A 226296-nucleotide genomic window follows, 5' to 3' on the forward strand; every position below is an offset into this window, starting at 1 on the left:
AGAATCAAGACCGCTGCGCTATAAGAATCAAGAACCAAGACTAAAAAACTTAGAGCATTTAAAATGTGGCTTTTAAAATTTAAAGCTCGACGGAAATAGCATAATTTCGTTTTTTTTCCTAAACAGATTCAAAATGACACTAATTCTAAAGAAATTCTCCGAGAGCCTTTACTGGTCAGACTTTTAATGGATCATTGAATTTTAATCGGACACCGTTGATTGGTGAGTGGTGATTGGTGATTCAGTAGCGTCCGATATAAGAATCAAGACCGCTGCGCTATAAGAATCAAGAATCAAGACTAAAAAACTTAGAGCATTTAAAATGTGGCTTTTAAAATTTAAAGCTCGACGGAATTAGCATAATTTTGTTTTTTTTCTAAACAAATTCAAAATGACACTAATTCTAAAGAAATTCTCCGAGAGCCTTTATTGGTCAGACTTTTAGAGGATCATTGAATTTTAATCGGACACCGTTGATTGGTGATTGGTGATTTTTGAATGACAGGAAATTTTTGAATTGAGATTTATTTGGAATTTTGTACGAAGAAGAATTGAATAACTATCGAATGTTGAAGTTCGATCAGAATCGAAACTTGGAACTGGAAACTTATAATTTTCGTAAGTAAGAATTTATAATACGTGTATTCGTGGCTAAAAAAGACATAGCAGTTGTTATATTAAACTGGAATGGTAGGGCCTTGTTGGAAAAATTTCTTCCTTCAGTCCTTATGCATTCCGAAAGCGCAGCTATTTACGTGGCTGACAATGCCTCAACTGATGATTCTGTCAGTTTCTTAAAAACGAATTATCCGTCGATAAAAATTATTCAAAATCAAGAAAATGGTGGTTATGCCAAAGGGTATAATGATGCTTTAAAACAGGTTGATGAAGACATCCTGTGCCTTCTCAATAGTGACATCGAAGTTACTAAAGATTGGTTATTACCTATTATTGCTATTTTCAATGCACAGCCTGAAACTGCAATAATACAACCGAAAATTCTGGATTTTAAAAACAAGGACTATTTTGAATATGCCGGAGCTGGTGGTGGATTTATTGACAAGTTTGGATACCCTTATTGCAGGGGACGGATTTTTGATACGATCGAAAAAGACTTAGGTCAATACAACGACACAACTCCAATTTTTTGGGCTTCTGGAGCTTGCTTTTTTATTAGGAAATCAGTTTTCGATAAGCTAAACGGTTTTGATGAATCTTTCTTCGCACACATGGAGGAAATCGATTTGTGCTGGCGCGCCAATAACCATGGTTTTACCACAACATATGTGGGCACTTCAACGGTATACCACGTTGGTGGAGCGACCTTAAACAATACGAATCCGAAAAAAACCTATCTCAATTTCAGAAACAGTTTGTTCACCTTAACAAAAAATGCGCCTAACCATTTATTTCTATTAATCTTTACACGACTTATATTGGATGGTCTTGCTAGTTTGAAATTTTTAACGTCATTCAAATTCGCCCATATTATGGCAATTTTAAAAGCCCATGCTAGCTTTTACTCAGGCCTTCCCCAACTGCTTAAAAAGCGTCGCTTATTGAGTCAAAATATCTCGACGGTTGCACCCACTAAATATTACCAAGTTCAGTCAATTGTATGGCTTTATTATGTGAAAAATCAAAAGAAATTTTAAGTAAGAATTAAAGTGTTAAAATTGTTGTTAATTCTTCGCTTAAGTAGCATTTTTTATATAATTTTGCGTTGTTAAATTTCTAATTATTTAATCACTACCATTATGAAAAAAATCATGTTATTAAGTGTGTTTTCATTGTTGGTTTTAAGTTCATGTGTATCCAAAAAAGAATATACAGCTCTTGAAGCTAAACAAAAAGAAACACAAGATTTATTGAATACCGCAACAGTAAAGCTGAACAGCTGTATATCTGAAAGAGCTGCAGCAGTAGCACGTGTTGAAGGCCTACAGGAGCAATTGGCTGATATGCGTAGAACAAACTTAGACTTAATTGATACCAAAGGCAACTTAACAACTTTAACTCAAAAAGGTGCTGAGAATCTTGAAAAATCTCTTGAGAGCCTAAAAGAAAAAGATCTTAAAATTACACGTTTGCAAGATGCGCTGACCAGAAAAGACAGTGTTACTCTTGCAATTGTAACAAGTTTGAAGAAAGATGTTGGTCTTAACGATCCAGACATTCAAATTAATGTTGAAAAAGGTGTTGTTTATATCTCTATTGCTGATAAGTTATTATTCCAAAGCGGAAGCTACAATGTTACTTCAAGAGCTAAAACTATCTTAAGCAAGGTAGCAACTGTAGTCAACGGAAAACCTGATTTTGAATGTATGGTTGAAGGTCATACAGACAGCCTACCTTATAACAGAGGTGGCGTATTATTGGATAACTGGGATTTAAGTGTTAAACGTGCAACCTCTATTGTTAGAGTGTTGGAAGAATTAGGTGTAAACCCAAAGCAACTTATTGCATCTGGACGTAGCGAGTATGTACCATTGGTATCTAATGATACTGCTGAAAACAGATCCATTAATAGACGTACACGTATTTTAGTACTTCCAAAAATTGACCAATTCTACGAAATGGTTGAAAAAGAAATGAAAAACATGATTGCTGAAGACGCTAAGAACTAAGCAATTATTTAAAATATATTTAAAGCTCAACTTAACGGTTGGGCTTTTTTCATTCCTGCTTAGGCAGGAATCTCTTTTTTAAATCTGCTCTAATATTTTTTCAACAGAAAAGAGATCGCTCTATTAGCGCCTATCCAGATACTCGTTTTATCCCACCAGTGGGTTTTATTTCCCCGAAACTTGGCTCGATCGAAAAGAGAATTCCTAATTCTTACCTCGTAGGCTTTCCCACCAGTGCCGATCCGATCGGACGGGCCTCGAGCTTCTTTATTTAATTGTGTCTTCAGTAGATAAAGAATTCAAAATCATATAAACATTGTAAAGAAATTGGATTTTTAAAATCTGAATTTCAAAACGTTTACGTCCCAAGTCAATATGAATTCGTCAATAAGACAAACTTAAATAATGGATACCGAATGGTTTTCTAAAATATTTCCAAACTCCCCTTCCCCTCTCTTACTATTATAGGCTCATCTTCAGATAAATCAATAATTGTAGAGGCTAAGTTATCACCATAACCACCATCGATGACCAAGTCAACCAGATTGTCCCATTTCTCCAATATCAATTCAGGGTCTGTGGTATATTCAATAATTTCGTCTTCATCCCTAATCGATGTGGAAATGATTGGCCTTCCCAATTGCCTGACAATTTCTAAAGCAATATTGTTATTTGGAACCCTGATACCGACTGTTTTTTTCTTTTTAAAAGGATGCGGAAGTGTTTTAGCTCCTGGAAGAATAAAAGTATAGGGACCAGGAAGAGCGCGTTTTAAGATTTTAAATGTGGTCGTGTCAATTTGCTTTACATAATCACTGAGATTACTCAAATCATGACATATGAATGAAAAATTTGCTTTGTCCAATTTGACACCCTTTATTTGCGCAACCCGCTCCAAGGCTTTGATATTATTGATGTCGCAGCCCAAACCGTAAACGGTATCGGTAGGATAAATAATCAATCCCCCATTTTTAAGCACCTTAATGACCTTCTTAATTTCCTTGGCATTCGGGTTCTCTTCATATATTCTTATAAATTCAGCCATAATATGTGTGTTAAAATTTCGTTTACAAAGTAATTAATAATTTCATTATGAAAGCAATAAAACTACTTTTACTCACGGTCATCTTTGCTTCAGTAACATTTTCTTGCAGTAAAGAAAGTCTTGATACGCCTATCCAGGGGCTAAATCCTTCTGAATATTACCAAGAACTCAATATCAGCTATGGCTCTGATGACGGTCAGAAATTTGATTTGTACCTTCCAAAAAACCGAAGTACATCAACAAAAGTGATGATCTTGGTCCACGGCGGTGGGTGGTCGGGAGGTGATAAAGTAGATATGATTGGTTTTAAGGATATCATCCGTCAAGACTTATCTGACGTTGCAATCGTCAACATCAATTACAGATTGGCAAATGACAGCCGAAGTCCATATCCGATGCAGATTGACGATATCACCTCAGTAATAAATCATCTTAAAGAGCATCGCGATTATTATGTTATTTCCGGCGATTACGGCTTTTTTGGTGTGAGTGCAGGCGCACATTTGGCATTACTTTGGAGTTATGCCTTTGATACCGGTGATGATGTGAACATGGTATGTAGTATCGTTGGTCCCACAAACTTTACGGATCCTGCCTATTTGAACAGTACTGATCCAAATATCCGAGCTTTAATGGACCTGTATGGAGTTGCTGCTTCTACTGAATTTTTGGAAGAAGTCAGTCCGTACCATCGTGTCACTGCAGCTGCACCGCCCACCATCTTATTTTATGGCGGACAGGATCCACTCATTCCAACAACACAAGGCACCGCCATGAGAGAGCGTTTGCAACAATTGGGTGTTACCCATGAATTCACACTTTATGAAAATGCCGGCCATGGTTGGTTGGGATTGGAATTATTAGATACCTGGTCCAAATTAAAAATTTTTACGCAAACGCATTTGTAGTGTAAATCTGTAGCACAATTACCCAAGCACATCCAATTTCGCAAAACGTAGCAGTAATTTTTTGACACCACCATGCTCAAAATTGATTTCAGCCTTGGTATCTGCGCCAGCGCCTTCTATCTTCAAGACTTCACCTTTTCCAAATCGCATGTGTTCTACCACATTACCTACGGTCAGTTTGCCGTCAAAAAGGTTAACATCCGGACTCCCAGTAGACTTTCCAATAGGCTTCAGTTTTGCTGGTGGAATAAATTTAGGAGGCTTTTCTTCTGATCTGCGCTTTGCAGCTTTTTTGAAACGGATCTGATTGGGCTCCACATCACCGAAAATATCTGCAGAAAGCATCGGATTGAAGCGTCGGTCTTCTATTGGCGTCATCACTTCGACAAAACTCTCATCAATTTCTTCAATAAAACGGCTTGGTTCGGCATCAATCAATTTTCCCCAACGGTAGCGCGACATCGTATAAGTCAAATAGGCTTGCTTTTCTGCCCGGGTCAAGGCCACATAAAACAGGCGTCGCTCCTCCTCCAACTCACTGCGGGTGTTCATACTCATCCCACTTGGGAATAAATCTTCCTCCATGCCCACAATATAAACATAAGGGAATTCGAGACCTTTGGCCAAGTGAATGGTCATTAAGGCGACGTGGTCCGCATCGCCTTTATCGGCATCCAGATCTGTCGCCAAGGCCACATCTTCCAAAAACTCAGGCAAAGCTCCTGTGGCATCGGCCAACTCTTCCTGCCCTTCCACAAAATCCTTGATCCCGTTGAGCAACTCCTCAATATTTTCCATTTTGGCAATGCCTTCCGGGGTACCATCATCTCTGAATTCCTTGATCAGCCCAGTCACTTTGGTCACGTGATCCGCCAACTCAAAAGCGTTGGCCGTTTGGTTCATCACCTGGAAACTCTCAATCATGGTGACAAAATTCCTCAACTTGTTTTTAGTGCCAGAATTAATATTGATTTCAATTTTATCAATATGCTTCATCACATCAAAAATGGAGCGGTTATAGCCGTTTGCAGCGACAACCAATCGATCTATTGTGGTCTGACCTATACCACGGCCAGGAAAGTTGATGATCCGTTTTAGAGCCTCCTCATCGGCTGGATTGATAATCAATCGCAAGTAAGACAGAACGTCCTTAATTTCTTTGCGCTGATAGAAGGATAATCCACCATAAATTCTATAGGGAATACCCCGCTTTCTCAAAGCGTCTTCCATCGCTCGGGACTGGGCATTGGTACGATATAAAATGGCGAAATCACTATTCATAAGTTGATGTTCCATTTTATTTTCAAAGATGGAACTTGCCACAAAGCGGCCTTCATCACCGTCAGTCATCAATCGGTTGACCTTTATCTTAGCCCCTTCATCATTGGCCGTCCATACTACTTTTTCAAGTTTGGTCTGGTTCTTTTCGATAATGGAATTGGCAGCATTGACAATATTCTTGGTGGACCTGTAATTTTGTTCCAAACGAAACATTTTTACATCGTCATAATCCTTCTGAAAATTTAGGATATTATTGATATTGGCACCTCTAAATGCATAAATACTTTGCGCATCATCTCCTACGACACATATATTCTGGAAGCGGTCAGATAAAGCCCTAACAATCAAATATTGGGAATGGTTCGTATCCTGATACTCATCGACCAGAATATAACGGAACCGATTTTGGTATTTGGCCAATACATCTGGAAATCGCGTAAGTAACTCATTCGTTTTCAGTAACAGGTCATCAAAATCCATAGCGCCCGCCTTAAAGCAGCGGTCCACATAGTTTTTGTAGATATCTCCCAACCTCGGTCGCTTGGCCATGGTATCCGCCTCAATCAATTCTGGATTCTGGAAATAGGCTTTGACCGTAATCAAACTGTTTTTATAGGAGGAAATCCTGGAACTGATCTGTTTGGTTTTATAAATGTCTTTATCAAGACCCATTTCTTTGATAATGGCACCAACCAAGCGTTGTGAATCCTGCGCATCATAAATGGTGAAATTGCTCGGATAGCCCAGTTTATCCGCTTCAATGCGAAGAATTTTTGCAAAAACCGAGTGAAACGTGCCCATCCAAAGATTTTTCGCTTCACTTGTACCAACAATATCAGCAATTCTCCCCTTCATCTCACGAGCCGCTTTATTGGTAAACGTTAATGACAGAATATTAAAGGGGTCAACCCCCAAACTCATTAAGTAAGCAATCCTATACGTCAACACACGAGTTTTACCAGAACCAGCACCTGCAATCACAATCATAGGGCCATCTTTTTGCAGTGTTGGTGCTAACTGCGCTTCATTCAACTGACTTAAATACTTTTCCAAATCTCTCTCAATTATTAATCTGTGAAATTAACCAAAGCTTCTGTTTTTAGAGAACGTTTTTATCAATAATTATAAACAATTGCATTTGTTTTACTACTTTAAAAGAAAATGAATATCTTTAGAATGACTTCAAAAATATCAAATCCATGAAATATTTTTTTCTGATTATCTGCCTCCTTGGAAACACCTTATTAAACGCCCAAACTGATTTAGAAACCGATTTTAAAGACGTAGAATCTAAAGTGATTGAATGGCGACGGCATTTCCACGAACATCCAGAGCTGAGCAATCGGGAATTTAAAACGGCTGAAAAGATTGCTGAACACTTGAGATCATTGGGTATTGAAGTGCAGACTGGTGTTGCAAAAACAGGAGTTGTTGGACTTTTAAAAGGAAATCACCCAGGGAAAGTTGTGGCCTTAAGGGCGGATATTGATGCACTTCCTGTAACAGAACGGAATGATTTGCCGTTTAGATCAAAGGTTGAAACGGAATTTATGGGCACAAAAACTGGGGTGATGCATGCTTGTGGCCATGATACACATATTGCCATTTTGATGGGCGTTGCCGAAGTTTTGTCCAAACATAAAGACAAGATCAACGGCACCGTGAAATTTATTTTCCAACCTGCCGAAGAAGGCCCGCCTCCGGGAGAAGAAGGTGGCGCCAAACTCATGATCAAGGAAGGTGTTTTGGAAAACCCAAAAGTAGATGCCATTTTTGGTCTGCACATCAACTCAGCAACGCCTGTTGGCACAATAAAGTACAAGTCTGGCGGCATTATGGCCGCTGTGGAACGGTTTGTCATTGAGGTAAAAGGCAAACAGAGTCATGGCTCTCAGCCTTGGCTTGGCGTAGATCCTATTCTGATTTCTGCAAAAATCATTGACGGTTTTCAGTCGATTGTCAGCAGAGAGCTCGACTTGACCAAGGAAGCCGCTGTGATTACCGTAGGGAAAATCACCAGTGGCGTACGCTTCAATATTATTCCTGAAAGCACCGAGCTCATTGGGACGGTACGCTCCTTGGATCCTGATATGAAAGCAAAGATCATCAAACGCATGACTGAAATGACCGAAACCATTGCCAAGGCTTATGGTGGTGAAGCTACTATTGTCTTTGAAAACTTTACATCCATAACTTATAACGATCCGGATTTAACTGCTGCAATGTTGCCAACGCTTCAAAAGACAGCAGGAAATGACAATGTTGTGATTACCAAAGCCGTCACAGGCGGAGAAGATTTCTCGTATTTTCAAGAAGCTGTACCTGGACTCTATTTTTTTCTGGGCGGCATGACTCCAGGGAATACCGAAGCTTTTCCACATCATACGCCGGATTTTATCATTGACGAAAGCGGGATGCTATTGGGGGTTAAAACAATGACCCAATTGGCGATTGACTATTTAGATTTAGATTAAGGTATTGGTTTTAATATCCATGCTTATTTTCCTCGCCCGAAAACTACAAATGCGCAAACTCCCTCATCGCTCACCTCTCGTAAATCTCCCGCTGATCCCGCTGATTTTCACAGACAGTGTCCAATTATGTAGCCTACTCATAACTTTGAACTCTGCCTGCACGTCCGCAGCCATAGCGGAGGCGGAAAACTTTGAACTTTGAATTCTAAACCCTGAACCCATCCTCACAAAATATTTTCAAAAAACTGTAACAAAGTTTAAGTAACTTCATCTTTATAACAAAGCAATTGTTTTTTTGACAAGAACCAATCCTCATATTGAAGTTTTGCTCGAGCAATGTAAATCTGGTAACCAACAGGCGCAAATGGAGGTTTACAACAGATATTATAAAGCCATGTACAACACAAGTTTTAGAATTGTAAAGGACAGTTTTAAGGCCGAGGATATTATGCAGGAATCTTTTTTGACCGCATTTACAAAACTTGAGACGCTTAAAGAATCTTCAATGTTTGGATCTTGGTTGAAGCGGATTGTCATCAACAATAGTATTTATGACTATCGCAAAGCGCAAAAAAATAGCACTGTTTCTCTAGAAAACGTCATGTATAAAGTAGAAGATGATCAAGATGTGACAGAAGATGGTGAATGGACTCATGTCAAAGCTGCTCAAGTCATCCAATGCATGAAGAGTTTAAAGAAAAACTATCAAATAATTCTGACCTTGTTTTTAATTGAAGGTTATGATTATGAAGAAATAGGTGAAATCATGAATATGAGTTATGCCAATTGCAGAACGATGATCTCCCGAGCCAAAGACAGTCTGAAACAGAAACTAAAGCCTGTGGAAGGATTATAAAAAACGACATTATGAAAAGAGATAAAATAGAAGAATTGTTCAGGAATTTAGCAGGTGATTTCGACGTAGAAACGCCAGAATTCGGCCATCAGAAACGGTTTTTGGACAAGTTAAACTCAATAAACACCAATAAAGTTGATAAAGCGCCTAAAAGAAAATCCTACACATTATTTCTTTCGATTGCCGCCTCTGTAATGATATGTTTCGGACTGTTTATCTTTTTACAAAATAATACAGAGGTGAACGATTTGGCAAGCGTATCACCAGAATTGTCCCAAACCCAAGACTTTTTTACAACGGCCATCACGTCTGAATTGAACAAAATAAAAGCGCAGCGAAGTCCGGAAAATGAAGTTCTTGTTTCGGACGCGCTAAAACAAATGGAATTGTTAGAAAAGAATTACGAGCGATTGAAAATTGACCTTCAGGAAAGCGGCAATGATAAACGCGTGATTTCTGCCATGATCAGCAATTTTCAAAGCCGAATCGACATTCTGGAAAACGTTTTAAAATCTATTGAAAACCTCAGGGAATTCAAACAATCAGAACAAAATAAAATGACTATTTAATTCAGCAGCTATGAAAACTAAACTACCTTTTCTCGTGATCTTCTTCTTCCTCTCCCATTTAACGTTTGCGGGAACTGGATGGAATGGCAAGCACACCAAAGAAAAAACCATAAAAAGAGAATTTACTGTTCATCGCGACGCTCTGTTAAAAATCAGCAACAGCTATGGCAATATCAATATCATCACCTATTCAGGAAACACGGTTAGCATTGAAGTCAATATCAAGACCAATGGTAATAGTCTGGACAAGGTACAGGAGAAATTAGATAATATTAATGTTGATTTTCAAGCCTCCTCGACCATGGTCTCGGCAAAAACCATATTTGATAAAAATAAATCTGGAAGCTGGTGGAACTGGGGAAGAAGCACCAATGTCAATATGGAAATCAATTATTTGGTGAAATTACCAATAAGCAACAGTGTCGATTTAAGCAATGATTATGGCAGTATAAATTTAGATCGATTGGATGGTCACGCGAAAATCAATTGCGATTATGGAAAAATAACTACCAAAGAGTTGATGGCAGACAATAATTTGATATCGTTTGACTACACCAATAACAGCTATTTTGAATACATTAAAAGCGGAAAAATAAATGCAGATTATAGTGAATTTACCGTGGCAAAAACTAAAAACCTCGACATCAATGCCGATTATACCAAATCGGTCGTTGAAATTGCTGAAAACGTCAATTATACCTGCGACTATGGCTCAGTAACCGTTGAAAAGGCGAATAATGTGAAAGGCAACGGTGATTATCTGACCGCGCGATTTGGCGAAATTTATAAGAACATTCAAATCGTCGCCGACTATGGTTCGATAAAAATTGATAGAATGACGACAAATGCGGGTAATGTGTCCATTGATTCAGATTATACCGGAGTAACCATTGGGTACGATTCCGGATATCAATTTAAGTTTGATATCCAATTGGACTACGCTTCGCTTAGAGGCGCTGAAGACTTTCAGTTCATTAAGAAAAAAGTGGACTCCAACGATAAATATTATCAAGGCTATCATGGCGATGCCAACACCAACAATCACATTAAAATTACTTCTGACTACGGAAGTGTCACCTTCAAAAGAAATTAATCAAGATTTCTGCTTCCGCGGAAACGACAAAACCGAAATTTATGAAAAAATCAATTTTATTACTTGCAGCAGTCCTCATTGCAACCACAATTCACGCCCAAAGGAAAATTAAAGGAAATGGCAATGTCATGACCATTACCAGAACAACTTCTGATTATGACGCCGTTAAATTTGCAGGATCTTTTGACTATGTCCTCGTTTCGGGAACGGAAGGCAAAATCAAAATTGAAGGCGAAGAAAATCTGTTGCAATACATAATTACTGAAGTGAAAAATGGCACCTTGAGTATCAGAACTGAAAACAGGATCAATTTACAGACCTCAAGAAACAAAACCATCAAAGTAACAGTTCCGTTTGAGGCTATTGATGCGGTTTCACTAAGTGGTTCAGGTGATGTTTGGAATGAAAGCATAATTTCAGCGACAAACTTTAAAGCGTCAATAACAGGTTCTGGCGACGTGACCTTAGAAGTAGAAGCGACAGCTATAGATGCCAGCGTTACCGGTTCTGGCGATCTGACTTTGAAAGGAAAGACCAACAATTTAAAAGCAAGCGTTACTGGCTCAGGAGATTACAAAGGTTCCAATCTTAGCGCCAATGACGTAGTTGTTTCAGTAACTGGTTCAGGAGACGCTAAAGTAGTGTGCCATGGGCATTTAAAAGCACGTGTGTCTGGATCTGGTGATATAAAATATACTGGCAGCCCTAAAACTGAAGATTCGAAAGTTGCGGGCTCAGGAAGTATTGGTAGTTGAAATAGGGTTTGCCCCATTAATTAGTCATTACTTAATAATTCTCAACCGCTAACATAAATAAACCTTCCGGAAGAACTTTTCAACCCAAATCTTAAAATCAATTTTAAAAGAGCATAGTGGTAAAAAGTTACTCCCTTCTTGGAACTCTGAAAAGCAATACTATTCCAATCAGAAAGAATATAAACAAGAATAAAATAGCATTACGCATACTTCCTGTTATCTGATCGATAGTAGCAAAAATGACCATCCCGATAACGATTCCTATTTTCTCTGCCACGTCATAAAAACTAAAATATGACGTGGTATCCTTAGTTTCCGGTAAAAACTTTGAATAGGTTGAGCGGGCCAAAGATTGGATCCCTCCCATAACAAAGCCTACAAAACCTGCTGCAATATAAAAGTCCAAAGGCGTGACCATGAAATAAGCGTAAAAACATAAACCCATCCAAATAAAATTGACCGCTATCAGAGTATTTATATTTCCAAACTTAGCGGAAGCTCGTGAGGTTAAAATAGCACCTACCACAGCAACCAACTGGATAATTAAAATACTGATGATCAGCCCCATGGTTTTTCCTTCACCGTCATTCCAAGCTATTTCTTCTTCACCAAAATAAACTGCCACGAGCATAATGGTCTGTACGGCCATACTAAACACAAAAAAGGCGCCGAGATAACGTTTTAATCTTAAATTATTGGTCAAAGCTTTCCAAACGCTTCTCAATTCTTTAAAACCATTAAAAACTATTGATTTAGTGACCTTATGTCCATTTGAAACGCCTTTTGGCAAAATATAAAATGTGTATTGGCTAAACAGGATCCACCACAAACCTACGGTAATGAAGGCTACCCGCATGGCCTCAATTGATGCGGCATTTTTGGCGGCTTCTGAAGCCGCTTCAATTTCGATTTCCGTTCCAGTTGCCAGAATCTCTGGCGCTATGGCTATATTAAATCCGAAAAATTCAGGATTCATTACCATGGCCAAATTAAGGATCAATAAAAGTACACTTCCTATATAGCCCAAAGAAAATCCTTTGGCGCTAATCTTATCCTGTTGTTCAGGAAAAGCAATATCGGGAAGGTAAGAATTGTAAAACACCAAGCTCCCCCAATAACCTATCAATCCCATAAAATAAAACAGCAAGCTCAGATGTATACGGTCTAAGCTAAACCAATACAATCCGATGCAACCAAGTCCGCCCACATAACAGAAAAACTTCATAAAACTCTTCTTGTTGCCAACGTAATCTGCAATACCAGACAAGATGGGCGATATCACTGCAACGACCAAAAAGGTGAATGCGGTGACGAAAGTGATGAGGGCCGTACTTTTAAATTCAAAACCAAAGGCGCTGACCTTTTTGACTTCAGATATAAACAATGCAGAATAAAATATGGGAAAAATTGAAGACGCGATGGTCAGCGTATATACTGAATTTGCCCAATCATAAAATGCCCATGCATTCAGTAGTTTATTACTTCCCTTTTGAAGTTGCTCCATTTGTGGTTTATTAGGGGGGGTTATTGCTATTCGTTATTTTTATTCTTTATTTTTTATTTTTAATTGGGCATTTCTGTCATTTTAAAAGAAAAACGCAAGGTATTCAGTGAAAAATCAATTTTCGTTCCGAGATAAACTGCTGTATTGCAGTCTAATTCTGGAATTTTTAATTATAGATCCCGTCATAAGGGCGGGATTATCCCGATAGCTATCGGGACAACCATCAAAACCCAATGCGCTGCGCTTTTGAGTTTTGGGTTTAGATCCCGCAGGAATGCGGGATTAGTTCAACCATCAAAACTCAATGCGCTGCGCTTTTGAGTTTTAGGTTTCACTAAAAAAAAGCTGTTCGCTCCAATTATGGGCGTGAACAGCTTTTTAAAATTAAATATTTATTCTAAAACAGCGATGGATTAACTTTTAAATGTGGTTACTCCAAATTTTTTGGCTTCTGCTCTGGCTTTATCAGCATGGGCCTCTATGTTTTTGATACGTGTTTCATTGGCAGGGTGTGTGCTTAAAAATTCAGGCGGTGCTCCTCCTCCACTTTGAGCACTCATACGTCTCCATAAGTTTGCAGCCTCCATTGGCTCATAACCCGCAATGGCCATTAAATAGAGGCCAATTTCATCAGCTTGTGATTCGTGGCTTCTGCTAAAAGGGAGCATCACACCTACTTGAGATCCAACACCGTAAGCTTGATTAAAAAGATTTAAGGTTTCTTGATCTTTGATGACGACGTTGCCGGCCACAGCACCCATTTGTTGTAACATCCCGGCGCTCATACGCTGCTGACCATGATTGGCCAGTGCATGGGCAACCTCATGCCCCATAATGGCGGCTAATCCGGCTTCATCACCGGCAACAGGCAAAATACCTGAATAAACAACAATTTTACCTCCTGGCATACACCAAGCATTCACAGTTTTATCATCAACTAAATTGTATTCCCATTGGTAATCTTTTAAATACCCCTGATACCCATTGGCATCTAACCATCGTTCAGCGGCTACGGCTATTTTCTGACCAACACGTTTGACCATATCGGCATCCTTCGTATTTCTAATCACCTTGTTCTCCGTCAAAAACTCATCATACTGTGCAAAAGCAGTAGGAAAAAGCTGCGAATTAGGAACAAGGGCTAAAGTTTTATTTCCCGTAAATGGATTCGTAGCACATGACAAAAAGAGTGTCAATGCCCCCATAGCTACTATTGAATTCTTATATTTCATCTGTTCTCTTATTAAAATTAATTCTGCATAAAAATACAAAAACCATTCCCTTATTGATTGACTCAAAAAGAAATAGTTTTTGTTTTTGTGAAATCAATGAAATTCTACTTCCCGAAAATATGTAATTCGGAGAAACCTTTATCGATTATCATTGAATTATCTCCATTAATTTTAAGCTCACTTAAAGGTATCTCTTCATTATCAATCTGCACCTTCGTGATGGTAAATGGAAGTCCATGTAAGTTGATTTTAAATCTCTGGTAACCTGCATCATACTTTCCTTCTTTATGTTGTTGGATAATGAGCTCATCGGATTTTCCGGTCAATTTAAACGTTCTTAAGCTATATCGGCCCTTTTTGTAATCATAACCGTCATGGGCATCATCAAATAAAGTGGAAGATTCCTTTCCGTTTTTAAAATAAACATCAAGCGTTACTTCATCAATGTCTATCTCACCAACATATTGCTGCACTGGGTATTTTGGAATAATGGCTCCAGCCTTTACAAAAACCGGGATGGTTTCAATATCAGCATCTACCCACATTTCTTTTCCACCTGAAACAATTTGATCCGTCCAAAAGTTAAACCAGTCACCACGAGGAATAAACATGCGTCTGCCACGAGCATTCGGCTCTAATATTGGACATACCAAGATATGGTCGCCAAAAATAAACTCATCAGATCTGTAATGTGTATGTACATCCTCTTGATCAAATAATACTAAAGATTTTAGCATTGGAATACCTTCCTCGACATATTTCCAAAAAGAAGTGTATAAATAAGGTAATAACTGATAACGTAATTCAATCCATTTACGGACAATATCGGTGACATCCTCATCAAAAGTCCAAGGTTCTTGATTTCCATGATCGCCTGAAGAATGCACCCTGAAAAACGGATGGAAAATTCCAAGTTGAATCCATCTGGTAAATAATTCACCACTTGGCTGTTCTGCAAATCCGCCAATATCACTGCCGGCAAAAGAGAATCCTGACATGGCCATACGTTGTGCCTGTATATTGGCAATCCATAAATGCTCCCATGTAGCGACGTTATCGCCCGTCCATGTCGAACAATAGCGTTGTGTGCCTGAATATGCAGCACGCGTAATCACAAATGGACGTTTTGGATAGGCAAATTTCTTCACACCTTGGTAGGTTGCTCTTGCCATCTGCATGCCATAAACATTATGCGCTTTTCTGTGGCTACAACGGTTACCATCATATTCATGTCTTACATCGTCTGGGAAGGTCTTATTGGGTACTTCCATTACTGCAGGTTCGTTCATATCATTCCAAACGCCTCTAACACCAATGTTTTCCACCAAATCCCTGAATAAATCTGACCACCATTCGCGGACTTTCCTGTGTGTGAAATCTGGGAAATAACATTCTCCAGGCCACACTTTACCTTTCATATACGGACCATCGGCACGTTTACAGAAGTAATCATTGTCCAATGCTTCCTTAAATACCCAATAGTCTTTATCTACTTTAATTCCTGGGTCAATGATGACGACCGTTTTAAAACCATCATCCGCCAATTCCTTGACCATACGTTTTGGATCTGGGAAATGATTTTTATCCCAAGTAAAACATCTAAAGCCATCCATATAATCGATGTCCAAATAAATGGCATCACAAGGAATCTTTAATTCCCTGAACTTTGATGTGACTTCTTTAACCGTAGATTCTGGATAATAGCTCCATTTACATTGGTGGAAACCCAATGCCCATAACGGTGGCAATTGATGAGGCTTTCCAGTTAAATCTGTATAATTGGCTACGACATCTTCCATTTGAGGACCATAGATGAAATAATAGTTCATTTCACCGCCTTGCGCCCAAAAACTTGTAACATTTCGTCTTTCTTGAGAAAAATCAAAATAAGTTCTAAAGGTATTGTCGAAGAAAATTCCATAGGCCTTTTTATCCTTCAATCCGGTATAAAACGGAATGGCTTTATAGATAGGGTCAGTACCTTTTCCGAAGGCATAACTATCCGTCACCCAGTTCTCAAAGCGTTTGCCTTTTAAATTGAGTTCAACGGGTTTGTCACCCAATCCATAATAGCTCTCGCCATCATGTGACGTCTTACTCATTTTGACAATATTACCGCCGTACTCATAGCTTTCTTCCCAATGGAAACCCAATTCGTCTTCATTGATAAGCTTATGGTCTTTGGCATCAAAAATGAGAACTTGTAAGTTCTCCTTCTTGATATGGCAAATGAGTTTGGAAGTGGTTATCTTATAAGACTCTGCCTCTTCTTCAATTTCTAAAAGATTATAGCCTTTGCTGGCATATTTTGTAATAGCATAAGAAAAGTCCTTTTCAAAGGTGCCCGTAGTCGTATATCTAAAACGAAGAACACTATCTCTTACAATGGTCATTTCAAGAACTACATCATTATCTGTAGTAAAGTAAAGTGTGTCTACATCCTTTTTATAGGCTATTATCTTTGATGGGAATATATTTCCCTTTTGCTCTAATTCAGTATTTACAATCATAATTTGGTATTAAAACTCACAAAAAAACACATAAGTTTTCAAATATAAAATTTAAGTTGATAGTACTTGTTAACTACAACGATTGCGAGTTGATTAATTAATGAAATTGGACTGACAATTATTTCTTTTTGTCAGTTTTCTTAGGATTTAACTTAGATCGGGTCTTTTTTGAAGTCGTTTTGGTCGGTGTATACTCTGGTGATGTTTTGGCTGGTTTCTTGGAAGATTTGATCTTGACTTCCTTTTCTACCTTTTCTGCCTTTTTCGTTTTATCCTTAACAGTATCAGATTCTTTCGAGTCGATTTTCTTAGCTGAATCCTTCTGCGCAGGTTTTGTCTTTACTACTTTTTTAGTTGTCTTTTTTACGGGTTTCGCTTTTTCTTTTACAATCGATTTATCCGATGTCTTTTTAGATGACTTTTTCGGCTTAATATATTTAAAAGCGACCATTCCCAATGGTGGAATGATGATTTCTGCTGAATGGTCCCGATTGTGCAATTCGGCTTTCTTAGTCGTAATGGTTTTATTCTTAAAATCGCCTGTACCATTATAAATTTTATCGTCGCTGTTAAAAACCTCTTGAAGTTTGCCTTTTTTAGGCACTCCAATGCCGTATTTGACCATGGGTGTTGGTGTCATGTTACAGGCGACTATAATATCATTTTTCGAGTCATTCCCTTTCCGTATATATACCAAAACTGAATTTTTATGGTCATCATAAGCAATCCATTCAAAGCCTTCGCCCGAAAATTGTTGCTCGTGCATAGCAGGTTCCGATTGATATAAACCGTTTAAATCGATGATCAGGTTTTGAATTCCTTGATGAAATTTAGAATCTAACAAATGCCAATCTAAACTTGATCTAAAGTTCCATTCGTTGACCTGTCCAAATTCACAGCCCATAAAAAGCAATTTGCCTCCAGGATGTGTAAACATATAACTGTACAATAATCTTAAATTGGCGAAGCGTTGCCATTCATCGCCAGGCATACGTCCTAAAATAGAGCGCTTGCCGTAAACGACTTCATCGTGGCTTAAGGGCAGCATGAAGTTTTCAGAAAACGCATAAGTCATTGAAAAAGTCAAGTCATTTTGATGGTATTGACGGTAGATAGGTGGTTTGCCAAAATATTCGAGCGAATCGTGCATCCATCCCATCATCCATTTCATACCAAACCCTAGTCCACCTGAAAATGTAGGTCGGGATACCATTGGGAATGCTGTTGATTCTTCGGCAATATTCTGTACATCGGGATAATTGGAGTACACGGCCTCGTTCATCTCTTTTATAAATGCCACAGCGTCTAAATTCTCTCTTCCGCCGTACATATTCGGCTCCCATTCGCCTTCATTTCTCGAATAATCCAAATATAGCATGGAAGCCACGGCATCCACACGCAATCCGTCAGCATGATATTGATCCAACCAAAAAAGAGCATTACTGATCAAAAACGATTTGACTTCGTTGCGTCCATAATTAAAGATCAAACTTTTCCAATCATGGTGATAGCCTTTACGTCTATCTGGATGTTCGTACAGACAAGAACCGTCAAAGTATCCGAGTCCGTGTGCGTCTTCAGGAAAATGCGATGGTACCCAATCTAAGAGAACGCCTATATTATTCTTATGAAGCGTATCGACCAAAAACTTGAATTCCTCGGGATAACCAAAACGCGATGTTGGCGCAAAGTAACCAGTAATCTGATAGCCCCAACTTGGGTCATACGGAAACTCCATAATGGGCATCAGCTCTACGTGCGTGAACTTCATTTTTTTAACGTAAGCAACAAGGTCATCAGCCAGCTCGACGTAAGACATAAATCGGTCTTCAGTTTCATGGCGTTTCCAAGAACTTAAATGGACTTCGTAAACAGAGTATGGCGCATCTAAGGCATTGTTCTTTTTACGTTTGGACATCCAATCCTCATCTTTCCATTTATAATCGTCTTCCCAAATAATGGATGCCGTTTGTGGCGGATGTTCTGCACGACGCGCATAAGGATCTGCCTTTTCTGTTTTTATATTGTTATGATGGCTCGTGATTTTATATTTGTAGATATTACCTTGCCCCACTTTAGGAATAAAGCCTTCCCAAACACCACTTTTATCCCATCTGACATTGAGCTCATGTTCATTTTCATTCCATTTATTGAAATCGCCGACCACAGAAACTTTTTTAGCACTCGGCGCCCAAACCGCAAAATAGGTGCCTTTAACACCATCAACTTCCATGATGTGCGACCCAAACTTTTCGTAAAGCCTAAAATGCTTTCCAGCTAAAAACAGATTGATATCAAAATCGGTAAAACGACTACAAGGCGTTACTTTTGCCATATTTAAAGCTTATAAGGGTTAAAAAGTGTTAAACTATTTCAAATTAAAATCCTAAAGTACTAAAATTACGTAGACAAACTAACATGAAATACGTATTTAAATCCTTATGATTATCTTAACGCTCCATGAAGAAAGGAAACAGAATACCTTTCGACTTAATTTTAAATCCACAAATAGATCCTTATGAAAACACTACCGTTAATACTTTTATTGAGCCTTGTTTTTAGTTGCAACAGCTCTGCCCAAAAGAAAGATAAGGCTACCCAAAAAACAAAAGAATTTAAAGTTTCAAAAACTGATGCCGAATGGAAGGCCAAACTCACCGCAGAACAATATCACGTCCTCAGACAGGCAGGTACCGAACGGGCATTCTCCAGTCCGTTGAATGATAATCACGAGGTTGGAACCTATGTTTGCGCGGCGTGCAAAACCCCATTGTATAAAAGTGAGCACAAATTTGATTCAGGGACTGGCTGGCCAAGTTTTGATCGCGTTATTGAAGGCAATGTCGCCTTTTCTACCGATAAAAAATTGGGCTATATGCGTAACGAAGAGCACTGTGCCACCTGTGGTGGCCATTTAGGTCATGTATTTGATGATGGCCCAAGAAAAACCACGGGGAAACGTCATTGTATCAATGGAGCAGCTTTGGAATTTGTTCCCTCCAATAAGTAAAATTTCAATATTTTAAATTCCAAACTCCAACTGGTTGTTAATGTCAATTGGGATTTGGGATTTATAATTCAATAAAACACCAAGGGAGACGACATTTTCTTGACGATATATAATCAAATCACAGTCAAGAGTTTTTGTGTCCATAATTTCTAGTAGTTACGACAGGTTTTAGGGAACACATAACCCAAATCACTTCTACTATTTAGGACTTCAATATTCAACCTTACAGCCTATGCCCTCGCAACAAAGACCATTTACAAACAATTCTTAATAACTATTCCCATATTTGGATTTGGTAATTTGCGATTTGAAATTTACTTTTTGTAACTTCGTAGCTTCTAATCACGATTAAAAAATTCTCATGAGTAAATACGATATCATTGTTCTTGGAAGTGGTCCTGGTGGCTACGTAACTGCTATTAGAGCATCACAATTAGGTTTCAAAACTGCAATTATTGAAAAAGAAAGTCTTGGTGGCGTTTGTTTAAATTGGGGTTGTATCCCAACTAAAGCCTTGCTAAAATCGGCCGAAGTTTTCGAATATCTTAAACATGCTGAAAATTATGGTCTTTCTGTAAAGGAAGCCGACAAAGACTTTACCGCCGTTGTAAAACGCAGTCGCGATGTGGCAGGAGGCATGAGCAAAGGTGTTCAGTTTTTGCTAAAGAAAAATAAAATTGATGTCATTGAAGGTTTTGGGAAACTTAAACCGGGAAAGAAAGTTGACGTTGACGGAAAGGAATATAGTGCTGACCATATCATCATTGCTACAGGAGCACGATCAAGAGAATTGCCAAGCTTAAAGCAGGATGGCAAGAAAGTGATCGGCTACAGAGAAGCCATGGTCTTAAAAGAGCAGCCTAAAAAGATGATTGTAGTAGGTTCTGGCGCTATTGGCGTAGAGTTTGCTTATTTCTACAATTCTATGGGCACGGATGTGACCATTGTCGAATTTTTACCAAATGTTGTTCCGGTTGAAGATGAAGAAGTTTCGAAACAATTGGAAAAATCATTCAAGAAAAGTGGCATTAAAATCATGACGTCTTCTGAAGTGACCAAAGTAGATACTTCTGGAAAAGGTGTTGTGGCCACTGTGAAAACAGCAAAAGGCGAAGAAACGATTGAAGCAGACATACTTCTTTCTGCGGTTGGAATCAAATCGAACATTGAAAACATTGGTTTGGAAGATGTAGGCATTGCAGTTGGCAGGGATAAGATTTTAGTCAACAATTACTACCAAACCAACATCCCAGGATACTATGCCATTGGTGACGTTGTTGAAGGACAGGCTTTGGCCCACGTTGCTTCCGCAGAAGGCATTTTATGTGTGGAAAAAATTGCAGGTCAGAATGTCGAGCCTTTAGATTACGGAAATATTCCTGGATGTACTTATGCTACTCCTGAAATTGCAAGTGTCGGAATGACTGAAAAACAAGCTAAAGAAAAAGGTTACGATATAAAAGTTGGTAAATTTCCATTCTCTGCATCAGGTAAAGCGAGTGCGTCTGGTGCTACGGAAGGTTTTGTAAAAGTAATTTTTGACGCCAAATACGGCGAATGGTTGGGCTGTCACATGATTGGTGCTGGTGTAACTGATATGATTGCTGAAGCGGTTCTAGGACGTAAATTGGAAACTACAGGACATGAGGTTTTGAAAACTGTACATCCGCATCCAACGATGAGTGAAGCGGTCATGGAAGCTGTTGCTGCGGCTTATGGGGAAGTGATTCACTTGTAAGATCCCCTCCTAACCTCCCCGAAGGGGAGGAACTGATACTCATAAAATTAAAAAGCGATTCAAAATTTGAATCGCTTTTTTTATTGGAATTTTACTTAAAGTTTAAGTCCCAATCCAAAAAACAAGCCATTTGGAGCTAATTCGTCAAAACCTAAAGCAAATTTGACGTGGGCATCCAACGACTGCGTAATGTCATAACTTGAACTGATATCGGCACCAATCTTCAGTTTATTTGTAAAAAAATCGAAGAAATAATTCACACTGGGTCCGGCCATTAAGTGCAATCTATTGGCCACTTCATATTTCGCATAGATAGGGACATTCAGAAAATTGAAATCGCCCACCGATATATAGAGTACCTCAGGTTGAATGGTCAAAAAGTGATCAATTGGAATTTCCACAAAGACCCCACCATAATACCCGGTTTCAGAGGTTGAGTAAAAACCTAAATCCTTTTGATCCACAGTGAAAAACGTCTTGTTCAATCCGCCTTTTATACCAAATCTATTCTCAAGATCCTGGGCATTGACAACTAAGGAAAAGCCTATAAAAAGTAGGACTAAAATACGTCGGTTAAAATTCATATCTCATCATTTAAAAAACTCTGGATGGCCAATTCGTAACTCTGCAATCCAAAACCAACGATTACACCTTTGGTATGTGGTGCAATAAAGGATTGGTGTCTAAAATCTTCGCGGGCAAAAGTGTTTGAAATGTGAACTTCAACAACTGGTGTTTTGATCGCCCTTACGGCATCTCCAATGCCCACAGAAGTATGTGTATAGGCAGCAGCATTCAAGATGATGCCATCATAACTAAAACCCATCTCTTGAATTTTAGAAATCAGTTCGCCTTCAATATTCGATTGAAAGTGGTCGATTTCAAGCTTGGGATATTTTGATTTTATGGCATCTAAAAACTCAACTAAGGTGAGACTTCCGTAAACATCCGGTTCTCTCGAGCCCAATAAGTTCAAATTTGGGCCATTGATGATGATGATTTTTTTCATAAGATAAAAGTATTAAAAATAAAGACATAAAAAAACCACCAAGTATTTTGGTGGTTTTTAAAAGATAAGATAATGTGGTTTAAACTTAAAGCTTAAACAACAATCCAAATTGTGCTGTGTCAAAGAAGTTATTAAACACGTTGATGTTTCCGTTAAAACCAGACACGGCTTTACCACCATCTACTTTAGCCGAAGAATAAGACAATACATCAGCAAGGCCAAATGAGATAGCAATCTTCTCAGTGACGAAATAATTGATTCCTAAATTAAGACCTGCGCCAAAACCATCGGCTTTAATATCGTTGATTTTATCTTTACTGGACACATAACCTAATCCTAATTCTGTATAGGTTTTAAATCGTTTACCTAAATCCAGGAAGTAATAACGGGCAAAAACGCCAGCTCCAAAGGATTTATTATCGTTAGTATCAGTTCCTGCTACTTCTCTTGTGGAAGAGCTAAAGGCGCCCTCTACTCCAACGGCAAAATCTTCAGTTATAAAATATCCGACTTTAGGACTAATAGAGAATCCACTAGTTTTCGTGTCCGTATTTTTGTTATTTGTACTGTTAAAACCAAGACCACCTTCAAGCATTATGTCACCTTCCTCAAAACCATAAGTAGTTTCAATTTCTTGTGCATTCACATTTGATAATCCGAAAACTGCAAATGCAGCCATAAACATTAATTTTTTCATTTTGTTAATTTTAAGTTCTTATTAAATTTGAGAGCGCGAAAATACGCCTAAGGTTATTTCAAAAAAAATTAAAGACCCTGTATTTACTAAGGTTTTCATCTATTTTAGGCGTATAAAAAACCGAAGCTTTTGACTTCGGTTTCTATATTATTGATTGTGATTGAGTTGTCCTTAAAATGAGAATCCAACTCCAAATTGCCAAACAGAGTTTTTAATATCTCTATCTGAAATAAATGGGGCATCATCCTTAATCATACTTGTCAAACCAAGATTATACCTCGCAGACAGTGACACTCCATTGTCAAATTTGTAGCCAGCGCCTAAAGCTAAATTAGTATCAAAGTTTTTTATTACGGAATCATCAGGATCGAACTCGATTTCTCCTCCGGTAGAACCCGATTCGTAGTCAACTTTTTCTTTAGCCTTAAAACCAAACTGTGGTCCTGCCTCTGCATACAAGCCTTTGACGATATAAACTTTAGCCATTAAAGGAACTTGGATATAATCCAACTTATAGTCTGCCTGATCACTTATTGAAAAGCCTTGACTTGAATACAACACTTCAGGTTGAAACGAAAAACGCTCACTTAATGGAATTTCCGTAAACAATCCCAGATGAAAACTTGTTCTTGAATCGAGATCACCAACGTCATCTCCGGTAATCGTCGCAAGATTAACCCCTCCTTTTACACCAAATTGAATGGTAGAGTCATCTGATTGTGCATAAATGGTTGTGGCGCTAAAAAGCCCTATCATTGTAACTAAAAATAAATTTTTCATAAGATTTGTTTTTAAATTTAACTTCAAAGATAAGTAGCCATCCCCTTACGTTTTTCAAGATTAACAGAGTTTAACGGCGATCAGTTTTTTTTAACATTTCTTTATATTCCTGAGTTTAGAACATAAAAAAACCGAAGGCTATGCTTCGGATTTTTCTTAAACATTTTATGATCTGGTTTAGAACATATAACCCAACCCTACTTGCAATGTATTGACTTTTCCTTTAACACCTGAGCTTTCAAATTCGCTACTGTTGCTTATTCTATTGGTCACCTCAAAACCATATCTTGCTTCCAAAAAGAAGTTCTGGGTTATTTTATAATTGGCCCCAAAAGTCAGGTCGATACCAAATGAATTAACACCTTTAGTTTTTTCTTCCAAACTAAGATTACCCTGAGGTCCAGCTATAATTCCGAATTCATCAGATACCATAAATTTAGCCAAAATTGGAATGTATAGGAAACTGGCTTCGTTTGCTTTGGCATATAAAATTTCAGGTTGCACATGAAATTTTTCCGAGATTCCAAAATCAGCAACACCGCCAACAAAGAAACCTGATTCATCACCAGAAACGGAACTTCTTTCAGCTGTTATCTTAGCGGAGATATTGGTATACCCTGCCATAAATCCGAATTGGGATTGGGATTGGGCATGAATGTTGGCCAATCCAAAAACTACAAAAGCAGCCAATACAATAAGTTTTTTCATTTTTTAAAATTTTAAGTTTAGATTAATTTGGGAGGACGAAAATAATTCAAAATTCAACATTAAGAAAACTAATATGTTGTCTTTTCGTGATACTATTATTTATTTCAATCATAAAAAAACCGAAGACTAAGCTTCGGATTTTTCTTAAACATTTTATGATTTGGTTTAGAACATATATCCTACACCTACATGTAATGTATTGAATCTACCTTTGACACCAAGCGAACTATCATTGACTCTATTGGTCAATTCAAATCCATATCTTGCTTCTAAAAAGAAATTTTGAGTAATCTTATAATTCCCACCAAAGGTAAGGTCCACACCTAATGAATTAACACCATTTGGCATATCTTCTAAAATTAAATTGGCTTGAGGTCCAGCTAAAATTCCAAATTCTTCTGACACCATATATTTAACCAAAACTGGAATGTACAAGAAATTGGATTCCGAGACATTTGCATAGAGTACTTCTGGTTGGATATGGAATTTTTCAGAAACAGTAAAGTCACCGACAACCCCAACAAAAAATCCAGATTCTGCTTGTGATGCAGATACGCCATCGTAAGAAGCTTTTTCGGAGATATTGGCATACCCTGCCATAACTCCAAATTGGGATTGAGCATTAACATTAGCCAATCCGAAAGCTGCAAAAGCAGCCATTAACATAAGTTTTTTCATTTTTTAAAATTTTAAGTTTAGATAAATTTGAGGGCGCTAAAATAATTCAATATTCATCATAAAAAAATTAATTTGATTTCTTTTATTGATGATTTCAACCGTTTTAATATTAATAAAAAAAATCGTCTAAAAATTTCTTTTTAGACGACTCTTTTTCTTAAGCATTTTATGATTTGATTAGAACCTGTAGCCCGCTCCTACAAAAAAACCACTTAACCTATTAGAATACCCACTCGGAGCATCTTTAAATAAATTAGCTATTCCAATATTGTATCTCGCTTCAACAAAAAATTCTTCTGTAATATCATAAGCTGCACCAGCCTCAATTCCGTAATTGAAAGAATTAATTCCCTCACCGGTATCTAGTAGAATACCTAATGCAGGACCTGCCAAAATATTAAATTGATCAGACACCATGAACTTTGCCATCAATGGAACTGAAATTTGGTTCAATTCATTGATAGCTACAAAAAGCACTTCCGGTTGAAATGCAAATTTTTCTGAAATTCCAACTTCAGCAAATACACCAGCATAAAAACCCGTTTCTGAGTACGTGGTACTACCACCTATAAAGTCACTACTTTCCGCAAACTTAACCTTGTTTGAGGCAAAATCAACGCCCGCTTTTACTCCGAAGCGAGTTTCTTGTGCATTGACTTGAGCCATTCCAAAAACTGCAACCGCAGCCAATAAAAATAATTTTTTCATAATTTTAAGTTTTAAAATTGATTATTACAAACTACGTGCTTTTATTTTAAATAAAGATTACACAAGCATGAGTTGTTAACAATTTTATTAACATAAAATATCTTAATCGCTGTTTTTAAGACGTTTACAGATTAACTTATAAACAATTTCCAGGGTTATTAGCCATGGATTCCGTCAAGATAGATTTCAGTTGTTCTATTATTTCTAAAACATATACCCTATTGACAGTTGAAAAACGCCATTTTTGAGGTCCACGTCAAGCTCGTTATCAGAAATATTTGATAATCCAAAATTATAGCGTGCGGCAAAATTCAAACCGCCGTCCAACATATAACCCAAACCTAGAAGCGCACTGAAATCGGTTTTCTTTACCAAGTCCTTAATATCCTCATTTTCTAATTTGGATGAAGTCAAAAATCCAATCTGCGGTCCGGCCTCAATGCTCAATCCGTTGACTACCCTAAACTTGGCAAGCACGGGAACATTGATATAATCCAATCTAAAATCGCCCAAATTAGAATCAGTTCCCTGCGCAGAGTATATCACTTCCGGTTGTATGGAAAATTTGTCTGTAACTCCAATATTGACAACGCCACCAACATGATAAGAGGTCATCCCTTTTGCATCTGCGGAATCATCCCCTGTAAAAGTTGCTAAGTTAACACCAGCCTTTAACCCAAAAGAAACCTCTTGAGCATTGCTAAAGTTGAATCCAAAAACTGCCACCGCAGCCATTAACATTAATTTTTTCATTTGTTATCTATTTTTTAGATTAATAATATTGACACTTTTTGATTATCGTCAAATATCCATCCTTCCCGACGGACTTATTAGCTTCTTTAGTGCTATTCTTATCGCAAAGCCCTGATTTAGGAATTTAAAAATATAATTAGGATGTGAAATTCTCTAAAACTGACCGATTTCATTTTATTATTTTATCCCGTTTTTACTTGTAATATAGTATCATTGTACTGCGAATCATAAAACTAATGATGCCTTAACTATAACTATATATTTAAAAAAACTATTGATGAAGTGGCACGATGCTTTAAAGGATTATGAACTGTATTTGAAGATTGAACGTGGTTTATCTCAAAATTCCATTGCCAATTATGCCTATGATATCAAAAAACTCATTGGCTTTTTGGAGCGACATGACATGATCATTTCTCCTATTGAGATTGACCACAGTGCCATACAACAATTTATATTTGAAATATCCAAAAATGTCAATGCCAGATCTCAAGCCAGAATTATTTCAGGTTTGCGAAGTTTCTTTGGCTATTTGGTCTTCGAGGATTATCGAAAAATTAATCCATTGGACCATATTGAATCGCCTAAAATTGGTCGTAAATTGCCTGATACGCTTAGTTTAGATGATATTAACAATCTGATTGGAGCCGTTGAACTCACCAGAGAATACAACGGCGTTAGAATTGGCGAACGCGATCGGACCATCTTGGAAACGCTTTATAGCTGTGGCTTGCGCGTTAGTGAATTGACCAATCTTAAAATTTCAGATCTTTTCTTTGACGAAGGGTTTATAAAGGTTACCGGAAAGGGCGACAAACAACGCTTTGTCCCAATTGGTACTTCTACGCAGAAGTATATTACGATTTATAAAGACGAAGTACGTTCAAAAATAAAGGTTCAAAAAGAATTTAAGGATACCCTATTTTTAAACCATAAGGGCAAACAGTTGACCAGAGCAATGATTTTTACCATTATTAAAAGGTTGGCTGAAAAAATAAATCTTAATAAAACCATTTCACCCCATACTTTTAGACATTCCTTTGCAACGCACTTGTTGGAAAACGGTGCCGATCTTCGGGCTATTCAACTGATGCTGGGACATGAAAGCATTACTACTACAGAAATCTATATGCATGTTGATAGGTCCCATTTAAAGGAGGTGCTCAACAAATTCCATCCAAGGCGTTAGTGTGCTTCATGTAGCTTTTTTAGGCAAGAATCATTGATGGGAGTTTCAGGTCATAACTTATCTACCCTAATTAGTTCCCAAAAATCGACATCCTTTTCCATCACATCCACAAGTCCGTATACTCTATTGTTTTGAAAATCAATAATCTTGGCTTTTCAAGACCCACTATTGAAAATAAATCAGCTTAATCTTGTCTATTGAAACTAATTCGCAGGAAAATTTTATTTTAAAAGTTATAAAAAATTTCTTAACTTTAAATGAATTCCCCTGATTATAGTTTTAAAATAGCATTTAAAATGTCAACTAAATTTACCCAAATCAATAGTTGGTTAACATTATAGCACGCTCTAAACTAAATCTAAAGATATGACTTCACTTAGATCAGGATTACCAAAACACAACTTAAACTCAACCTTCGTTGATGACCTTAAATGGCAGATAGCTTTAGAATATTCCGGTATAGGTATGTGGGAGTTTGATGCGGTCTTAAATCATGTTTATTTTTCAGAAGGCTCTAAAAAAATCCTTGGCGTGTCAGATCCATTTTTTGGGAATGACGTCAACGCATGGAACAATAGAGTCCACCCTGAAGACAAGGAGAAATACCTGCAGGACTTTCAAAATCACTTAAAAGGTCTAAAACCCATGTATGAAAATGAGCATCGCGTAAGATGTGAAGATGGTTCTTACAAATGGATACGTGATAGAGGCAAGATTGTAGAATGGGATTCAAACAATGTCCCAAAAAAAATCATCGGTACCCATACCGATATTACCACACAGAAACAACATGAGGAAGCTGTAAATGACGCCTTGAACATTGCTACTGAACACAACAATAAACTTAAAAACTTTGCCCACATTGTCACTCACAATCTCAAACAGCACACCGCAAATTTTGAGAGTTTATTGGATTTTTATGATGAGACCGATTCCTTTAAAGAAAAAGCAGAAATTGTACAACACTTAAGGACATTGTCGCATTCTTTAACAAAAACAATTGTCAATCTTAACGATGTGGTCCATGTGCAGAACAATAAATCTCATGAAGTCAGAAAAATATATATAGCAAAGGAAATCAACAACACCCTCGCCCTTCTTGATTTTGTCATAACAGAGAACAACGCAACAATACACAACAACATCAACCCAAAATTATTTCTGTATTATAACAGTTCCTATTTTGAAAGTATAATTCAAAACCTTCTATCCAATGCGATTAAATATAAGCATCCGGACAGGGATCCAGTTATCTCAATCGACTGTGTTTACGACAATCAAGAATTTAAACTCATTGTTTCAGATAACGGCATAGGTATAGATTTGGATAAATTTGGAAAGCATATTTTCGGATTGTACAAAACCTTTCACCAAAATAGCGATTCTGAAGGTGTGGGTCTCTATTTAATAAAAAATCAAATAGAAAGTTTTGGAGGTCGCATTACCGTAGATAGTCAAGTCGATAAAGGTACTTGTTTTACGATTCACGCTAAAAACAAAAGAGCTTAGCATGGTAGCTAAGCTCTTTTCTGTTATTTTATTTATTTATTTATTTCGCAATATTCACGGCTCTAGTTTCGCGGATAACGGTCACTTTGACCTGTCCAGGATAAGTCATATCTGTTTGGATTTTTTGTGAAATCTCAAAAGACAGATTAGCCGCTTGCTCATCAGAAACGCGATCGCTTTCTACCATTACCCTCAATTCACGCCCTGCTTGAATAGCATAAGCTTTATTAACACCGTTAAACCCAAACGCCACATCTTCCAAATCTTTTAAACGTTGGATGTAAGAATCCAAAACCTGACGTCTTGCGCCTGGTCTTGCTCCAGAGATGGCATCACATACTTGAATAATTGGCGCCAATAAGGTGGTCATTTCAATTTCATCGTGATGCGCGCCAATAGCGTTGCATACTTCTGGTTTTTCACCGTATTTCTCAGCCCATTGCATACCTAAGATAGCGTGAGGCGTTTCTATATCAGATTCAGAATCAGGCACTTTTCCAATATCATGGAGTAATCCGGCACGTTTTGCAATTTTCGGATTTAATCCTAATTCCGCGGCCATTACCCCACAAAGTTTCGCAACCTCACGTGAATGCTGTAATAAGTTTTGACCGTAAGAAGAACGGTACTTCATTCGCCCCACCAATTTGATCAATTCCGGATGCAATCCATGAATTCCTAAATCGATGACCGTTCGTTTTCCAACCTCAATGATCTCCTGCTCTATTTGTTTCTGTGTCTTCTGAACTACCTCTTCAATTTTAGCAGGATGGATTCTTCCATCGGTAACTAACTTGTGAAGTGACAAACGCGCTACTTCACGTCTTACAGAATCAAAACAGGATAAAATGATAGCTTCCGGTGTGTCGTCAACAATAATTTCAACGCCAGTTGCGGCTTCGATGGCGCGAATGTTTCGTCCTTCACGTCCAATGATACGCCCTTTAACATCATCAGATTCGATATTAAATACCGAAACACAATTGTCAATGGCTTCTTCCGTACCAATCCGCTGGATGGTGTTGATAATAATTTTCTTAGCTTCCTGTTGTGCCGTGAGTTTGGCTTCTTCAACAGTTTCTTGAATATAAGCCATGGCATCAGACTTGGCTTCATTTCTAAGGGATTCTATAAGTTGAGATTTGGCTTCCTCTGCAGATAAGGCGGAAATAACCTCAAGTTGCCTGATTTGGCTCTTATGCGCTTTATCAACTTCTTCTTTCTTTTTCTCCAAAAACTCCAGTCGGAAATCATAATCCTTGACCTTCTCCTCTATTTCTTGGGTTAGCTTCTTATTTTTAGACAGCTCATTGGACACTTGAGATTCTTTATCCCGTGTTCTTTTTTCAGCCTCTGCCAATTTTTTATCACGAGCAAGAATGATTTTCTCATGCTCTGATTTTAGTTCAATAAATTTCTCCTTTGCTTGTAGAAGTTTATCTTTTTTGATGGACTCTCCTTCGGCATTAGCCTGTCTTAAAATAGCGCTTGATTCTTCTTTTGCATTTTTTATAATTTTTGAAGCATTGTTCTTTTCAAGTGCTTTTGCTACAATATATCCCAGCAATATGCCTAATGCTGAGCAACTCACAATTATTAAAATTGTATCCGTTTCCATGTTTAGTTTAGTTTAAAAAATTTGAAATAATTCAAATATCCCGTTTTAAGCGGAATCAGTTCAACCAAACAGCGCATCCAAAAGAGGTGCCGTTTAGCCAAAAAAAAAGCCTACATCAGTTTCGAATTTTGTATAAACCCCTTAAAAACAAGTTTAGGGCTAACAAGCTGATCAAAAATCTGCTCAAAGGCAGCTCGATTTTACAACTTAAACTCACCCTTTTTAAAGAATTAACGTTGAGTTTATCAAAAAAAATAACTAATGTAGGCAGTAACCTATTTATTTAAAAGAACGTTAAGAGCTTAAATGTGAATGAAGAAGATCGTTTAAAGCGGTTAATCTATTGGTGACATCTTCACTAACATGGTCTATATCTATCGTTTTTTGTTCCACTTGGGAGGCAAACTGTAAGGCGCACATGGCCAATACATCTTGTTTGTCCCTAACGGAATAATTTTGCTCAAATTGACTGATCATAGATTCAATTTTCTTAGCGGCTTTTCGCAATCCTTCTTCCTGTCCAGGTGCAATTGTCAATGGATACACTCTGTTTGCTATGGAAAGCTTAATTTTTAGCTGTTCTGACATTAAATCCTATACTTACATTATTGAGATAATTGTGCTATACAATGATCTATATCTTTTATTAATGTATTTATTTTGAGCTTTGTCTCTCGTTTGTTTTCATCACTGCCCAGCATCGAATTTGCAATTTTAAGAGCTTCATATTTTTCAATCCAAGAGGATAATTCTTCTTGCTGCTGAATAATTTTCTGTTGATAACCGACCAATTCTTCGGAAAGCTTCGCATTGGTTTGTTTCAAAACCTCTTGTTTATGCAAAACTTTGCTGATTTTATTCTCTAAAGAATCAACAATATCTTCAACTTTACTCATTTACGAATTTCAATACTGATGAAACAAAGTTAACATACATAAACAAAAATCACAATTGTTTTATCATAAATTTTAAAAAAATAAGTTATAAGTGAGATAAAGCGCCCTAAGTACTTCAAATTCATAGGACTCATTAAATTGAAAACCACAAAAACAAATGCCACAATATCCGTATAATTAATAATCTAAACTGCTTTTAGAACTTGTAACTTTAAGTCCCCATATCTTTAGGCACTTTAAGTACTTTTTAATATTTTTAGCCCTTCAAATATCGCTATGAAATTTCTTTTTGTTTCCCTCTTTTTAACCACTTTTGCTTTTTCTCAAGTGGACTACCCAACTGACTATTTCAGAAGCCCGTTGGATATTCCCATAATTCCTTCCGGTACTTTCGCAGAATTACGTACCAATCATTTTCATGCCGGATTGGATATAAAGACCCAACAAAGAGAAGGTCTGAATATCTATACAATTGCTGAAGGTTATATAAGTCGTATAAAAGTATCACATTACGGCTATGGAAAAGTCATCTATATTACCCATCCTAACGGTTACACGAGTGTTTATGGCCACTTGTCAAGTTATGCACCCACTATTGAGGCCTATGTAAAGGCGAAACAGTACGAGCAGGAATCCTATGAAGTTGAAATGTTCCCTGCTGTTGATGAATTGAAAGTCAATGCCGATGAGATAATCGCCTATTCCGGGAACACAGGCAGTTCTGGCGGACCGCATTTACATTTTGAAATCCGCGATCAACAAGAACGCACCATTAATCCTTTACTTTTCGGTTTAGAAGTGCAGGACAAGAAAACGCCTTTCGTTTCGGGTATTTATGCCTACACCAAAGACGACAACTCCTTTATAAATGGTAAAAGGGGACGCGTAGAATTACGTCTCATCCCCAATAGAAATAAAGATTATAACGTAGAAAGCATTAATGCTTACGGCACCATCGGATTTGGCGTTATCAGTTATGATCAACAAGATTTGGCGGTCAATCAAAATGGCATCAATGGGTTGCAGACCTTTTTTAACGGCCATAAAAAGTTTGAAATGGATTTCAACCGATTTTCATTCAGTGAGACGCGACATATCAATAGATTTCTTGATTACGAACTCTATAAAACGAAAAGAAAGAGAGTGCAAAAACTTTTCGTGGAAAAAGAAAATGTATTGAGTCTTTATAATGATCTTGACAATGATGGTTATGTGAAAGTCGCAGACAGTACCGCTTCGGTTTATAAAATTAGAATTACCGATTTTCATGGCAACGAATCTTGGGTGACGATTCCAATAAATGGAAAGAAGACCTCAAAACCACCTGTACCCATTGACACCAAGGCCAAAACTTATATTTTTGCAGAACAGCCTACCAATCTCAACGAAAAAAATGTCAATGTTTTTATCCCTGCCAATAGTTTTTATGAAGATGCATTTATTGATTTTAAGGTAAGCAATGACACCATTTATCTCCATAAAGATATTATCCCTCTTCAAAAAAATGTGACCCTGCAATATGATGTCAGTAATTATAAAGACTCAGAAATAGACAAGCTCTACATTGCAGAGCTTATAGGAAGCAGAAGATACCCAAGTTATCTCAATACAAAACGAGGTGAAAATAAGATATTGACAGCATCTTCGAATGCTTTAGGAACTTATGCCCTGGTCATGGATACCCAAGGCCCAAAAATTTCTGCTGTCAATTTTCAGGACAAAAAATGGCTGAGCAATTACCGCTATCTTAAATTCAAAATCACAGATGATCTTTCAGGAATCAGCAATTACAGGGCTACCGTCAACGGTAAATGGATTTTAATGGAGTATGAATATAAAACCAACACCTTGACCTTTGATTTTAATGATAATGTGATCAATGATACTGAAAACGAATTGAAACTCATTGTAACTGATAATGTTGGAAATAGTTCTACATTTGAAGCAACATTTTTTAGAAAATAAAACACCAACCCTTTGAAACTATATTTTCAGCTTTTACGCTTCATTTTTGTGATTTTACCTTTTTTAGGATGGTCCCAAACCGCGACTATTAAAGGAATTATTTTGGATGATGCCAACCTCCCCGTTTCCAATGTCAGCATTAAATCTGGCGACACTGGAACGACCTCCAATGAAAACGGTTTTTACGAACTAAAAATACCAATACACAGCGATGTTTCTGTTGAATTTACACACATTTCATATAAACGTGTTGTAGCAATATTCAAACTTAAAAATGGACAGACCGTAGAATTTAATCCTGTGATGAATTTAAATGTTGAGCAAATTGCAACAGTAGTTATTCATGGCAATCAGCGACAATCTGTGGAAGGTGTGACCACAATTCCCCCAGCCCTGATCCGTACCATTAAAGGCGCACAGCCAGGGGTGGAAAATATTTTAAAAACCTTGCCAGGCGTCAATATTTCCAATGAATTAAGTACCCAATATTCAGTGAGAGGAGGGAATTTTGATGAAAACTTGGTGTATGTCAATGAAATTGAGGTCTACAGACCTTTCCTAGTACGAGCGGGCCAACAAGAAGGCTTAAGTTTTGTCAATACCGATTTGGTACAGAACGTCGATTTTTCAGCGGGCGGATTTCAAGCGAAGTATGGTGATAAGCTATCGTCTGTCTTGGACATCATTTACAGAAACCCTATCAAATTTGGCATCAATGCAGACCTCTCCTTATTAGGTGGCAGCCTTTCTGCGGAAGCGGTATCAAAAGACTCCAAATTGTCAGGGATTATCGGTTTACGCTATAGAGACAATAGCTTGGTGTTGAACTCCTTAGAGACTGAAGGCAACGTAACGCCTGTATTTGCAGATGTCCAGACCTATTTGACCTATAAGTTTACAGATAAGCTCCATGTCAATTTTTTAGGAAACATTTCAAGCAACAAATACAATTTTCAACCACAAAACAGACAGACAAATTTCGGGACTTTAGCGGATCCGATGGCCTTATTGGTATATTATGAGGGTCAGGAAAAAGATGCCTACAACACCTATTTTGGAGCTTTTAAAGCTAATTATTTTGCCAGCGAAGACTTGACCTTAAAGTTGATTGCTTCTACTTACCATACTACGGAAGAGGAATATTTCGATATTCTGGCGCAATACCGTTTGGGTGAGGTGAACAGTAATATTGGTGATGAAAACTTAGGTGAAGTTGAATTTAGCGAAGGGATTGGTTCCCAACTCACCCACGCCAGAAATGATTTGGATGCCCTCATTACGACCATTGAGCATAAAGGCGATTATCAGTTGGATGACAACACTTTTGAATGGTCCCTGAAATATACACATGAAGATATCCGGGACCGCTTGGTGGAGTGGGAAGTGATTGATTCGGCAGGATTTTCTATTAATCCACCAAAATTAGATGTCTTCAATGACCAACCTTATCAACCTTACCAAGGCCCTTTAGTAGCTTTTCAAAACATTAGAGCTACCAATTATGTTCAAATTGATCGATTTCAAGCTTACGCACAATGGAGCAAGCGTTCAGAATTGGGCAATCATGAAGTGTTTTATAATCTTGGAGTCAGAGCCCATAATTGGACGGTAAATGGCACTGGCATTGAAAGTAAAACCCAAACCGTGTTTAGTCCTCGTGCACAGTTTGCCATCAAACCAGATTGGAATAAGGACATGCTTTTCAGAATTGCCGGTGGCGTGTATTACCAACCTCCTTTCTACAGAGAACTTAGAGATTCTTCTGGTGTCGTGAGACCAGATGTAAAGGCCCAAAAATCAATACATATCGTTCTGGGCAATGAATACAGTTTTAAAATGTGGGACCGACCTTTCAAGCTGGTTTCTGAAGCCTATTATAAAAACATGACCGATGTCAATCCGTACACTTTGGAGAATGTAAGAATTAGATATCGCGCTACCAATAATGCCAAGGCTTATGCTTACGGTGTGGATTTGAGATTGAATGGCGAATTTGTTCCAGGCACCGAATCATGGTTCAGTTTTGGCTATTTAAAAACTGAAGAGAATATTGAAAATCAAGGGTATATTGCGAGACCGACCGACCAACGTTTAAAATTCGGAGTGTTGTTTCAAGATTATGTACCCAACATTCCTGAGTTAAAAGTGTACTTGAATCTGGTTTATAATACAGGTGTTCCCGGAGGTTCTCCAAGTTATGCGGATCCTTATGAGTATCAAAATAGATTGCGTGATTATAAGCGGGCGGATGTCGGCTTTTCTTATGTGATTGTGGACGGCAACAAAACTTATAATGCCAAATGGAAAAATGTGTTTAAAGAGTTGACTATTGGCGTGGAGGTCTTTAATATGTTTGATGTTCAAAACTCAATCACCAATACTTGGGTCAGAGATGTGTATAGCAAACGCCAATATGCGATTCCAAATTATTTGAGTCCGAGGGTTTTTAATGTGCGGGTATCTATGAGGTTTTAAGGTTTCTTTTTCTCTCGATTTGAATATCTCGCAGAGGCGCAGAACTGTTAAAACCTATATTTTTTAGACCGCACCCAAATTGAATTCAAAATAAAATGAGTGAATATATGGTACAATCGGTGTCATCTGCGTTCTAACTAACGATCCGTTTTTCGCAACCAACCCAAAACATTAGAATCCCCAATAGTCCATTTGTCGTTTTTATATTGAAGTTTAAATTCTTCTCTCGAATCTTTCCCTACGTTTTGTTGCACCACCTCAATCGAGTTTTTGTTCACTTTTGAAATGATGGCCACATGTCCATATTGGTTAAAAATAGTACCGTCAAATATAATCAGATCGTTAACCTCGGGTTTCAATAAGCTACCGTTGGTGAACTGCACTAAATTTCTATCCTTATTTTTTTGGTTATCCTTCAATGCGGGATTGAAAAAATCTTTCGCATGACCGTAGCTATTGGGCATCTTATGATTTAAATGGTCGTGATAATAGCGTTTGACAAATTCCACACATTGCCATTTTAAGCCCAGATTATAACCATCTTTAGCTAAGTTCCGGCCAGATACGTTGCCAATGTTTTTATTATAAAGCACGTAAACATCATTAAAAACATCTAAGGTATCTCCTACTTTTTTTACTTTAAACTTTTTAGGTTTTGGTATTTCTTGAGTTTGTGAACCAGACATAGCCGACTGGGAATTGCTGTACTCTTTTTTACAGGACACCAACAACAAAAGGACGAGAATAAAACCGCTAATTTTCAACAAATTCTTTTAAGGTATCAATAACATAATCTACTTCCTCCTTCGTATTAAAATACGAAAACGAAAATCTTACGGAAGGTCTCATTAGGTTTTCAGTATTTAAAATCTCAGAAAGTACGTGCGAATTTTGATTGCTCCCACTTTGACAAGCAGAACCTTTAGAGCAGGCAATACCTTTTAAATCCAGTTGAAAATGGAGCATCCCTCCTTTTTCAGGCGCAACGGGTAGGCAGACATTAATCAAGGTATAGGTACTCTCCTCCAGATTTTCACAATTGCCATTAAACGCCATGTTTATAGAAAGGCTTTTTAATCGGTCAATGAAATAGGTTTTTAATTCTAAAATCTTTGACTGCTCTTTTTCTAAATTGGCATAACTCAATTTCAAAGCCTCCTCCATCCCAACAATATTATGGACGGATTCTGTACCAGCACGATAGCCACGCTCCTGCTCACCTCCAAAAATTGATGCCTTGATACCTGAACCTTTTCGGATAAAAGCAAAACCAATTCCTTTGGGGCCGTGGAACTTATGGCCACTTGCGGCTAAAAAGTCGATGGGAATGGCTTGCAGATCCAATTCATAGTGCCCAACGGATTGTACGGTATCACTATGAAATAAGCTGTCGTTGGCTTTACAAAGCTCTGCCACCTTTTTGAGATCCAATTTATTCCCAATTTCATTGTTGATGTGCATCAAACTGACTAGTTTTTTGTTTGATGATTTTAGAAGGCGTTCAAGATCATTTAAATCGATCATACCATTTTCAAGCAAGTTGACGTAGGAAACGGTGATATCAAATTTCTTTTGAAGATGCTCTACGGTATGTAAGACGGCATGATGCTCCAATTTGCTAGTGATAATTTCAGTAATACCCAAATCTCTAACGGCACTATGCAGAACCAAATTATCAGCCTCCGTACCTCCAGCGGTAAACACAATTTCTGAAGCACTGACATTGAAAAATGAAGCTATGGTTTTTCTAGACCTTTCCAACAAGGATTTTGCGGAACGCCCCATACTATGTGTGGATGATGCGTTGCCATATTGCGACCGCATGACCTCTGTCATACGCTCAATAACAGCATCGCGAATGGGAGTGGTTGCTGCATTGTCAAAATAAACCTGTTTCATGATAAAATCCTTTCGAATCACAAAAATACTCCAAATAAAATTATTATGAAGATGAGACGTTATAAATTCACAAATGGCGTATTTTTGCTTGCAAATTGATTGAAATGCAGAAAATAATTTACTTCTTAAGTTTATGTTTGTTGGTCACTGCCTGTAACGATGGTGACGTCATTGACGTGGAATTGGATTTTGACAGAACCTTATCGATATGTGATTTAAGTCCGGGGAATTACTTTTTATACGACACAAAAAACGATCCTTCGGAATCCTTGAGCTTGATATTTCCAAGAAACACTGCAACGGAACTCATTTTCAATCCTAAAGAAAATAATTACAGAGCCACTTTCCCCATTAACGGTACGAATTCAAAGTTCAATTATCGTACCTATGACGGAAATCCAGAAGATCTCCTGTGTAATTTATTACCTGATCCTATTACCAAAATCATCAATGATTATGCCGCCACGTCTGGTACGGTAACTACCATAACTACGTTTGTAGATGATGATGATGACGGTATCCCTGCACATATTGAAGACGCCAATTTAGATGGCGATAATGATCCATCCACAAATCCAACTGACTCTGACGGCGATGGCATACCGGATTATTTAGATCAAGATGACGATAATGACAATGTCTTGACCAAGAACGAAAAACATAACTACACCGAGGCTGATGGACTATCAAAAGCACAGGATACGGATGGCGATGGAATTCCTGATTATTTAGATGATGACGATGACGGCGATGGTGTTTTAACCCGTTTGGAAGACGAGAATGGAGATGGCAATCCGATGAATGACCGTGATGAAACTTCTCAAACTCCCAGTGTTCCAAGATACCTTAATAAAGACGCCATAGATAAGTATGACGATCCACAGATCAATAAAAACGTTTACAAACGTACAATCACTGTCAAATTTTATATCAACAATGTTAATTTAGATGTGATCAGTTTGACTGAAATTGATTTTGGTACGTACACTTATTCTATTATGATAGAAACTGAAATTGAACAGTAAATCCTTAGGTTTTCAATTATACCTGTTTCGTCATTACCCTATCAGTTATTAATTACGCATAGGGTTTTACGCATTCTGGAAAATATAGACTTCAGTCGCGCCGATGCCATACTTTTTAAAGTCGGCGTCATAATGTTTGACATTATCGTAGCGTGAAAAAAGTGTTTCCAATTCCATTTTTAATACCCCTTCACCAACGCCATGGATAAATACAATTTTTTGAATGCGTTTGCTAATCGCGAATTCCAACTGGCTTCGAGCGGTATCCAACTGAAGGTTCAACATATCATAATTGGATAAGTTGCGCTGATTCTCCGTTAATTTATGAATATGCAAGTCGACTTCCATTGCAGGTTGGTTCCGGTCTTTGGGTTTTACTTTTACAGATTTTCGCTTAGTATTCTGCTCTTTTTCTGAAAGTACATCACTAAAGGAATGATCAGAGAAAATACGGGATCTCAAAGAGTCCTTCCCGTCCATTTTTAGCAATTCATTCTCTTGAAAGTCTAAAAGAAACCCATCATTAGTTTCAATAAAAACCGTCTTTCCTTCAATTTTTGAAACCATTCCGGAAATGGCTTCATCCAATACAGTCACTTTATCTCCTATTTTTAAACTCATAGCTATTAGTCGTTATCAGAAGGTGTTTCTTCATCATTCTTACTCGGAATATTTCGTGAAATGCGATACACACCAATCATCAGAACCACTATGCCTCCAATTAACAGATATTGATTTTGATCCATTCCGGCTTTGGCGTAAATGGCAATAAATCCGCCAATAATTATTAATAACAGGTTAATTACTCTTGAAATACTCATAAGTTGATTGTTTATACAAGGAACTACGAAATTAATCATTTAGAATCAAAATCGTATTGGTTAGCCGCAAATCTAGGCTCAAAAATTTTATTTGATAATTCCTTTCTTTTTATACATTTGCCTATGACTTTTTTTAATCTTATCAAAGCAGAAGATTTTATGTTGCCATGTCTCAACAAGCAACTTTTTGGGATCGACTGTTTGGGATGTGGCATTCAGCGCGCGACTATTCTAGTCTTTAAAGGTGATTTTTTAATGGCTTTTAAAATGTATCCCGCCATATACACACTTTTTTTATTAACACTTTTTCTTATATTTAACCTGTTTATCAAATTCAAATATGATTATACCATTAAAATGGTCTTGATCTTTTTGAATGTAGGCATTGTAGTTATAAGCTATTTTATTAAAATCATCCACTAAAAACCAACCACATGGAAAAACAACAATTACCTAATGCAACACTCATTTTAGTTTTCGGAATTATATCCATAGTCACGTGCTGTTGCTATGGTATCATTGGTTTGCCTCTTGGCATTATCGCCTTGGTACTTGCCAATAAAGCGACCGCACTTTATGCTGCAAACCCAGAAATCTACACCGGATTTCAAAATGTAAAAACAGGAAAAATTCTTGCTATTATTGGTATCGTTTTAAATGGTATTTATTTAATTTATGCCATCTGGTTGTTCTCAACCGTAGGTATGGAAGGTATTCAAAACATCCAGGACGAGTTCATGAAAGGCCTCAATGACGGTTACGTAGAATAATGGTTCCCTTGAATTAAAAAAAGCGGCTAAAAATTAATTTAGTCGCTTTTTTTTATTCAAATACTCAGGCTTCTATAGTGTTCCTGCAATCATGGCAAATACCAAAATCAAAACATACAAGCTCATAATAACGATGGTAAATATTCCAACAAATTTATAATGCGATTTCAAGTTTGAAAATGCCGCGGTCAATTCATCATTATTATTAGATCTTAAAGCACCTTTCATTTTCCGTGAAAAATTGAAAAGATAGAGCACTGGAAAAAAGTAAAACAAAGCTATGACAACATAGATAAGCCCGAAATAAGACATGTCTACACCTAAGCCTGCATACGGATTTCCTCCTGGCATCATATTCATCATAAGACTAAAAAACAGTCCGCCAAGAATCATCAATCCAATCCCTATAAATCCTAAAATGGATAAAAAATAGGTCCACGTTGACGTTTCCTTTAAAAATCCCAAGATAGCTGGTGGAAGATTCAACTCAAAAGTTTCAAAAGCCGATTTTTCTTCCATAATTATGAGTTTGGTTCAAATTGTTTCAATGTTTTTATAATAATACCCACACATTCTAAAAGTTGCTGCTCGTTGATCACTAAAGGTGGAGCAAAACGAATGATATTCCCGTGGGTTGGTTTTGCCAAGAGTCCGTTGTCTCTCAGTGCCAGACAAATGTTCCATGCGGTATCACCCTCCTCACTGTCATTGATTACAATGGCGTTGAGCAATCCTTTCCCTCTCACCAATTTGGCAATAGCGCTTTTTTGGATGTAAGAATCCAATTCACTTCTAAAGATCCGACCTAATTTTTCAGCATTTTCAGCTAGGTTTTCTTCTTTAACAACTTCCAAAGCGGCAATAGCTACAGCTGCAGCAACAGGGTTTCCGCCAAATGTACTACCATGGTTTCCGGGTTGGATGACCTCCATTATTGAATCAGCTGCCAACACGGCGCTTACTGGATAGGCGCCTCCGCTCAAAGCTTTACCAAGAATCAAAATGTCAGGTTTCACATTTTCATGATCTACCGCCAAAAGCTTTCCGGTTCGGCCAATCCCTGTTTGAACTTCATCTGCCATAAACAAGACGTTGAACTTTTCGCACAATGCTTTCGCTTTTTCTAAATAGCCTTCACTTGGTACATAAACACCAGCTTCACCCTGAATAGGCTCCACCAAAAATCCTGCAACATTTGGATTATTCTCTAAGGTATGTTCCAATTCTTGCAAATTATCATACTCAATTTTTATAAAGCCTTCTGTAAATGGTCCAAAGTTTTTACGTGCAATGGGATCATTCGAAAATGAAATAATGGTCGTGGTCCTTCCGTGAAAATTATTTCTACAGACAATAATCTCCGCTTGGTGGTCCGCAATACCCTTAACTTCATAAGCCCATTTTCTGCAAATCTTAAGCGCTGTTTCTACAGCTTCTGCACCCGTATTCATGGGCAACACTTTGTCATACCCAAAATATCTTGTAGCATAAGCTTCAAATTTCCCCAAGACGTCATTGTAAAATGCCCGTGAGGTTAAAGTTAGGGTTTGTGCTTGAGTCACCATGGCATCCACAATTTTTGGATGGCAATGGCCTTGGTTGACAGCAGAATAAGCAGAAAGAAAATCATAATATTGTTTTCCTTCAACATCCCAAACATGCACACCTTCTCCTCTACTCAATACTACTGGAAGCGGATGGTAATTATGTGCACCATACTTGTTTTCTAAATCTATCGCTTGTTGCGAAGTTAATTGGTCTAAAACAGTCATTTTATAAAATTTTACAGTTTCATGTCTTCAATAGACACGGTTTGACATCATATAGTTTAGATGCAAACATTAATAATTAAAACTCGCTTGGCGAGTAAAATAACCATTCCTACTGTACCTTTATTCTTTCGAAATCCCGATAGCTATCAGGACGAAAAAGCAGCGTGAGAGAGAAATCATCCCTTAGGACTCGCAAATTAGCAAATATTTAAACCTCTTAAAAGTTTTTATGTCGATTTTACATTTTAATTTTAGATGTGTATTTACTTTTATTTAGACCTAAGAACATGCCTGAGACTACATCATCAACCTCTGATAATAAAAGGCATAAGGTTTAGATACAACAAAAGAAACAAGTTATTTAATCGGTCAAAATTTATTAGGCTGGGCTTTTAATCTTTAGGTTTCAGATCCCGCAGGAATGCGGGATTAGTTCAACCATCAAAATTCAATGCGCTTCGCTTTTAAATTTTGGGTTTGGATCCCGCAGGAATGCGGGATTAGTTCAACCATCAAAATTCAATGCGCTTCGCTTTTAAATTTTGGGTTTCACTAATAAAATGGCGATTTGTAATTCGTAAATCGCAATTGGTTTCACTATTTTTGCGACATGGGAAGAAGAAATAGAAAACAAATCTTTGAGAATGTTGTTGTAGTTGACGCAGGCGCCAAAGGCAAATCAGTAGCAAAATCGCCAGACGGCGCCGTTATTTTTATGCAAAACGTCGTGCCGGGTGATGTTGTGGACGTAGAAACCTTTAAAAAACGTAAATCTTTTTATGAAGGAAATGCTATAAAATTCCACGAGTATTCTGATAAACGCACCGAGCCAAAATGCCAGCATTTTGGTGTTTGTGGTGGATGCAAGTGGCAAGACATGGGCTATGAGCACCAATTGTTTTATAAACAAAAGGAAGTTGAGAACAACCTTAAACGTATAGGTCATTTAGAATTACCTCCTGTCACTCCCATTTTGGGCTCTGCAAAGGAATATTTCTATAGAAATAAGATGGAATTTTCATTCAGTGACAGCCGCTGGTTAACCTTAGACGAAATTCGTTCCAACGAAGATGTCGGCGATAAAAATGCACTTGGTTTTCATATCCCCGGAATGTGGGATAAAATTCTTGACATTGAAAAATGCTGGCTTCAGGCAGATCCGTCCAATGCGATTAGAAATTCGGTCAAGGACTTTGCAGTCAAAAACGGACTTGAGTTTTTTAATACCCGGAATCAAACTGGATTTTTGAGAACATTAATGCTTCGGACATCATCCACTGGCGATATTATGGTGCTTTTTCAGTTTTTCAAGGAAGATAAGGAAAATCGCGAATTGCTATTGAATTATATAGGTGATAAATTCCCAGAAATCACCTCATTACAATACGTTATTAACGGAAAAGCGAATGACACCATATATGATCAGGAAGTGATTTGTTACAAAGGAGAAGATCATATTTTTGAGGAAATGGAAGGCCTGAAATTTAAAATCAATGCCAAATCCTTTTATCAAACCAATTCAGATCAAGCTTATGAGCTGTATAAAATAACACGCGACTTTGCCGATTTAAAAGGTGATGAGCTCGTTTACGATTTATATACAGGAACTGGAACGATTGCTCAATTTGTGGCCAAGAACGCCAAAAAAGTGATTGGAGTAGAATCAGTTCCCGATGCCATAACCGCTGCGAAGCAAAATGCACAATTAAATGGCATCGACAACGTTGAGTTTTATGTAGGCGATATGAAAAATGTGTTCAATGTCGATTTCATCAACCAACATGGACATCCGGATGTGATCATTACCGACCCGCCACGTGACGGAATGCATAAAGATGTGGTACAACAAATCCTTAATATCGCTCCTGAGAAAGTGGTATACGTGAGCTGCAACAGCGCTACGCAAGCCAGAGATTTAGAATTGATGGATGCAATGTATAAAGTCACAAAAGTGCAGCCGGTTGATATGTTTCCACAAACACATCATGTCGAAAATGTTGTACTTTTGGAAAAAAGATAAGACGATTGTTGATTTTCAATACGTCATTTAAACAAGAAACAACAGAAACCTAAAACCTGAAACAAACTGAACTTGAAACTAATAAAAGCCCTTCAAAACAGTAAAACTCTAATTTCTCTTCTCATAATCCTGAGCTTATGGAGTTGTGAACGTGATGATATCTGTGCCGCTACTACAGCTACAACGCCACACTTGATCATTCGTTTTTATAATATCGATGCTATAACAGAGACAAAAACCGTAAGGCGCATGAATGTTACTGCAGAAGGCAATCCAAAGTTTATTGTCAATGATAAAACCACAGATTCCATTATTTTACCTTTAAGAGTAGATGCCTTGGACATTTTAAACACCTCGCGGTTTGTGTTGACAAGAGATCAAGATTATGCCACCGATTCTATTGCAAGTACAGTTTCAAACGCTGATATTATCGAAATAAAATACACTCCCGAACTTATTTATGTATCCCGAGCCTGCGGCTATAAAAGTGTTTTTAATGACATTAGTGCTAGGCGTGAAACAGACTCAACCAACTGGATTATAAACATCGAAGTTATTAAAGACACCATAAACAATGAAAATGCAGCGCATATCAATATCTATCATTAGTCTGATTATCTTGATGGTGTTGCCGATAACATCATTTGCTCAAGAAGTTGAAGAAAAAAGTGTTAATGACACCATTATTGTCAAACAAAAATATGGCTTGCGCTTAGGCGGTGACATTGGAAAATTGACCCGCTCTTTTATAGATGATGATTATACAGGTTTTGAAATTTCAGGTGATTACCGCCTTACCCAAAAATTATATTTGGCGGGAGAATTGGGAACTGAAGAGCATACCATCAAAAATGATTATTTAGATGTCACAGCAAAAGGCAGTTATTTTAAAGCCGGAATAGACTACAACCTCTATAAAAACTGGCTCGATATGGAAAACCTGATTTACACCGGATTGCGCGTTGGCGTCAGCGCATTCAGTCAAAATCTAAACAGCTACACCATTTATACGACAGATCAATATTATGACCCTCCGTTTACTTCAACAGATTTACAAGAATATAAAGGGTTGTCAGCTATTTGGGCAGAATTGGTCATAGGTATCAAAGCCGAAATTGTCACCAATTTGTTCATTGGCATCAATGCTCAGCTAAAAGGTTTGGTGACGGAAGATCAACCTACAAATTTTGAAAATTTATTTATTCCTGGCTTTAATAGAACTTTTGATAGTGGTCGATTTGGCTTCGGATTTGGCTACAATGTATCGTATTTAATTCCTATCTTTAAGAAAAACAAAAAAATAGCCACAGAGGACTAATTCTACACAAATACTTCCACTTTCGCATTCATTCTTTAAAATAATTTACTTAACTTTTGCATACTAATACCAGTGTATGCACAAAGATGAGATTGCCGATTTATTAGAAGAAAAATACCTCACTCTAATTGACTGGCTGCAAATTCAAGATAACGAAAAATGGACACAAGGACCTGAAGGCAAATGGACTACTGGTCAGCAAGCACTACATCTACTCCAAAGCATCAAACCTTTGAATGATATTTTGAGCATGCCCCGGTTTTTTTTCAAATATGCCTTTGGAAAAAACACGCGCGACTTACATGATTATGATACCATTGTTAAGAATTATCAGGAAACTTTAAAAGAAAATAAGGACTACATCTTTAAGGCTTCCAAAAACATGAAGATTCCAAAACTGAAGGATAAAACCTATATTTTGAATCGCCTTCAAGTAGAAAGCAAGAAATTACAATATAAGATCAGAAGAATATCTGACAAAAACTTAGACACCTTGGTACTTCCACACCCTTTAATGGGAAAAATGCAAATTAGGGAAGTTTTAATGTGGACTGCTTATCATGTGGAACATCATACGAAGCAACTTAAAGAAAATTATTGATTTGCTGTTACAAACACGAGCTTTATGCGTCATACTCTAAAACCATAGATCATGAGGCTTCAATTCTTTTTCTTTTCCACGATACTTTTACTTTATGTAAACCCATTGTTTTCCCAACAAATGAAAGGGCAGATTGTGGATTCCAAAACCAATGAACCTATTGCGTTTGCTACCGTTCAATATAACGAAAACAACGGCGTGGTTTCTAATATGGAAGGGTTTTTCAACATTCTTTCTGATGGTTTAAATCCAGAGTCTATCTTATCAGTTTCATTTATGGGTTATGAAACGCAGCGCCTATCCCTTAAAAGCTTAAAAACACAAAATCATCTCATCAAACTCACTGAAGCAGTCAATCAATTAAACACGGTGTACTTAAGCAATAAAGTGATTAGTGCTGATAATATCATGGTAAGAGTCACTAAAAATTTAGATTCAAATTACCGTTTTTCTGACATGCAACACACCCTTTTCACAAGACAAACCACTTATTTTAAAGCAAATAATCTTAAAGTAAATATTGAGAAATCTTCTGGTTTCAGTAAAAAACAATTGGAAGGTTCAAATAAACAATTTGACGAACTTACACAGCGCATAGTAGCCAATCCGCCTACCCAAATATTCACTGATGTACTTTTTGATTTATATCTAAAATCCGATTACAAGGGCAAAATAGAGGTTAAAAAGGCCACAAAATTAGAAGATCTTAAAAATAGTTTGACTCTTGAAACCATTCAATCGAAAGTCAGCGACATCGTGCTGCAGCATTTAGATACTACCAAAACATACAGAGTGAAATCCGGTTGGTTTAAAGTTGAGGATTCATTATCATTCAAAAAAAATAAGGAAGCCGAAAACACCTCAAGCGACAACAGCTTGGAGACCATTAAATCTAACAACATCAATAGTATCAAGGAGCATCTTTATGATAACGAATCACTCTTGGATTTTGTTTTGGATACTAACATTTATGATTATCACTTGACCAACGTCACCACTATGGATGATCAATTGGTTTATATCATCGATTTCAAACCAAGAAAAAACAAAGCGAAATTTCAAGGAACCCTTTTCATTGCTGACGAAGACTATGCCATTTTAAAATTGAATTATAGGTATGCAGAAGGAAAAATTGGTAAAAAATTGAATTTAAAATTGCTATTGGGTGTCAAATATATTGAAAAGGTCAATCAAGGAACCGTCATCTACAAAAAGAACCCTGAGAGCAATAATTATTATCCCTATTACATCAATCACGAATCGGGACAATATGTTTATGCCCACCGACCATTTAAATTTATTGAAAATAGCAGCAGCATCAAAAACAAAGTCGCATTTGATGTTACTATAGAAGGAACGATCGTTGAAAAACAAGAACTCATGAGCCTTAATTATAAACCTTTTGACAACACTTCATTCAATGCGATTACAGAAGCAAAGAAAGTAGAATATGTTGATTTGAAAGAGTACGATCCTTCGCTTTGGAAAGCATACAGCATTATGGAACCTTTGGAGGAATTGAAGAAGTTTAAGGCAAAAAATTAAAATTCCATAACGCTCTATTCCTTTAGATTCCCAATATTTTCAAAGGACTATTAAATGAGTTTAAAATCCTATATAGAAATTAAAGCGTATTGAATCAAACGTGACACATAACACCAAAGACAACTAATCAAGCTTTTAGTTGTTCATGTGTTTCCCTTTTTTACTGCCTTCATAGATTTCATATTTCACCAATCTAGCTTCCAATTTCGCATTGACCAAATGGATTTTTCGAGAAGGTCTTAAGCCCACATGTTTCAATGCCTCCAGATTTGAGGTTATAAACCATGCATCTGTACCAGGATAATTTTGTTTTAGGGTATCCCCAATACTTTTATAAAATGATTCCATTTCTATATCCAAACGTTCACCATACGGCGGATTGAACACCATGTGCAACTTCTCGTCCCCTGCTTTTTGGGTTTTGAAGAAATCTTCATGCCTTACTTCAACAAAATCTTCCAACTGCGCATTCTTGATGTTTTCTTTAGCTTTATCAACCGCACTTGGCGATTTGTCATAACCGATAATCCGATGATGGAAATCCCTGGTTTTACTCAGAAGAGACTCCTCAATTTTTTCAAACAGATCCACATCCCAATCCTGCCAACGCTCAAACGCAAACTCTTTTCGCATTAAATTTGGAGGAATGTTGCAAGCAATCATTGCTGCTTCGGCCAAAATGGTACCACTACCACACATGGGATCCATGAAATTGGTTTGTCCATCCCAACCAGACAACATAATCAGTCCAGCAGCCAATACTTCATTGATAGGCGCAATGTTCGTCGCTGTTTTATACCCTCGTTTATGCAAGGAATCACCCGAAGAATCCAAAGAAATATCACACATATTTCTATCAATATGGACGTTGATTTTTAAATCAGGAAATTTCAAATCTACATTTGGACGTTCTCCAACAGTATCTCTAAACTTATCCACTACGGCATCCTTCGTTTTTTGTGCTATATAAAGAGAATGGGTGAACAAATGCGAATGCACGGTGGCATCAACAGCCATCGTACCTGTTGGTTTGAGATACTGTTCCCAATCCATTTTATAGACTTGATCGTACAAATCCTTTTCATTGTTAACCCTAAAGCTATGGATAGGTTTAAGAATTTTAATCGCAGTCCGCAAGGCCAAGTTCGCTTTGTACAAAAAACCTTTATCTCCAACAAAACTCACATTTCGTACGCCTGTCTTCACATCTTGCGCTCCCAATTGGGTCAACTCCTTGGCAAGTAAGTCTTCAAAACCAAATAAGGTTTTGGCAACCATATTAAAATTATTATCCATTATTCTCATGATATAGATTGCAAAAATAAAGTATTTTTGCAGTCAGACGAATTTATAATGACAAAAGACACAACAGAGTGGTATGCCTCATGGTTTGATACCCCTTATTACCATATTCTTTACGCCGATAGAGATCACGCAGAAGCCCATCAATTTATGGATAACCTGACGCAATATTTAAATTTGCCAGAACAGGGAAAAATACTCGATCTTGCTTGCGGAAAAGGACGTCATTCCATCTATCTCAATTCTTTGGGTTATGATGTTACCGGAGTTGATCTTTCAGAAAATAGCATTGCCTATGCCAAAAGATATGAAAACGAAACCCTCCATTTTGAGGTGCATGATATGTGCGAACCCTATAATGAGAAGTTTGATGCCGTATTTAACCTTTTCACCAGTTTTGGCTATTTCGAAAAATCAGTAGACAACCTGAATACAATAAAAGCCATTAAAGAAGATCTAAATGAATTTGGTTTTGGGGTCATTGACTTTATGAACGCAGATTTTGTGATTGAGAATTTAGTGCCTGAAGACGTCAAAACTATTGCCGGAATTGATTTCCATCAGAAAAGATATGTTGAGGGTGGCCATATTATCAAAGATATCAGTTTCACAGATGAGGGGATAGACTACAACTATCAAGAACGTGTTAAAGCAAAGACATTATCTGATTTTGAGGAGCTTTTTGAACAAGCTGGCGTTTACTTACTCGATGTTTTTGGCGATTATAAATTGCGGAAATTCCATAAAAGCACTTCCGAACGGTTAATTATGATCTTCAAATGAAGCAATATTTTTTACCTTTTTTAGCGGTTATTATTGGTGTTTTATTGGTTTTGATTTTCAAACATAAAAAGTCCAATTACACCAAGTTTCTATTGTCTTTCAGTGGTGCATTTTTATTGGCATTGACGCTTTTTGATTTATTACCTGAGGTTTATCAACATTTAGATGCCAAGCAAACGGGATTGTTCATTATGCTGGGCATTCTGTTGCAAATTCTACTTGAATTCTTCTCTAAAGGCGCAGAGCATGGTCACGTACATGTCCACAAACACGAAACAGGATTCCCTTGGGTGCTCTTCATTAGTTTATGTATCCATAGTTTTCTGGAAGGTTTTCCCATCCATCAACATAATGACATGGTCTACGGCGTGCTCATCCATAAAATCCCTATTGCGGCATTGATCACCACCTATTTGGTAGAGTCGAAATTTACAACCAAACAAATCGTCGGATTTCTTGTCATTTTTGCAATTATGACGCCAATGGGTACTCTTGTTTCCAACACCGTACCATTTGTGGGAGATTATCTCTTTTTCATAAATGCGATTGTTATTGGCATCTTTTTTCATATCTCAACCGTCATCCTATTTGAAAGTAATGAAAACCACAGATTTAATCTTACAAAACTGATACTTATTGCACTGGGGATTTTGGTGGCTTATTTAATTTAAAGAAAAGACTGATGACTGAAGACTGATGACTGAAGACTGATGACTGATGACTGAAGAATATGTTTAGCAAAGAAGAATCAAGAAAATTAAGAGAAGAGTTTTGGATCAGTTTCGGAAAGTCATTCCCTCGAAAATGGATTCTTTATGACACTAAATTGAAAGGATTTGCCTTTAAATTCCATTTTGATACCAAATCGGCATTAGTTGTATTAGATCTTGAAGATGATTTGGAAAACCGGATCAACTTTTGGGAAAAACTACAATCACTGAAAACCATTTTAACGGATGAGTTTCTACCAGAAGCGATTTTTGAAGAAGAATACTACTTGGAAAACGGGAAAGAAATCTCCAGAATCTACGTGAACTTAAATCAAAAAGTATCCATCCACAATAAAAATAGTTGGAGAGATGTTATGGAGTTTTTTGTTGAAAAAATGACCTTGTTTGAAACGTTTTTTGAGGAGTATAGAGATTTTATAGATTCATAATTGGCAGGCATTAATGAGTAATGAAATATAATTTGATAATGTAGAACGATGTATGATCTTGACGGATAACAATGAAAGAGCAAAATCCGACACCAACAAAATGTCTCATAAAAATGCGACTGAATACTGCATACAGACAACAGACATCAGACAACAAACAACTGCGGAATGAACACTAAACTTGCCCACCTCCCATAATTTCTCGATATTGTTAACCATCATTAAAAAACAAAAAAAAAACACTATGATTATAGACGTCCATACCCATATTAATAATTACCATGAAGATCGCGTTGTTTCTTTAGAAGATTGCCTCAATAAGTTGACAGATACCATGGAAGAGAATAAGGTAGATTATTCATTAGTATTGTCGTCTTACAAAGTAAATGAGCACAGGCCAAGCACCAAAAAGGTAGTTGAGGCCATTAGCGACAGGAACAATCTTGGTGTTGTAGCCGGAGTGAGCTATTTGAATTACGACTATAAAGATTTACGCGAACTAAGCGAGTTTCTCGACGCCGGTCTCATTAAAGGCCTGAAGTTCTACCCAGGTTATGAACCGTTTTACCCAAATGATATCAGATTTAAGGTCATGTACGATATGGCCATCGAGTTTGATGTTCCGGTAATGTTCCATTCCGGTGATACTTATGCTCCAAATGGAAAAATAAAATACTCCCACCCTATCCATATTGATGATTTGGCGGTAGATTATCCCGATTTGAAAATTGTGATTTGCCATGTTGGAAGCCCATGGATAAAGGATTGTATGGAGATTGTTTATAAAAACAAAAACGTGCATGCCGATATTTCTGGATTGACTTTAGGCGATTTCTCAGATAAATTCGAGCGCTATATGAAAAAGGAAATCGAAGAAATGATCATCTATGCCGGCGATCCTAAATATTTACTTTATGGCACTGATTGGCCCATTAGCAATATGAAATCCTATCTCCGATTTATGGACCAATTAGAATTGGATGAGGATAAAAAAGAATTGATTATGTGGAAGAATGCAGCAGAATTGTTTAAGATTGATGTGAGCAAATTGGGTTGATATATTCGGAATAATGTGATAGCTTTAAATGAAATTATACTCCACAAAAAATGGCTGATAAATTTCAAAATAAACACCGCATTCCTTCCGCTCGGTTGCAAACCTGGGATTATCGCTGGCAAGGTGCCTATTTTATAACCATCTGCACAAAAAATAGAGCGCATTATTTTGGAGAGGTCCTCAAAAACAAAATGGAATTGACCAATATTGGTGTATTGGCCGATGTCTTTTGGCACGAAATAAAAAACCACTCCAAAAATATCACCTTGGGCGAATTTATCGTGATGCCCAATCATGTTCATGGCATTTTGATTATTAATGCGGGTCCGATAGAAGAGACAAGGCATGCCTTGTCTCTTCGGGATTCCAATGAAAATCGGGATTCGAATGAAATTCCCCACGCAAAAAATATCGGCAATCCAAATCCCGAAAAATCCATCGGCCAAAACCGATTTCGAAATCCTGGAAAAAACTCCATCTCTTCAATCATTGGGGGCTATAAATCTGCCGTGACCAAACATGCTAACCGCCTAAACTTGGAATTTGGATGGCAAACTCGATTCTATGACCACATCATCAGAAATGAACGGGCTTTCAATACCATTTCAAATTATATTAAAAACAATCCAAAAAAATGGGGAGAAGATAAATTTCGCTCCTAAGAACACATTCTCAGAGAATATAAAAGAAAATCATGAAGTAATGGCAAATCGCGCCTCCAAGCACAAATAAATGCCAAATGACATGATTATAAGGGATTTTATGAACGGCATAAAAAATGATTCCTATAGTATACGATGCACCCCCAGCAATAAAGAGAATTAAACCATTGGGACCGAGCAATTCTGAGAGATTAGTAAAATCGAAAACAATCAACCATCCCATCACCAAATACAATAGAGTCGAAAAAATCTCGAATCTTCCCGTGAAAAACAATTTCAGAATCATTCCAAAACCTGCTATCGCCCACACGCTCCAAAATAAAGGCCAACCCAAACTGTTATTAAGCGCAATTAAGGTCACAGGAGTGTAAGTTCCAGCAATTAAAAGATAAATGCTGATATGGTCAATAATCCTAAAATAATGCTTTCGTCTTTCACCAGAAACAGAATGATAAATGGCCGAGGCAGAAAACAAAACAATGATAGAGACGCCATAAATAATCACGCTTACTAAGCTCCAATCTGTTTTGTGCTCTTTGGTACTGATCAACAAGATTAACCCAGCAATACCTAACAGCGCACCAAATCCATGTGTCCAAGCATTAAGTTTCTCCTCAAAATCAGATTGTACACGCATTAGTTTTTAATGGTTTTGGCAACCCATTTGTTTGTAAGCTCAAAATAATCGATGGGAAATGCCGATTTCTGACGTTCTAACTGTCCGTTTTGAAAAGCACGTTCCAAGATGTCTTCTATCAAATAATCCTCACTCACATATAAAGGGTTAAATTCTTCCTTTAATGAAATGTCAAACAATTTTGCGGTATTATTAAACCAAAATGCCCGCCAACCACTTCGCAATTCCTGAATCAATTGAAATGTTGTTTTCCCTGTTTGACGGTGGATCAATTTGACCAAAATCTGACCTTCCTTTCGGGTTAGCTTCTTGAGTTCCGCCGAAAACTCCTCTTCAATATATTTTTGAATGATTTTGGCATACCTACGTTTCTCACTTTTACGCTGTAAAGTTTCCAAACGTTTGTTCAATTCAACCAAACGTTCAGCCGCGAGTTTTGCATAAGGATACACCTTGATGGTTCTTCGCTTTAAAATCAAATAACGAATACGATCTTCTTTATTATCAAATTTCAATTTTCCTAATACCAGTACTGCATCCAAATCGATAATTGACACAGGAATAGAATCGCCATCAATATAATAATATTCCACTGCCGTAGAATCTCTCTCAACAGGATCAACTTGGGCAAATAGCAACAAGGGTAAAAAAACAAAAATGTAGGTCATCAACTTCATTGGTGCAATAGCGCTAAAATCATTCCAAAATTAAGAATTTACACATGCATTAACCTTAAATTCTTATTAATATTACTAATTTTAGACAAAATATTTACCCATGGCAAAAAAGAACATTTTAGACAATAAATCATTGGAGTTTTTAGAAAACTATTTAAATAATGCATCCCCTACAGGTTACGAGTGGACAGGACAAAAATTATGGATGGACTATCTGACGCCATATGTCGACGAATTTATAACGGATACTTACGGAACCGCTGTTGGTGTCATCAATCCGAAAGCAAAATACAAAGTAGTTATTGAAGGCCACGCCGATGAGATTTCGTGGTACGTCAACTATATTACGGATAATGGCCTAATTTACGTCATTAGAAATGGGGGAAGCGACCATCAGATTGCACCGAGTAAGATCGTGAATATCCACACGAAAAATGGTATCGTCAAAGGTGTTTTTGGATGGCCTGCAATCCACACACGAGATAAATCTAAGGAAGAAACCCCAAAACCAGAGAATATCACCATAGATGTTGGTGCAAAAAATAAGGAAGAAGTCGAGAAAATGGGCGTTCACGTAGGATGTGTCATTACTTATCCCGACACCTTTCATATCCTTAACAATGACAAATTTGTCTGTCGAGCTCTCGACAATCGGATTGGAGGCTTTATGATTGCTCAAGTTGCACGCTTATTGCACGAAAACAAAAAGAAACTCCCTTTCGGATTATATATAACAAATTCCGTTCAAGAAGAAATAGGATTACGCGGTGCAGAAATGATTGCCGAACGCATCCAACCAAATGTCGCCATTGTCACTGACGTAACTCACGACACGACCACTCCAATGATCGACAAGAAAAAAGAAGGGCATTTAGAGTTAGGCTTAGGTCCAGTTGTGGCCTATGCTCCTGCTGTTCAGCAAAAGTTAAGAGATCTCATTACGGAAACGGCAGAAGCTAAAAAAATTCCTTTCCAACGTTCAGCGTGCTCCAGAGCAACAGGAACGGATACTGACGCGTTCGCCTATAGCGGTATGGGTGTGGCGAGTGCCTTGATTTCACTTCCACTTCGTTATATGCACACGACAGTCGAGATGGTTCATAGAGACGATGTTGAAAATGTGATCAAATTAATTTACGAATCGCTATTAAACATCAAGGAAAACGACACTTTTAGTTATTTTGATAAGTAATGAATATAGCTGAACAAAAAGATCTGTTTGATATTCCTGAAGATATATGCTATTTAAACACGGCGAGTTTATCGCCGTCGTTTAAAGCTGTGGAGAAAGCCGGTATTGAAGCAGTATTGCAAAAAAGCAGGCCCTATTTAATTCCATCATCTGATTTTTTTGACCCTGTTATTGAGTTAAAGAAGAGATTTGCCCAACTCATTGAAGTTGATAATTATGAGCGTATTGCATCAATACCTTCGGTTTCTTATGGAATTGCTACAGTTGCAAAAAACATCAAATTAAAATCAGGTGATACGGTGGTTTTAATGCAGGAACAATTCCCCAGCAATTATTATTCCTGGAAGAAATTAACCGACAAATATCAAGCTCAACTAAAAATAGTTGAAGCACCAAAAACAAAATCCAATCGTGCCAAACTATGGAATGAGGCAATTTTAGAAGCTATTGACGATTCCACAGCGGTTGTTGCCATGGGACATATTCATTGGTCTAGTGGTGCTTTATTCGATTTAAAGGCAATCAGAGCAAAAACACGAAAACATGATGCTTTAATGATTATTGATGGAAGCCAATCTGTTGGGGCATTGCCGTTTTCGGTGAAAGAATTGCAACCAGATGCTTTGATTTGTGCGGGCTACAAATGGCTTTTCGGACCTTATGGTTGTGGATATGCCTATTATGGACCTTATTTCGATCATGGAGAACCTTTGGAAGAAAATTGGACCAACCGATTGGACAGTCATATACTTCCTGATTTAACACAATACCAGTCACAATACAAGCCTCTTGCCAACAGATATGTCATGGGAGAAAGCGGCAGCTTCATCTATGTAAAAATGCAATTGGAGGCCTTGGAGCAAGTGATTTTATGGACCCCCAAAGCAGTTCAGGAGTATTGCAAGGAAATATCGGCCAAGGCTGTTAATGATTTACGCGATTTGGGATGTGATATTGAAAACGATGATTATAGAAGTCATCACCTTTTCGGACTTAAATTACCGGAAAAAGTAGACATCAAAACCTTTAAGAAAGCATTAAAGAAGCATAATGTATTCACCTCTTTTAGAGGTGATTATATTCGATTATCCTGTCATTTGTTTAATACAGAAAGGGATTTTGAGAAATTTGTAAATTGCTTGAAATCAGTGATGAATTAAGATGATTTCAGAAGAATATATCGACATTTTGAATGCAGATGGTTCACCTACCGGTAAAAGTTGTCTAAAATCAGAAATTCACAGAAAGGGCTATTATCATAATACCGCCCATGTCTGGTTTTATAATGCTGAGGCCGAGATATTATTGGCACGTCGTGCGGCATCTAAAACCATTTGCCCTTTATTATGGGATGTATCTGTTGCTGGACACGTGGATTCTGGCGAAACGATAACGCAGGCTGCCGTAAGGGAAACTTATGAAGAAATCGGTATTGAGGTCACGGAAACGCTATTGGATAAAATAGGGATATATGAGTGTTTTCAAAGCTATCCAAACGGTATAAAGGATAATGAATTCCATCATACCTATATGGCTAAGATTGACAATATGCTGAATGAATTCTCCTTGGACAAAAACGAAGTGGAACAAGTGAAATTTGTAACAATTCCTGAATTCCGTGAGTTATTGAAAAACAGTGATGCTAACGGTCATTTCATATCCAGCAATACACCCTATTATCTTGAAGTTATTGACGCCATCGAACATCGACTATTGTAAGCAAAAGATATGACTTTATTAACTCTCGCCATTGCTCCCGTTTTCATCATCATTTTTTATATTTTCATAAAAGACAAATATGAAAAAGAACCAAAAAGACTTTTGGTTTACAACTTTTTATTGGGCGCTATTGTCAGTATTATCATTACGACGCTGCTCTATATTATCATAGACATCCCACTTCCCTTAAAAAATCACGATAGTGTTTTTGAACAATTTATTAAAGCCTTTTTTGTTGTTGGTCTTTCGGAAGAATTTAGTAAATACATCATTGTTCGGTATTACTCCCAACCACATAAAGAATATAACGAACCTTTTGATGGTATCGTATATGCTGTTATGGTTTCCATGGGCTTTGCGGCCACTGAAAATATCATGTATGTTCTTCAGGGTGGCATGGAAGTGGCTATTATTAGAGCCTTCACAGCAGTTCCAGCGCATGCAACCTTCGCCATACTGATGGGCTATTTTATGGGTAGGGCGAAGTTTTCAAACAATAGAGCAATTTTAAATCTTACTGGACTTTTCCTTGCCGTGTTATTTCATGGGGCTTATGATTTTTTCTTGTTTATTGATTTCATTCCTGGTGTTTGGATTGGTGCCTTTATCTCTCTTTTTATTGGAATTGTCTTAGCTCGCAAAGCTATCAGGAGACATCAATTCAATTCTCATTTCAATATTCATAGAGAACAGTGAAACAAAGAGCTTTGAGAGTCGATTGCCGTTTTATTTGATTAATTTTATCGGAATGAAAAATACCATAGCTGAAAGAATTGCAGATTTTATCAAAAGCTTCCCTCCTTTTGACCAACTTTCAAAAGAGGATTTGTACGCTATTGCAAAGGAAGTCAATATCACCTACCTCGAAAAGGACAAAAATGTCTACACTGAAGGCGAAGCTCCTCACGACAGATTCTACATGATTCACAAAGGCGCTATTGCACTCAAAAAGGAAATCAACGGCAAACTGGAAACGGTCGATCGGTTTGATGAAGGTGATATTTTTGGGCTCCGCCCTCTTTTTGCTAAAGAACATTATGCCATAACTGCACTCACTGAAGAAGAAAGCATCCTGTATGGTGTCCCATTAGCCACTTTTAAGCCACTAATTACCCAAAACAGAGATGTTGTTGACTTCCTCATTGAAAGCTTCGCATCCAATACTGAAAACCCTTTTTCAAAAGAAATGCATGGCTCTTTGTATGACAATCGTTTGGATGTTGTGGCAAATGATAAAGAACTTTTCGAACTGCAGCCTGTTCGCTACACAAAAAAAGTGATTACTGCCAAGGCGGAGACTAAAATCAAACATATTGGACGTCTCATGAAGCAACATCGCATTGGATCCATTGTCATAGAAGACGATAATATTCCAATTGGGATTGTAACGGACGAAGATTTACGCAACAAGGTTGTCACTGGCGAACATAGCATTGAGAATAACGTAAGCCAGATTATGAGCTCGCCGGTTTTATGCTACCCAAAAGGCGTGTCCATAAGTCAAGCGCAACTCACAATGATGAAGCACAATGTCAGTCACTTATGCGTCACTGCAGACGGAACTCCAAACTCAAAAATTATAGGCATCATTTCTCAGCAGGACATCACTGTGATGCGGGGCAGCAATCCGACGGTTTTGATGAAAGCCATCAAACGCTCAAAGTCTACTAAAGAATTGAGGCATATCCGCAAAAAAATCATGGTACTTTTGGATGGTTTTATGGAGCAAAATATTCCATTGACGCAAACAAGCAAAATCATTTTTGAACTAAACGATGCCACCGTTAAGCGCATCATTGAGCGATGTATTTTAAAAATGGAAAAACAACCACCTGTCAGTTTTGCTTGGATGTCCTTTGGCAGTCAAGGTCGTAAGGAGCAATTGCTGCATACTGATCAGGACAATGGGATCGTGTTTGACGGAGTTGAAGAAAATGAACTTGAAACAGTTAGGGATTATTTCCTCCTGCTCGCAAAAAAAGTCAACAAACGATTGAATATCATCGGTTTTGATTTCTGCCCTGCAGACATCATGGCGAAAAACCCAAAATGGTGCTTAAGTTTAGATGAATGGAAAAATCAATTTAATCAATGGACATCGAATACTGGAGACGACGAAATATTACTCTCCTCCATTTTTTTCGACTTTGATATCACCTACGGCGATGCCAGTCTCACAAATCAGCTGTCTGAGCACATCTTCCTAATCACAAAAAACAATCATTTGTTTTTGTCCAAACTTGGAGCTAGCGCCTTAAGAAGCGCCTCTCCCCTTGGCTTTTTTCGGCAGTTTTTGGTAGAACAGGATGGTGAGTACAAAGATTTTTTCGACATTAAAAAACGTGCCATCATGCCGATTGTGGATGCTGGTCGGCTTTTTGCCCTTTCCAATCAAATTAAAAACATCAATAATACAGCAGAAAGGTTTGAGAAAATGGCCGAGTTATTCCCCGAGGACGAAGAATTTTATTTATCCTGTTCCTACACCTCCAAAGCTTTGCTCAAATTCCGCACAAAACATGGATTGCTGCATAACGATGACGGTCGATTTATCGAATTGGCTGCATTGACCAAAGAAGAAAAAATGAAATTGAAACGCTGTTTTAAAACAATAGCAAGAGTTCAGGAATTGATAAAATTGAAGTACAATATAAACAACTTTATGTGATGCTTTGGAACTTCAAAAAGAAAAAACACCCCGAATATTGGGAAACATATCTACATCACTTTGAAAAAAAGGAAAAAACAAATTTAGATGCCTCTCGGTTTGTCGCTCTAGATACTGAAACCACGGGATTTGATTATTATGTTGATCGAATCCTTTCGATTGGTGCTGTATCTATTGTTGGAAATGAGATTACAGTAGCAGATGCCTTCGAAATTTATTTGGAACAGTCACATTTTGATCCTAAATCTGTTCATATCCATGGCATTCTTCAAAATAGTAAAAAACATCAAATTTCAGAGGAAGATGCCATCAAACAGTTTCTGACTTATATAGAAGATTCCATATTGATTGCCCATCATGCATCCTTCGACATTAAAATGATCAATCAGGCGCTGAACAGAATGGGCTTGCCCAATTTAAAAAACAAGGTCATTGACACCATGGACCTTTATGCAAGCACAAGAATTAAATCGAATTTCATTGATAAAAGTGTTCGCTACTCGCTTGATGATATTGCGGAGGCCTATACTATTAATTTGATGGACCGACATACTGCACCTGGTGATGCCTTGATTGCCGCACTCATATTCCTTAAGACAACTACGATCCTCAAAAAATCAAAATCGTTTAAGTTGGAGCGCTATTTTCTTAAATCAAATAGATTTTAATTTGCTTCATTAAATTCGTAACTTTTCAACCAATTATGACATCCTATATGAACAGACAATATCAAGTGAAGGTTAATGGAGAACTGGAACTATCAGTTTCCAATGACGATATAAAATCGTTAGACACTATCAAAACATCGGATTTAAAATACCATTTACTACACGATGGTAAATCATACAGCGCTGAAATCACAGATAACAATTTTAATGAAAAAAAATACAAAGTAAAGATCAACAATAACACCTATAACATCAATATATACAACGACTTAGATCAATTGATAAAAGATTTAGGTTTTGAAATTGGCAACTCTAAAAAAGTAGATAGAATTACAGCACCTATGCCCGGTTTAATCCTTGAAATAAGTGTTGAAATTGGTGATGCGGTTAAAGAAAACGATCCTTTATTAATCCTTGAAGCCATGAAAATGGAGAATGTCATCAGTTCACCGAGAGAAGGTATTATTAAATCCATATCCGTAAAAAAAGGAGATGCTGTTGACAAAAATCAGTTGCTGATTGAGTTTGAGTGATTTATTTTAATGTATTTCGAAATGGACATTTATTAAAATTGATTAAATAAGAACACATGTTGACTACGAAAGAGCTTATCGAAAATTACTCGTGAATTCGTGGCTATAAATACAAACAGAGACACCTGCTTACGCAGACATTAGTTAGATCCCCGTCTTCGCGGGAAAAAAAATAAATTTTTTAATGAAAAAAATACTCATAGCCAACCGAGGAGAAATTGCCATTCGGATTATGAAAACCGCCAAGAAAATGGGCATTCAAACGGTTGCCATCTATTCAACAGCGGATAGAAAATCACCTCACGTAAGATATGCTGATGAAGCTGTGCTCATTGGTGAAGGACCATCCAATCAATCCTACCTTTTAGGTGATAAAATCATACAAATCGCCAAGAAGTTAAATGTAGATGCCATTCATCCAGGATATGGATTCTTGAGTGAAAACGCTGGTTTTGCAGAGGCTTGTGAAGCGAACGATATTATCTTTATCGGCCCAAAATCAAAGGCCATAAAAATAATGGGCAGTAAATTGGCGGCAAAGGAAGCAGTCAAACATTATGATATCCCAATGGTCCCCGGGATTGATGAAGCCATTTCTGACGTCGATAAAGCACATGCGATTGCCAAAGACATCGGTTTTCCAATTTTAATCAAAGCTTCCGCCGGTGGTGGTGGAAAAGGAATGCGCGTGGTAGAAAAAGACTCGGAATTGGAATCGCAAATGAAACGTGCTATCAGCGAGGCCACTTCAGCTTTTGGGGATGGCTCCGTATTTATTGAAAAATATATTAATTCGCCTCGTCATATAGAAATCCAAATCATGGCCGATAGCCATGGCAATACCATTCATCTTTTTGAAAGGGAATGCAGCATTCAGCGCCGCCATCAAAAGGTGGTTGAAGAGGCGCCTTCATCTGTTTTAACTCCAGAATTAAGAAAAAAAATGGGAGAAGCTGCCGTGAAAGTCGCTAAAGCATGTGATTATGTCAACGCTGGAACGGTAGAATTTCTTGTGGATGAGCACCTGAATTTCTATTTTCTGGAAATGAACACACGTTTACAAGTTGAACACCCAGTGACGGAACTTATTACCAATACCGATTTGGTGGAATTACAAATACGAGTGGCTCGTGGCGAAGTGCTCCCAATAAAACAAGAGGATCTGAAAATTAAAGGACACGCTATGGAATTGCGCGTCTATGCCGAAGACCCATTAAATGATTTCCTTCCGAGCGTTGGTCATCTGGAGGTGTATCAATTACCAAAAGGGAAAAATATTCGTGTGGATAATGGTTTTGAAGAAGGCATGGATATTCCAATATATTATGATCCGATGCTTGCCAAGCTGATTACTTACGGGGAAACTAGAGCAGAAGCCATTGAAGAAATGTTAGGTGCCATAAATAACTATCATATTAAGGGTATTGAAAGCACACTTCCTTTCGGGACTTTTGTTTTTGGGCATGAGGCATTTCGATCGGGGAATTTCAATACGCATTTTGTTAAAAAATACTATTCTGCCGAAAAAATAAAGGAACAAAATAAAGAAGAAGCACATTTGGCAGCACTGATTGCGGTCAGACGGTATCTGGAGGATCAGAAGATTTTGAGAGTGCCGGAGGGAGAGTGAAGTTGAAGTTGAAGTTGAAAAAGAAACTATAACACAGGAGTTGCAAAAAGAAGCACGAAGCTCCACAAAGAAATAAGAAGTAAATTGATAAAAAAGCACGGCCTCTGCGGCTCTGCGAGAATAAACAAATATGGAATCCAAAATAAAAGACCTTAACGACAAACTTGCTCTGGCCTATCTTGGTGGCGGACAAGACCGAATTGACAAACAGCACGAAAAAAAGAAACTCACAGCAAGAGAGCGTGTCCTTTACTTACTAGATGATAGTTCCTTTGAAGAAATTGGTGCTTTAGTCACCCATCGCACCAAAGATTTTGGCATGGAAAAGCAACAGTTTTACGGAGATGGTGTCGTCACTGGGTATGGCACGATCCACGGGAAACTTATATATATATTTGCACAGGATTTTACGGTTTTTGGAGGGTCACTTTCAGAAACACATGCAGAGAAAATTTGTAAGGTCATGGATTTAGCTTTAAAAGTCGGTGCTCCCATTATTGGATTAAATGATTCAGGCGGCGCCAGAATCCAAGAAGGCGTGCGCAGTTTAGGAGGTTATGCAGATATTTTTTATCGTAATGTACAGGCTTCAGGAGTGATTCCGCAAATTTCTGCAATTATGGGTCCTTGTGCCGGTGGCGCTGTCTATAGTCCTGCCATGACAGATTTCACGATTATGGTCCAAGATACCAGTTATATGTTTGTTACCGGGCCAAATGTGGTCAAGACAGTGACCAACGAAAATGTAACTTCAGAAGAATTGGGGGGTGCCAGCACGCATTCTACAAAATCTGGTGTTGCCCATATCACGGCAACCAACGATGTGGAATGTCTGGAAGACATAAAAAAACTCATCAGTTATTTACCTCAAAACAACACAGAAACTACGCCTCTACTGCCCTATGATTTAAAAGATGAAATCAGGAATGAACTTTCCGATATTATTCCTGACAACGCCAATAAGCCTTATGATATGCACAGCGTGATCAACGGGATTATTGACACCGATTCGTTTTATGAAATCCACAAAGATTATGCAGAAAACATTATTGTGGGATTTGCCCGATTAGGTGGGAGAAGTATTGGCATCGTTGCCAATCAGCCGATGTATTTGGCAGGTGTTTTGGATGTGGACAGTTCAAAGAAAGCAGCGCGATTTGTGCGTTTTTGTGATTGTTTTAATATTCCACTATTGGTTTTGGAAGATGTTCCAGGTTTTTTACCAGGAACTGATCAAGAATGGCGCGGAATCATTTTACATGGTGCTAAACTACTCTATGCTTTTAGTGAAGCAACAGTACCACGGGTGACGGTTATTACTCGAAAAGCTTATGGTGGCGCTTATGATGTCATGAATTCCAAACATATTGGAGCCGATATGAACTTTGCATGGCCAAGTGCAGAAATTGCAGTGATGGGTGCCAAAGGTGCAGCAGAAATCATCTTTAAAAAAGAAATCAACAAGGCTGAGGACAAAGATGCAAAATGGAAAGAAAAAGAAGCGGAATACGCACAACTTTTTGCAAACCCATATAGCGCGGCTGAACGCGGATTTATTGATGAAGTCATTCTCCCAAAGGATACCCGACGCAAATTGATCAAGGCTTTTGCAATGCTAAAAGACAAAAAAGTGGATGGACCGAAAAGGAAGCACGGCAATATTCCGTTGTGATAATTTGACAAAATAAAACACATTCCCCTATAACACTCAGTTAATAGCCTCATAGATTCGGAGGCTATAAATAAAATAAGCGTTACCTACTTCAACTTTGCAGATAGCGCTTATTTTATTTTTACGGTTATTTTAATGTGAATCAAGTACTTCCAAATAGCAAGAGCTTCTAAAAACCATAACCAGAAAATGGCCTTTAAGAAATTAAAGCTTTGAAATCAACTTCTTTTTTCCATTTGACTTTTTGGACGATTTTGATTTCGGTTTTGGCTGATTGTTTTCTTTAAGCCTAACATAAATGAGTTTGAAATGGCCTTTGGAATCTTCACGTCTATCAATCTCAAATTCGTTTATGGATTTGATCAAAGGCGTCAGTTTTTGAAAACCATAGTTACGCGAGTCAAAGTTTGGTTGTTTCTTTTGTAACAAACTACCGACATCTCCTAAAAATGCCCATCCGTCATCATCGGCAACATCATCAATAGTAGCCGCAATAAACTTAATGTCTTTAGCCGTTATCTTATCGATATCACTCTCAGTCGATTTAGATTTTGCACTTGAAGTATTTGCTTCCTGCTGACCTTGATTTTTAAGAATTTCAATATAAATAAACTTGTCACAGGCCACTATAAATGGATTAGGTGTTTTCTTTTCGCCAATTCCATAGACTTTCATTCCTGCTTCTCGTAAACGCGTTGCCAAACGTGTAAAGTCGCTATCACTTGAGACCAAACAAAAACCATCAACTTTTCCAGAATACAAAATATCCATGGCATCAATAATCATGGCAGAATCCGTAGCGTTTTTACCCACTGTATAGCCATATTGTTGAATTGGCGTAATCGCGTTTTCCAACAATAAATTCTTCCATTTAGAAAGATGGGGCTTTGTCCAATCGCCATAAATTCGTTTTATCGTCGGGTTTCCATATTTGGCAATTTCTTCCATCATCTCCTTTACGTGGGCTGAAGGAATATTATCACCGTCTATTAATACTGCAAGTTTGATATCCATTTAATGGGAATTATTTAAATTTTCTAAAATTTTCAATGCTAAAGATAGTATTTAAATACAGGAATCGTAATGAAGAGGTTCTTTTTTAAGGGTTATATAACAAAAAAAAGAAGCCATAGTCGAAACGGACTATGGCTTTATTTTAAACCAAATTTCATTTATATCCACTGTGATCAGAGAAAAATCAAAGAAGCAATTGTTGATACACATTGTCTTTAATGGAACGGTATTGCGCCACACAGTCAATATATTTTTCAAAGACATGGTCATGCTGATGCATATAGAATTGGTCACATTCCAACTCATCACACTCCCTAACGTTATTCAGTAAATTTCGATAGGTATAGAACTCATTTAAAAGATGGATATTTTCATTAACATCATCTAGCAATTCATTACGTAATTCTTTATCACCAATCTTATTAGAGATGATTTTCGCCAATAGGTCCGCCTCATTAATCATGGCGTCCAAATGCGATATCCAAGTCTCAAGCTCACGATGCATGTGCCTTTTGACGATTTCGTCATCAGTCTCATATCCGTAATTAACTAAGGGCTTCATTAGGCAATATTTAATTTGGTTATATTATTTTGTTTTACATCCAAGATTGTAATGTCTTTATCACCACCTGGAAACGTCCAACTTATACTGTCATTTTTAGCATACCCCAAAACTGCTGCTCCCATCGGCAATAGCAATGAAATTTTCTTCTGGGAATTATTGCTTTCAGCAGGTAAAACCACCTGGAACGTATAAGACCAGCCATCCTTAGTGGCAATGGTTATTTCTGAGTTGATCCTTACCACATCGTCAGGCATCTTATCATCATCCAAAATTTCTGCACTCTCCATTTCCTTCGCAAATTTGGTCAATGACACTTTTTGGGTTGAATCTTTATAATCATTAGTGAGATTTAACAAGCGTTTAATCGCTACATACTCCTTCTTTTCTAATATTAATTTACCGTATTTCATATTTTCTCAATTTTATAATTTTAACTATGGAAATATCATTTTATTGATATACTCTCTAAATGTGTTCTATTTTAATTTCAGATTGAAATGCATAAAACCCGATGCTGCATCAAATTGCTGCATCGCGTTTTCCAACATATCGTGTTTTGACTCCTTCTTTTATTTAATATCTTTTACGACAGTTTGAGTTGAATTTTATGTGAGTTCCAAATTCCTGTAGGAAGGAGATAGGTCGTTACTTGCCTTCATCATTCTTTTGTGATAAATTTTATCATGAGAAATTGAAAGATCGTATTCACTACAAGACCAGATAAATCTTTTATTGCTCGTTAAACTGCAATATGCAAGATGCTCACACGTCGCACATAAACTATTTTCTAAATTGTTCATAATTTATTGCTTTAGACTCATCGTTATCAGAGCAATAGATGTACCGTTAAAGCAAAGAAACACACTAAACAGAGCAACTCGCTAAGTAACAGGTACTTACAAAAGAGTGTAAAAAGAATTAGAAAATTGAAAATGAGTATAAAATACCCACTGAGGAATTACTACCCAGTCTGAAAGAGGTTATTTTATTTTATCGCGAAGCGTTTTACGATCAATTTGAAGAATCTCGGCTGCTTTGGACTTATTGTTATTTGTAGCTTCTAAGACTTTGAGAATATGTAGCTTCTCTACTTCTTTTAAAGACAAAAAAACATCCTGTCTTGGGAAGTCGATTTGATATTTTAAATTTTTAGGCAGATTGGCAATTTCAACTTGTTTGTCGCACATGATAACAGCACGTTGGATGCTATTTTCAAGCTCCCTAATGTTTCCCGGCCAATCGTATCGTTCAAGAGCCGATAAAGCTTCTTCAGATATTTTGACGATGCGATCCTTATACTCCACCCCGTATTTAAAAAGAAATTTATCAACCAAAAGCGGAATATCAGACTTGCGATCCCTAAGTGGTGGCACCTCAATTTGAACAACGGTAAGCCGATAATATAAATCTTCCCTGAAACGTCCATTCTTGATGAGTTCCCTCAAATCAACATTGGTAGCGGCAATCACCCTGACGTCTATTTTTTCGGTTTTTTGTGAGCCAACTCTCATGATTTCCTTTTCTTGCAAAACTCTGAGCAAACTCAATTGTGTGGCCATGGAGGCGTTTCCTATCTCATCCAAAAATAAGGTGCCTTTATTTGCCGCCTGAAAAAATCCACTACGGTTATCATTGGCACCGGTAAAAGCACCCTTTGTATAACCGAACAATTCAGCTTCCAAAAGACTTTCTGGAATGGCACCACAATTGACCGCTACAAAAGGTGCGGCAGCAAACTTGCCCATATAATGAATCGCGCGAGCCACCAATTCCTTGCCAGTCCCACTTTCTCCCTTTATGAAAACAGTGGCTTTATTATCCTTTACCCTATCAATAACGTTCATGACATTCTGCATGCTCTCCGATTCTCCAATAATCTCAGAAAAAACAGGGTTGCCCTGTGAACTTCTTTTTATTTTATCACTTGGTTTACGACTTAAAGCCAATGATTTTTGAACCGCAGTTTTAAGTTCTTCTTTCGTAAAGGGTTTTATAAGATAGTCCATAACCCCAGATTTCATGGCTCTTAAGGCGCCATCTATGGAAGGAAATCCTGTGACCGCCAATTTTGGGATTTCCGGAAAATGTTCGGAAACGTATTTGACCAATTGCAGACCGTCAACGCCTGGCATTTGAAGATCGGTAATGAGCAAATCAATGGATTGATCCTGCAAAATTGCAATAGCTTCTTTTACAGAAATAGCCTTATAGGTATGATAGTTTAAGGATTGTAAAAGTCTTTGGATTAGTTCCAAAATCTGAACATCGTCATCAACAATCAATATGTTCTCTTGTTCTAATGGCATGTATTATAGTTTTGGAAATGTAAGCGTAAAAATAGTGCCTTTAGGCCTATTGGCTGTATGTTTTATAGTTCCTTTATGGCTTTTGATAATGCCGTGCACGACACTCAAACCAAGTCCGGACCCTTCACCTACTGGTTTTGTCGTATAAAATGGGTTAAAAATATACTCAGAAATCTCTTTTGAAATCCCATTCCCTTCATCCTTTATAATTAATACCACCTCTCTTTCTTCATCGTCAACCTCGATCGTTATTTGACCATTCTGTGGTGAAAAATAAATGGCATTGATCACCAAATTGAATATGACTTGAGTAAGCTGAATTGCATCTACCCTCAGATTAATTTCATCATCACTAAAATTCAGATGATAAAGGAGTTCTTTTTTTCCGAAACTGGGTTTCAGCAAATTGATGGCATCTGCAATGATCGGATTAATATTGACGAGTTCCATCTGTTGAGGCATTACACAAGAAAAAAACATCAGTTTTTTAACCACCTCTCTTGAGAAAATCGCACTGTTCATAATCTTATCCAAATCTTCCAAGGCGTCTTCATCGTTGATAAAACGCTCCTTTAACAATTCAGAAAAACCCAATATACTGGCTAATGGTGTATTGAGTTCATGAGCAATGCCAGCCGTAATTTCACCTAAGATAGACAGCCTGTCCGCCCGTTCCATTTGGCGTTTGGTCAATTCCTCCTTATCAATAATTTGTTTTCGCTCTATTAAATTGCCGATTTCAATTGCCAAAGTACGAACCAATTGCTTTTCTTCTTCCAAAAATACATTAGCATTGTATTTCATTTTTGGATAGCCTATTTTAATAGAGCCATAAGGCAAATTAAAAACTTTAATCGCTGTTAAAATAAATACGTGTTCTGTCGATCTTTCGCCCGAATGCACAAGGTTATCTCCAAGTTTCATTTCTACAAAAGCTTCGCTACTATAAAGAATCGCTTCCTTAAGACTGGTCGTTATCGCCTTAAAAGTAGGATCTAAATCATAGAGGTTACAATTTGCAATATAGGAGCTTACATTATACAGACAGGTAAGCTCCTTAATACGTTCTCTTAATTTGTCTTCTGTTGAAACAAGGGCCATTGGTTTTACAGCTTATTATCAATAATGTCCTGCACCACTTCTGGATTCAACAATGTACTGGTATCACCAAGATTGGACATATCATTTTCTGCAATTTTACGAAGGATCCTTCTCATGATCTTACCACTTCTTGTTTTTGGCAATGCGTCAGAAAATTGAATTTTATCCAGTTTAGCGATTGGCCCGATGCGTTCCGATATCAACTGATTGATTTCTTTACGCAAATTATCCTGGATCCGACTTTCACCTGTTTCTTTTAAGGTGACAAATCCATAAAGTGCGCTTCCTTTGATGTCATGAGGGAAACCTACAATGGCACTTTCTGACACTGCTGGATGTTCATTGATGGCATCTTCCAAAGGTCCAGTACCGAGGTTATGACCTGAAACAATGACCACGTCGTCCACCCTTCCGGTAATTCTATAATAGCCCACTTCATCTCTTAAAGCACCATCACCAGTAAAATACATGTTATCATAGGTCGAGAAGTAAGTCTCCTTATACCGTTGATGATTGTTCCAAATAGTACGTGCCATTCCTGGCCATGGAAATTTAATGCACAAGCGGCCATTGACTTGATTTCCTTTTAATTCTTCAGTGTCATCCATAATTGCAGGTTGGATCCCTAAAAATGGCAACGTGGCATAGGTGGGTTTGGTTGGTGTTACATACGGTAACGGCGTAATCATGATGCCTCCTGTTTCGGTTTGCCACCAAGTATCTATAATCGGGCTTTGACCTTTGCCTATAATGTCATTATACCAATGCCATGCCTCTTCATTAATAGGCTCCCCTACTGAACCCAGAACTTTTATAGAAGATAGATCAACATCTTCAGCAAAAGAGAGATTTTGTTTCGCCAAAGCACGAATCGCTGTTGGTGCGGTATAAAATTGATTGACCTTATGTTTTTCAATAATTTTCCAGAATCTTCCAAAATCCGGATAATGAGGCACCCCTTCGAACATGACCGTGGTGGCACCATTGGCCAAAGGCCCATAAACAATATAGCTATGTCCCGTGATCCAACCAATATCGGCAGTACACCAGAACACATCATTTTCTTTATATTGAAATGCGTTTTTAAATGTATAGGCTGTATAAACCATGTATCCTGCAACGGTATGTACCATACCTTTTGGATTTCCTGTAGAACCCGAAGTGTATAAAATAAATAACGGATCTTCAGCATCCATAACTTCTGCTTCACACACTGTGGATGCCTTATCGATTAGCGGTTGTAACCACACATCTCTATTTTCGACCATCGGCACATCAGCATTCGTGCGCTTGACCATTAATACCGTCTTGACATTATCACAATCTAAAAGTGCTTCATCTACAATACTCTTTAAATCGAGACTCTTATTACCACGAAAAGAACCATCGGCAGCGATAACCATTTTACAATCGCTATCAATAATTCGCGTTGATAAGGCTTTTGATGAAAACCCTGCAAACACTACGTTGTGTATGGCGCCAACGCGGGCACACGCCAACAATGTTATAGCCAATTCTGGAATCATGGGCAAATAGACACAGATGCGATCGCCTTTTTTAATCCCCTGGTCTTTTAATACGTTTGCCATTTTACAAACGCGCTCATGAAGTTCTTTATAGGTGATATGTTGTGCCTCTTCATTGGGGTCATTCGGTTCAAAAATAATGGCCGTTTTGTCACCACGATTAAGCAAATGCCTGTCCAAACAATTTTCTGTAATGTTTAATTTCGCACCTTCGAACCACTTGATTTCTGGTTCACGAAAATCCCAAGTGAGCACCTTGTCCCATTTTTTTCGCCATAAAAAATGTTCTTCCGCGATCTCTTCCCAAAAATTCTCAGGTTCACGAACTGACTTTCTATAGACTTGGTAATATTCTTCAAGATTCTTAATACTGTAATGACTCATTGCTTTTTATGGTTTTGGTTTGTTATAGTATTCAGTTGCCGATTTTTCCCAGAAAATCGCACAACTGTTGTTTCTTCTTTCAAAAATATAAATAAATTTTTATAGAAACGACTTATATGGCGTTTCTATATTGTAGTTCCACAAAGATTTGAGAATGACATTATTTTCAATGGGCTTTATAGGTTCATCCTTTTGGAATAAGCTTTAATTTCCTTTACAACTTTCGGTGCTAAAATAATAGTGGCTGTCATTGTAGGGATTGCCATCAGAGCAAAGGTTCCATCAATAAGGTTAAGCATCATGCTTAACGGTGTCACTGCACCCAGTATGATACTTGCTATATAGAAATAGTTATAATAATGTTTGTTATGAGCCCCAAATAAGAAGGACATGCACTTTGATCCATAATAGGAATAGGTAAATAATGAGGATATACTAAAAGTCGCAATACAAATCAACAACAAATAATTACCATAAACAGGAATGGCATCATTAAATGCCGCTGCCGTTAAGCTCACCCCGTTTGCTTCACTGGTTTGCCAAACTCCAGTTACCAATATGGCAAGTGCTGTTAAGGTACAAACAACAAGTGTATCAATAGCTGGTCCAAGCATAGCCACCAAGCCTTCTCGTACCGGCTCATTGGTTTTTGAAGCCCCGTGTGCCATTGGCGCTGTACCAATCCCTGCTTCATTTGAAAAGGCGCCTCTTCTAACCCCCAATAATATCAATCCACCAACGACCCCTCCCAAGAACGAATCGCCTTTAAAATTGTTGGCAGCAAAGGCATCTGTAAACATTAATGCAAGATATCTCGGCACCTCTTCTATATAAACACCAAGAATGATCAAAACCAATACAAAATAAAGTAACACCATAGATGGCACCAGTTTCTCAGCCGTTTTACTAATCCTATCCAAACCTCCTAAAATTACGATTGCTGTAATTGCAACCAATATGAGGCCAATGATAAAATTTGAGGAATCTGTTTCAGCAATACCGTTTGGCTCCAATAAAATAAAATTTATGGCTTGCTTTAATTGATTGACATTAAACACTGGTAAAGCACCTATAAGCCCGCAAATACTAAAAAAAACGGCTAAAGGTTTCCAAGATTTTCCTAAACCTTCCATAATAAAATACATGGGCCCTCCTTGCACATCACCGTTGCTATCCTTTCCTCGAAACATAATAGCCAAAGTACAGGTAAAGAACTTTGTGGACATCCCAATAATGGCACTGATCCACATCCAGAACATAGCTCCAGGTCCACCAATATGGATTGCTACGGCCACACCTGCAATATTCCCCATGCCAATGGTTGATGCCAATGCAGTTGAAAGTGCTTGAAAATGTGTGATTTCTCCAATGGCATCTGGATCATCGTACTTTCCTCTCAATACATTTATAGCGTGAAAAAAATAGCGGAAGGGTAAAAATTGTGAGCGCACCAAAAGGTATAAACCGCCTCCTATTAAAATGATCAATAATGGCAAACCCCAGGCATAGTCAGCATAGGATTGAAGGATCGAATCTAAAGTCTTCATTTTTTGGTTTTAATTAGCGATTTTAAAGATATAGTTTTCGATTTAGAAACCTCAAGAATGTCTGACAAAAAATCAGGAATCACTTGAAAAGTTATTAATTTTGGATTTTAACATTATATTTACATTTACTAGCCAAAATCTGATTGAAAGCAAACCGACTTTATTTTATTGATGCTGTTAGGGCATTTGCCATTTTAATGATGCTACAGGGTCATTTCGTGGACACGCTTTTAAATCCTATTTATAGAGATGACTCCTATACAGCCTATACAGTCTGGTCTTACTTTAGGGGAATTACTGCACCTGTCTTTTTTACAATTTCCGGGCTCGTTTTTTTGTATTTGTTATTGAAAGCACATGCCAAAGGCAGTGACAAACAGCGGTTGCGGAAAGGAGCGACGCGAGCCGTCATGCTTATAGGGATTGGATATGCCCTTCGGATCCCATTTTTCTCATGGCTGAAAGGAAGTTTTGACACCTATTTTTTGGTTATAGACGTCCTTCAGTGCATTGGTCTCTCTCTTCTTTTATTGATCGGTCTCTATTTGCTTTGTAGACGAAACAGCTATATTTTGTCGGTAGTCCTATTAAGTATTGGCTGCCTTATTTTTGTTACCGAACCTTTATATCGAAATTTAACTTTAGAAAATGTACCGCTGGTTTTTGCCAATTACTTGAGTAAATCCAACGGCTCAGTATTTACGATGTTGCCGTGGTTTGGTTATGTAGCATTTGGCGGTTTTTTTGCCACCCTATTTTTTAGAAATTCTCAAAAAAAATACTTTAAACAAATTACCGTTACGGCATTTTTTGTACTGGGCTTTGTGTTGTTGCAGTATTCAACGATAATTTTACAAAAACTTTTCGAAATCACTAATATTGAACTGTTTGAGCGTTCGGCAAATTATAATTATCTTTTTTTACGCTTAGGAAATGTGCTGGTATATTTCGGTTTTTTCTATATGCTCGAACGTTTTATGAAGCAATCCATAGTGACCCGAATCGGAGAAACCACCTTGAATATCTATATTGTACACTTTATTATTATCTATGGAAGCTTCACCGGAATTGGCCTAAAACACTTCTACTACAAATCCTTAGAACCTTGGGAAGCAGTATTTGGAGCCATACTTTTTATTATTGCAGTATGCCTTATTGTATTCCATATTGGAAAAACAAATGCGTTTATCTATAAACATCTTCGAAAATTATTGCACTTGATCAAACCACCAAAGGCCAGCACCGTGAAACCAAATGACGACGATTAATTTCGCTCTGCCAAGAATCGCTCAACATTGTTTTTGATACGATCCTGAATCTGACTCACATCTGCTTTAATAAACGGTTCACCCATAATTTTCTCATAGAGCTCAATATATCGGTCCGAAACCGTCTCGATATAATCATCAGTCATTTCCGGAACAGTTTGTCCTTCCAGACCTTGAAATCCATTAGAGATTAGCCATTGACGCACAAATTCTTTAGACAGCTGTTTTTGTGATTCGTCGTTGTCCTGACGGTCTTGGTAGCCATCGGCGTAAAAATATCGGGAAGAGTCAGGCGTGTGGATCTCGTCAATCAATACTATTTTTCCATCTTTAGTTTTTCCAAATTCGTATTTGGTATCCACCAAAATCAAACCTCTACTCGCAGCAATTTCTGAACCTCTTTGAAAAAGTTTGCGTGTATAGTCTTCTAATATCACATAATCGGCTTCACTGACGATGCCTCGCTTCAAAATATCTTCTCTTGAGATATCTTCATCATGATCCCCCATTTCCGCTTTAGTCGCAGGCGTGATAATAGGTTCTGGGAATTTATCGTTTTCCTTCATTCCTTCAGGCAATGGAACACCACATAAGATCCGCTTACCAGCTTTATATTCACGAGCGGCGTGACCAGACATATAGCCACGGATCACCATTTCTACCTTAAAAGGATCACACAAATGTCCTATCGCCACATTGGGGTCTGGTGTGGCCAGTAACCAATTTGGCACCAAATCTTTAGTTTGCTCCATGAATTTTGTTGCAATTTGATTGAGAATCTGTCCTTTATAAGGAATTCCCTTAGGCATCACCACATCAAATGCACTCAATCTGTCCGTTGCAATCATGACCAAGAGATCATTATTAATATTATAGACTTCCCTTACCTTGCCTTTATAGACACTTTTTTGGTTTGGAAAATTAAAATTAGTGGATGTGATGGTATTCATGATTTTAAAGTTTTTAGCAATTTAGATGATTACAAAAGTAAGGCTATTGGCAGTTAGTTCGCAAAAAAAAAGAGCAGTAAAAACTGCTCTCTTTAAACTTTTATATTTATCGCTTAAAATCTCAAATTGTAAGTTGCTCCAATTCCAAGCACCTGAATATCTATATCATTTTCAGCAAATGTGTTTTGGTAGTAAGCGTAAAAATTCCAATCTCTGTTGTGATAGCCTATTTGAGGGTTCACATAAAGTCCCCCTTCATTGTTATCAACATTGGTCAAAAAGCCATAACCGAAGTCGGCGCCAATAAACAACCCTTTTGGTTTGAAATAGTATCTCGCAAAAGCGGCGGCTGGAATAATACCGAAATCGTCAAAGCCATCTTTTCCAAATAAATGATTGTAACCTGTTGTCAATCCGATACCAAAATTAGGAGTGACCAAATATTGGCCTTTTAATTCCATTCCGAGTGCAAACGATGAAACATCATCAATATCACCCATAGGGACACCAGCGTTTAACCCAATTTTTAACCATGAGTTCTTTGAGGTAACGTTAACCTCATGCTTTTGCGCAAATGTTGTTCCTACGATTAACATCGCGCATAATAAAATAACCTTCTTCATTATAATTATTTTTTAAAATTAATTATATCCAACAGTCAAATTGCATACCATTTCTGACTTGTAGATTGATAATTTTTTTAAAAAACATTCAATGGGTTGAGTATTAATTTATTGCTTCAAATGACAGTTTTTCATTGCTGTCAGGTCTCATGACAAATATCTTATTCTCTTGGTTCAATTTCTTTATAGGCCTGAATGATTCTCTTTACGAGCTTATGCCGGATGACATCTTTTTCGTCCAAAACCACAATACCAATTCCCTCCACATTTCTCAAGATCAAAAGTGCTTCTTTTAACCCAGAAGTGGTACGTCTCGGCAAATCGATCTGCCCAGGATCACCTGTCAATAAAAACTTGGCATTTTTCCCCATTCTGGTCAGGAACATTTTCATTTGGTTATGAGTGGTGTTCTGTCCTTCATCCAAGATCACAAAGGCATTGTCCAATGTGCGTCCACGCATAAAGGCCAAGGGAGCAATCTGTATAGTTCCATTCTCAAGAAATTGTGCCAATTTCTCGGCTGGAATCATGTCTCTTAAAGCATCGTAAAGCGGCTGCATATAAGGATCCAATTTTTCCTTTAAATCGCCAGGAAGAAAGCCAAGGTTTTCACCAGCTTCAACGGCTGGACGTGTTAAAATAATTCTTTTGACTTCTTTGTTTTTCAGTGCTTGAACCGCCAGTGCAACGCCGGTGTAGGTTTTCCCAGTTCCCGCAGGACCAATGGCAAAAACCATATCATTTTGTCGCATACTTTCAACCAATTTCCGTTGGTTGACCGTTTGTGCTTTAATAACTTTTCCGCCCACACCATGAAGAATTGCTTCGCCGCTTTTTTCTGTGGTGGAATATTCTTCGCTGCTCAAACTTGTCAAAACACGCTCTATGGCATTTTCGTCAATCTTGTTGTATTTAATATAATGTGCAGTCAACATTGCCATCCGCTTATCAAATTCTTCCAACACGTCTTCATCTCCATAGGCTTTTATTTTATTACCTCTTGCAACGATTTTCAATTTTGGAAAATACTTTTTAAGGAGTTCAATATTAACATTGTGCGCTCCAAAAAAATCTTTTGGGGCAATTTCTTCTAATTCGATTATAAGTTCATTCAAAAGCTACCGATTTAATATATTAATCTCTTAAGTTTTATTAGTTTTGCGTGGATATAAAAAGACTCAAACTTTCACGCTATTATACAAATCTAACTGAAATATTCTATATAAGTTTCAACAAAACATATATTATAGGATATTTCCTAAATGGATACAGTAAAATAGTAATATCGCATAACCCAACAAAAAATAGAACACAAAAAAATTCATGGCAATCATAACATTAACCACTGATTTTGGAGAGAAAGACCATTTTGTAGGAGCAGTAAAAGGCGCTATTTATAATGAACTTGATGATGTAAAGATTGTTGACATCTCTCACTCCGTTTCACCTTTTAATGTTTTGGAGGCCGCTTATATTCTACAAAACGCCTATAGTAGTTTTCCAAAAGGATCAATCCATGTGATTGGGATCGATTCCGAATTAAATCCAGAAAACAAACATATTGCCGTAAAGTTGGATGATCATTATTTTATATGTGCCAATAATGGCATTATGAGTATGATTTGCAATGAAATTGCGCCTGAAAAGATTGTGGAAATAAATATCCATGATAAAACGTCGACCAACTTCCCTGTTCTCGATGTATTTGTTAAGGTGGCTTGCCATATTGCACGAGGAGGCACTTTAGAAGTGGTCGGTAAAGTGATTACTGATATTAAACCAATTAAAAACCTGAACCCATTTGTCAATGATGATCAATCGCAGATTATCGGTAGCGTCATTTATATTGACAATTATGGCAATGTTATTACCAATATACGCCGCAAATTTTTCGAACAGGCTCAGAAAGGACGTGCTTTTGAAATCTCGGCTAGGAGTTATAAATTTAAAGAAATACACAAAAGATACAGCGATATTGTTAATTTCGACCTTCCAGAAGAACAACGTCAGGACGAAGGTCGTGGATTGGTGGTTTTCAATTCGTCCAATTATTTAGAAATCGCCATTTATAAAAGTGATCTTGCCACTGTGGGGAGCGCTTCAAGTTTGATGGGATTAAAGATGAGAGATACGGTGACGGTGAATTTTTTGAAGTAGAGGGAAGACCGATGACGGAAGACTGAAGACTGGTGACCGAAGACTGGTGACTGATGACTGGTGACTGGTGACTGAAGACTGAAGACTGAATAATACCATAAATTAAAAATATGTTTGTAAGAATTGTAAAGATGAGTTTTGAACCTTCAGATATTGAAGCGTTTCTTGCTTATTTTGAAACAAAAAAACACCTCATTAGAGGTTTTGATGGTTGCGAGTTTTTAGAGCTCTACAGAGATAAAGAAAACACCAATATATTTTTCACCTATAGCTATTGGAAAGCTGAATCAGATCTGGAAACCTATAGAAATTCTGATCTTTTCAAAACTGTTTGGGCAACGACCAAGGGGTTTTTTAATGACAAACCAGAGGCTTGGAGCGTAGATAAGTTGGTATCTCTTAAATAATTTTAGAATTAAATAGATGTTTGCAATACTTAAAAAAGAAATCAATTCCTTCTTCGCTTCTCCAATAGGTTATCTGGTGATCGCGTTATTTTTAGTGCTTAACGGACTTTTTCTTTGGCTGTTTAATGGTGATTTTAATATCTTGGAAAGTGGTTTTGCTGATATGACACCGTTTTTTTTGTTGGCACCTTGGATCCTTGTTTTCTTAGTTCCTGCCGTAACCATGCGAAGTTTTTCTGATGAAAAAAAACAAGGCACCTTGGAACTTTTGGTGACCAAACCAATTTCTCACCTACAAATAGTATTGGGTAAATACTTTGGCGCTTTAGTGCTGATAATTCTCGCATTATTGCCAACGCTCCTTTATATATTAGCCCTCGACAAATTGAAGATGACTGTGGATATTCTTGATTATGGCAGTATTATTGGATCCTATTTAGGACTCTTATTCTTAGCGGGAGCCTATGCAGCTATCGGACTTTTTGCCTCCACCATTTCTGACAATCAAATCGTTGCTTTTATTAGTGCAGTTTTTTTGTGTTTTTTCTTTTATTTCGGGTTTGAAGGTCTTTCAGGATTAAGTTCTTTACCGATAGAGCAATTTGGAATGGAGGCCCACTATAACAGTATAAGCAGAGGGGTTTTAGACACTAGAGACCTACTTTATTTTATTAGTATTTCAACCTTTTTCATTATTTTGACCCAATTCAACATTCAAAAAAAATAATATGATCATTACACCTCTCTTTGTCATTTTCTTGGTTATCGCATTTGTACTCATACTACTCTTTATGAATACTATAGACAAGCGCAAGTGGATCACCATTCCACTCAGCCTTATCTTGACGCCGTTCGTATATTTTTATGCATTTTATCCCTTATTGAACATCTTCAGCAGTTACCATCATGAAAAGTATTTTGATGCTAAAGTTTGGCTAAGCAACCCTGGTTTTCGATATGAAATGTTTGATAATGTACAAGAAACAGACACCCTAATGGGGAAGTCCAAAGAATCTGTAAAAGAAATTTTGGGCACTTACGAATGGTTAAGTTGGGATGACGCCAGCAATGGACACGATGAAAATAAATGGAATTATGGCCTTGGGGTGTTACCTGGAGCCTTCAACAGTAAATCAGAAGCTGTTGAAATTGTATTTGAAAATGATAAAGTAAGTAAGTTGAACCCCTATCAACAAGACATTAAATTTGATGATAAAGAATAAATCAAACCTCATAAAAACCGTTGCTGTCCTTATTGTGCTGATCATCTTTAATTGGATTGGAACTAAGGTCTACAAACGTTTTGATCTCACTCAAGACCAACGTTACACGCTCTCTCAATCGGCATTGGCTATTGTTGAGGATGTTAAGTCGCCATTGATAGTTGATGTGTTTTTGGAAGGGAATTTTCCTTCGGAATTTAGACGGCTTAGAAACGAAACCCAGCAGTTATTAGAGGAGTTCGCTCTTAATAACACGCATATCAAATTTAACTTCATCAATCCTTTGGAAGATGAGAAGTCACGAGACAACAATATTGATCAATTAATGCAACGTGGGCTGGAACCTTTACAATTGAGTATGAATGTGAGCGGTAAAACCTCTCAAGAATTGATTTTCCCATGGGCATTGGCAAGCTATAATGACCAAACGGTCAAGATTCCACTTATAAAAAACAAAATCGGTGCGACGCAGCAAGAAGTAGTTACCATTTCCATCCAACATTTAGAATATGCATTTGCTGAAGGATTTCAGAAATTAGTAACTCCGAAAAGTAAAAAAATTGCCATCCTAAAAGGAAATGGTCAATTAGAGGATAAATATTTGGCTGATTTTCTTCAAACGGTAAAAGAACATTATTTCATTGCGCCTTTCACTTTGGACAGTGTGGCCTCCAACGCTGAAGCCACCTTGAAAAAACTCAAAGATTTTGATCTTATTGTGTCTGCAAAACCAACTGAAGCCTTTACAGAAGAAGAGAAATTAGTTTTAGATCAATATACCATGAATGGCGGTAAAAGCCTATGGCTTACCGAAAGTATTTTGATGGATAAGGATAGCTTACACAACGATGAGGGTCGTGGTGTTGCTATGATAAATAATCTAAATTTAAATGATTTTTTCTTTAAATACGGTGTGCGAATCAATCCAGTAATTGTCAACGACATGTACTCTGCTCCTATTACAATTGCCATGGGCCAAGGCAGTAATGCACAATTTCAACCTTTAAAATGGCCGTATTCGCCCTTGGCCGCTGGGAATCCAGAACACCCGATAACCAGTAATTTAAATTTGGTCAAATTTGATTTTGCCAGTCAATTGGATACGTTAAAAAGTAGCACAACCAAAACAATTCTGCTGCAGAGCTCCCAACTCACTAAATTGGAAGGCGTTCCAAAAGAAATTACTTTACAAATTGTTACTCAAGACCCAGATCCTTCGACTTACACACAAGGTCCACAAAATTTAGCTGTCTTATTGGAAGGACAATTTACTTCCGTTTACAAAGACAGGATTAAACCTTTTAATAGTGCTTCAAATAAAGATATAAGTCCACATACCAAGATGATTATCATTGCCGATGGCGATGTCATTAAAAATGATGTCGTCAAAAACCAGCCTCAAGAGTTAGGTTTTGACCGATGGACCGGACAGAGTTTTGGCAATAAAGAGTTTTTATTAAATACTGTAAATTACCTATTAAGTGATGGTGACTTATTGAATGTGCGCACCAAAGATATCAACATTGCTTTTTTAGATGCCAAGAAAATAGAAGAGAAGAAAACACAATGGCAACTGATATCTATTGGGTTGCCTCTATTAATTCTGGCACTTTTCGGACTGCTTTTTAATTATATGAGACGTCGAAAATATGCGTAAAACAACAACGTAAATTATATGGAATTTTGAGCCTTTGAGAATCTGTAAAGAAATCATTAATTTCATAGCATCATTACGCAAACTGTTAATAAAATTGTATAACTAAGACTCACTAGTATCAGTTTATTAAAATATCTTTGCTTTGTCTAATAATATAACATACAAAATAAACAAATACATGAAGTTTATCGTATCAAGTACCTATTTACTCAAACAATTACAAGTATTGGGAGGTGTCATAAATAGTTCAAACACCTTACCTATCTTGGATAATTTCTTGTTTGAATTGAATGATTCACAGCTTACTGTTTCTGCGAGCGATTTAGAGACCACAATGTCTTCAATTATAGATGTTGAAAGTACCAGTACGGGGAGTATTGCTTTACCCGCTCGATTACTATTGGACACCCTTAAAACATTTCCAGAACAACCTTTGACCTTTGTTGTTGAAGACAATCATACTGTTGAAATCAGTTCTAACCATGGTAAGTATGCTTTGGCATATGCTGACGGCAACGAATTCCCGAAAGCTGTAGCTTTAGAAAACCCCAGTACTACTACAGTTATGGGGGACATTTTAGCAACGGCCATTAGCAAAACGATATTTGCAGCAGGAAATGACGATTTACGTCCAGTAATGAGTGGTGTATTTTTTCAGTTTTCAACCGAAGGATTGACATTTGTCGCAACTGATGCCCATAAATTGGTTAAATACACTCGTGAAGATGTTACCGCAGATCAAGTGGCAGAATTTATAATGCCGAAAAAACCTTTAAATCTTTTAAAAGGTATTTTAGCTGGGAATGATGACGCCGTGACCATTGAATACAATGACTCCAATGCTAAGTTTACATTTGAAAACTCAGTACTGGTATGTCGATTGATTGATGGAAAATATCCTAATTATGAAGCCGTAATTCCGAAAGAGAATCCGAATAAGTTAACTATTGACAGAACCCAATTTTTGAATTCTGTAAGACGTGTCAGTATCTTTTCAAATAAAACGACCCATCAAATACGATTGAAAATTGCTGGTGCAGAATTAAACATTTCTGCAGAAGATATTGACTATAGCAATAAAGCAGAAGAGCGTTTGACTTGCGACTATCAAGGTGATGATATGCAAATAGGTTTCAACTCACGTTTCTTGACAGAGATGTTGAATAACCTTGGAGCGACTGATGTACAGCTTGAGATGAGTTTGCCAAATAGAGCAGGAATCCTAACCCCCATTGATGGACTTGATGATGGCGAACATGTCACCATGTTGGTGATGCCGGTAATGTTGAATAACTAACCAACCAATTCCTGCGAAGGCAGGAATCTCAGGTTTAACAGACCAATATCCTTATAAATGCTAAAAAACGCCTACCGTAATAAAGTAGGCGTTTTTATGTATATGAGATTAAGCCATCACATTATAATTATTAAAACTAAAAACGCGTTTTCCAAATACTTGAATTCGCGGTTTTAATCTGAGATTCCCACCTGCGTGGGAATGGTATTCCTGCGAAGGCAGAAATCTCAGGTTTAACAGACAAACATCCTTAATAATTCAAAAAACGACTACCGTAAGCAAGTGGGCGTTTTTATGTATATGAAATTAAACCAGAACATTATACTGACTGAAACTAAAAAACGCCTATTCCAACTACTTGAGCAGGCGTTCTAACATGAGATTCCCACCTGCGTGGGAATTTTAGGAAACAAAATTAAAAGACAGTGGATATTTCGGCGTTTCTCCGTTGCTGGCTTTGATAGCATTTATAACAGGAAACATAATTGCGATAAGGCCTAAAACTGCAAGCCCTAAAAGCCCCAGTCCAAACAATAAAATCAAAGGAACGCAAATAATACAATAGACAATCAGGCTTAACTGAAAGTTGATGATGTTTTTTCCATGGCTATCCATCTGATAAACCTTTTCCTTTTGGGTCAACCAAAGAATCAATGGTATAATTAAGCTTCCAAAACCTGTTACTAAAGTAATTAATTGGCTTAAATGTGTAATGATGATCAATGTTCTGTCTTCTCTCATTTTGATGGTGTGTTTTAGATGTTAATAAGCTGTGTTCATCTAAAAATCATCTTTAAAGGCGACCTAAAAGAAATTCGGTTTGTGATGATTGTTTTGATGATTGATGTAACTATATGACGATCAATAATCAAAAATGTTACACATTTCTAAAAACGATAATTTAACGAGACACCTCCATAATAATTTCGAGGGTTTCCAGGATAGTAATATCGTGGTTCGGAATTGCCGAAACCGGTGGCATTGATAAGAATTGAAGATGCATATTTAGTATCGGCAAGATTGTTAATTCCAAAAATGACTTTAAACTTTAATGCTTTAAAAAGTTGAGCGGAATAATCAAGCTTTAGGTTTAAGAGGCTATACGCATCACTATAAAGGCTATTGCCATCATTCATTGGCATTTCGCCAACATAGAGGTGATTGATATAGAAAGCCATTTTATTATAATTTAAAGCTACTCCAGACGCAAGCGATATATTTGGAACTCCCGTGAGTTCATTGCCTGAATAATCGATCTCCTCGTTTATAAATTCTTTAAATCGATGCCAATTGATAGCCGCATTAAAGTAAGGTGATATATTAATTGCATCCGTTAAAACAAGTTTGTATTCGGTTGAGATTTCCAGTCCTTTGTGTAAGGTGCGTCCGGCATTTCTACCAATATATTGGTCATCGCCGACTCTTTGGGCAACCAATAAGTCCTGAATATCCATGATGTAATAAGACGCCATGACATGCCATCTCCTGTTGAAGAAATAAGCGTCACTTCCAATTTCATAATTACAACCTTTTTCTGGGCTTATCTCCGGATTAATGACACCATCAGGAGTCAAAGTCTCCTCTAAACTGGGATAATTAAAACCGTAACCTACATTTGCAAAAAGTTGCTGATACGGTGTGAATTGGTAGGTCATGTTGAAGTTTGGTGCGACAATAGCATCAAAGTTCCTTGAGGCACTTTTATTAGCTTCTTCGAGATTAAATTCGTCCAGAAAATCATATTTGGTTTTGTTATAATTAACCCCAACCTGAAGTGTTACTTTTTCCAATACAGGCAGTGTTACACTTGAAAACAGATTCAGTTGTGATCTATCTTCGCGATTATCACTTAATAAAACGCCTTCCAAGCTGCCATTGCCATTGTTTGAAGCATAACGATTTTCAATAGTTTTCCAATGGAATTCATCTTTGAAAACTTCAGTTCCAAAGTTCCATACGGCCTTCCGACCTAAAAAATCAAAATTGTTGGTAAAAACGCTCCGTAAACCAAAACCATTGGTGAATTCATCCAAGATATTAAATGGGCGTGGCTCATAATGGTCATTATAAGTGTGGAATACACTGGTGCTGTTTTCGAACTTTTCAGAGAATTTATAAGTTAAGTTAATCCCAAGCAAGCTTTTCTTATCGGCTTCATAACCTTTTGCCTGTCCCCAGGTAAATGCTGCTTTTGATGGGTTTTCCAAATAATCAGTCTTTCCTATTGAACTTGGAATCTGTGCCATATAATTGGTGTGATTAACCAATAACGAAAGTTGCATTTTATCATTCAACTTATAACTCGAATTCAGAAAATATGAGTTCCTGTTATACTGCCCGTTATCACGATACCCTTCCATTTCCAAATGGTCATAATTAAAATGAAGAGAAAAATTCTCATCAGAAAAACTTAATGATGTACTATTTTTAAACAAACCGAAAGACCCTACGGTGGTTCTATTATCGATTGAATAGCCATTCGATTTAGGGTATTTGGAATTTAGAAGTATTGTTCCACCAAGGTTGGTACCGTATAAAGTACTTTTAGGCCCCTTTATGATTTCTATAGACTGCAAATCTTCCGGATCATAAATATCCAATGCGGTTTCTCCCACACCATTGGTAATTGGTATCCCATTGAAATACGCTTTAATTTTATTGGTCCCGTATAGGGTGCGCGATCCTACCCCACGTATCGTGATCCGGTTTGTGTTTATTGCACCGCTTTGAATATAGACGCCTGCTACTTTGTTTAGGGCATCCACAACCGCCACCTGGCTTTGTTGATCGAGCGCTACACTTGTTACTGTTGAAGATGGAATAATCGAGTTGCTTTTTATTTCTAATGGCGCACTAATTAGCACTTCACCAAGTTCTTCAATTTCAATATTTGCTTTTAGATAAAATATTTGATCGGTTTTAGAAAACACATATTTTATAAATTGATAATTGGGATGCTCGAGTTTGATGTTCAGTGGAAGACTCAAGCCTTTTGGAAGTACAAATAGGCCATTGACATCCGTTTTGGAAACCACTCGATTTTGATTAACGACGGAGACATTGGAAACGGGAATTCCTTGTTCAGTTTTAACGAATCCCTTTAGGTCTTGTGCTTGGAGCATATTAAAAAAAACGATCATGAAAGTCATAACCGTTTGCAAGAATAAAAATCTCATTTTCTTTTATTGTATATTAAAACTGACTTTTTAAAAATGACAGTGTCAGCAGCATCATTAAGGAACATATTATATTGCAACTCGGCATTAAAATCAATTGCATGCTCAAAAACATCTGAACTTTTAGCATCCGCAATGAAAGCTTTCAACTGATCTTCATGTTATATCTGTTTTCAATTGTCAAATGTAACAAAGTATATTCAAAAACTATGAGCTGCTAAGTAATCTGACAGACCAATGAGGCTTTTCTTTTTGAACCCGAAATACAACATGTAAAAAAACCCAAGGTTTTAAAATGCCATGGGAAGGGTACTCGTTATTTTGTGGTTCCTCTTAAAACCAATTTGGTTTTGATAGTGGTCGTCACATGTTCTGTTTTGGATTTTTGATTTAATCTATCAATCATGAGTTTAACGGAAGCTTTACCGATATCAAAAGTATGCTGTGAGATGGTGGATAATTTAGGCTCAGTAAAAACCAAAACATTTTCATCGGAAAATCCGATAATGGATAATTTTTCAGGAATGCTATATCCTTTTTTTAAGGCTTTATGCAGCGCCACAACACCAGAGGTATTATCAACGGATAAAATACCATCGACGTTTTTATTTGAATCAAACAAATGATCAACGACCTCCTCCAAATCATCAGCTTTGGTTACGGAAATAACTACAGGTTCCTGTTTATATGAAGCGTCTTCTTGCAAAGCTTTGAGATACCCATTGGTTCTTAGCTTTCCAACGCTCAATTTTTCAATATCGCTAATGAGTACAATATGTTTCCGTCCTTCATTTAATAAATGTTTGGTAGCCTCATAAGCTGCACCAAAATCGTCGATAATGACCTTATCGCACTCGAGATCGTCACATACCCTATCAAACAAGACCATAGGCAGGCCACGGTCTAAAACTCTTGAGATATGTTCAGTTTTGTTTTTTTTCTGAGTTTCTTCAGCAATGGACATGATAAATCCGTCAACACTACCGTTTGACAGCAATTGAAGACTGTTTTCCTCTTTAGATAAAAGTTCATTGGAAACACAGGTAATTATATTGTAGCCCTGTTTTGTGGCTTCCATTTCAATGGCATAAAGCGCCTTTGCAAAAAAATGATTAAGAACATCCGGAATAATGACGCCCAATGTGTTGGTTTTATTGCTTTTTAGGCTCAACGCCATTTTATTTGGCTGGTAATTGAGATGTTTAGCCAATTCCTTAACACGTTGAATCGTATCTTTACCAATTTCAGGACTATCGTTTAAAGCTTTAGAGACTGTTGATACGGACACATTTAATTGTTCTGCTAAGTGTTTGAGCGTTACCATGGCTATTTAAAATTAAAAAAGAGTATACTTTATAAAAGTACACTCTTTATTTCTAATACAATATGGTTGCTCAGTTTTTTAACAACCTAATAAAATTCATAGTGTTATTTCCCTTCATTATCGGGAAATATAACCTGTCTGAATACTGTCTTCTTAGTCCTTAAACATCTTTACATAATCAACAGTAAATTCTTGAGGGAAAATGGTATCATCAACTTCCGGTCCTCCAAAATTCCCACCCACCGCAAGATTGAGCAATAGATAAAATGGTTTGTCAAATGGCCAAGTGCTGTCATCCTTTATTTCTGGCGAAAACGTATAGACTAAAACCTCATCAATATAGAATTTGATGAAGTCTTTTGTCCAATGACATTTGTAAACATGAAAACCATCTTCAATAGTTTCTATAGTCGTGACTTGTGTGTTTTTAGACTGACCATAGCTGTCTGGCGTGTGCAATGTGGTGTGAATTTCGTGGGGATTCTTGCCAACATATTCCATAATATCAATTTCACCAGATTGTGGCCAACTTACTTCCGAAATATCACTACCTAACATCCATACCGCTGGCCAGACACCCTTACCTGTAGCTAATTTTGCACGCACTTCAATCGTGCCATATTGAAACTCAATATTGTCTTTAGTGTTAATTTTTCCCGAGGTATAGGTGGTTCCATCGAACCTCGCAGTAAGCACAAGATTTCCATCCCTTACTTCGACATTGTCCTTGGAATAAATTTGTCGCTCATTATTTCCCCATCCACAAAGATTAGGGCAACCATCACCAAGCTCATAATTCCAAATAGCTTCATTCAATTGCGTGCCATCAAAATGTTCCTCCAAGATAAGTTCTTGCGATTGCACAGTATTGAACATGGCGAATGTAATGATAATTATGGCGTTGATCAATTTCATTTTAATTCGAATTTAGAAGTTAACGTTGCATCAGAACTGCCACCAACAAAAACACTGAAGGCTCCCGGTTCCACAATAAATTTTCCGTCGTTATCATAAAAGCCCAATTCAGCTTCTGATAATGTAAATTTTATAATCTTGGATTCCTTCGGATTTAGTTCTACCAGTTCAAAACCTTTCAATTCTCGAACAGGTCGCGTGACACTTGCAAATTCATCTCTTAAATATAACTGTGCTACTTCCTTTCCTTTGACATCACCAGTATTGGTCAATTTGACAGATACGGTAACCTTATCGTTTGAAACTACCTCAACTTTAAGGTCACTATAACCAAACGAGGTGTAGCTCAAACCATATCCAAAAGGATATAAAGGGGCGTTACTGACATCTGTATAATGTGACCAGAAGACCTCTCCTTGACCAGGATTCAATGGTCTCCCTGTACTTTTATGATTGTAATAAATAGGCACTTGTCCCACATTTTTTGGAAAGGTCATTGGCAATTTGCCACTCGGGTTATAATCACCATAAAGTACTTTGGCGATGGCATGGCCACTTTGTGTGCCCAAATGCCATCCTTCTACAATCGCTGGAATGTGTTCATCTGCCCATTCGATCGTTAAAGGTCGGCCGTTATTGAGTACCAATACAATATTCTTATTGGCTTTATAAACCGTTTCCAACAATTCTTGCTGAACGCCAGTCAGACCAATTTCTGAGCGACTTCTGCCCTCGCCTGAATGGAGGCCGTGCTCGCCCAACACCATCACCACAACATCTGCGTTTTTGGCCGCAGTTACAGCTGAAGCAAATCCGCTTTTGTCCGATACATTGATGGTCAATTCTTTTGGGAACAAAGTTTCTCCTGTAACAACATCAGCACCTTTTTCATAGGTTAAAGTATTGCCTTTATAGGCTTGCATGCCTTCCAAAACTGTTACTGCAGTTTCATCATCAGCGGCAATACGCCAGCTTCCCAACGGACTTGTTTTATCATTTGCCAAGGCCCCAATCAACGCTATTTTTTGACCGTTCTTTTTTAATGGCAGTATATTGTTTTCATTCTTTAACAAAACAATAGATTTTATCGCCATATCTAAAGCAGCGTCCAGGATTCTTTTGCTTCCGATCACTTCTTTTTCAACGGTTTCATTTAAATATTTATACGGATCATCAAAAAGTCCGAGTTCATATTTTACTCTAAGAATTCGTTTTACCGCATCGTCAATTAAACTTACATCAACACGACCTTCGTTAACAAGACTTGCCAATTCATTGACATAGGCGTAAGATTCCATGTCCATATCCGCCCCAGCTGTTATAGCTATTTCAGCTGCTTGACGACGATTTTCAGCATACCGGTGCGCGATCATTTCATTGATGGAACCCCAATCGGTAACCATAAAGCCTTGAAAATCCCATTCACCTTTTAAAATATCACGTTGTAAAAATGCGCTCCCAGTTGCAGGAATCCCATTCAACTCATTAAAAGCATTCATGAACGTTCTCACTCCAGCTTCTTTTGCTGCTTTAAAAGGTGGTAAAAGAACATTGTATAATGTTGAAGTACCCACATCAACGGTGTTGTAATCTTTACCCGCCTCAGGAAATCCGTAGCCCACAAAATGCTTAGCGCAGGCCGCAATCGTATTGGCCAACGCCAAATCATCACCTTGAAAACCCTCTACTCGCGCTACGGCAATTAAAGACGCTAAATACGGATCTTCTCCCGCACCTTCCATGACCCGTCCCCATCTCGCATCACGGGAAATATCGACCATTGGCGCAAATGTCCAGTTAATACCAGAGGCCGCAGCTTCTTCTGCTGCAACTTGTGCGGATAGCTTTATCGCTTCCAAATCCCAACTTGCTGCTTCAGCAAGTGGAATGGGACTGATGGTTTTATATCCGTGGATGACGTCAAAACCGATAATCAACGGAATGCCCAAACGCGTTTCTTCAACCGCAATTTTTTGAACTTCCCTGACTTCTTTGACGCCTCTTACATTAAGCATGGAACCTACCAAGCCTTTTTTTAGATGCTCATACTTGTTGGCTGCATCGCCTTCAGAAGGCACTGGGCCTGTCACATCCCAAAAGCCATTATATTGGTTCATTTGACCAATCTTTTCTTCCAAGGTCATTCGAGCCAAAAGTGCATTCACTTTAAGTTCAATAGAATCTACTTCCTTGGTGAAAGTAGTGTTATGATCACTACTGTTAGCGTTGGCTTCTCCACAAGAAACCAACACTGTCAGCAGGCTGCTACTAATCATTATAATTAAAAAATTCTTCATTTATTGGTATACTTTTATATAATCAATTTCTAATGTCGATGCCGTAAAATCTGGATCGATTGCTCCGCCAAAATTCCCACCCATAGCAACATTCAAAATCAGAAAGAAATCTGCGTTGAATGGTGTGTCAGCATTATTTGGAAAGGTGTGATACACCTTGTCATCAACTAAAAATTTGATGAACTCTGGTGTCCATTCCACACTGTAGTTATGGAATTCAGTTGATGCTGTAGGAACATTAGTCGTTTTCCCAATGCCGTTGCCTCCGGAATTTCCTGTATAGTGCAATGTTGAATGGATCGTGTTTTGATCGTTCCCGACGTGCTCCATGATATCAATTTCACCACAGGCAGGCCATGTAACCGTGGTGTAATTTTGTCCCAACATCCAAATAGCTGGCCAGGTGCCTCCTCCAGAAGGAAGTTTTGCCCTGACTTCTACTCTACCGTAGGTGAATGCAAAGATGCCATCCGTTTTTATTCTGGACGAGGTATATCCTCCATTTTCAGCCTTGGCTGTGATCTTTAAAGTGCCATCTTCAATCTTGACATTATCAGGGTTATTCGTGTAGGTTTGCGATTCGCTATTGCCCCAGCCATTATCGCCTGTACCAAGGTCATATGTCCACTTGGAAGGATCTGGTGCACCATCAACGTCAAAAGTATCTTCCCAAATCAGATCATTATAAATGGTGCTGAACTCGTCGTCCACTTCTGGTTCTTCAGAGGTAATGATAAACCACCAACTAAAATCGCCATTTCCATCCACTGTCGTCAAAATCATTTCATTTGGGGCCGATCTATCAAAAATTTTGTATTGATGGCTGCCACCGGTATAGTAACCGATAAAACCAAGCCCAGATAATGTAATAGTTTCTGATCCACCTGGCGCACTAATTTGCCAATTTTCAGTATAGTCGTTATAAGGATAATTGAAAACATCATCTCCATCTACAGTCCCACCTCCCGGGCCACCTAACTCATCGACTAAATTTTTACGGCCAAAGACGGCACCACTTGTATCAGTGACTGGATCATCGTTCGTGTTATTGGTAATATGGGTAAAGCTTCCATCACTATTAAAAATATAGCGATCGTTGTACATGCCTACACCAGCTTTTTCTTCTGGACCAGCACCGTACCATTCGGCTGGAATATTTCCACCAACTGGACCAAGTCCAAAATGACCTGCTTTTTCTGATTTGATGCGCCAAGTTTTACTGCCATCACCATATAAAAGTTCCAACAAATCCGCTGGAGGTGTATAATCAACAAATACCTCGACCTCTATAGTGGTTGAAGTCGAAATTCCACCAGTACCATAGGCAATCACCACAACTTGATAATTGAATATCCCAGAATTTGGGCTTGTAAATGGTATGGATGCAAGACCCCTTTGGCTCAGTTGCTGACTTTCTTGACCGATAATTTTATAGGTTATCGCATTAGTTGCAGTTGCTGTAATATTAACCACTCCACTCCCATCTCCGTAGGGATGATCAGCATCCACTCCAACAATTTCGGCCATTACTTGCAGATTTGTAGGCGCTACGATATCACCTATTACTGCATCGTCTTCTTGACAACTGACCACCATTACGGCCGTTAGGAGTAAAAAGGTATATAAATATTTTAGATTTTTCATACTACTGTTTTTTTCTTCTAATTGTGAAAATAAAGATTATCTATATAAACGGTCGCTCCTGATGACTCAAAGAGCAATTGTGTAATTCCTGAACGATCAGTCGTAAAAGCTGATAAAGGTAGTTCTATACTAACCCAGCTTCCATTGGCCACAGTTGACAAGAATTCTATATCTTCCTTTAATGGATCTCCATCACCTTGAGTGGTATTCACCAATTTTAATCCCAATGATGTGGCATCTGGAGACCAATAGTCAAAATGTACATGGGTCATAGCAGAGAGATCTGTTGGATTGTCATAGCTGGTGACGATACCTGTATAGTTTAATTGTTCGTATTTCCAGGTATTGTTTCCATCAATAACTACTTCTGTCAATTGCGTTGTTTGTGACCAATCGGGATTCAGTTCGCTAATGCCCACATTGGTATAAGCGTCACTGTAAATTGAAATCACATTTGCTGCCGATAACGTTGGTGTTGGCGCCGCCGATTCAGGCTCTGATGAAGCCGAAGAACCTTTATAAAAATAAAGATTATCTATATAAACGGTCGCTCCTGATGACTCAAAGAGCAATTGTGTAATTCCGGAACGATCAGTCGTAAAAACTGATAAAGGTAGTTCTACACTAACCCAGCTTCCATTGACCACAGTTGACACGAATTCTATATCTTCTTTTAATGGGTCTCCATCACCATAACCGGTATTCACCAATTTTAGGCCCAATGATGTGGCATCTGGAGACCAATAGTCAAAATGTACATGGGTCATCTCAGACAAATCTGTTGGATTGTCATAACTGGTCACGATACCAGTATAGTTTAACAATTCGTATTTCCAGGTATTGTTACCATCAATAATCACTTCTGTCAATTGCGTTGTTTGTGACCAATCAGGATTCAGCTCGCTGATGCCTACACTGGCATAAGCGTCACTGTAAATTGAAATCACATCGGCTGCCGGTAAGGTTGGTGTTGGCGCAGCGGATTCAGGTCCTGATGACGCTGAAGAGTCCTTATAAAAATAGAGGTTGTCAATGAATATGGTTCCTCCAGCAGGAATCCCATCAAATTTGAATTGGTGAATATCATTCATGGATAGACCTTGACTGGTAAACTCAGATAGTGGGATGTCGTAACTGTTCCACTGGCCTGCTACAAGATCCTTCTGAACGAATTTCTCGCCCGTTGCGATACTTATTGGGTAAATATCCAACGCCATATTTTCGTCAGCAGTCCAAACATCTATATGTAAGAACTCCATTTGAGAGGCATCTGCGGTAGCACCAAACTGAATTCCTTGATAGTTTAAATTACCGTATTGGATGATATGATCACCATCGATATCAATTTGATTATAAGTTGTTGATTGCCCCCAGTTCGGATAAAAATCTGTGTCCGCAATATTTTCATAGGCATCGCTGAATATTGAAATGACATCAGTTGCTGCTCTATTGGGCTGCGTTGGTGCTGCATTTATAGGTTGCAGAATTTCGACGACCTCAAATTCTTTTGTATAGGAAGCTGTTTCAATCGCCGCACTAAATGCTGTAACTGATATTGTATAAGTACCGGCCTCGTGATATGTGTAAGTGGTTATGTCATCAATATTGGACATGATAGGTTCACTGCCATCACCAAAATCGACGCTATAACTCAATGCGAAATCTGCAGAAGCCGTAACATTGACGGTTTTGGAAATAGTACCATCATTTTCTATAGTAACGATTAAATTTTGAGGTGCTTCAAAAGAAACGTCTATCTCTTGGTTTACTGTAGTGGAAAGCCCATTGAGACCATTAGCCGTAATACTTAGGGTGTACGTGCCTTCTTCATAGATGTGCTTCAAGCTTTTACCAGTTGGTATCACCCCAGAAGGATCAGAATTATCTCCAAAATCCACATTAAAGGAGACTGCACCTTCACCTATTGGTGTAATGGTAACTGCTCCAGTGTTATCTTGACTCACAGTCACTGAGGCTGACACGTTTGATGGCGGAGCAATCTTGTCTACAAAATCTGTATTGACATCATCCTGTGAGCAACCGAAAAGTGTGAACACTATAAGACTTAAACTAAATATATATTTTACTGTTTTCATGTCGTTATTTTTTTAGTATCCGGCATTCTGGGTTAAACCAGAGATGTCTATTTCTCTTTGAGGAATTGGAAAAAGTCCCAATGTTGCCGCATTATAGCCTCTACTTCCTAAAACATCAGCAGCTTGTCCTGTTCTCACTAAATCGAAAAAACGATCGCCTTCCATTCCTAACTCTAAACGTCTTTCGTCCCAAACTGCTTGAACTGTTGCAGTAACCCTGTGATCTTGATCACCGAATGCTCTATCACGTACTCTATCTAAATAGGTTTGTGCTGCTGCTTGGTTTGGAGATGAGGCTCTCAGGTTCGCTTCTGCTGCCATTAACAACACTTCTGAATAGCGAATGGTACGCTGGTTGTTTTCGTAGTTCAATTCTGGTTGTCCGCTGGTTTGGCCTTTTCTTGGCAAATATTTTTTATTATACAAGCCTGTGTTTTTAAAAGGTGCCACTTGGTAGGTCACATTCAAACTTGGATTATTAGTAGCGTAGGCCTCAACATCAAAGGTCGTAGCCTCTCTTCTTTGATCGCCATCTTCAAATGCTGCTGCTAAATCTTGCGTAGGTAAATTTGTACTCCAACCTGAATTATAAGGCATTTCGGATGACCCATTAAACCCTCTAACCCCACATTGTTGAACAGCAAGATTTCCTTGGCCTCTTGTAATACCGCCCCAATTATAATAGGGCTGCCCGTTAGAGTATTGAACCTCGTAAACAGATTCTGGGCCGTTTTCTCCAGACAATAAAAAGATGTCGTCAAAATTAGTCACCAAACTGAACGGACCATCTACAACGCTTTGAAGTACTGGAACCGCTTCGTCAAATTTTTCTTGATATAAATACACTTTCCCCAATAAGGCCTGTGCTGCATATTTGGTAATTCGTCCTTGTTGGGATTGTGAGGTTGGCAAAACACTAATGGCATGAATCAAATCTTTTTCCATTTGTGCATAGACTTCAGATTTTGGAGATCTTTGCAAAGTGCCAAAATCTGAAAGGCCTAATTTATGATCCGTGAACAAGACCACATCTCCAAACATTTTAACGAGATTGAAATAATAAAAGGCTCTTAAAAAGTGGATTTCACCATAAAGTGCATCCTTACCTTCAAAGCTTACCGTGTTACCTAAAAGATTAACATCTTTATAGCCTATCAAGTAATTGGTTCTGTTCACCCCTTCGTACGCCGATTGCCATAAATCCTGTAACGTACTATTATTGGTCAATATCGTATAATCATCTATTTGTTGAAACGCCACAACATCAGAAGCATTTTCACCACCTGCTACGGCATTATCCGAAGCAACATCTCCAACAACAATCACTTGATTTAACCATTGTGTCGGTGTATAACAACTTACTGCCATGGCCTGATAATCTGCTTCTGATTGCAAATAATCTACTTCTGTAACTTGGTACTCATCATGTGGATCAAAATCAACCACATCTGAACAACCCAAAAAGATTGAAAGTATGATGATTAACCCTATACTATTTTTTATACTTTTCATACTAATTTATTTTTAGTTGTTAAAATTTAAGATCTAAACCAATTAAAAATGTTCTTGCTTGTGGATACGCACCTCTATCAATACCTGTATCCAAAATCCCTCCAGATATTTCCGGATCGAAACCTTGATATTTAGTAAGCGTCAATAGATTTTTAGCTTGGGCATAGATTCGTACTTGACTAAATCCTGCATTTAAACTTTCTGGTATGGTATAACCTAAAATCAAACTTTTAATTTTGATAAAACTCCCATCTTCTACATATCTGTCAGATGGTCTAATATTACTGTTGGTATCTGCAAAAGTGTAGCGAGGATTTTTCGCATCATTAGTTGTCCCTTCTCCGGTCCATCTATTTAAAATGCTTCTATCCTTGTTAGTAAACTGTGCATTACGTTCGTAGGCTCGGAAAATATCATTACCTACTGATGCGTAAGTGAACATGTTTAAATCGAAATTCTTATAGTCAAAACCTAAATTCCAACCGATATTAAATTTTGGAAACGGATCTCCAATTTTCGTTTTATCTTCATCGTTGATAATTCCGTCATTGTTAGTATCCACAAACCGAATATCTCCTAATTGCGCTCCTGCTTGTGTGGCATGGGCATCAATTTCAGCTTGGTTTTGAAATAAACCATTCGTTTTATACCCGTAAAAATAACCCGGTGTAAAGCCCTTTTCAAAACGTGTAGCAAATTGGCTTTGGCCATTGAAATATGAGCCTCCTGGTTCAAATGCCGTACCATCATTATTGGTATCAGTCACCAGATTTCTTGAGGTTGTAAAGTTAACTGACGTATTGAATTTAAAGTCTTTATGTCCACTATTTCTATACCCTATAGTTAAGTCTATACCTTTACTTTCTGTGCTTCCTATATTAGATTTCACAGGCTCTGAAGTACCCGCATACAGTGGGGGTGCCTCTGTAAACAATAAGCCTTCAACCGATTTATTAAAATAATCGACAGTTAAAGACACATTGTTGAACAAAGTAGCATCAAAACCGATATTGTACTGGGTCTGTTCTTCCCAACGTAGAAATGGGTTATCAAACGAGTTTACGGTCGCTCCAGAAACAAATTCAGTTCCGAAGGTGTATCCATTACTATTCGCTGTGGAATTGTAGCTTGGACCACCAATAGTGATACTTACATATTGCGGGTCTACGTTTTCGTTACCAACGGTACCATAACTCCCTCTTAATTTCAAGAAATTAATGGCATCATAATTAAAGAAATCCTCGTTGGTTATTACCCAACCTAAAGACCCTGCATAAAAGTTTGCAAATTTATTGCCTTTACCAAAAGCTATCGATCCATCGCGTCGTGCAGAAAATGATGCTAAGTACTTACTTTCGTAATCGTAATTGATTCTACTAAAGTAAGATAGGTTTCTTCGTTCTAAATAATGACGACTATATCCTGTATAAGCATTGGTGTTTAATTTAGTGTTGACTCCTGTAGCTGCTTCTATATCTGCCCAAGCCCAAGAATTATCCCTGACATCCTGTCTGGTAGCACCCATTTCATTTCCTGTAGATTTACTTCTCGAAATCCCTAAAACAAAGTCGAAATTATGGCTGTCTTTAAGAGTAAATTCATAATTCGCAAAGGTTTCAAGCGTATAATTGAAATTAGCATTTTTCCTTTCAGTGACACTGTTATGGAACGACGGAACTATGGTTGTTGTTCCATCGTCATTAGGAACCTCTTGTGTCTTAACAGTGCCATCTGGATTATAATCACTGGACACGTTGTTTGGTCCATAATAGGCTAATGGTGAAAAACTTTTGCTTGTGTGATCCCATTTGGTATAACCTAAACGTGAGGTTATTTTAAGATTGTCCAAAATATCATATTGCAATTCAAATTTACCATATAACTTATCTCCATTATTTCTGTTATAAGTATCCTCTAATCTCTGAACCGGATTAAATATTTCAGACAACAACAAGTTACTATATCCGTGCGTTGCAAAATCATTTGGATCTGTATTGTACGGTGATACTGTAGGATCAAAATTTATAGCGTTGCCAAGAATAGAGTTAAAGGAATTCTCTGCAATAGTTTGACTTTTAATGTTTGCATAACTTGTATTGACTATAAACTTCAATTTAGAAGTTAATTGAAAATCAATGTTCGCCGTGACATTCAGTCGATTAAAATTAGATTTATCAATACCTCCTACAATACCTCCTTGGCTTAAATAACCAGTAGATAAAAAATAGCCCACCTTTTCTGAACCGCCTCGAGCAGAAAGATTATATGAAGTTATTTGGGCATCTTTAAAAATTTCATCTTGCCAATCTGTACCTCTTCCTAAAGTAGAAATATCCGGGAATATTAAATTCCCGCCAGACACGACACTACCCTCATTTATGATAGTAGCATATTCTGAAGCATTTAAAAGGCCTATTTTTCTATCCACAGATTGGAAACCTGTGTAGGCATTAAATGAAAACTCTGTTTTTTCATTGTTTCTACCGCTCTTGGTGGTCACGACAATTACCCCATTACCACCTTTAACACCATAAATGGCTGTTGTAGCGGCATCTTTCAAAATGTTTATCGATTGAATGTCTGCCGAATTTATGGAGTTCAAGTCATCTAAGCTCTGAGGTACCCCATCAATAATGACCACTGGGTCAGTACCCGAAAACGAAGGAATACCCCTTACCAATACCGTTGGTTTACTTCCTGGAGCTCCACCTTGTATCACCGCAACACCTGAGGCATTACCCTGAAGAGCTTCTTCAACCCTTAACGGTTTCAGTTGCTCAATAGTTTCGGACTTCACTGTTGAAATCGCACCAGAGACATCGGTAACTTTTTGCGTCCCGTAGCCAATGACTACAATTTCATCGAGAGCTTGAGCGTCCTCCCTTAATATAATAGTCATAGGTTGATCATTCACAACCGTTACTTCCTGATTTTGATATCCTACATAAGAGAACACCAAAATTGAATTGATGCCAACAGCATCTATACTGAAGTTACCATCAAAATCGGTAGAAGCACCTTTTGAGGTATTCTTAACAATGACGTTTACTCCAATAAGAGGTTGGCCGCTTTCTAAATCCTTTACAGTCCCTTTAACATTAATAGTTTGACTAAATGCTAAGGTTGTAGATAGGAGAATTAAAAATGAGAGAAATTTTGTTATCATAGTTTAAAACTTTATGGTATAAACTTAGACAATTCGATTATTAATAAAATAAAAGTCACCACAACAATGAGTATACATGACATAAAATCATCATTTTATTTATCATATATGCAAAAGAATCCCCACAGACCCGCTAATTTAGCAGTTTTCAAAATTTAGTACGAAAACGTAATAGATGTGGCAAAAACCAGGTCATGTTGTGGTAATGTATGGGTGAATTATTGAGATGTAGTAGGCCTACAGTTCTAAGATGTAATTTGTTAAGCTCGTTTCATGGGGTAAATCCATCTTTTTACGTAATCTATACCTTTTCACCTCTACGCTTCTATGAGAAATATTTAATAATGGCGCTATTTCCTTAGAAGAAAGGTTAAGTCTTAGATAGGCACATAGTTTAAGATCGTCTGGGGTTAATTTAGGGTGTTTGTTCTTTACCTTTTTAAAGAAATCTTTATCTGCATTGTTGAACGCTTCTTGGAAGAACTTCCAATCGTCTGTAGTATTTATATTCTTGTCAATAATCTTGATGACTGGTTTAACACTTTTTTGATTGTCGGTGTTTTTTAGTTCTTCCTTGATTTGATTCAAGAACTCATTCTTTTTAATAAGACTCATTGTAGAGATAGCCAGCTCCCTACTTTTATTCTCTATATCCTGGTGTAGTTTTTCGTTTTTGAGTTGCATCAATTGTTGTTCTATCTCAAGTTCCTTTAATTCCAAGTCGCGTTTATTTTTCAACATCAACTTTTCTTTTTGCTTTCTATAATAGCGTTTATACAAATAATGGATCATAACACCCAAAGTGAGGACAGTTAATAAATAGAGAACAACCATTAAGTTTGAAAGATACCAGGGTTTGGCAATTTCAAATTGATAAACCGCTTCATTATTAGATAGGTTATTTCCCACCTTTGAACGCACCTTAAAAGAATATTGACCATAAGGCAGATTTTTAAAAAGTACCGAAGACTCTGGAGACCATGAACTCCATTCGTCATAATACCCAATGAGTTTATACTGATATTCTACTTGCAAATACTTATAATATTCCGCAACGCTATAGGTAAATTGCAGGTTGTTTTCATTATTACCAAAATTGGAGGATTTAGAAATGTCTACAGAAAATGCTTCGCCATTGATGGCATAATTAGATATGGAGTTGATGGCAATATCGTAGGATTTGAGGTCTATTTTATTAATGTCTATAATCATATAACCTGAAGACGTACCAAAAAGGTAGTTGCCCTCTGACAGAAAAGAAATCGTTTCATAACCTGTCATGTCCTTCCTGAGAGATTTTGGGAGAGGAATTCTCGATATAATAGGTTTCTCACTAAATTTTCCGGGAGATACATAGGAAATATTCTTATCAGAAAAACTCCATAGCCTATCATGTTGTGTATCTGGAATCAATTTGCCGGAGATATATTCTCCTAATGGAAAGATACTACTCAACAAACTATCTTTCTCAAATTGCTTCTTCTGTTTATCGTAGACAAATACTCCCTTTTCATAGGCATATAAGATCTTATCCAAATAGGTCACCAAACTTGAACCGAAGCCTTTCTCAACAGAGGCATCTTTTACCACAGATTGTACTTTAGTCCAATCCTCATTCGTTATAATTTCAAAAACCCCCTTGTATTCATGGCTTACTAAAAATGTGAGAGAGTCTACGATGGCGAAATGCTTGGATGCAATATTGAAACCTTCCAATTTATTCTTATATGACCATTGTCCGTTTTGCCGATGTAGAAAATGTAGACCACTATAATTCCCCTGAATAACAAGGTTTTCATTATCGAGAAAGGGCTGTAAATCCCAGGTCCCTGGAATGGATGCTATCAATTGGGCCTGATCACCTTTGATTACAAAAGTTCCTAAATTATGACCACAAAAGAGCGTATCTCCTATTTCTTTTAAACTCCATACCTGTCCTTTTGTGCCTTCAATAAATTTAAAGCGATCTTTTGAAGCAATCGCTTTATAAAAAAGTCCTTGATTGGTACCTAAGTATAAATTTCCGTCAAAGAGTGTAGACGTATAAACCGTACCCAAATCGCCATTTTTATCATTGTAGATGCTTAATGCCGATTTTATGTTGATGATGTTAATTCCATTGTCCAGAGCCAGCCAAATATTGTTGTTGTTGTCCTCAAACAGTCCCAATACCGTATTGTTCGAAAGTCCATCTGCCTGATCAATCGTATAAGAGATCTCCCCGGAGTTAGTTAAGTAAACCATCCCATTGGAAATTGTTCCCAATATAAAGTCACCGTTTTTAAGCATAATACTATTGTACACGCTCAAGCTGTCAATCATTTTTTTGGCTGGTATATCCCAATCAAAGAGACGCCCATCTTTCCATTTGTAAAATCCCTGCTCTTGCGTTTCAATCAACAATTCGCCATTATGATTAAACATATTGACCATGATATTTGTTAAAAAGATTGCATTGTCAATCAATAAGACCGGTTGACCACTTTCAATTTTATAAATCCCTTCTCCAAAAACTTGATAATAGACGGTATCATCTACTCTGAAAATTTTGGTAATAGTACTTTGAGTATCAATTATTTTATAACTGCGATTTTCTAAATCATAAATATATATTCTATTTAAGGACTGAAAAAGGACATAGTGATCCATGGACAGAATATTCCAAAACTGCTCATCTTCAATAAGCGGTATTTCCAACTCGTCAGAAATTGAGGTATAGTCTAAGCTACCAAATACATTACGTTTCCAATAGCCGAAGTTCATATAACACCCTGTGAAGATCAGGTCGTCGATTACGTTTACCGACCGCATGATGGATTGGTTTGGGGTAGGATACAATTGCCATTCAGCCCCGTTGAATTCAAGGAGTCCTTTGTTATTTGCTACATAAATATAGTGTTCATCCGATTGGGAAATACTCCAATTTTGATTTTCAGCACCATATTGCTGTGCCTGATATGTCGTAATGGGAGGCAACTCTTGTGCTATCAACATTGTTGAAAACAAGAGTAGCATATACAAAGTCAAGGTTTTAATTTTCAAAATTGAAGTTTTCCAGGGTGTATTTTACAATATAAGTTGAAATTACAAATTCCAGACTATAAAGCAAAAGTTTAAGGTCCTACAGTGGAATGACAGACGTTCATATATAATATAATGCACTCCTTATTATTCTATAAAAATAATCTCACTTCGCTCAGAAATCCCATTTTCATTGAAGGTTTCTACTTGTAAATAATACGATTGGTCTGTGGTCAAGGCGCGCAATTCATAATCAGGATGGTCGTACATCATAGCATTAAGATTAAGTTTATCTTTTTCAATGCCCCAATAAATCACATATCCCGTGGCATCTTCAACAGCATCCCAAGTTAAATTGGCATTACGTCTATCCTTTTGTCTGGTCACTTTAAAATTGGAAGGTGTTTGAGGTTTGGCTTCTTTCCCTTTTCCGAAAATCCGTAACTCGGATATTGCCAAATACTTATTGGTGCAGAACACGTGGTTATAACGGATATAACGAGCCTCAACCGAATTTTTAAGTTCGATATAGGCATGTGGGATATCCTTTGTGTTTTTTGAATAATCCACAACGACTTCCCAATTTTGTCCATCCAAAGAAGATTCGATGACGAATTGCTGTTTGATATCGTCTGGTCTTCCAAAAATCACACTGTTAAAATCCTGAAAATTAATTTGGAGAGCGCTCACATCCATCGGTTTTAATAAATCCATCTCAATATAAATGGAATCATTGTTGCTTTCTGAAACCCAATAACTTCGGATCTCTTCATCATTGATCCTGTTGATATTGAAATCCTTAATTTGTTCCTGCATATAACCATCTTCACTTTCATCGACCACATTGATTTCCTTTTCTACCAAAGGTGAATTAGTCTTGACGGGTTTTTTATAGGACAATAACATCCAGCCTGTAAAACGTTCTTTATGGTTTTGCACCTTTGTATCAGGAAGGTAGTGCGGGTAATCGCCATAAGCGGTATTGACATACATTTGGCCATTCTCTTCAAATCCTGCCGGGTACATTCCCAAACGTCTTTCAAATTTAAAATTCACGGAGATGGCCATGGTTGAATAATGCCAAAAATTGCCATTGTTGTCTTTGACCGTGCTACCGTGACCCGAGCCTTTCAAAAAACCGCCCGGTTTATATGAAATAGGATTATAGGGCGCATATTCAAAAGGTCCAAGCGGATTTTTACTGGTATAGACTCCATCGGCATAAACGTTCCATTGCGTTCCAGGTGCGCCGTATTCGAGATAATAGGTGCCGTTATGTTTTACCATCCACGGTCCTTCAATAAAGGGTTTTAAATCAGATCTATGATCCTGTCCAAAACGCTCCCATCCATGTTTCTCTGGATTGAGATTGAACAAATCAATTTGTTCCCCCAATGGAATATAATAGTTTTCAGGATCTAACTCAATGCCTCTAATCGGCCATTTGTTGGAGGATTCTTCATACAGATATACCTTTCCATCATCATCCACAAAAAGATCAGGATCTTGGGTACCGTGTGGCATATTGATTACTGCGTAATTGGTTTTCCAATCGCCCAGTTCAGGATTGTCAGTTTCAATAACTGCACCTCTACCAGATGGATCTCCCAATACGATCACCTTACCATCCCTGACTGCAGCGGCCGGTGCATTGGAGCCATTGAAATACCAACTTTGGGGTTTTATAAATTTCCAATTGCTCATATCGTCAGAAGCCCAATAGCCATGGGAACGTGTAACGAACATATAAAAACGTCCTTTGAAATTCACAACGGCAGGATCCGCTCCAGAACGATAGGATACATTATTTCTCGCACGATAATGCGACATATAGGAATAGTCAATATCTATAGGATTACAATAAGTCGTGAAATTATTTTTCGAGTTTTCGACTGTATTCTCGGTCTGAGTTTGCTCCTTAGTCGTTTTATCATCTGGGCTTTCCTTACAAGCCGTTAGAGCGACCATCGAAAAGCATATACTGAATGTTTTAAATATATTCATGATTTATAGATTTTAGTGTTTGTAAGCTTCCATAGGTTGCCCTCTCAAACGTTCAAAGTTTTTATAACTGCGTCGGATAGCTTCCGGACTTGCTTTTTCAAATTCTTTATCCGTTACCAAATATTTCTCTTGTAAGGTCCCAAGTTTTAAGCGTAACTCCTTTTCGATATCATCATAAGATTCATCATCAATGAGATTGTTCATCTCTTTAGGATCCGTCTTCAAATCATAGAGTTCCCACTGATCGATATCATCATATACATGAATTAATTTGTAGCGTTTGGTACGCACCCCATACATTTTTTTGACCATGTGGAATGCCGGAAAATCGTAATAATGATAATAAATGGCATCTCTAAAATCGTCATCATTGGCCTTTTTTGTCACTAAAGGTCTCAAGGATTTTCCTTGCATATCGGCTGGAATCTCTGCTTGGGCAAAATCTAAAAAGGTTTCGGCAAAATCGAGGTTTTGGGTCAAGGCGGTAACTTTGGTGCCTGGTTTGATGACTGCCGGATATCTCATGACCATAGGCATTGCCAATGATTCTTCATACATAAAACGCTTATCAAACCAGCCTTTTTCACCTAAATAAAAACCTTGATCTGTGGTGTAAATAATGATGGTATTTTTCTCCAATCCGTTGGCTTTTAAATAGTCTAAAATTTCGCCAACACCTTCATCAACCGATGCAATGGTTGCTAAATAATCCTGCAAGTAGCGTTGTGCTTTCCATAGTGCCAGTTCTTCGTCATTATAATTGGCATCATGCATGGCATCATTTTTTGGTCCATAAGCATGATCCCAAGCGGCACGTTGCGCTGTGGTCATTCTGTCAAAATCTGTTTTCCATGGATTGTGCGCCAATTCATTACTTCCTTTTGCCACGGTCATTTTCAAGTCGTGACCTTCATACATGTCTCTATAAATGGTTTGGTATTGTTCTTTAGAGGCGATAGAACCTTCATGATCGGTAAAATACGTATCAGGCAACGGAAATTTGACGTCGTCATATTTGTTCAAATGTCTCAGTGCTGGCATCCAATTGCGATGTGGTGCTTTGTGTTGTACCATAAGGAGAAAGGGTTGTTTACCATCTTTTACTTGATCCAGATATTTTATCGCATCTTCAGTAATAATATCCGTGGCATAGCCCTCAATCCTTGTGGTATCCACCCTTTGGGTGGTTTCATTTAAAGCGATAAAATCCGGATTGTAATAATTGCCTTGATCCGTTAAAATATTCCAATGGTCAAACCCTTGCGGATTGCCGTGCAGATGCCATTTTCCGATCAGTGCTGTATTGTATCCTACTTCTTGCAACATCTTGGGAAAGGTGGGCTGGTCGCCATCAAATCGATTGCCATTCATTCGAAACCCATTTATGTGACTGTGTTTCCCGGTGAGGATTACAGCTCGGCTCGGGCCACAGATGGAATTGGTGCAGAAGTTATTCATAAAAATAGCACCTTCGTCCGCGATGCGGTCAATATTGGGTGTTGGCGCCAATTTGCTAATGGGATGACCATAGGCACTAATGGCTTGGGTAGCATGATCATCTGCCATAATATAGATAATGTTAGGTCTTTGTTCCGGTTGCGTTTCAACTACAACTTCCGGTTTGGTCTTACACGATAGTAAAGAGACCATTATCAACAGATACCATGCTAAATTTTTCACGTTTTCTTAATTATTCTTACGGTTTGTATGATTTCTCTTTTAAAAATAGTCTTATTGAAAAAATCAAAGACTTCATCCAATTGATCAAAAGGGATGGATGACAGTTCATGTTTGCCTCCAATCACTTTATAGAAATAATAGGGCATTTCCAATTCTACCAATCTATCTACTATGGTTGACGAGCCATCCAATATGATGTAACCTTTCTTTTCCGGTTTACAAAGATGATGTGCAGCACTCGCAAAAGGCACTAAATTATCCGCAGTGCCATGAAAAAACACCGACGGCAGGGCATTATCTTTAGACAAATAATCAGCATTGACCATGGCTCCCGCCAAAGAAAAAACACCAGCAAATTTGATATTCTCATAGTTTTTTAAATTATCGATAAAATATTCCCGCATATACACGGCATTGAGCATCCCTTCTGCACCTGCACTACTCCCGCCTGCAATAATTTTTGTGGTGTCAGCTCCCAATACATCTTTATTCTCATAAATAAATTTTGCAGCGTCCAGAAAGTCGATCGCTGCATTCTTAAAGGTGACCAGCTTATCGGCTCTGGGACAATCGCAACCAAAACCGGTCACTTGGCCTTTTCGGGTCAATCGATAGGAAATTGAAATACCTAAATAACCTTTCTCTGCCGCCAATTCCGCTAATTTCACTTCACTAGGGTAACTCCTACTACCGCCAACAAATCCGCCCCCATGCATCCACAACAATACTGGAACAGAATCATTTTTTTTCATTTTTTTGGGCGTATAAACATCCATTTTTAAGGTGTCCAATCCTTTAATCGCATAGGTATAAGTAGTAACATTTGCTTGGGAAAAACTCAAACTGAAACTACATAGGAATAGAACTAAAGTTATTTTTTTCATTTGTTAATCTTTCTTTTCAATCAAAACGCCACTAAGGACTGTTTTTCCTTCAATGGGCTTGAGATTTATGCTTAAGCCTTCGTTGTTTCTAATGTTAACCATACTTGTTAAGGTAACGCCGTATTTATCCGGAAATGTATTTGCCAAATCAAAACGACTTTCAACCAAAATATCGTTTAAAAACACATCAAATTTACGTTGTTTTTTTGTGTCACTATTGGCTAATTCTTTTTCGGCGGTTAAATTAAAAACCATCTCAATGTTACTTTTTATTTGTGGTTCTACAAAAAATAAAGTGATTTGGTATTGTCCATCAGGAACATCGACTTTATATCCCGTACAGCCTTCAAGCATCGTTTGAAAAACTCCTTCTTTTTCTGTGTTTTTGATATTATTGGGAATACCTTGATTCTTGTCTTTGGTAATGTTGTATGGTGTTCCGTCGAAATGCCCGTATAGATTTTCAGAATATTGTCTGTCTGGAACGAAGGTGACGTTGTTCTCCTGATCATAAAAGCTGAAATGTGATCCAAGGTTGATTCCAAATCTTTTGAAATGCGCTGTTTTCAAGTTATCAGATTTGAATACTTGAAGTGTTTTGATTTCTTCTTGTGAATTAGCTACCACTTTCAATTCATTTTCACCATTTATAAAAGGAATATCCGCTGTAGCCAATCCGTCACTAAAAGTAACAGCATCAATCAATTCGCCATTCAAATAAACTTCTGCCTTCTTTTCATTTGAAAAAATCGATACGGTCCGTTTGTCTTCATTAATTAAATTCAAAGGGTGTTCTGGATTTAAAGCAATGTGTAGAAGAGGCTCCTTAGTGTTCAAAACAGCTTTGTACCAAAAATAAACATCCTTTGGCTCCCGATTGTATTGCACCAATCCTTTTTGATTGAGATGCGGAATGGTTTCGCCCCGAAATTCTGAACCGAAGTCGGCAAAATTCCAAGCAGTCATACCAACAACAAAGTCGCGCGCCATAACTTGATCATAATAGCTTTTATGGAGGATCAATTGGTATTCTTGGGTATAATCGTACTTTTTTGGGGTGGTGCTCGATATATTCACATCTGCTCCAGGCCCATATTCTGACACCATGATGGAACGGTTTGGAAAACGTTTGTGTTGGTCATCCAAAAATATGCCCAAATCAGGAATGGTGTCGTTATACCATCCAAAGTAGAGATTCCATCCAATCAGCATGGACAAATCGGCAATTTTAGTGTCGTTATAGACTTCATTGAAGTGCAATGCCATCACCGTCAATCGGTTGGGCGCCATTTTTCTTGTGAAATCCTCCAACTGTTTCGCAAGTTCATAACTGTAAACTTTAGCATCTTCCTTTTCTAGGTCAGTAGATTTTCTATCGAAAACCAAGCGTAGAAAAATCTCGTTCATATAACCAAACATTACCACTGAAGGAAAATTATAGTACTGTTTGAGATGTTCTTCCTGCATGGTCATGCTGGTTTCAAAAAATTCAGGTGTGTTGGTCACTTTATTGACAACTGGGATTTCTGACCATACCAGAAGTCCAAGTTCATCGCATAATTTATAGAGTTCCTGAGCTTGTGGATAATGTGCAAAACGTATCACGTTGGCACCCATGTTTTTTATCAGATGAATGTCCTTTTCCTGAAGCTGCATCGGTACGGCACTTCCGTAGCCATTATAATCCTGATGACGGTTAACTCCAATTATTTTGTAAGATTCTCCGTTAAGGAACAAACCTTTATTTGGATCAACACTTACCCAACGGAACGCAATATTCGATGACTTCTCATCTAAAATAGTTCCATGCTTATCTTTTAACAAAATCTGCAAATGATAAAGATTTGGATGTTCTGGCGACCATAACTTTGGATTATGGATATCAGAAAAAAGAATATTAAGGTTTTCCGAGCTGTTGGCGTTGATTTTTATTTTTTTGGTTTCCATACGGATGATTTTTCCATCGGCATCCGAAATACTTACTTCGAGTTGATTTGTAGCCGATTTCACATCAAAATTATCCAATAGAACAGATACCTCAACACTGGCTTTTTCTTTGGAAACATTAGGGTAATCCACATAAAAACCTTCAGATGCAAAATCATTTAAAGTGAGATGTTGCTTTGGCAATGCAATCCATTCCACATCTCTATAAATACCGCCATAAATTGTAAAATCGATGTCCAAGGGTGGGATATTTAAGTTAAGGGAATTGTCAACCTTGACTTCGATAAGATTATAAGAACCAAATTTTATGAACTCTGTAATATTAAAATTAAAGGCCGTATAACCACCTTTATGATTGCCAGCAAAACTGCCATTCACATAGACATTGGTTTCTTGATTGACCCCTTTAAATTTGAGGTAGTGTACTAAATCTTCTTTTTCTGAGGGAACATAGACATGTTTTTGATAAAAACCCGAACCTCTAAAATATCCACTTTCGTCATCAAAAGCATCATCTTTATTCCAGGTGTGCGGAATATTGACCGTTTGCCAATTGGTTTTGGTGGTATCTAAGGTGAATTGCCACCCGGAATTAATTATGGTTTTTTGGGCAGTCAATTGATAAGAAAAAGCCACACAAAACAGGATCAGCAAATTTCTTATATGATATGTTTTATGTGGCTTCATATTACTATGGTATAAATAATGTTACATTATTTTAAGACTACTCTTTTGCTCATTTTATTACCACCTGCGTTAATTTCCAAGATATAAAGTCCAGCAGCAATTGTATCGTCTTCTCCCGAAGTTCTATTCCAAGTATGGTTAAATACACCAGCAGAAACCTCATCATTGAAAATAGACGTAACCATTTTGCCGGCAACATCATACATGGCTATGGAAACTTTTGCAGTGTTATTCATTTTAAAACGAATTGAAAACGACTCAGCCACAGGATTTGGAGAGATCGTGACATTGGCCTCCAATGAAAAATCAGAAGTTGAAAGCTCTGTAGTTTCCGTCATTTTAATGACGCCAATATAACAAAAGCCTGCGCCATTAGTATTTTCAGGTCCTTTTTGGAGTGCTAATACAATGTTTCCAGAGGCGTCAGGTTGAATGTTTGCAATAGTGGTCGTATTTGCTGTATTGTTTCCTCCATCCAAATAAGCTATTCCAGTATTGGCACCTGTTGCGGTATATTGAGCTTGACGATTATCCGATACACTCATTCGCGAAGCAAAAATTTCAAATTGATAATACATGGAGGTATTCATACCTGAAAAGGTAAAAGCTCCTGTTTCGTTACTTCCATCCTGGACATAATAGGAGTCAATCGTTGCCGTAGCAGGAAAACCAATACTCGGATCGGGAGAGGTCGTTCCATTGTTGTTGGCGGCTACAAAAGAATCCGTAACACCAAAAGAATAGGTTGAAGCCACACCTTGATCATTGATAAAGTTGGTGATGTCTGTAGTCATAGCACTTGCCAAATGATTGTTCCAGTTGCCCTCTGTCCGGTTAAGTTCCGAATTGTTGTGGTTCAAATCAAAAAGGAAAACCTGTTGTGATTGTACCGTCGTTGATAATATAGCAATACATAATATTGCTAATGTTTGCGTAATTTTTTTCATTGTTTTTATTTTTAGTTGATTAATATTCTCTTTGTAATAATTTTATTGTCACTGTTAATCCTCATAATATAAAATCCCGATTCAATCTGATCTCTCGAAAAAGACATCGTATTGTTCACAGGGGTCTTTGTTTTTCGATAAATTTCTTTGCCCAACATATCAATCAATGTGATAGTGACCTCTTGCGACAATGTCTGCGTGAACTTAATGGTAGCCGTTGTAGTCACTGGGTTTGGATACACTTTGAAATCTGCAGTAACATAATCCTCCACACTCAAAGCATCTGCTCTTTCTTTTACAGCAAGGTGAATACCTTTAGCGATAACGCGGTCATAAAAAATCTGGTGTGCCGCATCATTATAATGGATACCATCTCCCGAATCATACTGTGGAAGAATACCATTATTATTGGCAATAGGAAAACCTGTCCAAAAATCGATGGCAAAGTCACCGAACATCATGTTGGTCTCGGTCACCATTTGGGTTTGAATATTCAGGTTTGTCGTATTACTCCCAAAATTTCGTGGTTGTGGGGTGGTGACCCATAATGGTACTTCTTCACTGGTGGTTACGGCACTGATAAGATTATAGTTGGTCAGTTGATCTGCAACAGGATAACCACTTGCAGCATCATTGGAAGGCATGTTAATGATAACGCCTCCTGGAACCAATTCAATGCCCTTTGTAATGTTTCTTTGCGTGTCTATTGATCTACTTACTCCCGATGGGATTGGTGTGCCCGTTGGTAAAATATTGTAGGTAGCATAACCGCCCACAGCTAAATTGACAATATCATAACGCGTATCCATTTCTGTAAGATAGTTGCGGTACTTGGTTGCCCAAGCGTTATTACCGTCTGATGGCCCCACACCTGCTGCGGTTGATGAACCGAGGATGACAATCCTGTAAACCAAGCCTTCATTTGGTATGGTTTCAAATGCAGCATCACTTGTATCGGTCAGGCCCTCTCCTGAAATCCTGATCAGGCAGGATGATGAAATCGTATTGGGAACCACCATGTCATAATACTGTAATGACGCTGGGGCGGTAGCTATGGTTGACCAATTAGCGCCATTATCTGAGGAAAATTCGATCAACATATCGGTAACAGCAATACTTGACCATTTCACTCTTACGGTTTTGTCTACTTCCCATAAATGACCACCATTAGGATAGGTCAAGGTCAGCGCAGGATCTGGAGTGGTATCTCCAATTGGCGTGTCACTGATGATCAATTGGAGCGCACCTATATAGAAAAATCCAAAAGAATTATTGTTGTTCGGTCCTGGTTTGGCTTCAAAGGTGATGTCACCACTTGCCGTAGATTGAATATTTAAAATATCCGCAGTGTTTGCCGTGTTATTAGAGGCATTTAAACCTTCAGCAGCAATTGTTGCACCGGTTACCGTATAGAGCGTTTCGCGATTATCGCTCACCCCAGTTCTGGAACTGAATACTGAAAACGAATAATATTTTGAAGGGTCCAATCCAGTCAATGTAAATCCTCCAGTGAGCGTGATATTTCCGTTAAACGCTGCACTTGTTGCACCAAAAAAACTATCTCTCGTGGCCGAAGCGGGAAAAGGCAATGCGCTATTAGGTGACGTTGTACCATTGGTATTGATGGCATCAAAAGCGTCTGTCAGCTCAAGTGTCACTCCGGTGGCGGCCCCGTTTGAATCAATCAGGTTGACTATCACACCTGTTTGATTTTGCATCGTTGTGACCACGTTATTCCAATTTCCGGATGTTGTGGTATTTCCATGCCCGAAGTCTATAAATGCGTATTGCTGCGCAAAACTTATAGAAGTCATCAGCATAAGTAAAAAGAGTAATTGTTTTTTCATAGTGATCTGCTATTTATAATTAATTTAAGGGTTATTCGAGGGTAAATAAATGTTTAAATTTAAAATCAGAACTTGGCGCAATGGCAATTTCAAATTCTCCTGCTTCAGCAACAAATTCCATTTTGTTGTTGTAAAACTTCAAATCCTCAGCCGATAGTTTAAACCTTACAATTTTAGTTTCTCCTTTTTTAAGAAAGATTTTTTGGAAACCTTTGAGTTCCTTCACAGGCCTTGTAATGCTTCCTACCTTATCGTGTATATAAAGCTGAACCACTTCATGGCCGTCATAATTCCCGGTATTGGTAATGCTTACCGTTGCTGTAAGTGTGTCATTAAATCCGATATGTGCTGACGACAGCGTGAGGTCAGAATATTTAAATGAAGTATAGCTCAAGCCGTGTCCAAAAACGAATAATGGGGTATTTGGCGAATCGATATAATTGGACTTATAATCTTGTTTCGGATTGGATTCCGGGATGGGACGTCCTGTGTTTTTCATATTGTAATAAATTGGAATCTGGCCAACATTACGTGGAAAGGTCACCGTCAACTTCGCCGATGGGTTATAAACCCCAAACAAGACGTCTGCAACGCCACTTCCTCCCATGGTTCCAGGATACCAAGCTTCCAAAACAGCATCCACTTGTTCAATTTCTTCCGAAAGGTCCAAAGGTCTTCCGTTCATTAAAAGCATTACAATTTTCTTATTGGGAACCGCTTCCCGAATTTTCTTGATCAGTTTTGGTTGGATCCCAGGTATTCTAATGTCAGTACGCGATGCTGCCTCACCGCTCATGTGGTAACTTTCGCCCATAACGAGAAGCACCACATCTGCTTTTTTGGCTGCATCAATAGCTTCCTGAAAACCACTTTCGTCATCTTTTTCCAGATCGCAACCCTTCGCATATAAAATACCATGCTCCTTTAAATATTCCTGAAGACCTTCGTAAATACTCACCGACTTTCCTTTTCTATCTCCAGCACCACCCCAATTCCCGTTAATGTGATACTCATCCTTTGCCAAGGGACCGATCAAAGCAACGGTAGCCGACTTTTCCAATGGTAAAGCATTCCCATCATTTTTCAATAATACCGAAGATGCCGCCGCAGCGTCACGAGCCGTTTTTAAAAATTCGGGTTTATAGATGATTTCTTGTTGGCGTTTTTCGTCAGAATAGCGATAAGGATCGTCAAACAATCCCAATTTGAATTTTGCCGATAAAATTTTCCGACAGGGCTCATTGACCAAGTCCTCACTAATCGCTCCATCTTCAATCAATTTCTTTAAATTCTTACGATACACATGTCCCATCATATCCATGTCAATTCCGGCGAGCATTGCCAAACGTGCGGCATCAATACTGTCTTTTGCGAAACCATGTGGAATCAATTCATTAATAGCCGTATAATCGGACACGACAAAGCCTTTAAAATCCCATTCATTACGAAGAATGTCGCGAAAAATAAATTTATTTCCGGTTGCGGGAACGCCGTTCAGCTCATTAAAAGCGGTCATAAAGGTTTCCACTCCAGCATCAACGGCTGCTTTAAACGGTGGTAAATACACGTTACGCAATTCATCTTCTCCCATACTGACCGTATGATAATCACGACCCGCTTGTGCAGCGCCGTAACCCACAAAATGCTTGGCACAGGCAAGAATGGTATTGTTTTTTGACAAATCATAGCCCTGAAATCCTTTTACATAAGACTTTGCCAAGACATTGGTCAGATAAACGTCTTCTCCTGCACCCTCTGAAATCCTGCCCCAACGCGGATCTCTGGCAATATCCAACATGGGTGCAAAAGTCCAGTGCAATCCTTCTGCCGAAGCTTCTTCAGCAGCGATGCGTGAGGTGAGTTCAACAAGCTCAGGATCCCAACTACCGGACAGTGCGAGATTAATTGGGAAAATGGTGCGATGGCCGTGAATCACATCATAACCAAACAACAGCGGAATCCCCAAGCGGGTGTTTTCTACAGCAATTTTCTGTAGATCACGTGTGGCTTTAGCGGTATACACATTCAACATAGCACCTACGTTACCTTCTCTAATGTATTTCTCGAAATCAGTATTGACGAACGGTCCTGTTTTGGCCCAACCCCCGCCATACATAACGGTCTGACCGATTTTTTCTTCCAAAGTCATCAAGTTCATCAACGAATCGATTTTAGCCTCGTATATGGAAGGCGCATTTTGCGCACCCAAAGACCATAGACATCCAAAAAACATAAGACTTGCGATTAAAAAATGACGTGTTCTCATAGGTTCTGGTATTTATTCAATGTTAACGTTAACTTGATTAGACCTCAAAGGTTTTCCTCCTTCGGCGGACAGGTTAAAACCTGTGAGGTCTCTGGTTCACCTTAATTTTTCAACTCAAATTCGGCTTTCATGGTCGTATCAGAATTGGTACCAACAAAGACATGAAACTGTCCTGGTTCTGCTACAAAATCCAAATTGGAATTGTAGAATTTCAAATCTTCAACGGTCAATTTAAATGTAACTGTTTTCGTTTCTCCTTTTTTGATCTCTACTTTCTCAAAGCCTTTTAATTCCTTGACCGGACGCGTCACTGAGCCCACCAAATCTCTGATGTACAGTTGAACGACTTCCTTCCCATCATAATTCCCTGAATTCTTAACCTCTACAGAAACATCAATAGTTCCATCCATAGCAATTTGGTTGGCACTCAATTTTAGATTGGAATAATCAAATGTGGTATAGCTCAATCCGTAACCAAATGGAAATAACGGCTCATTTTGGACATCTAAATAATTGGAACGGAATTTTTCAAAAACACCGTCTTTATTGTTTAATGGACGGCCTGTATTTTTGTGATTGTAGTAAATAGGAATTTGTCCCACATTACGTGGAAAAGTCGCCGTTAATTTGCCAGACGGATTCACATCGCCAAACAGGACATCAGAAATTGCCAAACCAGCTTCACTTCCAGGAAACCACACATTCAAAATGGCCGGAACCGTTTCAACCTCTTCTTCAATAGTCAATGGACGACCGGTAAACATGACCAAAACGACTGGCTTACCTGTTTTTAATAGCGCTTGCAACAAATCCTTTTGAATTTGTGGAATGTCCAGATTGGTACGGCTACTGCTTTCGCCACTCATTTCAGCCGACTCGCCCATGGCGGCAATGATCACATCAGATCTTGAGGCAATTTCCAAAGCTTCATCCAACATTTCCTGATCCGTCCGCCCATCACGAGGAATGTCTTTTCCAAACATGGTGACGCGTTTTTCGTACTCTAGGTCTTCAGCAAGATTACTTCCTTTGGCATATAAAATTTTGGCTTTATTACCAACAACCGTTTTTAGACCTTCCAACAACGGAATGGATTTTTCTTGTTTTGTGGCCACACTCCAGGTTCCTGCCATATTCACTGCTGTATTGGCTAATGGACCTATAAGTGCTATAGTACCTGTTTTTTTTATGGGTAAGGTTTGACGGTCGTTTTTCATCAATACCATCGATTCTGCCGATACTTTTCTGGCGAATGCACGGTGTTCATCCGTAAAGATTTCTGTCTTTGCTCTATTGACGTCGCAATATTTATACGGATCATCAAAAAGACCCAATTGATATTTTGCAGTAAGCATACGTTTCACAGCGGTATCAATGGTTTCCATTGAAACTTTACCTTCCTCATACGATTTTTGCAAAGTAGTCAACAAACCTTCACCAACCATATCCATGTCAATTCCAGCATTGATCGCCATAGCTGAAACGGTCTGCAAGTCGCCCATGCCATGGTCCACCATTTCATTGATGCCCGTATAATCGGTAACGACAAAGCCGTCAAATCCCCAATCGGTGCGTAGCAAATCGGTCATCAACCATTTATTACCGGTCGCAGGAATGCCGTCAATTTCATTAAAAGACGCCATCACAGAACCTACGCCAGCATCAACCGCTGCTTTATATGGAGGTAAGAAATCATTGTACATTTTAATCCGGCTCATATCGACAGTGTTATAATCCCGCCCCGCCTCAGAAGCCCCATATAGTGCGAAATGTTTAACACAGGCCATAATGGTCTTATTTTCAGTCAGATCCGTGCCTTGATAACCTTTTACCATGGCAATTGCGATTTGACTCCCCAAATAAACATCTTCTCCCGAACCCTCAGAAACGCGTCCCCAACGGGCATCACGAGATAGATCTACCATCGGTGAAAAGGTCCAGTTGATCCCATCGGCACTTGCTTCAATGGCTGCAATACGTGCGGTCTCTTGAATCATTGGCATGTCCCAAGAACTGGATAGCCCAAGCGGAATTGGAAATGTGGTTTCATACCCATGAATCACATCCATGCCAAATAATAACGGAATTTTCAATCGGCTTTTTTCCATGGCCACTTTTTGGACCTCTTTGATTTTTTGGACCGTTTTGATGTTGAATAACCCACCTACTTTGCCTTCTTCAATCTTTATTCCGATGTCGGAACTTGTGGCTTGACCCGTTGTGATATCGCCAGCGGATGGCAAATTGAGCTGCCCCAGTTTTTCTTCCAAAGTCATCAATTTCAGAATTGAATCGACTTTCTGTTCGATCGATTTTTGAGGTTTTACTTGCGTTTGTGCCTGATACGTATTACAGGATAACAAACAGAAGATAACGGTGCTAAAAAAGACGGCGTTGAATGATTGTAATTTCATTATTTAGATTTTGAATTAGAAAATAACCAAGGGATCAGTTCGGGTTCAGCAAACGCCGAATCCCAACTGTTGTGATTGTCTTTGGCGAAAAGCGAAAAATTGGGCTTTCCTCCATATTTTAAAATACCGGAAACCATGTCCACAGATTCTTGCGGACCGACCACATCATCATTGGCTCCGTGGAAAATCCACATTGGGACGGTTTTAGCATAAGCTTCTGTAGCGTCAGGGTTTCCTGCACCACAGATGGCGAAGGCTGCCGCAAATACTTCAGGTTTTCTGTATAGGATTTCGAAGGTACCCATGCCGCCCATCGAGAGACCGCCAACATATACCTGGTCTTTTTTGACATAGGGTTTTGTGAGCATTTTATCCATTAATTGCATCACCAGACTCATGGATTTGGTGGGAGCGCTGTCCACTGGGAAACTTAACGAAAGTGGTCTTGTACTCCTATCGACTGTTACATTCGCCCAATAATCGTTTTGCGGACATTGTGGAAAGATGACAATCGCAGGAAAAGAATCCCTCATTTTATAAAACAATTCACTGCCATGCGTTAATTGTCTGGTGTTATCACTGCCTCTTTCACCAGCCCCGTGAAGAAACAGCGCCACCGGAAATTGATTGGGTGACTCAAAACTTTTCGGCATTAACACCCGATAGTTTAAGGTGTCATTTCCAGAAACAAATTGTTCTTCAATATAATAATCTTCATGTTGCGCAGATATCTTTAAAGGGTTTAAAAGAAGCACCGTAATTATAAAAATTATATTTTTAATATTTAAGCTCATATATGTTATGGTTTAAGACTTTCAAAAAAGTTAAACATCTTAGTTGTTAATAGGTGAATCCAAGTTTATCAAGTCCGTTTTTCACATCGTCATTCTGCATAAATAGATTCCAAAGTAAACCTGTTCTATGATTTTCAATCATGATGATCTGTGGACCTTGATCAATGGCCAAATAAGCTTCAGCAACCCAAAAATCATATTCCGGGCTAAAGGCATCGTAAAATCCAGCCTTTCCTAGTAATTTGTTCTTTTTCTGATAAAAATAATGCATGGCACGCAAGGATTCCGTAGGCGTATAAGCGATCGAGCTAATGGCAGCCGTGGGTGAAATAACACCTTTATCGTTAACCGGACTGTGTGCTGCATAGCCTAAAGATCCATCTGTGTTTCTCGAATAACTTGCCGATAAGCCCCAACAATCCTTTCCATATCCTTCAAAATTTTGCGGATTTTGAACCGCATATTGATAATTGATTTTTGCGTGATTGGTCACCACATCTTTATAATTGGCATATTGGTCCGCTAAATTCATCGGGTTCAAACCCAAAAATGAATAATGGCTAAAGAACATCGGACCTCCAAATTGCGGTGAACCCGCATGTTTTAGAACCAATGGCAATCCATATTGCACATTAGAAGACACCATTGTGCCATTACCTGCCCAACCTTGTGTATAAACATCAGGAGAAATGGAGTAATCAGGTGAGGCTGCGGCCAACACATAAGTAATCAAGCTTTCATTATAACCCTGAATTTTTAAATTCATGGAAAAATCGTAATTGGGGCTCCAATGCCAGTATAATACGTTTTCATTTTTTGTGTACCAATCCCATTCGACACCTTTCCAAAGTACATCTGCTTTGTTGGCCAATTCCACCTCTGCTGGAGAGCCGTTTTTAAAATACTCTTTGATGCAGATCAGACCTTGAACCACAAAAGAAGTTTCAACCAAATCGCCCCCGTTGTCCTGGTTGCTAAATGGGATCACGCTGCCATTGTTTCCGTTGATCCAGTGTGACCATGCGCCGTGAAAACGGTCAGCGTTTTCTAAAAATGTCAAAAGTGTTTGTAATCTTGTCACGGCTTCAGCTCTTGTCACATAGCCTCTTTCAATACCTACTATAATCGCCATCAAGCCAAAGCCAGTTCCTCCTGAAGTGACCACATGTTGATCTTGCGAAGGATTACTTGGAATATAACGTTCTTTTGCCGCCTTAGAATTGGGCTCTGCAAAATCCCAAAAGTATTTGAAGGTTTCGCGTTGCACCAAATCCATCATTTCCACATCAGTCAATGGATCAATGAGCACTGGGCCATCATCAACAGGATCTGGATTAAAAGGCTCAGATGGCGTGCTTTTGGAACAGGCCAAGGTTATCAATGCAATAAAGAGTAAGCCGTATATTTTTTTCATGAAATCGTAGTTTATTTTATTTTTTATAGGTGAATCCGAGTTTATCCAATCCACGTTGCACATCTTCATTTTGCATAAACAAATCCCAGAGCATTCCTGATCGATAATTTTCGATCATTATGGGAATCGGCCCTTGATCAATGGCCAAATAGCGCTGAACCGACCAATTTTCATCGAAACTAAAGGCATCATAAGGTCCGTATTTACCGATAAGGGAATCTTGTTTTTCATATAGATAATGCAGCATTTTTACACTCTCCTCAGGGGTATATGGGATCGAGGCTAAGGCTGCGGTAGGTGAAATAACACCAACATCGTTTCCTGGTCGATGTGCTTTATAACCACTTACTGAGTAACTGGAAGACAAACCCCATAAACTATCGCCATAGCCTTTAAAGCCTTTTGGATTTTCGACGGCATAAGCATGGTGAATTTTAGCTTGGTTTTGGACCAGTTTCCAATAATCTGCATATTGATCTTTAAGCTCTTTTGGATTTAAGCCCAAATAGGAATAATGTCCCCAAAACATCGGTCCTATATCTGCATCAGCATTTTCATAATAGTTGAGAACTAATGGAATACCATACAAAGAATCCTTAGAAACAATGTTGCCATTCAAAGACCAACCCTGGTCATAAACTTCTTTAGAAATTGAATGCGTCGGTGAGGCTGCTGCGAGCACATACATGACCAAACATTCATTATAGCCACCAATAGGGAAATTCATGTCCCATTCATAATTCGGTGACCAATGCCAATACAAAACGTTTTCGCCTTTAGTGTACCAGTCCCATTCTACTTCTCTCCATAGTTGGTCAATTTTATGGGCGAGTTCTTTTTCTTTAATGTTACCATCTTTAAAATATTCTTTAACGGTCAACATGCCTTGAATCAAAAATGCCGTTTCTACCAAGTCACCACCATTATCTTTTTTACTGAACGGCACCACTTTTCCAGTTTCGCCATTGAGCCAATGTGGCCACGCGCCGTGGAAACGATCGGCTTTCTCGAGAAAATCTACCATTTTGATAAATCTGTCAACAGCCTCCTCTCTTGAAATATAGCCGTTTTTAATCCCCACCAAAAGCACCATAAATCCAAATCCAGAACCTCCTGTGGTCACCGTGTTTTTGGGACTGGTAGGATAAACGCCATCGATATGGATGCGCTCTCTTGCCAAGCCGGAATTAGGCTCGGCACCTTCCCAAAAATAGTTGAAGGTTTGCTTTTGAAGGGTGTCCAACAATGGGTCATCAGCGAAAATTACAGCCGATTTGATTAAAGAAGCCCTATCATTTTGTTTTTTTCCGGAAGTATTGCAGCTCAAAAAAAGCACAATTAATGACATCCATAGTATAAAAAGTCTGGTAAAAGGTTTAAACATAAAATGGTCAATTAAAAAATGGTCAATTAAAATGCTTATAGGGACTTCTCAACAGGAGCACCCAATGCGTTTCGCTTTTTTGTTTTGCCTGCCTGTTGACAGACTGGAATTAGGATGCCGCTTACCTCGTGACTTTAAAGAGCGGGATTGGTTCAACCATCAAAACTCAATGCGCCTTCGGCTTTTGAGTTTTGGGTTTCACTAATAAATTTTAGCTGCACTCCGTTGCCAGAATGCAGCCAAAATGAAATTAGACTAACTCAATAAAAAATCTAAATCCCCGTCAAGGACGGATTGTTTATTAGAACATTAGCGATTGGATTTCTGTTTGTGAAAGTGCTTTGTCAAAAATTCTCAATTCATCCATTACGCTTAGGTCAGATTTGTGGTTCCATCCTGTAAATCGAGGCGCACCCGACATCACAGAAAGGACATCACAATCAGTCCAATCCACACCGGAAAATTCACCTTGTTTGACTACCTCTCCATTAACATACACTACACATTCTGTAGAAGAAATAGTAAAAGCCAAATGCACCCAACCATTATTTGCTGTAGGGTCTATGGTAGCTGCGGCGCCGCCATCAAACCAAACATCTGCATCTCCATTGCCCACATTAAGTTTAAAAATTTGGTTGGTGGCTCCACCTTCTCGGAAGAAACGGAATCCACTGGTTCGATCATTTTGAACATTAGGGAAATTGGCATTTTCTGTATCTGGAGGTCCTATTACCAAAATACCGGCACGATCTGGCGTTGCATTTATTTTATACCAAAATGCAGCACTGAATTGATTATTCAATAAACCAGTTGTCGGGAATGTTAAATAAGAATCCTCAGCCCCTTTGTAAGCGTTTGAGCCGGCATATCCTTCTCCTGCAAAACCAGGGGTTCCAACCATGGTAGCTTCAATATCTCTAACATTATCGGTATAACTTCCATTAAAGTTTACGTGCATTCTTTGGCTGCCTTGAGCTATCATGCTTGTAATTTCGCTTTGTGATAAGGTGGTGTCAAATAATCTTAACTCATCCATCAAACTGGAATCAGACTTATGATTCCAATAACTGAAGGTTGGTCCACCAGCTCCAATTACCAATTGCGAGGCACCTGTCCAATCAATTGGAGCACTTAATGTGCCTGTATTGACTTCCATGCCGTTAAGATAGATTTTTGTTTCCGTAGCTGAAATTGTAAATGCCACATGCACCCAATCTCCAGCAGCTACATCAATTTCGCCACCATCATTCCAACTATCACCACTCCCCGTACCAACATTTAATTTAATACGCTGTTTTTCAGCGCCTCCTTCACGGAATAATCTAAGCCCTTGGTTACGATCATCTGCATTGGCACCTATGGTTAAAATACCCGCACGATCTGGTAAAGGATTGACTTTATACCAAAATGCTCCACTAAAATTATCACCTAAAGCCAAAGCGCTGGTTGGAAAGGTCAAATAGTTATCAGTACCTGCCTTATACGAATTGGAGCCGGCATAAGCAGTTCCACCAAACCCCGGGCTTCCAACTTCTTCTGCGGCGATAACGCTTACAAGCTCCGTAAAGTCGCCATCAAACGGCATATAGAATTGCTCTCCTGCAAATATTGGTGTATACGGAGGCGATTTTGTAAAGTTAGATGTTGCGGTAGTCACATTCCCTGCTAAATCTGTTGCCGATACTGTCAGCACATGATCTCCTGTAGTAATATTGTCTTGCATAAATTCATAACTGGCAATTCTATAATCTATAAAACTGTCATACGAAGCGATTTCAGCACCGTTCAACATCACGGAGATCGAACCGATTTCTATATCATCTTCAACTCTAAATTGAACCATTGTGGAAGTGACCAGATCCGGAACCTGAATTTCAAGTCCGTTGGCCGGTCTCATAATGGTGACCATTGGTGCACCAGCATCCGGTCCTGGATCAACTTGGGAAATTGGATCAATGCCTTCGTAACAGGACACCATTAAGAGCAAGGAGAATATTCCGAAAATTAGTCTGTTAATTTTTTTCATTTTTATATGATTTATAAAGTGAATTATTTTATTCTACACCCAATGGCAATAAGTCCACCTGCGTTTGAGGATAAGGAAGTAGTGCCTTGTCTTCTGAAAATGTTCTACCATCGTAGCTCAACTCGGCATAATTTTTCAATCGTATCAGATCAAAATAACGGATGCCCCATTCCATGCCCAATTCAGCGAACTTTTCGTCCATAACATCAGCATGGGTAACCCCGGTCAAGTCTCCAAGCCCCGCCCTGTTTCGTACCAAATTAACCGCTTGGTCTGCGGTCATTCCGTTACCATTGGCACCTTTTGTTAAGGCTTCTGCATACATCAATAAGATTTCCGCATAGCGAATGACAATCATATTTTTGCCTGAACCATAGCTATTACGTCCTTCTGTCAACTGCTGGGATGGTAAATAGTGTTTTCCACTCGAAAATTTTGCTCTGTTAAAATCATTGATGACATCGCCATCTGGGGTGGTGTTTGAAATCCAAGAAGGTAATGTTGCATATGCTGCATCTAATTTAATTTCATCAATCCCTCTATTGGTAAAAAGTACACTGGTTTGCAAACGCACCTTTTCATTTCTATCTAACATGAACTTAATAAACTTAAAACTCGGCTCATAAAATCCCCATCCTGAACTTGCTCCTGCTCGTGCTGGCGTCCAATTTTCAGGACCAAATGGTGCATACAAATGATTATTCACTGCTCCCGTTGCGGATCCATAATCTGAATATTGGAATTCAAATAAATTTTCGTTACTCAATTCACCTGGTTTCTTAAATAATTGGTAGAAATCATCGAACAACATGAATTTATTAGAGTTGATTATGGCACCTGTGGCATTCGCCACTTCTTGGTAATTTTCAAGCTCTAAATTTGCCAAGGCTTTTACAGCAAGGGCCGTATACTTTGTAACACCCCCCGGAACGTCAGTTCGCTGGTTTGGTCGCATGTCTGGTAAATCAGGTATGGCTTCATCCATCAGATCAGATACATATTTCATGATCTCTGCTTTTGTAGCGACACCGTTTGCCAAATCATCCGTAACATCAGATTTGGTAATAATAAACACACTGCCCCATACACGAGCCATTTGAAGATGTGTCCATCCACTCAACACTTTGGTTTCCGCCATAAACTGATCGGCTCTTTCATAGGCACTTTCTGGTGCAAAATCCTTGTAGCTCTGCACAGTCTCTCTGGCGTTGTTAATGTCTAAAATATCACTGTACATATTGGTCCATAGGGAATTATACATCCAATAACCTTTATCATAATTGAACATATCCGTATCAGCGAACGGCTGTTGATCACCCAAACCTCCGGCATTGACATCATCTCCCCTGACTCCCAACAAAAGTGGATCTTCCCACCCTCTCGAGTAGATTTGGGCATACGCACCGATCAATGGCATAATCATATCACTTGTTTTGGTATAATCTAAATCACCAGTTCCCAACTGGCCATCTTGTTCTTGGAGTTTGTCTTCACAGGATGTAAAGCACAAACCTGCAACTAGCACATAGACTAGTGGGTTTAATAGTTGTTTGAAATTCTTCATATCGTGCATATTTTTTAGATTTTTATATTGATTCCCATCGTATAAACTGCTGGAACAGGATAGGTTTGTCTGTCAATCCCATCTTGAACTTCTGGATCAAAGCCATTATACTTAAAGAAAGTAAATGGACGCTCTGCTGTAAAGGTCAATCGTGTTTCAGGCATTTTTTTACCTAGTAATGAACCAGGTTTAACGGTATACGACAATTGAATATTCTGAATCCTGAAGTAGGAACCATCTTCAATAAAATAAGTACTCAATTTTTGGTTCCAGCCTTTTCTTAATCCGGCTGAAGATGGGTAAGAATTGGAAGTTCCCTCACCATGCCAACGATTGACGGCCAAATCAGCATCGATATTAGTACCACTGGTGAAAATAACTTCACCTCTTTTACGGTTCAAAATTTTGTTTCCCGATTGTCCTGAAAAATTCACAGAAAAATCGAAACCTTTATAACCTACACCCAAATTACCTCCATACATAAAGTTCGGTAGATAAGAACCTAAAATGACGCGATCATCAGCGTCTAAAACACCATCACCATTGACATCTTTATATCTCAAATCGCCTGGCACTAAATTATTGGCCATTGCTATAGGGTCATTTTGAACCTCTTCATTTGTTTGATATACCCCAAGTACTTCGTAACCAAAAAAGGATCGAATTGGATCTCCAACGCGCGTACGCTGACGAAATTCAAAAGATCCGCCATCAATATATTCCTGGTTATCAGCCAATGTAATCACCTCATTCTTAAGAGTTGACACATTGGCGCCAATATTAATTCTCCAATTATCATTCAAATTTTGGTTATAATCTAGACTCACCTCCAAACCTTGGTTTCTAATTACACCGGCATTTTTTCTCACAATTTCGTTTGAAATCGGTTGAATGACAGGTATCACAGCATTATTTGTGGTTCGTATAAAATAATCGGCCTCCAAGCTCAAACGACTGTTGAACATTCTTGCAGAAATACCAAAGTCTTTTTCTTCTGTAACCTCCCATTCTAAGTTGGAGAAATTACTTGTAGAGACAATTCCACTTACAGGCTGATCGCCAATATCTGTTTGGACGATGCTTACCGTTCTGGTGCCAGAACTTCTACCAAGACTTCCATTTCCAAGCTCACCATAACTGGCTCTTAATTTCAAGAAATCAAAAACACCATTGTCTTGCATAAAATTTTCTTCAGTTAATACCCAACCCAATCCTACAGCATAAGTGTTCAACCAATTGTTGGCGGTAAATTTTGAATCCCCTTCCCTTCGAAAGGTGGCGTTGATAAGATAGCGATCCATATAGCTATATTCCGCTCTACCGAAATACGACACCCCATATATACGTCCACCATTATCACTAACATTTCCACTAAAGGATTCTTTATCTGCAAAGTCCAAGTACCAAGAACTTTCAAAAGCAATACCCGTTATATCCTCACCCGTAGCGGAAAGATTATGAACCGCCTCATCTCTATACGATGTACCACCAATTAAAGTTAAATTATGAGCTCCAAAGACATCTTTATAAGTGATAACATTATCCCAAATTTGATTGGAATAGGTGGCTTGTGCCTTTCTAATAGACGAAGTCTCTCTTTGCGAATTTTCAGAAATAAAATATGGCAATCTGACGTTACGCTCTTCAATAGAAGAATAATCATGATAATAAGACGACTTAATAGACAATTTCTCAGGTACAATAAAATACTCAGCGTAAATATTGGTCAACAATTTTCTAATCTTCAACTGATTTTCATTGTATCGCATGGTCGGAAATGGATTTTGGGAACCTCTGTAGCCAATTTTGGTAGCATCAGAATACGCCACAGGGGTTGCTTCCGTATTTAAGGAATCATACACAGGTAATGTTGGTACCGCAAAATAGGCCTGAAACCAAGCGGCATTTTCTGCATTATATTTGGTGGCATTACTGAATACCATATTGGTTCCCATTTTAAAACGTTCTGATAACTTAATATCTACATTAGATCTAATGTTAAAGCGCTCGTACTCATTCTTCATATCCATAATACCATCTTGAGAAAAATAATTGGCACCTACGGAATAGGTGACATTTTCACCACCCCCATTAACACCAATGCTGTGACTGGAAATAGTGGCAGGACGTAAAATCTCCTTGAACCAATCTGTATTCACATTTGGAAGATTTGGATTGACTCTACTCCTTCCAAAACGCTGTATTGCGCTTTGAATATTGTTAATATCCGTTTGTGAACCTGATTCATAAGCCATAGTTGCAAACTGCTCAGCATTTGCCATTTTCACAACATTTTGGGCAAATTGATAGCCTGAATATCCGTTATATACAAATTCAGGGGCTTTCTCAAATTTTCCCGATTTGGTTTGAATAATAATGACTCCACCCGCAGCCTTCTGTCCAAAAATTGCTGAAGATGACGCATCTTTCAAAACAGAGACAGATTCAATATCACTGGTGTTTAAAAAGTCAATATTATCATAAAACATCCCATTGACCACATACAGCGGATTATTGTTTCCGTCAAAAGTTCCAACACCACGTAACCTTACTTTCGGGGAATCGCCCGGAGAACCAACACCGACTACTTGCACACCCGCCACTTTTCCTTGAAGCGATTGCATGACGTTACTTGTTGGTGTTCTTTCAATGTCTTCCGCCTTTACAGTTGTAATGGCACCCGTTAAGTCGGCCTTTTTCTGAGTTCCATAACCAACAACAACAATTTCACCTAAAGCTTCAATGTCAGCTTCTAAATTGATGTTAATAGTCGTTTGATTGGAGATGGTCACTGAGACCGTTTTAAAACCCAAAGATGAAAATTCTACAATTTCACCTCTATTGACTTTCAAGGAGTAATTCCCGTCAAAGTCAGTACTTGTTCCTCTGGACGTCCCTTTAATCAAGACATTGACCCCGGGGACAGGAAAACTATCTTCTGCACTCGTTACCGTTCCTGTAACAGTGGTCTCCTGAGCCTGGGAAACCGTATAACTGAAAAGAAAAAATAAGAATAAAATTAGTCTTGCTTTCATATAAATAAATTTTATTGTGTTAGTTAATCGAAATATATAATGAATTTGAAGCGTGTCCATAAATTCATTTACACTTTAAGTACGTCAACGTTAAAAAAACCTTAAATTTCAAGAATGACGTAGCCTTAAGTTACTAAAAAATGGCCGAAAACGTTTGAGAAATAATGATTTGACGTAGTATTGACGTATAAAAAAACATGAATATGCCAGTGGTGAAGTTGAATTATTTGAAATTAAGCAGGTAATCAGTTAAAGATTGATCAGAATCCAACATTAATTTGCTTCTTAGCCGATATCTTTGAGTCTCTACGCCTCTTAAAGAGATATTTAATAATGGCGCAATTTCTTTTGTGGATAAATTCATTTTGATGTAGGCACAAATCCTCAAATCTTTAGCGTTTAGTTTGGGGTGTTTGCTCTTTAAGTCTTTAAAAAACTCTTCATGAACTTGATTGAAGTTGTATTCAAATACTTTCCATTCATCTTTATGACTGATAGACGAATCTATTTTTTTAATAAGATTTTTGTATGAGAAGTAATTCTCAAAGGAATTTCTATGTAATAAAATTTCCCTTTTAAGCTCCAATAGTGTTTCATTCTTTTTCACCAGCGCCATGGCCGTATTGGCAAGTTGTTTACTTTTTAATTTGACTTCATTTTGCAAGGATTCATTTTTAAGCTCAACAATACGCCTGTCGTTTTCAATCGCCTTCTCCTTGAGAAGGATCTTTTGCTCTGCTTCAAATTTGAGCTGCAATAGTCTTTGTTCTTTTTTTATCTTTCTTCGATGGAGTATATAGAACAAGACAACTGTTAACATTAATAAAGCTAAGAACAACAGATATCCTTGCGCAGATCTGTACCAGGGTGGCAGTACCTTTACCATCAAACTGCGGGGCGCTGATGTCTCCCCCAGAGCGTTGGCCGTCCTGAAAAGAAATTCATAATCGCCGTAACTTATATTGGAAAACTCCAACTTGTCGTTTTCCATTTTATACCAATGTAGGGTATCCTGTGACGCTATGGCGTATTCAAAAAAATGATCTTTGGATTTTGGCGAAGTCAATACCATGGTAAATGCTTGAAACCTGTTGGGCAATTCAATAGTCTTAATGGTGTCTATGGCTATGCGTTGTTTGTCTATGAATATGCTCTCAAAATAAGGCTGGTACAACGGCACTAAGTCTGGATTTAAAATATTGTCAAACAACATAAATCCGTTATTCAGACTTAAAGCGAATAAAGAATCTCTAAGTTTTGAAATGTTCTCATAACCTAAAATAAGTCGATTCTCAAAATATTTATTACTCAGTGATGATTTTAAACCATTATCTGGAAAGGTCTTAAAATTGATTTGATTTTTATATTTGACGGCATATGTAGAGATGTCATCTTCTGAGATGATGTATGAATTCTTCCCAAAATTCTTATTCAACAAAGGGTACGGAACAATCGAATCCAATAGCGGTTCATACTTTTGCCATCCCTCGTTGGTTTTGATACTGATATCATTCTTTAGGGCATTGACACGAACGTTATAAGGCGACCATAATCCTTTATTTTCATAACTTCGAACCTCAAGAATGGTATCATAGGTACTATCAAACTTCACTTTATACAGGCCTTTATAGGCATGTGCCACCCATGCGGTATAAGCATCTTCAAAGACCAAAAAACGAAAGGGCATGGTGGTTTTTCCTAAATGCTTAACCGTCCATCCTGAAGCTTCCTTTTTGAATTTGACCAGTCCTGCGTACGTCCCTTGAATGTAGGTTTTTGATGTTCCCAGCACTTTTTTTATTACCCAGCCTCCTGTGTGCGGAGAAATAAGCTCAAGCCGTTTATTCTTGACAAGGTAAGTGCCGTTGTTATGTCCACAGAGTAGATCGCCCTCAATTTCATTAAGATCCCAAACCTGACCTTGAGAACCATCAATAAACTGTAGGGCGTTGTCTGCATCCAAATAATATAAACCAGTATTGCTTCCTATATAAACGGTGTTATTATATTCTATGACATCGTAAACAGCACCCAAGTTTCCAGAAACATCATTATAAAATAAGTACGGGCTTCTCAAATTTGCCGATGCCAATCCATTATCAAGCCCTAGCCATAGTTGGTCATCATCGTCAACATATTGGGACAAGACCGTATTATTGATAAGACCATTTTCTTTATGAATATGGAAAAGTAAATTTCCATCGGGATCTGTAATATATACGCCATTCTTAATGGTTCCGAAAATCATATTTCCGTTTCCCATCTCTGAAAACTCGTTGAGTTGTTGTTCTTTTATAATTGGATTTATCTCAGCTTTTAAAGGACTTAAAACACCATTGGTATATTTAAAGATACCGCGTAGAGAGGTGGTGATCAAGAATTTACCGTTCTTTTTGGTTACGGAAATGATCTTAGCGTCAACCAAATCCTTATGATCAATAAAAGAGATTAGTTGGCCATCATTTAAGGTAAAAATCCCGTTGGTTAATGTTGAAATGTACAATACTCCATCAATAACAGAACATGAAAGCACAGTTGACGGCGGTTCAATTTTCTTTATCTCACTATTTTTGTAGACATATATATTTAAAAATGATCTGAAGATGATGGCATCTTCCATATTGATGATTTGCCAAAATTCTTCGTTTAAGATTCCATTTGGTTTCAGGCTTTCACTTAAAGATGTGTATCTTAATTGTCCGAAGTTATTCCGTTCCCAAAACCCAAATTCTTCATAGGAGCCTATATAAACTCTTTTGTCTACAGCATGGACGGAACGCATAGTGGTTTTATTGGGAAGCGTACTCAAAGTCCATTTTACCCCATCAAACTCCAACAAACCCTTACTATTGGCTACATAAAGGCGACCGTCATCGGCTTTAGAAATACCCCAGTTTTGGTTTCCGGCATTATATTGTGAGAGGTCATAATTTTGAAAATAGGGCGCGTATTGTGCCATTAACCTATTTTGAAAAAATAAGCAAAATATAAATGCCATCCACATGGGCAAGCACAATAGTATCGGTCTATTCGATTTCATCGCTATAAAAATATCAATTATAGATTAGAAAACATAAATGTAAGAGATATGGATCAAAATAGAGTCTAAGTAAAATGATTATAAACCAAAAAGCTCACATACTTAATTATAGTAATGTGAGCTTTTCAATGCGTTCGATTTAATAAATAATTAATTCATAACCTATATTTTTACAAATTTGAATGTTTTCGCTTCTACATTTAAAAGGTATACGCCTGGTTGTAATGTATTTAATTTAACACTTGGATTTTCTCTAGACAATTCTACTTCTAAAATTCTTCTCCCATTCAAATCGAAAATTGCTGCTTTTGAAGCCATTGAGATTCCTGAAACAAAAATTTCATCTGAAGCAGGATTAGGGTATATTTTATATTTTAAAGATTCAGCATTAACATCTGAGATACTTAATGTAGATTTCTTAACGGAAATACGTACACCATCAGCGTCGCTATACTCAACTGCGTCCCATTCCTTATCTGATGAAAGCGTAGGTAAATTTACTGTAGCAAATGAACCTGTAATCCCATTCCCCTGATACAACACAGTAAATACATCACCTATAGCAGGCTCAAAACCATTTATCAATGTAACATTTAAAGCGCCACCTAAGGTTGCTGATCTTCTGACGATAACTTGATCGTAGGAATCCCCTGCGACAGTACCACCCAATTCAATATTTAATGACCCAGTAGCAGTTTGGGTGTATTTCGTTATAATACCATTTAAATTATAGGTGCCGGTAGCCTTATTTGTGTTTCCTGGAGATAAAATTCCATCATTCGCAAAGTTAGAACCATGCTCTATATTGATTCCACTTAGAATACCAGTATTAGTGATCTGAGCTCCTATATTTATTAGAGTACCATTGTTTTCTAATTCTGCTGCTTCACGAATAAATAGTTCAGTTTCATTATTTATAGTACCATTATTAGTGAATTTACCTCCTTGTAATTCAAATAAATCTGCTCTATTTTGAACATAACCGTTGGCCGCCACTATAACACTACCCGTTGTTTGATTAATAAATGTACTGGTACTGGACATAACAAATCGACAAAAATCTCCTACTTCAATTGTGTTCCAATTGATCAAGCTACCAGAATTACCTAACCCGGAGGTAAATCCTTCAATTGCAATTTGTCCCATATTTGTAAGTAAAGCGGTTGATTCATTTGTGAAATATTTTGAAACGTTTAACACCGCGTCTTCATCATTATAAAAGCCGCCTCTATTTATAACTTCCCCACCTGTAATATTAAATGTTCCTATATTATTTATTCCACGTTCTATGGGAGCATTATTTTCAAATTCACCGTTTATAACCTCTATAGTTCCTAGGTTCGTAATATGACCGTTTGCTTCATTTATAATTGATGACACTGAATTGACCAAACGAAGTAATCCTCCTCCGATAATGGTAATGTTACCTGAGTTAACTAAATTGGAGCTATTGGTGATTACCGTTTCCGACCCAGGAGACATTGTTATGTTTCCCGAACTAACGATACTTATTTGTATTCTGCTAAAACTAATAGAATTATTATTGGTCAGATTACCCAGAACTGATAAGTCTGGAGCATTTCCATTTGCCGAACTAAAACTTACAATAGTTCCATCATTAGTCACCGATATACCCTCTGGAATTATAAGTTTCCCAAGAATCTCAACAGTATCATTCAAATTTACCGTTAGTCCAGGATAATTTCCATCTCTCCATTGAGCTTCATCAGTCCAGATTCCATCTCCATCGAAGCTAAATGTAGTTTGACCAAAGGTGTTAAATGTTACCAGTGCAATAAGTAATAAAAGTAGTTTACATCTCATGTTTTTTGTTTTTAATATTAGTTGTTTGTAAAGAATAAGACTATAACAGGTAACACTATTTAACATATTTTTAATGATGTTGTGGAACTCTATAGTTATAAAAACTGCGAATTGAAATTATATATCTTGGCTGTTAATCGATATGTTCTAAATTATAGATCAATGGATGGGGCTCATAGTACATGGACAATTGCTAATGCCCTGCAAGAAATCGATCCCTATAGTAACCATGTGGGTCCCGGAGTTATAGCCTGCCATCGCATTGGTTGTAATTTGATAGGAATAAGCAAAATAAAATTTAGATTTCATAATCCCGACCATTGGACCGATGTTTAATGGCTTGAGGAATTGATCGTTCAAGAAGCGATAAGATATACCTGCCCAATAATAATCGCCAGAATCATTTCTACCTGTATATTTTCGATATTTAAAGTTGACATCGGTACTAGAACGCTTGTCACTACTGAACATTTGATAATACACAGAAGGTTCAAATTCCACGCTATTATCGTTTTTGCTCGGAATGACAATTCCTGAATAGATTTGATAATTTAAAAGTAGTTTCGGCTCAATTCCAGTGAATATGTCAATGTCCTTTTTAAGAAAGTTGTTGGCGTTAAAACTGAAATAATAGCCCTTATTTCTATAAAGAACTCCTGCATCAAAGTTATGGTTAGTGGTCGCCCTATCATCAATGACACTTGGATCAATTGATGGACTGCCATAATGGGGTTCAAAATTCTCAATGTCAATCCTGAAACTGTTGATATTATACGAAACTCCAAAGGATAGATATTGCTTTGAGTAATAGTCTAAGATCAAATGGTGCGCAAAAGAAAACTTGGCTCCTTTTTGTCTGGTGTTTCCATTTTTATCATTGTACAAGGACACCCCAACTCCTGAGCGATCAGAAATCCTGAAATCTGCATATAATGATTGATTATCCGGGGCACCTTTAATACCAACCCACTGAGTCAAACCGTTTGCCCTGATTCTAAAATTATCACCAATACCCGCATAAGTAGGAGAAATAACAAAATCATTATCCGCCAAATATTGCGTAAATACAGGTAGGTTCAACTCTTGGCCATAGCCGTAAGTAACCACTAAAAAGAACGTATATACTATAATTTTTTTCATCTGAATAGCTTTATTTTTAAACCTCATCTTCATTAGTTCTTATTACCTGTAAAGTGTAAAGTGTCCTACAAAATCACGATCATCTTTTTCATCATTCAATTTAATGATGTACCAATAATCTCCAGTAGGAAGTTCTCTATTTCTATATTTCCCATCCCAAGATCCTCCTTGGCGATAAGAGCCTACCTCCCGACCATAGCGATCAAATATCTTGAACTCTATATTTGGATAGTTTTCATCACATCCTGGTGCCCAAGTTGGATGATCTCCATTAGGGGTGAAGTAATTTGGAATACAGATTGGAATGTATTCAAAATATCTAGTGTCACTGGCAATACATCCACTGCTATCGGTTACGGTCACCGTATAATTACCAGACTCGGTAATAATGAACGTATTCGTGCTTCCATAATCCTCACCATTGAACGTGAACTCATAGCCTTCTGTACCTCCGGTAGCGGTGGCTACAATTTCATTCATACCGCCATCAGTCAATACAAGCGCTAATTGATCAATATGACCGATATCAAATAAAGGCGTTCTTTGGACGCAGCCATTCGTATGTCTTACATCAATATAATGACCCGTTCCGGAAACTATATTGCTGAACACATTACTTGATTGATACGTTCCGCCATTCAAAGCGAAATCCAAATCAGACATATCCTGAATACTATCGTCGAAAGTTACTGTGACTCTATTTGCTGGTAAATTATCTTCACACAGATACTCTATAACAGCTATTGGATCGATCTTAACAGATTCTGGGAACGTGATGTTCCATTCCGACTCGCATCCTTCGCTGTCACGTACAAAGACACTGTGGTCTCCCCCTTTTAGTCCTGTGAAATCAAATTGAGTTTGAGTACCTGTTCCTGTGGTATATGGACCATCGTAATCATCCAAACTCACGCTATAAGGTGCTGTTCCTCCAGAAATGGTAATGCTGAACATGCCATCAGTATCACCTTCACAAATTTCAGGTATGATTGAACCCGGGATTAGGCTTACAACTACCGCATCTGGTTCAGTGATGGTGACATTCAGAACTTCAAAACATCCTGCTGCATCCTGAACGATGATATCATAAGTACCTGGTGCTAAATCCTCAAATACATTTTTTTCAAAAAACTGGTTTAACTGTGGAGAAATAGCATATTTGATAAGGCCTGTTCCACCTGTGGCAGTAATTTCAACAGAACCGTCATTGCCTCCATAACAACTTACATTTGAAACCACAGCAGCTGCTTGAAGCGGTGCCAATGGTTCTTTAATTTCTATTCTTTGTGACGTTGAATCACAATCACCACTTTCAACATGTACATAATAAATGCCCGCAGGAAGATTTGTAAATACACCTTTAGTCATTTGGATGGCTGAAGGAATTGGATTCCTCGAAGCATCCTGTAAGGTATAGATGTAATTGCCCAATCCACCCTGTGCAGTTGCGGTTATCGTACCATTATTATCACCATAACAATTGATGGAAATATCGGTTGCGCTTAAGTTCACAAGCAATGGTGGTACTGGATCAATCTTAATCTCATTGGTTACGGTTGCCACACATCCGTTGGCGTCTCTTACATAATATTTGTAAGTCCCAGCAGATACATCAAATGTTGTAGAGGTGGTAAACGTTCCTAATATACTTGCAAATGTCTCGCTGTTACTATAAGTATATAGACCTGTTCCTCCAGAAGCACTCAAAGTAACGCGGGCCTGAGTTGTACAAGTCAGATTTGTGACTGCCACTAAGTTCGCCTCTATCCTTGTTGGTTGTTCAATCACGATGTCCGTCGAACTGAAACTACAATTATAAGCATCAGTTATGGTGACCGTGTAAGTTCCAGCCCCCAAGCCACTAAATACTGGTGAGGTTTGTGGACCAGAAGAACTTGGCGTTGGTAATACCGTATTTAAAGTATAGGTATAGTTGCTGCCTTGTCCACCAGTCACATTGCTTACCGTGATACTTGCAGTTTGATCACCAAAACATGGTAATGTGGTCGCACTTGCAGTAAAATCTGCGGCGATTGGTGTTGGTACCACGAGCGTAACGGTTTCCGTTTCTATACAACCTCCAGCATCTCTCACATTGACGGTGTAAACGCCAGCCGATAAGCCCGTAAAAGTTCCATTTGAGGAATAAGCAACCGTTGCCGCTCCTGTCAATTCATATTCGTAGCTTCCCCATCCACCACTTGCAAGAGCCGTTATAGTGCCTTGATTGTCATCACAAGTGACATTGGAAGTTTCAGAAACTTCAAGTAATAAAGGCGTAGCAGGCGATGCAATGGTCACCACATTGGTAACCGTAGCACAGAAAGGACTGTCCGTTTCAGTTACAACAATGGTATAATTGCCGCCAGTCAATCCATTTATGACTTGTGGGTTGGTAGAGGTGTTTGCATTTGTTGGTGCAATAACTGAAATACCTGCACTATCCAAAACTTCATAAGTGTAATTGCCAGTGTAATTTGAAACATTGATTTCCAAAGCCCCATTAGTGCTTCCAAAACAGGTTACCGCAGTTGTAGGCGTTGCCACAACATCAATCAGGTCAAAAAGATCTACTGTAAATACAAGGGTTTCAATATAACATCCTGTAACAACATCGGTCACTTGGAAATAATAATCACCTGGTAATGTGATGTTAAAACTATTGGAAGCTTGAGGCGTTCCAATTGGAAGCATTTGGTATAGGAAATCTCCTGAACCTCCAGTAACATCAATTCTTACCGAGCCTGTGCCGTTACAATCAATAGCATCGACAATAGCTACAGCAGCAGCGCTTAATTCTGGTAACGGATTAATTGTCACTGTATCTGTTGCTTCGCATCCGTTGGCATCCTTTACAAAGATGTTGATGGTTTGTACAACTCCCGTGTCAATAATATCAAACGTATTTGTAGTAAAATAATTCGTGCCGTCAATACTGTAAACATAATCGGTGGTTCCTCCCACCGCCGTAATGGTCAGTGTTGAAACACTTTTAGAATTATCCAAGGCACAGGCAAAGTCAGTAGCAACGCCAGAAACCGTCAATTCAGTAGGTTCGGTAATCGTAACATCTACTGGTGACGAACACCCTCTTCCAGAAGTGACTTCGACTGTGTAATTTCCTGCTACAAGTCCTGTAAACACTTTTGAACCTTGAGCTGAGACCAAAGATGGCCCTGCAATTATTGCATAGGTGTACACTGGATTATCATTGGTTGCTGGAAGATTGACCGTAATAGTTCCATCGGAACCGCCATGACAAGAGACATCAGTTTTTTCAGTAGTAAATGTTACTGGCGTTGCAGCTTCTAAGCTTACAGAAACATCAGCAGTACATAACGTATTTGTGTCTGTTACCGTAATCGTGTAAGTACCAGATGGTACTCCGGAGAATACGCCTCCAGTCAACACTATGGAGCCCGCATTAGGACTGATCGCATAGCTATAACTACCTGATCCGCCAATGGCATCGACCGTAATCACACCATCATCATTCTCACATGAAGGAAGTGCGGTGATGGCTGGAGTTATTCCGATAGGAGGCTCAATTGTAATCGTGTCTATGTTTCCGCAACCATTGGCATCTCTGACCTCAACCGTATGAGTACCTGAGTTTAAATTTGATATGGTGAATGGCGCCGTTCTTGTTTGGAAGGCACCTCCGTTGATACTAAAGCTGTATGGTGCAATTCCTGCGGTTGGAAGTGTAACCTCTATTTCGAAACTCCCTTCGTCAGTATCACATTGGTTGGTTAAGTTAAGAGCGACAACTGGCGTAGGATCTTGCGGTAAAACTACCACAGGACTTGAAACAATACAGCCATAAGCATCCATGACATGAACATAATAATCACCAGCATCTCTGTTAAAAGTATTTGCTGAAGCCCAAGCTGGATCCGTTGCCAATGGCGCGCCAGGGGTAGTTGTTAATTGGTATGTATATGGTGCTGTTCCGTCACGACCCACTGCGCTGATTAATCCAGAGTTGGCATTACAGTTCGCATTTTGGTCGACTGAAGTCGTCAATCTTAATGGAATTGCAGATTCTGTGATATTGAAAGGCACAGTAACCACACTACATCCCGTATTTGGTCCTGAAGTTTCAGAAATCAATACATAGTAATTTCCGAACGGTAATGGACCTAAATCTGAGACCTCTAAAATACCATTGGCAGGCACACTTCCAGAACCACTCACTCCTGTTGAAACTAACGATAAGGAATTAAATATTTCATAATTGACAGTCGTAGCTATGCTGTAAGGACTGTTTATTGTGAAGGTGACATTTCCATCGTCACTTCCAGTACAGGTGATGTTATTCTCGGTAACTGCTGATGCAGTTAAGTTAGAGTTCGTTGGAATAGGCTCAGAAGCTATTTCATAATGGCTACAGCCTGTAGATTCATCATAGACAATAAAGGTATAAGTAACACCAGGGGTTAAATTGGTGAATGTTGTCGATTTTGATCCCACAGTATCCTCAGCAATCCATGAGCCTCCAGGAGCAGTACCCGTTGCTGGATAGGTACTAAAATAGAATGGTCCAGCACTTGCCAAAGCAGTACCTACACTGACGATCGCTTCACCGCCATTGGCACAATCCACTGTTGTCTGAATTACGATATCCAAATCATCTGGTGGAGATGCCACTAACACATTTTGAACTAAAATTGAACAACCGTTATCATCTACCACGTTAATTTGATACAAACCAAAATCAACAACATCAAAGGTATAAGAGGTTGACCCGTCCGTATTTAATTCAGACTCATCATAACCATTGGTTCCTGTCACAAAATAGTTATAAGGCGGTGTACCACCGGTGACGCCATCAATAATGACCGATCCTTTGGATATTCCTCCCACAGGATCACAAGTAATATCTTCAGAATGATAATCTACTACAATGGCATCCGGTTGGTCAATTACAACAGTTTCAGTTACTGTACAAGATTTAGCATCCGTAACTGTAACCGTATAGGTTCCTGCGGCTAAGCCAGAGGTTTGGGTACCATAGTTTGTTCCAGTAGTGTCGTTGTTAATATTAATCACAAAAGGAGCTGTTCCTACTGATGTATCTATCGTCACCTTAATACTGCCATTATCATCACCAAAACATAGAATATCCTGTGTTTGTACCGCTGCGCTAATCGCTGGTAGCGAAAGCGGATCGATTGTGGTAATACCAGATTCTATAGTACATCCTTGTGCATCAGTCACTCTAAATTGGTAAGTACCTGAGTTGGCGGTAGTATATACAAATGGAGAGCCTGTTGCTCCTAAAGTCGTATAAGAACCACCGTTAATGGATACTTCATGGGTAAATGGCGCATAGCCTCCAATGATCGTCCCAGTAATGACGGCATCTGGCGATGCAGTACAATCTAAATCCTTTGTAAATACTGTGCTCATTGACAGCTGAGGTTCTATAACTTCAGCAGGTAGAGTCAATTCGCAACCATAAGCATCTCTTACAATAATGGTATAAGACCCTGGGACAAGATTTATAAAAGTATTACTGTTTTGAAATGCATTCCCATTGATGCTATATTCAAATGGTGCTTCCCCTGTGGTTACGTTCACTTCAATAGTTGCACCAGTGCTCGCATTATAACAAAGGTTAGCGCCTTTTTCAATCGTTGCAACGATATCATCAGGAGTGACTAAAACAAAAGTCTCAGTCACTATGCAATTTTTAGAGTCAGTAACGCTCACTGTATAAGTTCCATCTTGAGTTAAATTGGAGAACGTGTTATTTGCCTGTGCAGGTAAAACCGTGCCGTTTGGCAAGGTTAAACTGTAGGTGTTTCCTCCCCAGCCCCCAGAAGCATCAATTTTGACACTACCATCTTGCAAGCAAGTGATCGGTTCGATAGTTGTGGCCATTGTCAATGCTGCGGTTGATCCGTTGATTGTAACAGAAGCTGTAGCGGTACAATTAGTTGTAGTATCTGTCACCACAATGGTATGTGTTGCTACCGTTAATCCTGTTAAAACAACCGGAGAAGTTCCTGAAGTAGCACTTCCACCATTAATAGTATAGGTGAAATTTGTAGTTCCTGAAACTGTAAATCGCGCTGAGCCATCATCAGCTCCAAAACAGGTCTCATCACTTATAGGTTGTGCCACGACTTGAATTATAGGTAATGGTGCAATTGTATATGATTCACTATAGGTACAATCATTGGCATCCTTTACTTGAAACGTGTAAGTTCCTGGGGCCAATCCTGCAAATGTTGCTGAGGATTGGTAGGCCGTTACAGCTGCTGCTGGAGCGATAATTTGATACTCCAAGGCTCCAGTCCCTCCTGTAGTTCCTGTAATGGTCACTTCAGAAGTGTTACTTGGACAGGTTAAAAGTGTATTATTGAACGTTAAGTTTGTCGGTGGATTTAACGCATCAATTGTAATGCTATTGGTTGCAAACGTACATTCGAGTGCGTCTTTAACGGTAACGGTATAGTTACCTGCGGTCAAATTGGAGAAGGTTGGTGAAGCTTGGAAATTGACCCCATCAATACTGTATTGATGTGGTGCTGTGCCTCCACTAACTCCTGAAACTGTAATGGTACCATTAGTGTCACAAGTAAATGGCGCTGTTAAAGTTGCAACACCTTCCATAGCCACTGTAGGATTTATAATCACCGTTTCTGGCTCAGTCCAACAGGAAGCAGTTCCAATCATATATTCAACCACTACCTCATAAGAGCCCGCTGTAAGTCCCGAAAACGTGCCTGAATTTACAAAAGTTACACCGCCATCAATACTATACTTTAAAGTCGTTCCGTGAGCATTGGTAACATTGACATTAATTGTTCCAGAATTAGGGTCGGCACACAGAATGTCCGTTGATTCAACAGTAAAATCTGGGGCTGGTGTTTCTTCAATTACAATAGTCGTTTCAGTGCTACAATTGTTGGCATCGACCACCCTAATCGTATAAGTGTCAGGTGCTGTTACAATGATTTCTGGTTCAGACTGGAATTCGGTAGCTCCATTTACAAAATAATAGTAAGGTGCAGTTCCACCATTCGGATACACGGTGATTATGCCGCCTCTCACTTGCTCCTCACTCGAACCATCACTGTCACCTTCACCTTCCTTATCGTCATTATTATCATTATCCGGATAGTCACAAGCTAAAAAAGGTCTTGTTATTGCGGAGGTTGCTGTTAGTAAGGCTGGATTGATGATCTCAAAATTCACTATTTCAGTACACCCATCTTCGGTTGAAATAGTTGCTGTATAAGATCCTGCATTTAGATTGTTAAACGAATAATCGCTTTCCATGACTGGACCAACTTCATGTACTAATGTCGCTCCTTTTGAAAGTGAGTAAAAGTACTGTGCACGGGCGTCATTGGCAGCCAATTTCACACTTCCTTTATCATCATGACAAAGTGGTTGTGAGACCTCAGCCGTACCTGTAAAGCTGCGCGCTCTTATTTGTATATCCGGTACTGAAAAAATACACGGACTTGAATCAACACCAATTTGTTTTACGTAAACGCTATAAACACCCGGTGTAGCTATTGAAAATGTACTATTAGTTTGATAGTTAACACCATCAATACTATATTCGTAACCATTTGGCACGCCACCTACTGCAATTTCGCCTGGTGTGTCACAAATAATATCTTTTGAAGTTGCCGTTGGAATCAAAACGTTTGAATAGACATTGAAATAGTATTGACTAAAACATCCACCTTCATAGTTTAAAGTGATACGATATTGTCCCGCAAGATCAATATTATAATTAGGGCCCGAAGCCACTTGATTCCATTGACAGGAGCCGTCTTCATTGGCGCAATCCTCTATAGGAACAGCTGCACAACTGGTTTCATCCAATTTCTCCCAGATAATGGATGAAGTATCCGTAATATTGGTTTCTATGTTTCGGATATCATTGGCACCACATAAAAAGAAATTTGGTAATTGTTTTCCATCGTTTGGACAGGTCACAATTTCATCAGCAAACGGAAGGAGAGGATTGACGGCGTTTTCACCATAGGTCACCACAACGAATCTTTGGTCTATGGATTGACACGGCGCCGTAGCCGTATTATGAACATAATAAGTGCCTGTAGCTGTTACGGTAATAGATTGCGTGGTTCCTATTACCGGTGAACCCGTTGGACTTGTTGACCATCTATAGGCGTCATAACCACTACCCGCTGTTAATGTTACGCTTGTACCACACAATATCACTTCTTCTTCAAAATCGCAAGTAATATCTGCCAAAAAGTTAGTCGCTCCAGGTGTCAATAAACAGCCTGTATTTGAACTAAAACTTGGATCATCTGAAATGGTAAAGTTCGGATTGTCTGTACCATTATATGTCGAATAGGCCTGATTGCTAATAATATTAGAACAGGCATCATTTAGCAGACTACAGGTTTTCACTACGGTCACCTTAAACCGAATTTCTTGTACTGGATCATTTATTTCAACTACAGAGTTGTCAACCTCAAATATGATTTCTCTCGTAGCCGAATTATAACTTTGAACACTAACTCCTGCAGGGAGCAATCCCATATCTTCCGGATAGTTAAATACAATATTTTGGGGAAGAACGTCCCTAATAATTAAGTTTGTGGCATCATCATTTCCTACGTTCTGAAAACCGATCACATAGTTCAGTTCATCACCTAAATTAACCAATTGACCTCCGATGTCATTACCCGCAGTATCTTCGACAATTTTAGTGAGGACAATTTTAGGCGCAATGATTTCAATGGCAAAAGCATTAAAATAGAAATAGTAAATATCTGTACGTGTTCCCAGCTTAATAGTCGCGGAAGTGTCGCCATTTCCAATAACACTATTTCCCGCATTGGGTATGTTGATAATTCCCGCATCAAACCCCAAAGTATTGGAACTTGCCGGATTTCTATCCGTAAAGGGCATGGGTGAATTGGTATTGGGATCAACGATAGACACCGAACTATTAAAAAAGTTATTGCTCGGTCTTATGGTGGTTCCACCGGCAGTGGTAGCGCTGATTCGCGTGCCATTGATTTCTAAATAATCCCCTGTCCAGCTCTTATCTCCTTCCAAGGCACTAAAAGCATATTTTGCCCGAACCGGGCCTACAGGTATCGTTCGAAATCCAACGATATCAAAACTTTGTTCCCTGTCCGCAACAGGACCAGTATTATTGATTTTTGTAAACCCATCAAAGGAAGTGATGTATTTACTTGGCAACAATGGATCTTCATAGATGACAAAAAGAGACCATCCCGCAGACAAACCTTCTGTGTTGCGCCCTGAGGTCATCGTGGCAGAGGTCGTCGATGAGATATTAGCAACGGAATACGTTCCGTCTGCATCGCTCAATCCTGATATGATGTCCGTTACATTTTTATAATACACATAGGCATTGGAATTTCTGTTGCTTGACGAATTTTGATAATAAATCTGCTCTCCAGTAATGTCAATATAACTACCGCTTTCTGGCGTTTTAAATTTAATATCTGACATTGGGGTATCCCCTTTTACAACAGCTGTCCAATATAAGGCGGCATAGACCACTTGATAACAATTGGTATCACTTGGCACGTTCAAATTGGCACTACTGGAATTAAAAGTACTGTTGTCATTATCAATGTCAACATACACCATATTATCTCTATGGGAGCTGCTCTCATTATTCGTGCTCCCGTTATAATTATTTGATCGGTGCACACTTAAATTGTTGTTTCCAATTAAAAGCATATCGCCTTTAATGGCCTCATCATATCGAGGCACAAACGGAACATAATTTTGCGCTATGGATTCCAGACCCATAAATAGCAACAATGCAATAAAGGCAATTCTAGAAAAAGTAGGTTTTTTCATGATTTTGGTAGATTTGTATGTTTCGTTTTCTTCAAGGGGCATTGATAAAAAACAAATGGGCTTTTAGTTTTTTTAGTTCTCTATTTTAATGATTGACATTTTACCGTTATAAGGTTGGTTTCCTTTAGTTTTCATTGCTTCACTTGCGGCATCTATACTATCCAATTTTTTATAGTAAATGAAATATCTACTTGTGTTGACGTCATAAAAGAAATCAATATTAGATTGTCCCGCAGCTACTGCTTTTCTTAAAAACTCATCTCTTTTCGCAGCATCATTGTGGACAGCAACGACGACGTAATAACCACTTTCAATATTTTTAACATTTTTAATAATTTGAATATTATTACCCTGTTCTTCACCAAAATTAAAATCTTCAGCTTTTAAAGACACTGGGCTCAGCGGTGTACTTTCTTTAATCATTTTGAGTGCTGCCCTATCTTGCACATATCTATCTTCTTCATTGGTAAAGGCAGCGCGTTTGATTCTTCGTTTTCTCTCAAACTCGGTGGCTTCATTAATTTCTTTTAAAGTTGTACTCAATTGAGCTCTGGTCTGTATGGCTTTTGCTTGTTCGGCTTTTAAAGTTTGAATAGTCTTTTGGTAATATACTGTGACCTCATCATTTCTAAGAGTTGGAATTTTAATACGCTCGTTATATAGACTCTCCAATTCTTTAATTCGCTCAGTATTGGTGTCTATCATCTTGTCCAAGTCTGAGCGAATGGCTAGAAGTGCATTATTTTCTTCCGTGATGCTCTTAAACGCTTTTGGTGCACTGTAAATACCTTGCTCACTCAAGTCATTTTCTTCTTTCAAATCCTTAAGGTCTTGATCTTTACTGACCACCATCGCATTGAATCTGGCCAACAATTCATCTTGAGTGTTTTTTGAAGCACTCGTAACATCAGCCAGAGATTTCATTGACATACCAATGGCATCTGTTGGATTCACTTGTACCTCTTCTTCAATATCCTCTTCCTTAGCCAGCGCAGCACTTTCTGTTTCAATCTTAGCTAAAGCTTCAGCTTCTTGGTTGGTTTTTGCTTGAGTTAAAGCCACTGCTTCCGCTGTTTTTGCTTCTTGGCTCGCCTTTTCTTCTGCGGCCAATTTCGCAGCTTGTTCAGCTTCAATCTTCGCATTTGTTTCTAGTGCCAACTGGGCTTCAGCATCTTGTTTAGCTTTTGCTGCTGCAGCCAATTGCGCTGCGGCTTTGGCGTCAGCATCAGCCTTAGCTTGGACCTCAGCTGCTAATTTTGCCTTAGCCTCCGCCTCTTCTTTGGCTTTGTTTTGTGCCGCCACTCTTTCTTTGGCCTCTTGTTCTGCCTTGGCTTTTGCTTCAGCAGCTAATTTAGCTTGTGCTTCTGCTTTAGCTTTTGCCTCTGCTTTGGATTTATCTTGGAGCGCTAATGCTGCTTTTGATTCTGCAGCACGTTTGGCTATAGCTTCACTTTCAGCCTGAGCTTTATTTTGAGCATCTAATTTTTCCTGAGCTTCTCTTGCTTTTTGTTCAAGGGGTTCAGTTGCTGCTATCTCTTCTGTTTTTGATTTTGCAAGGGCATCAGCAGTTGCTTTAACTGCAGCTGCACGTTCTTGTTCTTCTTGTTTGGCTTTGATTTCTGCCGCTATTTTTGCCTCTGATTGACGTTCTATTCTGGCTTTATTTTCAGCCGCTATCTGTGCACGTGTTTCTGCTTTCCCTTGTGCTCTTTCTCTTATTTCTTCTCTTCTGGCTGCTGATTCTGCCAATAACTGCGCTCGGGTTTCAGCATCCATCCTTGGTTTGCTTGACGCTAAGACACGTTTATTATCGGAATTGATAAGTGCAGACATTTCATCTTCGGCACTATAATCATAATGAGAGTTGTTATTGAGTTTAAATGCCAAAGTAATTTCATGGGAAGGTCCAAAATGGGTCAGATCGCCAATTGCTTTTTCAAAATTATATTCGATGGCTATTTGTTTCGTAATATTAATACCTAAACCTGCAGATGCTCCGTAAAGTGTATTATATCCTACTTGCGCCCAAATTCCTTTCGGAACGGTCAACATGGCAATTCCGGAAATTGTAGTATCATCTTTTCCAAATTCAGACCTCAGCAATCCTGAAAATTTGGATTCATCAAAAAATCCATCACTATAGATGTAACCAGTATACATCATATGAGCTTGAAGGGTTTGGCGTGGATCGTCTTGAAGAAGTTCTGACGCTTGTACATTATAAAGTACCAGGTTGTTGATCGAAACACCAAAATCCATGAATTTGGTACCATAGTTAATTCCTGGATTTACGGTAAGTAGAAGATGCGACGGAACATTATCCAAAGATGGGTCAGCAAAGTTGGTGATCACCTTACCTGTATTTAAACCGCTTTTATAAACCCCTAAATTTAATCCGAAAGTCAAATTGCTATCGCGCTTCAATCTCGCGTTATATGCAAAGTTCAAAATCCCACCAAAAGTAGTGAGCACACCATAGTCTTGTTGGAATACCCCAACTCCTGCTCCAATATTTTCTGCAAAACGACCTGAATATCCTGCCAAATAGGTTTGAGGAGCATCATCAAATTGAACCCATTCTTTCTTATTATAAATACTGATATATTTATTTTGCTCTCTAACAAAACTGAAGGTTGGGTTGATAGTATATCTATTGAATGTAAGCGAATTTCTTACAGGTAGCGCAAGTGAGACCACTCCATCTTCTTCTTGGGAATAGAACATCTGTATGGAACAGAAACTACATATTATGGTCAGTAAAAATGTTTTCATTGGGCTATGCCATACGTTATTATTAATGCACACTTGGAACATTCCCGAGAGACCTTGTCTTGTCTGATTGCTATTTAGGAACGTCTGTTTCATATTATTTTACTACGGTAATGGAACCTTTTTTTGTTTGTTGATCTTCAGTGATTATGACATAGTAAAACACTTTGTTGATACTGTTCAGATCTAATGAGGTTTCAGGCCAATTGTTTAAATAATCCTTAGTTTGCAATACTACTTTACCTTGACTAGTCATAATGATCACTTCTGTATTGGTACCGCTCACATATTTTGTGGGGATGATCCAAGTGTCATTGATGCCATCTCCGTTAGGACTGATAAGATTGGGGATGTGCTCCACCTCCGGAAAAGGATCCTGAGCTTCACTAATCGAAAAATTAAATTCTTGAGAAACCACACAACCTGAAGTCTGAATGACCTTCACCTTATAATTACCGAAAGATGTGGCTTCATAAAAATCATCCTGAGCTCCAGAAATAAGAACATCATTGAAGTACCATTCAAAATTCGGATTGTTTGCACTGGTAGTTACTGTCGCCCATAAACTATTTCCCGACTCCATAATATTGACATCATCGACATCTATTGTACTCTCAAAGCCTTTACTTTCTAAATCAATTGATCCAGATGCCGTACAACTTCCCAAATCAACCTTTACTGAAAAGGTGCCAGATTCGTTTGTTTGGTACATTTGATTGGTAGCGTCTGCTATGGCAGTTCCATCTTTAAACCATTGGTAACTTACACCACCAAGCGTACTCAACGTAGTCATGCCGTCGGCTGGACAAAAAGGATTCCCTAAGCTTGAAACGATAGCAGCATCAGCCTCTCCTGAAGTGACCTCACTTATCTTTACGCGGTTCGAAAACGAACTTGAAGTACAGGTTCCATAATTGGTTTTTACAAAATAGGTACCTTGTTGGTTCACAGATAAAGAAGACCCTTCTCCAACATATACCGAGGTTGTTGGGCTTGTTTCTCTATACCATTTATAGGTAAGCGATGGATAGTTCAACGGTGAATCATTAGATCCGTTTCCAGGGTTGTCAATCGTCAGCAAATAACTTCCACCGGAACAATATGCTCCAGAAGACACTAAATTATTGATCGTAAACGGACTGTCCTGAAGTTTGTAGTAAGCTGCAAAAGCCACAGAATTTGAACTGCTTGCCACAGGTCCGGAACTTTTTATTCTGATTCTATAACCTTCTCCTGCGGTTGTTTCAGGAATACCAAAGTTTAATGTAGCTGGAGAGGCGGTCACAGCTCCGGGTTCTGAAGTGAAGACTATTGTAGGGTTTGCAAAATTTCCGGTAGCGTCAGACATTTCAACCGTAAACTGATTGGTTGGACTAAGCTCAGATTCTGGTGAAAATACAAAGGAGACGTTATAGCTGTTAAAAGAGTCACTTGCACAGGCTCGCGTGTATGCTAAATTAGGCGTACCAATAACCACTTGGGCGCTAATTTGTCCAGATAGGAGAAAGACAAAAATACCAAGTAGAAAAAAACATCTTTTTAGAGTAGTAGTTTTACGCATTCAGGGTGTATTAGTAATTATCTGTTTTATTGTTCTTAGTTGCTTTTTGCAGAAAGAATGCCTTACTAAAATTCAATACCACTGTCTTATATCAGGAAAACTTGCCAGACATGTGACAAGTGTTTAAGATGGAAAGCGTGTAAAGATTTGGGGCCATATCTATAACTACAAAACTCTCAGGTTAATCTTCTCTATCATTTGATGCAATAATCTTGTTTATGCGGAGTCTAAAGTCCGGACGTCTTGTGTTCTTAACATCAATAAAGGTCTCGGCGTCATTGCCTTTTGAATACACATTGAAAAAGACGCTGTTACCATACCAATTCTCTAAATCGGCATTATTGGAGTCGTTTTCAGTAAAAATGTTTCCATTACAATTATTGAAATACATGTCACTGAATTTTATACGGTCTAAATTCATGGCGTTGATTTTAACTTTATCGTCAATAATAACCGCCGGATTAAAACCTGAAATCACACTTTTACGAATGTCCAAAGAAGCATTTTCAGAAATGTACAGAGCTTCTTTAACCAAACCTACCTTTATATCTGATGCTAAATTTTCACTGACATTGATTAAGGTTAAGTTTTCAGCACGTACAGACGTACCTTTCTTACTAAAGTCTACTTCATCTTTTTTGTCATAAGACGCTATATACATAGATCGTGATCCATCTGAACCAGATACATAAGGAGATCTTATAGCCAAAGAATTGCTAATATTACATTGTGTTCCAAAATTAAATTCGTAGTCGTTGCTCTTGGTTCTAAACGAGATTAGCTTTTCTAAATTGACCTCGCCTCCTATAACGTTAAAGGAATTGCCATCAGAATAACTCACCATGACATTTTCTATAATCGTCCTATTTCCAACTCCAGCCAATGTCAATGCGTTAAAGTAGCCAAAGTCTTTTGTACGCTTTCCGGCAAATTCAATTCTTACATATTTAAAAACACCAGAATTGCTTTGAGTGTTTTCACCTCCATAACTGATGTTTTCAAAAGCAGATGGGCGCAATCCATAATTAACCGTAGAAGCATTACCGAATTTATTAATTGGGGCATCTCCTAAAATAAAAACACCTCCCCAATCACCTTCCTTCTTCACACTTCTATTTGAAGTAAAAATTATAGGATCAGTTTCCAATCCTTCCGCCATAATTTTTGAACCTCGGGAGATGATCAACGCTCCATTAGTTTTGAAATCGCCTATGATAACAGTTCCAGGTTCGATGGTCAGGGTTGTACTATCTGTAACGAATACACTTCCCAATAAGAGATAAGTGTCTCTTTTAACAAGTTTGGTATCTTGAGTAATATTTCCGCTTAAGATTTGGGTTGGTTCACCATGCTCAACTTGATTAGGTCTAAATTCCGTCCAGTTGTTTAGCCAGTTATTCTTTCCTATAATTCCCTTTTCCTGCTGGGCAAAACTGCTGCTCACAATCAAAAGAAATAAGCATATGGTTTGAGTAATGTTTTTCATAAGTAATGGAATTAGTAATAGATTTAGGATTCTTTAACTATTTGATTCAAACATATAAACAAATCCTATGAAATACAAATAAAGTCGATGAAATGCATAAATTAATTTCATCACGTATAATTTTTCCTACAATTAAAATTATTATCAAGAAACTACCCACCAAGGATCTCGTAGTTCTGCATCGCACATTATTTATTTTTATGGTTTTAAGTCTGAATAATTCAGCAGTTTAAACTCCATAAAAAATCCCAGAAAATACTCCAGGATTTCGAAAAAGCGGATTCGTTAAAATAGGTATCTTGCAGTTATTGAATGTCAGCAGAACTTAATACTGGTTGAACTCACTATAGGTATGAAGTGATTTCAAGGTTTCTTCATAAAATAAAATGGCAGCAATCAAATTGGTTTTATCAGAGTATGGCAAGACCTTATTCTGGAAAGACATGGTACTTTCAAAATAAGTATTGACTGCCTTCACATTCTCCTCTAAAGCTTTCCTGTTGTCTTTAGTGTCAGGAATACCTAAGGAGGACATCGTTACACCTGGTTTTGTGGCAAAAGCAATATTTGGTAGGATTTTAACTATAACTTCAATGCGTTCATTATATAAGGTTAAAAGATCTCCTTTAGGCAATTGATCCAATTCAGAACGATCATGATATTTTGCAATGGATACTTTTCCTGTGATAATGCTCTGAGGTTCCTTTTGTGCAAAACCATAGCTTGTCATTAGTAAAAACACCATACAGAATAAAGTAAGTTTAGTTTTCATAACTGAGATTTTAGGGGTTGTCGAAGCAAATTTATGCAATTAAACGAAAAAAACAAGCGTTTGGTCGATTATTTTGACTTTTAAATTGCTAAAAATCGCAATTGACTGAAATATAGTTTCTTCATTTGGAAAAAAAACTGTATCCAACCGATGTTCGTCTTAAAAAAAAAGATGATTGGGACTAACAATATTTAAAAGTTGTGAATACGAATTCGAAATAAAAAAACAAGAACACTGGACATTAAAACCCACTGATAGTAATCAATTTAAAATGTTTCACTATCGACTTTATTCAACGATGGTTTAATCTAATATTTGGCTTACTTTTGCCGAAGTTTATGGATTCACTTACACAAATTATATTAGGAGCGGCGGTTGGCGAAGCCGTTTTAGGAAAAAAAGTAGGCAATAGAGCTATGTTATATGGTGCTATTGCCGGTACAATACCAGACTTGGATATTTTTTCGTCGCATTTTACTGATACCGTTACTGCTTTAGAGATACATAGAGGATTTACACATTCCATCCTGTTTTCTGTAATTTTTGCGCCTATTTTCGCGTGGATCGTAACCCGCTATGAAGCCTACAAGGATTTTAAAGGATGGGCTTGGTTGTTTTTCTGGGCATTTTTTACCCATCCGCTTTTAGATGCTCACACAACTTGGGGTACACAATTGTTTTGGCCATTGGATACAAGGCTTGCCTTTAAAAGCATTTTTGTGATTGATCCCCTATACACCTTACCCTTTTTGGTGTTTTTAATTTTGGCAATGTTTCAAAAAAAAACCTCTCCCAAACGCCGTATGTATAATAACATCGGTTTAATTGTGAGTTCCTCCTATTTGGCGCTGACACTGGTTTTGAAATGGATTGCATTTACAAAATTTGAATCCGCTTTGAATGACCAAAATATTACCTACAAACAGATTGATACCCGACCGTCTCCCCTCAATACAATTCTTTGGAGTGCTAATATTGAAACTGAGGATGCCTATTTATTAGCCTATTATTCATTTTTTGACACGCAGCCCATTACTTTTGAAGCCTACAAAAAGGATCATCAACTCTTGGGTGATCTTGTCAAAGATGAAAAGGTCCAACGCATGATCACCATCTCAAAAGGTTGGTACACTATTCTTAATATGGACAATAAACTTTTGTTCAACGATTTGAGATTTGGTTTACTTAGCATGGAAGAGGGCGCCCAAAACTTCGTGTTTCAATATGAAATCGTCAGAGATGAAAATGGGCAAGTTCAGTTTATAGAACAAGAAAAAAGTCCGCGCGATGGCAAAAAACTGATGAGTGACTTATGGACCCGCATAAAGGGGAATTAGATCATACTCGGTCAATTATATGAACTGCGTTCCTCTATTTCTAATACATTGCTTTGCAATTTTTAAATTTGAGTTTCACTAATTAAAATCCACTGCTAGAAATAAAAACTTGTACCCCTCTAAGTTTATTGGTAAATTACATCAGCAACAAACAATTTATTGCATTGTTTGGTAATTATAAAGATATTAGTTTTATACCAACCTTTTTTCTTTTTGGTAACGACATCTTTAAGTTGTTATAAGTCACGTTATATATAGAGATAAAGCCTTTTATATATAGAGATAAAACCTTAGTTTTGTACTGTACGTAAAATCGTAATTCCATTTAAGAAGAATAAACCGACACAAGCATGAGACATCACATATTAATACCGACAGATTTTTCAGATAATGCATGGAGCGCAGCGCGCTATGTTCTAAATTTATATGCTGATGAACCTTGCACATTTTATTTCTCCTATGCTTGGACATTTCTAAATTCAGGAGCGAGAACCCATATTTCTCAAAGTTATATAGATCCACTTATAGAGCAATCCAAAGAACAATTAGCTGCAGTTAAGGAGCGTGCGGACAAGGAAAGTACAAATCCTGACCATAAGTTTGAAACCATTTACACTGTTGGTTCCTTGGAGGATTGTATAGAAGTTTCGATTAAAAAGCACAATATCGATTTGGTGGTGATGGGCACAAAAGGTGCTACAGGTGCGAAAAAATATATTCTTGGAAGTAATACCGTATCGGTTATTAACAAGATAAGGCTCTGTCCTATATTGTTGGTACCAACTAAATGCGAATTTGTAAAACCAGATCAAATTGCCTTCCCTTCTGATTTTAGTAGATTTTTTGGCGAAGATCTATTGCCAATAACACAATTGGCGGAAATGACCAAGGCTACCATCAACGTGCTTCACATCAAAGGCAAGGACGGGTTAACAGAAGTACAAAACACTAATTTCGAAATGCTTAAAGCGCATTTAAAAGACTATTCACATACTTTTAATTGGCTACCAAGTCATCGTGCTAAAGCCGACGTTATAGCTGATTTCATTAAGGAAAACAACGTCAAGATCCTTACCATGATCAATTATGAGCATAGCTTTATCGAAAATATCATCAAAGAGCCCATCATAAAGAAATTAGGATTCAAATCTAAAATCCCTTTTCTGGTGATTCCACGTAAAGATTAAACACTATTATATATTAAAGGAGAATTGTTCTAATGCCAATGCTGATAAATTTAGGTTGTCATTAGTTTCATTATAATGAAGCACTTATTTCAGGCGACCGTTTCGTAGGTATTCATAAAATCATTTCTATAGGCCATTCTATTATTGACCATTTTCATTGATTTCATCATAATTCTACCGTAAAAAAAACAATTCCTTGCAACATCTCATGTTAGACATTGAAATATTGAGTTGGCAGATTTTGGAAGACATACCAAGTGCTTCCGGAATTGTAAAATTTAAAGAAGGTTTCTATGTGATTGGTGATGATTCGCCTTATCTATTTCACATCGATAGGAATTTTGATCTGCTTTCAAAAACTTCGATTTATTCTTCTGAAAATTTACAAGGCCCTATAATTCCAAAAGTCAACAAACCTGATTTTGAGGCGATGGAAATGATAAGTCCCACTGAAATCCTTGTTTTTGGCTCTGGTTCAAAATCGCCTGAACGTGATGTATGCGTATTGGTTGAGCTCGGAGACCAAATTAGCTATCAGGAATATGACATGTCGTCATTTTATGGCCATATAAGAAAGATGGATATCATGCAGGGCCATGAACTGGATATTGAAGCTCTCGCCTCTGCAGAAAACTTGCTATATCTTTTTAACAGAGGTCGAAATATTATCTTTAGCTTTTCACTTCACAACTTTTTAGCTTATTGTAAAACAAAAGCGCCCTTCCCTATTCCTAAAACCCATTTATTTTCATTACCTAAAATTAAAGGGTTACAAGCTGGGTTTTCTGGTGCAACTTCATTTCAAGATCATCCCTATCTCATTTTTACGGCTTCCGTTGAAGATTCACCCAATGCTTATGATGATGGCGATATTTTAGGCAGTTATATAGGTGTTATAAAAATGGAGAACGGACAGCTTCACAATGACTATTTAATTCTGCAGATTCCCAATCCGGGATTTCCTTTAAAAGTGGAATCTGTAATCATTGATAAGGTGATTTCTGATACTGAAACCGATCTGGTTCTTGTAACAGACAATGATGGAGCCCCTTCTGAAATATTGAAGTTACGAATGACCTTAAATAAGAATCAGCATAAAAACTGATAAGAATCGTCATAGACAGAAAGTATAGCTATGCTCTCCATGGAAATAAAATTGGCTAAAAATTTAACCTTCTGAGAATAAGCCGATAAGACTATTATACAACAACCACTCTGCCCTTCTACTTTAAATCAACATCGTGAGATGACAAAAATCATGGTATTTCTTCGTATGAACTATTATGTTTACATCATAAGATTAAATTGATAATAATTATGAGACATCATATTTTACTACCGACAGATTTTTCGGAGAATGCATGGAGTGCGGCCATATATGCCATAAAACTTTATGCTAAGGTACCGTGTACATTTTATTTTTCACATGCATGGACGTTTGTGAACACGGGGTCAAGAACTTACATTTCCCCAACTTATATTGACACCCTTCAAAACACATCCAAAGAACAATTGAAGGCGCTAAGAGAGCGTGCTCAATTTATAAGCCCAAATAGCGAGCACGAATTCGAAACAATTTTTAGTGAGGACTTCCTCACTGAATCCATTAAAACTGCCATTAAAGATCACGCAATTGATACCGTAGTTATGGGCACAAAGGGTGCTACAGGAGCAAAAGAGTTTCTTCTTGGGAGCAACAGTGTCACCGTAATTAAAAAAGTAAAACTCTGCCCTATCCTATTAGTGCCTAATCATTATGAATTTGAAACACCGGAGCACATTGCTTTTGCCACTGACTTCAATAGATCCTATGGTGATGAAATACTCGCAATTACGAAATTAGCCAAGTTACAAAAGTCCAATCTTGAAATTATACATATTAATGGCCGAGATGATCTATCGGAAGGACAAAATGACAATTTGAAAACCCTTTCTAATTTTTTAAAAAACCATCCTCACAATTTTAATTGGATTTCAGGAAAAGGCACAAAAAAACAATTGATTTCTACTTTTATTGAGGAAAACAGTATCCATCTTATTTGCATGGTTAACTATGAGCATAGCTTTCTCGAGGATTTACTTAATGAGCCAATTATAAAAAAACTGGGATATCAGTCCCAAATTCCTTTTATGGTGATACCTCATATAGAATAGCATTGGCCCATTATCAATCGATAATTAAACATCAATTTCAATTGCAGGCCAATTGAATATAATCCCAGTTTATGGTTAGTCGAACTGGGATTATTACTTTATTCATTTCTTTAAATTCAAATTATTAGTCAAGGTATCAAATTCATAACCCCGTTCTTTTAAGATTGTTATGAGACTGTCAAGTTTGTCGTAAAACTTGTCAGTACGATCAGGATGTGTACCTATATGGGAAAGCAGCAAAAATCCATTCAATCCTTCTGTTTCTTCCAAAGTAAGGATAGAGCTTACTATTTCTTCGGTAGTTCTATAGTTCTCCATCTCTGGAGTGGTATAGTCTGCATGCGAGATTGAACCTGGACTATAATTGATCATTGTAATGCTCATTTGATCTGCCCATTGGGTAATGATATTATCGTTCCATTCAAAAGGTGGTAAAAAGTAGGGTACGTCTTCCTTTTGGACGCCAAACTTTTCCATTTCTGAATAATTAGCTTTTAAATCGCTTTTGAACTCATCCTGGGTAACCAAGCGCTTCTTTTCTTTTGTCCAATCGTTATAAAGCAGGTGCTTATCGGAATGTGCACCAAGATAGTGCCCTGATTTCTTTGTTTTTTTGATGAATGGCGCAAAGGTTTCATTCCTGTAGAAATCTCCAGTAAGAAAAAAAGAGGCTTTTATGTTATGCTTATCCAAAACTCTTAATATTTCTACTGCACCATCGGCGTATTCATGACCTGAAAACAGTAAACTGATTTTCTTTTCGGATCTGTCTCCTCTAACAATCGACCCACTTAAATCATAAGTATATCGCTTCTTTTGATTTCCAGTCTTCATGCTTTCACTTTCTAAGTAAGACAGATAATAGACCAAAGAAGCCGTACCATCCATGGTTGGCTCGTTGGTAGAGTAGCTTCCCACATCATCCTGATATACGACCAAATCTGATTGGAATTGGGCATATTCGTCTTCCTCGTGAAGTTCGACACCTATTAAGCTGTTCGCAATAGACGCATAAACCGGTCCATCGATCAAACCACCATTTGTTTGGTAACCTTCCAAAAGATAAAGCGACGAGTGTGGATCTGTAGGCGTATCGCCATGAGCAGGAATACCTACTATCATGGAAGTGCCCCAAATATTACAGCCAAAAAGCCAATCCCGTAGCGCTGCCTCCATTTCAAGATAGGTATCATCATCTGTAAGTTTATGATATAGTCTGCTCTGTGTAACCGCGGCAGTGACAAAATTATTCGAGCACCAAACAAAAGGAATTCCGATATAAAAAGGATTGCCTTTACCACGCTCATGAAGCATCTGTAGTCCCTTTGCGTAATAGGACGTTACTTCCTTTCTTTCATTGGACTCTACTGCCGAAGCCAATTCATAATGGCCAGCGTTCAAGAAGGGATAATATTGGTAATGTAAGATGGTATCACGACCAATCCAAGGTGTTATTTTTTCTTCAGAAGCATACTTCAGCGCACTCTTTTTAAAGCTTTTATCACCTGTAAGCTTATAAAGACTACTCGCCGCCAACTCCATATCATCAATCCAATTGTCCTCTTCATAGAAATAAGGGGAGCGTCCAGGTGCGGTCTGGCTTACCCCTGGATGTAATTCGCCATACTTATAAGCCTCCTCTGCCCGTTTGGCCAGGTCATCTGTATATTCAGGATAAAACTCCTTTAAAACGGTAGCACCAATGGCAAAAGCAGAAGCATATTTTCCTACGGTAGAGGCCACTCCTGTAGATCTATTCTTATATTTTAAAACGCCTTGCTTTTCAGCGCTGGCTAAATACACAGGACGCCCTAATCGATTCGGATCATATACAACGGAATCGTTGTTGGGCAATCGGTATCCAGAATGATCACGATCATCGGCAATTTGATTATAATATTCTGTGGAAGACGGATTCATTTTTTTAAGCCAATCCATGCCAAATTTTGCTTCATCCATAACATCAGGAATCCCATTTGATCCAGGCAATCCATCAGCTCCATAAGCATCATCAAACGCTTCGGGGTTGTCACGGTAGGCAAACAGCAATTGAAAAACAGCATTGGCTGAAGTGGCGGTATATTGTAAATAATCGGAGGCATCATGCCAACCACCGGACACATCAACACGCTCTCCTTCTTTCTCTGGATTGTATAATATATAACCATCGTCCAAATGACAGGTAGCAGTTAAATATGGATTATATCCGCAACGTTGCTGACGCATATATTCCAATAGAAAATCGGCAGTATGGTCATAAACATCAGTGTTAATTCTAAATTCAGGCGATTTTATACTGCCTGCAAGAAGATAGTACTTCCCTGGGGTTTCAAATGCGCTGAAATTCAATCGATACGAAGATTTAAACGGCCCATAAGCTCCTTTTGAAATCGGTGTTTTGGATTTAAAAACTTCTTTGTCCGTATCTGCATCATGAAGTGAAAAGGAGTCAATCTCGATTTGCTCAATGGCACCAAAGACGGCAACTTTTATGGAGCTTGGTGTATATCCCAATTGATTGATCCGAATAACAGAAACACCTGCATTCCTTTCAAATGGGGGTTTTGCGACCGCAGAGAAAAAGATAAAACAAAGACTAATAACCAAAAAAATATTTTTCATGTTCCTAAAATTGGTTTATAAAAATTATAAGGTTTGGAGATCAAAATATTAGTTTGGAAAACCGCGAAAGCAAGAGATGCCAATACTTTAAATATTTAATTTGTCTGCTACTAAAAACTTTTTATTCTTTATACCATTAGTTATACATCAAATACTTTGATCTGGTTTTTGCAAAAGACTCTAATCCTGGTTTCCAGCTTTCTTTGATGCCTTCAACAGACACCCCTTCTTCAATTTGTTTTTGCAGCTTTTTAGTCCCGGCCAGTTTAGAAAAGAAATCGTTGAAGAATGAATTTTGGTCTGGTGATGATGTGTAAGCCTCAATCAACCAATCCAATTTGACCTCATTGAGACGTTCAACATTTCTTAAGTCCCTTCCGTAACATACTTCGCCTTGGTGCTTTGGAGTTTTCGCTCCAAAATTGGGTTGTGGCGTAAAGCTGAAATCGAATTGATTTTCTGGCAAAAACGGTGCTCCAAAAATCTGAAATTGCATTTCCGTACCGCGTCCACAACTTACCGTAGTCCCTTCAAAAAAGCAAACACTTGGGTATAGATTGATGGATGTGGCATTAGGGAGATTTGGTGAAGGTTTTATCGGCAAATCATATTCAGAATCATAAGAATAATTCTTTAATGGAATTACAGTAAGCTCTGATTGAATTTCGTTTTCAAGCCATTTCTCGCCATTGATCATCTTTCCGTATTCACCAATGGTCATCCCATATACAATAGGCACAGGGTGCATGCCCACAAAACTTTTAACCTCACTTTCCAGAATCGGGCCATCAATATAATGGCCATTCGGATTTGGACGGTCTAAAATAATGACTGGAATATTGAGCTCCGCAGCAGTTTCCATCACATAATGAAGTGTGGAGATATAAGTGTAAAAACGAACGCCAACATCCTGAACATCAAAGAGCATCACGTCGATATCCTTTAAAAACTCAACTGGGGGCTTTCTGTTTTTTCCATAAAGTGAGAAGATGGGTAAGCCAGTTTTTTCATCAATACCATCCTCAATATATTCGCCAGCATCAGCTGTACCACGGAAGCCATGCTCAGGTGAATAGACTTTAGTTACCTTGATGCCCAATGCCAATAACGAATCTACCAGGTGGGTGTGGTTTTGTTCGCTTGCATCCTTAAAAATGACACTTGTTTGGTTTGCAACTACACCCACATTCTTTCCTTCTAAAAGTTTGAGATAAACGTCGGTTTGATTGGCACCGGTCAAAATGGCTGATTTCTCAACATCAGCGAGGACCATGTCGTCATTTTTAGCTTGATTTTTTTTAGTCGTTTCATTACAAGCGAAGAGGCTAATAAAACATAATAAAAGATATTTCATAATATTTGAGTTTTAATTTGTGAATAGACAACAGAGAAACAAGGCACTCTTATTTTTTAAAATTTGGTATGTTTTTTCTGTTCTCTGCAAGCTTTTAAAATGATTTAATTGGATTTTAAAATTTTAAACGTGGCTTGGGCACCTCTATCATCTTCAACTTCTAAAAAATATAATCCGTTTTCTAATTGCGTCATGTTCATGTTTTCAAAATGGGAAATCACTTTTAAAACAGAAGCTCCCATAACATTGAAAAGTTCCATTTTAGTGAATTTCACAGAGTCATTATTTGATATGGACACGTAACCAGTAGTCGGATTGGGATGGATTTTAATCTGATTTAAATTCGCATCATCAACAGAAGCAGTTGCACCAAACTTAGTGTTGATCAATTCCCAAAGCTCTGGGCGACCACCGTCATAATTTAAGGCCCACATCCCTACACCTCCTAAATTGTTAGCTATGGCCAAATCAAACTTTTTAGAGATGCTCAATTCGTTATCCGTCCAAACTTGGTTCCAATTGGTGCCATCATTCCATCGGTACCATGGGTATTCAAAATCTGAATTCCAAATAAAACCACCGTGGTTATCTGCCTCACTTACCGTATTTCGATAACGTGTGGAGGACACATGTGAAATGGTGGCCGATTCGGAAACGCTGGTAGCAGTCTTCCAATGTTGCCCGTAATAAGGCACTGCCATTATCAATTTCTCAGGATTATTTGCTGTAGGTACGGCATAGGTGCCTGTTTCTATGGTACGTTTAACAAAACGTTTCCATGAGGTGTGATGTGTCAAGGGAGCAATCGGACCAGAATTCGCTCCGTTTGCGGAGGTGTAATCATAAGCCATTATGACTACATAGTCAACACTGTCCACTAATCCTTCTATATCCCATCCGCCCCAATTAACGGCAGGTCCGTCAAACGAAACTTCCTTACCAGGCAGTTCAGTATGGATAAAAGTAGTTAGGTCAGCCAAAAATGCATTCAGTTCTGCACCACGATGTGCTGAGGACATTCCTTCAAAATCTATATTGACCCCATCTAAATTGTAAGTTTCAATTAAATTTTTAACATTGGTGAAAAACTGGGCTTTTTTGGTCGGATTGGTAATCAACTCCCAAACCACGGCATCAGCGCCATTGGCTCCACCAAAATTAACTACCGTCATTATCACTTTAACTCCTTGTGCATGAGCGGCATTAATTTCAGCCGTCCATGGCCATCCCGTAGGTGTGGCTATAGAAGCATCCAATTGCACCAAAAAATCAAAGCATGCCAAATGGGTCAATAAATCATAGCGGATATTGTTATGAGCACCGGAACTCTGCTCCCAATAAGGCAAGAAGCCAAATACTTTTTTATTTAAGGCGGGGGCTCTTAAAGCATTTAAACCAATTATCTTTTCAACTTTTTTACTCGCATCTCGTTGGGTGGCATCTGCCGTAACTTTACCAAACTCTTCTTTTTGCAGTTGGTGTGGACCTTCCATAATAACCTCTTGCGAAAACATGGTTTGAATCGTCATACAGGCCAATAAAACGATGAGCTTTTTGTGTAGAATTCTTTTCATATTTATCTATTTTAGGTTGAATTATTAATCGTTTACTGTTCAATATCAATCCCTAATCGTACTGGAAAATCATTTGAAATTGACGCAGGCAAAGTGCCATGCACCCCCGATTCTCCGAAAATAATTTCAGCGGTAGCCTTGTTTGCTGCCTCTGAATTTTCATAAGAAATGAGTACACTTTCCACATCGTCCAAATTGGTTTCCTTTAAACTGTACTGACTGGCAAAGACGGTCAGAATGGTTTTATGATCTTTTGAAATGTTCTCAATGATTTTCTTATCTGCGGCTGAAATAGCTTTCGTAATCCTACTATTTTTTCGGTGGTAGCCTATAATGACTTTATCATACTGACTTAGCTCCTCTGACAACTTTATAGGAGATAGATTAGAGATATCGGTAATGTTGCTTTTTAACTTTAAAGACTCTAAGAATAGTCCGGGGGAGTCGTCACCCAACTTCAAAAACGCAATCCTTTCTTGGGTGTTTTTTTCCAAAGGCACTATTTGATGCTCATTTTTAACTAAGGTAATGGCATTTCTAATGGCTTCTTCGTACAGAAGAGTGTTTACATCCTGGTTCAAATCGTTTATAAGACCCTCCGTTTCAATAGGTTCATAGTGATTTAATCCTGCGTCAAATTTAGCGGCAAGGATTTTCTTTACAGAATGTGCCAAACGCGCTTCAGAAATGTCAGCTTGATCATAAGCTTCCATGACTTTTAAAATCGCCTTTGGTGCATCTTCCGTAAAGAGGAGCACATCGTTACCAGCTTTAAAGGCTGCCAAATCAATATCGCCAGGCTGTCCATAATCAGCCACACCTTTCATATTTAAGGCATCCGTAAAAATAAGGCCTTCATAGCCCAAGCGTTCTTTTAGCAACTCTGTAACAATTTTGTAGGACAGTGATGATGGCAACCCCTCTTGACTTTCTAAATTGGGTACATTTAAATGCGCCACCATAACTCCTGCAACGCCTTTATTGAATAATTCTTTATAAGGATAGAGTTCTATCGCGTCAATTCTTTCTTTTGAAAACGATACCGTTGGTAGCGTTTTATGCGAATCGGAAGCTGTATCCCCATGTCCAGGAAAATGCTTTGCACAGGCGAGAACTCCAGCGCTTTGTAGTCCATCGGTAAATGCCCAAGCTTTTTCTGTGACATTAACTTTATCTTCACCAAAAGAGCGCACGCCAATTACTGGGTTTTTTGAATTGGTATTGATGTCAACTACGGGCGCAAAATTGATATGAATACCCATTCGCTTACAATCTTTTCCTATTTGCTCTCCTATTTTTCTAATGGTTTTATTATCAGTTATCGCTCCTAAGGTCATGTTATACGGATACCTTGACGTGCTATCCAAACGCATATTTAGACCCCATTCGCCATCAATTCCAATAAATAAAGGAATTTTAGAAATCGATTGGTAGTGATTGGTCTGTGTGGCCTGTCGGATTGGTCCTCCTTGAAAAAAGATAAGTCCGCCTAAGTGATAGTCATTGATCAGTTTTTGGATAGAATCGGTATGGGAATTATTTCTATTGGAATACGCGCTGACCATGAATAACTGTCCCACCTTTTCTTTAAGCGACATGCCGCTATAAACACTGTCGACCCATTGGGCCCGTTCGTCAATTTCGATAGGACGCTTGCTAGTGACCTTTGCACAGGACGCTACCATGAGAAGCATAATGCTCATTATCGTCAAGAGCTTTTTCATTTCTTTTTGGAATTATAGCTATCAATCGCCTTTCTAACATTTTTATGCTCGGCCAACAATTTACCAGCCATGCCTTCATCCACTTGAAGTTCGTTCATGATCATTTGAACTGCTCTATTGACCAATTTCTTATTTGATAGCTGCATGTCTATCATTTTATTGCCTCGAACCCTACCCAATTTGATCATAACTGTTGTTGAAATCATATTTAAGGCGAGCTTTTGGGCGGTTCCTGCTTTCATTCTGGTGCTACCCGTGACAAATTCTGGACCTACGACCAACTCGACAGGAAAATCAACCTCAGCGGCCAATGGCGAGTTTTTATTACAGGTAATACAGCCAGTAATTATTCCATGTTTTTTAGCTTCCTTAACCGCGCCGATGACGTAAGGCGTAGTTCCTGAGGCTGCAATCCCAATGAGCACGTCATCTTTACTGATCTTATATTCCTGCAGGTCTTTCCAACCCAATTCAGAATTATCCTCGGCATTTTCAACCGCTTTCCTCATGGCCACATCGCCCCCTGCAATGAGCGCTATCACCATATTTTGCGGAACGCCAAACGTTGGTGGACATTCAGAGGCATCCAAAATACCCAAACGGCCACTGGTACCTGCACCGATATAAAACAAGCGTCCACCATCTTTCATTTTATAATATATGGCATCTACCAATCGTTCAATGTGAGGGATGGCTTCTTCAAGGATAACAGGTACCGTTTTATCTTCTGTATTCATATTTGAAAGCAGCTGGAACGTGTCCATCTTCTCTAAATTATTATATGCAGAACTCTGCTCAGTGGTCAATTTATTTTCCATAATGGCTAAGGTGGGTTTAATTTCTTATTTAGTATATATATCGATTATAAAGGTTGATTGGATTTCTTTCTCGCCAATAACAGACAGATCACAGTGAGTGCAGCATTCACAAATATATTCATGAATCCAAAGTCAAAATTGTACCATTCTATAAATGCGTAGTTTAAAAAATAGGTGACCAAAGGCATTGCAATGCAGATATAAGGTACGGCCCTGTCATAAACATTCACTTTGGTAAAAATGCCCATCATATATAAGCCTAGCAAAGGACCATAAGTATATCCTGCCACCTTAAAAATAGTGGAGATGACATCGCCCTTACTTTCTGAAAACAGCATAATGATTAAAAAGATAAATGCAGAGAAACCAAATAAGGTGCGGTTTTTTAGTTGTATTTTTTTCTTGGCGGTCTTCGTCTGAATGTTCAAAAAATCATGTGTAAATGAGGTAGTCAGGGCTGTTATGGCTGAGTCTGCACTTGAAAAAGACGCTGCAGTTATCCCTAAAATAAAACTGACCCCAGCAATCATTCCGAAATTGTTCAACGACAACATCGGAAAGAGATTGTCGGTGTTGATAAATTGTCCATTTTCTATTTCCAACGAAATTCCCATTTGTTCGGCATACAGATACAACATCACTCCTAATCCCAAAAACAAAAACTGGGCAATAGCGAGGAAAATGCTGAAGGTGAGAATGTTTTTCTGTGCCTCTTTTTTGTTTTTACAGGTCAAGGTCTTTTGCATCATATTTTGATCAAGGCCCACCATAGCTACAGCAATTAACATCCCAGATATGAATTGTTTAAAAAAATTGTTTCCTGAATGGGAATCCCAATCAAAAATTTTAAAATATTCGTGATCTGTCACCGCAGTTATCGTTTCTGAAACATTTAAATTCAACGATGTCTTCACCACATAAATTGAAACAAAAACTGCCAATAGTAAGAAAAACGTTTGCAGGGTATCTGTCCAAACGATGGTTTTAATTCCGGATTTGTTGGTATATAACCAGATAAGTGCCAAGATGAGAATGACGGTTACAAAAAACGGAATATTGAAGGCATCAAAAACAGCATATTGCAGAATCTTTGCTGCGAGCATCAATCGCAAAGCGGCACCAAATGATTGTGAAATCAAGAAAAACATAGAGCCCGTTTTATAAGTCTTAGCTCCAAAGCGTGTTTCTAAATAAGTGTAAATGGACACCAACTTTAAATCATAATAAATAGGAACTAGGACATAAGTTATAAAAACATAGCCCACAACATTACCAAAAACAAACTGCAGATAATAAAAATAGTTATTGCCCACCATTCCAGGAATGGATACAAAAGTGACCCCTGATAAAACGGCACCAATCATCCCAAAGGCAACAATTTGCCATGGGGATTTTCTGTCTCCGGTATAATAAGATTCATCGCTTGTGTTTTTGGAAACAATGTGGGATATCAACATCAATAGTCCAAAATAGCCGGCTATGATTATTAGTATTAAAGTTGCGCTCATTGGTGTATTCGGTTTTTATAAGTTAAATCCAATAGTATAGATTTCAGGATTAGTATATAATTGCTCATTGATCTTCGCCATTTTCAACCAAGCATTTACAATTAAAATTTCGGGTGCCATAATATAAAATTATTCACTATAGATTTTATATTTTAATAAAAATTTTCTTTCTGTACAACAAGTAACAGATCAGCCAAAAGACAATGATGTGGCTGACGGCAAACATTAACGACCCATTCATATTGCCAAATAAAGGAGCAAACACTTTGGAATACAGATAATTATATAAAGAGATTGGATTTGAACTTCCAGAAACCGGAATTTTGATCAGATAACTGATGGTCTTAACATAAATTCCTGAAAACACAAAAATAAACAATGGATTAGATCCAAAGTGTACGAATGGTTTGGCCCAAATTTTATACTGCCTATCGTCTATAATAAAAATTAAAAGAGCTAAAAACAGTGTTCCCAACCCTGCAGTGTACAATACGTAAGAACTTGTCCATAATGGTTTGTTGAGAGGAAATACTAAGGACCAAGTCCATCCTAAAATAACCATAACCACACCATAAATCAATAATTTTTTAATTTTTAATTTAAGAGATGTTTCGATATCCACAACCTGGCCAATCAGATAGCCAATAATTACAGTACCAACGGCTGGAAGGGAAGACAGTACACCTTCTGGGTCAAACGGAATGCCAAAACCTTTATAAATGTGATTTTCTCCAAATAGAAAAAGATCAAAACGTCTCGCTATGTTTTCTTCCAAGGAATACGGATCAGAGGCTGCTCCAAAGTACAAAAGTGCCCAATATCCTAACAAGATAGTGGTCAATACAATCAACAACCGTCGTCTATTCAGTGCTAAACACAACATTGCACCGACGCCATAAGCCAAAGCTATGCGCTGTAGGACACCCATAATTCGGACCTTTTCAAAGTTGAAATAGGGATATAAATTCAGGGCAAGTCCGATTAAAAATATAATGATCGTTCGCTTAATTATTTTTAAAGCTGCGGACTTGGTTAAAGTGGTATCATATTTTTTAAACGAAAAAAACACCGACATACCAACAATGAAGAGAAAAAACGGAAATACGAGATCGGTTGGAGTGCAACCATGCCAAGCGGCATGTCTTAAAGGGGCGTAGATAAAACCCCAACTCCCAGGCGTATTGACCAAAATCATCAATGCTATAGTGAGCCCCCTTAAAACATCTAGTGAGATCAATCTTTTAGAACTCCCCATAATTACCTATTTTAGCGACGTTTAAAATTAAGTTCCTCAAATATAGAATATTTTAGCACTTATTGCTATATTAAGTGCTTAAACATGCAGTTTTTTGCAGATATTTAAAAAATATTCGCATTCTATTGCTATTTTTGTTTGGATAATACAGTTGGTATGAAGAAAAAAGAGCGTCAGCAAAAAATAATTGATGAAGTTAGCATCAACAGAAGGGTCAGTTCTAGTTTTTTGTCGGAAAAGTTAAATGTGTCCGAAGATACTATAAGAAGAGACATTAAGGAGTTGGATGAACGGGGCCAACTTACTAAAGTGCACGGCGGTGCGATTTCAACCATTCAAAAACTATATCATTATAATGAAGACATTATCTATAATAGGGAAAACAAAGTCCGTATAGCCCTTAAAGCGATCAATTTGGTAGAAGATGGGATGGTGATCATCATGAGTGGAGGTACCACTAATTTAATGCTCGCCAAGATGTTGCCTAAAACCCTGAAAGCTACCATCTATACCTATAGTTTGCCGATAGCCATGCAATTAACGGAGCACCATTCAATCGAAACGATCTTTATAGGAGGTAAAATCCATAGAAGCTCGATGGTGACCACCGGAATTGATGTCATCCAATACCTCTCCAACTTAAGAGCCAATATCTGCTTTATAGGCGTTAGTGCTTTGAGCCTTGAACAGGGTATTACTGACGAGGGCTATGAAGTCTCCTTAGTCAAAAAAGCAATGATAAACGCCTCACAGCATACCGTCTTTTTAGCAACTTCCAACAAATTAAATTCCATACTCAATTATGATGTGTGCAGTATCAATGACATTGACACAATAGTCACCGATTTTGACCCAAAAAATCCTAAGATAAAAGCCTATAAAAATGCTGGTCTCAACTTCGTGTAGTGAAGCATTTTTCCTATTCTTTGAATTATTTTTTATTTACTCTTCCACAGTTTTTAAATTGTCGTCAGAGTTTCTGTCAATCAACTTGTTATAAGGATCAATCCCTGCTTTTAAAGGTTTTTTATCAGTGATCACCGTAAACGTATTGTCATCAGACTCTAACCATTCCAATTCAAAGTACAACGGATCTTTAATGGTAACTCCATCTGCGTTGACCACATCTTCGCCAAACAAGCCAATGTCCACCAAGTTTTTCTTGTCGTCCACCCGATCTTCCTTGCCTTTGTTGTCATAATAAATTTTCTTTGAATTTACCGTAAACGTCGTTTCCCATTTGCCATTGTCCAAAGCTTTTGTTTTGGCATTCATCACCCTGTTTTCATACAATACGATCTCTTTGAACCCATCATCAACTTTGTATTTTAAAGAATCTGGCGTCACGGCGTACAGTGCGTTATACAGATCTTCAGAAGTAGCATACACCCCTTTCTTATTATATTTAAATTCTTCTAAAAAGTTTTTCAACCCACCATTGACAACGTCCTCTCCCATGACATCTTGTAGATCATACATAATCATAGAGCCTTTTTCGTACACAATATAGCTGCCTGTTTCTACGTCCATTAAGGTGCGTTCTGGTTTAAAACTGAATTTACGACCAGCTAAATAAGTGTCCAACGAGTTTTTCAAAAACGATTTTATTCCATTTTCACCGTACTCTTGTTTCATGGTCATTAACGATGCATATTCTGACAGAGTCTCTGAAATGACATTACCTCCGGTAGTTTTACTTGGCGTGACAATATGACCCCACCACTGGTGAGCAACCTCGTGGGACGTTACTCTAAAAGCATAATTATAACTGTCAGCTTTTGAGAAATCGGCAGCAAAGCCAAAATCTTCAGAATACGGAATCGTGGTCGAAAAAGACTGCGCAAATGTGGAGTGTGCCGGGAATTCTATAATGCGAATCACCGAATTCGGATATTCCGTAAAGTTTTTAGAATTATAATCCAGCGCAATTTTCACCCCTTTGATAAAATATTTCAAATTCCGCTTATGCTTAGGGGAATGGTAAATTTCTATGGCTACTTTTTTGCCACTCGGTGCTGTCCAGCTATCCTTCTCAATGTCATAAGCGGCCGAAACAAAACTGAAGAAATAATCGGTTTTTTCGTCCAATTTATACTGAAAATAGCTTCTTTCATTCTCCTCCCATTGTTTTGTGAGTGTTCCTGGGGCTACGGCTATTTGTCCTTTTGAAGTGCTTAATACAGCTTCAAAATTGATATAATCTGCATCCTCATTAAACAAGTTTTTCCTTAGTGCAATACTATCTGTTCGCGGGGCTAATAAATAATCAAGTTTCTCTAAACCATACTTTTTACGAACGCCATTATCAATTATGGTGCGATCGTAATGAAAAGAAGGAAAAATAGCATCTCTAAAAAAAGTACCATTATCTAAGATTGCATTTTCAGAATCCATAGAAAATCCGTGCGTATTCACTTTTGTTTCAATGACCAAAGATGCCGTTTCTTTGGGCTGCAAACTTGTTGGCAATTTGTAGATGAACAGTCGATACTCCTCATCCGATAAAAACGGTTTTAATTCAGCGCCATTATAAACCACTTTGGTGATTTTTGTATCTGCAATTGGGAATTTCACTTCCATCAATAGCGTATCAATTGGGACTTCGTAATTATTAATCACCTTAAATTCGCCTTTGGCCTCGACGCGCCTATCTTCAGGAAAAATATCGATAAACGCCTTGAGATCGGTGATTTGAATATGTGGTTGGTCAATATATTTGCCATACTTCTTTTCAGCATTGGCATTGAGTTTTTGACTGTAGTTACCATCTTCCAATTGGTTCAAGACTTTCAAGTTGTAGTAACTATATGCTCCCACCGACACAAATGCCAAAACAAAGAACAGCATCAGACCTAAAGTTCTCCCGCTAAAACGCTGTTTTGCAATTTTCAAACGCTCCCTGGCCGATGACAAGAATCCACGGTTCCAGAAAACGATGCCAACAGTTGCCAGAATACAGGTCAATAGAATCCAATATAGGTTCAACCAGAATTTTCCGTATAAGTAATGTCCAAAGCCATTTAAATCGCTCAAAAAACCTCCTGGTGTTGCTCCAAAAATCACCAATGGGTTCGATGTTTTAAGCGCCAATGCCAATAAAATTGGTAAACCGACATAAATAATAATGACTATAAAATGTCCCAAAAACTTATTATTGACCAACACATGAATGAAAAATGCCAAAAGCACGGTCATCACATAATTGGGAAAGACACTTGTGAAATTGTAGGTCAGGTACATGCCCAATTCATAATGGAAGTAGCCATTAAATGTTTGGTACAAAACACCAACGACCACATTGAGCAAAGTTAATACTACTGCTACGCCAATGAGTGAAATAATCTTAGATAGATATAAGGTGATATTGCTGACGGGTAAAGCGTCATAAAATTCAAAAGTTTTATTCTGTTTGGTTCTATGTACCGCTTCCCCTGCATAAATCACTAAAATAATGATTGAAAACAATGATATTCCAGCTGGAATTTGGGTCACCATATAGCGCGTCAGCGGCAATGACGGTGTTCCATAAGTTTGATTGGATAGGTAGGCAATAAATCCTGCAACGATAATGCCCATGACAATCAAAATGACAAAGACGGTTTCTTTCACAATCGATAAAAACTCAATTTTGCTCAAGGACAACAGATTTTCTCGACGCGCTTTCGCATTAAAAACCTGAGTGATGTTTGGTATAAAGGCAGAAGGCACATAGGCTTCCTTGCTTTCTTTTGACGATTTCTGCTTCGACCCAGTCAAAAATCCTTTGTACGAAAACTTAAATAAGGTAAAAAAGAAAATTGAAAAAGCAATGCCCAACCATAATAAACGGTTGAGTCCAAATTTACCTGAAAGCGACAATTGGGTGTTGTTTAACTCATCCACAGTCCAATATTTTGTAAGATACGCATGGGCAGTTTCCCCAAACGGATCCACATACACACTTAACCACTCGGTATCCAATCCAGAAAGCAATTGCGCAGATGCAATAGTCAGGATAAGAATGACAATACCTCCTAAATATAAGATGGACATGCGTTTGAAAAATGTCATCAAACAAAAGAACAGACTGCCTATAAAAAAGGCGTTGAACATTAATAAATACACAAAAGGCAAAGCATATGAGGTCAAGTTAAAAGACGTGTAGACCCCATAATCAGGCCGTTCCAAAAAAGCACCAATGCTGAAGCCAATCATGGCACCGATAACGGCACCAATATTCATAATCGTAACGATGGTAAAACTGCCAAAAAATCGTCCTAGAATATAATTTTTTTCCGAAACTGGAAAAGTAAAGTACGTTTGGGCTGTTTTATGCTCCTCGTCCCGATAGACCGCGACGCCCATGATTGCGGCATAAAAAAACAAGCTTATGATACTCATTGCTCCCAAAACACCTACAATGGCATTGGGACTATTGGTATATTGAGCGGTAGCAGAATTAGCAAAAACACTCATCAAAAGTGGGATAACAAACATCAAAAAAATGTAGATGTAGGTGGCTGGTCGTCTTAACCGATATTTCAGTTCAAATAAAAATATTTCCTTCATGATTAAACGGTTTGAGGTTGGTTAATACTATAGAAGTAAAAGTCTTCCAAATTGTTATTGACCACTTCAAAGCCGTCACCAGGGTGAACATCACTGAAGACATTGACGTTCATATTGCCACTTCGCAAATAGGTAGAAAGCACGGTATATTCTGATTGGTATTTTTCAATCTCATTCTTTTCGATGCGTTTGCGATATATTTTGTCGTTCAACGACTCCGATAATTCTTGCGGGTGTCCCTGCACCACAACCTGCCCATCATTAAAGACCGCCATGTTGGTACACAAGTTCACGACATCATCGACAATATGGGTGGATAAAATCACCACGGCATCCTCGCCCAACTCACTTAACAGATTATGAAAGCGATTGCGTTCCAAAGGATCCAATCCAGCGGTCGGTTCATCAACAATTATTAATTTAGGATTTCCGATCAAGGCTTGGGCAATCCCAAAACGCTGTCGCATCCCACCAGAATAATCACCCAAATTCCGCTTTCTGAATTTGTAGAGATTCACCTGATTTAAAAGATCGGCCACATAGGCCTTGCGATCATTGCTGCTATGGATGCCTTTGATCTTTGCGATATGGTTTAGCATCATTTCTGCGGATACTTTCGGATAAACACCAAAATCCTGAGGTAGATAACCCAGTACTTTTCTTAGTTCTTCAGGTTGATTGAACACATCAATCCCATCAAATTCAATGCTGCCGCTGTCGGCAACTTGCAAGGTAGCGATGGTACGCATCAAGGTCGATTTGCCGGCGCCGTTGGGACCTAAAAGACCAAACATTCCCTTTTGAATTTCAAGGTTGACATTGTTTAAAGCCTGGGTCCCGTTAGGATAGGTTTTATTCAGGTTTTGGATAGAAAGCATAGTTATTTGTTTTGAAGGTTGATGATTTAATGGTATTAGTAACTGTTTTTTAAAATTTGTTACAATGTAGGCTTTTTAAAAGTTTTGAAATGAGGTAGATTTTTTACAGTTGAGTTCTATTGCGATACCATCAGATCGAAATAAAGGCCATGCATGCCAAACCCACTTATCGCTGATTGATGTTGATATTCAGGTATGTGGAAATGACGAAATAAATGCTAAGAGCATGTATAACAAAGGATGAAAACGAGAAGGGCCGGGGCAAGCCATCAAGGTATAAATACGAACGATTTTTTCAATTGCGACAAGTTTCGGGATTTTAAAACCCATTGGTAAGAATTAAAAAAGCCCACCATAATGGCGGACTTTAATAAATCCAATTTCTTGAGCAAGAAAATCGATTGGAATTAATTTACGATCTGGTATTTTTTAAAAATTTTCAAAATAATAACGTGGATTAGTACGCAATGTTTTTAAATGAACCCGTCATCGTTACAATAGAAGCCGTATTGGAAACCGTAGTAACGTTGAAGGTTCCACTAATAAGTCGACCGCTATCTGATGCTGGATTTTTTTTATTTTCCTGTAAATTTATGTTTCCTTCAGTAGAGTTATATGAGATTTCTTCCGCCTGATCCCTGATGACGACACCGGTATAAAACCCATTATTGTCTATCTCTCCAATTATTTTGTTAACGCCACTATCAAAACCTCCTTTATCATTTAAAAAGACACGGACAACATTTTGATTGGCGTCAGTTATCACAATAGTTATCCCAGCACTTGTATCGGTATAGTAGCTTCCAAAGGTTGATGTATAATTGTCGCCAAAAGTTCCACCCTTTATAGTAGCCTTAAATTCTGCTTCTGGAGCACTTCCACCGCCATCGTCATCATTACTTGAACAGGAAATAATTAATAGAGAAAGAAAAAGAATGCTAAGTGTTTTTAAATTTTTCATGTAATTTGTTTTAGATAGGATTGATTTATACAATTGCTCAAACTACACATCGCAATGAAATGAATATGTCATCACTATATTTCAAATTAAAAGATAAGAACACCGTCCGACCAAGCAGGGCCGGCAAGGACAGGAGGTTTTTAAAATTCCAAATTCCCAAAAAATCAAAATGAGATAGAACTTCGAATGATTAAAACCGAAAAAGGATTAATACCTGTTATGATTTTAAATGTGATATAAGTGTCTCTTAAAATCTATATCGGCATTACATATATTTTGAAAATATAATGGCTATTGGAGATGTGTGTGATAGTTTCTAAAAGAATCAATCCATTTAGAGCATTAAAACTGCATATTGATTTTCAACAACTAGTGTCTAAAAAAAGTATATAAAGACATTTAATGTCTATGAGTTTTAGAAGTTCCGTTTAATTTTTAGTGATTTCAGTGCATTATAATTTTCCGTGGCAATGCTCTCGGCATCCTTAACCATATCTTTACCTATTGAGGAGGTCAAGAAAAAGCCAACTGTTGATGAGATGGCTATGCCAATAAAAGGAAAGTATTTAGAAGCAGATTTAGCGGCTACCGTTGCTCCTGCTCTTTTCAACAGCAGCATAATGGCATCTTTTCCTAAATATTTGACACTAAACTGTACGGCTTTGGCGGTCAATACTTTGGCGTTATTTTTATCCAATAAATCCATTATAAAATGCTGTTGCTCATCGCCCAGGCAATAAATATCCCTGACATGGACCCCCATTCTTGTGAGCAAGGATATATCCACGCCAACGTCAAGTCCGGGAATAGGATTGACACCATTCACTGCTGATAAGGCAGCATGCATACCTACAATCTTATTTGCGAGTTCTTTTTTTTTTGAAAGGATTTTTTGGCTGGTGATGTTGATATCCGCAACAAACCGTTGTTGTTTGATCCTCCCCAAACTTGAGTAAACATCATCCAAAAGCTGGCCTAAATCATATTCCTGTGGATAGTCTGCAGAAGTTAAATAAATACCATTGAGCCGGTATCCTTTAAGATTTTGTTCAAGGTCATTGAAAACGGTATTATAGGTTTCTTCCTCAGAGATATCGCGTCTTAAGGCACGATCAATTGAGAAGTCTATTTTTGTCCGAACCGCAAAAACGGGCATTTTTATTTTTAAAAGTTCATCTATTAAGTATAGATCATCTTCGTAAAACCGGTCGGCAGTCACTAAAATGACGCAATCAAAATGGCTGATATTAAATGTCTCAAGATATTGCTCCTTGGGAAAATTGATGGTGGAGCATCCCGGTAAATCATAAAAGCTCAAACCCCTATGTTCAATCGGCTTCCCAACCTCCATAGTCGTTTCTACTTCGCCCACCTCAGCAATATGTTCACCAACAATGGCATTGATCAGAGAGGATTTTCCAACCCCGCTCCTACCGATGATGCCACACTTTATTTTTGCGGATTCGAACTTATCCAGATCGGCTTTAAGCTTTTTCTCGAGACTTGCAATTTCTTTGTTTTTGCTCATTTTTTTGATGGGACTAACAACGGTATTAAATAGAATTGTTTGTGGATTGTAAGCTGCGAATTTAATACATTTTAAATAAACATTATCCGTGCTGAGACCCGCCTTTAAATACGGGAGTTGATCGTCAGGAAGTTATAGTAGAACTCGGGCTGACTAACTATTGCCTATTGTTTTAATTGTCACCGTTTAATATTCTATCAATAGTTTTTAATTCTTCCTTTGAAAAGCTCAAATTCTCAATCGATTTTACATTCTCACGGACTTGCTCAGGACTGCTCGCACCAACCAACACTGAAGTAATGCGATCATCTCTTAAAAGCCAGGCTATCGCCATTTGCGCCAAACTCTGGCCTCTTTCTGTCGCTATCACATTCAACTGCTTTACCTTTTCCAATTTACCTTTAGTCAGCTGCTCAGGTTTGAGATATCTTTTGTCCTTTCCTGCTCTTGAGTCTTCTGGAATTCCCTTCAGATATTTATCAGTTAATATACCTTGATTCAAAGGTGAGAAAGCGATGGCTCCTGTCCCTTGCTTTTCAAGTTCATCTAATAAAGCGTTTTCTACCCAGCGATCCATCATATTATAGCGTGGCTGATGGATCAATAATTTGGTGCCCATTCGTTCCAAAATCTCACTTGCCTGTCGGGTTAAATCGGCCGGATAACTAGACACGCCCACATAAAGCGCTTTTCCTTGTTGCACCATTTGATGCAAAGCGCCCATGGTTTCCTCCAAAGGCGTATCGGGATCAGGACGATGGTGATAAAAGATATCCACGTACTCCAATCCCATTCTTTTTAAACTTTGATCGAGACTTGCAATCAAATATTTTTTAGAACCCAAATCGCCATAAGGACCATCCCACATATCCCAACCAGCTTTGCTCGAAATGAGCAACTCATCGCGGTACTTTTTAAAGTCCTTTTTTAAGATTCTACCAAAGGTTTCCTCTGCCGAACCATAAGGCGGGCCGTAGTTATTGGCTAAATCAAAATGTGTGATGCCGCAATCAAACGCCGTTCGCACGATGTTTCTGGCAGTTGTAAAATCATCGGCATGCCCAAAATTATGCCATAACCCTAGCGAAATCGCTGGCAACAAAATACCGCTCTTACCGCAACGTCGATACGTCATATCAGTATAGCGAGTTGGTTTTGCTTCGTAGACTGGAATTGATTGTTGATTCGTATTCATTTAATTATACCGCTTTTTGTAAGTGTTTATTTCTTTGTCCAACTTTCTCTAAAAATCGTCCGTACTTTTCTGTTTTTCCATAATTTTCTACAAAGACCTCATTTTCGAAAATTGTTTTCCCTCCAACCATAACTCTTGAGACCACGCCTTCATTTCTATTGACCAATCTATCATAGTTATTGAACTCTTGTATAGGTTCAATTTCAACATTTTCTGTGATATTCTTAAATTTTTCAGGATCTAAAATCACTAAGTCAGCCATTTTTCCTTTGGCCAAATAGCCACAGTCAAGATCAAACCAATCACCTTGCTCTTTAGAAAGTCGCCAAATACATTTTTCCATCGTCATGATCGGATTTCCTTGATCAATGGAATCCTGTACGATTTTGATCATTTTTAAAGGGAAATTGTAGAACGCCATATTATTAAGATGGGCGCCGGCATCTGAAAAACTGATCAAATTGTATTTGAAATTATATAGGTCTTTATACTTTTCCTTTCTATCATTGGCGATCGTCGTGGTCCATCTTATTTTCTTATCATATTTTATGATGGTATCTAAAAATTCATCCACCGGATGCTTATTGTTTTCTTCGGCAATTTCATAGAAGTTTCTTCCAATTAAGCTGGCATCAGGACAATCGATGATGACCGCTTTACTCAAGTCTTTGTGCCAGACTTTTGGCGCAAACTTTTTCTTTATTTCTTTCTTGAAATTCTCTCTAAACTCACTATCATTTATGAGCTCATTCCTTTGATCCAATTCTTTGGCCAGATGTCTCAAGGCCTCTCCACTGGGGAATTCCTCAAACATGACCGAATCTACGCCATCGTAATACACGGTAAACGGGCATGGCGGCGATTGCATTCTGAAATTTGCATTTCCCAAACTATTTATGGCTTTGGAACCGAAGGCCACCATTGGATAAATATAGCGATCTCCAATTAAATCCATCATGGCAATCATGGTCGTTTTTAGCGGTTTTCGGAAAATACCTGCACTGGCCAACATATAATTAAGCGCATTGATCCGAGTGACCAGATTGGGAGCCCCTTGAAGAATCGCATCACGTTCTCGAAGTAGATTAATCAAGCTTCTTCTTTCTTTCCAAGAAGCGTAAAAAGAAGGTGTTTTATGTGACCAATATCTGTCGCCGTCCATTTTATCCCAAGGATTATCCATGGTAGACAACCCAATAAATCCTTCGTCTAAGGCATCGTTCAACATGTTCAACATCATCTCCCTTTCTTGAGGTGTAGCCGATTCATTATCGGTTAGAGAACGTTTGATTCCCATCGCCTTCATCCGTATATCGGAGTGACCTATAAAAGAAGCGATATTGATTCCTAAAGGCAGATTGCCAATATATGTCTTCCATTCCTTTGGCGTGTTCCAAGTTTTCTCCTTTTCCAACAAGGGCAACATGACATCTCTTGGAATCGCTTCGACCCTGGTAAATGAATCGGCGGTGTCTTCCGCCGAATTATATACCGCCGAAACCGAACAACTTCCCAAAATGATGGTGGTCACGCCATGCCGAGCCGATTCTTTAAGTCCGGGAGAAGCAAGAAGTTCAGCATCGTAGTGGGTATGCGAATCGACAAATCCAGGAACAATCCATTGCCCTTCAGCATCAATTATGTTTAAACCCTCTTCAGAAAACGAATTGCTTAAACCTATTTCCAAAATGCGACCGTCATCATCAATTAGCACATCTTGTTTAACAGCTTTTTCATCGGGCATTCCAGAAAAAAACAATCCATTTTTGATAAGTGTTTTCATGATGTTATTAATTCTTTATAGTTGATTATAGGTAGCTAAATATACCAATTATCCGATATTATCTTTAGGACAAAAGAGGTTTTTCTAACAATATATCTAATTTTCTCAAACCCTCGAAATCGAAAACACCTGAATTTAAACAAACACAACACAGCAATTGCTCATTTGCGATATATCTACGGCCGATTTATTTTCACTAATTTCGTGATCAAGACAACTCATGTAAACCCCACAACGGTAAATTAAAATGAAATACGATTATATTATAGTAGGCAGTGGTTTTGGAGGGTCTGTGAGTGCCTTAAGGTTATCCCAAAAAGGCTACAAAGTTTTAGTGATTGAAAAAGGAAAATGGTACGCTGCCAATGACTTCCCCAAAACCAACTGGAACTTCAGAAAATGGCTGTGGATGCCTGGTTTACGTTTTTTTGGCATTATGAAACTTTCCGTTTTTAAACATATTGCCATCATATCTGGGACTGGTGTTGGGGGCGGATCTTTGGTTTATGCCAACACCTTACCCACCCCAAAATCGGCTTTTTTTAAATCTGGAAGCTGGAGAGACCTAAACGATTGGGAAAACGAGCTGAAGCCTTACTATGATGAAGCCTTACGGATGTTGGGCGCTACGAAAAATCCAAAATTGTTTGATGGCGATTTGGGACTCAAAAAAATGTCGGAAGATTTAGGCATTGCGGAGAAATTTGATGCCACGCGTGTTGCGGTATTTTTTGGAACCCCGAACCAAACGCAAAAAGATCCCTATTTTAATGGTGAGGGACCAGAACGTTCTGGATGTAATTATTGCGGGGCCTGTATGACGGGCTGTCGCTATAATGCTAAAAATACGCTGGATAAAAACTACCTCTACTTGGCCCAAAAAAGCGGCGCGGAGATCTTGGCCGAAAACGAAGTCTATGATGTAAAACCGATCAACGTTGCCGATGGTTCTCAGGGCTATGAGGTTTATTTAAAAAACAGCACCAAATTCTTCAAAAAACATCAAAAGATAAAAGTCAAAGGAGTCATTTTCTCGGGCGGCGTTTTGGGTACGGTAAAATTATTACTCAAGCTCAAAAAATCATCTTTACCCAATTTATCAGATAAGTTGGGCGAAGATATCCGCAGTAATAATGAAACCCTGGTCAGTGTTTCTGGACTTGACACAGACAAAAACTATTCAAAAGGAATTGCCATCGGCAGCATCCTGAATACGGATGAAAACAGTCATCTTGAAATCTGCAGATATGGAGAAGGCTCCAACGCTTGGAAATTGGTACATTTACCATACGTCACTGGATCGAATGTCATCTCTCGTCTGTTTAAAATTTTGGCTAAATTCCTAAAAAACCCAGTCGACTATTTTAAAATTTATTTTGTGAACGGCTGGGCAAAAAACACGGTCGTTTTACTTTTTATGCAAACTTTGGACAGCACTTTAAAATTCAAACGCAATGTTTTTGGGCAAATGACTTCAACAGTAAGTACAGGTTTGGCCCCTACGCCATTTATCCCAGAGTCCATAAAACTTGTAAAAGCATACCGAAAAGCCATTGACGGCGTGAGCACCTCCTTTGCTTTAGAAACACTGGCGGGAATACCATCGACAGCTCATATCTTAGGTGGTGCTGTCATGGGAAAAGATCACAGCACAGGCGTTATTGATAAGAACAACAGAGTTTTTGGATATCAGAATCTGTTTGTCATCGATGGTGCGATGATTTCAGCCAATCCGGGTGTCAATCCGTCATTATCAATAACCGCCATTGCGGAGCATGCTATGGCTCAAATTCCAGATAAAACGGATTAAGATATCTACTTGGTTATTGCACATATAATTTCTCCACAAATAAGTCCTTGGTATAACGGAAGCTTTCGTGGAGATGTGATTTCTTTAATCCGCTAGATATCGAAATGACCTCTCCTTTATGGTTTTGAAAAATAAGCAACGGATACCCAATAGTAGATAGCGTTTGAATTTGTTGCGTCCTTCTGTTGTAAACAACAGCTTCTTTGGTATGTGCGCTCATGTCGTTTATTCCCCAACTCGGATCATTATTGGTTCCGTAGATATGATCTCCGTTTCTACTTAAGCCACTGATAAAATGAGGTTGCTGGATAGTTCCCATAGAAGAAAAATCAAGAGTGGAATACCAACTGTTGTCCTCAAAATTAACTATATATTGTCCAGAGGCATTGTATTGGGCTTGGTTCACACCATAATCTTTAATGGGCATAGCCACGGTTTTTAGATAGGATAGCAACCCGTTGTTGTCTATTGAATAGACCATGCTTTTGGATTCGTTTTTGTGGCCAACTATAATCTGATTGTTTTCAATTTCGAAGACGCTGTAATTATACTCTGATTGATGGTTTGAAAAATGTGGTTTAGAATCTACTAAACTCAGATTATTGCCATCTCTAAGGTAGCTGTATAGGTGATCGGTATCGGTCAAAATCCAATATCCGGTTTTTGAAAGACGGAAATCATTCACGCGTCTTGATGCTGTAGGGTTTAAGGAATATTTATACTCCAAGGTTGCAGCATCATAGATCTGCAATTCTCCAGCTTGCTCTAAAAACAGTTCTTTACCATTATCTGAACTGAAGAGCTCAATGGGTAAATAGGTGGATGTGTTTATTTCACGACTCGAAATTGCTTCGGTAATATTGGTTTCATAATTATAACGCAATATTCTAAGTTTATGAGTGTCTTCGGTCTCGTGACCATACAAATAAACAATCGGCTCAATGGAGTCAGTCGCATAAGAAGACAATCGGTGGATGGGCAAAAGTCCGTCTCTTTCGTAATTGACTTCGTAAGTGGTTTTATAGCCCTGGGGATTATTAAAAGTTTCATTTCCAAAAATATCAAACACGCGAATACCGTAAGTTGGGTTTTTAAGATAGGGCGGATTTTCATCTATAAAAGTAGTCACATCCCGATCGGAAATGTGTGCAATCTTAACCACTTGTTTGCCATGACCCGTTATTCCGCTCGGAAAATTGGAATACGAAATCTCATAATGTGAAAAATAAGGCATGTCACTTTTTTCCCATTTTAACAGGATCGTATTGTTGGCCACTACGGGCTCACTTAAATTCACAGGTTTTGCTTCAAGTGTATAGGTGTCTAAGCTATGTAAGTAACTTTCGCCCAAAGTTCCAGAACGGATTTTGGTTTTTAGATAGTAACAAAGTCGTTCTTCGCCTGGTGGATTAAGATCTGTAAACTCAGTGGCGTCCACATCGGTTATTGTGCTTATCAGAACCGCATTCTCCTTTGCGCAATTCTGGCCTACACTTCTATAAATTTCGTAGGCAACAAACGATGAGGCGTCATAATAAGGCTGCCAAATAAAACTGATTAGATTTCTAGCTGCTTCTGTAGTGTTTCGCGCAAAGCTTCCAGAGACCATATCAAATTTGGTCGGTGTATAACGCTTAAGATGAAGCGTTACAATATCCAGCTTTCCATCCTCATCAACATCCAATCGCGCTTTAAAAGTAAGCTCATTGGCAGAAACCTGGGTGATGACCAACACATCAGATTGATTAAATGGATTAGATAAAGTAATGACACCATTATTTAAAGTCCATTTCAAACTATTTGCATCATAGTCGCAATGACTACTTTGAAATAGGTATTCCGTATACTTTCCGTCTTCCGTAAACACCAAAAAATCCCTTCCACAGTTGTCGTAGTTTACCGGGACTTCAGATGTTTGGCCATTAAAGCCTACATTATAAATTGCCCATGTGCCTACCAATTGATTTGATGAAGCTGAAGTTTTTGCACCTGCATAAAAATCTGAGGCTGAATCCATATCATCATCATTGCTACATGAAAAAAACATGGTAAATCCGAGAAATAAAAGTACTAAAGCTCTCAAGTTCATAGGTATATTTTTGGGTATAAATGTAGCTTATTTTTTATTTGATAAAACGATTGATGCGTTCATTTTTTCAGCACTATGAATCGAAAAACAGTCCAATTTTATGTTTAATACTTAGCGCACAGCGACTCGGTTGGTTAGTCTTTATGAATCCTGTATCGACAAATTTTCAATTAAATCAAGAACCTCGGGGTCCATCCGACCGGCACGGACGTTCAAGTCCACGTGATATGTATAAGGGATCGTCCTTTGGGTCGAGGCACGCCGCAGGCTATTATAGCCCACTGAAGGGAATAAAGGTTCTTTTTTTAAGCATTTTTCATTATTTCAATGTTGCCGTGATTTTAGCTAAATTTTAATAGATCTTTTTACCGTAGAGCTCTCAAAATGAGTTATTTTTGCCGCACCAAATTACAAAAACATGATATCCGACTTATTCATCGCCATGCTATGGAGTGTTTCACCTTTAGGAGAAGCTAAAGTAGGTATTCCTTACGCGCTACTGAATGGGGTAGATATTTATGTGACCTTTCTTTTTTGCTTCTTGGCCAATCTGATGGTGTTTCCAATTATGACTTTCTTTCTGGATGTGATCAATCGCTATTTTATTAGATGGTATTACTACAAGAAAGCAGCCATTTTTGTAGCGCGGCGCGCCAAAGTAGGCGCTGGAAACAATGTGAAAAAATACGGATTTTGGGGACTCATGATTTTTGTACTGATTCCGCTTCCTGGAACTGGAGTTTACGCAGGTACTATTGCGGGTTACCTATTTGGGCTGGAGAAGAAACAAGCTTTTTTGGCAAATTCCATTGGAATATTTATTTCTTGCGCCATTGTATGGGTTACCACTATTGCGGCTATGAAAGGGTTTAATTAATACGTGTTTCTTCTAAACCTAATAAGGTTGAAAACCTTCGATTTTATTTTATAATAATTTCTAATCTTTCAATCGACAATCCTTGGTGTGGATTAGATGGATCCACCAAACTCAATTCTATTTCATTTAATTTTTCGTTATTGAGATTTATAGAAGGGATGATCAACTCGTATGAGTTGCTGTCTTGATGGTGATCAGAACTTAGTGAAGAGACTGTATGTTCCTCATTGTTTATAGCAAGTTTATACCTCTTGTTTTTCTGAGCAGCAAATACAACTTTCAATTCAGATGGCGCTTCTGAATCATTCCTTATATACCATTTCATTTTAATCACCGTCGCCTTAGTCGAATAATAATCATGTCCGCTGTAGCTGTGGTACTTCTCGGCATTCTCCTTGGTCAGAATGACTTCTTTGTTTTCATTAGCTTCTATAACCTGAGCTGGAGTAATTAAAAGTTCATTTTCATATTCAAGAACAATGGTCGTCGCGTATTTATCTTTGGTCAGTTGATTGGTCAAATCAATTTCATAACCTGTGTCCGTCATTATACTTTCTAACGACATAGAGATGTCGGAGAATGGATAAGCTTTCTTGACCTCTAAGTCTAAACCTTTAATTTTTAATTTATTGTTCTCTGGAAAATCGATAATATGAAGATACAATTTCCCAGGCTTGCTGGTAATCATTCCCCAATCTTGCTCTTGTATCGCTGTACTTCGTGTGCCATATATAGATTCACCATTTTTGTCCAGCCATTCTCCAATACCTGCAAGCACTTGTTTTTCGAACGGAATCACTGTGCCATCTCCTTTTGGTCCAATATTTAGCAAATAATTTCCTCCAGCACTTACTACTTTTAGCAAATCATTGATTTTCTCAGCCACTTTATCGGCAACACTCCCTCGCTCCTGCCATGAACGGTAACTCCAGGTTTCATTAAACATAGATGCAGGCGTTTGCCACGGCACTCCCATTTTAAAATCAGGTTGCTTATTATCACCCATGACCACAAAATCGCCCTGGTCATTCCAAATTCTCCCACTGATCATGCAGTTGGGTTGTAGTTTTTTGACCAATGCTGCCATTTCTTTACTTTGCTCGTAAGTTGGAGATCCCATATCAAACCAAATTTCAGAGATGTCACCATAATTGGTCAATAATTCTTCAATCTGATTCAAGTTGTATTGGTGGTGCAATGCAGGGATGGCATCCGAATTGTCAACAGATTCAAAAGGCAGTGCTCCTTCATAATCCCAGTCAATCAGAGAAAAATACACGCCAAATTTAAGATTATGGCGTTTAGAGGCTTCCGCCAATTCTTTAACGATATCCTTTTTATACGGCGTTGCATCAACCACATCAAACGTTGTGTATTCAGAGTCGAACAGGCAGAAACCGTCATGATGTTTAGCGGTTAAAACTATAGATTTCATTCCGGCCTGTTTCGCCAAAAGCGCTACGGCATCAGCATCCCAATGTATGGGATCAAACTGAGCAGCCAATTTCCTATAGTCTTCAGTTGGGATTTTTGCGTGTCCTTTTATTTGCTCACTGTAGCCCGTGATTTCCTGACCATTCCAAACCCCAGCAGGAATTGCGTAGAGTCCCCAATGGATAAACATAGAAAACTTATGATCCTCCCAGGTATCATCGACTAATTCGGCATCCGTTTCCGCTAGTTGATCAGATTTTGAAGGATCCGTTTTACAGGAGCTTATCAATAAAAAAACACATCCGATCACTATAAATTTTGAAATGAAATGAGGCATAATAAAATTCTATTTTTAATATTCTGTTAGCTTGCCAATTAGGCGTCATGAGTAAAAATACGGTCACTTTTTATAATCATGGCTCTGTTTTATGAATATTTTATTCTTTCAAGAATTAAAGCTAATAAATAATAGCTAAGACTTCCTTTCTACTTTTATCATCTAAAAAAATATAGACGATATTGGTCATGAAATGGCTCAACAAAACTGCAATCGCTGCGCCATTGACGTGCCAAATGGGTATTAAGAAATAACATAAAATGACGTTTGACACACATCCAAGTATAAACCGGTAGACATTTTTCTGTAGATCGTTGGTGTTGACTAAGTGTTTTTCGTAAATCATGCCTATAAAAACAAAAAGCGGTGCCCAGCAAAAAATCAATAGAGGTGTTTTGGCTTCGGCATAAGTTTCGATGAAAAAAGAATCTAAAATGAAGTTTCCAAACAATGAATAAAACACACCAATAAAAAGCCCAATAACCAACATGATTTTAAAAAGCACTTTGATTTTATTTTGATAATGTATGGTGTTTTTCTGAAAGGATTCTGCTAAAGAAGGATATAAGGCATTGATGATGGCAAATCCGATATTCCAACTCAAACCGATCACTAAAAACTGTACAGTGGCAAAAATTCCGTTGGCATGATCGCCATGATAAAATTTTAGAAATAACTCATCAATGGTAATATAAAACATGATCAAGCTATTAGAAAGTATTAAAGGAAAAGACATCTTTAATAACGATTTCCCTAAGGTCCAAGAAAACTTCCATTCCTTAATTATGAGCAGTTTTTTATGTTTAAGAATGATGCTATAAATCAAGCCTTGAATAAAGAAGTCCAGGGCAATGAGTTTGGCAAAATAATACACGTCAAATTGGTTTTTAACACCATAATATTGAAGGACCACAATAACACTTAAGCTGGTAATTTTACTTATGAATATTATTTTGGTCCACTTTTTTGCCAGTAAGTAATATTCAAAAACATCGGTAAGTTTAAATAAATAACTAAAAGCAATAATCAGGTACAACCCCTTCAACGGACTGTTTTCTGTTAAACTAAAATAGAAGATAATGCCAATAAGCACCGCTGTCCAACTGATCAATCGCAGATAGAAGGCTGTGGCCAGTATGAGCTGGTAACGTTTCGGATTAAAAACAATTTCCCTGATACAGATGGCGGATAAGCCAAGAAAGAATATAGGCGTCAACATTCCTAAAACCGACTCGACAAACTTAAGTTTGCCAATATCAACCGTGCCCAAAGCACTAAAGATTTTAGGAACAATATAAACGCCAGTAACAAGTTGTATTATTTTTTCGAGCGTAAACCATTTGGTAGCAACAAAATCTTTTTTACTAAAAACGGAGGTCATGAGCTTAATTAAGGTCGTCAAATATATATAAACCGATTCCCTTTAGCTTTATGAAAGTAAATTATTAAATTCGTTTTTACAAACAATTATATGACTCCAGAGTTTCTTCGACGTTATTATATTTTACGTATTGTTTCAAACCCAAAAGTTTACGGGATTGAGAAAAATGGTTTTGTACCGCTTACAGATCTGCAAAGTGCACTCGATCATTTACGTGCAGATAACATTGACGATCCGCTTTACGAAAAATTAAGCCAGAATGGCCAAAAAACCATTAAGCGTGATTTGAGTAAAATAAAGTCCTATTACCAAACTATAATTGCACATAAACGCAACTACGGTTACTTTGTAGAAGAAACTGAAATGAGTGAATCCCTTCAGGAAATTTACGAAAAAACCGAAATCTATCTCCTACATCATCATGCCCATTCCTGGAAAGATTATATCACTACATCACGTAGTTCCTTAAGTTCTCAAGTGGACTTAGTGCCACTGATCCATGCCATAGAACAACAATTTTTAGTCGAATTGGAATATCAAGGTTGGTACGATGACAATGGCTTTCAGACCATTGCGGGCTTTTTTCAACCGCTGCATCTTAAAGAAATAAACAAAGCCTGGTATTTAGTAGCGCACAATGAGCAATATGGTAACTATGCATTTTGTTTGGACGATCGGATAAAAACCTTTAAAATCAACAAGCAGCAAGTTAAACAGCCCATAACTTTCAATGCATTTGACTATTATAAAAACGCCATTGGCATTTTAAAAACAGGGATGCCACCGGAATGGATTCATATTCAAGTGGCGAATCATCATTTCAAATATTTAACAAATAATCCCTTACATCATTCCCAACAAATTGTTGCGCTTCCCAAAGAAGTTGATACACATGAATTAGAATACAGCAATCCAGACATTTGGGGCGAAATAAAAGTGCATATCGAACCAAATTATGAATTTCTGATGGAGGTTTTAAAATATAATCTATGGGTGAGAGTCGTTAGTCCCAAACATGTGAAGGATTATGTGAAGGAACATATAGGCATGATGGTTGAATATTATAAGTAATAGGATTTAGATGAATAAGCATCCTTTTGGTTTATCATTTGGATTATGTTACACACTCAAACTTCAGATATTTTATAAATAATTCTTTCCACGCCTTACAATCCCACTATATGGGAAAAGCAACTTCTATTATTGCAGTATAAATGAAATAGTTTTTCAAACGGACAGGTTTTGTCCATTTAAAAAATAGCTTTGACTCATTACAAAATATGATTAACCCTAAACCTACAACCATGGCAACCTATAAATGTCGAAAATGCGGCGTTCGCAAAAACGATACCCTAAATTCCCAATTAAATACGAGTGTCACCTGTACAGCTTTAGAAAAAGATACTGAAGTGGTATTTCATAGTTGGGAGAAACTCTCTGAGGAAGATTTGGTCTGCAATTAAAATAAAGCAATTAGTAATGGCAACATTTGAAATAAAAACGAAGCACGCCATCAATGTGCAAGGCGAATATGTGGATGCCGGTTTAGCGGTGCAAATCAGCAGCATGTTTGCCAATCCTTTTGATGACGTAGATAAAATTCATAAAGCATTTATCAGAGTTCATGGAATTGACTTGAAGCCGGAGGGATATTTGAGTTTGGGGTGGTTGGGGTATGAATTGATTTAATAAATAAAAAATGACAATAAAAATAGATTATAATACATTCTCGTTTGCTTGTCAAATTGAGTGTGATGACAAAACAATTCAGAGTAATTTAGAGCAATCCATTACGGATAATGATGGTAAAAGAATTATTGATTGGTTTGAGAAGTTTATAAACCGCGTTAAGGAAGAGAGTAATTATGACAATTTTTCCATTGAAATAGGTGGTTGCGATTCTTATGAAAAAGTTTTTATCGAATCTGTTTTAGAGATAGAGAAAAACTTTATTAATGAAAGTAAAATTCACTTTGTAAATGACAGTAAAGTAAAAGAAAGACATAGAGCCATTGATGATTTTATAAATTATACTTTGAATTCTAATGAGATAATTATAGCAAACGCAATAAAACCTAATAAGGATAGAATTGAAATTTTAAGAAAAAATAAGGTTGAAGTTCCTGTCATTGCCACAATGAGCTCTGGAAAGTCAACATTGTTAAATGCTATTTTAGGGAAAGATATATTATTTGAAGATACCCGGACAGCAACTGGAACTATTTGTACCATTAAAAAAAATGATTCTGAAAAATTCATTGCTAGGGCAATTAAAGGTGATAATATTCTTGATGAGGCAAGTAGTGAAATAAGAGAGTTTTTTGCAAAATGGAATACCCATGCTAACAAAGAGAAAGATTCGGATTTAGAATTAACCTTGGAAGGACCTATTAAAGATTTAAATTCATCCGGAATGGAATTAAACTTTATTGATACACCAGGACCAAATAGTGCACAATACGAAAATCATAAAGTAAAAACACAGGGGTATTTAAAAGATAACCAAGACCTCCCGATTGTACTATATGTTTTAGACCCTGAAAAAATGGATTCTAATGATGATGATTTCACATTGAAGGCAATAAGTAATCAGTTTAAAACACAAAAACAAAATCTTGATAGAATCGTATTTATTTACAATAAAGTAGATCGTGAAAAACTTGGTAATAAGTCATTTAGCGAGATTTTAGAGAAGGTTTATAAATTTTTGGGAAGATATGGAATAGAGAACCCCAGGGTTTTTCCTATAAGTTCGAGTTACGCTAAACTAGCACAATTAAATGGAACCCTTGATGATGATGATGAAGGTGAGTTAATTAATTATAGACGTAAGTTTACTCCAGTTCCCGAAAAAAACAAAAAAGGCTATCAACTTATTGACTATGCCCCTCTAACTATAAAACAAAAAACACACTTACAAGAAAGAATTTCAAAAAGTGAACTAGATGCAGACATAGTGTATTCAGGCCTTGCAGGTTTAAAGTTATATATAGAAGATTATATTGCAAATCATCATCAAAAAATTCAATATAGAGGTTTGATGAGCATTGCAAATACTGTGTTCGATCATATTAAGTCAACTATAGACCTAGAAATAGAAAAACTAGAAGAGAAAACAGTTGACGAACAAAAAAAAATTGAAGAAAGAAAAAAAAAGGAAGATGAGGAATTAAATAGTCGAAAAAATCAAGCATTGCAAGAAATAGCTAAAGTTAAATTTAATAAAAAATTTATTCGTGATGCGACTAAAAAGACGGATGGCTCTTTTGATAGCCTGAAAGCTGAATCCACAAGAACTAATCTTAGTCCTTTTGAAGCAAAACGATTAGTTAAATGGGCCAATAATACAATTTCGGATTTAGAAGTAAGTATAAAAACAGATCTAGTATCAAAAATAAATGATGAGGGTCAAAATTATTTGCAAAATCTAAAAAAGAAGGTTGGTGATAAGTTTAATATCAAAAATAAAAGTCTAGAACAAAAAACATTTAATGCTCAATTACTTAATAAAATTAATGTTTTAGATGTAAGAAATATAGAAGCCTATAAAACATCGCAAATAGAACAAAAAGAACGAGTGATAGAAAAAAAGGTTAAGAGTACAAATATTTTCAAAAGAATTTTTGGTATAAAAGACACTAAAATGGTTCCTGAAACTTATATAGTAACTAATACAGTAATTAATGTATCAAAATTTTACAATGATAAGATTGTTCCCAAAATCAAAGAGTTTGATGCTCTAATTAAAAGATGTGATAGTGAATCTGAAAAGATATTTCAGGAATATAACATTTCCTTTCAAAACCTTGTTAAGTCTTCTTTTGAAGAGGCTAAAAATAGTGTTTACAAAAACTCCGATTACGAACATGCCAAGAATGAGGGAGAAATAAAGGAAGAGTTGCAGAAATTAAATGGAACATTCAATAATATCTTAAGATTAAAAAATAAAATAGAGTAATGAGAGAATTTAAGGAAAACGAAGACTTTATTGCTAGTATTAAAGACAATGATATATATGAGATTAAAAGAACTTTAATTGACAATATATTTTTTCTTCAAGGAAATAAAAATGAGATTAAGGAGGCAGTTGAATATACAATACTAAATAGTGACTTTAATTTTGAAGAACACAAAGTACTAGAAGTCTCAGACAAAACTAATAAAGAAGATTGCTTTTCTGACGAGAAATGGAACCTACGTGAAAATTTTTCAAAACAGCGCTATGACCTTTTAGTGGAGCTATACAATGAAACTTTTGCCAAAAAAGAGTTCACTTATGAATCTGGCACAACTTCTAATAATGAAAATAATGACTTATTGAAAAAGGTAATGATTGGTGGTGTTGTATTAATTGCAGGATATTTAATATATAAAGCTTTAAGTTAATGAGTGAAGAATTAGTAAACCTAGAAGCAAAGGTAACGGCACCTGTAAATTTAATTGATATAAAATTTGATTTACAAAAGCAATATTTACGCGATGATCACTTAAGCATTTTATCCATAGATAAATTAAAAAATGAAGTTTTGTTGTCCCAGGTTTCACAAGAGGAAATTAGGGGTAAAATCCGCTTTTTTCAAATGCAGAAATTTGTCTATGAAAAAGATGTTAAGATAACTAATAAATTAAAGTCAGTTTTTACTACGCTGCATTCTGTTGATAGCTCAGTAATTTTCAAAATTGATTCAAACGGTACTGAATGTAATTTGTATATAGGTGTTAAGTCAGGTGTAAAGGTCCATGAAAAGGCCAAAGTTTTAAAAGGGGCATTAGAAGGAAACTTTCCTGGTACAAAATTTTCAAATAACAATGAAAATTTAACTAATCAAGAAGTTTTAAATATTAATAATGAAATTTTTAATAACTGTAAGGAAGTAACTGCTGTAGTTGGAATTCCTTCATTAAAGGATAAAGAAGAAGATCAATTTTTTCAAGGAATCGAGAATCTTATTTTAGGAATGAATAGTAAGCCCTTTTCAGCTTTTTTTATTGCAGACCCAGTTTCATCAGGACAAGTAGAACTGACTCTAGATACTTACGAGCAAATTTATAGTGTTTTGTCAAGTGAAAAGGAATTTGTGGTTACTGAAAGCGAAAATACTTCTATTTCAGAATCCATAAGCTATTCCACGAGCAAATCAACTTCAGTTTCACACAGTACAACATTAGGAACTAGTGAAACGAAAACTACTAATTCATCTCCTTGGATTGGTAGAAAAATGATGAATGGCTTTTTTGGAACAGGTTCTAAAACTGCAGATTCACTTTCAAAAGGATTAGAAAAAGGTGTTAATGGTGCTGTTAAATATGGCACTGCTTTAGGAGGAGCAATTTTAGGAACTGTAGTGGCAGGAGCTCCAGGAGCAATAATCGGAGGTAAAGCTGCATTAGATAAAGGAAAAGAACTTAGTGAAGGTTTAGATTTAAAAGACAAAGCAGAAGGTAGTAAGGCAGTCGCAGCGAGTCAAAGTGAAACAGACGGCTTAACTGAGGGACATACCGATACAGATGGTAATGTTAAAGGTAATACGTCAGGAACTTCTAACTCTAGACAAAAAACATATACCAACAAAAGAGCATCTAACTTTTTAGATCAATTAGATAAACAAATCGAGCGCTTAGTACAAGGAAAAGGAGTTGGGTTCTGGAATGTTGGGGTCTATTTCGTATCCGATGAAGAGCAAAATAGTATTATTGCTGCTAATATTTACAATGGTATTACTAAAGGCGCTGAATCTAACTTTGAAACGGCTGCAATCAAAACCTTTAATTCTATTAATAAATCTGAAAAGGATAAGGTTGTAGACTATTTACAACGATACGAAGTTCCAAGAATAGTAGATTACGGATTTTTAGCCCAAGCGATTACAACAGATGAACTTACAGTTCAAATGAATTTTCCTCATAAGTCAGTGGTCGGATTAGATGTGGTAGAAATAATACCCTTTGGAAACAACCCGAAAAAGCAAGTTGAAAACAATATTAAGATTGGTCAATTATACAATTATGAGCAAAAACTAAATAACGATATACTTTTAGATTATAATAAATTCACAAGCCACATTTTCGTTACTGGCAGTACAGGTTCTGGAAAGTCTAATGTAACTTATAACTTAATAGATAAACTTTGCGAGAATGGCATTAACTTCCTCGTAATAGAACCAGCTAAAGGAGAATATAAAGAAGAGTTTGGAGGAAGAGAGAATGTTTCAGTATATGGCACTAATTCCGCAGAAACTGAATTATTAAGAATTAATCCATTTTCATTTCCCAAAAGCATTCATATTTATGAACACATAGATCGGTTTATTGAAATTTTGAATGCTTGTTGGCCAATGGAGGCTGCAATGCCTAATATTCTTAAAGAGGCTATTGAAGATGCTTATATATCAAAAGGCTGGTTACTGGATGAATCTAGATGTATTGAAGAAGAAATACAATATCCTTTATTTTCAGATTTGTTAGAGTCGTTAGAAAACGTAATCGCCCAAAGCAAGTTTTCTGAGGAAGTTAAAAGTAATTACGAAGGAGCTTTAGTTTCTCGTGTTCGAAGTATGACCAATGGTTTAAACAAATTAATCTTTACTAATGATTGTATTTCAGATGAAGATTTGTTTGACAAAAATGTAATCGTCGATCTATCACGAGTTGCCTCTTCAGAGGGAAAGGCACTGTTCATGGGGATTTTATTTATGAGGTTAAATGAATATCGAATTGCAAATAAGAATCAGAGTAATAGTGATCTAAAACACATAACTATTATAGAAGAAGCTCATAATTTATTAAAAAGAACATCTTCAGAACAATCATCATCTAGTGCCAATTTAGCAGGTAAATCTGTAGAAATGATATCTAATGCTATTGCCGAGATGCGCACTTATGGTGAAGGTTTTATAATTGCAGACCAAGCTCCAGGATTATTGGATATGTCAGTAATTCGAAATACCAATACTAAAATTTGCTTACGATTACCGGACTTTGAAGATAGAAAACTTGTTGGTAGCGCAATGAATCTTTCAGATGATCAAATTAAAGAATTAGCAAAACTAGAAACTGGAGTTGCGGCGATATATCAAAACGATTGGCAGGAGGCAATTTTATGTAAATTTGATAAGTTTGAATCTCAAAATGACGAATTTACACACAATGAAGTTTCGGATAAAAAAGAAAATGTTAAAAAAGTTCTAGAGATTATTTCTAATTATGAGAAAAACAAAGAAATAAGTGAAAGTGAAGTGAACTTTGTTAATGAGGTTATTTGTTTAGATTTTCTGTTAAGACAAGAATGGAAGTCAAATACTAAAAGTAAATTGAAAATTGAATTACTAAAAAAATTAATAAGTATTACTGGTCAAAAAGATGTGGATCCTATTTTAAAATATGTGGTCCATTTTTTAAAAAGACGTAAAAGTGATCATATACTAACGACTATCAAATTATGGCATTAGAAAAAATAATTAAACCAGCAATAGAAATTGGTAAAAAAGGATTGAAGGAAGGGCTAGATGGATTAAAAGAAGGGAAAGGTTTTAGTGAATCGTTAAAAGGTGGTTTTGAAACCGTTAAAGAATCTGCTTTTAAGGAATTAGATAAATTCTTATCTCCAGAAAGCCAAAATGAATTAACAGAATCCGCGAAGAAATTAGATACGGTTGATCAAACAATTACTAAATATCCTGAGTCTGTTAAAGAAAACCCAGCAGAAGAGGTCAAGGACGTGAATGATGTTACGAAAAATGTTAACAAGGTATCAAATCAAATTAATGAGAATTTCGAACCTAGTTTTCTGTCTGATATTAAGAAGGGCTTAGAAGACTTCAAAGCGGTATTAACACAAATACAAGAAGTACAAGATAAATTAAAAGAATTAGGTGTTAGTCCGGATTTACTTACAATGTTGAGTGCGGAAGCCATGGATATTGAAGAGATGGACGAATTGGAAGAAGGAGAAGGATCAGAATAATATAATTGAAATAAAAAAGAAATGCACAATCCCACCCGCCCCTACCACCGCACCGAAATAGACCTCCTATTCACCAAGGTAAAAGCACAAATGCACCAACAAGCCTTGACTAGAGGCGGCGACGGCATAGCCCATTATACCGATTGTTACACGGGACAAACTTTACGTGGTGGTGATCAATATGACTATGAGCATATCCGTTCGTCAGAAGCCGTATTTATGATGTATCGCGACCGATTAACAAATCATGAAATTGCGGAAGTGGTCAACTGTCCTGAAAATGTTTCGGTAACCTTGCGCACCATTAACCAATCCAAAGGAAAAATGTTAATGGAAGATTGGCTGGCCAATCCTATGAACATTTCAAATCATGGGATAAATATGGAGATAACCAAAAGGACTTTGGCAAATGCGGATAACGGAATCTATAAAAAGGTTGAAGAAATAATATCAAGGAAACTGTGAACAAAATTGCACTTCATGGAGGAAAATTAAAGAAAAAACAAAACCCCAAAGCCACAAACTTCGGGGTTTAAAAACTTAAGCTTTAACTTTTGCAATTGCACAACCAATGCAAGCCACACCTGCACCAATAGCAATGGGGATTGCAAAAGCAATTCCTGCAGAAGTAGCAATGAGAGCGCCAACTCCGGCACCGGCAGCACCAATGGCAGCCACTATAGTGGTTTCTGTGGTTTTTTCATCTTTCATAATTGTAAGGTTTTATAGTTTGCCTACTCGATTCTTTGAATTGGTCTTTGGGCGGATACCAATACGAAATCAAACATTCATAGAACGCAAAAACCCAGTCACAGCCAAAGTCAACCCCACCGCAATAAGCGTTACTGTGGTTTTATCCTGGCCAGAGATTTCAGCGATATCTTTTGAGGTGTTCACGCTGCTTTGTAACAAGCTGCTCAATAGATCCAATTGTGATTTTTCTAAATTCATAATACTTTGATTTAAATGATTTCAACAAATCTAATCGGTAGTTTTCCCAGATAGTGGGAAGTTAAAAAATGTAATAATTTATGAGTAAAGACATCAGACGGTATTTGGTTATTTTGGAACTTTTAGAAAATGAAGATTTAGTCACCACCAAGCAAATTGAGTTGGAACAAAGGAAGCAAGGCTTGGGTTTTTCGACTTCAACCTTAAGTAGAGATTATATCTTTTTGGTTGACATTGGGTTTAAGATTCATCTTGATAATTCAAAAGGCTATTCGTTAGAGATAGAAAACACCGAAGAATTTGCATTTTTGACTAACCTATTTAAGCGTATTGCTCTTTCTAACTTGCTAAATAAAAGTATCACTTTAAAGAAAGAGACCCATAAGTACCTGGCATTGGACGACACCAGTTTGGTTAAAAATTTTCAATATTTCGATATTATTTTGGAGGCCATTAAAAATCGGAAGGAAATCAGTTTTCAGCATCACAGCTTTTATCATACCGATAGAAAAGAGCCCAAAACCCATACTATAAAACCTCACTTGCTTAAAGAGTATCAAAACAGATGGTATGTTGTAGGTGAAGTCGAGGAGGGTTTTCGGGTGTTTGGTCTTGACAGAGTGGCCTATTTAAAGGTTTTAGACAACAAACCATTTAAAAATAAAACAGAAGAAGCGAATCAAAAATTATCGCATACCGTAGGTTTGAATTTTAGTGATCACGACCCCACAAAAATGGTTTTGCGCTTTGACTCCAGCCAAAAACCGTATTTAGAATCCCTTAAACTACACCGATCACAAAAGGAAGTTGTGGAAGATTCAAGTGATTTTTATACCATTCAACTTTTTGTTAGCTATAATTTCGAGCTTAAGCAACAACTCTTAAAATACGGAAGCTTGGTCGAGGTAGTAGAACCAGGTTTTGTCAGAGAGGATATCCAAAATGAAATTGAAAAAGCATTAAAGGTTTATAAAAAATAGCAATAATACTACTTTCCCATATACAGCATGCAGCTATTTTCAAAAGGTAAAATTAGGATGTAAAATAGTGTTTACTTCTGATATGCTTTTGATTTTATTACCGTTTTCTATTTTCAAAATAATATCGTCATCGATATTCCCCTTTCGGGTACAAAGCTTTGGCATCATTCAATATGTGAAGAAAACATTGCGTGTTTTAAGCTGAAACACGTCATTCTTTTTTCTTGAAAAGATACTCTCTTGGACCTTTAGAATATTATATTTGAAAAACTTCTTGATCAGACAGCAAAACATTAATTAAATTGCATAGATTAAGATTCGCATTGGTCACATTGCAGCCCCTTTTTAAAAAAACAGAATATGAAATTTATCGGTAGTCAATTAGCTTATTATATGAGCGACAAAGACTTTAAAAGAAACTCTAAGGTCTTACTTAAATATTTAGCCCTCTTAGCCATTGTCATCGTCATTTATTCTGTTCTTTTCCATTTTATAATGGCGTCTGAAGGCCAAGATCACTCCTGGGTTACAGGTTTTTATTGGACACTTACGGTCATGAGTACCCTTGGTTTTGGAGATATCACATTTGCCTCCGATCTCGGCCGCTTTTTCAGTATTGTCGTATTACTTTCTGGCATTTTCATGCTAATGATTGTCTTGCCGTTTGCCTTTATTAGACACTTTTACATCCCACTTTTAGAGTCAAAAAAGAAAAACAAGGTGCTTCGTCAGGTTCCTACCGGAACAAAAAATCACATCTTAATATGTTCTTATGATGTCATCGCCAGAGATCTTGTTGAACGATTGGAGCAAGAGAACACCCCTTACTATGTCATCGAAAACGATATCGAAAAAGCGATCAAACATCATGATGACAATGTTCCTGTATTGCTTGGGGAATTGGATGACCAAGACACTTTTATCCTCGCCAATATTAAGGATGCAAAACTGGTGCTGATCAATAGGGACGACTTTTTAAACACCAAAATCATACTCACCATTCGGGAAATTGCCCCGACCGTTCCCATTGTTGCCATAGCAACTCTTATTGAATCCGTAGATGTGCAGCAACTAAGCGGTGCGGACCACGTGTTGCCTGTGAAAAAATGGCTAGGCGAACAATTGGCCAATAGAGTAAATACACAACATGCAGAGTCTCATGCCATAGGCCAATACGAAGATCTATTAATCGCAGAATTACCAGTCTACAACACCCCTTTGGTGTCAAAACTTATACGAGAGACGGATTTAAGACAAAAATTTGGGGTCAGTATTGTGGGTATTTGGGAGCGCGGCAGATTGCAACCTATAACTGGTAATGAAAAGCTAACCCAGGAAAGCATTCTGGTCATCATAGGACATAAAGAACAACTCAAAAATATTGATGAGCTCTTCCATGATTACACTGTAAACCCACATCCTGTATTGTTAATCGGAGCTGGCCGAGTAGGATTGGCAGCTGCAAAATCTTTACATAAAAATGGTGTCTTAGTAAATGTTGTGGACATGGATCCCGAGGTCTGCAAAAAAGTAAGTCCTTTTTGCAATAAAGTATATGCGGGCGATGCCTCCGATTACCAATTACTAAAAAAAGCAGGAATTCTTGAAGCTCCTTCAGTATTATTGTCAACCCATGACGACACCATGAATATTTATCTCGCTTCCTATTGTCGTCAGTTGAACAAAGATGTTAGGATAGTGAGCCGTATCTCTGAAGCCCGAAATGTTGATATTATTCAAAAAGCTGGTGCAAATTTCGTATTGAGCTACTCCACACTAGGTTCTGAAGCTGTTTTATCGATTTCTAAAGACCAGGAACTAACTGTTCTTGGGGAAGGTTTTACTTTGTTTATCATTCCAATACCAAAATCATTAGAGGGCAAATCACTCGCAGAATCTGATATTGGCGCTAAAACGGGATTATCTGTCATTGCCATAAAGGAAAATTCTGAAGTCATGACCTTGCTATCGGCAAAGACCATACTTCCTCATGGTGCCGAAATAGTCATGCTTGGAAATATCGAAATGAAACATAAATTCAATAAGATCTACGTAAAGGACAATTAATCATCGATTTTTAATTGCCTAATTGCTTGTATAGGCATTGTGCAAACGCCCCTTATTATCACGTGTGAAATTTATCATCTCTCTATTTTGCAGGATTGCAGATAATCTAATTCGAAAACATGTGATACGACTGTTCTTTTCGAATCATATCTTCATTATAATTGTGATGCGCAATTTGTTGTTAAATCGCTATAATCGTAAATGTTTGGCAAAGGATGGTCTATATCCACGAACCATTTCCCTTGTACATACCTTTGGAAAGTCGACCAATAACCTCTAACTTTAGTCAAACTACAAATATCAAAAACACAAAAAATGACCAGATTACTCCCTTTAATTTTAGTATTAGTATTCTCTTGCGAAGAAAAAAAGTCCAGTACGAGTTCCTATGTAGCCTTCACAGGGGCTGTGATCATTGATGGTAGCGGCAAGACACCGATCCAAAACGGCACCTTACTGCTCAAAGACGGGAGGGTGATGGCCGTGGGAAACCATAACGATATCGATATTCCCGAAAACACCCAGATCCAAGATGTTTCGGGTAAAACCATAATTCCGGGGATCATCAATGCCCACGGACACGTTGGTGACGTCAAAGGAATCGAAGGAGGCCACTTCTCTAAGGAAAACACTATTGATAACCTATCCATCTATGCAAGATATGGTGTAACGACGGTGGTCAGTTTGGGCGGCGAACGTTCAGAAGCAGAACCACTGAGGGCCGTAAATGATACCACAGCTGGTCAAAGGGCACGGTTGTTTATAGCTGGAGAAGTCATTGAGGGCGAAACACCAGCCGAAGCATTGGCGGTAGTTGAAAGAAACCACAAAATGGGCGTTGATTTTATGAAAATCCGGGTAGATGATAATTTGGGCACTATCCAAAAGATGCCCGAAGACGTATATCAGGCAATCATCGATCGTTCGCATGAACTGGGATATAAAATATCGACCCACATGTACTATCTCGAAGATGCAAGGAAACTTTTGGAGGCAGGATCCGATATGCTGGCGCATAGCGTAAGGGACGAGCCAGTTGATAATGAATTTATTGCCCTCTTAAAGGAGAAAAATATAAGTTACTGCCCTACTCTAACGCGTGAATTATCAACATTTGTTTACGGCGAAGAAGGTGATTTCTTCAATGATCCTTTTTTTAGCAGGGAATATGACAGTGCTACCGTACAGCCCTTAAGAGATCCCGATTATAAACTAAAAGTAAGGAACAATCTTAGCGCACAGACCTACAAAAAACAGTTGCCAGTTGCAATGGCAAACCTAAAAACCTTGGCGGATGCTGGGATTCCCATAATTTTTGGAACCGATAGCGGTATTCCGACCAGGTTTATGGGGTATTTTGAACACTTGGAGATGGAGCTTATGGCAGATTCTGGCCTCACCCCGATGCAAATCATTGTATCGGCCACCAAGATTCCAGCAGAATACTTAAATTTAAAAGATTTAGGAACCTTGAGCCGTGGACATTGGGCAGATTTTATAATCCTTGATGCAGATCCATTAGTAGACATTAAAAATGTAAGGAACATACATAAAGTATATATCGGTGGAGAGGAAATTGATCGATAATCACGAGGCGATAGATGTCTTTTGGGAAATCTTTAATCACAGATTGTAAACGTAGTTAAAAAATGACCTTTTAAGTTTTGACACTGTCACATTCTTACTATATGGAACGTTTCCAGAGCTAGGTTTTGGAGAAGTCTCTGTCCAGAATATCGAAAAAAAGATCATTTTTATTTAATCAATCACACGTTCCACGGCGTCAATAAAAGCTTGTCTACCTTGAGTGAGCTCATTAGAACCCGCTTTAGACCAGGCTGCAATTTGGGCGATCACAAGATTCTTATGGGGGTTGATATAAACCATCTGGCCAAAAATTCCGAACGCACCATAGCTCCCATCTTTGAAACGCCACCATAAATAGCCATAACCATCACCCTCATCATTAACTTGTTTTAATAAGGAAGTGGAATCTTTCATATATTCCTCTGAAATTATATTTTCATTTCCAATCTTTCCATTATGCAACATAAGCGTTCCCAAGCGTGCGAAATCCCTTAAACTCGCCGAAAGTCCACTTCCGCCTAAATTTAAATTGCTGCATTCATCGGCAAGCCAATATGCACAATGCTCCATTTGGTTGGGTTTCCAGATTTTTTCAGAGAGAAATTCCGATAAGCTCAAACCGGTAGCTTTTTGAACCAAAATCCCCACTAAATCTGTTTCACCAGTACTATAGTTCCAATGCGTTCCAGGCTGATGTTTAAATTTTAATGGTTTCATATAGGTCAAAATATGAGACTCGACACCTTGACAATGTGCGTTATACATTTGTCCAACATCAGAATTTGGATCTTCATAATCCTCGTTCCAATCAATTCCCGAAGTCATCGTCAACAGTTGGCGCACAGTCACTTTTCCGTAGTCAAAACCTTTAAACTCAGTGATATATTTACTTAAAGGATCCTCCATACTTTCAATAGCCCCATCCTTTAAGGCGACACCAACCAACATCGACGAAACTGATTTTGCCACCGAGAACGAAGTCCATAGCGTCTCTTGATTAATCCCATCAGCATATTTTTCCATTATGATCTGATTGTCCTTTATTACGATAACCCCCTTTACATGATTGTCGTTCATATAGGAAGCCAATGTCGTTTCGTCTTCCCATTTTGGAGTTATGTTTTTAGACGCTTTCAAGGAAGAGCTGTGATTGCCGGTAGGAATTGGAATGCTCGGAAAAATATCGTGCATCATCGGAAAGCGGCGTTCCTTTTCCTCTTGTGACCAAAAGAGCAAACTTTCAAGTTTTTGTCCCATTGTTTCACCAGGGATATCAGCAATTTCAGTATTGGCCTCTTTTACATCAGGACTATAACAATCTTGCGCGGTTAGAGTTAGTGAACTTAACACTAACAAAAGCAGGAAAAACTCTTTTCTATTGAACATGTTTTTAGATTTGATAAAGTAAAACAAAGATGAATATTTTTATTTGTAATCGTTTTGGAGGTATGCTATTCATTCCAGAAACAATACGTATTATTTTGATGTTGACTAAGGATTTTAGTATTTGATGTCCAAATATACAAGTAAAGATAAGAACCATTCTTTCTAGTTAAAATTATAAATTGGCTGCTTCCTAAATATTTGTTGGGAAGCAATAAAAAACTCCTTAATATTTCATCATCATAATTTATATTGTAGTCATTGAAGTTCCTTATGCCACTCAACTGGAACAGGACTGTAAATGTCGAAATCTCACAGGTTAAGATTGTTAATGTCTCATATTTTCATTTTTCCCGTAAAAATTTATTTTTTACAATGCAGCGTTAAAAATAAATCAAAAATCATCGCTAAAACAAGAAATTTCAGTATTTTCATCTATAGGAATTGCAAGCAGAATGGATATTAGCATGTTATTTTTCAATACTTAAATTTAAAAATATTCTGCTTTTTTCATCCATAAAACTTACTCTTCTTTCGTTGAACTCAGGTTTTAAAATTCAGCGTATTTATAACGATAACTATCTCTATGACCACATCCTATCAAAAAGCCAATACCCCTGAAGAAATTCCACAACTTTTCACAAAATCTTGGAATCAATACAACGCATCATTCTTAGCTTCTTTATTCACTAAAGATGCTGACTTTGTAAATGTCACAGGATTAAGGTTTCGAAATAAAGAGAGGATTTTCAAAGCGCATGACTATGGCTTAAAGGTTATTTTCAATCATTCATCAATGAAGTTAATTTCCACAGATGTCAAAATGCTCTCTGGTGATATAGCGATTGTGCATGCGAGAACCTCTATATCAGAACAAACAGACGATGTTACAGAAAAAACGCTCGCGCATCCACGCCATCAACAATTCACTTTTGTGGCTCAAAAAATCGATAAACATTGGTTGTGCTGTGCTGCACACAATACAGAAGTCATTGAAGGCATGGAAACTTTTAAAAGAAATGAAGACGGCAGCTATAGCACTGTCAATTATAAAAAATACGGTAAATAGGACGAATCAAAAAGTGTAATACCTCGTAAAATTTAATTCTAAGCAACTCATACGATATTGAAAAATAGACTCTGTTTTTACTTCCCGATGCAGTAGTTTAAAAGTCAGCGTTTATAGGGGTTTACAGAGGTTATGTGGTACATATGTAGCACAAGATAGGATTTTCATGAGAAACTAAAAGATAATAAAGACTTTTGAAATTAATCTTTTTTTATTATTTATTGCATCTTCACGCTCCATACAATCATTATAATTAAACCCAAGTTGTTGGCTTTTTCAGCATGTTCATTATTCATGAATAGGTGTTTATTGTGAACAAGCACATAATTCACAATTGAAGAACCATTTTTTTTAAAGATTATTTTATAAATTCGGTATATGTCATAGTTTAATAAATGCTTTCCCCTTTTCTGTTAAATAATATTTCTGATTGCCACTGGTTGGTTTATCTGGAATAGTCAAGGCAACCAATCCAGCCTCAATTGATGGTTGCAGATAATTATAAAGAAAAGTAGGTCTATGTTTTATACCTACAAGTTCCATTAATTCTAAGCGACTGTGTTTTTCATTATCCATTACCCTAATAAGAGTTAAAACTTGTTCGGTAACTTGTTCGGCGCCTTGTTCGGTAACTTGTTCGGTACTATGTGAAGCAGATGATTCTGATGCAGGTAAAACTATTCTCAAAAAGTTATCCGAAAACTGAAAAACATCTTTATCATAAACCTGAAGGATCCTAGGGATTCCAGACCCCAATTGCTCCACCAAATCCAAATCCTTAAATATGCGCATGAGTTCCTTGTTTCGAGGAATAGAAAAACCTTCAAAAAATTCATCTTTAGAAAGCCAGTCTGGCAAACCTCCATTAGATGTAATTTCTAAACGATTATCAAAAAGCTCAAACTTAGGCGCCAACTCTATTGTATAATCATTATGTACAAAAGCATTAACGACAGCTTCTCTGAGTGCAATTTCATTCCATGAACGTTTTTCTTGACGTTCCTTTTATAAAGTTTCAAGATATTCAGAAAACTTTATGATGGATTGAGAGTCCATAATTTCCTTAGTTACTTGTGGTAATACGTTTGTATTAATGACAGAGTATGGATAATCTTCATCATTTTGCTCCATAAGTATGTTATAAAGCTGATGATATGATGACTTAGATCCAGTATAAGGATCAATAACTAAGTAGTGATTATTCTTATCACTATCTAAATTATTCTCTTTGCTAAATAAATCCATACGATAATTGAGACTTTCTAATTCAGAAATATCCCTTCTAAAATTATCAATAGGTTTCTCAGAATTTAAATCAATGGATTTTACAGTGTAAACACTACCATTAACCCCTATCCCATCCAAAGTATAATCAAAAAACAAACCTGGAATTTGTTCCTTTTTCACTTTATAATTAATGTCAATAACGTTAAGTAATGGCTTGCGAAAAACGTCCTCTATAGTTCTTTTAAAAGTTCTATCAATTATTGCCTTTTTTGGTTCTCTAAGATTCAGCTCGATATATTTGCCAAAAAAGTTATGAAATTTAGAGGTGTCAAAAGCCATATTAATCACAGAGGGCTTATCAAATTGAAGAAAACCATTATTGTAAATCGAAAGTCTATTTAAGTATTCTAGGTTTACACTAATCTCTCTCGAAAACAGCGAAACCTCTTCTTTTAATTGAATATCTATAAAACTAGAAACTTTATCAATAGTATATTCAAGTAAACTTGAGCTAGAGCTATTGATTTTATTGACAAGATTAATTTTGTCTTTTGAGAATTTATAAAAAACCTTACCCTCAGATATTACAATCATACCAATAGCTAAGTTCTCCTTACTTAAAGGATTATTAACAAAACGTATTATACTGTAAAAGGATTTCATCTTTAAATATTCAAGTGTATTTTTGACGCTAATAAATTTCTTTCTTTATTACTTAATATTTCGATTATTTTGGCTTTTCCTTGTTTACTCAAGCCGAACGTATTTGGGATCTGATCAAACACAAAATCAATACCATTTAGCACATTTATAAAATCTGACAATAATTCATTATGAAAGTTAGCAATAAAATTGGTGCCCGCAAAATTAAGAATACTTTTTGACATTGGTGTTCTTAAAATTGATTTTGGCTGTGGATTGTTCATTAAGCTAATTCTCAAAGACTTATAGTTGCGTTGATATCCAAAGACGTAAGTGTGATCTATCGGCAAAAACTCAAATTTCCCACTGTCGGTTTGATTAATTAAAACATTAGGATTACTGCCACGTCTATCCATATTACCTATCCAATAATCAAAAACGCCAATTTTTAAAAAGTCCGTAGGATTAATATACTTATTATAGTCATACTTGTTTTTAAGCATTGTATTATATAGTTCTACTTCCGTTGTGGATGGTTGAGACAATGAACCAAAAAATAGAACATCATCAAATATTAGATTATTATACCGAGCGTCATAACTCTTTTCTTCTAGTTTGTAAGATTCAAATACTTCTTGAGGGATTTGTATTAGCGCTGGTTTTATGGTCTTTACTCCCATCAACTCTAACCCGTAAACACATAATATTTCATTAATTAAATCTTCAAAAGGCGGGTGTGTTTTGAACATTGTTTTGGCAAAATATAATTCCCCATCGTCACATAGCACCAAAAATGGGACACTATTCGTTTCAGTTTGTTCTATTATTTGTATCGCGGTGATATGGTTAATTGCCTCCAAATGATCTGTATTATGATTTCAACCTAAAAGTATTATATAAGTAGCCTTTCTGTTTTCGACAAAAAAATAAATTAGAATAACCATCCAATATATAAACTCTTAACGCTATCCTTAAATATTTATAAAATATTAAAAGTTTTTTTTCTTCGAGGCAACCTTCGATCTATGAGTTCTCTGTATACGTTTCTCGTGGTATTGCATTAGGTCATGAAATCTGCTCCAAAACCTCCTTCCTTGACGCTTTATAATATCTGACTGATTTATTGATCTCATGGAGTCATTAGCCTTATAAATATAGCTTAAATAGTTTCCCCAGTCATATTTTTTGGTAGCCACATATTTTTTCGGATCTAATTTAGAAGGGTGATAAATGAGTCTTCGCTTGGCCCCTCTATGAGTAAACCTCTTATAAAGCCTAGATTTGAATAAATCTTTACTTGGGTTTTTACCATAAATTGCGAGAGATGAAGACTTTTTAAACGATCGTTTCATTGATCTATAAAATTTGGAAAAACCCGAATCCTTTATGAGTACTCGTTGCCCATCATATGAAAAACCTAAATACTCAAGGCATTTATTATAATTGTGTTCTTTAGAACTTTCATCTATTTCAAAGCCTTTAAAAACGCCACCCATTTCTTCAAACCTATAAACTTTAGTTTTCGATGGATGTATTTCTAATTTTGCTAAATTTTTTACTCTATCACGAATAAACAATAATATATCATCTTCATGTTTTTGATCACATATTATTATTAAATCATCACTATATCTCTGATAATAGCCTCCTACTCCTTCTACCTTATCATATACTTGTTGATCAAAATCTAGCATATAAATATTTGCTAAAGTTGCACTAATTGGACTTCCCTGCGGAATGCCAATTTTATTATGAGCGGAAATAATTAAATTCAAATTATTTGCTAAAAACTCATCTTTTGTACAATAAGCAACGACATTTTTTTCTTTAAAATAGCGGTTAGATTTTATTTCAATTCTTTTGAGCTCTTTTTGTTTAGAAGAGTTTGGAATCCCTTTTTCAACAAGCATAGTTTTTTTATAACTATTATACAAATGATCCCCTTCAACATAACGTAAATTAGTTAATGCTTTAAACACGCTGTAATGATCTTCGGGGAGAGTATTTGTGTTTAAAACCGTGCACCATTGCTTTTTTAAAATCTTATGATCTAAATTATCAAAAAAAGCAGTGACATCTGCAACGATGGCAGTAAGTTTTTTATTTTCGTTTTTCTTAATGAACTCAAAAGTACTTTTGGCGAAATCGATATTACATTTATTTTTATCTGAACCGACAACTATAGGTATTTTACGATAGGCTACTATTGACTCATTGAAATTCTTAGTCTCAATAAACTTTTTATATGCGTCACTAATCAAATAATTATAATAAGAAAATATTATTGAATCCAAATGTGAGGCATAATAAATATGCCTTACTTTAGGTTTGTCAATGAAACGAATACGCTCTCCCTTTTTGTTTCTTTTAAGATTGACGGTGTCCGCTCTATACTTTCGTTGAATGATGCATTTATGAATTAACGGTAAAAAACTATGTTCTTTAATACATTTTTCATTTTCCACATAGGTTTTAATCCATTTATAATCCTTCACTGATAAAGGCTCATCAATGTGCGGATAACGTTTTAGTTTAAACCAATCTTCTGTTTTCATAATATAAAAATAGGGCCAGATACTAATAGTAGCAGGTTTGGAATGTACATGCCTTTCGAAGCTTTCACTCTAAAGAGCTATTGCGACGCTACTCTTTTCAGGTATAGAAATTGTTATCTTTGTAATAACCCTCTTAAACATCATTAAAATGCATAGAAAATTAAACAGCAAATGCAACTTCAGGAATCAAACAGTTCTCACACTGTTCTCAACTATATCCTCATTTATCACTTTTGAAGGTGTGTATTTGGATATTGGTATTCTCCTTCCAATCTAACGTATGTCTTAGAAAGTTTAATTGAGTAAAACGTAACATTCCGACCCTCCGGCCCATTTTATTATTTATTTAATATTTTTTTTACAACTCACCCTTAAAAGCCTGATCCAACAAACTGCTCTTTAAAGATTTTAAATGAGTGAGCTTTTGGGTTTCGAGACTTATCATATCTTCAAAATGATTAAACAGTTTATCAAATTTGGTTATCATTTTTTCTTGATGTTTTAAATCCACTTTAGGAACTTCGGCTATGTCTTTAAAAAACCTTGCAGATGCTCTTGGCATTCTTGCTCCTGAAACATTAGCATTGACAACATTTAAAAATGTATTACTTCTCAAATAATAAGCTAAATATCTTGGGAGTAATTTATCTTGATTAGTTTTGAAAGGCAATATTTCTGTTGTAGCCACTCCATCGAAATTTGAAACCCAAACTTTATTCAAATAAGGTCTTAACTTACCATATAAAACATTCTCGTTTTCAAAATATACTTTTGAGCTTTTTATAGTTTCACCTATGGTTTCAGAATAATCAACAAGCTTTCCAGTATTTGATTCAATATTTTCTAACCCTACATATTTATATGTTTCATCATCTTTAGGGATTAATGTTTTATTCTGAATGAAAACAGAATTCAAAAATGGTTCAAATTCGGTTTCTTCCAACCTCCCAAACTCCTCATCCAACACACTCCCCATCAAAGCTTGGGTATGCGCTATATTTTCTTCCAACAAATCAATCGCTTGTTCTATACCCACAAACAAAGCATCTAATTTTACAACGATGCGTTGTTGCTCGGGTAATGGTGGGAGAACAAGTTTTCTATTTTCAATGGCACTTTTTGTTAAATGAAACATTCCCACCCCGCGAGAATGTTCTTTTTGCATCATATCCTTATCCCAATCTAAAAATCGGAAAGCATAATCTTTATTGAGCTTTTTCTCATCACATATCATTTTCCAAATATGATAATGGTAGATTACTTTTTTTCCATTCCAAATTCTAGGACCAAAAGAGGCAGACCATGCATAAATTAAATCTCCATTATCACAATACTTATTTTCATTTAACTCTAAATCTGAATGGTACCAATTATTATTTGTGAATAGATTACCTACTCTTAAAACTGGATATTTTCCTTTATCAAGTAGTTCTGCTTTTTTATAGGCACGACCATTAATAACTTCAATTACATCCTTTAGCTTAACTTCCTTCCACTTACCCATAAATCAAGCTTTCAATTTGATTCATTAAATTTGCTATCTCTGCATCATTTTCCTTTATAGCAGTCAACAATTCTTTTGGACTTAAATGAACCACTTCCACTACTTTGTGAGGGTTTTTGGCGCTTAGGTCGTAGTCTTTGATGTCTGCAATGTTTACCGTCCAGTCATTGCACATTTTGTCTTCTGTTTTGACAGATTGCTTCGTCGTTCCTCCTCGCAATGACGCTTCTATTTTAGCATTGGTTGCATTGCGTTCTTTGGGATGATGGAATAAATGCACAAATTCTTTAAAATGTTCATAAAGAATCGGTTTGTTTTTGGTCAGTTTATACGGCGGTGTGACATCATAATACCAAATATCATTGGTGGCGCCTTTTCTGTCAAAATACAGAACATTGGTTTTCACGGCACTGTAGGGCAAGAAAACACCAGCTGGTAAACTTACAATCGTGTGTACATTATAGCTTTCCAATAAGGTTTGTTTCACTTTGGTAAAGGCATTGTTGGTTTGAAACAAAACTCCTTCAGGAACAATAATTGACGCGCGTCCTTCCAACTTCAACATTTTCATAAAATGCTGTAAAAACAGGATCTCGGTCGCATTACTTTCTACCGGAAAGTTCTGTTGGATCTGCTTCTTTTCCTTTCCCCCAAACGGTGGATTTGCCAAGATCACATTATGTCGGTCTTTCTCTTGAAAATCACGAATGTTCTGCGTTAATGTATTTCCTTTGAATACGTTTGGACTTTCTATACCATGCAGTATCATATTCATCATACCCATCACATAGCCCAAGGATGTTTTTTCTTGACCAAAGAAGGTTTTGTTCTGAATCGTATCCCAATCGGAAGCGGACAATTTCTGTTTCTTTCCGTCTTGCGTTAAATAATCAAAGGCTTCCACCAAGAATCCACCTGAACCAACCGCACCATCATAAATGGTATCGCCTACTTTGATGTCGGTGGTTTCTACCATGGCTTTGATAATGGCTCGTGGTGTATAAAATTCTCCTGAATTTCCACCATCACTTCCCATACCTTTCAGTAAGTCTTCATAGACTTTCGACAATTCAAATAACTCATCACTACTCTGGAAATCTAAAGCATCAATGATATCTAAAACCTCTCGCAAGGTATGACCACTGGCTATTCTGTTATCTAAATATTCAAAAATAGCACCAATCTTATAGGTTAAGGATTTCGGGTCGTTGGTGGTGGTTTTAAATGCTTTCAAATACGGAAACAAGGTATCGTTGACAAAATCTATCAAATCATCACCCGTCAACGCTTGTTTGACATCCAGTTTTCCCTCTTCATCTTTAGGACACGCCCAATGTGGCCATCGTAAATCTTCACGCAAAACGTAATTATAGATTTTACCTTCTAAATAGGCTTCATCTGCTTTGTTGTTTTCGTAATCGTTTAGAAATTTAAGGAATAGAATCCAAGAAATCTGCTCTGTATAATGCATAGCCCCTGAAATCCCGTCATCACGACGCAGGATATCGGTAATTCTATTGATGTTGTTTTGTATGCTCATAACTGCGTAATGCTTTGTAAGGTTTCTTTTATAATTGCAGCGCGTTCATGCGCTGTCATTTGATTAATATGACATTCTATTATTTCTTGGCTATTAGGATGCTCAAGAATAAAGAGGCTCATTAATTTTAATACATTTTTCACTTCGGAAGACGTGGTACTGACTTCCTCTATCAATTCTAAATTAGTGTCTAATACATAAATGATATCTTCAAAATCGTGACTCCATCTTGGATCAGTACCTCTACTTTTAAATGCTTCCCATTTTGTGGCAAGGAACAGTGATACAGGAAGCACAGAAATTTCCACATCATCAATACGCGTTTGGAAAGCTTTGGCAAAACCAGGCTTCAACCAAGGATTGGTAGGTCCAAGTGGCGTTGCTTCATACGGAATAAAATCAATAAGAATCCCCTGGTAGGTATAGCGGTATAAATGTGTTCCTTCGGGATCAGGATAAATATTTTTTTGCTGTAGCCGCTCTCTTAATGCTTCCATTTGTCCAAGACTCGATACTTGCACACATACATCAACATCCGTGGTTACTCTCGGTGGCTCTGCAGCTGCATCGGTAGCATAAATACTTATGATGGCACCGCCAATATACACGACTTCTGCGTTAAGATCACCCAAAGCATGCGCCACTTCGGCAACAACTTTTAAATTGATAAACGTATTATTCCGCATATTGAAGGCGTTCTTTTAATAGGGATATGGCTAAATGCTGTTCACGTACTTTACCAACTCTAATGGCGTCAACAAGCGCTAATACTTCATGTAATTTTTTATCGTTCAAAACAGCTTTCGGAATTGTTCTGTAAAGTGGCTGTATCGCCTGACCACGCATATTACCTCTTGCATAAGGCCATACATAATTTTGGTCGCTTATGATTTCCTGATCTAATGGTGGCGCAGAATGTGCAGTTGCAACACCTCTTACAATAGCACCTGGTTGCTGTGGAAAAACATATTTTATACCGTATTGTATAAATTCCAACAGACTAAGTACATTCACCTTTTTACGGTTGGCATCGATTAATCCAGAGTATTTTGAGCGTGACAAACATTCTGATATTTCAGATTGACTGATACCCAAGGCTTCAGACAGGTCATGTTGAAACCAATCTTGTTCTCCCAACGTACAAATTTTTAAAAGGATCAAGATGTCCTGAGGCTTTAATGTGTTATTATTTTTCATCATATTGCGTATTCCGATATGCAATATTAATCATATTTTCAATATAAAATAAGAATTCGCCGTTATATATCGCATATCGCGATATGCGATTAATCGTGTTAGGATACTTGATATATTTGCTGCTGGAGTTTATAATAAGCACCCAAAAGGACATCCATATTACCAAAAGCGTTTTTAGCGTCTTTTGGCGTTCCTAATTTTAGGGTTACCAAATCTCCCAATTTATCACGCCGTAATTCTTCAATGCCGAACTTCTCGTAATGCTTCAGAATGAATTCCAAAAACTCTTTGGCCTCAAGATTTTTATAGACTTCAAAAACCTGTGGATCTCCTTTTACAAATTCCACACGTTGTTTTCGTGTCATCAATTCCGATGAAAAGGATATATGCGCCAACACATCAAAAATATCGCAATCGGGCGTGGCAATCATATTTCGCAAATCGTTGAGCTGCTCTCTATCAAAACCTAAGTCAGCCAATTTTATCAATAAATCGGATCGGGAATCTGGATTTGCCCAAATGGACCGCAATTGTTCTACATCTGTATAAATGCCAGGCAATTCCCCTATCAATTTTTCGAGAAATTCACGTGCCGTCAAAGGCCTTCCGTTTTCATCTATATAGCGTGTGTCAACGTCTGTGACTTTCAATCTACGCCCGTTGGACAACTCGACAATCAATTTTTCTTTTCGTTCGTATGGTTCACGAGGATCGTCAACTTTGGGCTCTTTCGGTTCTTTTGGTTTTGGCTCTCCTCCTGTTCCACCTTCTTCTATTTCTTCCGCTTCACCATCCCAAGCGGTGTCGTAAAACAAATTGGTGGCTCCTACAAAATCTATAATCGTAAAAAAGTCTTTGCCATCAAAAACACGAGTGCCACGACCAATAATTTGTTTGAATTCTACCATAGAGCCAATTGGCGCAGTCAGCACGATATTTCGCACATTTCGAGCGTCCACTCCTGTAGTCAACATTTTTGAAGAGGTTAAAATCACTGGAATGTCTCTATCATTGTCTTGAAACATTTCCAACAATTCTCTACCGTGTTTTCCTTCGTCACTGGTTACACGCACACAGTAATTAGGATCGGAAACGGTTTTATGCTTATTAATATAATCCCTTAAATCAAGGGCATGGTCTTGATTGGCACAAAACACGATGGTTTTATCCATTTTGCCAATGTGTTCTAAAATCGTTCTTGCTTCAAGATCTGTTCGCTGATTGATGGTAATACTTTTATTATAATCCTTGATCTCATACCGATCTTTGGTCACTTCGCCCTGAATAATGCGACTGTCGTTGGTATGAATGTACTCATCGATATTGGTGGTCACTCGTTTTACTTTGTATGGCGTTAAAAACCCATCTTGAATCCCTTCTTTTAGAGAATATTCATAAATAGGTTTCCCAAAATACTGGTAGGTATCCACATTATCATCTCGTTTTGGTGTCGCTGTCATTCCCAAATGAATGGCAGGACTGAAATGATCCAATATGGCGCGCCACGACCCTTCTTCGTTCGCACTTCCGCGGTGGCACTCATCAATAATCACCAAATCAAAAAAGTCGCTTGGGTATTTCGAATAATAACCGCCAATATCCTCCCGATCGGCAATGGCTTGATATATGGCAAAAAAGATATAGGCATTGGTAGGAACAACGCCGTTGCGTTTGCGCACTTCTTCTCCATCAATCTTTATAACATCATTCTCATAAGGATTAAACGTATTGATTGCTTGGTCTGCCAAAACGTTTCTATCTGCTAAAAACAGAATCCTTGGACGTCTATCATTTCCATCTAAATTCCATTTGGCCTGCAATAGTTTATGCACTATTTGAAAAGCAATAAAAGTTTTTCCAGTACCAGTAGCTAAAGTTAAAAGAATACGATCCTGACCATCAGCGATACTTTCCATCGTTTTATTGACGGCAATTTCCTGATAATATCGAGGACCAAAATTTCCTGTGAGTAAAAAAGGGATGTTATGTAACTGTTCTTTTAATTGATTGGTCTTCCCAAAAAGTCTGTTGTACAATTCTTTTGGGGTTGGAAAATCATCAATATAATCTCCCTTCCCTATACGTCTATCAAACTCATAAATTCGTACGCCATTAGTTGCATAAACAAAGTTTATATCGAGTTTCTCTGCATATTCCAATGCTTGTTGAAGTCCTTTAGTAGGATGATCATCTAATTTCTTAGCTTCGACAATGGCTAAGTTGGCGTTGTTGTATTTTAATAAATAATCTATGAACAGCCTCTTGCCTCGCTTGTTACCAAGTAGTTTTCGACCATCCGTAAAATAGTATTCTCTAACAATATGAATTGGTTCCCACTGGCTATCAACCAATTTAGGGTCGATATAATTCGCCCTAGTATCTGATTCAGATAAAATATTCCCCATGCAATCAGGTTTAACTTAAAAATTTTTGGAAACATTTCTATTCCAATAATTCTATTTATTATGAAGTTAGCCTTGTAACTCCCAAATACTCTAAATCTCTTTAATAGTTAGTAAGAGATCCTTTGGCTCAACATTTAAAATAATCGCAATTTTAAACAAAACCTCCAAGCTAGGTTGTGCTCTATTCTGAACATAACCATTTACGGTATTGAAACTTTTACCCAACTGCTGAGCAAGCCAAACTTGCTTTATTCCTTTCTCTTCCAGAACTTCTTTAATCCGGTTCATCGTGAATTTTGGTTAATGTTATAAATATAGGATAAATAGGGTAGCAATACATCGTATTTCGTTATGTTTTCAGACAATTTAAAAAGTGTTTATTTGATAAAAATACCGCATTTAGCAGTCGTTTTATAATCTAATTGAAAGTAGTAATTTGAGAAGAGTACCATTAAGAGGTAGTTATCTCAATATTTTACTATGATATTTTTTGAACAACTAGCTTATTTCAATAACTTTTTCATAATTGAATAATTGATGTTCATTCAAACCAATATAACCTAATTGATTAGTTACCATTTTAGTATTTCCAATTTTAAAATCGGTTATGTTTCTATGCGAGTGACCATAAATCCAATAATCAATATCACTATTTAAAATGAAATCCGTTTTATCAATACAAAAGGCTTCATTAAGAAGACTACCTTTAAACTCGTTAACGTTACACTCCTCACTAGGTAAATGATGTGTAATAACAACTTTTTTGCCATCTTTTTTAATTTCTTTAGATAAGAAATTAAAAGCTTTGTCGTGAATAGTATTATAGTGATTGATTGTAAATTGCTCCTCTTTGAACTTGATTAATCTAAAATCGTTCATTCCTATTTTTATTTCATTTGCATTGTTCTCAATTTTAGACCAAAGTGTTGAAAAAATTAGATTAACATCTTCTATTAGAACGGACTTATTGTTTATTAAATGCACATTATTTTTAATATCAATTTGCCTAGATAACAATGCAGTTGAAACATCATATCCTCCATAATACTCATGATTTCCAGGAATTAGATAAACGTGTTTAAAATCATTAGAAACCTTATTTATGAAATCTAATTTTGAAAAATCTCTATCTAAATAGTAAGTGTCTCCAGCAATAATGAGGGTTTCTGCTTTAGGAATTAGAGGGTTTGCTTGTAACCATTCGCGATTTTGAGGGAATTCTAAGTGTAGGTCTGAGCAGATTTGAATTTTCATGATGCTAACTTACATATTTTAAAAGTAGTTTTTTTAGCTATGAATAAAAAACACCTTCTTTTACACATAATACATTAACAACAAAACCAAACTCCCAATTCCTAAAATTACACTAGCGATAAAAACCACCACCGCCCAATTAGGATAAATCTTAGCCTGTTTTACTTTAGTATCAAAGTGATCTTGAAACCGCTCTAACGAATTTAAATGAGCTTCCATTTGTTGCTGATGGATTTCTATTGCAGCTTTATATTCCGTCAGATCCATCTTGATTTTCGTTTCTTTTAACTGCGTAATTGCGTACTTACTACCGGCATCGCTAAAACCTGATTCATTCAGCAGCCTCTACATCCAAGAAAATGCAAAAACATCTGCGGTTGTTCAACCTTAGACTGGATGTTGTGGTTAAGGATATTCGTGGTTTAACAGGATTATTGATTATAAGAGGTATAAGCAATGGAGGAAGAATTCCGCTAAATCTAGCTGCGCTTAGACATCGCTACCGCAAAAAAAGTGAAGGAGAGATCGCTTTGGCTTTACAATCCAATGGCAGAAAAGACTACCTGTTTGCTCTAAAGCAAGAATTAGAAACCTACGACCATCTTCAGCAGAAAATCGAACAGTGCGATGTGGAAATTGAAAAAAGCTTACTCAGATCATAGGTTCAGACCAGGACAAAAGAGAGCACTTTATTGATCCCAAACCCCACAAAAGAATAAATAAAATCACACCCAAGAATATAGATCTAAACCTACAGTCCTATCAAATGTTTGAAGGTACAGACTTTCTGGCCATAGAAGGCATGAGTTATTCAACAGTACTGGCATTGATGATCGAAGTAGGTTATAATGGCATAAAAAAGTTCAAAACCACAAAGCACTTTATAGGTTGGCTCAAATACTGGTTTTCCAAAATATTTTTCTGTACCGAAGTCAAGTACTTGATTAAAATTCAAATGTGTGGATGGCAAAATTGTTAATGAATACTCCAAACATCTCAATTAAAAGTTATGGATATTAAAACAACGGTTACCGATTTGCAAAAAGCGATTTACCACCTTCTATATTTTATATCCCTTATGCCCTATTCCCAGATATTCTGAAGAAAGCCAAATTGAATTAGAAGATAATGAGATTTTTAATACTTTAGGAATCATTACAGAAATAGGTGAAGTTGGTTCTTTCAAAAATAAACACAGCATAAATATTCTGGTAAAGTCTATAATCCTAAAACGAAATATCTTTTAGCTTTTGGAAATGAAAGGTCATTTAAAGAAAGAAACATTAGATTTCGTTATCGAAGACTATTGGTCAACAGATAACTTCTGGGATCATATTTACGATTGACTAAAAAATAATGCTGAACAAGAAATTCCAACCATTGTAGAATCTACGATTACTCTTTTTAACCACCAATCTGATGCAATCAAAGCTCACTTAGGCCAGTTACAATTACAGATTCAGGCATCAGCATTTGCTGCCCTGATTGATCGAAAGGAACTGTTAGAAAGACAAATAAATCTGATTCCTTTAGGGCAAAAACAGTATGAATATCTTTTTAAAACTCAAAAGAGCATAATTGATTCGAAAGACGATAATATACCAAAAACAAGAGGTGAAAAAACATTCGTACTACCAAGTGATGCTGAAGTGGATAATTTAATTCTTGAACGGATTTTTAATGTGAAATTTTAGCTGGGCTGATATACAATATAGAGTTACTAATATAGAGATATGTAAGACTCTAATACTCATAAAAGGAATTTAGGTTTGCTGATTCTAAAAAAAATGTTAAGTTTAAAAGTTATTTCAATTGACCTTCAAAAGATAAAAAAAATTAAAACAAACCCAAAACTCAATTAATATTTAAAAACCTACACATGATAAAAATATATGTTTTAAAATTAGAAGATAATAAATATTACGTTGGTCAATCAACAGATACAGAAAACCGCTTAAAATATCATCTTAAAGGAAAGTTAGGTTCAGAATGGACCAAGAAACATAAACCACTTGAAGAGGTTGAAAAAATAGAGACAAATTTTACTGAAGTAAACGAAGCCATGTTTCTGGAAAATTCAATAACTATTCATTACATGAAAAAGTATGGATGGAAAAACGTGAGAGGTGGCGATTATTGCACGCTAGATGAAGAACGTTTAAGATTTTTACTTTGTAATAATTCTGATCTAGGAAACGAAATAATACCTATTCTAAACAAGTCAAATTATAATTTGAATATGTATGGTGTATTTATATTTACTTTAAAACTACAAAGGGGGAATTATTTTATTGGAAAAACTAAAAATCTTAAGATTGGCGTATTAAAGGAATTCAACGGAAAGGGTAACGAATGGTGTTCAATGCACAAACCATTGGAATTAACGAGTGTAATAAACGTAAGCAAATATCCTGAAGAAGAACAAAACAGATTACTAAATAATCAGGTTGTAAAATTAATGACCGAAGAGAATTGGTCAAAAATAAGAGGTGGGGAGTATTTTAGAGTTTGTGAGGAAAACCATAGAAATAAAGTTATGGCTAATACAAAGCTAGCTATCGAACCTCTGCCTGTTCAAAATTCTATTTGGGATAAACAATAAACTCTGCTATCTTATATTTCAATCTTTGAAAACATTTGATCTAATTTATTTGCAATTGTTTTTAATTCTATATGTTTTTTATTTGATTCTTCCAAAAAAAACAATTCTATTCCAAAATCTTGACATTTTTCAATAAATTCTTCTTTTGGTTTATAAAATGACACAAGTATTGATTTTGAACTAATACCTCCATAAAATTTACTAATAGCTCTCATTTTATTAATATCGGATTGTAAAACAACACCTGACTTACATTCAATAAACAACATTTTTTGTCCTGTATTAATTAAAATATCAATTTCATTTTTATCAAGTTTTACATTAGCATTGGACTTAATGATGAGACTCATATGAATTTCTCGAGCAGATTTCCAAGAGGACACTGCATTTCCAACTATCAATTCCCACCATAACCCAGTAGTTAGAATTTTAAAAGAATTACTTCCGGTTGACTCTAAATTAAATTTCGGTGCAATAACAGATAACTTATTCCCTTTCCAATTAACGCCATATTTTTTATCCTTATAAGAATATTCTAGTAAATCGGCTTTAACATTTGTTTTTCTAAATAAATGGAATAACCCTTTTAAGCCAGAATTAATTTTTCTCAATTCAAATATTGAATTTGCTAGCTTATTTTCATCTATGGAAAAAGTTTTTAGTGACACTGATGAAAACTCGTCGTGGTTTGAAAGTGCAAGAAAAGTTTTAGTTGATATTTCGATATCCAATTTTTGTTTATTGCCGTTGCTTAAATCAATTAGATTTTGGTTTTGATCAATATAAAAACTGAAACATTCTAAGGTCTGAAATACCTTTTGACTTGCCAAAGCCATCAATTTTGTACCACTTGTTAGATTAAGCTCGAATATTGCATCCTCATTATCACAAATTATCTTTGTTACAGCATCCTCAATTGATTGATAATCATATGGCTCAATCTGATAATCAAACACTTTATATCCAAAAATTTGATTGACTAACCTGTTTTTTAATCGCACAGTTTCCTTTGTGTATAAAATGTGAACTACATTAGGTTTCCTATCAACAATTCCAATATAGACAGGTAAAATTTGCCCTCCCAAAAGTGTTATTTGATGTTTCATTATTTCAAGAATAGTTCAGGTTGATTAATATATGGGTCATAAACAACATTTAAAACTTCTGACCCTGGTACAGGCTTACGTAATTCCTTGATATAATCATCAAAATCAACATAAGTAATTTTACATCTATAATCCTTCCCGAATATTGCAGCAGCAGCAACCATAGATTTCTTTCCACCAGTTATATCAATAGTTATTTTTGGAGATTCAATTTGATACAATATTTCTTTTAAAGATTTGTAGATAGTGTTAAAACTAGTATCTGATATAGTTATTAGATTAAACTCATCTTGAACAAATTCTTCCACTCTATTAATAACCTCATCTTTATGTTCTGTTGTTATAATATAATGCTTTATCGGCTTAACAGCATTGGCTGTAAGAATGATCGGTTCAGGAGAAAATCCCAAAATAGAAATCAAAACCTCATCTTCATCAAAAAGATTCGAAAACCTGTTTTGAAATTTATCAATTATTTCTGGAAATAACTTATCGAAATAGAGTTTTTCTGCCAATTGAAAATTGCCATGCCTTGCTAATGACAACCATTCTTCTGTATATTTTAAATTAGTTTCCATCTTTATTATTCAAATATTATTTTAATAGTATCATAACATAAAAGATACGATTCCAGATTGTAATCTCTATAACTGATTCTTTCTCCAATAATCAATATGTTTTCTTCAAGATTAGCTTGATAAGTGTTCCTGCCAATTTGAAGTTGTATGATTTTCTGATTCTTGAACTTAAGATAACATGGGGTTTCATCAATTAGACTCGCAAGTTCTCTGTTATGCGCTTTTAATTTTACTATAATATTGTCAGGGGTTTTTTTATGATTTATTTCTTTTTCCCTGCAATAAAACGAATAATACGAGAAATAACTTTTTTTCGAAGGAGACAAGGCAAACACATAAGGTGCTGTCTTGATTTGCCACTTTACAAATGTCGCCATGTGTTCCGCTTGTGCTTCATTCATAATTGCTCCAACTTCGAACCCATTCTTCAAACCATGATTACCATCTATATTTGCGGTAAAAATCATACTTCTTTCAGTTGTTATAATTCCTTTTGAATGATTATAAATATCTCCATAAATTTTACATCCCAACTTTGCCAATTGCGTACAACTAGCCAAATGGTCAGCTCTATAGTTCATACCACGAGAAAAAACATGAACCGATAAACCTTGTTCTATTTTCTTTTTAACAGTTCTTACAAATTCAGGCAAAAATTCAAGGCCGACAATGCTATAAGTAGACAAATAGATATCCTCCTTTGTATTCTCCATTAAATCAATTAGTTCATTATAAAGTGAATGATCATATTCTTCATAAGTGAAACGCAAATTCGAACGGGTAAGCGAAGCTATTGTATCGGCGGAAATATTATTTTGTCTGGATATTATAAACTGCCTACTTGAACTTGCAGAAATGAATTTGGTGTATTCGGTACCATTTTGGAAAATTTCATCAAAAAGACTGTCTAAATCTTTTGATGTCTGTAAATCACTAATATAGATACCAGTCTCCGGATTACTAGTCAAAGATGGCGTAGTCACGTTAGCACTAGTTATCAATGCTTTTTTCCTGTCTGAAATTATAAATTTAGCATGTGCTGTCCTTGTTGCCCTAACATGTGCTCCTTGAGAGTACAATTTTTTGATAATATCCAAATGGATTTGATTGAAATTTTCCGTCATTTCTTCTTCCGATAATAATGAGGTTGAAAATTTCGAATCGTCCAATTGTGTTAGTATAAAAACTGCAACATTAGTATTATTTAATATTTGCTCGATTTCTAAATAAATATCTTGATCAGTTAAGATAAATGAACATAACTTAATCGAAAAACTCGAATTCCGAATTAGACTTATCAACTCATCCTTTATTGAGTTTATATAAGGAAGCGTAACAAATAAATCTGTTTTTTCAATCCATTCACTGTCATCTCTGTTTTCATTAAGAACAAAATAACCTCCTTGAAATTCACCTTTATTGGTAATTAATCCTGATTTATTCATTTAAAATTTTATTCATATGTTGATTGATATCCATTTTCTCCAGTAATTCATATTCCTCAAGAAGCACTAAAACATTTCTATATAAATCATTCTTCAAGAGTCTTTTTGAAATATGACTGATTTTTAAATCACGCTTTCTAGCGTCATTTAGAAAGCTCTGAATCTCTAACAAATAATTTACAAATGATGAGTTAGTTTTAAACGTAATAAAAATTATCCACATACCATTTTTCACAGAAGTCATTTGGTAATCCCTACCTCTTTCTAAATTTTTCAAAACCTGCTTTCTGTTTGATTTTAAATTCAGTAATAATTTTTTTGTAATGTTTATTCCAATTTCAAATTCGGTATTAATAATTTCTTCATCTGAAGAAAACTCTATATTATAAATTTTGCCCAATGCTAATTTCAAGTCTTCTTTTGATATAAATTGTAATTTTTGATCTTCATTCTTCTTATCAATTTCGACCCAATTCGACGCAAATGCAAATTTATCAGCTTCACTTTTTTGGTCTTTCCAAGTATCTATTCTTAACTCAAGATTATCGATTTTGCTTTTGATTTTTAAATTAAATCCTGCAATCTTATCAGAATCTCCTGTGGGAGAGAAACCATCCAGTAATTTTCTAAAGCCTTTCTTATCTTTTACCATTAACCCAACTAAAATGGGAATAGACATTTTAGTAAAATCAATACTTTCTATTTCTTCCAAACCTTCTGGTATCGACCATGCTTCTCTTTTGTTTTCTGATATATTAAGAATATTATGGAGAACTTTTTCTTTGATTAACGGTTCATGAACGATGCTGGGCTTAAATGGTTTAGATATGATCGTATTACCTTTAGAATTTGTATAATATGTATACTCATTTTCATCAAAAAAAGATTTCAAGTATCTAGGAGAATATAAGTCGCTGCTCAATGGCATAAAATCTATGCCATCTATATAAAAATTATATTGTCTTCTCTGTCTTCTTTTCTCTTTTCCATGAACAATTATTTCAAAGCCTAAATCCGTAACCTCTAAATTATTATCTCCCTCAATTAAGCCTTCTAATTTCATTTGCCGTAATCTCATTTCTACAGCCATTTTCTGAACGCTTATTAATTGTGAAATCTCATTCGATGAATACTCACTATTAATTAGTAAACATTTTATAATCGCTTTGTCCAATTTCTCAAGTGGATCTGGAGTACTATCAATTATGGTGGCATGAATACAATAAATGGGATATTGCATGTAAGCAATCGATTTTAATTCGAACCCATCTTCTAGTTGCGATTGATAATATCTTTCTATGTCAATATTAAATAAAGCCATTTTATTTTTCAGTCTGGATTAATGTGATTTGTCTTTTGATTTTATCTATCTTCTTGATTTTAACATTGATATCCTTGTGTTGTGTGTAAAATCTGTCAATTCCTACTTTTCTCGAAATATTCGATATATGAAGTAGACCATCTATCCCTTCTTCTAACTCTATAAAAACACCATAATTAGTCATACTAATCATTCTTCCACTATAAACACTATTTACGAAGTATTTAGAATTGATATTTGACCAAGGATCTTTAAGCAATGACTTCCTACTTAATGATATTTGCTTTTTATCCATATTAATAGCCTTAATAACTACTTCAACCGTTTCATTAAGCGCAAAGTAATCTTGGGGAAATTTTTTATTGTTTCCAAAAAACATCTCTGACACATGTAAAAGCCCTATGACTCCTTCAGACAATTCCATAAACGCACCGTAATCCGTCAATTGGGTGACTTTACCTATAATTTTGTCTCCAGTTTCATAAGTAAAGACACTCCATGGATTTGCTTGCAATTGCTTATAGCCCAGCGATATTTGTTTTTTTGTCAAATCATAACCCAAGATTTTCACCTTTATTTCCTGATTCAATTCTAATACTTCATCAGGATGGTTTATTCTATACCAACTTAAATCCGCAATGTAAATTAACCCATCTATATTTCCAAGGTCAACAAAAGCTCCATATTTTTCTATTCTTTTAACTTTCCCATCAACAACACTTCCCGTTTTATTATTCTCCCGGAACAATTCAAATGGCGTCTTTAGATCCGAATAATCTGTTAACTCAACAAAATTTCCAATTTTTTCATTTTTACTTAAATCAACCAACTTTGAGAACAATTTTGTATAATCGAATAATGAATCAAAATGACTTCTTGAATCTGTGAGTGTTTCCGAATTTCCAACTAGAATTAATTTCTTTTTGGCTCTAGAAAATGCGACATTCAATCGTCTAGCATCATCTAAGAAGCCGACTTTTTTATTTTTTTGATTAGGACCTGCCGATCTTGTAAAACTAAATACAACAACATCGAACTCCATGCCCTGAAAAGAATCTAAAGTCGAAACTTCAATCAAATGAGAATTTTGGGTATTATCCTTCAATGATTTTTTTATATGCGTCACTTGCGATTTGTAAGGTGCAACTACAGCGAAATTTTCGTATGTAAGACCTGCTTCAAGCAGTTTAGGCACAATTAAAGTACTTATACAATAGGCTTCTGAATCATTTCTGGCAGAATAACCATCGAAACTCTCATATGGATTACTTGCACTTGAGGTGTTTATAAATACAACTTCTTTATCAAATGGACTTGGCATAGGGAGTTTATGAGTATAAGTGCGCTCTCCCATTTTAACTTTACCATCGTAAAAAGATTCTGAAATAAACTCCCCGATGTGAGGATGCATTCGATGTTGATAATTCAGTAGTTCTTTATTTTCCTTGGGGAATTGATTGTTTTTTATTCTATTCACTAGAAACTCAAAAAAGGAAGTCTTTAACGCGTGTTGAATATCATCCTTTACGAATTTGTAGCCATATTTAGAACGGGGAAAACTGTTGGAGTCGTTCTCATCTAACATGCTTCCGTCAATATATGGAGGCAATTGCATTTGATCACCAACCAATATAACTTTTTTTGCCATGGAAATAGCTGCTAGCGTTTCAGAAATATTGGCTTTTCCAGCTTCATCAATTATGACAGTATCAAATTTTAATCCATATTCATTTAATTCTCTATCCGTTCTAACTCCAATACATGTTGCAAATACCACATCAACTGATTTATATAACAGAGGTTTTATCAATATTTCTTTTTCAGATGAAATGTTTAGGGTCCACTCTCTCAATAAAGCTTTTATATCTCTCAAACGCTCAAACGGAGTTTTTGAAAGTACTTCAATAAATTCAAAATTCTTTTGAATTAGCACATCTTTAAAGCTTTCTTTAAAACTTAAACTCTTTTCTTTAATAATCAATTTTAACTTGCTTCTTATCTCAGTAAATTCATAGCTGGCACCCAGCTCCAACAAATGATCAATTAAAGAAATATTTATATTAATTACTTTTTCAAAATCATTTGAATACGTTTCTATAAGATTCGTGATTTGATATTGACACAAGTCCTCTTTAATTCTTTGAATACTTCCAAGCCTAACACATGTTATATTTTTGTTTGAAGAAACTTTTTCGAGAACATTATCTACAGCAATGTGAGTTTGACTAGCAACAAGAATTTTTTCTCCTTTTTCCACTAATTGCTCTACAACTTCAGCGATAACAGTAGTTTTTCCCGTACCAGGAGGTCCTTGAATCAAAAAAATGTTTTTGTTGCCAACTGCTTTTTTTACTGATTTAACTTGGTTATTTTGAGGTTGTTTTTTTTCTGTTTCTTCGAGTAATTTGTTTATATATATTAAATCATTTTCTTCAGGTGGGCGAATTTTTTCTGGTCGTACTAAAAGTGATTCAATATGATCTAATTTTAATTTCTTATCAAAAAAATCCTTGATTACTTCACGTTGAACTTGATATTGTCGAAGGTTTACTTTAGGCTCAATAAAAAATCCTTTGTCTAATTGATTTAGTGGTTTATCGAGATTAATAAGATGCAATATTGACTTATCATTATTTATTTCTATAAAAGCATCACAAAACCAAACATATTCATTTTCCTTTTTTTCTTTATGAGAGTGTTCTTCTGTCCTAATAGCTATCATCTGGCTTTCTTCTTCACTACCAGTAAATATATCATCAATATCTTTTTCTATTTCTATTGCTAAATCTGTTTTAGTATTTGGTACACTTTTATATCCATAGATATGGATCCTAGAATTTTCATTACCTTTTCTTTCAATTGATTCTTGATATTCTAAAAACTTATCGAAAATTGTTATAGAATGACCTTCTTCTCTTAAAATTGCACCCGATTGTCTTTTTAACCCGTTGAGAATTTCGAAAGCATCGACCTTATTTTTTATTTTTGAGAAATCATTTTTGTAATTTATCCCAAGTTGAACAGAATCATATGGTGACAGAACTCGGATTTTACTAGTTAAAAGGAATGTTCCTTGATTTAAGCTTTTTTCTTTACTTAAAGAATCCTTTTTTTTAGTTCTTTCTATAGAAAGACTGTGGATGATAAATTTATATTCATCATTTTCTAAATCCACAATACCAGATAAATAAATTTTTTCATTAAATAATATCCAATTATTAATTAATTTACCCCCCATTTTATCAAACCAAGAATTCATTCTGATCCAATACTTTTGATCTTCCAAAAACTTCAACGCCTGTTTTTCAGTAGCATCTGTACCTATATATGGTATTAGTGAGTTTTTAAAATCATTCTCCCATGCTGCAGTGTTAAAACCGAAGATTATATGAAATGGACTGTCGAATGAAATTGCGCTAGAAAACAACATGTCATCAATAGAAAAGAAGGTTAAGATGTTTTTCTTTTCTTCCTTGGTTGCTACAGAATAGTAAATTGATTTTTCAAAAGACTTAATTGATTTTAAATCAGAGTCTTGAGTTTGAAAATCTTCTGCTACTTCATCTATTTCTTCTTCAAAATCAACCCCATCTTCTATGCTTAGTTTTAAAAATTGATTAAATTCATCCTTACCTTTTACAGTTAGATTTAATATTTCACCTGTTTCAAATGAACTGTTTTCTTCTTTTGGTATATTTATAATTCCATAAAATCCAATCTCAGTTTTTACAATGATTTTATTAATTAATATTTCTTGAATCTCTCCTTTAATTTTATGTCCAATATTTAAACCCTGCCATTGTGAAGTTTCATCAGGTCGATCTAGCAAATGTTTTGTACTCACAATAATTGCTTTTTCAACGTCATTTTCTATGACAACAACTTTGATTCTGTCACCGATATGATATGAGGCAAGCATACTTTGAGAATCAAAAATATTCCATGACAAATTTTGAAGTGGTAGGAATGCCTTTTGATCATTAGAATAATCCACTACAATCAATGATGGAGAGATAATGTCAATTATATCTGTTTCGATTATTGCTCCTATTTCAAACGGTGAAGCAACATTAGATCCAACACTAATTTTTTCTGAGAGTTTTTGAGAATTAATATAGTTAACCAACTGATTATAGCTTTCGATAGTAATTTTAGTGTTTGGTGAAATTTCAGATACTATTTTTAATTCTTTAAAGAATACTCTAGTTTCATCTAAAGAAATATTCAATTCTCTTAAAACAGCATTTAATCTTATAAAATTAGGTTTTACTTCATTGGCATATTGCAAACTAATTGCCCTATCAAAAGATTCTTCCGAACCTAGAATCGATAGCTTTTCAATTTCGAAATTGACAATATCCCCAATCTTAAAATCTTTATAATCTTTAAAAACATAAGTAACTCGATTATTACCTTCATATTCGATAAAACCGAGATTTGAGCTTATTTTAATTATTTTGCCGTTCATAGATTTCTTAAAATTCTTTTTATAGACTAAAAACCTCGTTGATAATTATCCTAAATGTTTTCTAATCATCTCACATAATTAATAAAATTCACATATTTCCTTAATCATATCAGCTAACATTACAATTCTTTTATCCTTTTCTTGAGGGGTAAGCTCTACCAAATTATTATCTATTATTTCGATGGTTTTAACCGATACATAAGGTATTAGCTCATAGATAATAACCAATGCTTCATTTTTGGTTTTGTCAGTATTATCTCCTGCTAAATTTGAAGCGTAACTTACAGTAGCACGCAATGGATACCATGTGTTTTTGAATAAAAAACAATGCACAGCCTTACCGTTTTTAAATGGAACTACATTCCTTAATTAAGATGCAATTGCTTGTCGTAAATGATCTCTCGTCATAAAATTAAATCTTGATAATTATTTTTAATTACACTCAAAAACCTCTCTCAAACAACTCTGCATTAACTGCTCAATTTTCTTAGCTTTGTTGTACTTCTTGCTCCAACGCATCACATAAACCCATTAAAGCATTTACTTTTTGGACGATGGCTTTTTGTTCTTCTAATGGCGGGAATGGAAATGCTAAACTTTTAAAAGCTGTTGAACCTAAATTACCTTGATTTGCAGTACCAGTTTCAGTTTTAAATAATTGATTTAAGAAAGCACCTGATCTAAGAAACTTATTGTCTTTGGCTTTAATAATCGCTATAGGAACGTTCGGCTTGTGGTATAGTATATAATCTACTCTTTTGCTTTTTCCGCGGGTATATAATTTTCCCTGAACAATGATTCGGCCATCAGTAAATGAGACTTCCTCACGCACCTCTCTTCGCATATCCCACCCTGCCTTTTTTATGGCTGGATTGATAAATTTACTACAGATATCTCTTTCCGAAAGATCTTTTTTGTTCATAGTAGTTTAGGAACTGATTTAGTTTTTCTATCGACTATAACCGTTAGGGCAATTATAGATCGTTAATTTTTCAATAATTGTTCAATATAGGAAGATTATTTATAAAAAAAACGCTTCCTTTCGCTGTGCTTAAGTAAATTGACATATTAGGCCAAGAAAATTCTATTAAAAGACAGTTCTCCGTAAATGCAATAAGCGATTGCACATTCACTTATTCGATCGGATGTTCGTATATATTTGTATTGATAAATTTAAAATGGAGGAGAATAAGGAATATACTAAAGTGTTGCTCATACCATAAGACACACAACATAGTAGCTAAGAAAAGGAAAAAAAGAATTGTGTTTAAAAGCAATATTGATTAATGAACTCTTATTGTCACCCAAAATAACTTAACACTAAAAAAACCACCCCACCAACTCCCAAAACCAAACTCACAATAAAAACCACCACCGCCCAATTAGGATAAATCTTTGCTTTCTTTATAGTGTCTTCGAACCGATATTCAAAATTTTTAACAGCCTTTAAATGAGCTTCCATTTGTTGCTGATGGCTTTCGATTAACGTTTTATATTCCGTCAGATCCATTTTGATTTTCGTTTCTTTTAACTGCTCATTTAGTCCTTCCAACTTTTCCAAAGTGTTTTTAAAATCGGTGGTCTCATTGACCAATAGCGCGGTGAGTTCTTCAAGTTTTGTCATGATCGTTTTATTTAATAAGAGAGTCCATGTTGAATTGTTTTTTTGATAATGAACTTGGTCAGCTTTAAAGCTAATTTTGGTGCCAGGCCTACTGTATTTCCTGCCAACGTCACCCCAACAGTATTGTTTTTCAAACTCTTGATGCCTTCAAGTTGGCCCATTTGTTTGCCAATATTGCCAATGGACATGTTCCGGTGCACTTCACTGCCCTTTAGATTGTGCCCATCAAATTCAAAGCGGAACCCTTGTAGATTGTTTTGTTTATTTATCGTTGGGATGACCTTGACGCCATTGGTCTCCATGGCCTTGATATAGGCATCAAATGATTTCGGTTTTAAATGTTTCATGGTCAAGTCATGTCTGCGCTTGATCTCTGTTCTCACTTCCTTTAAATTGAATTCCTTTTCAAATTGCACCTGTTTAACGGTGGTCAATCCCATGTGTTCTGCTACTTTTTCTGCGGCCAACTGGCTCCGTTTTCCAATAAAACTATCATTGTAGGCCACGCCCCTAAAATCAATCCGGTTGACATATAAATGGATGTGCTTATGTTCCTTGTCCTTATGCACAAAGGCGATGGCCTGACGCTCTCCGAGTTTCATTTCGTGGATGAACCTTTTGGTGATGTCCTCTAGTTTGTTTTTGTCCAATTTCCTACCGTCCTCTATCGTGGGGCTGAGGATAAAGGACAGGGTGTTTTTTGTACAGTTATGATTCTGGTCCTGGAGCATTTTAAATTCCTGTGTGATTTCTGCTGGGGAATCACCATGCAAAAATTCCTTGAGCACGATCTCGGCATCCTTTTCCTGGTTCCACCCATAGGCCATCGATGCCCTGGTGTGTGATATGCTTTTGCCCTTTCCTATCATGATTGAAACTTTTTGAGGTGCGCCTTGATTTCATTGGCCAGGGCATATACCGATTCGGTCAGTTTGGGATTTCGTTTTCGATACATGTTTCCTATGGCCTTGAAATTATTATGGTATTTGATCATCATCTTATAAAGTTCGATGTGTTCCTCGCTAAACCGTTCTGTAATTTCTTTTTCAAATACGGCACGCCGGATATATTCGCTTAGGCTCAATCCTGAGGCTGCTGCCTTAATGTTTAAAAGCTTTTTTTCGTATATGGAACATCTGAACTTAACCAGATCACTTTTCCCCTTAAACACTCGTTTTTTTTCTTTGCGACCTTCGGGAGCAAACGAGAATGTGGCCACAGACACACATCTCGAATTCCTACCCAGAATAATTCCCATT

Annotated in this window: 173 protein-coding genes, 1 other RNA gene and 1 pseudogene; 65 read left to right on the forward strand and 110 right to left on the reverse strand. The window is 37.2% G+C overall.

Translation table 11 applies throughout. From position 1 onward, the window contains the following. The first annotated feature begins 647 nt into the window (after positions 1–647). Positions 648–1655, forward strand: a complete 1008-nt coding sequence (locus tag J4051_RS05360; RefSeq protein WP_208232834.1) for a glycosyltransferase family 2 protein — start codon at positions 648–650, stop codon at positions 1653–1655. Positions 1656–1757: 102 nt separating this feature from the next. Further along, on the forward strand, positions 1758–2627 hold the full coding sequence (locus J4051_RS05365) for an OmpA/MotB family protein (RefSeq protein WP_208232835.1): 870 nt from the start codon (positions 1758–1760) through the stop codon (positions 2625–2627). A gap of 424 nt (positions 2628–3051) precedes the next feature. Here J4051_RS05365 and J4051_RS05370 read toward each other — a convergent pair whose 3' ends face one another. Next, complete coding sequence (locus tag J4051_RS05370) at positions 3052–3672, reverse strand: L-threonylcarbamoyladenylate synthase (RefSeq protein ID WP_208232836.1); 621 nt, start codon at positions 3670–3672, stop codon at positions 3052–3054. A gap of 32 nt (positions 3673–3704) precedes the next feature. On the opposite strand from J4051_RS05370, the gene J4051_RS05375 reads away from it, so the two are divergent. Beyond that, positions 3705–4580: an alpha/beta hydrolase gene (locus J4051_RS05375; RefSeq protein ID WP_317192696.1), complete on the forward strand. Its 876-nt coding sequence runs from the start codon at positions 3705–3707 to the stop codon at positions 4578–4580. A gap of 18 nt (positions 4581–4598) precedes the next feature. Here the strand turns inward: J4051_RS05375 and J4051_RS05380 are convergent, their stop codons facing one another. Next, positions 4599–6914 carry an ATP-dependent helicase gene (locus J4051_RS05380; protein ID WP_208232838.1) on the reverse strand — a complete coding sequence of 772 codons (2316 nt, stop codon included), beginning with the start codon at positions 6912–6914 and terminating at the stop codon, positions 4599–4601. A 146-nt stretch (positions 6915–7060) separates the two neighbouring features. Between J4051_RS05380 and J4051_RS05385 the strand changes: the two genes are divergently transcribed. The 5 genes from J4051_RS05385 (at position 7061) to J4051_RS05405 (ending at position 11608) form a co-directional block, all read left to right on the forward strand. Then, positions 7061–8335: an amidohydrolase gene (locus J4051_RS05385; protein ID WP_208232839.1), complete on the forward strand. Its 1275-nt coding sequence runs from the start codon at positions 7061–7063 to the stop codon at positions 8333–8335. 295 nt (positions 8336–8630) lie between these two features. Next, on the forward strand, positions 8631–9191 hold the full coding sequence (locus J4051_RS05390; RefSeq protein WP_208232840.1) for an RNA polymerase sigma factor: 561 nt from the start codon (positions 8631–8633) through the stop codon (positions 9189–9191). An 11-nt stretch (positions 9192–9202) separates the two neighbouring features. After that, entirely contained in the window at positions 9203–9760 is a 558-nt protein-coding gene (locus J4051_RS05395; RefSeq protein ID WP_208232841.1) for a hypothetical protein, read from the forward strand. A gap of 10 nt (positions 9761–9770) precedes the next feature. Then, on the forward strand, positions 9771–10853 hold the full coding sequence (locus J4051_RS05400; RefSeq protein WP_208232842.1) for a hypothetical protein: 1083 nt from the start codon (positions 9771–9773) through the stop codon (positions 10851–10853). Positions 10854–10894: 41 nt separating this feature from the next. Continuing rightward, the gene (locus tag J4051_RS05405) at positions 10895–11608 is read left to right on the forward strand and encodes a head GIN domain-containing protein (RefSeq protein ID WP_208232843.1); all 714 of its coding nucleotides are present in this window, start codon (positions 10895–10897) and stop codon (positions 11606–11608) included. A gap of 127 nt (positions 11609–11735) precedes the next feature. Here J4051_RS05405 and J4051_RS05410 read toward each other — a convergent pair whose 3' ends face one another. The 4 genes and pseudogenes from J4051_RS05410 to glgB form a co-directional block, all read right to left on the reverse strand. Further along, positions 11736–13112: an MFS transporter gene (locus J4051_RS05410; protein ID WP_208232844.1), complete on the reverse strand. Its 1377-nt coding sequence runs from the start codon at positions 13110–13112 to the stop codon at positions 11736–11738. A gap of 413 nt (positions 13113–13525) precedes the next feature. Further along, the gene (locus J4051_RS05415) at positions 13526–14344 is read right to left on the reverse strand and encodes a M48 family metallopeptidase (protein ID WP_208232845.1); all 819 of its coding nucleotides are present in this window, start codon (positions 14342–14344) and stop codon (positions 13526–13528) included. 104 nt (positions 14345–14448) lie between these two features. Beyond that, the gene (locus J4051_RS05420) at positions 14449–16854 is read right to left on the reverse strand and encodes a glycoside hydrolase family 31 protein (protein ID WP_208232846.1); all 2406 of its coding nucleotides are present in this window, start codon (positions 16852–16854) and stop codon (positions 14449–14451) included. A gap of 433 nt (positions 16855–17287) precedes the next feature. Beyond that, positions 17288–19189, reverse strand: a pseudogene (gene glgB, locus J4051_RS05425) (1,4-alpha-glucan branching protein GlgB); the annotation flags it as partial. Between the two features lie 183 nt (positions 19190–19372). Between glgB and msrB the strand changes: the two are divergent. Next, positions 19373–19864 carry a peptide-methionine (R)-S-oxide reductase MsrB gene (gene msrB, locus J4051_RS05430; protein ID WP_208232848.1) on the forward strand — a complete coding sequence of 164 codons (492 nt, stop codon included), beginning with the start codon at positions 19373–19375 and terminating at the stop codon, positions 19862–19864. Positions 19865–20225: 361 nt separating this feature from the next. Beyond that, positions 20226–21602: a dihydrolipoyl dehydrogenase gene (gene lpdA, locus J4051_RS05435; RefSeq protein ID WP_208232849.1), complete on the forward strand. Its 1377-nt coding sequence runs from the start codon at positions 20226–20228 to the stop codon at positions 21600–21602. A gap of 95 nt (positions 21603–21697) precedes the next feature. Here the strand turns inward: lpdA and J4051_RS05440 are convergent, their stop codons facing one another. The 8 genes from J4051_RS05440 to J4051_RS05475 all read right to left on the reverse strand — a co-directional run bounded on the left by J4051_RS05440 (position 21698) and on the right by J4051_RS05475 (position 26935). Then, on the reverse strand, positions 21698–22186 hold the full coding sequence (locus J4051_RS05440) for a PorT family protein (protein ID WP_208232850.1): 489 nt from the start codon (positions 22184–22186) through the stop codon (positions 21698–21700). Then, positions 22183–22611, reverse strand: coding sequence for a type II 3-dehydroquinate dehydratase (gene aroQ, locus J4051_RS05445; RefSeq protein ID WP_208232851.1), 429 nt, complete (start codon positions 22609–22611; stop codon positions 22183–22185). Before aroQ ends, J4051_RS05440 begins: the two co-directional genes overlap by 4 nt. 85 nt (positions 22612–22696) lie before the next feature. After that, a complete protein-coding gene (locus J4051_RS05450) occupies positions 22697–23308 on the reverse strand; it encodes an outer membrane beta-barrel protein (RefSeq protein WP_208232852.1) in 612 nt (203 codons plus the stop codon). Between the two features lie 171 nt (positions 23309–23479). Continuing rightward, positions 23480–24088, reverse strand: coding sequence for a porin family protein (locus tag J4051_RS05455; RefSeq protein WP_208232853.1), 609 nt, complete (start codon positions 24086–24088; stop codon positions 23480–23482). Between the two features lie 177 nt (positions 24089–24265). Then, positions 24266–24796, reverse strand: a complete 531-nt coding sequence (locus tag J4051_RS05460) for an outer membrane beta-barrel protein (protein WP_208232854.1) — start codon at positions 24794–24796, stop codon at positions 24266–24268. Positions 24797–24961: 165 nt separating this feature from the next. Next, positions 24962–25474, reverse strand: a complete 513-nt coding sequence (locus J4051_RS05465) for an outer membrane beta-barrel protein (RefSeq protein ID WP_208232855.1) — start codon at positions 25472–25474, stop codon at positions 24962–24964. A gap of 177 nt (positions 25475–25651) precedes the next feature. Beyond that, entirely contained in the window at positions 25652–26182 is a 531-nt protein-coding gene (locus J4051_RS05470; protein WP_208232856.1) for a porin family protein, read from the reverse strand. A 204-nt stretch (positions 26183–26386) separates the two neighbouring features. Then, positions 26387–26935, reverse strand: coding sequence for a porin family protein (locus J4051_RS05475; RefSeq protein ID WP_208232857.1), 549 nt, complete (start codon positions 26933–26935; stop codon positions 26387–26389). 277 nt (positions 26936–27212) lie between these two features. On the opposite strand from J4051_RS05475, the gene xerA reads away from it, so the two are divergent. Both xerA and J4051_RS05485 read left to right on the forward strand, forming a co-directional pair. Further along, positions 27213–28124, forward strand: a complete 912-nt coding sequence (gene xerA, locus J4051_RS05480; protein WP_208232858.1) for a site-specific tyrosine recombinase/integron integrase — start codon at positions 27213–27215, stop codon at positions 28122–28124. A gap of 366 nt (positions 28125–28490) precedes the next feature. Further along, positions 28491–29633 (forward strand): sensor histidine kinase, encoded by a 1143-nt coding sequence (locus tag J4051_RS05485; RefSeq protein WP_208232859.1) that lies wholly within the window; start codon positions 28491–28493, stop codon positions 29631–29633. Positions 29634–29673: 40 nt separating this feature from the next. Here the strand turns inward: J4051_RS05485 and rny are convergent, their stop codons facing one another. From rny to J4051_RS05505, 4 genes are all read right to left on the reverse strand, one after another. Continuing rightward, complete coding sequence (rny, locus tag J4051_RS05490; RefSeq protein WP_208232860.1) at positions 29674–31251, reverse strand: ribonuclease Y; 1578 nt, start codon at positions 31249–31251, stop codon at positions 29674–29676. A 134-nt stretch (positions 31252–31385) separates the two neighbouring features. Beyond that, positions 31386–31493: non-coding RNA, 6S RNA (gene ssrS, locus J4051_RS05495), on the reverse strand. Between the two features lie 52 nt (positions 31494–31545). Further along, a complete protein-coding gene (locus J4051_RS05500; protein ID WP_208232861.1) occupies positions 31546–31839 on the reverse strand; it encodes a cell division protein ZapA in 294 nt (97 codons plus the stop codon). Positions 31840–31856: 17 nt separating this feature from the next. Continuing rightward, complete coding sequence (locus J4051_RS05505) at positions 31857–32147, reverse strand: hypothetical protein (protein WP_208232862.1); 291 nt, start codon at positions 32145–32147, stop codon at positions 31857–31859. A gap of 276 nt (positions 32148–32423) precedes the next feature. Here J4051_RS05505 and J4051_RS05510 point away from each other — a divergent pair, with 276 nt between their 5' ends. Both J4051_RS05510 and J4051_RS05515 read left to right on the forward strand, forming a co-directional pair. After that, on the forward strand, positions 32424–34112 hold the full coding sequence (locus J4051_RS05510) for a M23 family metallopeptidase (RefSeq protein WP_208232863.1): 1689 nt from the start codon (positions 32424–32426) through the stop codon (positions 34110–34112). A gap of 12 nt (positions 34113–34124) precedes the next feature. Further along, on the forward strand, positions 34125–36587 hold the full coding sequence (locus J4051_RS05515) for a TonB-dependent receptor (protein WP_208232864.1): 2463 nt from the start codon (positions 34125–34127) through the stop codon (positions 36585–36587). A gap of 137 nt (positions 36588–36724) precedes the next feature. Here the strand turns inward: J4051_RS05515 and J4051_RS05520 are convergent, their stop codons facing one another. Continuing rightward, positions 36725–37351, reverse strand: coding sequence for a CHAP domain-containing protein (locus J4051_RS05520; RefSeq protein ID WP_236027255.1), 627 nt, complete (start codon positions 37349–37351; stop codon positions 36725–36727). Next, on the reverse strand, positions 37341–38486 hold the full coding sequence (locus J4051_RS05525; protein WP_208232865.1) for a cysteine desulfurase family protein: 1146 nt from the start codon (positions 38484–38486) through the stop codon (positions 37341–37343). The genes J4051_RS05520 and J4051_RS05525 overlap by 11 nt, the downstream gene beginning before the upstream one ends. Positions 38487–38590: 104 nt before the next feature. On the opposite strand from J4051_RS05525, the gene J4051_RS05530 reads away from it, so the two are divergent. Next, a complete protein-coding gene (locus J4051_RS05530) occupies positions 38591–39511 on the forward strand; it encodes a hypothetical protein (protein WP_208232866.1) in 921 nt (306 codons plus the stop codon). Between the two features lie 66 nt (positions 39512–39577). Here the strand turns inward: J4051_RS05530 and J4051_RS05535 are convergent, their stop codons facing one another. Both J4051_RS05535 and J4051_RS05540 read right to left on the reverse strand, forming a co-directional pair. Further along, positions 39578–40132, reverse strand: a complete 555-nt coding sequence (locus tag J4051_RS05535; RefSeq protein ID WP_208232867.1) for a Smr/MutS family protein — start codon at positions 40130–40132, stop codon at positions 39578–39580. A 5-nt stretch (positions 40133–40137) separates the two neighbouring features. Further along, positions 40138–40332 (reverse strand): hypothetical protein, encoded by a 195-nt coding sequence (locus J4051_RS05540; protein WP_208233007.1) that lies wholly within the window; start codon positions 40330–40332, stop codon positions 40138–40140. Positions 40333–40455: 123 nt separating this feature from the next. Between J4051_RS05540 and J4051_RS05545 the strand changes: the two genes are divergently transcribed. Next, the gene (locus J4051_RS05545) at positions 40456–40755 is read left to right on the forward strand and encodes a DUF2752 domain-containing protein (protein WP_236027259.1); all 300 of its coding nucleotides are present in this window, start codon (positions 40456–40458) and stop codon (positions 40753–40755) included. A gap of 11 nt (positions 40756–40766) precedes the next feature. Continuing rightward, positions 40767–41102, forward strand: coding sequence for a CCC motif membrane protein (locus tag J4051_RS05550; RefSeq protein WP_208232868.1), 336 nt, complete (start codon positions 40767–40769; stop codon positions 41100–41102). A 72-nt stretch (positions 41103–41174) separates the two neighbouring features. On the opposite strand, the gene J4051_RS05555 is transcribed toward J4051_RS05550, so the two are convergent. Both J4051_RS05555 and rocD read right to left on the reverse strand, forming a co-directional pair. Next, the gene (locus J4051_RS05555; protein ID WP_208232869.1) at positions 41175–41621 is read right to left on the reverse strand and encodes a DUF5362 family protein; all 447 of its coding nucleotides are present in this window, start codon (positions 41619–41621) and stop codon (positions 41175–41177) included. A 2-nt stretch (positions 41622–41623) separates the two neighbouring features. Next, the gene (gene rocD / locus J4051_RS05560; RefSeq protein ID WP_208232870.1) at positions 41624–42874 is read right to left on the reverse strand and encodes an ornithine--oxo-acid transaminase; all 1251 of its coding nucleotides are present in this window, start codon (positions 42872–42874) and stop codon (positions 41624–41626) included. Between the two features lie 610 nt (positions 42875–43484). Between rocD and rlmD the strand changes: the two genes are divergently transcribed. The 5 genes from rlmD to J4051_RS05585 all read left to right on the forward strand — a co-directional run bounded on the left by rlmD (position 43485) and on the right by J4051_RS05585 (position 48358). Beyond that, entirely contained in the window at positions 43485–44894 is a 1410-nt protein-coding gene (gene rlmD / locus J4051_RS05565; protein ID WP_208232871.1) for a 23S rRNA (uracil(1939)-C(5))-methyltransferase RlmD, read from the forward strand. Between the two features lie 72 nt (positions 44895–44966). Continuing rightward, positions 44967–45503: a DUF6452 family protein gene (locus J4051_RS05570; RefSeq protein WP_208232872.1), complete on the forward strand. Its 537-nt coding sequence runs from the start codon at positions 44967–44969 to the stop codon at positions 45501–45503. Next, positions 45475–46212 (forward strand): DUF6048 family protein, encoded by a 738-nt coding sequence (locus J4051_RS05575; RefSeq protein ID WP_208232873.1) that lies wholly within the window; start codon positions 45475–45477, stop codon positions 46210–46212. Before J4051_RS05570 ends, J4051_RS05575 begins: the two co-directional genes overlap by 29 nt. A 76-nt stretch (positions 46213–46288) precedes the next feature. Next, positions 46289–46813, forward strand: coding sequence for a DinB family protein (locus J4051_RS05580; protein ID WP_208232874.1), 525 nt, complete (start codon positions 46289–46291; stop codon positions 46811–46813). A 51-nt stretch (positions 46814–46864) separates the two neighbouring features. After that, positions 46865–48358: a carboxypeptidase-like regulatory domain-containing protein gene (locus J4051_RS05585; protein WP_208232875.1), complete on the forward strand. Its 1494-nt coding sequence runs from the start codon at positions 46865–46867 to the stop codon at positions 48356–48358. A 135-nt stretch (positions 48359–48493) separates the two neighbouring features. Here the strand turns inward: J4051_RS05585 and J4051_RS05590 are convergent, their stop codons facing one another. Next, on the reverse strand, positions 48494–49654 hold the full coding sequence (locus J4051_RS05590) for a THUMP domain-containing class I SAM-dependent RNA methyltransferase (RefSeq protein ID WP_208232876.1): 1161 nt from the start codon (positions 49652–49654) through the stop codon (positions 48494–48496). A gap of 57 nt (positions 49655–49711) precedes the next feature. Between J4051_RS05590 and J4051_RS05595 the strand changes: the two genes are divergently transcribed. From J4051_RS05595 to J4051_RS05615, 5 genes are all read left to right on the forward strand, one after another. After that, positions 49712–50443 carry a class I SAM-dependent methyltransferase gene (locus tag J4051_RS05595; RefSeq protein WP_208232877.1) on the forward strand — a complete coding sequence of 244 codons (732 nt, stop codon included), beginning with the start codon at positions 49712–49714 and terminating at the stop codon, positions 50441–50443. Beyond that, the gene (locus tag J4051_RS05600) at positions 50440–51114 is read left to right on the forward strand and encodes a ZIP family metal transporter (RefSeq protein WP_208232878.1); all 675 of its coding nucleotides are present in this window, start codon (positions 50440–50442) and stop codon (positions 51112–51114) included. The genes J4051_RS05595 and J4051_RS05600 overlap by 4 nt, the downstream gene beginning before the upstream one ends. 59 nt (positions 51115–51173) lie before the next feature. Beyond that, positions 51174–51602, forward strand: a complete 429-nt coding sequence (locus J4051_RS05605) for a DUF4268 domain-containing protein (protein WP_208232879.1) — start codon at positions 51174–51176, stop codon at positions 51600–51602. Between the two features lie 244 nt (positions 51603–51846). Further along, the gene (locus J4051_RS05610) at positions 51847–52659 is read left to right on the forward strand and encodes an amidohydrolase family protein (protein WP_208232880.1); all 813 of its coding nucleotides are present in this window, start codon (positions 51847–51849) and stop codon (positions 52657–52659) included. 50 nt (positions 52660–52709) lie between these two features. Continuing rightward, the gene (locus tag J4051_RS05615; protein WP_208232881.1) at positions 52710–53321 is read left to right on the forward strand and encodes a transposase; all 612 of its coding nucleotides are present in this window, start codon (positions 52710–52712) and stop codon (positions 53319–53321) included. Positions 53322–53331: 10 nt separating this feature from the next. Here J4051_RS05615 and trhA read toward each other — a convergent pair whose 3' ends face one another. Both trhA and J4051_RS05625 read right to left on the reverse strand, forming a co-directional pair. Further along, entirely contained in the window at positions 53332–53958 is a 627-nt protein-coding gene (trhA, locus tag J4051_RS05620) for a PAQR family membrane homeostasis protein TrhA (RefSeq protein WP_208232882.1), read from the reverse strand. After that, positions 53958–54635 carry a DUF4294 domain-containing protein gene (locus J4051_RS05625; RefSeq protein WP_208232883.1) on the reverse strand — a complete coding sequence of 226 codons (678 nt, stop codon included), beginning with the start codon at positions 54633–54635 and terminating at the stop codon, positions 53958–53960. Before J4051_RS05625 ends, trhA begins: the two co-directional genes overlap by 1 nt. A gap of 100 nt (positions 54636–54735) precedes the next feature. Between J4051_RS05625 and J4051_RS05630 the strand changes: the two genes are divergently transcribed. The 9 genes from J4051_RS05630 (at position 54736) to J4051_RS05670 (ending at position 64717) form a co-directional block, all read left to right on the forward strand. Further along, positions 54736–55827, forward strand: coding sequence for a M42 family metallopeptidase (locus tag J4051_RS05630; protein ID WP_208232884.1), 1092 nt, complete (start codon positions 54736–54738; stop codon positions 55825–55827). After that, positions 55827–56987, forward strand: a complete 1161-nt coding sequence (locus J4051_RS05635) for an aminotransferase class V-fold PLP-dependent enzyme (protein ID WP_208232885.1) — start codon at positions 55827–55829, stop codon at positions 56985–56987. The genes J4051_RS05630 and J4051_RS05635 overlap by 1 nt, the downstream gene beginning before the upstream one ends. 1 nt (position 56988) lies before the next feature. Further along, on the forward strand, positions 56989–57546 hold the full coding sequence (locus tag J4051_RS05640) for an NUDIX hydrolase (protein ID WP_236027260.1): 558 nt from the start codon (positions 56989–56991) through the stop codon (positions 57544–57546). A gap of 9 nt (positions 57547–57555) precedes the next feature. Next, positions 57556–58242, forward strand: coding sequence for a PrsW family intramembrane metalloprotease (locus J4051_RS05645; protein WP_208232886.1), 687 nt, complete (start codon positions 57556–57558; stop codon positions 58240–58242). 52 nt (positions 58243–58294) lie between these two features. Continuing rightward, positions 58295–60214 carry a DUF294 nucleotidyltransferase-like domain-containing protein gene (locus J4051_RS05650; protein WP_208232887.1) on the forward strand — a complete coding sequence of 640 codons (1920 nt, stop codon included), beginning with the start codon at positions 58295–58297 and terminating at the stop codon, positions 60212–60214. Then, on the forward strand, positions 60214–60882 hold the full coding sequence (locus tag J4051_RS05655; protein ID WP_208232888.1) for a 3'-5' exonuclease: 669 nt from the start codon (positions 60214–60216) through the stop codon (positions 60880–60882). Before J4051_RS05650 ends, J4051_RS05655 begins: the two co-directional genes overlap by 1 nt. Before the next feature lie 47 nt (positions 60883–60929). After that, complete coding sequence (locus J4051_RS05660) at positions 60930–61415, forward strand: acetyl-CoA carboxylase biotin carboxyl carrier protein subunit (RefSeq protein WP_208232998.1); 486 nt, start codon at positions 60930–60932, stop codon at positions 61413–61415. A 184-nt stretch (positions 61416–61599) separates the two neighbouring features. Beyond that, on the forward strand, positions 61600–63045 hold the full coding sequence (locus J4051_RS05665) for an acetyl-CoA carboxylase biotin carboxylase subunit (protein WP_208232889.1): 1446 nt from the start codon (positions 61600–61602) through the stop codon (positions 63043–63045). Between the two features lie 130 nt (positions 63046–63175). Continuing rightward, positions 63176–64717, forward strand: a complete 1542-nt coding sequence (locus tag J4051_RS05670) for an acyl-CoA carboxylase subunit beta (RefSeq protein ID WP_208232890.1) — start codon at positions 63176–63178, stop codon at positions 64715–64717. A 204-nt stretch (positions 64718–64921) separates the two neighbouring features. On the opposite strand, the gene J4051_RS05675 is transcribed toward J4051_RS05670, so the two are convergent. The 7 genes from J4051_RS05675 to J4051_RS05705 all read right to left on the reverse strand — a co-directional run bounded on the left by J4051_RS05675 (position 64922) and on the right by J4051_RS05705 (position 73160). Continuing rightward, the gene (locus J4051_RS05675; protein WP_208232891.1) at positions 64922–65731 is read right to left on the reverse strand and encodes an NYN domain-containing protein; all 810 of its coding nucleotides are present in this window, start codon (positions 65729–65731) and stop codon (positions 64922–64924) included. A gap of 184 nt (positions 65732–65915) precedes the next feature. Continuing rightward, positions 65916–66293: a hypothetical protein gene (locus J4051_RS05680; protein WP_208232892.1), complete on the reverse strand. Its 378-nt coding sequence runs from the start codon at positions 66291–66293 to the stop codon at positions 65916–65918. After that, complete coding sequence (locus tag J4051_RS05685) at positions 66293–66706, reverse strand: GreA/GreB family elongation factor (protein WP_208232893.1); 414 nt, start codon at positions 66704–66706, stop codon at positions 66293–66295. The genes J4051_RS05680 and J4051_RS05685 overlap by 1 nt, the downstream gene beginning before the upstream one ends. 570 nt (positions 66707–67276) lie before the next feature. After that, on the reverse strand, positions 67277–68602 hold the full coding sequence (locus tag J4051_RS05690; protein ID WP_208232894.1) for a sigma-54-dependent transcriptional regulator: 1326 nt from the start codon (positions 68600–68602) through the stop codon (positions 67277–67279). 3 nt (positions 68603–68605) lie between these two features. Continuing rightward, the gene (locus tag J4051_RS05695; RefSeq protein ID WP_208232895.1) at positions 68606–69703 is read right to left on the reverse strand and encodes a sensor histidine kinase; all 1098 of its coding nucleotides are present in this window, start codon (positions 69701–69703) and stop codon (positions 68606–68608) included. 5 nt (positions 69704–69708) lie between these two features. Next, on the reverse strand, positions 69709–71613 hold the full coding sequence (gene acs / locus J4051_RS05700) for an acetate--CoA ligase (RefSeq protein WP_208232896.1): 1905 nt from the start codon (positions 71611–71613) through the stop codon (positions 69709–69711). 176 nt (positions 71614–71789) lie between these two features. After that, positions 71790–73160, reverse strand: a complete 1371-nt coding sequence (locus tag J4051_RS05705) for an alanine/glycine:cation symporter family protein (protein ID WP_208232897.1) — start codon at positions 73158–73160, stop codon at positions 71790–71792. 143 nt (positions 73161–73303) lie between these two features. Between J4051_RS05705 and J4051_RS05710 the strand changes: the two genes are divergently transcribed. Then, on the forward strand, positions 73304–74428 hold the full coding sequence (locus J4051_RS05710; protein ID WP_208232898.1) for a heparan-alpha-glucosaminide N-acetyltransferase domain-containing protein: 1125 nt from the start codon (positions 73304–73306) through the stop codon (positions 74426–74428). Here J4051_RS05710 and J4051_RS05715 read toward each other — a convergent pair. The 3 genes from J4051_RS05715 to J4051_RS05725 all read right to left on the reverse strand — a co-directional run bounded on the left by J4051_RS05715 (position 74425) and on the right by J4051_RS05725 (position 77116). Continuing rightward, a complete protein-coding gene (locus tag J4051_RS05715; protein WP_208232899.1) occupies positions 74425–75378 on the reverse strand; it encodes a phosphoribosylaminoimidazolesuccinocarboxamide synthase in 954 nt (317 codons plus the stop codon). The genes J4051_RS05710 and J4051_RS05715 overlap by 4 nt on opposite strands. Before the next feature lie 113 nt (positions 75379–75491). Then, positions 75492–76001: a hypothetical protein gene (locus J4051_RS05720; RefSeq protein WP_208232900.1), complete on the reverse strand. Its 510-nt coding sequence runs from the start codon at positions 75999–76001 to the stop codon at positions 75492–75494. Positions 76002–76162: 161 nt separating this feature from the next. After that, positions 76163–77116 (reverse strand): PhoH family protein, encoded by a 954-nt coding sequence (locus J4051_RS05725; RefSeq protein WP_208232901.1) that lies wholly within the window; start codon positions 77114–77116, stop codon positions 76163–76165. A gap of 208 nt (positions 77117–77324) precedes the next feature. Here J4051_RS05725 and J4051_RS05730 point away from each other — a divergent pair, with 208 nt between their 5' ends. The 6 genes from J4051_RS05730 (at position 77325) to dnaN (ending at position 82742) form a co-directional block, all read left to right on the forward strand. Beyond that, on the forward strand, positions 77325–78158 hold the full coding sequence (locus J4051_RS05730) for an SAM hydrolase/SAM-dependent halogenase family protein (protein ID WP_208232902.1): 834 nt from the start codon (positions 77325–77327) through the stop codon (positions 78156–78158). A 110-nt stretch (positions 78159–78268) separates the two neighbouring features. Beyond that, positions 78269–78565 carry a putative quinol monooxygenase gene (locus J4051_RS05735; protein ID WP_208232903.1) on the forward strand — a complete coding sequence of 99 codons (297 nt, stop codon included), beginning with the start codon at positions 78269–78271 and terminating at the stop codon, positions 78563–78565. Positions 78566–78581: 16 nt separating this feature from the next. Further along, positions 78582–79292, forward strand: coding sequence for a gliding motility-associated ABC transporter permease subunit GldF (gene gldF / locus J4051_RS05740; RefSeq protein ID WP_208232904.1), 711 nt, complete (start codon positions 78582–78584; stop codon positions 79290–79292). A gap of 1 nt (position 79293) precedes the next feature. Further along, positions 79294–79788: a hypothetical protein gene (locus J4051_RS05745; RefSeq protein ID WP_208232905.1), complete on the forward strand. Its 495-nt coding sequence runs from the start codon at positions 79294–79296 to the stop codon at positions 79786–79788. After that, the gene (gene gldG, locus J4051_RS05750; RefSeq protein ID WP_208232906.1) at positions 79775–81445 is read left to right on the forward strand and encodes a gliding motility-associated ABC transporter substrate-binding protein GldG; all 1671 of its coding nucleotides are present in this window, start codon (positions 79775–79777) and stop codon (positions 81443–81445) included. Before J4051_RS05745 ends, gldG begins: the two co-directional genes overlap by 14 nt. A gap of 178 nt (positions 81446–81623) precedes the next feature. Next, positions 81624–82742 carry a DNA polymerase III subunit beta gene (dnaN, locus tag J4051_RS05755; RefSeq protein ID WP_208232907.1) on the forward strand — a complete coding sequence of 373 codons (1119 nt, stop codon included), beginning with the start codon at positions 81624–81626 and terminating at the stop codon, positions 82740–82742. Positions 82743–83144: 402 nt separating this feature from the next. Here the strand turns inward: dnaN and J4051_RS05760 are convergent, their stop codons facing one another. From J4051_RS05760 to J4051_RS05915, 32 genes are all read right to left on the reverse strand, one after another. Then, positions 83145–83483: a DUF4870 domain-containing protein gene (locus tag J4051_RS05760; protein ID WP_208232908.1), complete on the reverse strand. Its 339-nt coding sequence runs from the start codon at positions 83481–83483 to the stop codon at positions 83145–83147. A gap of 146 nt (positions 83484–83629) precedes the next feature. Next, complete coding sequence (locus J4051_RS05765) at positions 83630–85918, reverse strand: TonB-dependent receptor family protein (RefSeq protein WP_208232909.1); 2289 nt, start codon at positions 85916–85918, stop codon at positions 83630–83632. Positions 85919–86234: 316 nt separating this feature from the next. Next, on the reverse strand, positions 86235–87242 hold the full coding sequence (locus J4051_RS05770) for a LacI family DNA-binding transcriptional regulator (protein WP_208232910.1): 1008 nt from the start codon (positions 87240–87242) through the stop codon (positions 86235–86237). 153 nt (positions 87243–87395) lie between these two features. After that, positions 87396–88157, reverse strand: coding sequence for a glycoside hydrolase family 16 protein (locus J4051_RS05775; RefSeq protein WP_208232911.1), 762 nt, complete (start codon positions 88155–88157; stop codon positions 87396–87398). Then, positions 88154–90454: a beta-glucosidase BglX gene (gene bglX, locus J4051_RS05780; protein WP_208232912.1), complete on the reverse strand. Its 2301-nt coding sequence runs from the start codon at positions 90452–90454 to the stop codon at positions 88154–88156. Before bglX (J4051_RS05780) ends, J4051_RS05775 begins: the two co-directional genes overlap by 4 nt. After that, positions 90455–92098 carry a glycoside hydrolase family 16 protein gene (locus J4051_RS05785; protein ID WP_208232913.1) on the reverse strand — a complete coding sequence of 548 codons (1644 nt, stop codon included), beginning with the start codon at positions 92096–92098 and terminating at the stop codon, positions 90455–90457. A gap of 17 nt (positions 92099–92115) precedes the next feature. Beyond that, on the reverse strand, positions 92116–94194 hold the full coding sequence (locus J4051_RS05790; protein WP_208232914.1) for a PKD domain-containing protein: 2079 nt from the start codon (positions 94192–94194) through the stop codon (positions 92116–92118). Between the two features lie 12 nt (positions 94195–94206). Then, on the reverse strand, positions 94207–95706 hold the full coding sequence (locus tag J4051_RS05795) for a RagB/SusD family nutrient uptake outer membrane protein (RefSeq protein WP_208232915.1): 1500 nt from the start codon (positions 95704–95706) through the stop codon (positions 94207–94209). Positions 95707–95725: 19 nt separating this feature from the next. Beyond that, positions 95726–98872, reverse strand: a complete 3147-nt coding sequence (locus J4051_RS05800) for a SusC/RagA family TonB-linked outer membrane protein (RefSeq protein ID WP_208232916.1) — start codon at positions 98870–98872, stop codon at positions 95726–95728. Between the two features lie 237 nt (positions 98873–99109). Then, complete coding sequence (locus J4051_RS05805) at positions 99110–101914, reverse strand: helix-turn-helix and ligand-binding sensor domain-containing protein (RefSeq protein WP_317192694.1); 2805 nt, start codon at positions 101912–101914, stop codon at positions 99110–99112. A gap of 126 nt (positions 101915–102040) precedes the next feature. Further along, positions 102041–103897: a family 43 glycosylhydrolase gene (locus J4051_RS05810; protein WP_236027263.1), complete on the reverse strand. Its 1857-nt coding sequence runs from the start codon at positions 103895–103897 to the stop codon at positions 102041–102043. 12 nt (positions 103898–103909) lie between these two features. Then, complete coding sequence (locus J4051_RS05815; protein ID WP_208233001.1) at positions 103910–105547, reverse strand: sulfatase family protein; 1638 nt, start codon at positions 105545–105547, stop codon at positions 103910–103912. A 26-nt stretch (positions 105548–105573) separates the two neighbouring features. Then, positions 105574–106461, reverse strand: coding sequence for an alpha/beta hydrolase (locus J4051_RS05820; RefSeq protein ID WP_208232917.1), 888 nt, complete (start codon positions 106459–106461; stop codon positions 105574–105576). A 3-nt stretch (positions 106462–106464) separates the two neighbouring features. Next, positions 106465–109095: a glycoside hydrolase family 2 TIM barrel-domain containing protein gene (locus J4051_RS05825; RefSeq protein ID WP_208232918.1), complete on the reverse strand. Its 2631-nt coding sequence runs from the start codon at positions 109093–109095 to the stop codon at positions 106465–106467. Positions 109096–109121: 26 nt separating this feature from the next. Further along, positions 109122–110042 (reverse strand): T9SS type A sorting domain-containing protein, encoded by a 921-nt coding sequence (locus tag J4051_RS05830; RefSeq protein WP_208232919.1) that lies wholly within the window; start codon positions 110040–110042, stop codon positions 109122–109124. A gap of 11 nt (positions 110043–110053) precedes the next feature. After that, positions 110054–111889: a T9SS type A sorting domain-containing protein gene (locus tag J4051_RS05835; protein ID WP_208232920.1), complete on the reverse strand. Its 1836-nt coding sequence runs from the start codon at positions 111887–111889 to the stop codon at positions 110054–110056. A 31-nt stretch (positions 111890–111920) separates the two neighbouring features. After that, positions 111921–114155 (reverse strand): glycoside hydrolase family 3 N-terminal domain-containing protein, encoded by a 2235-nt coding sequence (locus J4051_RS05840; RefSeq protein ID WP_208232921.1) that lies wholly within the window; start codon positions 114153–114155, stop codon positions 111921–111923. A 101-nt stretch (positions 114156–114256) separates the two neighbouring features. Continuing rightward, positions 114257–116569 carry a beta-glucosidase BglX gene (gene bglX, locus J4051_RS05845; protein ID WP_208232922.1) on the reverse strand — a complete coding sequence of 771 codons (2313 nt, stop codon included), beginning with the start codon at positions 116567–116569 and terminating at the stop codon, positions 114257–114259. After that, entirely contained in the window at positions 116569–117363 is a 795-nt protein-coding gene (locus J4051_RS05850; protein WP_208232923.1) for a carboxylesterase family protein, read from the reverse strand. The genes bglX (J4051_RS05845) and J4051_RS05850 overlap by 1 nt, the downstream gene beginning before the upstream one ends. A 46-nt stretch (positions 117364–117409) precedes the next feature. Further along, positions 117410–118777, reverse strand: coding sequence for a glucoamylase family protein (locus tag J4051_RS05855; protein ID WP_208232924.1), 1368 nt, complete (start codon positions 118775–118777; stop codon positions 117410–117412). Positions 118778–118793: 16 nt separating this feature from the next. Then, positions 118794–120161 carry a glucoamylase family protein gene (locus J4051_RS05860; protein ID WP_236027264.1) on the reverse strand — a complete coding sequence of 456 codons (1368 nt, stop codon included), beginning with the start codon at positions 120159–120161 and terminating at the stop codon, positions 118794–118796. Positions 120162–120462: 301 nt separating this feature from the next. Next, entirely contained in the window at positions 120463–122187 is a 1725-nt protein-coding gene (locus J4051_RS05865) for a LamG domain-containing protein (protein WP_208232925.1), read from the reverse strand. A 28-nt stretch (positions 122188–122215) separates the two neighbouring features. Continuing rightward, entirely contained in the window at positions 122216–123751 is a 1536-nt protein-coding gene (locus J4051_RS05870) for a RagB/SusD family nutrient uptake outer membrane protein (RefSeq protein ID WP_208232926.1), read from the reverse strand. Between the two features lie 14 nt (positions 123752–123765). Further along, positions 123766–126786, reverse strand: coding sequence for a SusC/RagA family TonB-linked outer membrane protein (locus tag J4051_RS05875; RefSeq protein WP_208232927.1), 3021 nt, complete (start codon positions 126784–126786; stop codon positions 123766–123768). 223 nt (positions 126787–127009) lie between these two features. Further along, a complete protein-coding gene (locus J4051_RS05880; protein ID WP_236027266.1) occupies positions 127010–129745 on the reverse strand; it encodes a helix-turn-helix and ligand-binding sensor domain-containing protein in 2736 nt (911 codons plus the stop codon). A gap of 243 nt (positions 129746–129988) precedes the next feature. Continuing rightward, the gene (locus tag J4051_RS05885) at positions 129989–131650 is read right to left on the reverse strand and encodes a T9SS type A sorting domain-containing protein (RefSeq protein ID WP_208232928.1); all 1662 of its coding nucleotides are present in this window, start codon (positions 131648–131650) and stop codon (positions 129989–129991) included. A 159-nt stretch (positions 131651–131809) separates the two neighbouring features. Continuing rightward, the gene (locus J4051_RS05890) at positions 131810–132790 is read right to left on the reverse strand and encodes a PorP/SprF family type IX secretion system membrane protein (RefSeq protein ID WP_208232929.1); all 981 of its coding nucleotides are present in this window, start codon (positions 132788–132790) and stop codon (positions 131810–131812) included. A gap of 42 nt (positions 132791–132832) precedes the next feature. Continuing rightward, entirely contained in the window at positions 132833–142627 is a 9795-nt protein-coding gene (locus tag J4051_RS05895) for a T9SS type B sorting domain-containing protein (protein ID WP_208232930.1), read from the reverse strand. A gap of 72 nt (positions 142628–142699) precedes the next feature. Beyond that, on the reverse strand, positions 142700–145399 hold the full coding sequence (locus tag J4051_RS05900) for a PorP/SprF family type IX secretion system membrane protein (protein WP_208232931.1): 2700 nt from the start codon (positions 145397–145399) through the stop codon (positions 142700–142702). Positions 145400–145493: 94 nt separating this feature from the next. Next, on the reverse strand, positions 145494–146957 hold the full coding sequence (locus J4051_RS05905; protein ID WP_208232932.1) for a T9SS type B sorting domain-containing protein: 1464 nt from the start codon (positions 146955–146957) through the stop codon (positions 145494–145496). A gap of 181 nt (positions 146958–147138) precedes the next feature. Continuing rightward, positions 147139–148443, reverse strand: a complete 1305-nt coding sequence (locus J4051_RS05910; RefSeq protein WP_208232933.1) for a hypothetical protein — start codon at positions 148441–148443, stop codon at positions 147139–147141. Between the two features lie 325 nt (positions 148444–148768). Beyond that, positions 148769–149215, reverse strand: coding sequence for a hypothetical protein (locus J4051_RS05915; RefSeq protein ID WP_208232934.1), 447 nt, complete (start codon positions 149213–149215; stop codon positions 148769–148771). Between the two features lie 338 nt (positions 149216–149553). Here J4051_RS05915 and J4051_RS05920 point away from each other — a divergent pair, with 338 nt between their 5' ends. From J4051_RS05920 to J4051_RS05935, 4 genes are all read left to right on the forward strand, one after another. Next, positions 149554–150552 carry a metal-dependent hydrolase gene (locus J4051_RS05920; RefSeq protein ID WP_208232935.1) on the forward strand — a complete coding sequence of 333 codons (999 nt, stop codon included), beginning with the start codon at positions 149554–149556 and terminating at the stop codon, positions 150550–150552. A 350-nt stretch (positions 150553–150902) separates the two neighbouring features. Further along, on the forward strand, positions 150903–151739 hold the full coding sequence (locus J4051_RS05925; RefSeq protein WP_208232936.1) for a universal stress protein: 837 nt from the start codon (positions 150903–150905) through the stop codon (positions 151737–151739). A gap of 196 nt (positions 151740–151935) precedes the next feature. Beyond that, positions 151936–152844, forward strand: coding sequence for a DUF6929 family protein (locus J4051_RS05930; protein WP_208232937.1), 909 nt, complete (start codon positions 151936–151938; stop codon positions 152842–152844). A 212-nt stretch (positions 152845–153056) separates the two neighbouring features. Beyond that, positions 153057–153893, forward strand: coding sequence for a universal stress protein (locus J4051_RS05935; RefSeq protein ID WP_208232938.1), 837 nt, complete (start codon positions 153057–153059; stop codon positions 153891–153893). Between the two features lie 102 nt (positions 153894–153995). Here J4051_RS05935 and J4051_RS05940 read toward each other — a convergent pair whose 3' ends face one another. The 7 genes from J4051_RS05940 to J4051_RS05970 form a co-directional block, all read right to left on the reverse strand. Further along, on the reverse strand, positions 153996–156515 hold the full coding sequence (locus J4051_RS05940; RefSeq protein ID WP_208232939.1) for a glycoside hydrolase family 9 protein: 2520 nt from the start codon (positions 156513–156515) through the stop codon (positions 153996–153998). Between the two features lie 136 nt (positions 156516–156651). After that, positions 156652–157869: an exo-beta-N-acetylmuramidase NamZ family protein gene (locus tag J4051_RS05945; protein WP_208232940.1), complete on the reverse strand. Its 1218-nt coding sequence runs from the start codon at positions 157867–157869 to the stop codon at positions 156652–156654. A gap of 104 nt (positions 157870–157973) precedes the next feature. Then, a complete protein-coding gene (locus J4051_RS05950) occupies positions 157974–159443 on the reverse strand; it encodes a glycosyl hydrolase family 18 protein (protein WP_208232941.1) in 1470 nt (489 codons plus the stop codon). Positions 159444–159475: 32 nt separating this feature from the next. Then, on the reverse strand, positions 159476–161167 hold the full coding sequence (locus tag J4051_RS05955) for a glycoside hydrolase family 3 protein (RefSeq protein ID WP_208232942.1): 1692 nt from the start codon (positions 161165–161167) through the stop codon (positions 159476–159478). Next, positions 161164–161985, reverse strand: a complete 822-nt coding sequence (gene murQ / locus J4051_RS05960) for an N-acetylmuramic acid 6-phosphate etherase (RefSeq protein WP_208232943.1) — start codon at positions 161983–161985, stop codon at positions 161164–161166. The genes J4051_RS05955 and murQ overlap by 4 nt, the downstream gene beginning before the upstream one ends. Positions 161986–162029: 44 nt before the next feature. Continuing rightward, positions 162030–163493, reverse strand: a complete 1464-nt coding sequence (locus J4051_RS05965; RefSeq protein WP_208232944.1) for a sodium:solute symporter — start codon at positions 163491–163493, stop codon at positions 162030–162032. Between the two features lie 145 nt (positions 163494–163638). Then, positions 163639–164748: an acyltransferase family protein gene (locus tag J4051_RS05970; protein WP_208232945.1), complete on the reverse strand. Its 1110-nt coding sequence runs from the start codon at positions 164746–164748 to the stop codon at positions 163639–163641. A 156-nt stretch (positions 164749–164904) separates the two neighbouring features. Between J4051_RS05970 and J4051_RS05975 the strand changes: the two genes are divergently transcribed. After that, positions 164905–165654 (forward strand): DeoR/GlpR family DNA-binding transcription regulator, encoded by a 750-nt coding sequence (locus tag J4051_RS05975; protein ID WP_208232946.1) that lies wholly within the window; start codon positions 164905–164907, stop codon positions 165652–165654. Positions 165655–165690: 36 nt separating this feature from the next. Here J4051_RS05975 and J4051_RS05980 read toward each other — a convergent pair whose 3' ends face one another. From J4051_RS05980 to J4051_RS06005, 6 genes are all read right to left on the reverse strand, one after another. Next, entirely contained in the window at positions 165691–169296 is a 3606-nt protein-coding gene (locus J4051_RS05980) for an ABC transporter permease/M1 family aminopeptidase (protein ID WP_208232947.1), read from the reverse strand. 2 nt (positions 169297–169298) lie between these two features. Then, positions 169299–170174 carry an ABC transporter ATP-binding protein gene (locus J4051_RS05985; RefSeq protein WP_208232948.1) on the reverse strand — a complete coding sequence of 292 codons (876 nt, stop codon included), beginning with the start codon at positions 170172–170174 and terminating at the stop codon, positions 169299–169301. A gap of 457 nt (positions 170175–170631) precedes the next feature. After that, positions 170632–171135, reverse strand: coding sequence for a hypothetical protein (locus J4051_RS05990; RefSeq protein WP_208232949.1), 504 nt, complete (start codon positions 171133–171135; stop codon positions 170632–170634). Positions 171136–171550: 415 nt separating this feature from the next. Then, positions 171551–172729, reverse strand: coding sequence for a GTPase (locus tag J4051_RS05995; protein WP_317192697.1), 1179 nt, complete (start codon positions 172727–172729; stop codon positions 171551–171553). A 106-nt stretch (positions 172730–172835) separates the two neighbouring features. Then, a complete protein-coding gene (gene mgrA, locus J4051_RS06000; RefSeq protein WP_208232951.1) occupies positions 172836–173858 on the reverse strand; it encodes an L-glyceraldehyde 3-phosphate reductase in 1023 nt (340 codons plus the stop codon). 4 nt (positions 173859–173862) lie between these two features. Further along, positions 173863–175641: an N-acyl-D-amino-acid deacylase family protein gene (locus J4051_RS06005; protein ID WP_208232952.1), complete on the reverse strand. Its 1779-nt coding sequence runs from the start codon at positions 175639–175641 to the stop codon at positions 173863–173865. Between the two features lie 247 nt (positions 175642–175888). On the opposite strand from J4051_RS06005, the gene J4051_RS06010 reads away from it, so the two are divergent. Further along, positions 175889–177451 (forward strand): GMC oxidoreductase, encoded by a 1563-nt coding sequence (locus J4051_RS06010; protein ID WP_208232953.1) that lies wholly within the window; start codon positions 175889–175891, stop codon positions 177449–177451. A 13-nt stretch (positions 177452–177464) separates the two neighbouring features. On the opposite strand, the gene J4051_RS06015 is transcribed toward J4051_RS06010, so the two are convergent. Then, positions 177465–179540: a lipocalin-like domain-containing protein gene (locus J4051_RS06015; RefSeq protein ID WP_208232954.1), complete on the reverse strand. Its 2076-nt coding sequence runs from the start codon at positions 179538–179540 to the stop codon at positions 177465–177467. 418 nt (positions 179541–179958) lie between these two features. Here J4051_RS06015 and J4051_RS06020 point away from each other — a divergent pair, with 418 nt between their 5' ends. Then, positions 179959–180417 (forward strand): COG2426 family protein, encoded by a 459-nt coding sequence (locus J4051_RS06020; RefSeq protein ID WP_208232955.1) that lies wholly within the window; start codon positions 179959–179961, stop codon positions 180415–180417. A gap of 43 nt (positions 180418–180460) precedes the next feature. Here J4051_RS06020 and J4051_RS06025 read toward each other — a convergent pair whose 3' ends face one another. Both J4051_RS06025 and J4051_RS06030 read right to left on the reverse strand, forming a co-directional pair. Beyond that, on the reverse strand, positions 180461–182188 hold the full coding sequence (locus tag J4051_RS06025) for an alpha-L-fucosidase (protein ID WP_208232956.1): 1728 nt from the start codon (positions 182186–182188) through the stop codon (positions 180461–180463). A 121-nt stretch (positions 182189–182309) separates the two neighbouring features. Beyond that, the gene (locus J4051_RS06030; protein WP_208232957.1) at positions 182310–183569 is read right to left on the reverse strand and encodes a flippase; all 1260 of its coding nucleotides are present in this window, start codon (positions 183567–183569) and stop codon (positions 182310–182312) included. A gap of 90 nt (positions 183570–183659) precedes the next feature. Between J4051_RS06030 and J4051_RS06035 the strand changes: the two genes are divergently transcribed. From J4051_RS06035 to J4051_RS06070, 8 genes are all read left to right on the forward strand, one after another. Then, complete coding sequence (locus J4051_RS06035; protein WP_208232958.1) at positions 183660–184640, forward strand: helix-turn-helix transcriptional regulator; 981 nt, start codon at positions 183660–183662, stop codon at positions 184638–184640. Positions 184641–184849: 209 nt separating this feature from the next. Next, positions 184850–185032, forward strand: coding sequence for a hypothetical protein (locus tag J4051_RS06040; protein WP_208232959.1), 183 nt, complete (start codon positions 184850–184852; stop codon positions 185030–185032). A 16-nt stretch (positions 185033–185048) separates the two neighbouring features. After that, positions 185049–185258: a DUF6140 family protein gene (locus tag J4051_RS06045; RefSeq protein WP_208232960.1), complete on the forward strand. Its 210-nt coding sequence runs from the start codon at positions 185049–185051 to the stop codon at positions 185256–185258. A gap of 10 nt (positions 185259–185268) precedes the next feature. Then, on the forward strand, positions 185269–187527 hold the full coding sequence (locus tag J4051_RS06050; RefSeq protein ID WP_208232961.1) for a dynamin family protein: 2259 nt from the start codon (positions 185269–185271) through the stop codon (positions 187525–187527). Further along, positions 187527–187955 (forward strand): hypothetical protein, encoded by a 429-nt coding sequence (locus tag J4051_RS06055; protein WP_208232962.1) that lies wholly within the window; start codon positions 187527–187529, stop codon positions 187953–187955. Before J4051_RS06050 ends, J4051_RS06055 begins: the two co-directional genes overlap by 1 nt. Then, positions 187955–191017 carry an ATP-binding protein gene (locus J4051_RS06060; protein ID WP_208232963.1) on the forward strand — a complete coding sequence of 1021 codons (3063 nt, stop codon included), beginning with the start codon at positions 187955–187957 and terminating at the stop codon, positions 191015–191017. Before J4051_RS06055 ends, J4051_RS06060 begins: the two co-directional genes overlap by 1 nt. Further along, positions 191008–191532 (forward strand): hypothetical protein, encoded by a 525-nt coding sequence (locus J4051_RS06065; RefSeq protein WP_208232964.1) that lies wholly within the window; start codon positions 191008–191010, stop codon positions 191530–191532. Before J4051_RS06060 ends, J4051_RS06065 begins: the two co-directional genes overlap by 10 nt. 21 nt (positions 191533–191553) lie before the next feature. Continuing rightward, a complete protein-coding gene (locus tag J4051_RS06070; RefSeq protein ID WP_208232965.1) occupies positions 191554–191997 on the forward strand; it encodes a hypothetical protein in 444 nt (147 codons plus the stop codon). 75 nt (positions 191998–192072) lie between these two features. On the opposite strand, the gene J4051_RS06075 is transcribed toward J4051_RS06070, so the two are convergent. Then, complete coding sequence (locus tag J4051_RS06075) at positions 192073–192243, reverse strand: hypothetical protein (RefSeq protein WP_208232966.1); 171 nt, start codon at positions 192241–192243, stop codon at positions 192073–192075. A gap of 69 nt (positions 192244–192312) precedes the next feature. Beyond that, entirely contained in the window at positions 192313–192483 is a 171-nt protein-coding gene (locus tag J4051_RS06080; protein WP_208232967.1) for a hypothetical protein, read from the reverse strand. Positions 192484–192563: 80 nt separating this feature from the next. Here J4051_RS06080 and J4051_RS06085 point away from each other — a divergent pair, with 80 nt between their 5' ends. The 3 genes from J4051_RS06085 to J4051_RS06095 all read left to right on the forward strand — a co-directional run bounded on the left by J4051_RS06085 (position 192564) and on the right by J4051_RS06095 (position 197117). Beyond that, positions 192564–193463 (forward strand): helix-turn-helix transcriptional regulator, encoded by a 900-nt coding sequence (locus J4051_RS06085; protein WP_208232968.1) that lies wholly within the window; start codon positions 192564–192566, stop codon positions 193461–193463. A 360-nt stretch (positions 193464–193823) separates the two neighbouring features. After that, entirely contained in the window at positions 193824–195530 is a 1707-nt protein-coding gene (locus J4051_RS06090; protein ID WP_208232969.1) for a potassium channel family protein, read from the forward strand. A gap of 315 nt (positions 195531–195845) precedes the next feature. After that, positions 195846–197117: an amidohydrolase family protein gene (locus tag J4051_RS06095; RefSeq protein WP_208232970.1), complete on the forward strand. Its 1272-nt coding sequence runs from the start codon at positions 195846–195848 to the stop codon at positions 197115–197117. A 171-nt stretch (positions 197118–197288) separates the two neighbouring features. On the opposite strand, the gene J4051_RS06100 is transcribed toward J4051_RS06095, so the two are convergent. Continuing rightward, positions 197289–198503 (reverse strand): serine hydrolase domain-containing protein, encoded by a 1215-nt coding sequence (locus tag J4051_RS06100; protein WP_208232971.1) that lies wholly within the window; start codon positions 198501–198503, stop codon positions 197289–197291. A 583-nt stretch (positions 198504–199086) separates the two neighbouring features. Here J4051_RS06100 and J4051_RS06105 point away from each other — a divergent pair. After that, positions 199087–199569 (forward strand): SgcJ/EcaC family oxidoreductase, encoded by a 483-nt coding sequence (locus tag J4051_RS06105; RefSeq protein ID WP_208232972.1) that lies wholly within the window; start codon positions 199087–199089, stop codon positions 199567–199569. A 381-nt stretch (positions 199570–199950) separates the two neighbouring features. Here J4051_RS06105 and J4051_RS06110 read toward each other — a convergent pair whose 3' ends face one another. The 12 genes from J4051_RS06110 to J4051_RS06165 form a co-directional block, all read right to left on the reverse strand. Next, positions 199951–200484, reverse strand: a complete 534-nt coding sequence (locus tag J4051_RS06110) for a Fic family protein (protein WP_236027267.1) — start codon at positions 200482–200484, stop codon at positions 199951–199953. Positions 200485–200574: 90 nt separating this feature from the next. Continuing rightward, on the reverse strand, positions 200575–201459 hold the full coding sequence (locus J4051_RS06115; RefSeq protein ID WP_208232973.1) for a hypothetical protein: 885 nt from the start codon (positions 201457–201459) through the stop codon (positions 200575–200577). A gap of 2 nt (positions 201460–201461) precedes the next feature. Continuing rightward, positions 201462–202298 (reverse strand): HipA family kinase, encoded by an 837-nt coding sequence (locus J4051_RS06120; RefSeq protein ID WP_317192695.1) that lies wholly within the window; start codon positions 202296–202298, stop codon positions 201462–201464. A gap of 129 nt (positions 202299–202427) precedes the next feature. Beyond that, positions 202428–203993: a reverse transcriptase domain-containing protein gene (locus J4051_RS06125; RefSeq protein ID WP_208232975.1), complete on the reverse strand. Its 1566-nt coding sequence runs from the start codon at positions 203991–203993 to the stop codon at positions 202428–202430. 358 nt (positions 203994–204351) lie between these two features. Next, positions 204352–205497 (reverse strand): restriction endonuclease subunit S, encoded by a 1146-nt coding sequence (locus J4051_RS06130; protein WP_208232976.1) that lies wholly within the window; start codon positions 205495–205497, stop codon positions 204352–204354. After that, positions 205490–207037, reverse strand: a complete 1548-nt coding sequence (locus tag J4051_RS06135) for a class I SAM-dependent DNA methyltransferase (protein WP_208232977.1) — start codon at positions 207035–207037, stop codon at positions 205490–205492. Before J4051_RS06135 ends, J4051_RS06130 begins: the two co-directional genes overlap by 8 nt. Continuing rightward, a complete protein-coding gene (locus tag J4051_RS06140; protein ID WP_208232978.1) occupies positions 207034–207723 on the reverse strand; it encodes a hypothetical protein in 690 nt (229 codons plus the stop codon). The genes J4051_RS06135 and J4051_RS06140 overlap by 4 nt, the downstream gene beginning before the upstream one ends. Continuing rightward, entirely contained in the window at positions 207713–208237 is a 525-nt protein-coding gene (locus J4051_RS06145; protein WP_236027268.1) for a hypothetical protein, read from the reverse strand. Before J4051_RS06145 ends, J4051_RS06140 begins: the two co-directional genes overlap by 11 nt. 95 nt (positions 208238–208332) lie before the next feature. Further along, positions 208333–210639 (reverse strand): EcoAI/FtnUII family type I restriction enzme subunit R, encoded by a 2307-nt coding sequence (hsdR, locus tag J4051_RS06150; RefSeq protein ID WP_208232979.1) that lies wholly within the window; start codon positions 210637–210639, stop codon positions 208333–208335. 90 nt (positions 210640–210729) lie between these two features. Beyond that, entirely contained in the window at positions 210730–210927 is a 198-nt protein-coding gene (locus J4051_RS06155; RefSeq protein ID WP_208232980.1) for a helix-turn-helix domain-containing protein, read from the reverse strand. Between the two features lie 210 nt (positions 210928–211137). Then, positions 211138–211893: a metallophosphoesterase gene (locus tag J4051_RS06160; protein ID WP_208232981.1), complete on the reverse strand. Its 756-nt coding sequence runs from the start codon at positions 211891–211893 to the stop codon at positions 211138–211140. A gap of 60 nt (positions 211894–211953) precedes the next feature. Next, a complete protein-coding gene (locus J4051_RS06165) occupies positions 211954–212235 on the reverse strand; it encodes a DUF6730 family protein (protein ID WP_317192698.1) in 282 nt (93 codons plus the stop codon). A gap of 35 nt (positions 212236–212270) precedes the next feature. Here J4051_RS06165 and J4051_RS06170 point away from each other — a divergent pair, with 35 nt between their 5' ends. The 3 genes from J4051_RS06170 to J4051_RS06180 all read left to right on the forward strand — a co-directional run bounded on the left by J4051_RS06170 (position 212271) and on the right by J4051_RS06180 (position 214495). Then, complete coding sequence (locus tag J4051_RS06170) at positions 212271–212555, forward strand: hypothetical protein (protein ID WP_208232983.1); 285 nt, start codon at positions 212271–212273, stop codon at positions 212553–212555. Positions 212556–212659: 104 nt separating this feature from the next. Further along, positions 212660–212872 carry a hypothetical protein gene (locus tag J4051_RS06175; RefSeq protein ID WP_208232984.1) on the forward strand — a complete coding sequence of 71 codons (213 nt, stop codon included), beginning with the start codon at positions 212660–212662 and terminating at the stop codon, positions 212870–212872. A 900-nt stretch (positions 212873–213772) separates the two neighbouring features. Continuing rightward, positions 213773–214495, forward strand: a complete 723-nt coding sequence (locus J4051_RS06180) for a GIY-YIG nuclease family protein (RefSeq protein WP_208232985.1) — start codon at positions 213773–213775, stop codon at positions 214493–214495. A gap of 11 nt (positions 214496–214506) precedes the next feature. On the opposite strand, the gene J4051_RS06185 is transcribed toward J4051_RS06180, so the two are convergent. From J4051_RS06185 to mbpA, 10 genes are all read right to left on the reverse strand, one after another. Beyond that, complete coding sequence (locus J4051_RS06185) at positions 214507–215601, reverse strand: Card1-like endonuclease domain-containing protein (protein ID WP_208232986.1); 1095 nt, start codon at positions 215599–215601, stop codon at positions 214507–214509. Next, on the reverse strand, positions 215601–216179 hold the full coding sequence (locus tag J4051_RS06190; RefSeq protein WP_208232987.1) for a hypothetical protein: 579 nt from the start codon (positions 216177–216179) through the stop codon (positions 215601–215603). The genes J4051_RS06185 and J4051_RS06190 overlap by 1 nt, the downstream gene beginning before the upstream one ends. Positions 216180–216184: 5 nt before the next feature. Further along, positions 216185–217624, reverse strand: coding sequence for a phospholipase D-like domain-containing protein (locus J4051_RS06195; protein WP_208232988.1), 1440 nt, complete (start codon positions 217622–217624; stop codon positions 216185–216187). After that, a complete protein-coding gene (locus J4051_RS06200) occupies positions 217617–218945 on the reverse strand; it encodes a hypothetical protein (RefSeq protein WP_208232989.1) in 1329 nt (442 codons plus the stop codon). Before J4051_RS06200 ends, J4051_RS06195 begins: the two co-directional genes overlap by 8 nt. Before the next feature lies 1 nt (position 218946). After that, positions 218947–223413, reverse strand: a complete 4467-nt coding sequence (locus J4051_RS06205; protein ID WP_208232990.1) for a S1 RNA-binding domain-containing protein — start codon at positions 223411–223413, stop codon at positions 218947–218949. Between the two features lie 78 nt (positions 223414–223491). Further along, on the reverse strand, positions 223492–223710 hold the full coding sequence (locus J4051_RS06210; protein WP_208232991.1) for a hypothetical protein: 219 nt from the start codon (positions 223708–223710) through the stop codon (positions 223492–223494). A 190-nt stretch (positions 223711–223900) separates the two neighbouring features. Next, positions 223901–224335 (reverse strand): restriction endonuclease subunit S, encoded by a 435-nt coding sequence (locus J4051_RS06215; protein ID WP_208232992.1) that lies wholly within the window; start codon positions 224333–224335, stop codon positions 223901–223903. A 378-nt stretch (positions 224336–224713) separates the two neighbouring features. Further along, a complete protein-coding gene (locus J4051_RS06220) occupies positions 224714–225037 on the reverse strand; it encodes a DUF6730 family protein (RefSeq protein ID WP_208232993.1) in 324 nt (107 codons plus the stop codon). Between the two features lie 11 nt (positions 225038–225048). Then, entirely contained in the window at positions 225049–225906 is an 858-nt protein-coding gene (locus J4051_RS06225) for a relaxase/mobilization nuclease domain-containing protein (protein WP_208232994.1), read from the reverse strand. Next, on the reverse strand, positions 225903–226296 hold a 394-nt coding region (gene mbpA, locus J4051_RS06230; RefSeq protein ID WP_236027269.1), incomplete at its 5' end, for a mobilization protein MbpA. The genes J4051_RS06225 and mbpA, both read right to left, overlap by 4 nt.

The organism is Gelidibacter pelagius, assembly GCF_017581925.1.
GTDB classification, from domain to species: Bacteria; Bacteroidota; Bacteroidia; order Flavobacteriales; family Flavobacteriaceae; genus Gelidibacter; species Gelidibacter pelagius.

Coding starts and splice junctions, on each gene's coding strand:
- aroQ (WP_208232851.1), bottom strand. CDS start 22,611: ATGAAAAAAATCATCATCATCAATGGCCCAAATTTGAACTTATTGGGC.
- J4051_RS05775 (WP_208232911.1), bottom strand. CDS start 88,157: ATGAAATTGATCAACGCCATAATTATCATTACATTCGCCATGTTCAAT.
- gldF (WP_208232904.1), top strand. CDS start 78,582: ATGTTTGCAATACTTAAAAAAGAAATCAATTCCTTCTTCGCTTCTCCA.
- J4051_RS05635 (WP_208232885.1), top strand. CDS start 55,827: ATGAATATAGCTGAACAAAAAGATCTGTTTGATATTCCTGAAGATATA.
- J4051_RS05985 (WP_208232948.1), bottom strand. CDS start 170,174: ATGCTTTCTATCCAAAACCTGAATAAAACCTATCCTAACGGGACCCAG.
- J4051_RS06035 (WP_208232958.1), top strand. CDS start 183,660: ATGACTCCAGAGTTTCTTCGACGTTATTATATTTTACGTATTGTTTCA.
- J4051_RS05715 (WP_208232899.1), bottom strand. CDS start 75,378: ATGAATACCATCACATCCACTAATTTTAATTTTCCAAACCAAAAAAGT.
- J4051_RS06095 (WP_208232970.1), top strand. CDS start 195,846: ATGACCAGATTACTCCCTTTAATTTTAGTATTAGTATTCTCTTGCGAA.
- J4051_RS05810 (WP_236027263.1), bottom strand. CDS start 103,897: ATGAATATATTTAAAACATTCAGTATATGCTTTTCGATGGTCGCTCTA.
- J4051_RS06135 (WP_208232977.1), bottom strand. CDS start 207,037: ATGAGCATACAAAACAACATCAATAGAATTACCGATATCCTGCGTCGT.
- J4051_RS05470 (WP_208232856.1), bottom strand. CDS start 26,182: ATGAAAAAATTATTTTTATTGGCTGCGGTTGCAGTTTTTGGAATGGCT.
- J4051_RS05915 (WP_208232934.1), bottom strand. CDS start 149,215: ATGAAAACTAAACTTACTTTATTCTGTATGGTGTTTTTACTAATGACA.
- J4051_RS06090 (WP_208232969.1), top strand. CDS start 193,824: ATGAAATTTATCGGTAGTCAATTAGCTTATTATATGAGCGACAAAGAC.
- J4051_RS05395 (WP_208232841.1), top strand. CDS start 9,203: ATGAAAAGAGATAAAATAGAAGAATTGTTCAGGAATTTAGCAGGTGAT.
- J4051_RS05820 (WP_208232917.1), bottom strand. CDS start 106,461: ATGAAAAAAATAACTTTAGTTCTATTCCTATGTAGTTTCAGTTTGAGT.
- J4051_RS05895 (WP_208232930.1), bottom strand. CDS start 142,627: ATGAAAAAACCTACTTTTTCTAGAATTGCCTTTATTGCATTGTTGCTA.
- lpdA (WP_208232849.1), top strand. CDS start 20,226: ATGAGTAAATACGATATCATTGTTCTTGGAAGTGGTCCTGGTGGCTAC.
- J4051_RS05765 (WP_208232909.1), bottom strand. CDS start 85,918: ATGAGATTTTTATTCTTGCAAACGGTTATGACTTTCATGATCGTTTTT.
- rlmD (WP_208232871.1), top strand. CDS start 43,485: ATGGGAAGAAGAAATAGAAAACAAATCTTTGAGAATGTTGTTGTAGTT.
- J4051_RS06180 (WP_208232985.1), top strand. CDS start 213,773: ATGATAAAAATATATGTTTTAAAATTAGAAGATAATAAATATTACGTT.
- J4051_RS05885 (WP_208232928.1), bottom strand. CDS start 131,650: ATGAGATGTAAACTACTTTTATTACTTATTGCACTGGTAACATTTAAC.
- J4051_RS05465 (WP_208232855.1), bottom strand. CDS start 25,474: ATGAAAAAACTTATGTTAATGGCTGCTTTTGCAGCTTTCGGATTGGCT.
- J4051_RS05970 (WP_208232945.1), bottom strand. CDS start 164,748: ATGGGGAGTTCTAAAAGATTGATCTCACTAGATGTTTTAAGGGGGCTC.
- J4051_RS06010 (WP_208232953.1), top strand. CDS start 175,889: ATGAAATACGATTATATTATAGTAGGCAGTGGTTTTGGAGGGTCTGTG.
- dnaN (WP_208232907.1), top strand. CDS start 81,624: ATGAAGTTTATCGTATCAAGTACCTATTTACTCAAACAATTACAAGTA.
- J4051_RS05880 (WP_236027266.1), bottom strand. CDS start 129,745: ATGGCACAATACGCGCCCTATTTTCAAAATTATGACCTCTCACAATAT.
- J4051_RS05685 (WP_208232893.1), bottom strand. CDS start 66,706: ATGAAATACGGTAAATTAATATTAGAAAAGAAGGAGTATGTAGCGATT.
- J4051_RS05965 (WP_208232944.1), bottom strand. CDS start 163,493: ATGAGCGCAACTTTAATACTAATAATCATAGCCGGCTATTTTGGACTA.
- J4051_RS06200 (WP_208232989.1), bottom strand. CDS start 218,945: ATGGCTTTATTTAATATTGACATAGAAAGATATTATCAATCGCAACTA.
- J4051_RS06160 (WP_208232981.1), bottom strand. CDS start 211,893: ATGAAAATTCAAATCTGCTCAGACCTACACTTAGAATTCCCTCAAAAT.
- J4051_RS05680 (WP_208232892.1), bottom strand. CDS start 66,293: ATGAAGCCCTTAGTTAATTACGGATATGAGACTGATGACGAAATCGTC.
- J4051_RS06145 (WP_236027268.1), bottom strand. CDS start 208,237: ATGATGAAAAATAATAACACATTAAAGCCTCAGGACATCTTGATCCTT.
- J4051_RS05690 (WP_208232894.1), bottom strand. CDS start 68,602: ATGCCATTAGAACAAGAGAACATATTGATTGTTGATGACGATGTTCAG.
- J4051_RS05605 (WP_208232879.1), top strand. CDS start 51,174: ATGTTTAGCAAAGAAGAATCAAGAAAATTAAGAGAAGAGTTTTGGATC.
- J4051_RS05865 (WP_208232925.1), bottom strand. CDS start 122,187: ATGAAAAAAATTAACAGACTAATTTTCGGAATATTCTCCTTGCTCTTA.
- J4051_RS06215 (WP_208232992.1), bottom strand. CDS start 224,335: ATGAACAAAAAAGATCTTTCGGAAAGAGATATCTGTAGTAAATTTATC.
- gldG (WP_208232906.1), top strand. CDS start 79,775: ATGATAAAGAATAAATCAAACCTCATAAAAACCGTTGCTGTCCTTATT.
- J4051_RS05595 (WP_208232877.1), top strand. CDS start 49,712: ATGACAAAAGACACAACAGAGTGGTATGCCTCATGGTTTGATACCCCT.
- J4051_RS06045 (WP_208232960.1), top strand. CDS start 185,049: ATGGCAACATTTGAAATAAAAACGAAGCACGCCATCAATGTGCAAGGC.
- J4051_RS05530 (WP_208232866.1), top strand. CDS start 38,591: ATGCAGAAAATAATTTACTTCTTAAGTTTATGTTTGTTGGTCACTGCC.
- J4051_RS05925 (WP_208232936.1), top strand. CDS start 150,903: ATGAGACATCACATATTAATACCGACAGATTTTTCAGATAATGCATGG.
- J4051_RS05790 (WP_208232914.1), bottom strand. CDS start 94,194: ATGAAAACAGTAAAATATATATTTAGTTTAAGTCTTATAGTGTTCACA.
- xerA (WP_208232858.1), top strand. CDS start 27,213: ATGAAGTGGCACGATGCTTTAAAGGATTATGAACTGTATTTGAAGATT.
- J4051_RS05440 (WP_208232850.1), bottom strand. CDS start 22,186: ATGAATTTTAACCGACGTATTTTAGTCCTACTTTTTATAGGCTTTTCC.
- J4051_RS06020 (WP_208232955.1), top strand. CDS start 179,959: ATGATATCCGACTTATTCATCGCCATGCTATGGAGTGTTTCACCTTTA.
- J4051_RS06040 (WP_208232959.1), top strand. CDS start 184,850: ATGATTAACCCTAAACCTACAACCATGGCAACCTATAAATGTCGAAAA.
- J4051_RS06070 (WP_208232965.1), top strand. CDS start 191,554: ATGCACAATCCCACCCGCCCCTACCACCGCACCGAAATAGACCTCCTA.
- J4051_RS05535 (WP_208232867.1), bottom strand. CDS start 40,132: ATGAGTTTAAAAATAGGAGATAAAGTGACTGTATTGGATGAAGCCATT.
- J4051_RS05385 (WP_208232839.1), top strand. CDS start 7,061: ATGAAATATTTTTTTCTGATTATCTGCCTCCTTGGAAACACCTTATTA.
- J4051_RS06030 (WP_208232957.1), bottom strand. CDS start 183,569: ATGACCTCCGTTTTTAGTAAAAAAGATTTTGTTGCTACCAAATGGTTT.
- J4051_RS05650 (WP_208232887.1), top strand. CDS start 58,295: ATGAAAAATACCATAGCTGAAAGAATTGCAGATTTTATCAAAAGCTTC.
- J4051_RS05545 (WP_236027259.1), top strand. CDS start 40,456: ATGACTTTTTTTAATCTTATCAAAGCAGAAGATTTTATGTTGCCATGT.
- J4051_RS05730 (WP_208232902.1), top strand. CDS start 77,325: ATGGCAATCATAACATTAACCACTGATTTTGGAGAGAAAGACCATTTT.
- J4051_RS06195 (WP_208232988.1), bottom strand. CDS start 217,624: ATGAATAAATCAGGATTAATTACCAATAAAGGTGAATTTCAAGGAGGT.
- J4051_RS05735 (WP_208232903.1), top strand. CDS start 78,269: ATGTTTGTAAGAATTGTAAAGATGAGTTTTGAACCTTCAGATATTGAA.
- J4051_RS05510 (WP_208232863.1), top strand. CDS start 32,424: ATGAAATTTCTTTTTGTTTCCCTCTTTTTAACCACTTTTGCTTTTTCT.
- msrB (WP_208232848.1), top strand. CDS start 19,373: ATGAAAACACTACCGTTAATACTTTTATTGAGCCTTGTTTTTAGTTGC.
- J4051_RS05640 (WP_236027260.1), top strand. CDS start 56,989: ATGATTTCAGAAGAATATATCGACATTTTGAATGCAGATGGTTCACCT.
- J4051_RS06080 (WP_208232967.1), bottom strand. CDS start 192,483: ATGAATTTAGAAAAATCACAATTGGATCTATTGAGCAGCTTGTTACAA.
- J4051_RS05850 (WP_208232923.1), bottom strand. CDS start 117,363: ATGAGCTTAAATATTAAAAATATAATTTTTATAATTACGGTGCTTCTT.
- J4051_RS05585 (WP_208232875.1), top strand. CDS start 46,865: ATGAGGCTTCAATTCTTTTTCTTTTCCACGATACTTTTACTTTATGTA.
- J4051_RS05935 (WP_208232938.1), top strand. CDS start 153,057: ATGAGACATCATATTTTACTACCGACAGATTTTTCGGAGAATGCATGG.
- J4051_RS05975 (WP_208232946.1), top strand. CDS start 164,905: ATGAAGAAAAAAGAGCGTCAGCAAAAAATAATTGATGAAGTTAGCATC.
- J4051_RS05920 (WP_208232935.1), top strand. CDS start 149,554: ATGGATTCACTTACACAAATTATATTAGGAGCGGCGGTTGGCGAAGCC.
- J4051_RS05890 (WP_208232929.1), bottom strand. CDS start 132,790: ATGAAAAAAATTATAGTATATACGTTCTTTTTAGTGGTTACTTACGGC.
- J4051_RS05875 (WP_208232927.1), bottom strand. CDS start 126,786: ATGAAAGCAAGACTAATTTTATTCTTATTTTTTCTTTTCAGTTATACG.
- J4051_RS05705 (WP_208232897.1), bottom strand. CDS start 73,160: ATGAAGACTTTAGATTCGATCCTTCAATCCTATGCTGACTATGCCTGG.
- J4051_RS05500 (WP_208232861.1), bottom strand. CDS start 31,839: ATGTCAGAACAGCTAAAAATTAAGCTTTCCATAGCAAACAGAGTGTAT.
- J4051_RS06140 (WP_208232978.1), bottom strand. CDS start 207,723: ATGCGGAATAATACGTTTATCAATTTAAAAGTTGTTGCCGAAGTGGCG.
- J4051_RS05400 (WP_208232842.1), top strand. CDS start 9,771: ATGAAAACTAAACTACCTTTTCTCGTGATCTTCTTCTTCCTCTCCCAT.
- J4051_RS05940 (WP_208232939.1), bottom strand. CDS start 156,515: ATGAAAAATATTTTTTTGGTTATTAGTCTTTGTTTTATCTTTTTCTCT.
- J4051_RS05990 (WP_208232949.1), bottom strand. CDS start 171,135: ATGAAAAATTTAAAAACACTTAGCATTCTTTTTCTTTCTCTATTAATT.
- J4051_RS05475 (WP_208232857.1), bottom strand. CDS start 26,935: ATGAAAAAATTAATGTTAATGGCTGCGGTGGCAGTTTTTGGATTCAAC.
- J4051_RS05945 (WP_208232940.1), bottom strand. CDS start 157,869: ATGAAATATCTTTTATTATGTTTTATTAGCCTCTTCGCTTGTAATGAA.
- J4051_RS05370 (WP_208232836.1), bottom strand. CDS start 3,672: ATGGCTGAATTTATAAGAATATATGAAGAGAACCCGAATGCCAAGGAA.
- J4051_RS06015 (WP_208232954.1), bottom strand. CDS start 179,540: ATGAACTTGAGAGCTTTAGTACTTTTATTTCTCGGATTTACCATGTTT.
- J4051_RS06205 (WP_208232990.1), bottom strand. CDS start 223,413: ATGAACGGCAAAATAATTAAAATAAGCTCAAATCTCGGTTTTATCGAA.
- J4051_RS06190 (WP_208232987.1), bottom strand. CDS start 216,179: ATGGAAACTAATTTAAAATATACAGAAGAATGGTTGTCATTAGCAAGG.
- J4051_RS05645 (WP_208232886.1), top strand. CDS start 57,556: ATGACTTTATTAACTCTCGCCATTGCTCCCGTTTTCATCATCATTTTT.
- J4051_RS05450 (WP_208232852.1), bottom strand. CDS start 23,308: ATGAAAAAATTAATGTTTATGGCTGCATTTGCAGTTTTCGGATTATCA.
- J4051_RS06105 (WP_208232972.1), top strand. CDS start 199,087: ATGACCACATCCTATCAAAAAGCCAATACCCCTGAAGAAATTCCACAA.
- bglX (WP_208232912.1), bottom strand. CDS start 90,454: ATGAAGAATTTTTTAATTATAATGATTAGTAGCAGCCTGCTGACAGTG.
- J4051_RS05525 (WP_208232865.1), bottom strand. CDS start 38,486: ATGAAACAGGTTTATTTTGACAATGCAGCAACCACTCCCATTCGCGAT.
- murQ (WP_208232943.1), bottom strand. CDS start 161,985: ATGGAAAATAAATTGACCACTGAGCAGAGTTCTGCATATAATAATTTA.
- J4051_RS05670 (WP_208232890.1), top strand. CDS start 63,176: ATGGAATCCAAAATAAAAGACCTTAACGACAAACTTGCTCTGGCCTAT.
- J4051_RS06175 (WP_208232984.1), top strand. CDS start 212,660: ATGTTTGAAGGTACAGACTTTCTGGCCATAGAAGGCATGAGTTATTCA.
- J4051_RS05800 (WP_208232916.1), bottom strand. CDS start 98,872: ATGATAACAAAATTTCTCTCATTTTTAATTCTCCTATCTACAACCTTA.
- J4051_RS05655 (WP_208232888.1), top strand. CDS start 60,214: ATGCTTTGGAACTTCAAAAAGAAAAAACACCCCGAATATTGGGAAACA.
- J4051_RS05630 (WP_208232884.1), top strand. CDS start 54,736: ATGGCAAAAAAGAACATTTTAGACAATAAATCATTGGAGTTTTTAGAA.
- J4051_RS05825 (WP_208232918.1), bottom strand. CDS start 109,095: ATGAAGCCACATAAAACATATCATATAAGAAATTTGCTGATCCTGTTT.
- J4051_RS05815 (WP_208233001.1), bottom strand. CDS start 105,547: ATGGTCTCTTTACTATCGTGTAAGACCAAACCGGAAGTTGTAGTTGAA.
- J4051_RS05540 (WP_208233007.1), bottom strand. CDS start 40,332: ATGAGTATTTCAAGAGTAATTAACCTGTTATTAATAATTATTGGCGGA.
- trhA (WP_208232882.1), bottom strand. CDS start 53,958: ATGCGTGTACAATCTGATTTTGAGGAGAAACTTAATGCTTGGACACAT.
- J4051_RS05785 (WP_208232913.1), bottom strand. CDS start 92,098: ATGAAAAATCTAAAATATTTATATACCTTTTTACTCCTAACGGCCGTA.
- J4051_RS05745 (WP_208232905.1), top strand. CDS start 79,294: ATGATCATTACACCTCTCTTTGTCATTTTCTTGGTTATCGCATTTGTA.
- J4051_RS06050 (WP_208232961.1), top strand. CDS start 185,269: ATGACAATAAAAATAGATTATAATACATTCTCGTTTGCTTGTCAAATT.
- J4051_RS05905 (WP_208232932.1), bottom strand. CDS start 146,957: ATGCGTAAAACTACTACTCTAAAAAGATGTTTTTTTCTACTTGGTATT.
- J4051_RS05665 (WP_208232889.1), top strand. CDS start 61,600: ATGAAAAAAATACTCATAGCCAACCGAGGAGAAATTGCCATTCGGATT.
- J4051_RS06065 (WP_208232964.1), top strand. CDS start 191,008: ATGGCATTAGAAAAAATAATTAAACCAGCAATAGAAATTGGTAAAAAA.
- mgrA (WP_208232951.1), bottom strand. CDS start 173,858: ATGAATACGAATCAACAATCAATTCCAGTCTACGAAGCAAAACCAACT.
- J4051_RS05660 (WP_208232998.1), top strand. CDS start 60,930: ATGAACAGACAATATCAAGTGAAGGTTAATGGAGAACTGGAACTATCA.
- bglX (WP_208232922.1), bottom strand. CDS start 116,569: ATGAAATTACAATCATTCAACGCCGTCTTTTTTAGCACCGTTATCTTC.
- J4051_RS06060 (WP_208232963.1), top strand. CDS start 187,955: ATGAGTGAAGAATTAGTAAACCTAGAAGCAAAGGTAACGGCACCTGTA.
- J4051_RS06185 (WP_208232986.1), bottom strand. CDS start 215,601: ATGAAACATCAAATAACACTTTTGGGAGGGCAAATTTTACCTGTCTAT.
- J4051_RS05600 (WP_208232878.1), top strand. CDS start 50,440: ATGAAGCAATATTTTTTACCTTTTTTAGCGGTTATTATTGGTGTTTTA.
- J4051_RS05615 (WP_208232881.1), top strand. CDS start 52,710: ATGGCTGATAAATTTCAAAATAAACACCGCATTCCTTCCGCTCGGTTG.
- J4051_RS05870 (WP_208232926.1), bottom strand. CDS start 123,751: ATGAAGAATTTCAAACAACTATTAAACCCACTAGTCTATGTGCTAGTT.
- J4051_RS06025 (WP_208232956.1), bottom strand. CDS start 182,188: ATGCCTCATTTCATTTCAAAATTTATAGTGATCGGATGTGTTTTTTTA.
- J4051_RS05590 (WP_208232876.1), bottom strand. CDS start 49,654: ATGGATAATAATTTTAATATGGTTGCCAAAACCTTATTTGGTTTTGAA.
- J4051_RS05455 (WP_208232853.1), bottom strand. CDS start 24,088: ATGAAAAATTTATTTTTAGTTACAATGATAGGGCTTTTTAGCGCCACA.
- J4051_RS05855 (WP_208232924.1), bottom strand. CDS start 118,777: ATGAAAAAAATATACGGCTTACTCTTTATTGCATTGATAACCTTGGCC.
- J4051_RS05950 (WP_208232941.1), bottom strand. CDS start 159,443: ATGAAAAGAATTCTACACAAAAAGCTCATCGTTTTATTGGCCTGTATG.
- J4051_RS05770 (WP_208232910.1), bottom strand. CDS start 87,242: ATGGTAACGCTCAAACACTTAGCAGAACAATTAAATGTGTCCGTATCA.
- J4051_RS06100 (WP_208232971.1), bottom strand. CDS start 198,503: ATGTTCAATAGAAAAGAGTTTTTCCTGCTTTTGTTAGTGTTAAGTTCA.
- J4051_RS05980 (WP_208232947.1), bottom strand. CDS start 169,296: ATGAAGGAAATATTTTTATTTGAACTGAAATATCGGTTAAGACGACCA.
- J4051_RS05485 (WP_208232859.1), top strand. CDS start 28,491: ATGACTTCACTTAGATCAGGATTACCAAAACACAACTTAAACTCAACC.
- J4051_RS06075 (WP_208232966.1), bottom strand. CDS start 192,243: ATGAAAGATGAAAAAACCACAGAAACCACTATAGTGGCTGCCATTGGT.
- J4051_RS05410 (WP_208232844.1), bottom strand. CDS start 13,112: ATGGAGCAACTTCAAAAGGGAAGTAATAAACTACTGAATGCATGGGCA.
- J4051_RS05555 (WP_208232869.1), bottom strand. CDS start 41,621: ATGGAAGAAAAATCGGCTTTTGAAACTTTTGAGTTGAATCTTCCACCA.
- J4051_RS05900 (WP_208232931.1), bottom strand. CDS start 145,399: ATGAAAACATTTTTACTGACCATAATATGTAGTTTCTGTTCCATACAG.
- J4051_RS06225 (WP_208232994.1), bottom strand. CDS start 225,906: ATGATAGGAAAGGGCAAAAGCATATCACACACCAGGGCATCGATGGCC.
- J4051_RS05625 (WP_208232883.1), bottom strand. CDS start 54,635: ATGAAGTTGATGACCTACATTTTTGTTTTTTTACCCTTGTTGCTATTT.
- J4051_RS05420 (WP_208232846.1), bottom strand. CDS start 16,854: ATGATTGTAAATACTGAATTAGAGCAAAAGGGAAATATATTCCCATCA.
- acs (WP_208232896.1), bottom strand. CDS start 71,613: ATGAGTCATTACAGTATTAAGAATCTTGAAGAATATTACCAAGTCTAT.
- J4051_RS05550 (WP_208232868.1), top strand. CDS start 40,767: ATGGAAAAACAACAATTACCTAATGCAACACTCATTTTAGTTTTCGGA.
- J4051_RS06085 (WP_208232968.1), top strand. CDS start 192,564: ATGAGTAAAGACATCAGACGGTATTTGGTTATTTTGGAACTTTTAGAA.
- J4051_RS05365 (WP_208232835.1), top strand. CDS start 1,758: ATGAAAAAAATCATGTTATTAAGTGTGTTTTCATTGTTGGTTTTAAGT.
- J4051_RS06005 (WP_208232952.1), bottom strand. CDS start 175,641: ATGAAAACACTTATCAAAAATGGATTGTTTTTTTCTGGAATGCCCGAT.
- J4051_RS05610 (WP_208232880.1), top strand. CDS start 51,847: ATGATTATAGACGTCCATACCCATATTAATAATTACCATGAAGATCGC.
- J4051_RS06055 (WP_208232962.1), top strand. CDS start 187,527: ATGAGAGAATTTAAGGAAAACGAAGACTTTATTGCTAGTATTAAAGAC.
- J4051_RS06125 (WP_208232975.1), bottom strand. CDS start 203,993: ATGAAAACAGAAGATTGGTTTAAACTAAAACGTTATCCGCACATTGAT.
- J4051_RS05505 (WP_208232862.1), bottom strand. CDS start 32,147: ATGAGTAAAGTTGAAGATATTGTTGATTCTTTAGAGAATAAAATCAGC.
- J4051_RS05840 (WP_208232921.1), bottom strand. CDS start 114,155: ATGAGAACACGTCATTTTTTAATCGCAAGTCTTATGTTTTTTGGATGT.
- J4051_RS05955 (WP_208232942.1), bottom strand. CDS start 161,167: ATGAAAAAGCTCTTGACGATAATGAGCATTATGCTTCTCATGGTAGCG.
- J4051_RS06115 (WP_208232973.1), bottom strand. CDS start 201,459: ATGAAATCCTTTTACAGTATAATACGTTTTGTTAATAATCCTTTAAGT.
- hsdR (WP_208232979.1), bottom strand. CDS start 210,639: ATGGGGAATATTTTATCTGAATCAGATACTAGGGCGAATTATATCGAC.
- J4051_RS05695 (WP_208232895.1), bottom strand. CDS start 69,703: ATGGCCCTTGTTTCAACAGAAGACAAATTAAGAGAACGTATTAAGGAG.
- J4051_RS05460 (WP_208232854.1), bottom strand. CDS start 24,796: ATGAAAAAACTTATTGTATTGGCTGCTTTTGTAGTTTTTGGATTGGCC.
- J4051_RS05580 (WP_208232874.1), top strand. CDS start 46,289: ATGCACAAAGATGAGATTGCCGATTTATTAGAAGAAAAATACCTCACT.
- J4051_RS05835 (WP_208232920.1), bottom strand. CDS start 111,889: ATGAAAAAACAATTACTCTTTTTACTTATGCTGATGACTTCTATAAGT.
- J4051_RS06220 (WP_208232993.1), bottom strand. CDS start 225,037: ATGACAAAACTTGAAGAACTCACCGCGCTATTGGTCAATGAGACCACC.
- J4051_RS05415 (WP_208232845.1), bottom strand. CDS start 14,344: ATGAAATATAAGAATTCAATAGTAGCTATGGGGGCATTGACACTCTTT.
- J4051_RS05405 (WP_208232843.1), top strand. CDS start 10,895: ATGAAAAAATCAATTTTATTACTTGCAGCAGTCCTCATTGCAACCACA.
- rny (WP_208232860.1), bottom strand. CDS start 31,251: ATGGAAACGGATACAATTTTAATAATTGTGAGTTGCTCAGCATTAGGC.
- J4051_RS05575 (WP_208232873.1), top strand. CDS start 45,475: ATGCAGCGCATATCAATATCTATCATTAGTCTGATTATCTTGATGGTG.
- J4051_RS05860 (WP_236027264.1), bottom strand. CDS start 120,161: ATGTTTAAACCTTTTACCAGACTTTTTATACTATGGATGTCATTAATT.
- J4051_RS06130 (WP_208232976.1), bottom strand. CDS start 205,497: ATGGGTAAGTGGAAGGAAGTTAAGCTAAAGGATGTAATTGAAGTTATT.
- J4051_RS05910 (WP_208232933.1), bottom strand. CDS start 148,443: ATGAAAAACATTACTCAAACCATATGCTTATTTCTTTTGATTGTGAGC.
- J4051_RS06155 (WP_208232980.1), bottom strand. CDS start 210,927: ATGAACCGGATTAAAGAAGTTCTGGAAGAGAAAGGAATAAAGCAAGTT.
- rocD (WP_208232870.1), bottom strand. CDS start 42,874: ATGACTGTTTTAGACCAATTAACTTCGCAACAAGCGATAGATTTAGAA.
- J4051_RS05760 (WP_208232908.1), bottom strand. CDS start 83,483: ATGAGAGAAGACAGAACATTGATCATCATTACACATTTAAGCCAATTA.
- J4051_RS05675 (WP_208232891.1), bottom strand. CDS start 65,731: ATGGATATCAAACTTGCAGTATTAATAGACGGTGATAATATTCCTTCA.
- J4051_RS05720 (WP_208232900.1), bottom strand. CDS start 76,001: ATGAAGAAGGTTATTTTATTATGCGCGATGTTAATCGTAGGAACAACA.
- J4051_RS05830 (WP_208232919.1), bottom strand. CDS start 110,042: ATGAAAAAAATTACGCAAACATTAGCAATATTATGTATTGCTATATTA.
- J4051_RS05795 (WP_208232915.1), bottom strand. CDS start 95,706: ATGAAAAGTATAAAAAATAGTATAGGGTTAATCATCATACTTTCAATC.